Below are 224136 nucleotides of genomic sequence, written 5' to 3' on the forward strand. Positions count from 1 at the left end.
GCTCATCGGGATACTTCTTCGGTGCTGCCACGGATGACTCCCTTCAGCTCCATCAGAGCATGATCGAAAGCCTCCGAGCTACCGGGGGAACCTCAGGCGTCGTGGGCCGCCTAACCAAGTGCGGGATGTAGGTCGCGTGGCCACACGAGCAACCAAAGCGGTGCATGCCAGGCGAGACTCGCCGCAAGTAGACGGATCCCCCGACTACCGGCAGCCGGGGACGGATCGTCATCCGAGGTTGCAAACGTGGCCGGACGATGCCCGACGACCTCCACAAGAGTTCGTAAGCGAGGGTGTCGAGCCTCGGTGGCGACCGCCGTTACCGGGGAAGCGGGTTGGCGACGTAGACGCCCTTGCCTTGCCGGCCGTCGATCAGTCCTTCGGCCTTGAGCAGCAGCATGGCGGCCCGGATCACGGTGTTGCTGACCTCGTAGTGCTCGCAGAGGGCAGCGAACGACGGCAGCTTGTCGCCCGGCTTCAACTGGCCGGAGCTGACCTGCTCGCGGATATCCCGGGCGACCTGTAGGTAGGCAGCTTCAGACATAGGTGGTGCTCCCAGCTTGGCGGCTGGTGCAAGCAGACCACACCGAACGCTCGACTTACAACGCTATGTGTCGTAGCTGTTGACCCTGCGCACATTGCGTCCTAAGTTGCTCGTGGGGCTACCCAGCTTGGCGGCCGGGTCGTCCTGCCGTGGGTGCCCTGTCTCCGGAGACGGCTGACCGGGTGCCCACGGGATCGCCAGCGCCGGCGGGAAGCGTGATGACCAGACCGAACGATGCAACTGATCCGACCGCAGGTGCCGCGCGCAACGCCGGCTACGACCAAAGGCGGGACAACCGCCGGCGGCGCGTGTTCTACGACGAATACGTCTTGGCAGCAGCGCTCACCCTCGCGCGCCGGCACCGACCTATCTGGTCATGGCGGCACTGGCGGCGCATCTGCCGCTGCGGAAGCGATCTACCCTGTCGAAGCCGCCATCCCATCCCGATCAACCGCGGCCACTGGCCGAGCCCGGACGCGCCACGATGACGACGCACCTTCCGGTCACACCGGCTTGGGCGTGTGGCGACTGCGGTGCCGACTGGCCCTGCCAGCCTCGGCGGCGCGAGCTGCGAGCCGAGTACGAAGGCGCCCCGGTGTCGCTGGCCCTCTACCTGGCCGCCCAGCTCGTCGACGCCGCCCAGGACCTGGCCCACGTTCCCGCCGGCCGCCTGCACCGTCGATTCCTCGGCTGGACCCGATGAGCATCCTGCGACCCGGCGACGAGAAGTTCCACTACAGCGACGGCTCCCACAAGTGGATCCCACCCGACCCCGACTACGACCAGGAGATCTGGAACGAGCAGGTCCGCCAACACAAGGAAGGCCACCTCAGAAACGAGCAGCCCAAGGTCCGCATCCAGCGCCTCGTCTGACGCCAGCAGTACAGCAGCGAAGTACAGCAGCCGTGCCAGCCGAACCCGGTCGAGAAGCGCGCCAGCAGCCCGGATGACCTCGAACCACGCCGCAGAAGGCCGGCTCGCCGGCAATCCATAGGTTCAGGGTTCGAGTCCCTGGCGGCCCACTCCTCCGCTGGTCGGCGGCCCTTCGTGGGGTCGCTTGGGCTGTGATCTTGGTTCGTGTATCAGCAAGTGCAGCTGCGCCCGTCGGTCCAGCGCCAGGTCGGCCAGGGACGAGACGCAGGCCCACCCGTCTGTACCTACCCCGGAGGTGGTCATGCGGACCGTCAACTTCACCCAGCTACGGCAGAACCTGGCCGCCGAACTCGACAGCGTCATCAACGACGCGGAGGAAGTAGTGGTGACCCGGTCGGGACACGAGCCGGTGGTCATCGTGCCGCTCGCCGAGTACGAGTCGATGAAGGAGACCGACCTCCTTCGCAACCCGGCCAACGCCGCAGCCCTGCGCCGCTCGATCGCGGAGCTTGAGGAGGGCGACGCGGCCGAGCGGGACCTGGTCGACCCGGCCTCCGTTACCGTGTAGATCTCCATCGTGATGGCGAACTGGGGCGCCAGGCTGGGCCGGCGGCGTCCCGGGCGGTGGCCTGGGCGGCTACTCACGGTGTAGATCAACCCGATTCTCAAGCTGACGGTCAGCGCTACCTAGGATTACGTCCGTGCCTCACTGGTCTGAGACTGCGCGCGTCGCCGAGGAACGGGGCGACTGGGACCGAGCAATCGCAGTGGTCGGTGCTGTTGCGGAGTGCTACAGCACCGACCACGAGCGCCATAACGCACACCTGTGGCACATGGATCTACTTGCTCGCGCCGGCCGTTATGTCGAGCTGGCGACTCTCGGCCAAGGTGATGTGCATGCGCGCAGGCGGCTGAACCGGCTGCTCTGCGCGGGTGGCCGCTTGGAGGATCTGCGACAGCGAGCGCGTTCCGGAGATGGCGGACGCCGGCAGCCGTAAGTAGGTTCAGCGGCGGTGGTCGTACAGCGAGGCAGCCCGGCGGGCTCTGGGCAGCCAGCGACACCAGATCTGGCGGGATCGGGAACGTCGCACGGTTGATCTACGGTGCTCTCGTGCTCCCCCGAAACGCGAAGATCATCGATCAGGTCCGCGACGAGGCGCTGCGCCGCGACATCCCCGCTGCCGACGTGGAGCACTGGCTAGGGCTCGCCCGCCCGTCCGCCCTCCTGACGCAGGGGGGTGACGGGCCGGTCGTAGGCGCTATCCGTGGACCCGTGATGCTTCCGGCCGACGCCGAGGACCCCGAGTTCCCCTTGATCGCCACCATCGACTGCGCTGCTCTTCCGGCAGACGTGACCGACCTTCCACTACCATCCGACGGCCAACTGCTGCTGTTCGGCTGGCCCGAAGAAAGCGGCTGGGGCGAGGTCATGTACGTGCCGGCAGGCGTGGCAGTCGAGGAGCGAGAGCAGTATTCGCCCGACTTCCCTCCGGACGACGAGGAATTCGCCGAGGTCTACGCGGAGATTCCACAGGGCGACCTGCACCTCACGGTCGACATATCTCTGCCCTACGTCAAGACGATCCCGGGGCCCCCGTGGTCTCCGCCGCTGCCGGGAGATCCCCCATTCGAAGAAATGACCGAGGTGTGGAAGGAAGTCCTGCACGACGTGCCGGACGGCATGTTCTCTTATGGAGGCTGGACGACGCCGCTGCTGTTGGGCGGCTACGGCACTGAATGCAACGGTTTCAACCCCGCGTGGTTGGGCGCCAACCCCTCCGGCTGGTCCTGCTACGACGGGCCAGTGCGCGGTGGCGGGCCCCCCGACCATGGTGACTGGGTTCTGCTTGCCGAGTTCCACGGCGGCAGACAAGGCGGCGCGAGCATCCACTGGGTGATCCAACGTGCCGACCTGAAGGAGCGACGTTTCGACCAGGCCAGCGTCCTCGTCTACTGGAATCCGTGAGGCCGGACGAGCACGGTCGGAACGGCCTGGGGCGTCGCCGGGAGGTCTTGCCTGACGAGCGATACCTGTCAGGGATTTTTTTGACTCTGTAGTACGTCGAGAGGCGATGAGGGCCGCCGCCCTGGCCAGGGGCCGGATCGACCCGATTCAGGATGATCTGTCGCGACGTCCGGCCAGGGTTCGAGTCCCTGGCGGCCCATTTACAAGCACCCGCGACGCCGACGAATCCGTTCAGCAGGCCAAGAACCCAGAATGGCAGCTCACAGACCGTGATGGCGCTTGAGGTCAAGGAGTCGCCTGGGCCAGGCAAGCAGGCAAGATGGTGGCGTGATGACCGAGCCCGTCGCCGCAGACCGGATGGAGTTGGTGAACGACCTGGAGGGGCTGCCCGGCAGTTCCGGCGGCTGTCTTCTCGCTCTGAGATTGGAGGTTCCGGTCTGCCTTCGCGCCGGCGACGTCTGGTGGGCCGAGGACGAGGTGCTGTACGTCCAGCGAGGTGACCTCCCGGCTGTGGCGCATCGAGGTCGCCTCGAATGGCGCCGGAAGTGGTAGTGCGAGGGTCCGAGACGCCGACTTCCTGATCAGGCTTGGCACGTGTCGGCTAGCCATCGCTCGATGGCGGCAAAGTCGGGATCGGACAGTCCAACCCGCGGGTCCACACGGTGGAGGAGTGCGTGCCCGGGATGGTTGGCGGCTACCCAGGCTCGATCCACGTCGCTGATCTCGTCGTCGACCCACACGAAGGGCCGTCCGGCCGCCCAGGCGACCAGGGCCTTGGTCTTCCAGTGCAGCCGCCGGATCGGTTGCTCCTCGTCCTCTTCCGGCCAGTCGAGGACCGGCAGTTCCGGTAGGCCGATTCGCGGTGCCACGTCCTCGTTCGCATCGGCCATCCACGTGGTGGCCCAGACCAGATCGCACCCGAGCGCGCTGAGCCGCTTGCCGTGCACCGGATCGAGCCTCGACAGGAGGGGGTTGGAGATCCCGTCCCATTGGCCGGTCGCTCCGGCCCTGGCTGCGTATCCTTCGGGGGCCTCGGGCAGCCCTCCACCAATCGGGATGAGTGGACCGTCCACGTCGAGGAAGAGCAAGGGACGCTCGGCACCAGCGGTCACCGTCGCACGATAGCGATCCCGGCCGACGAGGTTGGATCAACCGGCATGGCGGTCTGCTCACCGGGGCGGACCGGCGTCAACCGACTCGGCGTCCAGCAGGTCGGCTGCATCCCCGACGGTGGCCACGAACTCGTCCCGGTGGGATCCTGGCGGCGAAGACCTTGCCCAGGTCCTCGGGGAAGGGATGGTCAGCCCGCCTGAACGCGAAGACGATCACCAGGTCGCCGTCCAGGTAGGCGTACGTGGAGACGTTGTCGACGGTCTCCCCCACCGCAAGAACCAGAACCGCTTTCGCCCGCCTCCGTCGTTTCCGGGGCTGACGGACGGACCGGTGCCGGGTCGGACCAAGCTCGACCCGGCACGCAGGGCGCGAGCATCTTCCGGGGCGGTTCCGGGGGAAACCCTGTGGTCAGGGCTGCCGGGAGGGCGAAGGATCGACCAGCATGACGAAGCAAACGGTCTCCGCCCTGCGCCGCTGCATCCGGCAGACGTACGGCACCGTCATGTGGCGCAGGCTCGGTGTGGCGGTGATCGCGGTGCCGTCCGCCATGCGGACCATCGCGTCCCGTCGGTTCGTGTCGGGCGTGCTTGCGCTGCCGTTCGCGGCGGCGGCGACCGCCGTCACTGCCGTACTCGCCGGACTGATGCTGGTCAACGTCGGCTATCCGCTGCGGCCCCTCCTCGGCCTGGACGGTCACGACGGGAGCGTCTGGGCCAGCACGTACTACGACGCCTGGGGCGGCCCCACGCTGGCAGGCGCCTGGGCGGTGCACGGCGTCGGCGCGATGTTGTTCGTCTTCCCACTGCTGGGCTGGGTGGTCCGCGGCCTGCTGCGGGTGCAGGCCGTCCTCACCGGCACGGCGCCCGCGGCGGTCGGGGCAGCGAGCGCGGTTCTGGCGCCCACGCGGGTCCGGCAACCTGCTCCGCGACGTGCCGGGACGACGCGACGCCCCGGGACGACGCCAGGTGCCGGGACGACGCCACCTGCCGAAACGATGCGACGTGCCAGGACCATGCGACGCGCCGGGACGATGGGACAGGCCAGGGCGCTACGGCGCCGGGCCGGTGTGACCGCAGCGGCGCTCCTGTCGGCGTACGGCTTCGCTCTGCTCGCCCACGCGGCGGGAATCGGCGACAACGTGCTCTGGTTGCCGCGTGACTTCCGCAGCGGACTGGCACTGGCCGTCGTACTCGCGCCCGTCGCCGTCGCCGCGCTGACGGCCCGAGTCTGGTGGCGCCCGGTGCCCGGCACGGTCCGGGCGTAGCAGGTCCCGCGTACCCGGGGAGCACAAGCGGGCGTTGCGGCCCGGCTGCCGCCGATCGTGGGCGAGGATTTCGGTGATCGGTCGCCCGACAGCCGGGCCGTACGAGGTTGCGGAAGTCCCCTGTCCCACCCTCGCCGTCGTGGATCTGCACCTGGTGGTGTGCCGTGCCCTGTGCGCCGTCACCTGTGTGCTGTGCTGGGCGTGCGGTGTGTGCGGGGAGTCGAACCCCTGCGCCTGCCCTCGGCGCGCCAGGAGTGAGCCGGATTACCCGCCGGCTCTCGGGTTCGTGCACGCCTCCACGTCGGCTACCTGCTCCGCAACTCGTCAGTCCAGCAGCTCGACCTCCCAGTTCGTACGCTGGATCAGCGTGTCGACCTCGCGCAGCTGCCGGGCGAGGTCGTCGGCCTGCCTGCGCAGCTCCGCCACCGGCAGCGCCGGGACCATCTTCAGCTCCGATCGCAGCTGCCGGTACGCGCGCTGGCCCTCGCCGGCCGCGGCGTCCGCCGCCGACGTGACCACGTTGTGGCGCAGACGGAGCACGTCGCGGCGCGCGAGTGCGTCGGTGAGCGTGCCGCCCTCCAGTGCGGTGGCGGCGTTGGTGCGGTTGATCCGCCGGATCAACGATTCCAGTTCGCCGAGCACCTCGCCCGCCTCCGCGAGGAGAGCCGAGGCGTCCTCAGCGGGTGCCTCGCCCTCCTGGTAGCGGGCGCTGGCGGTGATGCGGGCGCGGAGTTGTTCGGCGCGGCGCGCCGCATCCGCGCGCAGCGCAAGTGCCTCAGCAAGCTTCATGGGCACCAGTATGGCCAGCGAAGATCAGCACCGCTCGCCCATTTTTCCGCCGCTGTCGACACGACCGTCGGCACATTTCGGCGGCACGTGGGCCGTGCATGCTCGTCGAGCATCGATGCGAGGGCGGCCACCGGGGGCGGAGAGCGGCACCCTCACGAGGAGCCGTGGGTCAGAGGGAGATGACGACCTTCGCCCGCGCGTGTTCGCCTTCGAGGTACCGGATGGCCTGGGGCACTTCGTGCAGCGGGTAGGTCCGGTCGATGACCGGGGTGAGGCGGCCGGCCTCGGCGTGGGCGCGGAGCGTGTCGAGGTGCTGTCGGCTGGGTGCCGTGGCGAGGGTGACGATGCGCTGCCGTACGAAGGGTGCCAGCAGCCGCCCGCGCGCGAGGAGCCAGACGGGTCCGATGAGGCTGCCGCCCCGGTACACGCCGCCGCCGGAGAGCACCAGCGTCCCGGTCGGGGTCAGCGCCCGCCGGAGCGCGGTGAGTGAGCGGTTGCCGACCAGGTCGAACACGACGTCGTGGCGGCGGGCGGTGCGGGTGAAGTCCTCGCGGGTGTAGTCGACCACGTGGTCGGCGCCGAGGGAGCGGACCAGGTCGACGTTGCGGGTGCTGCACACCCCCGTCACGGTGGCGCCGAGCGCCTTGGCCAGTTGGACGGCCAGGGTGCCCACGCCGCCGGAGGCGCCGTTGACGAGGACGCGGTGGCCGGGCTCGACCTGCCCGACGTCGCGCAGCCCCATGAGCGCGGTGACGCCGGCCAGGGGCAGGGCGGCCGCCTGCTGCGGCGTCAGGTTCGTCGGCTTCGGCGCGACCATGGTCGCCGGCACGCACACGTACTCGGCGAAGGCGCCGTTGGCGTCGCCGAGGTCGCCGAAGACGGCGTCGCCTGGGCGTACCTGTCGGACATGGGCGCCGACGGCCTCGACCGTGCCGGCGAAGTCGCGGCCACGGATGCGCGCCCGGGGCCGCGACCGGCCCATGGCCAACCGCGCCATCCGGGGATCGCCCCGCATGGCATGCCAGTCGTACGCGTTGAGCGCGGCGGCCCCGATCCGCACGAGCACCTCGTCGGCTGCCGGCACCGGCGTGTCGACGTCCGCGAGTGTGAGTGTCTCCGGCGGGCCGTACCGGTCCTGGACGATCGCCTTCATCTTCACTCCCCTCAAGGTGTACGGCGTACACCTGATGGAACCGATGCTAGGTGTACGCCGTACACTCGTCAAGGCGGTTATGGTTTCAACCGCCGCCGAGACGAGGACGCGAGTTGGCTGACCAGGCTGGAACGCTGCGCCGGACGCCGCTGAGCAGGGACCGGATCCTGCGCGCCGCCGTCGCCCTCGCCGACGAGGCCGGGATCGGGTCCCTCAGCATGCGCAACCTCGCTCAGGACCTGGGCGTCGTGCCGATGGCCCTCTACAAGCACGTGGCCAACAAGGACGAGCTACTCGACGGCATGATCGACGTCGTCGTCGGCGAGATCGACCCGCCGGCACCCGGGTCCGACTGGAAGCACGAGGTCCGTCGACGCATCCTCTCGGCGCGACAGGTGCTGCGGCGGCACCCCTGGGTGCCGCTCGCGATCGAGTCGCGGAACATGGCGACGCCGGTCGTCCTCGCCTACCTCGACTCGATGGTCGGCACCCTCCGGGCCGGCGGGTTCTCCACCGACCTCGCCCACCACGTGATGCACGCGATGGGCAGCCGGATCCTTGGCTTCAGCCAGGAACTCTTCGACGCCTCGCGCGACGCCGGCCGGTCCGGCGCGACCAGTCCCGATCCGCCGGCGGCCCTACCGCCGGAGGTCGCAGCCCGGTTCCCGCACCTCGCGGAGATCTCCACGGCGGCGTCCCACGACGACGAGTCGGTGGTGGGACAGGGCTGCGACGACCAGTTCGAGTTCGAGTTCGCGCTGGACCTGCTGCTCGACGGCATCGAACGGCTGCACCAGCAAGGCTGGACGTCGCGCCGATCCTGATGACGGACGCCGCCGTTCAGCTCGCCAGGTCGACGCCCACGCCGGGCTGGACGCCTCAGGGGGTGTACGGCGTGTCCGTGTGGCCGACCTCGACGAGCCGGCTGCCGCTGAGCTCGTAGACGGCCGTACGCCGGACGGCGACCTCCGCCGAAGACGCGTCCTCGGGGCGGGTCAGGTAGACCACCGTCGCCCGTCGCGACTTGATCGAGACCGACTCGACCGGCGTACGGTCGCCGATGTCGACCATGGTGACGTAGACGGGCTTGCCGTCGATGTTGCCGTACATCACGATCTGCCAGAACTTGCCGGTCCCGCCGCCGTCCATCAGCACCGGGACCACCGCGTCGGCCGCGTCGTCGCCGGTCAGGTCGCCGATGGCGCACGGCTGCTGCATGTGGACGACGGTGCCGTCCTCGCCGGACCACATGCCGTCGACCAGCGGGATCGGATCCGGGTAGCCGTTGTACCGCTCGGATCCGTTACCGAGGACGGCGGTCTTGAGCTGCGCGCAGGTGAGCGCCCGGAGCGTGGCGGGCGCTCCGGACGTGTCGGGTACGGCCGAGGGCGCCGGGTCCGCTGTTCCGTCGTCCACGCTGACGGTGCTGGCCGTCGGCTGCCCCGAGGCAGCCGGGTCGGGGTCGTCCGCCGGGGTGTTGATCGTGACGCATCCGGTCAGCGCCGCCACCAGGGCGAGCGCCGCGACGGGCAGCAGGGTCCTACGCATTGATCTTCCCTCTCCTTCAGGTGGCCCGGAGCGTAGTGCGCCTCCGCCACGGTCGGCCCCACCTGCGGCGGGCGCTGTCGGCTCCCGCCGGGAGCCGAGGAGAGTCGCACCGGCAGCCGTACGACGTCGGGGCCGTCAGTGGCCGACGCCGAGCCGGCCGGCGAGGGTGCCGTGGATGCGGGCGCTGGGGCGGTTCAACTCGATGATCTCGACGGTCTTGCCGCGGGCGGCGTACTTGGTGGTGATCGCGTCGAGGGCCGCGACGGAGGAGGCGTCCCAGACGTGGGCGTGCGTCATGTCGATGACCACCGAGTCGGGGTCGTTCGCGTAGTCGAACTGGCCGACGATGTCGTTGCTGGAGGCGAAGAACAACTCGCCGTGCACCGAGTAGATCCGGGTCGTCCCGTCGGGGTCGAGGACGCTTGTCACCTCCACCAGGCGGGCGACCCGGCGGGCGAAGACGACCATCGCGGTGAGCACGCCGACGATGACGCCGATGGCGAGATTGTGGCTGGCCAGGGTGGTGCCGACGGTGGTCAGCATGACGACGGTCTCGCCGTACGGCATCCGTCGGAGCGTGGCCGGGGCGACCGAGTGCCAGTCGAACGACGACACCGCGACCATGATCATGACGGCGACCAATGCCGCCATCGGGATCAGCGCCACCACGTCACCGAGCGCGACCACCAGGAACAGCAGGAAGGCGCCGGCCAGGAAGGTCGACAGCCGGGTACGGGCGCCGGACACCTTCACGTTGATCATCGTCTGGCCGATCATCGCGCAGCCGCCCATCCCGCCGAAGAACCCGGTGACGATGTTCGCCACGCCCTGGCCCCACGCCTCCCGGGTCTTGCTGGACGGGGTGTCGGTGATGTCGTCGACCAGTTTCGCCGTCAGCAGCGACTCCATCAACCCGACCAGGGCGATCCCCAGGGCGTACGGGGCGATCAGGGCCAGCGTCTCCGTCGTCCACGGGATCCGCGGTACGCCGAGCGTGGGCAGGCTGTCCGGCAGCGCACCCTCGTCACCCACAGTCGGGACCGCGACGTGGGCGGCCACCGTGACCACGGTCAGCACCACGATGGTGACCAGCGGCGCTGGCACGAGCCGGGTGACCCTGGGCAGCCCCACCATGATCACCAGTCCGACAGCCACCAACGGATACACCAGCCACGGCACGCCGAGCAGATGCGGGACCTGGGCGGCGAAGACCAGGATGGCCAGGGCGTTGACGAAGCCGACCAGCACGCTGCGCGGGATGAACCGCATCAGCTTCGCGACCCCGAGCACCGCCAGCAGGATCTGGATCACCCCGCCGAGGATCACCGCCGCCACGAGGTGGTCGAGGCCGTGTTCCCTGGCGAGGGGAGCGACCACCAGGGCGACCGCGCCGGTGGCGGCGGAGATCATCGCCGGCCGCCCGCCGCAGATCGCGATCGTCACCGCCATGGTGAACGAGGCGAAGATCCCCACCCGGGGGTCGACCCCGGCGAGGATCGAGAAGGAGATCGCCTCCGGGATCAACGCCAAGGCCACGACCAGCCCCGCGAGGGTCTCGGTGCGGAACACCTTCGGCGACAGCCAGGACGGCCGGGGCAGGCGCGGACGGGGGGCCGCGGACAGCACAGACGACATACAGCCATTTCCACTCGGGGAGCACGTCGACAGGCGTGCGTCACGCCGCCTCGACCGGGGCGGGTCAGTCAGGGTCACATCGCGTACGGACCCGACCATCGGGGTCGTCCAGGCGTCGTTGCCCAGGTCCACGCGGGCTGCGGTCGCGCAGGACAACGGCCCACCGGACCCTACTCTTCAGGTGCGGTGGAGACCCCGCCCGCATGGCGATCGTCACGACCGGACGGGCCGTCCCCGGACGGCCGAGGATGGAACGAGCCGGCCCACACCCCGCCGACACGGCCAGCGGTCAGGTCGGCTCGGTGCCCGGCGCCGGGATCGCCTTCTCGGCGGCGCGGCTCACCTCCTCCCAGCCCGCCCAGACGTCCATGCGTCGCTTCGAGATGTCGAAGGCGAGGTCGTAGACCATGCTGCCGAGCAGCAGTCGCAGCGGCGGGTCCTCGCTGGCGACGAGCTTCATCAGCGCCTCGGCGGCCAGCCGGGGATCGCTGTCGATCGACCCCTCCGCCCACTGCCGCGCCAGTTCCTCCCGCAGCGGCTCGTAGGCGGGGTCCGGGGTGGCCGCCGTGCTGCTGGTGTAGAGATCGGTCCAGTAGCCGCCCGGCTGGACGATGGTGACCTTGATGCCGAAGCGGGCGGCCTCGGCGGCCAGCGCCTCGCTCATGCCCTCGAGCGCGAACTTGCTCGCGCTGTAGAGCCCCGTGCTGGGGAAGCCGCCGAGCGCGCCGATGCTGGAGATCTGCACGACGTGCCCGCCGCCCTGGGCGCGCAGGTGCGGCAGGACGGCCTGGCTGACCCAGAGCGCGCCGAAGAAGTTGAGGTCCAGCTGGGCGCGGGCCTCGGCCTCGGTGAACTCCTCGACCATGCCCATGAAGAGCGCGCCGGCGTTGTTCACGACGATGTCGAGCCGGCCGAAGTGCCGTACCGCGCGGGCGACGACGTCGAAGACCGCCGCGCGGTCCGTGACGTCGAGGGGCACGGCCAGCAGGCGGCCGGGGTGCCGGGCCGCGAGGTCGTCGAGCGGCGAGACGTCCCGGGCCACGCCGACGACCCGGTCGCCAGCGGCGAGCGCGGCCTCGGCGAAGGCGCGACCGAGGCCGCGGCTGGCCCCGGTAATGAACCAGACCCGCGGTACGGCGGCTGCGGCTTCCAATGGGTACCCCTTCCCTGACAAGACGGACCGTCTCGTCTTGTCGATGCGAGTGACCCTACCCGACCGGCACCCACTGTCAAGACGGACCGTCTCGTCTCATCCGCTGCTACATTGGCCGCGTGCCCACCCGGAAGGTCGCCCCCGACTCCAGCCGTCGCAGCGAGACGGCACGCCGCGCCATCCTCGCCGCCGCGTTCGACCTCGTCGGAAAGCTGGGCTACGCCAAGCTGAGCATCGAGGGCATCGCCGCCGCGGCCGGCGTCGGCAAGCAGACGATCTACCGCTGGTGGCCCTCCAAGGGCGCGCTCCTCTTCGACGCCTTCCTCGCGCTCACGACCGACGGCCCGCAGGACGGCGCGCTACCGGACACCGGCGACCTGGCGACCGACCTCAAACTGGTGCTGCGGGCCACCGTCGACGAGCTGAACGACCCGCGCTACGACCAGCCCATGCGCGCCCTGCACACCGAGATCGTCCACGATCCCGCCCTGGCCGCCGACTACGCGGAACGGCTGGACGGGCCCATGCGCGAGCTGAAGAAGCAGCGCCTGCGCACCGCCCGGCGTGCCGGGCAACTCGCCGAGGACGTCGACCTCGACGTGGCCGTCGACCTGATCTTCGGCCCGATCCTGAACCGCTGGCTCCAGCGCACCGGCCCCCTGACCCACGCGTACGCCGACCAGGTGGTGGACACGGCACTGCGCGGCCTGCGGCCCCGCGACGCGTAGCTCGCCGCGGCCGAGGAAGCTCGCCACGGTCCGTTCGGCGTCGAGATAGCCGTCCCGCGCCACCGGACGGACAACACCGGACCCCCGGTCGTCGTTGATCCGGTCGTACGCGCCCCACCTGCGACGACGGTGCGGGCGACCGATCGTGGAGGAGGCACCGATGACCAGTCAGCGCGAGACCGTGGAGGTCGACCCGGTCCTGTTCCGTGCCGTCTACGACTCGCCCGCCTCGCTGCCCGGCGCGCACCGGTGGACGACGCCGGAGTCGGACGTACGGCGGATCGAGAAGCTGCTCGGCATGCCGCTGCGCAGCATCGGCGCCCCGCTGTGGGTCAGCGGCGACCAGCCGGACTGCCCGAAGTGCGGCCGCCGCGTCAACTGGTACGACATCGTCTCCTCCGCCCTCTCCGGCGTACACGACCGGATGATGATCGCGACGGTCATCCTCGGCGAGCGCAGGTACGTCAACACCGAGGTCCCGGACGCGATCGCCGGGGTGCGCTGCACGGACTGCCGTACCGCCATCGAGGGGTTGCGCAGCTTCAAGTGCCACAACTGGGCGTACGCCTTCGAGGCGCTGGAGGTCGTCCGGCAGCGGATGTCCGGCGCGTCAGTCGTCGGCCGTCAGCCCGCGGGCGAACCGCAACCCGGCACGCCCGTCGAGTGACACCTCAGCGGCGGGCGGGGCGGCGGCCGGGCGGGGACGGCGGCTCCGGACCCGGGTCGGGCACCTCGGGCATCGGCCGGGTCACCGGCCCGGCCCCGGTGACCCGCAGCGGCTCGCCGTGGTGCCACAGCTCGACGCCGGTCTCCGGGTCGGCGTCGGGCAGCTCGTAGCGGGCCCCGGCACGGGTCAGGGTGACCCGCAGCCGGTGACCGTGCCAGCGCAGGTGGAACGCCAACCGGTCGATCGCCGCCGGCAGCCGGGGATCGAAGGAGAGCACCCCCCGGTCGTCGCGCATCCCGCCGAAGCCCTGTACGAGGGCCAGCCACGCCCCGGCCAGCGACGCCAGGTGCAGCCCGTCGCCGGTCTTGTCGCCCAGGTCCGCCAGGTCCTGGAGCACCGACTCGGCGAACAGGTCGTACGCCAGGTCGAGGTGCCCGACCTCGGCGGCGAGCACGGCCTGCGGAGAGGCCGACAGCGACGAGTCCCGGACGGTCCGCGCCTCGTAGTAGGCGAAGTTGCGGGCCTTCTCGTCGGCCGTGAACTCCCCCGGGCAGCGCTGCATGGTGAGCACCAGGTCGGCCTGCTTGACCACCTGCTTGCGGTACAGCTCCAGGTAGGGGAAGTGCAGCAGCAGCGGGTAGTCGTCGTCGGAGGTGTGCGCGAAGTCCCACTCCGGCTGCTCGGTGAAGCCGGCCGACTGCTGGTGCACCCCACGCTTGCGGTCGTAGGGGATGAAGACCGCGTCGGCGGCGGCGCGCCAGGCCGACACCTCGGCCGCCTCGACCCCGAGCCGGGCCGCCGCCTCCGGGTGCCGCTCGGCGGCGTCGGCGGCGCCGCGCAGGTTGCGCCGGGCCATCAGGTTGGTGAAGAGGTTGTCGTTCACCAGGGCGCTGTACTCGTCGGGGCCGGTCACGCCGTGCAGGTGGAAGGTGCCGGTGTCGGACCAGTGGCCGAAGCCGTGCCAGAGCCGGGCCGTCTCGACCAGCAGTTCCAGCCCGGCCCCGGTGAGGAACTCGCCGTCGCCCGTGGCGGCGACGTAGCGCAGCACCGCGTCGGCGATGTCGGCGTTGAGGTGCAGCCCGGCGGTGCCGGCCGGCCAGTAGCCGGAGCACTCCCGCCCGCCGAGGGTGCGCCACGGGAAGCTCGCCCCGGTCAGCCGCAGCTCCGCCGCGCGCTCGCGGGCCTCCGGCAGGTGGGCGTGCCGCCAGCGCAGCGCCGAGCGGGCCAGCGGTGGGTCGAGGTAGGTCAGCACGGGCAGCACGTAGCCCTCGGTGTCCCAGAGCACGTGCCCGTCGTAGCCGTTGCCGGTCAGGCCCTTGGCGGGGATGGTCCGGTCGCCGTCCGCCCGGCCCGCCTGGAGCAGGTGGAACACCGAGAACCGGATGGCCTGCTGGAGTTCGGCGTCGCCGTCGAGCTGCACGTCGGCGGTCCGCCACGCCACGTCCAGCGCCGCGCGCTGGCCGGCCAGCAGGGCCTCGAAGCCGTCCGCGCGGGCCGCGTCGGCCTCCGCCACGACCAGGCCCGCCAGCTCCGGCGGTGGCATGGCGTCGACCGGGGTGCACTCGTACGCGGCGAACTTGGTCAGTCGCAGCCGCTCGCCGGCGCGCAACGTCCCGGTCAGCGTGAGGCGCAGTCGGTCGGGGGTGCAGTCGACGCCGGAGGCGACGCCCTCCGGGGCCGCCACCTCGTGCGCGACGGCGACGGCGACCCGCTGCTCGCTGTGCACGGTGCGGTGGACGAGGACGCCGTCGTGCCCGTTCGAGTGGCGGTACTCGGCGGTCAGCGGGTCGGTGAGCACGGAGGCGGCGCGGGGGTCGTCGGCGCGCTCGGGCACCCGCTCGTTGGCGAGCAGGTCGGCGCAGACCCGCACCTCGACCGTGCCGTCCAGCGGCTCGACGGACCACCGGACGGCGGCCACCGGGCGCCGGGGCAGGGAGACCAGCCGGACGCTGCGGACGCGTACGCCGTGCCCGGCCGGTGAGATCCACTCGGTGTGCCGCTCGACCACCCCGGCGCGCAGGTCGAGCACCCGTTCGTGGGTGCGCAGGGTGCCGGTGCGTACGTCCAGCGGCTCGCCGCCGACCCAGAGGCGGATCAGGGCCGCGTTCGGCGCGCTGATCACCGTGTCGCTGAACTGCGGGAAGGCGTAGCCGTCCTCGGGGTGGTCGAGTTCGCGCCGCTCGTGGAAGCCGTTGAGGTAGGTGCCGGGCATCCCGTAGGGCGTGCCCTCGTCGAGGTTGCCCCGCCAGCCGACCCAACCGTTGCTCAGGGCGAAGATCGATTCGGTCTCGGCGAGGCGGTCCATGTCCGCCTCCGTACGCCGGATCCGCCAGGCCTCGTCCCCCGTGACCTGCCCGGTCGGCGGCCGATCGGCGGTGGGGGTGTCCTGCACTGCGCCTCCAGAAGTCCGACGTACCGGGTCGATCGAAGCAGAACGGGCTGAGAGGTCGCTGAGACGAAAGTCGGGGGAACTACCCAACCAGTGCACCATGCGCCTGGCTTCCAGATGTTCCATGGTTGTTCGCGAGGTAAACGGGGTATGAACCCTAAGTGAGGTGAGTCATGATTGTTGCGGATAGCCCGGATGTGCCGGAGATCAGCGTCGAGTTGTACCAGGACATCGTCGACTTCGCCGCCGACACCCCGCAACCGGTGCAGTGGTTCGCCGAGCACTTCACCGAGGGCGCGATCCTGCTGCTGGGCGCGTTGTGGCTGATCGCTGCCCTGTCCCGGCTCCGGGGCGGACCGCGCGACCGCGCGTACGCCCTGGTGTCGCCGGTGCCGGTCGTGCTCGCGTACGGGTGCAGCGAGCTGCTGAAGACGCTGGTCGACCAGGAGCGGCCCTGCCGGGCGCTCGCCACCGAACTCGCCATCATCGCCAACGAGTGCCCGCCGACGGGCGACTGGTCGTTCCCCAGCAACCACTCCACGATCGCGGGCGGCCTGGCGGTGGCGACCCTGCTGCTGTCCCGCCGCGTCGGGCTGGTGGCGCTGCCGCTGGCGGCGCTGGCCGCGTTCTCCCGCACCTTCGTCGGCGTGCACTACCCGCACGACGTGGTCGCCGGCTTACTGCTCGGGGCCCTGTTCGCCGCCCTACTCACGCCGCTGTTCGCCCGGCCCGCCGCCGGGCTGCTGCACCGCCGCACCCGGCACGCCGAGCACCCCGCCCCCGACCCGGCCACCCCGACGTCCCGCCGCTGACCGCCTCCGGTACCCGCCCCGGAGCCCGGCTTGGGCAGCCTGCCGGGGTACAGCCTGCCGGGCCGGACACCGCCCTGCCCGGGGATCAGTAGCGGCCTGCGGTTGCCCGGGCGCGCCCCGCACCGTCAGGACAGGAAGAGGGCGCCGACGGTGCCGAGGACGAGGAACGGGCCGAAGGGCAGGTGGCTGCGCCAGCCGACGCGCCGGGCGAGCAGCAGCACGACGCCGAGCAGCCCGGAGAGCAGCAGGGCGAGCAGCAGCCCGGCCACCGGCGCGGCCCACCCGTACCAGCCCAGCAGCACGCCGACGCCGAGCGCCAGCTTGGCGTCGCCCAGGCCGAATCCGCGCCGGCCGAGCAGCAGCGTGGTGGCGGCGAAGAAGAGCGCGAGCGCCAACCCGGCGGCGGTGGCGCGCAGCCACGGCGCCGGACCGGGCCCCGCGAGAGCGGCCAGCCCCAGCAGCAGCCAGGTCCCGGCCGCGGCGGGCCAGGTGAGCCGGTCGGGCAGCCGGTGCACGGCCACGTCGACGAAGACCAGCGGGATCGCCCAAACCCACCACCAGGCCATCGCGACCAGCACGGTAACGGGCGGCCCGAGCAGCGCCAGCGCTCCGACGGCCGCCGCGACGGCGAGTTCCACCGTGCCGGGTGGCGGGCCGACGCGCGCCCCGCACCGGCCGCACCGCGCCGCCGGGCCGAGCGCCGGCCACGGCCGGGCCAGCCCGATCGGGACGCCGCACGCGTCGCACCCGGTCCGGGTCGCCACCCCCGGCGGTACGGCGTGCCGGATCACGGCGAGCCGGAGCGCCGGGGCGAGCGCGAGTAGGGCCAGCAGCCGCGCCACACGGACGGCGAGTGTCGACGCGGTCGGCTCCGCCACCGTCGGCGGCCGGGTCAGCGCCACGATCGCCCCCGTGGTTCGGCACGGCGAGCGAACACGAAGGGTAGCAATGTGATCATCGGCGGGTAACGGCCGGAGCGGCGCGGACCCCTGCCGGACAATGCCCTGAATTGCACGTGGGAATAGCGCGGCTGCACGCGCGGGAATCCCACACCAGCACAATATCGGTGCGTTTTTCCACAGGACGGATCGGACCAGACGCCACGTCCGGGACACGCGTCGGCCACCACGACGGCTCCCCGCCCACCGAGGACACCGCCCGCGCGACCGGCCCACCGGCCACCCCGCCAGCCCTCGCCGCCCGACCCGCCGCCACCAGCCGCAATCACCGACCGTCACCACCCGTCATGACTCAAAGTGTTCGAACCAATTGCCTCTGTTGCATCGGCGAACGTCAGCCTATGCTCGCCCCTTGGGTGTGGTGCAACCCACAACAAACAACAGGACAACGCGGGACATTGAATCCATAGAGATCCGTAACGGTAAATGCGGCGGCGTTTTCCGGAAGGTCCGGACGGCCTCATCCGGGCGCGTCGCCGCATGCCCGGAGGCCGCCAGGCCGGCCCCCGGGTCGCCACCGAGGAGGCACGACGTGCGCGGACGGCGGTTCAGCCGATGGGCAACCTGCCTGCTCGCCATCGCGGCGCTCGGCGCGGGCCCGGCCTGCGGCGCCGAGCCCGCGACGACCCCCCGCGCGCCGACCGCCGGGGACGCCCCCACCCCCACCCCCCGGGCCGCCGACGAACAGGCGGCGAGGAAGGCGGCGCTGACCGCGTACGCGGGCTATCTGGCCGCCTCCCGCGAGGCGAGCGGGCGCGGCGATCCCCACCACCCGGAGCTGTCCCGGTTCCTCGCGGACCCGCTGCTGACCCGGGTCCGGCTGACCATCCGCAAGGCGAAGGAGCACGGCGCGATGCGTACCGGCACGTTGGTCTCCGACCCCACCGTGACCTCGGTGAGCCTGGATTCGAGCCCGCCCACCGTGGAGATCCAGGACTGCCTCGACGCCACCGGCTACCGGCTGGTCTACGCCAGCGACAAGCGGGTCGTACCCGGCACCCGCGGCACGCGGCACCTGGCCACCGCCACCGCCACCCGCTACCCGGACGGCCGCTGGCTGATCAGCGCCGGCACCTCCCACGAGGACCTGCCGTGCTGACCCGCCCGGGCGGATCACGCGGGCCGACCCGCAGGTGGCTCGCGGGCGCCGGTCTGGCCCTGCTGCTGGCGCTCGGGGCGGCCGTGCCCGCGATCGCCGCCGGGCGCGCGGACCCCGGCGCGGAGTGCCCGCCGGGGCACAGCGACTGCAGCGTCTGGGACGACGATCCCGGCACCCCGGGCGGCCCCGGCGGGGGCGGCAACGACGGCGGAGGCGGCGACTCGGGCGGCGGGGGTGGCGGCAAGTGCCAGTGGAACGGCCGCACCGTCAAGTGCTACGACGACGTGCTGGGCTGGTTCAACAACGGCGACGGCTGCTACTACAAGCTCGCCCAACCGCAGCCCGAGGCCCCCGAGGGCCAGCAGTGGTACACGCGCACCTGCAACGGCGGCCAACTCGGCACCCAGACCAACGTGCTGCGCGACGCCCCGCCGCCCGGCTTCGGCGCGCCCCCCGATCCGGAGGAACTCGCCCGGCGGGCGCTGGCCAAGATCACCATCGCGGCACCCCCGATCACGGTCGCGCCCCGCCGCAGCAAGGGTCCCGGGCTGGTCGGGCTGCCGGTCTGGATGTGGGGCACCAGCGACGCCCGGAAGTACTTCGGGCCGACGCAGCGGGCGTCGGAGAGGGAGCGGGGCCTGACCGTGACGATCACGGCGACGTTCGACCGGATCGTCTGGGACATGGGCAACGGCCAGAAGGTCGAGTGCGCTGACGCGGGCACGCCGTACCAGGCCGGTGGCAGGTTCGCCGGCCGGCCCTCCCCCGACTGCGGCTACGACAGCGGCTACCCGAAGGCCGGCAACTACCGGGTGCGGGCCACGACGTACTGGACGGTGACCTGGAGAGGCGGCAACCAGAGCGGCGTCATCCCCGTCAGCCGGACCACGGAGACGGTCCCGATCCGGATCAACGAACTACAGGTGGTGACCCAGTGAGTGTGGCGACCCGCAACGGGACCGGGCCGGTGGACGCCCCGGTCGCCCCACCCAGGGTGGTCCGGCAGCGCCGGATGCGGCCCGGGCTGCTCGGCCTGGCCGTACTGCTGATCGCCCTCGGCGGCCTGGGGGCGGCGTTCGCGGTCACCTCCGTACGCGCCACCGGCAGCTACCTGGCGGTGGCCCGGCCGGTCGAGGTCGGCCGGCAGGTCAGCGCCGACGACCTGGTCCCGGTGCAGGTGGCCGGCGGCCAGGGGCTGTCCCCGGTGCCGGCGAGCCGGCTCGACGAGGTGGTCGGCAAGCGGGCCGCCGTGTCGCTGACCCCCGGCACGCTGCTGACGATGGCCCAGCTCACCGACGACCCGCTGCTCGGGCCCGGCCAGCAGCAGTTCGCGCTCGGCCTGGGCCCCGCCGAGGTGCCCGCCCGCAGGCTCCACCCCGGCGACAAGGTCCTGCTGGTGAGCACGCCGGACGGCAACGACGACCGGCCCGCCGGCGCCGCCACCCGTTTCGAGGCGACCGTCATCGACGCCGTCACCTCCGACAACGACGACGAGGTGGTGGTCTACCTGGCGCTCACCGTCCGGGACGTGCCTGCCGTCGTCGCGTTGTCCAGCCAGAAGCGGCTCGCCGTCGTCCTGACCGAGGCGGCCTGAGGATGGCGATCATCGCGCTGGTGTCGGCGAAGGGCTCCCCGGGCGTCACCACCACCGCCCTGGCCTGCGCCCTGACCTGGCACCGGCGGCTGGTGCTCGCCGAGTGCGACCCGGCCGGCGGGTCGATCCTCGCCGGCTACCTGGGCGGCGCGCTCGACGGCCCCCGGGGCATCGGCGAGCTGGCGGTCGGCGAGTTGCGCGACGGCAGCCTGGAGTCGGCGTTCTGGTCGCAGCTGGTCGACCTGGACGCGCCGAAGCGGGAGCGGCTGCTGCTGCCCGGCGTCGTCGATCCCGCCCAGGCTGGCAGCGTCACCCCGCTCTGGCAGCGGTTCGCCGACTTCTTCGGCAGCCTGGAGGGCGGCGACCCGCCGTACGACGTGGTGGTGGACTGCGGGCGGCTGCACGTCGTCGGTCCACCGTGGCCCGTCCTGCGCGCCGCCTCGGTGGTGCTGCTGGTCAGCGGCGCCCGGCTGCCCGACCTCTCCGGCACCCGGGCGCTGGTCCGGACGATCGAGCGGGACTTCGCCGAGCACCGGGTGCCGCCGGGCACCTTGCGGCTGCTGCTGGTCGGCGACGGCCACGGCAGCGGCGAGGTCAGCAAGGCGCTGCGGCTGCCGGTGATCGCCCGGCTGCCGCACGACCCGCGTACGGCCGAGGTGCTCAACCTGGGCGGCACGGTGCGGGCCGGTCGACCCCTGATGCGCGCGGCCGGAGCCCTGGAGGTACCGGTCGGGGCGCTGCTGGAACGCCGGCGCGCCCGGCTGGCCTGGCCCGTGTCGCAGGGGGTGCCGGATGCGGTTTGAACCGGTCTCCGGCGACCCGCGCCGGTACCCGCCCGGCGCCACGTCGACCGTGCCGCCGCTGGCCCCGCCCAACGGCCGGCACCATTCGGCCCCGCTGCCGGTGCCGGTCGCCGCGCCCCGGCCCGAGCCGCCTCCCCGGCCCCGGGTCGACTTCCAGGTGGTCCGCGAGCTGCGCCGGGAACTCAGCGAACGGCTCACCCTGTGGCAGCGCGGCCGGGAGTTCACCGTCGACGAGGAGGACACCGAGCGCGCCCGGCTCGCCGTGGCGGTGGTGGCCGAGTACGCCGACGCGGTGCGCCGGGCCGGCACCCCGATGGCGGCCGGCGAGGAGCGCATCCTGCTCGACCAGGTGACCGCCGAGCTGGCCGGGCTCGGCCGCCTCCAGACGCTGCTCGTCGACGACACCATCGAGGAGGTCCACATCCTCGGCTGCGACCAGGTACGCGTCACCCGCCACGGCGGCGGGGTCGACTGGGTGGAGCCGATCGCCGACAGCGACGACGAACTGGTGGAGATCCTCCAGGCGGCGGCCCGCCGGGCGGGGGCCACCGAGCGCTCGCTGTCGACCTCCAAGCCCACGCTCGACCTGCAACTGCCGGACGGCAGTCGGCTCGCCGCGGTGTTCCTGGTCAGTCACCGCCCGTACGCGGTCATCCGCAAGCACAACACGCTGGACGTGAGCCTCGACGACCTCGCCGGGGGCCGCGACGACCTCGACGAGATGATCGATCCGCTGGTGCGCGACTTCCTCCGCGCGTCCCTGCGCGCCGGGCTGAACATCATGGTGGCGGGGCTCGCCGGCGCCGGGAAGACCACCGTCATCCGGGCGCTGATGGACGAGATCCCGGCCGACGAGCCGTACGTGCTGCTGGAGGAGAGCCGCGAGCTGCTGCCGGCCCGCCGCCGGCTCAAGCACCGGGCGGTGATGAGCTTCGAGGCCCGAGAGGGGCACGGCGAACGCGGGGCGGACGGCCGCCCGGCCGGCGAGGTGAGCATCGCCGACCTGATCCCGGTCTCCCTGCGCATGGGCGTGCTGCGGATCATCGTCGGCGAGGTCCGGTCCCGGGAGATCGTCCCGATGCTCCAGGCCATGACGACCAGCCGTGGCTCGATGTGCACCATCCACGCGCGTACGCCCGCCGGGGTGAGCGAGCGGATCATCGAGCTGGCGCTCGCGCACGGCCGGGAGATGACCGTCGACCAGGCCCGCCGGATGGCCGGCAACGCGCTCGACCTGATCGTCTACGTCACCGTCGAGGACGAGACGGCGATCGGCGGGCGCAAGCACCGCTTCGTCTCGCACATCGAGGAGGTCATCGGCGTCGGCGACGGCAACCGGATCACCACCACCCAGGTTTTCGGGCCCGGGCCGGACGGGCGGGCCGTACCCCGGCACCTGCCCGAACGGATCCGCGCCCAGCTCCTCCGCGTCGGCTACGACGCCCGGCTGCTCAGCCGGTGGATCGAGGCCGGCACGGGCGCGTGGCGGCGGCCCCGGCACACCCGCCTCGGGCGGCGGTGACCCCCGTGCTGGACAACGTCCAACTCATCGCGGTGGTCTCCGGGGCCGCCTGCGTCGCGGGGCTGCTGCTGGCGGTCGTCGCGCTGGTCGGCACCCGCCGGCCACCCGGCGGGCCCGGCGCGGGCCGGGGGCTCGACCGGCTGTGGAAGGGTTCCGGCACCACCGCGCGCGAGCAGCGGGCGCACCAGGCGCTGCTCGTCGGCGCCCTGGTCGCGGGCGCGCTGGCCTTCCTGCTCACCGGTCTGCCGGTGGTCGGCCTGCTGGTCGCGGTGGCCGTTCCGGGCACCCCGTGGCTGTTCTCCGTCGGCAAGGCCGAGCAGCGGGCCATCGCCCGCGTCGAGGCGGTCGGCGAGTGGACGCGCCGGCTCAAGGACGTCTCCGCCACCGGCCAGGGACTCCAGCAGACGATCATCGGCACCGTCGCCACCGCGCCGGAGGAGATCCAGGAGGAGGTACGGCTGCTCGCCGCCCGGCTCCAGGCCGGCTGGCTGGCCCGCTCCGCCCTGCTCGCCTTCGCCGACGAGATCGGCGACCCCGTCTGCGACCAGGTGGTGGCGGCACTGATCCTGCACGTGACCGACCGGGGCGACCGCCTCGGCGACGTGCTCGGCTCGATCGCGCAGGCGGCGGCGGCCGAGGTGGCCACCCGCCGCGAGATCGAGGCGAAGCGCACCCAGCCCCGCTTCGCGGTGCGCTTCCTCACCGGGATGACCCTGGCCACCGTCGCGTACGGGCTGCTCAACACCGAGTACATCAGCCCGTACGGCACGCCCTTCGGGCAGCTCGTGATGGCGGCGCTCGGCGCGGCCTTCGTCGGCCTGCTGGCCTGGGTGCGGTCGATGAGCCAGCCCCGCCGGCCGGCGCGCTTCCTGCCCGCGCCGAACCCGGAAGAGGTGTTGGTGTGAGCGCGAGGAGTGAGCCTGCGAGCCCTGCAGTCGCGAACGAAAGGCCGGCCCCGTGAGCGCGAGGAGTGAGCCTGCGAGCCCCGCAGTCGCGAACGAAAGGCCAGCCCCGTGAGCGCGAGGAGTGAGCCTGCGAGCCCCGCAGTCGCGAACGAAAGGCCAGCCCCGTGAGTGTCGTCGTCAACTGGCAGCTCGCGATCGCCGTCTGCGGCGGGGCGGCGGTCGGGTTGGGCGTCTTCCTGGTGGTCCGCGAGCTGGTGCCGGCCACCCCCGCGCTCGGGCCCGCGCTGCGCCGGCTGCACCAACCGGCCGGCGGCGGGCAGCTCGCCGCGCCCGTCGACCGGCGCCTGGAGTGGCTCACCGGGCTGTCCGGCTGGCTGCGGCCACCGCACCGGCAGCTCGCCCTGATCGACCGGACGCCCGAGCAGTACGCCCTGTCGATGCTGCTCTCCACGCTGATCGGGCTCGCCGCGCCGACGCTGCTCGGCGCCACCCTGTTCGCCGTCGGCATCCGGCTGCCGTTCGTCGTACCCGTGCTCGGCAGCCTCGGGCTGGCGCTGCTCTGCGCCCTGATCGCGCACCGGTCGGTGCTGGACCAGGCAGAGAAGGCGCGCGACGAGTTCCGGCAGGCGGTCTGCACCTACCTGGACCTGGTCGCCCTGCAACTCTCCGCCGCGCACGGGCCGGTGCAGTCGCTGGAGCGGGCGGCGGCGGTCTGCGACGGCTGGGTCTTCGACCGCATCTCCGAGTCCCTGCGGATCGCCCAGATGCAGATGCACTCGCCGTGGGACGAGCTTCGCGACCTCGCCGAGCGCATCGGCATCCCGGAACTGGGCGACGTCGGGGCGATCATGCGCGCCTCCGGCAGCGAGGGCGCGCAGGTGCACGAGACCCTGCGCAGCCGCGCCGACTCGCTGCGCGACCAGATCCGCACCGACAGCCTGGCGCGGGCCGAGGGGGTGACGAGCCGGCTCGACATTCCCGGGGCGCTGCTCGTCTTCGTCCTGCTCGGCTTCGCCGTCTATCCGTTCGTCGCCCGCCTGTGATCCGTCCCCGAGAGAAGGAGCACGTCATGTCCGTCATCAACCGCCTGCACATCGCCCTGACGACACGCCTGGCCGAGCTGCGCGAGGACGGCGAGCGGGGCGACAGCCCCGTACCCACCGCCGTGATCATCTTCGGTCTGGTCGCCGTGGCGATGGCGGTCACCGCCGCCGCCCTCGCCTCCGCGAACGACTGGATGGACAACATTCCCACCCACCAGGACCCGAAGTAACGCCGGGTCGTGCGCCGAGCAGACTCCGCCCCGGGGTGCCGGGCGGCCACCGCCGCCCGGCACCCCGTCACGTCCGTCGTCAGCCGTCGCGCCGTCGCCTGGCGGGTCACGGCCGGCGGGGACGAGCGCGGGGCCAGCCCGGTCGAGCTGGCGGTGGTGCTGCCGGCGATCCTGCTGCTCCTCTTCGCGTCGATCCAGACCGCCGCCTGGTTCGTGGCCCGCTCCACCGCGCTCCACGCCGCACAGAGCGGGGTCAACGCCCAGCGGCTGCACCAGGCGCCGGCCGGGGCCGGCAAGGCCCGGGCCGTCCAGTTCCTGCGGGCCTCGGGCGGTTGGCTCGTCGGCTGGGAGGATCCCGAGCCGAGTTGCCAACGCACCAGGACCGAGGTGACCTGCACGGTGGGCGGGCGGTCCCTGTCGGTCGTACCCGGGGTCAGCTTCCGGGTACGCCAGACCGCCCACGGGACCGTGGAACGGTGGACCAGGCCATGAGTCGTACCGCCGAGCGGGGCTCGGTCTCGATCGAGGTGGCGGTGCTCGCCCCGGCCTTCATCGCGCTGATCGTGCTGGCCGGCGTGGCCGGGCGTACCGCCGTGGCGGGCGAGGCGATCGACGCCGCCGCCCACGACGCCGCCCGGGCCGCCTCGATCTCCCGGGACGCGCGCACGGCCCGCGCCGAGGCCCGGGACGCGGCCCGCCGGCAGCTCGACTGGCGCGGGCTGAACTGCACCGGAACTCCCGAGGTGACGTTCAGCGGCGCGGTGGGCGGCGCCCCCACCAGCTTCGACGCGGCGTTCCGCAGCCCGGTCGGGCGGGACGCCTCGGTCACCGTCCGGATCGCGTGCACGGTCTCCTACGCGGACCTGCGCCTGTCCGCCCTGCCGGGGATGCCCGGCGGCACGCGCGTGTCGGCGAGCTTCACGTCGCCGCTGGACCGCTACCGGAGCAGGGGATGACCACCGCCGGCCGGTGCGACCGGGGTCGGGTGAGCATCTTCCTCGCCGTGGCGATGTTCGGTGTCCTCGCCGTCATCGCCATGGCCTTCGACGGCGCGGGCCAGCTCCGCACGTTGCAGCGGGCCGACAACCTCGCGGCCGAGGCAGCCCGCGCCGGCGGCCAGGCCATCGACCGCGCCACCGCCATCGAGGGCGGACCCACCCGGATCAACATCCCACAGGCCCGCCGGGCCGTCGCCGGCTACCTCGCCGCGGCCGGCGCCGCCGGCCACACCGTCAGCTTCCCGGTCGTCGAGGGGGAGACCCGGGTCCGGGTACGCGTCACCGTCACGCACCGCAGATCCCTGCTCGGCCTGTTCGGCTTCGACGAGACCGTCACCGTCTCCGGGGAGGCGACCGCGCGGCCGCTCACCGGGGCACCGTAAGGAAGGGAAGGCAGCCATGGCCGCATCGGGGCGTTCCGTCGTACGGCGGACCGGACGGATCCTGACCGGGTTCGGCGCGCTCGTCGTGCTCTGCGCGGTGCTGGTCGGCGCGCCGGTGGCGCTGCTCGCCCTCGCCGGCAACCCGCTGCCCGACCACGTTCCCACCGTCGCGGAGATCGGCTCGACGCTGACCAGCCGCGACGACGGGCGGCTCTTCCTGCGGGCGCTGGCCCTGGCCGGCTGGTTCGGCTGGGCCACGTTCGCCTTCTCCGTGCTGGTCGAGCTCTGCGCGCAGGTGCTGCGCCGGCCCGCGCCCCGACTGCCCGGCATGAGCCGCCAGCAGCGGGCCGCCGCCGCGCTGGTCGGTTCCGTCGCGCTGATCCTCGCGGCGAGCCCGGCGGCGAGCGCGGCGACGGCGGTCGCCGGCCCGTACGCGACGACGGCGGCCTCGGCCGCGTCGGTGGCCCGTGCGGAGGCCGCCCCGCTGTCGCACACCTGGCCCGCCTCGACGGCTCAGGTCGCCCGGCCGCTGTCGGCCGCCCTGCCCGCTCAGCCCGCCACGGATGTTCCGCACGTGCGGCCCGCGTCGGCCACCTCGGACGCGTCGGCAGTCTCGGACGCGTCGGTCACCTCCGACGACGGGGTGGCGGTCTACCGGGTGGCCCGGGGCGATCACCTGGGCGCCGTCGCCCAGCGCTACCTGGACGAGTTCGACGACTACCGGGAACTGGCGAAGCTGAACCGGCTCGGCGACCCCGACCGGATCCACCCGGGGCAGCTCCTGAAGCTTCCCGGAGACGCCGAGGACCGGGGTGCCCGCCGGCACGCCACCGGCCGCCTCGTCGCCCGCCCGACCACGCCCGCGCCCGCGCGGCCGGCTCCGCAACCGGCGCCCGGGCAGGCCACCCCCGAACGCGCGACGCCGGCCCCGCCGGCGGCCGAGGCCCCGGTGTTGCCGGCGACGGACGCTGGTCAGGCCCCCACGGTGACGGTGGGGGCGGCCCGGGCCAGCGACCCCGACCGGGTGAACCGGCCCCTCGCGGTCTCCGCCGTCCTGGCGGTGGCGAGCATCGTCGGCGCGCAGATCGGCGCGGTCCTGGGCCTGCGCCGCCGCCCGGCGCACGTGCCGGCGGGCGCGGGCCGGTCCACGGTCGCCGCCCGCCGTGGCACCGTCCTGGCGGGACGCGGCGCGGGTCGCGGAGGGGTCCGCACCACGTCGCGCGGCAGGTCGACCACGGCCGGCCGGGGCGGTACGGACAGCCACGAGGCGGCATCCCCTGCCGGCCCCTCTGCGCACCCCAGCGACCACGCGGGCACGACCGCCCCGGGCGCCGGCACCCACGACAACGGGCTGACCGGCCGGGCCCACAGCGGCTCCACGCCCGACACGTCGATCGGCCGCCACCGCCGCCCCTGACCGACCCGCCGTGGGCGGTGGGCAGAGTGGTGCCGTGTTCCACACCGTGGGCGTGACCCACGCCGGCCGGGTGGGACCCGGTCAGGGGAGGCGGGTCTCCAGGACGCCGTTGACGACGCGGGTCGGCAGGATCTGCTGGTCGTTGCCGGACGGGCCGTGCACGACCTCGCCGCCGTTGAGGCGGAACGCGCTGCCGTGCCACGGGCAGACGACGCACGCGTGCCCGTCGATCTCCTGCACCTCGCCCTCGCCCAGCGGGCCGCTCTGGTGCGGGCAACGCTCCAGCATGACGGTGACCTCTTCGCCGTGCCGGTAGAGGATCACCGAGACGTCGTCGACCTCCCGGGTGATCAGCTCGCGCTGCGGGAGGGTGGCCATGTCGGCGATGGAGTGCCAGCCGTCGCTCATCCGGTGCAGCTCGGAGATGCTCTGATTGACCTGCGCGCCCTGCTTGTACGCCAGATGCCCGCCGAGGTACGCCCCCATGCTGGCCGCGCCGAGGCCGAGGAAGCCGAGCGTACGGCCGAGGTTGTGCCGGCCGGTCGTCCGGGCGGCCACCGAGCCGGCGTAGAACGCGAGGCCGACACTGTTGGCCGCGGCGTGCACCAGGCCGACCCGGCGTTGGTCGCGAGCCAGCGCGGCCCAGTCGTTGAGGCCGGCGACCGCGGCCGGCAGCGCGCTGACCGTACCCACCGCGCACAGGGTGGTGGCGGCCCGGCGCTGCCCCGGCATCAGGTCCAGCATCGCCGTGCTGATCCACGCGCCGACCGGCACCTGCACCATCGCCGGGTGCAGCGGATGGCCCAGCCAGACGCCGTGCAGCAGGTCACGGACCCGCTGCGGTCGGAGGGTGGCCTGGACGGCACGCTGCAACCGGTCGCCGACCCGGTCCAGCCCGGATGCCTGCTCGATCTTCGTCAGGATTGCTCGCACCCGTACCGACTTCCCGGCAGGAGCCGCCGCAAACCGGTCGGCGGTGACGGATCCGCAGCGGTACGTGAGGAGGCCCCCGCCGGCCCGTAAACGGGACGCGCCGCTGGCCGGGCGTGGGAATCGGGTCGCGGACCGTACCGTCCACGGCCACTGTGGTCCGCGTGTACGCACTCTCCTCCCGCCTGTTGCCGGCCGGTCGACCGGCGAGCCGCCTGACGCTCGCGCTGGGGCAGCCCCGGGCCGTGCCGCCCCCGTTGCTGATGCTGCTCGGCATGCTCTCCACCCAGGTCGGGGCGGCCGTCGCCAAGCAACTCTTCGGCAGCACCAGCGCGGGCGGCACCACCACGCTGCGGCTCGGCTTCGCCGCGCTCGTCCTGCTGGTCCTGGCCCGGCCGGGGCTGCGCCTCGGCTGGCGTACCGCCGGGCTGGTCGGGGCGTTCGGGCTGTCCCTGGCGGTCATGAACCTCGCCTTCTACGCGGCTCTGGAACGGGTGCCGCTCGGCGTCGCGGTCACCATCGGCTTCGCCGGGCCGCTGCTGGTGTCGCTCACCGCCAGCCGCCGGCTCGCCGACGTGGCGTGGGCGGTGCTGGCCGGCGGCGGGGTGCTGCTGATCAGTGGGCTCGGCGGGACCGGGGTGGACCGGTTGGGGCTGCTGTGCTGCCTGGCGGTGGCGGTCGGCTGGGCCGGCTACGTGCTGCTCGGCAAGGCGGTCAGCGCCCGGGTGCCGGGCAGCCGGGGCCTCGCGCTGGGGATGACCGTCGCCGCGCTGGCCGTACTGCCGTTCGGGGTCGCCAGCAGCGGCACGGCCCTGCTCGACCCGTGGACCCTCGCGCTGGGCGCGGCGGTGGCCCTGCTGTCGTCGGTGCTGCCGTACTCGGCGGAGATGGCGGCGCTGCGCCGGATGCCGGCCCGGGTCTTCGCGATCCTGCTCAGCCTGGAACCTGCGATCGGCGCGCTGGTCGGGCTGGTGCTGCTGGGCGAGCTGCTGGCCTGGCCGCAGGTGGCCGGGGTGGCCTGCGTGGTGGGCGCCGCGCTGGGCGCCACCCTGGTCCGCCCGCGCCGGCCCTGACGCCCCTGGCGCCTCGGCGCCGCCCCGCACCGGCGCCCCTGGCGCCACCGGCACCGCCGGGGGCATGCTGTCCCGATGGGCGTACGCGTCGAACGCGCCGCGGCGGTGACCACGGTGATCCTGGACCGGCCGGCGGCCCGCAACGCGGTCGACGGGGCGACGGCGCGGGCGCTGGCCGACGCGTTCCGCGCCTTCGAGGCCGACCCCGACGCCTCGGTGGCGGTCCTCTGGGGAGCCGGCGGCACGTTCTGCGCCGGGGCCGACCTGAAGGCCATCGGCACGCCGAGCGGCAACCGGGTCGAGGCGCAGGGGGACGGCCCGATGGGTCCGACCCGGATGGCGCTCAGCAAGCCGGTGATCGCCGCGATCTCCGGTCACGCGGTGGCCGGCGGGTTGGAGCTGGCGCTCTGGTGCGACCTACGGGTCGCCGAGTCCGACGCGGTGCTCGGGGTGTTCTGCCGCCGCTGGGGGGTGCCGTTGATCGACGGGGGCACGGTCCGGCTGCCCCGGCTGATCGGCGAGAGCCGGGCGATGGACCTGATCCTCACCGGCCGGCCGGTGCCGGCCCACGAGGCGTACGACATGGGGTTGGTGAACCGGCTGGTCGCGCCGGGCGAGTCCCGGGCGGCGGCCGAGCGGCTGGCGGCCGAGATCGCCCGGCACCCGCAGACCTGCCTGCGCAACGACCGGGCCGCGGTGCTCGCCGGCGCCGGCCTGCCGGAACCGGCGGCGCTGGAGGTCGAGCTGGCGTACGGGACGGAGTCGCTGGCCGCCGACGCGGCGGCCGGGGCCGCCCGGTTCGCCGCCGGCGCGGGCCGGCACGGCGAGCCCGCGCGCTGAGGGCGGCGTGCGACCCACCGAAGCCCGTCGGCACCCCGGAACGCCCCGGTGGATCGGCACACCGCGCCCCCGGGCGCCTCGGCTAGCCTGCACGGGTGCGCAGACCGGTTACGGCCCCTGGTCCGACCCGTCGGGAACTGTTGGCGGCGGCGACCGTCGCGCTACTCGGCACGGGTGCCTGCGCCGACGAGAAGCTTGAGCCGGGCAAGCGGGAGGATCCCGACCCGGAGCTGCTCATCGCCGGGCTGACCGCCGGGCTGTCCCGGGAGAACCCCTACCGCGATCCGGACTCCACGGAGCGGGCGACGGCCCGGCAGGCGGTACGCGCCCTGCTCGACGACTGGAGCACCACCGCCGACACGGATCCGCTCTTCGCGGAACTGGGCCTGGACGCCCACCACGGGGCCGACCCCGCGACCGGCAGGCCGTTCAGCCTCTACCTCGCCAGCGGCTCCGACGACCGGACGTGGGGTGCCGTGCTGGTGGACCGGAGCGCGACGCCACGCACGGTCATCGAGGTGCCGCATCCGGGGTTCGACATCAACACGGAGAAGTTGGGGCTGTCGCTGCACCGCCAGGTGCCCGCCAGCGTGCTCCTGGTCGCCGGCGCCCACCGGGAGGCCGGGAACGGCGACGCCGACGTGGCGCACAACAAGAGGTCGCTGTTCCACGTCCTCGCGATCGAGTTCGCCGAGAACGGCCTCGACCAGGTCCAGCTGCACGGCTTCGCCGACCGGAACCTGCCGTCCTCCGACGCCGTGGTGTCGACCGGCTCGGCCCCGGTGCGTCCGGTCGCCCGCCGGATCGCCGACGGCCTCTCCGACGCCGGCCTGAAGGTCTGCCGGGCGTGGGTCAACCGGTGCGGCCAACTGGAGGGGAAGCGCAACGAGCAGGGCCGCGCCGCCGCCGAGGCGAAGAGCGTCTTCGTGCACCTGGAGCTGAGCTGGTCCTTCCGGCGCGACGCGGAGGCCAGGGACCTGGTGGTGGCCGCGCTGGCGGGCCAACTCACCCCGGCGTGACCCCCGGCCGCGTCAGATCCGGCGGGCGGTCCGCCAGCGCAGCGCCCAGTAGCCCGTGCCGTCGAGGATCGACTCGCCGCCGAGGTCGCCCATGGTCGGCCCGTTGGCCGTGGTACGGCTGGAGATGAACCGGTGGTGGCCACGGTCGTCCACACCGAGGTACATCCCGGAGTGCTCGATGTTGGCGCCCTGCACCGGGCCTGCGTTGAAGAAGAGCAGGTCTCCGGGGAGCAGCCGGTCGAGTTCGCGCGCCCGCTTGCCGGTGTTCGGCATCAGCAGGGTGCCCGGTCCCACGGCGGCCATCGCGTACGCGCGGCGGGGCAGACCCGGGCCGGCGGTGTTGGTGCCGCGCAGGGGGTAGCCGAGCCGGTAGCCGTAGACCATCCGCAGGAAGCCCGAGCAGTCCAGGCTCCGGATGTGCGCCGCCGCGGGCTTCTCCTCCTTGTCGGGGAACGACCACGACACCCCGAGGTAGTCGTAGAAGTCCGAGTTCTCCGCGCGGCCGTCCGGGTCCTTGTCCGACAGTGGCCCGAAGGCCGCGTCGCCGGAGTACTGGCGTCCCTCCGCGTCCTTCTTCGGCTTCGCCACATAGGTGTACTCGCGGGCCACCGCCAGCACATCCGGTGAACGGTCCTTGCGGGCCTTCGCCAGCCAGTCGACGAACCACTTCTCCTTCTCCGCGCCCGCCCGCCACTCCTTCGGGGCGAGCCGCACCCAGAACTCGGCCTCCACCTTGGCCTTGGTGAACCGTGGCTCGGCGAAGGTGCGTCGCGGGCCGGCGATGTGCACCGTACGGGCACCGTCGGTCATGATCGCGACCGTCCTGCCCTCCGCATCGAGCATCTCGGTCCGGTCCGGCCCGGTCAACCGCCGGTAGTTTTCGCCGGCGGTCGTGCTGGCGACCTCGGCCTCCTCGCCCAGAGTCAGCTCGACCGGCTCGGGGGTGGTGTGGCGCACGGCCACGTAGGTGAAGGAGCTCCCACCCGCCAGGAGGGCGAAGGCGGCGACGGTCATCAGCATCGCCTGGGTACGGGAGTAGGTCCGGTAGTTCATGCCGATCCCTCGTAGGTGGGTCTCAGTCAGGTGACCGGGACGAAGCCGGCCACGACGCCGCTGAAGGCAACGCCGTAGGTGATGGCGGTGACCATCAGAGTGGCCAGCACGGTCGCCTTCGGCGGCTGCCGCACGAGCTGGTACGCGATCAGCCCCGGGGCCACGAAGCCCAGGGTCTGGTGCGCGAAGAGCAGCGGCAGGTCACGCTGGACGATCACGAAGAGCGTCATCTGGAGGAAGACGCTGAGCAGCACGATCGCGGCGAAGAGGCGCTTGCCGTAGAGGATCACCATCCGCTGCATCAGCCGGGTGAGGCCGTAGGTGACGACGGTCATCACGACGATCACCCCCGCCTGTAGCGGGTCCTCGATCAGGGCCAACGCGATCCAGCCCGGGGTGATCATGCCGCCGGGCGACAGGTTGGTGGTCAGATAGCAGAGCAGCGCGAAGACCAGGCCGATGCCGAGGCAGGCGGTGGCGAGCTGCGCACTGAGTTCTCCTCCGAACGTCACCGACGGGTCCTTTCCAGGAAGACGGTCTCGCCGTCCAGGTCGAAACCGGGCGTCGTCTGCGTCCGGAGCATCGAGTCGCCGCGGGCGCCGTCCTGCGGCTCCCAGCTCGGCAGCGCGGCCAGTTCGTGCAACAGCACCTCGCCCTGTCCGTGGATGTTGCCGACCGCCACCACGGACCCGTTCTCGCCCGCGGCCGCCATGACCTCGGCCAGCAACCGGTCCGGCGGGAGCTTGCCGCCCAGGTCGACGACCCGGCTCTGCAGCTCGGCCGGAACGTTGACCCGGGCGCTGCGGGTCATCTCACCGATCAGCACGACGCTCTGCGGCTGCACCCGGCCGGCGAGCGTACCCATCTGCCCGTTCCGCTCCACACGGTCGGGCCGGCAGTTGATCACCATCGTCAACGGCCGGCCGATCAGCCGCTGCTTCTCGAGCTGTTCGATGTTCATGTACGTCGACTCCGGGTCGTTGGCCGCGAAGATGTTGGCGAACCGGACCCGCTGGTTGCGGTGCAGGACCCGGGCGACGGACAGCACTCCGGGATCGGGCGGCGCCGACCACATGCCCGTCAGCGCGCTGCGCCGGTCGACCCCGAGTTCAGCGGCGACGGCGAGCGCGATGGCCACGTTCTCCTTGAACGTGATCCACCCGAAGCCGGCCATCTCCTGATCCGTCACCGACTCCGGGTCCACCGCGATCAACCGGCAGTTCCGCCTGGCCGCCTCCTGCTCCAGGATCGACAGCCTGTCCTTCTCGGCGGTGATGCAGATGCCGCCCTCGGGCATCGAGCGGCTCAGCGACCGCGCGACGTCGTCGAGGGTGGGGCCCATCTCGGCGAGGTGGTCCTCCCGGACGTTGCACAGCACCCCGATGTTCGACCGGATCAGCTTGCTCTGGTTGATCTCCTGAAGCGCCGGCATCACCGCCATGCACTCGATCACCAGCGAGTCCGGGTGGTAGACGGCGGCCCGCCGGACGATGCCGATCTGCTCCACGACGTTGGCGATCCCGAACTTGCGGTGCACCGGTTCCTCGCTGGCGTCCGGGAAGATGAACCGGGCGGCGGTGCCGGTGGTCTTCGCCACCACCACCTTCCCGCCACCGCGCAGCGCGCCCGCACAGAGCCGGGTGATCGAACTCTTGCCCCGGATCCCGTTCACCAGCACCCGGTGCGGGATGGTGTTGAGGTTGCGGTAGTGGTTGCGCTGCTCGATCACTCCCGCCACCACGAGCGCGAGGCAGCAGAGGCTGTAGACGGTGTAGAGGTAGAACATGTCAGCCCTTCGTCGCCCGGCTGCCGTGCGCCCCCGCCGTCCGCCGGACCCGCGGCAGGACCGTGGTGCGGTCGGTGCCCGCACCGCGCATGCGCAGCGCCCCACCGAACCGGACGGACCCGGTGTGGCGGACCTGGCGGCAGATCTCCATGCACATGGCGAGCGCGCCGATGTCGTCGTGACGCTGCGGCGGCACCGGCAGGTCGAGCGTCCCCTGACTCATGCGGTCGGCGAAGGACGCGAGCCGCCGCAACGGCCGGACGAAGATGTAGAGCTGCCAGACGTGCGTGAGCAGGATGATGCCCACCACCCCGCCGGCCAGCAGCAGCGTCCAGCGCCGCTCGACCGACGCCGGCAGGCGCAGGACCGCGACGTCCTGTTCGACCACGACGGCCCACTCGAGGTGCGCGACCGTCGACGGCGCGGTCAGCCCGGTGGCGGCGATCAGCGCGGGCTGCCCGTCCCCGGTGGTCGACCGGCCGACGGTCGTGCCCGGCAACACCTCGACGGCGACTTCCCGAGCCAGTTCGCCCTGTAGCGGCTGGAAGACCTGGAAACCCTCCGAGTCCAGGATCGTACGCAGATCCGCGTCGACGACCCGGACCCGACCGTCGACCCGGCGGACCAGAGCGAGGAGGCGGTCCGGGTCGAACTCCCCGATCACCGCGTGGCCGTCGTCGAGCTGGTTGAAGGCGTACACCACCGGCAGCCGGTCCACGGCGTTGTCGAGGCGCACGCCGATCTCGCCCGGCACCGGCTCGGCGGTACGCAGCGGATCCCGGCCGGCCCCGGCCACCACCTTTCCGCTCTGATCCACCAGGTAGAGCGCCCGGAACCGTCGCTCGTCGCCGAGTTCCCGCTCAAGCATCCGCTCGGTCCGCGCCACGTCCCGCACGTCCACCGCCCGGGAGACGCGCGAGGCCGTCGACAGCCCGTCGTTCAGCAGGTTGCCGAGGGCGCTGCTGGCTTCCTCCGCCCGGTTCTCCTCGTCGCGTACCAGTTGGACGGGGATCGTCGGATCGTCGGCCTGGAACGCGATCACGATGGCCGCCGCCGGCCAGAGCAGGGCGACCACGACGGCGACGGTCAGTCCCTGGAGCACGGTCGGCCGCCACCGGTTGCCCGGTGCGAACTGGTCACCGGAGGTCAGCGCCAGTGCGCGCGCGATCCGATGGGCCTCGCGGATCCGCATCGGAGCGCGCTGCGGCGTCTGGGCGCCGCAGGCGTCGGCCTTGGCCTGGCTGAGGAGCGCCCGCACCGGCCGGACCAACGACTTGCGCATGAGCAGGAAGCTGGCCAGGGCCGTGACCAGCAGGCTGGCCCCGAGCAGGATCCCGCCGACGCTCGAGGTGCCCTCGCTGACCTCCGTGCTGAGCAGGGAGACGACCACGAGCCCGGTGTCGCCGACCGGCGCGGACGAGACCAGCAACCGGCGGTCCGCCCACTCCTTGACCACGATCTCGCGGCTCTGTCGCGAGCCGGACGCGGACAGCCCCTCGAAGACCTTCGGCAGGTGTCCGGGGGCGACGGTGTTCGCGCCCTGCATCAGGCTGCTGCGGCCGTCGGCCGTGAGCATGTGGACGCCGTGTCCCGCGTCCGGGTTGAGCCGCAGGTTGCGCATGGTCACCGGGCGCGTCGCCAGGACGACACGCGTGCCGTCCAGCACGGCGGGATACACCAGCAGCGGGCCGTCCGCCGTGGTGACCGCGAACGCGTGACCGGTCGGCAGCACCGGTGGCAGCAGGTCCATGGGCGGGGCGGCGCCCTTGGCGGCCAGGACCTGCCGGGACGTCGTCTCCACGACCGCCGCGCCGTTGTATCCGGTGCCGTCGCCGACCACCCGGGCCAGCAACTCGGCGTCGGGCGTCGTCCCCCGCGCGGACACCGTGCGTTCCAGCTCGACGAAGGTGCGGCTCGCCTCGAGTCGCAGACTGGAGGCCAGCTTCGTCACGACGTCCCGCTGCGAGTCGACCACTGCCGGCAGCACGCCGCGCTGGCCGTGGAGCGCGAAGCCCAGGACGGCGACGGCGACGACGAACATCGTGGCCCAGAGGTAGACCAGGGACGGCGCGCTCGTCCCGGCCGGGAAGGCCGCCGCCGGCAACTGCTGGTCCAGGGCCCGCCGCCGCCAGGCCACCAGCTGCTTCTGATCCTCGACGGAGCCCGCGTCGAAGTCCTTTAAGGCGAGCGGCGCCGACCTGCCTGGCATGAACGACAACCTCTCCCGGTACAGCCCCCCGTCGGATCACCCGGATCCGTCTGACCTGCCGACCGGCAGGCGGTCGCGGCGAGATGCTAGCAAGGGGCTGTCGAAGGTGGTCCGTGACCGATCGGTCGTCGCCGTTGGGACGCCGGCGGCTAGCGGGGCGGGGCGACCCCGCGCACCACGAGGCCCGCCGATTCGGTTGCCCTGGTCAGGAGGTTTCCTTCGATCCGCTCGACCGCCGCCTCGTAGATCCTGCGCCGTCCGGGTGAGAGCGCCGGATCGGCCAACCGCTGTTCGAGATCGACCAAACGGATGGCCGGATTAAGATCAACGAAGGTGGGGAGCGCCTCAACAGCCACCACCTTCCACCTCTTCGTCTGCCGCGTCGGGGCGAAGGTGACCCGGACCATCGCACCGTCCCGGTTGACGTTCAGCGGCTCGGCGTGCCGGGCGATCTGGTTGCCCATGCCGTAGATGATCCAGGTGCCGTCGATCCGCTCGATCGGCTGCACGACGTGCGCGTGGTGCCCGAAGACGACGTCCACGTCCTCGATGGCGGCGACCTGGCGGGCCCAGGTCTGCTGGTCGACGTCCGGCTCGTGCTCGTACTCCGTGCCCCAGTGCAGGCTGACCACGACGATCTCGGCGCCGGCCTCGCGGGACGCCGCGGCGTCGCGCCGGATCGCCTCCACGTCGATCAGGTTCGCCACCCACTCCTTGCCGGCCGGGGGGCGCAGGCCGTTGAAGCTCTTGGTGTAGCTGAGGTGGCCGATCTTCACGTCCTTGGCCCGGTAGATCTTGGGCTCGCCGGACTCCCGCTTCGTCCGGTAGGTGCCGGTGTGCCCGAGGCCCGCCTGGTCCAGCGCGTCGAGGGTCCGCTTGATGCCGTCCTGCCCCTGGTCGAGGCTGTGGTTCGACGCGGTCGAGCAGCCGTCGTACCCCGTGCTCTTGATGGCCTGCACCACCTCGCGCGGCACGCTGAACTTGGGGAAGCCGATGTACGGGCCTCCCGGCGGGGCCAGCGGGGTCTCCAGGTGACACAGGGCCAGGTCGGCCGCGCTGACCGCCTGGCGCACCGGGGCCAGCATCGGGCCGAAGTCCAGCTGGCCACCGCCGTCGCGGCGGGCCTGGTCCCACAACTCGGGGTGGACGAGGATGTCGCCCGCACCGAGCACGGAAACGGTACGGCCGTCGACCTGCACGGGAGCGCCCACCGGACGGGGAGCACCGCCCGACAGGGGCGCTTCCGACGACCAGGGCCCGAGGGCGTAGATGGCGCCCAGCGCCAACGCCACAGCGGTCACGCTGCTGAGAACCGCCCGCACCGGACCCGGGAGCCCACGGCCGCCCGAGTGAGAATCGCTCGCCACCGCGCCAGGCTAGTACGCCCGCCGACTTCCCGATCTCCGGAGCCCGCCACGGCACCGTGCCGCCGACCGTCGCCGGACGGTCGGCGGCAGCGGGGCCGTCACGGGGTCGGCACGGCCACCGGACCGGGCACCACGGCGGGCCCGGGAACCACCACCGGCGTGCCGACGGGGGTGAGCAGGGCGCGGGCGGCCACCGCCATCCGGCGGCGCTGCGGCACCAGGGCCCTGCCGGCGAAGACGTCGTAGTCCCGCGCGGCCACCTCGTCCAGGATCCCGCCGTACAGCGCGTACGCGGTGCGCATGCAGGCCTGCGAGGCGGGTGCGAGCAACGTGATCCCGGGGGCCGCGGCGGCGTAGTGCGTCTGGGCGCGGGTCACCTCGTACGCGATCAGCTCCCGGATCCGCGGCGTGGCGTGACGCCGGGCGCGCGCCTCGACCAACTCCTCGCGGGTGACGCCGAACTGGGCCATGTCGTCGTCGGGCAGGTAGGTCCGCCCCCGGTCGAGGTCCTCGGCCACGTCCCGGATGAAGTTGGTGAGCTGGAAGGCGAAGCCGAGCTGGCGGGCCGGCTCCCGGGCCGCCGCCGGGTCGGAGCTGCCCAGGATCGGCAGCATCATGGTGCCGATCACCGCCGCCGAGCCCTCCATGTAGTCGAGCAGCTGGTCGTAGGTGCGGTACGAGGTGACCGTCAGGTCCATCGCCATGCTCTTGAGGAAGGACGCGAAGTCGTCCCGGTCGAGATCGAAGACGGCGATCGTGTGCAGCACGGCGGGGAGCAGCGGGTCGTCCACCGGTTCGCCGTGCAGCCCGGCGACGAAGCGGCCGGCCCAGTCGTCGAGTCGGGCCGCGCGCTCGGCCGGGGGCAGCTCCTCCGTGCGGTCGACGATCTCGTCGGCGTAGCGCGTGAATCCATACAAGGCGTGGACATGTCGCCGTTTCCATGTGGGTAGGAGCCGGGTGGCGAGATAGTAGGTGCGGCCGTGCCGTTTGTGCAGCTCACGGCAGCGGCCATAGGCCGCGGCGAGATCGGTGTCCACCGGCCCTCCTCAATTACCGACGCAACAATCGACGCAACTCGTAGCCTAGGGTACGCTCGGCCGCATGGCCAACGACGCAGTTACGGGTGACTCGCTCCGCGTCGTTCCTGTCGGCCCGGCCGAGGGGGACGATCCCGTTCGCGCGGTCCTGGCCGCGTACACGAAGGACCTGGTCACGGCGGTGGAGAGCACTCTCGCCGGTTTCCTGGCCACCGAGGTCGACGCGCTGACCGAGATCGACGCGGCGATGGGCGGATTCGCCGCGACGGCGCGCGACTGCGTGCTGGCCGCCGGTAAGCGGGTCCGCCCCACGTTCGCCTACTGGGGGTGGCGTGGCGTGCCGGACGGCACCGGTCCGCTGGCGTCGGTGCTGCCCGCGTTCGCCGCCCTGGAACTGCTGCACACCTTCGCGCTCGTGCAGGACGACGTGATGGACGCCTCCGCCACCCGCCGGGGCCAGCCGAGCGTGCACGAGGCGCTGGCCGCCCGGCACGCCGCCGCCGGCCACCGGGGCGACCCGCGTCGGTTCGGCGAGACGGTCGCGGTGCTGATCGGCGACCTCTGCATGGTGTGGGCCGATCGGCTGCTCGGGCAGGCGGCGCTGCCGCCGGCCCGCCTGCTCGACGTGCGGCGCTGCTACGACCAGATGCGCGTGGAGACGATCGCCGGGCAGTACCTCGACGTGCTCGGCGAGAGCGACGCGGCGAACTGGTCGGCCGGCCGGGCACTGCGGGTCGCCCGCTACAAGACCGCGAGCTACACGGTGCAACGGCCACTGCTCCTCGGCGCCCGCCTTGCCGGCGTCACCGACGACTCGCTGACCGCCGCCTACACCCGCTACGGGCTCGCCGTCGGCGAGGCCTTCCAGCTTCGCGACGACCTCCTCGGCGTCTACGGCGACCCGGCGGCCACCGGCAAGCCGGCCGGCGACGACCTGCGCACCGGCAAGCCGACCGTGCTGCTCATGCTGGCCCGGCAGCTCGCCACCCCGACCCAGCGGCGCGCGCTGGACGGTCTCGGCGCCGGCATGGGAGACGCGGAGGTCGACCGCCTCGCCGAACTGGTCGCCGGCACCGGGGCCGTCGAGCGGGTCGAGCGCATGATCTCCGACCGGGTCACCGAGGCGCTGGCCGCGCTCGGCACCGCGTCGATCGACGAGACCGCCCGCACAGCGCTGGCCGGTCTCGCCACCGCCGCCACCAGTCGGCGGGCATGATGGGCAACTTCGCACAAGGAGGTGGTCGCGTGCGCACCGTCGACGGGCGTACGGACCGGGTGGTCGTCGTCGGAGCCGGGCTCGGCGGTCTGGCCTGCGCGCTGCACCTGGCGGGCAGCGGTCGGCAGGTGACCGTGCTGGAGCGCGAGCCGGTGCCGGGTGGCCGGGCCGGCCGCCTCAGCGTGGACGGCTACGAGTTCGACACCGGGCCGACCGTGCTCACCATGCCCGACCTGATCGCCGAGGCGCTCGGTGCGGTCGGTGAGGAGTTGGACGACTGGCTCGACCTCACCCCGCTCGACCCGGCCTACCGGGCGTACTACCCGGACGGCTCGACCCTCGACGTCATCACCGACACCACCCGGATGGCCGCCGAGATCGCCCGGGTGTGCGGGCCCCGCGAGGCGGACGGCTACCTGCGCTTCGTCGACTACGCGCGCAAGCTCTGGCAGTGGGAACGCGCCGACTTCATCGAGCGCAACCTGGACGCCCCCACCGACCTGCTCACCGGCAACCTGGTCAGGTTGCTGGCCGGCGGCGCGTTCCGGCGGCTCCAGACGAAGATCAACCAGTTCTTCCGGGATCCCCGCACCCAGCGGATCTTCTCCTTCCAGGCGATGTACGCGGGCCTCGCGCCGCACGACGCGCTGGCCATCTACGCGGTCATCGCGTACCTCGACTCGGTGGCCGGCGTCTACTTCCCGCGCGGCGGCATCCACGCGGTCTCCCGGGGCATGGCCGGCGCCGCCGAGAAGCACGGCGTCGAGATCCGCTACGACACCACGGTGACCCGGGTGGAGACCGCGCACGGCCGGGCCAGCGGCGTCGTGACCGCCGACGGCGAGCTGATCCCGGCCGACGTGGTCGTGCTCAATCCCGACCTGCCGGTCGCCTACCGGGACCTGCTGCCCCCGAGCCGTCCGCGCCGGCTCACCTACTCCCCCTCCTGCGTGGTCCTGCACGTCGGGTCGACCCGGGGATATGGGAAGATCGCCCACCACAACATCCACTTCGGACGGTCGTGGAAGGGCACCTTCGATGAGGTCATCCGGCGGGGCGAGCTGATGAGCGACCCGTCCCTGCTGGTCACCAACCCGAGCCGGACCGACCCGTCCGTGGCGCCCGCCGGGCGGCACACCTACTACGTGCTCGCCCCGGTGCCCAACCTCGACCGGGCGCCCTTCGACTGGCGGGGCGACCTCACCGAGCGCTACGCCGACCAGCTCGTCGGCACCCTGGAGGAGCGCGGCTATGTCGGCTTCGGCGCCGGCGTCGAGGTGCTGCGGGCGGTGACCCCGGCCGAGTGGGCGGAGCAGGGCATGGCCGCCGGCACCCCGTTCGCCGCCGCGCACAGCCTCTTCCAGACCGGCCCGTTCCGCCCGTCGAACCTGCACCGGACGCTGTCGAACGTCGTCTTCGTCGGCTCGGGCACCCAGCCCGGCGTCGGCGTGCCCATGGTGCTCATCTCCGGCAAGCTCGCCGCCGGCCGCATCACCGGAGGTGCCTGATGGCCCTCCCCCTCCGACCCGGGAGACACCTGCCGTGACCACCCGCGAGAAGCACCTCGTCGAGCTCGTCGACGACGCCGGGCGTCCCCGGGGCGAGACCACCGTGTCGGCCGCCCACCAGGCCCCGGGCCAGCTCCACCGCGCCTTCTCCGTACTGCTCGTCGACCCCGACGGCCGGGTGCTGCTGCAACGGCGGGCGCCGGTGAAGACCCGCTTCCCGCTGCGCTGGGCCAACGCGTGCTGCGGCCACCCGGCGCCCGGCGAGTCCCTCGTCGAGGCCGCCAACCGCCGGCTGCGCGAGGAACTCGGCGCCGGCCCGGTCGAGCTGACCGAGGTCGGGGTGTACGTCTACTACGCCGAGGACCCGGCGACCGGTCGGATCGAGTTCGAGTACGACCACGTCCTGCGGGGCGGGTTCCAGCCGGGCGACCCGCTGCTGCCCGACCCCGACGAGGTGGCCGAGCTGCGCTGGGTCGACCCCGTCGCCCTGCTGGCCGACATCGACACCGACCCCCGCCCGTACGCGCCGTGGCTCGGCGGGGTGGTGGACCGGCTGCTGCACCCCGCGGGGCCGACCGTCGGCCCGCCGGACCCGGTCGGGCCGCCGCCGAACGACGCGCCGGAGCGGTCGGGTGGCCGATGAGGCACTGAGCGCGGGGGCCGTCGCCCGGCGGCTCGGTGTCGCCGTCACCACCCTGCGCACCTGGCACCAGCGCTACGGCCTCGGGCCCAGCGAGCACGTCCCCGGGCACCACCGGCGCTACACGCCGGCCGACCTCGCGCGCCTGGAGATCATGCGTCGGCTCACCGCCCAGGGGGTCACCCCCGCGGAGGCGGCCCGCTGGGCACGCCGCGCGCCGGACGCCGTACCCGCCGACGCCGGCGCGCAGCCACGGGTTCCCACCGTCGGCGCTCGGGACGGCGGCGGATCGACGATTCCGGTCGGCCGGGCCGGGCCGGCGGCCCGCGGGCTGGCCCGCGCCGCCATGCGGCTGGACTCGGTGGCGATCGGCGAGACGATCGCCCGGGCCCTGCACGCGGACGGGGTGATCGCCACCTGGGACGGCCTGCTGCGCCCCGTGCTCTTCGGCATCGGCGAGCGGCACGCCGCCACCGGTGCCCTGATCGAGGTCGAGCACCTGATGTCGCGCTGCGTCTCGGAGGCGCTCGCGGTGGTCGCCCGGGCCGCCGCGCCCGCCGGCCCGGCGCGCATCGTGCTCTCCTGCGCCGACGAGGAGCAGCACACCCTGCCGCTGGAGGCGCTCGCCGCCGCGCTCGCCGAGGCCGGCGTCGGTTACCGGATGCTCGGCGCCCGGATGCCGCTGCCCGCGCTGGTCGAGGCCGTCAGCCGGACCGGGCCGGCCGCCGCGGTGATCTGGTCGCACACCCGGGCCACCGCCGACCCCGCCCAGCTCAACGCCCTGCTCGCCGCGCCCCGCCGCCCGCTGCTGGTGCTCGCCGCGGGGCCGGGCTGGCTGGCGGACTCGCTCCCCGCCGGGGTGGTGCGGCCGGTCGACCTCAGCGAGGCGGTCTCGTTGGCGCTCGCGCTGTGCGACTCGCTGGGCCAGGCCTCGGCGTACTGACCGGGGGTCCCGACGCGAAACGGCGTCCACTAGCGTCGGGAGGTCCGTCGACCCCGACCCCTCCGGGAGCGAACGATGCGTCCACGCGCCCTGCTGGCCGCCGGTCTGGCCCTGCTCCTCCTCGGCGGCTGCGGCGACGGCGCCACGAGCGGCCGGCGGGCCGCCGGCCCCGACCCCGTCGCCTCCGCCCCGCTGCCGGCCGAGCCGACGCCGTCGGTCAGCCCACGGCCGACCCCCACCGCCCCGCCCAGGCGGCTGGTCCGCCCGCTGCCGCCCAAGCTTCCGGCGGGCCTGCGTCGTACGACCGGCGCACGGACGGTGTCGCTGACCTTCGACGACGGGCCGGATCCGCACTGGACGCCGAAGGTCCTCGACCGCCTCCGGGCGGCCCGGGTCACCGCCACGTTCTGCGTGGTGGGCACGCAGGCCCGCCGGCACCCCGAGCTGCTCCGGCGGATCGTGCGCGAGGGCCACCAGCTCTGCAACCACAGTTGGAACCACGACCTGCAACTCGCCCGGCGGCCGGTCGCCGAGATCCGGCGGGACCTCCTGCGCACCAACGCGGCCATCCGGGCGGCGGTGCCGGGCGCCAAGGTGCCGTTCTACCGCCAGCCGGGCGGCCGGTGGACGAGCGAGGTGGTGACGGTCGCCAGGCAGCTCGGCATGCGGTCGCTGCACTGGAACGTCGACCCGCAGGACTGGGGCAAGCCGACCGCCGCGACGATCTCCAAGCGGGTACGCGCCGCCGCCCGGCCCGGCTCCGTCGTACTGCTGCACGACGGGGGCGGCGATCGGGCTGCCACGCTTGCCGCCTGCCCACACCTGATCACCGACCTGAAGCGCCGCTTCGGCATCGCCCAGCTCCGCTAGAACCCTCTTGACCTGCGGTTTTGTCGGGCGTTGTGGCTGGGGCCATACCGGTTTGGTCGAGAGACCGACCATCACGTAAGCTATCCAAGCCTCCGGCGGGGCCGGATGGGAGCAAGTCCGCTTGAAGTTGCGAGTGTGCAATGATGGCGGGGCCGCCCTCATCGTCTAGCGGCCCAGGACGCCGCCCTTTCAAGGCGGTAGCACGGGTTCGAATCCCGTTGGGGGCACGGTCCGGCTTCGGTCGGAGGCAACAAAGCTAGGTCCTGTGGAGCAGTTGGAGTGCTCGCCGCCCTGTCAAGGCGGAGGTCGCGGGTTCAAGTCCCGTCAGGACCGCCAGCGCTGAACGCCGCGCCATGCGCGGCTTTCTGCGTATCGGGGCGTGTGACCCTCCCGGCGGAGAATTCGCCGTGCGGGTAGCATGAACCGAGCAACACGGCCAGGTAGCTCAGTTGGTACGAGCGTCCGACTGAAAATCGGAAGGTCGGCGGTTCGACCCCGCCCCTGGCCACATAGCCTTTCGCCGGGCTAAAGGGATCCCCACCAGCGGAAACGCAGGTGGGGATCTTCTTGTACGCCCTCCCGGCGAATCGACGCTGCCCGGCTCCTGCCCCCTGACGGCCCCAGCCCTCGCCAGGCGTGGCTAGCGCCGGAGCGGCGCGGACAGTCCCACTGCGGTCAGCAGCAACGCCAGGGAGACCGCGAACAGGGCGACTCCCACCGGATAGGGCACGGCGATGACAAACGGCGCCTGTTGGATCAGCAGGCCCGCACCGATCATGGCCTGGGCGCCGCCCAGACGGACGGGCTGGGCCTGCTGGCTCGGCGTCAGGCGAGCGAGCCGAACCCAGGCTGCGGGAAACCGTCGTGACGTGGCCACACGCAGTCCGAGGACGACCCAGGCCAGGCTGAGGACCACTATCGCCACGCGCAGGGCGATCATCACCGGGTCCGGGTCGTCCACGCTCATGAGGCCATCATCGGAGTGACGTCAAGGCCGGAAGAACGCCTCCGCCCCGGCCGGACACGGCCCCACCCCCGGATCGACGGTCATCAGGAGCGGAACCTCCTTTGGCCGGGCCGCGCTGTCGGACGTGCGCGCTACCGTCCCGCCGTGGCGATCAGGATCAGTTTGACCCTCGACTGCAGGGACGCGAAGCTCCTCGGCGAGTTCTGGAAGACGGCGCTGGACTATGTCGACGAGCCGCCGCCCGCCCCCTTCCGCACCCGCGAGGAGTGGTACGCGAGCTTCGACCTGCCCGAGGACGACTCGGTCGACGACGGGGCGTGGCTGTGCGATCCCCGGGGCGTCGGGCCCGCGCTTTCCATCCTCAAGGTCCCCGAGCCGAAGACGGCGAAGAACCGCCTGCACATCGACGTCCGGGTGCCCGGGCACGGCACCCCCGACGAGCGCTGGGCGCGGATCAGGGCCAAGTCCGAGCAGTTGGTGCAGGCGGGCGCGACCGTCCTGGAGGACGTCACCGGGCACCACATCGTCATGGCCGACCCGGAGGGCAACGAGTTCTGCGTCGCGGCGACCTCCGTTTGACGGCATGCCCCTGGCGGCACCGCCCACAGCGCAGGTGATGAACCCGGGGCGCCTGGCGGTGGGTCAGATGGTCGTGGTCGGCGTGGCGGCTGCCCTGTTCCTGCGCGTACCCACCAGCAGCCCCTGGTGGGTACGGATCACCTCGGGCGCGTCGATCGCTCTCTTCGTGGTGGTCACGACCGTACTGCGGGTCCTCGACTGATCACCATGGCCGGCCACGCCGCCGCGTCAGCGTTTCTGCTGGCGGTGCTGGGCCATCCCGCCCTGGATCGCCTCCCAGACGCTCCGACCGGCCTGCCTCAGCGTCTCTCCCGCCTGCTCGGCGAACTGGACCGCGCTCTGCGCGCCGCCACCTGCACCGCCGGAGGTTTCGGTCTTTCCGCCCGGTCCGCCCTCGGAGGGACCGCCCGAGGGCTCACGCTGCCCGGCACCCTGCCCACCGCCGGGACCGCCGGCCGTTCCTCCCCCGGGGCCACCGACCCTCTCGCCGCCCGGCTTCTGCGCGGTCTGTTCCTCTCGACCGGGCCGCTGCCCACCCTGCCCCGAACCACCGGGCCGCTGCCCACCCTGCCCCGAACTACCCGGTTGCTGCCCGCCCTGGCCCGGACCACCCGATGGCGCCCCGCCCCGCTCCGGACCGCCCGGCTGCTGCCCACCGTGCCCCGGACCGCCCGGTTGCTGCCCGCCCTGGCCCGGACCGCCCGATGGCTGCCCACCCGGTTGCTGCCCGCCCTGGCCGCGTTCCGGTTCTTCGGGCTTGCCCGGCTCCCGGTGGGTCGCCTCGCGCTGCGCCTGCTCGCGGGCGCGCTGCGCCTGGCCCTCTTCGCCTCCGCCCCCCGATCCGCTCGCGAGGCCGCCACCCGGATGGGCCTGCCCAGCCCCGGGTTTCCCACCCTCCCCGGTCCCGGACGTCCCAGCCTGTCCGGCTCCGGGCTCCCCGCCCCGCCCGGGGCCACCCGGCTCCCGCAGGGTCCGGTCGGCGACCGCGCCGATCGCGCCCACCTGCTGACCGAGGTCGTCGGTCGCGCCGCCGGGCCGCTCCAACGGACCCTGCCCGGCAGGTGTGGGAAGCTTTCCGACCCCACCGGGAAGCTGATCGCCCAGCCTGGTCACCCGCTGCGTCGCCCGGTCGACGTCGTCCAGGGAGGCCGTCGCCGTACGCGACAGCGCCTCGATGATCTGCGGATTGCGGTCGATGGTGGTCAGGGCCCGGTCGAGGATCTCCACCAGCTTCTCCAGCCGCACCTTGAGCAGCGCCTCGGCGTGCACCCCGGTGATGTCCAGCTCGACGCCCCGCAGATGCACCCGGACCCCGGCGTCGAGTTCGAGGAGATTGGCCAGCCGGGTGCGCAGGGACACGTCGGCGTCCAACCCGTCCACCGCGAGCCGGATCGAGTCGACCGACACCTCCGGGATGTCCAGCAGGACGTCCGGCTCGGCCTCCCCGCCCCGACGGGTGGGCTCACCGCCCCCGCCGCGCCGAACAGGCTCGGCCTCCCCGCCGCGCCGTTCCGGTTCCCGCTGCTGCGCGTTCTCGCTCATGATCCCCGCTCCGCATCCTCCGGCCGGGCCGGCCGGGACCGTTCGGCGCGGGTACCCGCTATCCGGGCGAACATCCCGCCGGAGCGGCGACGCGACCGCCACCGGGCACGGCCGTGACCGGCGCGGAACTGCTCCGCCACCGCGCCGTCGACGTCCGACAGCAGCGGATGGTCGAACCCGTGGGGTCGCCCGCCCCGATCACGTCGGCCCGGCCCGCGTACGGCGGCCTCGCGGGCCTTCTCTCGCGACGCGGCGGCGCTCCCGCCACGTCGAGCCCGGCGGCCCACTCGGCCGATGCGTCCCCTGGGCCGCAGGGTCGCCAGCAGTAGGACAGGGCCGGAAAGAGAGCCCGAAGCCGGCAAGCAGGAAGCTGCGCACCCGGGCATCAGCCGGTATGGTCCCGGCCTATGGGACAGGAGATGGCTGACCTGGCCGACGTCCGACAAGAGTCCGAACGATTCGTGTTGCGCAGCGCCCTCCTGGTCCCCGCCCCCGCGGAGTTGGCGTTCGAGGTGTTCACCGGTGCCTTGGCGCAGTGGTGGGTGGTGGAATACACCTGGTCCGGGCCGGAGCAGCTCGCCGACCTGGGCATGGAGCAGCGCGCCGGCGGCATGCTCTACGAGATCGGGCCGCACGGCTTCCGCTGCGACTGGGGCCGGGTGCTGACCTGGGATCCGCCGGAGCGGCTGGTCTTCACCTGGCAGATCGGCGCCGATCGGGCACCGGTGCCGGATCCCGCGAAGGCGAGCGAGGTGGAGGTGCTCTTCCACCCGGACGGGCCGGAGCGGACCCGGGTGCAGGTCGAGCACCGACACTTCGACCGGCACGGCGAGGCCGCCGAGGGCTACCGGCAGGCGCTGACCGCCGGCTGGCACGAGCTGCTCACCCGCTACGCCGCCAGGGTCGCCGCCCACGCCGGCTGACCGGCGGCGGGGTCAGCGGCCGAGGCCGGGAGGTGCGCCCGGTGCGGTGGCGACACCACGCCCGCCGAGGTCGGCGCGACGGCCCGCCTCGGCACCCGGGCCGAACCCGCCGCCGGCCAGCCGGCGGGGCGCGGCGGTACGCAGCCGCGGGTACACCTCGGCAACCCGGTGCCGGACCCGGTCCGACCGGTCGGCCAGGACCAGCGCCACCGAGGGCTCGCCGGCCTCGGCGACAGCCCCGGCCTCCGCCGCCCGCAGGCGCGCCCCGATCACGTGGGCGAACCCGGCCAGCCACGACCGCCGGAAGGCGGCGACGTGGGCGCCGACCGGCGTCTCGGCGCCGGCCAGCCCGTGCGCGGCCTGCACCAGTAGCGACGTGAAGAGCAGCTCGACCCGTTCCAGGTCGCTGGCGAAGCCGAACAGGTGCATGGCGAAGCCGGCGCCCTCCCGGCGACGCACGCAGCGGCAACGCAGCGGATCGGCGACCGCGGCGAGGAGGCCGGCCTTGTCCCGGGCGTACGGGGCGACGACCTCGACCACCCGGTCGCCCACCGGGTCCGTGGCGGGGTCCCGGGCGGCCAGCAGCGCCCGGTCCACGCCGTAGCGGGCGATCAGCTCGGTGGCCTTGGCGGTGAAGGCGGCCGACTCGGCGGGAGTGCAGGCCGGATCCTCGGCCTGGGCCAGCAGCTTGCGCACCTTGCTGAGCATGGCGTCGGACATGCCCCTCAGCCTGTCACGCCGCCCCGGCCCCGCCGCACCGCGACCGACCGGCCGCCGGCGTTTCCCGCGGCCGAAGAGGCCCGAAAGCGGTCAGGTTGCCCGGCTACGCAGCGTCGCCACGGTCGACCCGGCGAGCGTGAGCAGGCACTCCGGCAGCAGCCCGTCGGCCGCCGCCGCCCCGAACAGCGCCTCGCCGGTGTCGTCGTCGGCGTTGGCGTACGCGCTGACGAAGCGGGCCACCCAGCGGGTGTCGTAGCCCGCCTCGTCGATGCCCGGGAAGTCCAGCGCGCACGCGCCCGCCGGCACCGGATCGCCGACCATCGTCGCGGCAAGACACCAGGCCACGCCGTACGCGCCGGCCAGTCCCGACCGGTCGACGACCGCGTCGAACGCCCCCGCCACCGCGTCGCCGTCCCCGGCCAGCGCCGAGCGGAGCACGGCGGTCGCGTCGTCGAGCGTCTGCTGTGGTGAGTCCGTCACCCACAGCACGGTACGGGGGAGGGTCAAGCCATCCGCCGATGGTTACCGTGCGTAGTCAGGGCGGGCGACCTGCGGATTGACGCACCTCCGTGGTCCCGCAGCACGCGCCAGCACGCTAATGTGCGCAGCGGACCTTCGCCGGAGGAAGGACGACCATGTTCAAGTCACGCGCCTCGCGGGCGGCCACCCTGGCTGCCTGCGCGACGTTCCTGCTCGCCACGAGCGCCTGCGGGACCGATGAGCCCGAGGAGGCGGTCACCCACCAGGTGCGCCTCTACGGCACCGACGGCAACATGCTGAACTCGTACCCTGCCGAGCTGAAGGATCGCGCCGGCCTGGTCGACGGCATGAAGGGCACCACGCCCATGACGCCCCTGCCCGAGGACTTCAAGAACCGGCTACGGTCCATCGACCCGAAACTGGGCGACTTCCTCTACTCGGCCGAGGCGTACGACGCGGTGGTGATCAGCGCGATCGCCGCCCAGCTCGCGGGCACGACGGACCCGGCCGCCATCGCGAAGCAGATCGTCGGGGTCACCAACGGCGGGCAGCGCTGCGAGCGGGTGGCGGAGTGCCTGACCCTGGCCCGGGCGGGCCAGGACGTCGAGTACCGCAGCGTCTCGCTGACCCGGGCCGGTTTCACCGACGCCGGAGAGCCGTCCACCGCGAGCTACGGCACCCTGCACTTCGACGGCCAGCGGCTCAACGACGGCAAGACCGAGTTCGTCGGTGCCGGTGACGAGTCGGCCGCGAGCACCAAGGCCCCGCCGAAGGCGAAGAAACAGCGTGGCGGCCGCACCGACCGCAGCGACGGCTCGCCGCTGGTCCTGGGCGGCCTGCTGCCGCAGACCGGTGACCTGGCCCTGGCGTACCCGCCGCTCAGCGCCGGCACCAAGCTGGCGATCAAGGAGATCAACGCGGCGGGCGGGGTGCTCGGCGAGCCGGTGGTCTGGATCGACGGCGACGACGGCACCAACCCGACGGTCGCCAAGGCCACCGTGGCCAGCCACGTCGGGCGCAACGTCCACGTCATCATCGGCGCCGGCGCCTCCGGCATCTCCCGGGCCGTGCTGCCCGACGTCGTGCAGGCCGGGAAGGTGCTGTTCGCCCCGTCGAACACCGACGCCAGCCTGACCGAGCTGGACGACAACGGCCTCTACTTCCGCACCGCCCCGCCGGACAGCCTCCAGGGCCGGGCGCTGGCCGACGTGATCCTCCGCGACGGGCCGCAGAAGATCGCCATCGTGGCCCGTAAGGACTCCTACGGCGAGGGCCTCCAGGGCACCGTCCGGGCCGAGCTGGAGCGGGCCGGCATCGACGGCGACCGGCTGAAGCTGCTGACCTACGACCCGCCGGAGGACGCCAAGGCGAACCCGGTGAACTTCGACGCGGGCGCGAAGGAGATCAAGAACTTCGGCGCGGAGGCCGTGCTGATCATCGGCTTCGCCGAGTCCGCACAGGTGATCCGGGCGCTGGCTGACGCCGGGGTGCAGATCCGGCACTGAGCCACGCCCCATCGGCACGAACGGCCGCACCGGTCACCGGTGCGGCCGTCGTCGTCAGTGCTCTCAGCGGGGACGTCGCCGCTCGAGGAACTCCGTCATCCGCCGGTGCTTCTCCTCGTCCTCGAAGAGCACCGCCTGGCTGACCAGGTCCAGGTGCGGGTGCGCGGCGGCCGGCGCGTCGACCGCCAGCTTGGTGAGCCGCAGCGCCAGCGCGGACCCCTTCGCCATCTCGTCGAGCAGCCCGTGTGCCGTGGGCAGCAGCTCGCCGGGCTCGGGCACCACCCGGTTGACCAGCCCGATCCGCAGCGCCTCCTCGGCGTCCACGCGGCGGCCCGTGAAGAGCAGTTCCTTGGCCCGGGCCTCCCCGACCAACGCCGGCAGCCGGTGGGTCGCGCCCGCGCCGGCCAGGATCCCCAACCGGACCTCCGGCTGGCCGAACACGGCCCGCGCCGTGCAGACCCGCAGATCGCAGGCGTACGCCAGCTCGGCGCCCCCGCCCAGCGCCGGCCCGTCCACGGCCGCCACGGTCGGCATCGGCAGCGCCCGGATCCGGGCGAAGGCCGCCGAGTTGATCGCCGCGAGGGCGTCCAGCCGGCCCCGCTCACGCAGCTGCCCGATGTCCGCCCCGCCCGCGAAGATCCCCTCCGTGCCGCCCGTGAGCAGCAGCAGGCGGGGCCGCGCCTCCAGCTCCGCGCAGACCTGGTGCAGCTCGGCGATCAGGTCGGCGTCGATGGCGTTGCGCTTCTCCGGCCGGTCGAGCGTCACCACCAGCCGGTCCGGCTGCTCCTCGATCCGCAGCCCGCTCACGAGCGGGTCCCGCCTTCCCAGCGGTAGAAGCCCTGGCCGGACTTCTTGCCCAGGCGGCCGGCGGCCACCATCTCCTCGAGCAGCGGCGGCGGGGCGAACCGGTCGCCGTACGCGGCCTGGAGGGTGCGCGCGATGTCGAGCCGCACGTCCAGCCCGACGATGTCGGTCAGCTCCAGCGGGCCGACCGGGTGCCGGTAGCCGAGCACCATCGCCTTGTCGATGTCGGCGGGGCTGGCCACCCCGTCGGCGACCATCCGGATCGCCTCCAGCCCGAGGGTGACCCCGAGCCGGGAGGTGGCGAAGCCGGGCATGTCGCGTACGACGACGGGGTCCTTGCCCAGCCGGCCGGCGAGCGCGACCGCCTCGGCGGTGGTCTCCGCCGCGGTGGCCGGGCCGACGACGACCTCCAGCAGGGCCATCGCCCAGACCGGGTTGAAGAAGTGCAGCCCCAGGAAGCGTTCCGGCCGCGCCAGCCCCTCGGCCAGCGCGGCGATCGGGATGCTGGAGGTGTTGCTGCCCAGCAGCGCCGGCCGCAGCGCCTCGGCCTCGCGCAGCACCGTCCGCTTCAGGTCCGGCCGCTCCGGTACGGCCTCCACCACCACGGCCGGCTCCTCGGCGACCTCGGCGAGCCCCGCCCGCAGCGTCACCCGCTCCCGGTTCGTCGCGGCCCGGTCGGCGTCGAGCTTGCCGCGCGCCACCGCCCTGTCCCACAGCTCCCCGAGCCGCTCGACGGCCGCCGCGCCCCGGGCCCGGTCCACTTCGACCAGCTCGACGGCGTGTCCCGCCCCGGCCGCCACGTACGCGATGCCGAGCCCCATCGTGCCGGCCCCGACCACGACAAAGCGGTCGCTCATGACGCCTCCCCGTCTCCCGTGGCGGGACGGGGTTGACCCGCGCCCCGCCAACCGCTCCACTCGCTCATGCGCCGACCCTATGCAGCGGCGACCTCCACGACATGCGTGGGGGCGCGGCGGATCGGGTACCACGGCAGCCAACCGAGGGAAGGACGGCCAGATGAGCCAGGCACCGGAGACCGTGCACGCCGCCGAGACGGCGGAGACCGTGGAGACCCGCGGGGACGAGCGGGTCGACCTGCTGCGCGCCGACACCAACAACGACGGCCGCACCGACGTCTGGGTCGCCGACACCGACGGGGACGGCAAGCCCGACCTGTACCAGTTCGACACCGACCACGACGGCAAGGTGGACATCACGATGGTCGACCTCGACGAGGACGGCACCCCGGACGAGGTGGTCGACGGCGACGGCGGCCTCCCGCCCGAGCAGCTCTCCCCGACCGTCTAGGGCTGACAGCCCTTCCGGTACGAAGGGCGTCAGGAGGGGCACCTTCCTCCAGCGACAGCGCCAGGAGGTGCCCCTCCGTGCGCCCTGTGCGGGCGTCAGCCGGCGAGGCGCAGGGTGGCCAGGTAGTACGGCGCGTCCCGATCGTCCACGTCGGTCAGTCGCCAGCCGCTGCCCCGGACGAGTTCGGCGAGTTCGTCCGGGGAGCAGACCAGGTAGTCGAACCACTCGGTGCCCAGTTCCCGGTAGCGCAGCCGCAGCCGGAGCTGCCCACCGAGGCGTCCCCGGCGCCGGTTGTGCTCGTGGTAGCCCGTGTGCACCGGGTCCCGGGTGCCGTACGGGTCGGTGCCCTGGGCGATGACCTGCGCTCCCGGCCGGGCCAGCGCGGCGAGCGCGGCCAGCAGGGCCGGCGCCCGTTCGCGCCCCTCCAGCAGGCCGACGTTGTTGCCGAGCAGCAGGAACGTGTCGTAGCGGCGGCCGTCCGCGACGTGCGCGTCGACCGTGCCGTGCACCAGTTCCCGTACGCCCCGGCGGCGGCAGACGGCCAACGCTCCGGCCGAGGTGTCCAGCCCGGTGACGGGCACGCCCCGCTCCTGGAGCAGCAGCGCGATCCGGCCCGCACCGACGCCGACGTCCAGGGTCGCGCCCCGGACCCGGTCCACGGCCCGGTGGTCGTACGGCTGCCAGTCCGCCGGCGGGTCCAGGTAGTGCCCGGCGGACGCGCCGTTGACGAGCCCGTCGTCCCGTTCGATGATCTCGATGACCGGCCGCGGCAGCCGCCCGCCGGCCAGCGGCCGGGGGCCGACCCCGGTGGCCACGGCGTACGCGTCGCGCACCAGCTCTCCGAACACGTCACCGATCTGTGGTTGGGCCGTCACGGGCTTCACGCTATCCGGCCGGTCAGTCAGCCGCACCGGTCGTATCCTGGCGGGGTGACCACCTTGGACCGCCTCGGCGCGGAGAAGTACATCCTGCTCACGACGTTTCGCAAGGACGGTCGGGCGGTGCCGACCCCGGTCTGGGCGGTGCGTGACGGCGACGCCCTGGCGGTGTGGTCGGCCGCGGACGCCGGCAAGGTGAAGCGGATCCGGCGCAGCGGGGACGTCACGGTGGCGCCGTGCGACGTCCGGGGCCGGCCGCATGGCGAGGCGGTCCCCGCCCACGCGACCCTCTGCGACGTGGCCGGAACCCGGCGGGTACGCGAGCTGATCAAGCAGAAGTACCGGATGCTCGGCCGGCTGAGCATGCTCGGCAGCCGCCTGCGGCGCGGCGAGAGCGGCACGATCGGCATCCGGGTCGTCCTCGCGGACGGGCCGTCGACCGGCGCCTGACCGCCCCGCCGCGCGTACGCGGGCGGGCCCGGACACGACGAAGGGCGGCGGATCTGGTCCGCCGCCCTTCGTGCAGGTCTGTTTACTCCCGTTCGGTCAGTCCCCCTGGCGCTGCTGGGGAATCTGTCCCTGCAACAGTGCCCTGACCTCCGACTCCCGGTACCGGCGGTGTCCGCCCAGCGTGCGGATGGCGCTGAGCTTGCCCGCCTTGGCCCACCGGGTCACCGTCTTCGGGTCGACACGGAACATCGACGCCACCTCGGCCGGTGTGAGTAGCGGCTCTGGTTCGTGCGTTCGCGATGCCATCGGTCACTCCTCCACATGTATAGACATCGGCCGGGGTCCCGCCGGCCGACGCGTCTCCCATGGTCCGGCTAGTCCCCGATGTCCGACATGGGCCGAACGGCCGAACGTCCCTAGACGGACGGATGAACCATGCCCGATTTATGCGACTTTTACACGGCAGAAAGTACCTTATTCGGACTCATGATCACGGTTCGTGATGCGTCAACTACGAACTAGCCTCGACTTTGCGCCGTCTTTTGGGCGATTTTGCGTCAGTTGCACCGTTCCAGCAACTGGACCGCCCGCCAGCGCGCGACCAGCCTGTCGTACGCCGCCGAAGCCTCCTCGGCCTCGCCCCTGGACAGCCCGGCCAGCCCGGTCGCCACCAGCTCGGGCGAGTCGTCGGCGGCCAGCGTCTCGTCCGACAGCAGCTCGACCAGGCCGCCGTAGTCCAGCTCCACCATCGACCGGGGGTGGAACTCCTCCAGCCAGCGGGCGGCCTCCTCGACCGCCTCCGTGATCGGCGCGTCGCCGATCGACTTGCGCAGCACCGACAGGGCCCGGGACGACCGGCGCCGCGCCTTGGAGATGTCCGTGCGGTAGGACAGCGCCCGGCGCCCGGGACGCGTCACGTGGTGCCGCTCCTGGGGGTCGAAGAGCACGAACCACCGCAGCGGCACGCCCCACGTGGCGATCTGCTCGTGCACCCGCGGCACGCCGTGCTCCAGCACCCGGGCCCCGCTGCGCCAGTCCTCCACCACGGCCTTCGCCTGACCGGCGAGCACCGGCGGGACGAAGGCGTCGGCGAGCACCGGGGGCACCCCGTCGCGCGCGTTCAGCGCCGCCTCGGCGACCCGGATGCGCAGGTTCCACGGACAGACGAGCAGGCTCTCGTCGGTCTCCAGGACGTACGCCTCGTCCGGCAGGTCGGGCAGCCGGGTCCAGCCGGCCCCCAGCGCCTCCAGCACCGCCGTCCGTTGCCGGCCCGGCCCCTCCACCGGTGCCACCGCGCGCCCCTGCTCGACGTAGCGCCGCCAGTACGACTGGCGGTCCCGGTCGAAGGCGGTCAGCGGCTCGTACACGCGCAGGTATGAAGCGAAGAGGGACGGCACGGCGCGATCCTCCCACGAATCGGAACCCGACCGTCGTCGGCAGCGCGATCACGCGAGCCGGGGGCGGCCGGACGGCGTCGGCCGATACTAGGCTCAGCGGCACCGGCAGCATCCCGCCGGCGGTCCACCGGTCCGCGTCCCACAAGGACGCACCCCCCCACACCAGGAGCGAGCCATGGGCGTATTCACCAGCACCGAAGACCCGGGATCCAGCGGTCACGAACAGGTCGTGTTCTGCCAGGACAAGCAGAGCGGCCTCAAGGCGATCATCGGCATCTACTCCACGGCGCTCGGCCCCGCGCTCGGTGGGACCCGGTTCTACCCGTACGCCAGTGAGTCCGACGCCCTCGCCGACGTGCTCGACCTCTCCCGGGGCATGGCCTACAAGAACGCTCTCGCGGGGCTCGACCTAGGCGGCGGCAAGGCGGTCATCTGGGGTGACCCCGAGCGGATCAAGAGCGAGGCGCTGCTGCGCGCGTACGGTCGCTTCGTGCAGTCCCTCGCCGGGCGCTACTACACCGCCTGCGACGTCGGCACCTACGTCGCCGACATGGACGTGATCGCGCGCGAGACCTCCTACGTCACCGGCCGCAGCGTCGAGCACGGCGGCGCCGGCGACTCCTCGATCCTCACCGCCTGGGGCGTGTTCCAGGGCATGCGGGCCACGGCCGAGCACCTCTGGGGCGCACCGACCCTCGCCGGCCGGCGGGTCGGCGTGGCCGGCCTGGGCAAGGTCGGCAAGTACCTGGTGGGCCACCTGATCGACGACGGCGCCGAGGTGGTGGCGACGGACGTCAGCCCGAAGGCCCTGGAGTGGGCGCGCACCACCTACCCGCAGGTCACGCTGGTCGACGACGCCGCCGCGCTGGTCGCCGCCGACATCGACGTGTACGCCCCGTGCGCGCTCGGCGGCGCGCTCAACGACGACACGGTGCCGGTGCTGCGCGCCAAGGTCGTCGCGGGCGCGGCCAACAACCAGCTCGCCCACCCCGGCATCGAGAAGCTCCTCGCCGACCGTGGCATCCTCTACGCCCCGGACTACGTCGTGAACGCCGGCGGCGTGATCCAGGTGGCGGACGAGATCGACGGCTTCAACTTCGAGCGGGCCAAGCTGCGGGCGACCCGGATCTACGACACCACGCGGGAGATCCTGCGTCTGGCGGACGCCGAGGGGGTGCCGCCGGCGGTGGCGGCGGACCGGTTGGCGGAGCGGCGGATGGCCGACGTCGGCCGCCTGCGCACGATCCACCTGCGCTGAGCGCCCCGGGGGCGGAGCGTCCGGTTCCGCCCCCGGCCCCACCGGGCGGCTCGTCCGGTTAGGCTGATTTCGCGCGGCTTTGCCCGGTGTCACGGGCGCTCCCGGCACCGGTCCTTACCGGGTACAATCGGTGACGTCCGGATGACCGCGACGCGCGGTGTCGGTCGACGGTAACCCGAGGTGCCGAACGGTGGCATCCCCATGTACCGTAAGAGCCACGAGAGATGCCTGACGTCATCGGGGCCCGCCTTCGGGCTGCCCCGCATTCTGTGCGAGGGGGTCGAGCCATGGGGCGCGGCCGTGCTAAGGCCAAGCAGACGAAGGTGGCGCGGGAGTTGAAGTACCACTCCCCGAACACCGACCTCACCGCCTTGCAGCGCGAACTGGCGGGTGCTGGTAAGTCTGAGCACAACTTCGACGACGACTACAAAGAGTATGTCGACGACGATGATGAGGATCACGCGGACGAAGACCCGGATCCCTGGGTACGTCCGCCCCGCTGACCTCCGGTAACAGCTGAGCACGCGGTGATCGCCCGCGTGCTCACGCATGTGCCCATCGAAGCGGCGCCACTACCGACGATCAGGGACCTGCCCTCTCCGGAGAACGCTCCGGTCGACAGGGCAGGTCCCTGATCACGGTCCGCCCTCAGCGGGGACGGTTGTTCCAGTTGTAGAACGTCGGGATGTTCTCGAAGTGGTTCCAGGCGCAGACGGCGCTCGCGCCGTCGCCAGCCGCCACCTCGGCCCGTAGTCGTCGCGCGGCCTCGGCCTCGCGTAGGAGTGCGGTGAGTCCCGGCGCGGCTTCCCGCACCCGGTCGGCGATCTCGTCCGGGGCGTCCGCCCTCCGGTCAGGCTGCCGGTGACTGGTGGTCTCGGGCATGCTCCAACACTCCCTCCAGTAAGTGGATCTTGCTGTTCCGGCAGTGCGCGGTCTGCGTACCGTCGAAACGCCCCAGCTCGAAGTAGCGGTTGGCCGCGTGGCCGCCACCGCAGAAGCCGAAGTAGGGACAGGAAGAGCGGCACGCCTCGACGCCGGCGAGGAACTCGCCGACCCAGGGCGTCCGGTCCGCGTGGGCGAGGATCTCGGCCAGCGGGGTGGCCAGCACGTTGCCGCTGGTGAAGTCGCCGTAGCGGACGTCGGTGAAGCCGGCCAGCTCGGGCGAGAGCACCGTCACCGAGCCGTCGTGGCCGATGGTCGGGATCGGGTCCAGCCGCCGGGGCAGCACGTCGTCGGCGGTGCCGTCCAGCACCGCGGCGGCGTACCGCAGCGACCACTCGACCTCGCGCAGGTGGATCCGGGGCTCCCGGCGCCAGGCCGCCACCAGCTCCGCCCAGAAGGCGCTCACCAGCCGCGCGTCGTGGGAGTTGTCGCGGCGGTTGACCCCCTCGGTCTCCTCGATGTTGACGCCGAGCACGTCGCAGCCGAGGTCGAGGAAGTAGTCGTACAGCTCGGTGGCCAGGCCCGGCCCGGGTCGGCCCACCACCGCCAGCGCCGAGAACGGCAGACCGTGCCGGCGCAGCGCCGCCACCCCGCGCACGATCCGGTCGTACGCGGGCCCGCCGCCCCGGGTGACCCGGTCGCCGTTGCGCTCCCGCGGGCCGTCCACGCTCACGCTCACCCGCACCCCGTGCTCGACGAAGAACGCGCACCAGGCGTCGTCGATCAACGTGGCGTTGGTCTGGACATGGTGCTCGACCTCGGGCCCGAAGGGCGCGATCAGCGCGGCGAGGTGCTCCCGGCCGGCCGCCAACGGCTCGCCGCCGTGCCACACCACCGAGAAGCGGCCCGCCGCCGCCCAGGGGTTCACCGACGCGGCGACCGCCTCGGCCACCGGCACCGGCATGCGCCGGTCGGCCGCGCGGAACGGCAGGTAGCAGTAGGCGCAGTCGAGGTTACACAGAGTGGTCGGCTGCATGACCACGTAGGAAGGGACGGCGGACAGGCCGCGCATCCCGCTGAGTGACCGTCCCCGAGCAGCCATTGCCCTCCTCAGCGCCTGAAGAGCGGTCGGGGAGCCCGGACGGGAGGCCCCGACCGCCTTGAGGGTGCCCTTCAGGCTAGGCGGCCACAGCCACTCGGGTGAAGCCCTGATCAGGTGTCCGTACGATCACCGCGAGTCGATCAGCCCCGGGTGTGCTGGCCGATCATCTGCACGTTGCCGGAGCCCTCGATGATCTCGCCGGCCTGCCACGCGTCGACGCCCCGGCCCGTCAGGGTGGCCAGCGCGCGGTCCGCGTCCTCGGCGGAGACGATCGCGAACATGCCGACGCCCATGTTGAAGGTCGCCTCCATCTCCGGGTCCTCGATCCGCCCCTTGGACTGGATCAGGTCGAAGATCGGCTGCGGCTTCCAGGTCGACCGGTTGACCACCGCGTCGACGTGCTCGGGGAGCACCCGGACCAGGTTGCCGGGAATGCCGCCGCCGGTGACGTGGGCGATGGCCCGCACCTCGGCCTCGGCGATCAGCTTGAGGCAGTCCTGCGCGTAGATCTTCGTCGGGGTGAGCAGCTCCTCGCCGAGGGTGCGCTGCCGGCCGAAGTCGTCGATCACCACGTCGAGCCGCATCCGGCCGGCGCCCAGCAGCACGTGCCGCACCAGCGAGTAGCCGTTGGAGTGCAGGCCGGAGGAGCGCATCGCGATGACCACGTCGCCCACCTCGACCCGCTCGGGGCTGAGGATGTCGCTCTCCTCCACCACGCCGACGCCGGTGGCGGAGATGTCGTACTCGTCCGGGCGCAGGACGCCCGGGTGCTCGGCGGTCTCGCCGCCCAGCAGGGCGCAGCCGGCGTACCGGCAGCCGTCGGCGATGCCGGCGCCGATCTCGGCGACCTTGTCCGGCACGACCTCGCCGGTGGCGATGTAGTCGAGCAGGAACAGCGGCTCGGCGCCGCAGGCCACCAGGTCGTCGACGACCATCGCGACCAGGTCGATGCCGACCGTGTCGTGGATGTCCATCTGCTGCGCGATCACCAGCTTGGTGCCCACGCCGTCCGTGGAGGAGGCCAGGATCGGGTTCTTGTACTTCTTCGTGTCCAGCCGGAACAGGCCGGCGAAGCCGCCCAGGTCACCCATCACCTCGGGGCGCCGGGTCTGCTTCACCTTCGACTTCAGCAGCTCGACGGCGCGGTCGCCCGCGTCGATCGAGACCCCGGCGTCCGCGTACGAGACCGAGCGTTTGCGCGCCGGGCGGCTGGTGCCGGCCGTCCAGGGCTGGCGGTCGCCGTTGGCGCCGGTCGGGCTGCTTCCTGCGCCGCTGCGCTCGGACACGTGCGTCACGGTTCTCCCCTTTGGTTCTGGCGCCGGGCCGGCGGTGACCGGGTCGCGCCGGGTGGTGCTACGGGCGGTGTGTGGTCACGCCGCCCGGAGTGGCGACGAGCGGGGCGTTGTGTTCAGGGGTGTCGGACACCTGCGCGGCGACCCGCCGGCCCACCCCTTCGAGGACGTGCTTGCCGATCAGGTTGCCGGCGGGGAGCTCGATCGGGTATTCCCCGTCGAAGCACGCGCGGCACAGCCGGGTCTTCGGCTGCTCGGTGGCGGCGATCAGGCCCGACAGCGACACGTAGCCGAGCGTGTCCGCCCCGATGGAGCGCCGGATGCCGTCGTTGTCCAGGCCGTTGGCCAGCAGCTCGGCACGGGTGGCGAAGTCGATGCCGTAGAAGCACGGCCAGTTGACCGGCGGCGAGGAGATGCGTACGTGCACCTCCAGCGCGCCGGCCTCGCGCAGCATCCGCACGATCGCCCGCTGGGTGTTGCCGCGCACGATCGAGTCGTCGACCACGACCAGCCGCTTGCCCCGGACGTTCTCCCGCAGCGGGTTGAGCTTGAGCCGGATGCCGAGCTGACGCAGGGTCTGCGACGGCTGGATGAAGGTGCGCCCGACGTACGGGTTCTTCATCAGGCCGGCGCCGTAGGTGATGCCGGACTCCTCGGCGTAGCCGATCGCGGCCGGGGTGCCGGACTCCGGCACCGGGATGACCAGGTCGGCCTCGACCGGGTGCTCCTTGGCGAGCTGCCGGCCGATCTGCACCCGGGCGGAGTGCACGTTGCGCCCGGCGATGGTGGCGTCCGGTCGGGCGATGTAGACGTACTCGAAGAGGCAGCCCTTGGGTTCGGGCGTGGCGAACCGGTTGGAACGCAGCCCGTCCTCGTCGATCGCGATCAGCTCGCCGGGCTCGACCTCGCGGACCACGCTCGCGCCCACGATGTCCAGCGCGGCGGTCTCGCTGGCGACCACCCAGCCGCGTTCCAGCCGGCCCAGCACCAGCGGGCGTACGCCGTGCGGGTCGCGGGCCGCGTAGAGGGTCGACTCGTCCATGAACACGAAGCTGAACGCGCCGCGCAGCTGCGGCAGCACCTCCAGCGCCGCCGCCTCGACCGACAGGTCCGGGCGGCTGGCCAGCAGCATCGTCACCAGGGAGGTGTCGTTGGTCGAACCGTCGGCGACCAGGCCCCGCTCGGTGACCTCGCGCTGGAGCTCGGAGGTGTTGACCAGGTTGCCGTTGTGGGCCAGCGCGATCGTGGTGCCGGACGTCGTGGACCGGATGGTCGGCTGGGCGTTCTCCCACGTCGAGCCGCCGGTGGTGGAGTAGCGGGCGTGCCCGATCGCCACGTGCCCGCGCAGGCTGGCCAGGGTCGGCTCGTCGAAGACCTGGGCGACCAGGCCGAGGTCCTTGTAGACCACGACACCCGAACCGTCGCTGACCGCGATCCCGGCGGCCTCCTGACCCCGGTGCTGGAGGGCGTAGAGCCCGAAGTAGGTGAGGTTGGCGACCTCCTCCCCGGGCGCCCAGACGCCGAAGACGCCACACGCGTCCTGGGGACCGGGTCGTTGGGGATCAAGGTCGTGGCTCAGCCGGCCGTCGCCTCGGGGCACCTGCGCTCCCTCATGCTGGTCTGGACCGGCCTTGCGGAATCACGCGGGGAGCGGATCCGCCTTCCTCGACCGGGACCACTGTTCGTCGCCTGACAGTGTACGCGAATCCCTGTCGACACAGAAAGTCACGATGCCGCTCCCACGCGTCACCCCTCGCAGGTGTCGCCGCAGCTAGAGCGGCAGGTACGCGGAGAGATCCGCCCGGATTCCGCTCACTCGTACGCGACCCTCGGTGATCGCCTGGGCCCAGCCGAGCCGCCCGGTGGCCACCGCCAGCCACGTTCCGGGCTCCATCTCGACGACGTTCGCCGGCGTGCCACGGGTGTGTCGGGGACCGGAAACGCACTGAACTGCACCGTAAGGTGGGACACGCACCTCCACCGATCGGCCGGGGGCGCGCTCCGCGAGGGCGGTCAACAGGGTACGGACCGCCTCCCGGAGAACCGGCCGTTCGGGCGTACGCCCCTCGTCGAGCGCCGACAACGCCGCCGCGACTGCGGCGGACTTAATGTGCGGAGAGGACACGACGGGACGATACGGCTTCAGCACCTCGCGCCTGACGCTGGCCCTGGGTCGCGCCGATCCGGTCAGACAAGGCATAGTTGCCGACGGCGTATTCGTACTGTGATGATCCCCGGCCCGGCGACCCGCCGCCGAGGGAAGTCAGTCCGGAAGGCGGTGGACGTGTCAACACACCGACGTGCCTGGAAGCAGCGGGCCGGTGTGGTCGTGGCGCTGGTTGTCGGCGCTCTGCTCGCTGCCCCCGCCACACCAGCCCTCGCCGCCGACGTCAACGTCTCGCCCGGCTCGGTCACCCTCAACGCCGGCAGTGACGCGGTCGTGACCGCCCAGGTGACTCCCGGCGACGAGGACGAGAAGGTCCAGGTCAGCCTCGCCGGCCTCCCCAGCGGCGTGACCTGCGGCGGCTGCGGGGAGATCCCCGGCAACCGACCGCAGCTGCGGCTGCTGCGCCTGCGGGCCAGCGACAACGCCGGCGACGCGAACGTCACCGTGACGGTAGCGGCCGAGGGTGACAAGTCCGGCGCCGGACGGACCGCCACCTTCCAGCTCAAGGTCAACGGCCGGGCCCAGCCGTCCGAGCCCCCGCAGGTGCAGACCGTCAAGTCGGTTTCCGGCAAGGTGGTCGTCCAGGCCAACGGCAAGGCCGTGCCGAACGCGGTGGTCATGCTCCAGGACGGCGCCGGCAAGAAGATCGACACGATCAGCGACGACAACGGCAACTTCCGCTTCACCGGCACCAGCGAGAAGCCGATCGCGCCCGGCCGGCTCGCCGTCGGCGCCAGCGTCGGTGAGGTGTACGGCACCAAGAGCTTCGACGCCTCCGCCGGGCAGAGCATCACCGGCCAGCGCATCGCCCTGGCGATCAAGGTCGAGACGACGCCGAGCGCCACCCCCTCGGCCAGCGAGGAGCCCCTCCCCACCGACGAACCGGTCGAGGAGACCCCCGAGGAGAGCAGCGAGGCAAGCCCGGGCGCGGCTGCCAACGCCAGCAACGAGGACTCCGGGGGCATGGGCTCCTGGCTGATCATCCTGCTCGGCGGCCTGCTCGTCGCCGCCGGTGTCGGCACCATCGTGCTGCTGTGGCTGCGCCGCAAGGACAACGCCGACGAGACCGACGACGACGTGCCGGCGGGTGCCGCGGCAGGTGCGGTTCCGGCGGCTCGCGGGGCGTTCCGGGGCTCGGACGACCAGACCCGGGTGGTCAACCGGGTCGGTGCCACGCCGGATCCGACGATGGTCGGCGGCGCCGCACTCAGCGACGCCCCGACGATGATGCACCGCCCCGTGGTCGACGACGTGCCGCCGGACCCGTACGGCGCTCCCCCGCAGCCCTACGGCGCGGCGGGCGGCCAGCAGGGCTGGGGTGGCAGCGGCTACGGCGACGAGCCGGCCGGCTCGGGTGGCTACGGCGGTGCCGGCTACGGCAACGCACCCTCCTCGGGCAGCGGCTACGGCAGCGGTGGAGCCGGCGGCGGCTACGGCAACGCGCCCTCCTCCGGCGGCGGTTACGGCAACGCCCCTTCCTCCGGCAGCGGTTACGGCAACGCCCCCGCCTCGGGCGGCGGCTACGGCGGCAACGACTTCGGCGCTCCGGCGGGCGGCGGCAACGACTACGGTGCCCCGGCGGGCGGCAGGGGCTACGGCGAGCGGTACGACGAGCCGACCGGCCGCTACACCGGCGACGCCACCCAGTACCCGGCCCCGGCCGACCCGTACGCGACCGGCGTCTACCAGCCGGAGCAGGGTCAGGGCTACGGCCAGTCCGAGCCCGGGGCGTACGGCCGGGGCGGCGAGTCGACCGGCGGCTACGACCGGGGTGGTTACGGCCAGCCGGGCGGCTACGGCGGCCAGGAGTCCGGGGCCCCGAGGGGCGGCTACGGTCAGCCGGGCGGCTACGACCAGCCCACCTCGTACGACAACCAGGGCGGCTACGGCCAGGGCGGCGGCTACGGTCAGGAGCCCCCGCAGCAGCGGGGCGGCTACGACGATCGCGGCTACGGCGGCCAGGGTGGCTACGGCCAGCCGGGCGGCTACGACGACCCACAGAGCGGTCGCGGTCGCCCGGACGGCCCGCCGCAGCAGGACCGGGGTGGCCGCCGGCTGGACTGGCTGGACGACTGATCCGCCCGGGGCACGCCCCGACGACAACACCACGGCGAGGGCCGTCCGGAACTCCGGGCGGCCCTCGCCGCTGCGTCCGGCGGTCCACCAACAGGCGCGAGGGCCGACGCAGGGCAGGTCCACCGGGCAACGAGGCCAGCGGCGGCAGGCCAGCAGGCGAGAAAGGCCAGCGGCGGCGGGCCAGCAGGGGCAGCGGCGGTGGGGCCACGCAGGGCAGGGCCAGCAGGCGGCCGGCGCGGCGAGCCGGTGACGGGGCGCCGTCCGCGGCGGGAAGGCCGTCAGGCGGCGGAGAAGACGCCCTGGCGCAGCACCGGGACCACGTCCGAGGCGCCGACGCGTACGGCGACCTCGACGTCCCCGGCGAAACCGCCCTCGATCAGCTCGCGGCCCGACACGCAGCCACGGACGGCGGCGGCCACGTCGGGGGTGCTGGCGAGCGCGGCGAGCGCCATGGCCGCCTCCACGGAGAGACCACCGGGCGCACCCGACAGGGCGTCCAGCACGCAGGCCGCCCCGAGCTGGTCCTCCACGGAGGGCCGCAGCGAGCCGTCCGGCCAGCGCTCACCCGAGGCGATCACGCCGACCGGCGCGTCCGTCGAGCCGTACCCCTGACGGGTGAGCCAACGGCCGACGGCGCGTGCGTTACGCAGGCAGGCCGCGACCACCGGCAGCCCGGTGGCGCTCGCCGCCGCGCTGATCGCCGAGCCGTTCGGCGACGGCAGTACGAGGTCGGCGACGACCGGCGCGTCGGTCAGCGCGGCCGGCGAGAGCGACCACGGATGCTCCGGGGTCATCTGCCGACGGCCCACCGCCGCGACCGCGCCCACGCGCCGTGCGTAGTCGGCCGCCTGCTCGCCCCACGGGAACGGGTGCACCCGCATACCGCGCCCGACCGCGACGTCCACGGCGGTGGTGAACGACAACACGTCCACCACCACCAGCACGGCGCACACCCGGCCGAGTTCGGCCGCCCCTGTCAGCCCCCAGTCGAACCGGGCGCCGGAATTGGGTTGGACGTGGACGGTAGCGGCCACGCCTCAGCGCTGACCGGGCTCGGCGGCACCGGAGTCGGGTGCCGCCGGACCGTCGGCCTCAACCGCCGGCTGCTCCGGGTCGGGCGCGTCGGTCTCCGCCTCGACCGGTTCCACCGGCTCGACGGCACCGGTCGGCGGGACCGGCGCGGCCGACGCGATCGGCTCGGTCGCGACGGCCGACGGGTCCACCGGCGCGGCCTCGGCCTGCTCGGCGACGGGCAGCGGCACGGCCTCGACCGCACCCGCCACACCGGCGGCCGGCGCGGGCACATCGACGACCCCCGCGCCCCCGAACAGGCGCGGCAGCGTCCCGCCGTGCGCGGCGCGCAGCTCGTCCAGGCCGATCCGGAACTGGCCGTGCACCTCCAGCGCGCCGCCGGCCGGATCGGTGACCCCGATCAGCTCGAACGGCACCCCGCGCTCGGCGCAGAGGGCGGTGAACGCCTTCTCGTGCCCGCGCGTCACCGACACCAGGACCCGGCCCGCGGACTCGCTGAACAGGTAGACGAACGGCATCGAGCCGCCGTCGAACCGCTCGGGCACGGCGACCCGGGCGCCGACGCCGCGCCGCAGGCAGGACTCCACCAGGCTCTGCGCGAGGCCGCCGTCGGAGAGGTCGTGCGCGGAGCTCAGGTGCCCGACCCGCGCGGCCTCGGCCAGCACGTCGGCCAGGAGCCGCTCGCGGGCCAGGTCGACCTGCGGGGGTACGCCGCCGAGGTGCTCGTGGGTGACCCAGGCCCATTCCGAGCCGGAGAGCTCCACGTGCGTCTCGCCGAGCAGGAAGATCTGGTCGTGCTCACCGCCCGGGCGGGCCTGGAAGCCCATCGGCACGCGGTCGGCGACGTCGTCGAGCACGCCGAGCACACCGACCACCGGGGTCGGGTGGATCGGCGCCGCGCCCGTCTGGTTGTAGAAGCTCACGTTGCCGCCGGTGACCGGGATGCCCAGCTCGGCGCAGCCGTCGGCCAGGCCACGGACGGCCTCGGCGAACTGCCACATCACGCCCGGGTCCTCCGGCGAGCCGAAGTTGAGGCAGTTGGTGACGGCGATCGGCTTGGCGCCGGTGACGGCGACGTTCCGGTACGCCTCCGCCAGCGCGAGCTTCGTGCCGTGGTACGGGTCGAGGCGCGCGTAGCGGCCGTTGCCGTCCACCGACAGCGCCACGCCGAGCCCGCTCCGCTCGTCGATCCGGATCACGCCCGAGTCCTCCGGCTGGGCGAGCACGGTGTTGCCCAGCACGTAGCGGTCGTACTGCTCGGTGACCCAGGTCTTGTCGGCCAGGTTGGGCGACGCGATCATGCGCAGCACGGTCTCGCGCAGCGCCTCCGGGTCGGCCGGCCGGGGCAGCGTCTCCGCGCGGTCGGCCTGGAGCAGGATCAGGTCGGCCGGCTCGCGCATCGGGCGGGCGTAGACCGGGCCGTCGTCGACCAGCGAGCCCGGCGGTACGTCGACCACCAGTTGGTCGCGCCAGGTGATCAGCAGCCGGCCCGGTTGGCCGTCCGGCGCCGGCGGGGTGACCTCGCCGATGGCGGTGGCCCAGACGCCCCACTTCTCGGCGGTCTTGAGCACGGCCTCGAGCTTCTCCGGCTCGACGACCAGCAGCATCCGCTCCTGGGACTCGCTGGCCAGGATCTCGTGCGGCTCCATCGAGGCCTCGCGCAGCGGCACGCGCTCCAGCCAGACCCGCATGCCGGTGCCGGCCGCCGCGGCGGTCTCGGTCAGCGCGCAGGTCAGGCCGGCGCCGCCGAGGTCCTGGATGCCGACGACCAGCCGGGCGTCGTAGAGCTCCAGGCAGGCCTCGATGAGCAGCTTCTCCATGAACGGGTCGCCGACCTGCACCGACGGCCGACGCTGCTCGCTGCCCTCGTCGAAGGTGGCGCTGGCCAGCACCGACACGCCGCCGATGCCGTCGCGGCCCGTACGGGCGCCCATCAGCACGACGACGTTGCCGGGGCCGGCGGCGGCCTTGTTCTGGAGCCGGTCGACCGGCAGCACGCCGAGGCAGAGCGCGTTGACCAGGGGGTTGCCCTGGTAGCAGGGGTCGAAGACGACCTCGCCGCCGATGTTCGGCAGGCCCAGGCAGTTGCCGTAGCCGCCGATGCCGGCGACCACGCCGGGCAGCACCCGGGCGGTGTCGGGGTGGCCGGCCGCGCCGAAGCGCAGCGGGTCCATCACCGCGACCGGGCGGGCGCCCATGGCCAGGATGTCCCGGACGATGCCGCCGACGCCGGTCGCCGCGCCCTGGTAGGGCTCGACGAAGCTCGGGTGGTTGTGCGACTCGACCTTGAAGGTCACCGCCAGCTCGTCGGAGATCTGCACCACGCCGGCGTTCTCGCCGATGCCGGCGAGCAGCCGGTCGCTCGGTGGGGCCTTCTCGCCGAACTGCCGCAGGTGCACCTTGCTCGACTTGTAGGAGCAGTGCTCGCTCCACATGATCGAGTACATGGCCAGCTCGGCCTGGGTGGGCCGCCGGTCGAGGATCTGCCGGATCCGCTCGTACTCGTCGTCGCGGAGCCCCAGCTCGGCGTACGGCTGGAGTTCACCGGGGGTGCCCCCGGCGCGCGACACGGTGTCCAGGCCGTCGGCCCAGTCGACGGGCGCCGGCCCGGGGCCCCCGGCCGGCGGCACGACGGCGGCCGGACGCGGCTCCACCGGGTGCGCCGGGGCGGCCGGGAACTCCTCCGCGTTCTCCCGTACCTCGTCCGGATGGCTGGTCATGACGTCTCCTCGCTGCGCTCGCGTCCGTTCGACGGGCGGGTGAGCCGACCGATGATGCCGCGTACGGTCACGCGGGTGCCCCCACCAGGTGCTTGAGCACCGAGGTGAAGAAGCCGAGGCCATCCAGGGAGGGGCCCGTGAGCGCCTCGACCGCGTGCTCGGGGTGCGGCATGATGCCGACCACGTTGCCGGCGGGGTTGGTGATCGCGGCGATGTCGCGCTGCGAACCGTTGGGGTTGCCGCCGACGTAGCGGGCGACCACCCGGCCCTCGGCTTCGAGCTGGTCCAGCGTCGCGGTGTCGGCGACGTAGCAGCCCTCGCCGTTCTTGACCGGGATCAGCACCTCCTGGCCGGGCTGGAACGCGTTGGTCCACGCGGTGCCGACCGACTCGATGCGCAGGACCTGGTCGCGGTTGCGGAAGTGCAGGTGCTGGTTGCGGGTGAGCGCCCCGGGCAGCAGGTGGGCCTCGCAGAGGATCTGGAAGCCGTTGCAGATGCCGAGCACGGGCAGGCCGCCCCGGGCCGCGTCCACGATCGTCTCCATCACCGGGGCGAACCGGGCGATGGCGCCGCAGCGCAGGTAGTCGCCGTAGGAGAAGCCGCCGGGCAGGACGACGGCGTCCACGCCGTGCAGCTGCGGGTCACCGTGCCAGAGGCGGACCGGCTCGGCGCCCGCGATCCGGACGGCCCGGGCCGCGTCCCCGTCGTCGAGCGAGCCGGGGAAGGTGACCACACCCACCCGGGCGGTCACGAGCGGGCGTCCACGATCTCGTCGGCCTCGGCCAGGCGGACGGTGAAGTCCTCGATGACCGGGTTGGCGAGCAGCTTGTCGGCGATCTCCCGGGCCCGGTCCAGGTCGGGTTCACCGGCGAATTCGATCTCGATCCGCCTGCCGATCCGTACTGAGGCGACGTCGCTGACGCCGAGCCGGGGCAGCGCGTTTGCGACGGCCTGGCCCTGGGGATCGAGGATCTCGGGCTTGAGCATGACGTCGACGACGACGCGAGGCACTGGGCACTCCTGACTGTGTACGCAGTTGGGTGCCGACCCACAACGGGCGAGCGCAGCCAGCCTACCTGGCAGATACCGTCCGGGACGCACCGGCCGGACGCGGGTCAGGCAGCGTTCGACATTCCTCGCACGGGCGCCCGGGGACCGATACGGGTTCGTTGCGATCCCGATGCGCATCCGTTGCCGACCAGCCCGTTTCGCCCCGCTCCGCCACCCGCCCGGGGCCGCCGCCGGTCGAGGTCCGCCGCACCGCCGGACACCCGCCCCGCCATACCGCCGCATCCATCACTTCGGATGGATCTCTTGTGAACGACATCTCAGGGGCCCTACCGTACATCGTCATACGTCGATCGGACGTCCCGGCGGCGGGCCACCCCCGTCCGCCGGCCGAAAGCTCGACCCGGTGAACCCGGGCCCCGTCCCCGAAGGAGCCCCATGCGCATCCGATCCATGATCGCAGTCCTGGCCACCGCAGCGGCCGGCCTGCTCGGTGCCAGCTCCGGCGCCCTCGCCGCCCCGGCCGGTCCGCAGCCCATCATCGGCGGCGGCACCGTCTCGTCGGCCCCGTGGGCCGCCGCCGTGCTCAGCAACGGATCGTTCACCTGCTCCGGCACCATCATCGCGCCGCAGTGGGTGCTCACCGCCCGGCACTGCATCAGCGGCACGATGTCCGTCCGGGTCGGCAGCGTCAACCGCACCTCCGGCGGCCAGACCCGCACCGTCAGCGCCACCTACAGCCGCTACGACCTGGCGCTGATGCGGCTGTCCAGCTCCGTCAGCACCTCGTACGTCACGCTGGCCAACAGCAACCCGCCGATCAACTCCACCAACTCGATCTACGGCTGGGGCATGACCTGCTACAGCGGCTGCTCGGCCTCCACCCAGCTCAAGACCGCGACGGTCCGGGTGACCAGCAACAGCGCCACCGACGCGTACGGCGGGCAGGCGATCCGGAGCACCCGGATCGACGGCAACGCCTGGCGGGGCGACTCGGGCGGCCCGCAGTTCTACAACGGCGCGCAGGTCGGCGTCGCCTCCACCGCCGACGGCCAGAGCATCCAGAACTACGGCAGCGTCGCGTACAACCGGGCCTGGATCACCCAGACGGCCGGTGTCTGACGGTTAGCGCCACGCTAGGCGCGGATGGTCGGCAGCGCGCCGGCCGTCCGCGCCGCGCCGTTTTGCAGCATCCGATCAGGTGAACAAGGCCGCCGATCCGGCGCCCCGGCACCCTGACAGCATCGGAGGCGTGCTGGTCGTGACGACGGAGCAACTACCCGGGTACGAGATCCGCCAGATCCTCGGCGAAGTGGTGTCGTCGATGGCCAGGACGCGCAACCCGTACCGCGAGGGCGTCAAGAACCTGCGCGGTGGCGCGTACGACCCGATGGCCCCGGACAACCTCACCAGGTGGCGTACGGACTCGGTGGCCCGGCTCGGCGAGGAGGCCCGCCGTATCGGCGCGAACGCCGTCGTGGGGATGCGCTTCGACAGCCGCGACTGCGGCGAGATGTGGATGGAGATCTGCGCGTACGGCACGGCCGTGATCGTGGCGCCCAAGATGCCCGACGTCATGCCGCCCGACCAGCCGCTGGTCGCCGCCGAGACCGCGCACGACCCGGCCTTCGCCGAGTCCCCGGGTGGCATCGCCGAACCGGCGAGCGCCCCCAACCTCCGCACGGCCGCCGAAACCCCCACCCGCGACTCCTGACCCACCTCTGACGCCCTCCTCCGGGGAAGCGTCGATCATGAAGTTGTTGCCAGCCTCGTCGGCGTGTCGCGACTACAACTTCATGATCGACGCCCCGAGAGGGAGAGGGCGGGAGGGGGCGGGGTTAGAGGATGGGGGGTGGGGTGTAGGTGGCTGCCTCGGGGTGGGCTTCCACCACTGGGGCGATGCGGCGGGTCACCGCTTCGACCTGGGCCGGGGCGGCGCCGACGAAGGCCGTACGGTCGGCGACGAGGGCGTCGATCTCGCCACGGGTGAGGCCCAGGCGGCCGTCCGCCGCGAGACGGTCGAACAGGTCGTTCTCGGCGGCGCCCTTCTCTCGCATGGCCAGGGCCACCGCGACCGCGTGCTCCTTGATCACCTCGTGGGCGACCTCACGCCCGACGCCGCGCCGGATCGCCGCCACCAGGAGCTTGGTGGTGGCCAGGAACGGCAGGAAGCGCTCCAGCTCCCGGTTGACCACCGCCGGGTACGCGCCGAACTCGTCCAGCACGGTGAGGAAGGTCTGGAACAGCCCGTCGGCGGCGAAGAACGCGTCCGGCAGGGCGACCCGGCGCACCACCGAGCAGGAGACGTCCCCCTCGTTCCACTGGTCGCCGGCCAGCTCGCCGACCATCGACAGGTAGCCCCGGATGATCACCGCGAAGCCGTTGACCCGCTCGCTGGAGCGGGTGTTCATCTTGTGCGGCATCGCGCTGGAGCCCACCTGGCCCGGCTTGAAGCCCTCGGTGGCCAGCTCCTGGCCGACCATCAGCCGGATCGTGGTCGCCAGCGACGACGGGGCTGCGGCGATCTGGGCCAGCGCGGAGAGCACCGCCAGGTCGATCGAGCGCGGGTAGACCTGCCCGACGCTGTCGAGCACCCGGCTGAAGCCGAGGTGCCCGGCCACCCGGCGTTCCAGCTCCGCCACCCGGTCGGCGTCGCCGTCGAAGAGGTCGAGCTGGTCGGCGGCGGTGCCCACCGGGCCCTTGATGCCGCGCAGCGGGTACCAGTTGATCAGGTCGTCGAGCCGCTCGTACGCGATGAGCAGTTCCTCGGCCGCCGACGCGAAGCGCTTGCCCAGCGTGGTGGCCTGCGCCGCGACGTTGTGCGACCGGCCGGTCATGACCAGGTCGGAGTGCTCGACGGCGAGCCGGGACAGTCGGGCCAGCGTGGCGACCACGCGGTCGCGGATCAGCTCCAGCGAGCGGCGCACCTGGAGCTGCTCGACGTTCTCGGTGAGGTCCCGGGAGGTCATCCCCTTGTGCACGTGCTCGTGCCCGGCGAGCGCGCTGAACTCCTCGATCCGGGCCTTCACGTCGTGCCGGGTGACCCGCTCCCGCTCCGCGATCGAGGCCAGGTCGACCTGGTCGAGCACCCGCTCGTACGCCTCGACCACGCCGTCCGGCACGGGCACGCCGAGGTCCCGCTGGGCCCGGAGCACGGCGAGCCAGAGCCGCCGCTCCATCCGGATCTTCTCCTCGGGCGACCAGAGGGCGACCAGTTCGGGTGAGGCGTACCGGTTGGCGAGCACGTTCGGGATCGTCGTCACGGCGCCCATTCTCCCGGACCCGCCCGCACCGCATCGTCAGGGTTACCGGCTGGCTATGGTGATCACCCTGCTGAGCCGACTGACGGGAATGAAGAAGAGTGTCCAGACTTACCGGCAGGGTCGCCCTGGTCACCGGTGGTAGCCGCGGTATCGGCGCCGCCGTCGCACGCCGGCTGGCCGAAGACGGAGCCCACGTCGCGTTCACCTACCGCAACGCGGCGGAGAGCGCGAAGGCCGTCGTCGCCGACATCACGTCGTACGGCCGCACCGGCCTGGCGATCCAGGCCGACAGCGCCGAGGGTACGACGGTCGTCGACGCGGTCGAGCGGACCGTCGCCGAGCTGGGGCGGCTGGACATCCTGGTCAACAACGCCGGGGTGTTCTCGTCCGGGCCGATCGGGCAGGTCGGCCTCGACGACCTCGACCGGGCCATCGCCGTCAACGTACGCGGGGTGTTCCTGGCCACCCAGGCGGCGGTACGCCACATGCGCGACGGCGGGCGGATCGTCAACATCGGCAGCAGCTTCGCCAGCCGCGTACCGGCCCCCGGGGTGAGCGTCTATGCCATGACCAAGACCGCCGTCAACGGCCTGACCAGGGCACTCGCCCGCGAACTCGGCCCGCGCGGGATCACCGTCAACCTGGTCCTGCCCGGTTCCACCGACACCGACATGAACCGGGCGGACAGCGCCAGCGCGGACGCCCAGCGGTCACACATCGCCCTCGGGCGCTACGGCACGCCGGAGGACGTCGCGGCGACGGTCAGCCACCTGGTGGGCGAGGGCGGCCGGCACATCACCGGCGCGTCGATCGCCGTCGACGGCGGTGCCACCGCCTGACCCGGCGGGCGGATGCGAGACCCGGGCGAGCGGGCGTGCATCTGCCCATCCGCCGGTGGGGCCGGGTCGAGGCTGCGGCGCGCGGCCTCAACCCGCACCGGGCCACCCCGGCGCTGGATATACTCGACAAGCTGTCGGTATATAGGGGGCGCGCAGTGACCAAGATCCTGGTGGACATCGACGACGAGGCGCTCGCCGACGCGGCTGCGGCTTTCGGCACCAAGACCAAGAAGGACACGGTGAATGTCGCGCTGCGGGAAGGGGCTGCCCGCCTCCGGCGCGCCCGCGCCCTCGCCGAACTCAGCGGGCGGGCCCAGGCCGGGGACTTCGACGAACTGCTCGACAAGAGCACGTACCGGTCGTGAGACTCGCCGACTACCTGGTCGACACCAGTGCGCTGGTCCGGCTGCTGCGTGATCCCGATACCCAGGCCCGATGGGAGCAGCCACTCACGGCCGGCCTGCTTGCGGTCTGCCCGCTGGTCGAACTGGAGTTCCTCTATTCGGCCCGCTCGCTGGCCGACCGCAGATGGCTGGGGGACCGGCTTCGGACGGTGTTCAACTGGGTGAGCATGCCGGACCGGATCTACGAGCGGGCGGCCGAGATCCAGGAGCAGCTCACCGCTCGGGGTACCCACCGGTCTGCCGGCGCTGTCGACCTGCTGATCGCGGCGACGGCCGAGTACCAGGGCCTCTCCCTGTTGCACTACGACCGGGACTTCGACCAGATCTCCGAGGTCACCGGGCAGCCCGTGCGATGGCTCGCCCCGGCAGGCACGATCAAGTAGGTCCCGGGGCCGACTCAATGCCCCGGGACGCAGAGACCGTCGGAAAGACTGTCCGCCTGGAGGGTCGCGACCGGCTGCCCGGCAACGCCGCCCGTCCTCGACGGACCCGGGTCACCAGGTGGGGCGGGCGGCCGGATCGAGGGCGAGCTCCCGGAGCTGCTCCGGGGTGAGCACGAACCGCCCGTCACGGCTGTGCAGCGAGATCCTGATCCAGGTGCCGTCGCGGTGCAGGACGTCGACCCGCCGGTAGTGCAACACGTCTCCGCTCCCATGGGCGCGCACGGCTGCGGTCTCCCGGACGCGCGCGCCGTCCGGCCCCGCCGACAGGCCGCACGAGTCGACCACCTGCTTCCCGCAGTCCATGACGTCGCGGTTCATGCCCGGCTGCGGCTCGGCCAGGGCCAGGGCGGACACCTCGTTGCTGAACGCGCCGGCGGGGTCGACCGGGTAGGCGTGCACCGAGAAACCGACGTTGCGGAAGTCCTCGTACGCGCCCCCGACCGGTGCCTCGCCGGCCGGTGCCGTCGGGAGTGCGCCGCGACCCACCGCAGTCAGTGGTACCCATCGGACGCCGGACGCCCGCGCGCCGAGGGCCGCGGCCAATCCGTTCTGGTAGCGCTCTGCTGCCTCCGTGGGCAGGTTCTGGTTGCTCTTGCGGTGTGGGGGGCGCGAGGCGGATGCCGAGGCTGCCGGCTGCATGTCCGGACGGTCGACCACCAGGCCCGCGCCCAGCACCAGCGCGAGCACCCCGCCGGCCGCCGAGGCGTACGCCCCGAGCCGGCGGGTGCGGACCAGCCGGCGCTGCCGCAGGATCACCCCGTCCACGTCGATCGAGGAGGGCGGCGCGTCGCCGATCGCCGCGTCGAAGATCTCCCGGTACGTCACGCGAACCTCCCTGCCCTCAGGACCGGCTGGTCCACGGCCAGCAGGCGTAGCGATTCCAGTGCTCTGGCGGCCTGGCTCTTCACCGTGCCGGTGGTGACGCCGAGGATCTGCGCGGTCTCCTCCACGGAGAGGTCGCAGTAGAAGCGCAGCACCACCACCGCGCGCCGCCGCTCGGGCAACTTGCCGAGCAGGTCGAGCAGCAGCTCCCGGTCGGCCAGGTCGGGCGCGGTGTCCGGCGCGGCGTCGTCGGGGACCTCGTCGGTGCTGCGTTCGCGCCGCCACGGCCGCCGTCGCTCGTCCAGCCAGGCGCGCGTGAGCACCTGCCGGACGTACGCGTCGACGTTCTCCGCCGCGCGGACCCGGATCCAGGCCCGGTAGAGCTTGCCCAGGGTGATGGAGACGAGGTCGTCGGCGGTGTGCCAGTCCCGGCAGAGCAGGTACGCCGTGCGGCGCAGATGTTCCAGCCGGGCCTCGACGAACTGCCGGTACTCGTCCTCGTCGGCCGACTTCACGCGTTCCGCCTTCGTCGCCTCATGCCCAGGGGACGGAGCGCGGGGCCGGGCAGGTTGCCCGGCTCGGCGTGTGCGGGTCAGGTTGCCGTGTCAGCGCTCCAGGATCGCGGTCACGCCCTGGCCGCCGGCGGCACAGATGGAGATCAGGCCCCGGCCGCCGCCCTTCTCGGCGAGCAGCTTCGCCAGGGTCGCCACGATCCGCCCGCCCGTGGCCGCGAACGGGTGCCCGGCGGCCAGCGAGGAGCCGTTGACGTTGAGCTTCTCCCGGTCGATCGCGCCGAGCGGGGCGTCCAGCCCCAGCCGGTCCTTGCAGAACTCCGGCGACTCCCAGGCGGCCAGGGTGGCCAGCACCTGCGAGGCGAACGCCTCGTGGATCTCGTAGAAGTCGAAGTCCTGGAGGGTCAGCCCGGCCCGGGCCAGCATCCGGGGCACCGCGTAGGCGGGGGCCATCAGCAGCCCCTCGTCGCCGTGCACGAAGTCGACGGCGGCGGTCTCCGACCAGGAGAACCAGGCCAGCACGGGCAGGTTGTGCTCGCGGGCCCACTCCTCGCTGGCGAGCAGCACCGTCGAGGCGCCGTCGGTCAGCGGCGACGAGTTGCCGGCGGTCATGGTCGCCGCCTCGGCGTCGGGGCCCTTCGCGCCGAAGACGGGCTTCAGCGAGCCGAGCTTCTCCAGGCTGGTGTCCGGGCGCAGGTTCGCATCGCGGGTGAGCCCGAGGTAGGGCGTCAGCAGGTCGTCGAAGAACCCCCGGTCGTACGCGGCGGCGAGCCGCTGGTGCGAGCGCAGGGCCAGTTCGTCCTGGGCCTGCCGGTCGACCTGCCAGCGCAGCGCCGTGCGGGCGGCGTGCTCGCCCATCGACAGCCCGGTACGCGGCTCCGCGTTGCGCGGGATCTCCGGCTTGAACGGCTGGGCGGGGCGCAGCTTCGCGGCGATCTTCAGCCGCTCGCCGAGGGTGCGGGCGCTGTTGAGCCTGATCAGCGTGCGGCGCATCTCCTCGTTGACCGCGAGCGGCGCGTCGGAGGTGGTGTCCACGCCGCCGGCGATGCCCACCTCGATCTGGCCGAGGGCGATCTTGTTGGCGACCAGGATGGCCGATTCCAGCCCGGTGCCGCAGGCCTGCTGGATGTCGTACGCGGGGGTGTGGGGGTCGAGCTTCGAGCCGAGCACCACCTCGCGGGTCAGGTTGAAGTCCTTCGCGTGCTTGAGCACCGCACCGGCCACCACCTCGCCGACGCGCTGGCCGGCCAGGCCGAACCGGGCGACGAGCCCGTCCAGGGCGGCGCCCAGCATGTCCGAGTTCGACGCGCTGGCGTACCGCGAGTTGGACCGCGCGAAGGGGATGCGGTTGCCGCCGATGACTGCGACCCGCCGGATGCTCTGCACGATCCCGCCTCCTCGAAAGACTTGCTCTGAACCTACTCGCCAGTAGGCTACGCCTATGACCGACAGGTACGCGAGCTTCGTCCGATCGGGGGCCGGCCGAACGCTGGTCAAGCGCCTCGGGCTGCCCGACCCGCCGCGACTGCGCCGGCACGCCCCCGGCGACCCCCTCGTTCCCGGCCCCGTCCTGCTGGGCGCCGCGACCGGCGGCCGGCTCGCCGAGCCGGCCGGCAGGTTCCTGGCCGCCGCCGGGGTCGAGCTGGGCGATCCCGGCGCCGTGGAGTCCACCGCGCGCTTCGCCGCCCTGGTGTACGACGCCACCGGCATCACCGACTCCACCGAGCTGCGCCAGTTGTACGACTTCTTCCACCCGCACGCCCGGTCGGTGCTGCCCAGCGGCCGGGTCGTCGTGCTCGGCACCCCGCCCGAGGAGTGCGGATCGCCCCGGGAGGCGACCGCCCAGCGGGCCCTGGAGGGGCTGACCCGCAGCATCGGCAAGGAGTTCGGCCGGGGCGTCACCGCCCAGCTCGTGTACGCCACGAAGGACGCCGACGCCGGCACCTGGACCAGCCTGGAGGCGACCCTGCGGTTCCTGCTCTCCGGCCGGTCCGCGTACGTCTCCGGGCAGGTGGTCCGGATCGGCGCCGGCACGGCCGAGCCGCCGGCGGACTGGGACCGCCCGCTGGACGGGCAGGTCGTGCTGGTCACCGGGGCGGCCCGGGGCATCGGCGCGGCGCTGGCCCGGGTGCTGGCCCGCGACGGCGCCCGGGTGGTGGCGCTGGACATCCCGGCGGCCGGGGACGAACTGGCGGCGGTCGCCAACGAGATCGGCGGCACCGCCGTCCAGCTCGACCTGACCGCCCCCGACGCCCCGCAGCGGCTCGCCGAGCACCTGGCGGAGCGGCACGGACGGGTCGACGTGGTCGTGCACAACGCCGGCATCACCCGCGACAAGACCCTCGGCCGGATGGACGCCGACCGGTGGGACTCGGTCATCGACGTCAACCTCTCCAGCCAGGAGCGGATCAACGACGTGCTGCTGGAACGGGAGCTGATCCCGGCCGGCGGCCGGATCGTCTCGGTCTCCTCGATCGCCGGCATCGCCGGCAACCGGGGCCAGACCAACTACGCCACCAGCAAGGCGGGCGTGATCGGGCTCGTCGACTCGCTCGCCCCCGCCCTGCGCGAGCGGCGGATCAGCGTCAACGCGGTCGCCCCCGGTTTCATCGAGACCCGGCTGACCGCGCGCATCCCGCTGGTGGTCCGCGAGGCGGGCCGGCGGATGAACAGCATGTCCCAGGGTGGGCTGCCCGTGGACGTCGCCGAGACCATCGGCTGGCTGGCGTGGCCGGCCTCCGGCGCGGTCAGCGGCAACGTCGTACGGGTCTGCGGCCAGAGCCTGCTGGGGGCGTGATGGCCGGGCGGAAGGAGCCAACGGAGGGCCCGGCGGAGGACCTGTCCCTGCACGAGTTGATCGACGGCCCCACGGAGGCCCTGTCGGAGGAGACGCTGGCCGCGGTCCGCCGGCCCGGTGCCGACCCGAGCGTCGAGGAGACGCACGACCTCTCGGGGCACGCCCGGCCCGACGAGGCGGCGCGGGACCTGGCTGGGAGCGCCGGGCCCGTCACCCGGGAGCGCGTCGAGCTGACCCGGATGCCGGCGGCCGGGGCGCTCTACCGGCGGGCGCTGCTCGGCGCGTTGCCCGGTCTCGGCGGTGGGCGGCCGTCGGCGGGCGTCCCGGCGGTCGAGCTGGCCGTCGGTGGCGTCACCGTCGACCGGACGCACCTGGCCGACTACGACCGGGTCTGCGGGTTCCGGCTCACCGACCGGCTGCCCGCGACGTTCCCGCACGTCATGGGCTTCCCGTTGGCACTGCGGCTGATGACCGTGCCGGAGTTCCCCATCCCGCTGACCGGGGTGGTGCACGTCGGCAACCGGATCACCGTGCACCGCCCGGTCACCGCCGACGAGACCCTCGACTTCCGCGCGTACGCCGAGAACCTGCGCCCGCACGACCGGGGGCGGCAGGTCGACGTGGTGGTGGTCGGCTCCGTCGACGGGACGGAGGTGTGGCGGGGTGTCTCGACGTACCTCGGCAGGGACGGCAAGCGGGGCGGCGGCGGGCGGCGCGACCAGGCCGGGCGACCCACGCCGCCGGCCGGTTCGGCCAACTGGCGGGTCGAGCCCCGCGTCGGTACGGACTACGCGCGGGTCTCCGGCGACCACAACCCGATCCACACCTCCCGCCTCGGCGCGCGGCTGTTCGGCTTCCCCCGGCCGATCGCGCACGGGATGTGGAGCAAGGCCCGCTGCCTGGCCGCGCTGGAGAACCGGCTGCCGGACGCCTACACGGTCGAGGTGGCCTTCAAGCTGCCGGTGCCGCTGCCGAGCACGGTGAGCTTCAGCCTGCTGCCGGATGGCGGGTTCGCCCTGCACGACTCGCGCGGTCGCCCACACCTGGCGGGCCTCGTGCGCTGAGGCGCCCCTGCCGACTCCGTGAACCGGGGCTTGGCAGGGGCGTTCTTGTGCGCTAAGTTCTTCTCACAACGAGATGTTCTCAGATTGAGAGAGACATGGTTGACGAGCAGGACTTCCTGGCCGCGTACGACCCCGGGGCCTATCCGACGGTCGCCGTGACCGTCGACGTGGTGGCGCTGACCATCCGGGACGGCGCGCTGCACCTGCTGCTGATCCGGCGCGGGCAGCCGCCCTTCGAGGGGCACTGGGCGCTGCCCGGCGGCTTCGTCCAGCCCGACGAGGACCTGGCCGCCGGCGCCCGACGGGAGCTGGCCGAGGAGACCGGGCTCGGCGGCGAGGGGCTGCGCCGCGTACACCTGGAGCAGTTGGGCAGCTACGGCGCCCCCGACCGCGACCCGCGGATGCGCGTCGTCTCCGTCGCCCACCTCGCGTTCGCCCCCGACCTGCCCGACCCGGCCGCCGGCAGCGACGCCGACGACGCGATCTGGCTGCCGGTGACCGCCCTGACCAGCCGGCAGCTCGCCTTCGACCACGGCCGGATCATCGACGACGCGCTGGAGCGGGCCCGCTCCAAGCTGGAATACACCCCGCTCGCCACCCGCTTCCTCGCCGGCGAGTTCACGATCAGCGAGCTGCGCGCCGTCTACGAGACGGTCTGGGGCCATCCGCTGCACGCCGGCAACTTCCACCGCAAGGTGCTCTCCGTGCCGGGCTTCGTCGAGAGCACGGGCACCAGCACCGAGCGTGGCGGCGCCCGGGGCGGCCCCCGCGCCCGGCTCTACCGGGCCGGCGACGCCCGGCTGCTGCACCCGGCGCTGCTGCGCCCCGCCCGGGAGGAGACGGTCCGATGAGGACCGCCGAGGCCGTCCGCCTGGTCGCGGCGGCCCGCACCGATGCCGACCTGTTCGGCACCGACCAGCCGGCCCGGCGCTACCGCGAGCTGGTCGCGGCCCTGCACCCCGACCGCCTGCCCGCCGACCCCGCGGTACGCGCCGAGGCCACCGACGCGTTCGTCCGGGTCACCACCCGCTGGCGGGCCCGGCAGGTCACCGTCCTCGGCGACTACCGACTCGGCACGGCGGCCCACTCCGGCGACCTGGCCGACCTCTACGACGTCGGCGCCGACCGGCTGCTCAAGCTGCCCCGGCGCCCCACCGACAACGACCTGATGGCCCGCGAGGCGCACGCCCTGCGCACCATCGCCGAGCGCGGCGACCCGCGCTACCTGCCGTACGTGCCCCGGCTGGTCGAGGACTTCCGGCACCGGGACGCGGCGACCGGCGCCGAACGGCGGATCAACGTCCTCGCCACCGCGCCCGGCCTGCACGACCTGACCGAGGTGCGGCGCGCGTACCCGGACGGGGTGGACGCCCGCGACGTGGCCTGGATGTGGCGCCGGCTGCTGGTGGCGCTCGGCCTGGCCCACCAGGCGGGCGTCGTGCACGGCGCGGTCCTGCCGCCGCACGTGCTGATCGAGCCGGACGCGCACGGCGTGGTGCTGGTCGACTGGTGCTTCTCCGCCCCCGTGGGCGGCACGATCCCCGCGCTGGTGCCCGGCTACGACGCGCGGTGGTACCCCGACGAGGTCCCCCGGAAGCGGCCCTGCGGGCCGGGCACCGACATCGCCATGGCCAGCGGATGCATGAGCTGGCTCATGGGGCCGCGCGCGCCGCGCGAGCTGGACGCCTTCGCGCGGGGCTGCCGCCAGCGGGCCCTGACCGCCCGGCCCGCCGACGCCTGGCGCCTGCTGCGCGAACTGGACGAGGTGCTGGAACGGCTCTACGGCCCCCGCACCTTCCGACCCTTCACCCTCACCCCCTAAGGAGCTGTCATGGGCAGTGGAATGTGGTCCACCGACGTGTACGACGCCGCCGACCGCTACCGCCGGAGCACCGGCAAGAGCGCGTTCTCGTACAGCGACAGCGGGGCGCGCACCGTGCACCCCGCCCTCGACCCCCGCGACGCGATGCGGGAGAGCCGCGACTCCGACGAGCACCCCCGGTCGACGCCCATCGCGGTGCTCTTCGACGTCACCGGCTCGATGCGCAACGTGCCGCGCGTCCTGCAGACCAAGCTGCCGCAGCTGCTCGGGCTGCTGCAACGGCAGGGCTATGCCAGCGACCCGCAGATCATGTTCGGCGCGATCGGCGACGCCACCTGCGACCGGGTGCCGTTGCAGGTCGGCCAGTTCGAGTCGGACAACCGGATGGACGACGACCTCGGCCGGATCGTGCTGGAGGGCGGCGGCGGCGGACAGATGACCGAGTCGTACGAGTTGGCCATGTACTTCATGGCCCGGCACACCGTCACCGACTCCTGGGAGAAGCGCGGCCGGCGCGGCTACCTGTTCATCATCGGCGACGAGCTGGCGTACCCGCAGGTGAAGGCCCGCGAGGTGACCCGAGTCATCGGCGACGACCTGCGCGAGGACGTGCCGCTGCGGCAGATCGTCGACGAGGTGACCCGTCGCTGGGACACCTACTACCTGCTCCCCGCCGGCAGCCACTACTCCGGCAACGCCAAGGTGCTCGACTTCTGGCGCGACCTGCTCGGGCAGAACGCCGTCGTGCTGGACGACCTCGACGCGGTCTGCGAGACCATCGCGCTGACCGTCGGGCTCGGCGAGCAGGCCATCGACCTGGACGAGGGCCTGCGTGACCTCGACCGGGCCGGCTCCGGGGCCACCGGCACGGTCTCGAAGGCGCTGGCCCGCCTGCGCGGTGGGCGGCGCGCCGAGGCGTCGACGCTGCCCGCGTTCCGCGACACCGGCGGCGAGGTGACCCGACTGTGAGGCACGTGACGGTGATCGACTGCCGCTCCGGCTGCGGCTGCGGTCACGGCGGCGGCGGGGAGGCCCTGTGAACCGGCACGTCGCGGTGGTCGACCTCGGCTACGGGGACGCCGGCAAGGGCACGGTCGTGGACTGGCTCTGCGCCACCCGGCCCGTGCACACGGTGATCCGCTTCAACGGGGGCGCGCAGGCGGCGCACAACGTCGTGCTGCGCGACGGGCGGCACCACACGTTCGCGCAGTTCGGTGCCGGCACGTTCCACCCCGGTGTCCGTACGCACCTGTCGCGACACGTGGTGGTGGACCCGCTGGCGCTGGCCGCCGAGGCCGACCACCTCGCCTCGGTCGGGGTGCCCGACGCGCTCGACCGGCTGACGGTGGACGGGGAGGCGCTGCTCGCCACCCCGTACCACCGGGCCGCCAACCGGGCGCGGGAGATCGCCCGGGGAGCCGACCGGCACGGCTCCTGCGGGCTGGGGGTGGGTGAGGCCGTGGCCTACGGCCTCGCCCACCCCGACGAGGCGCCCCGGGTGGCCGACTGCGGCGACCCGGCGCTCCTCCGCCGGCGGCTGACCGCCCTGCGGGACCGGCTGACCGCCGAGCTCGGCCCGCTGGACGCGCCGCCCGTCGACGACTGCCTGCCCGCGTTCGCCGGGTTCGCCGGGCGGGTGGCGATCGTCGGCCGGGGCTGGCTGGCCGGGGCACTGAGGGCCGGGACGTGCGTGTTCGAGGGGGCGCAGGGGGTGCTGCTCGACGAGTGGCACGGTTTCCACCCGTACACGACGTGGAGCACCACCACCTTCGCCAACGTCGACGGGCTGCTCGCGGAGGCGGGCCAGGCCGGCACGGCCACCCGGATCGGGGTGCTGCGCGTGGTCACCACCCGGCACGGGCCCGGCCCGCTGGTGACCGAGGACCCGACCCTGCCGCTGGCCGACCCGCACAACCCGACCAACCCCTGGCAGGGCCGCTTCCGGTTCGGCCACTTCGACGCGGTCGCCCACCGGTACGCCCTCGCCGCCGCCGGTGGCGTCGACGGCCTGGCGCTGACCCACCTCGACCTCGCCGGCCCGGGGCTGCGGATCTGCCGCCGCTACGACACCACCGACCGGCTTGTCCCAGGTCCGCCCGGTGACCTGGACCGGCAGGGCGCGCTCACCGCCCGTCTGCTGCGGGCCCGCCCGGTGTACGACGCCGCGCCACCCGACTGGGCGGAGGCGGTGCACGCGGAGATGGGGGCGCCCGTGGTGCTGACGTCGCACGGCCCCACGGCCGACGACAAGACGTCGCACGGCCCGCTGCTCGCCCCGCTGCTGGGTGCCCGATGCGGGTGATCTGGCGACTCGGCCACCGGACGGGTCGTGCCCCGCGAGCATGGGAGGCATGGAGTCCGCGCTCGACCTGCTCCGGCAGCTGGTCACCTCACCGTGGGTGTACCTGCTGATCTTCGGGCTCACCGCGGTCGACGCGTTCTTTCCCGCCGTACCCGGTGAGGCGGCCGTGATCACCGCCGCCGTGCTCGCCACCGGGGGCAACCCCAACCTCGTGGCGGTGATCGTCACCGCCGCGCTGGGGGCCTTCGTCGGCGACCACGTCTCGTACGCCATCGGGCGCGGCGGGGGCGCGAACCGCCTCGCCCGCTTCCCGGACGGCAGCCGGCGCCGGGCCAGCTCGGAGTGGGCCCGGCGGGCGGTGCACCGGCGCGGCGGGCTGATCCTCACCACCGCCCGGTACGTGCCCGGTGGCCGGACGGCGGTGACCCTCACCATGGGCGCGGTCCGCTACCCGCTCCGGTCGTTCCTGCTCTTCGACGCCGTCGCGGCGGTGAGCTGGGCGCTCTACAGCGCCCTGCTCGGCTACTTCGGCGGGCTGGCCTTCCAGCGCGACCCGGTCAAGGGCATCCTCGCCGGCCTGGGCCTCTCGCTGGCGGTGACGATGCTGCTGGAGGCGCTGCGCTGGCTGCGTCACCGCAGGCGGCGCCGCGCACGGCACCGCTGAACCGGGCGACGGGTGGAACCGGCGCCACTCAGCCGGGGGCGGCCGGGGGGTGCCAGGTGACGCCGCCGAGGAGCTGGCCGGCGCCCAGCCAGGCGACGTTCATCATCCGGGTGGCGGTCTTCCCCGGGTCCGCCTCCGGGTGGTCGGCGAGCCAGTCGGCCAGCGACTCGGTCGCGCCCACCAGGGCGTACGCGACGACCTCCAGGTCGGTCTCGCCGACCTCGCGCCCCTCGGCGCGCAGCGCGTGGTCGAGCATCCCGGCGACGACGTCGACGAGGCGGGCGCGCATGCCCGCCAGTTCACCGGCGAAGGGCTGCTCGCCCCGGGCCTGCCGGTAGAGCACCGCCCACCCGTCGCGGTGCGCCCCGACGAAGCCGAAGAAGGCGCGCAGCCCTCGCCAGAGCCGCTCGTCGGCCGGCAACTCGGGGGCTGCCGCCCCGGCGATGGCCTGCATCATCCGGGTGCCCTCCCGGTGCAGGCAGGCGACGAAGAGTTCTTCCTTCGTGCCGAGATACGCGTAGACCATGGGCTTGGAGATGCCGGCGTCCTCGGCGATCTCGTCCATGCTGGCCGCGTGGAATCCCCTGCGTGAGAACACTTTCACCGCCGCGTCGAGCATCTGCTGCTCGCGTACGGCGCGGGGGAGACGCTTGAAGGTGGGCGGGGTGGACACCTTGCGAGCATACCTACTCGCCCGTAAGGTTACGCACGAGTAGCCAATTCCCGGAAGGTGCAGCCCCATGACTGACTTCGACCCGGCCAACTTCGCGAACGTCGGCCCCAAGGAGTTCGCCCAGCTGGTCAAGTCCACCCCGGACGACAAGATCGCCGAGGTGATGTCCGGCGACCTGCGCGGCAAGATCCTCAGCGAGGTCTTCGGCCGGATGCCGCAGCTCTTCCGCGCCGACCGGGCCGGCTCGACCAACGCGGTCATCCACTGGAACATCACCGGCCGCCCCGACGGTGGCACCGACACCTACGAGGTGGCCATCGCCGACGGCGCCTGCACCGTCAACGAGACCCCGCAGCACGACCCGAAGCTCAGCCTCACGATGGGCCCGGTCGAGTTCCTGAAGATCGTCTCCGGTGGCGCCAACCCCGTCATGATGTTCATGACCGGCAAGCTCAAGGCCAAGGGCGACCTGGGCCTGGCCGCCAACATCGCCAACCTGTTCGACATCCCCAAGGCCTGACATGGCCGAGTTCTCGCTAGACCTGAACGAGGAACAGCGGGATCTGCGCGACTGGGTGCACGGCTTCGCCGCCGAGGTCGTGCGCCCGGCCGCAGCCGAGTGGGACGCCCGGGAGGAGACTCCCTGGCCCATCATCCAGGAGGCGGCGAAGGTCGGCCTGTACGGCTTCGAGTTCCTCGCCACCTGCTGGGCCGACCCCACCGGCCTCTCCCTCCCGATCGCCAGCGAGGAACTCTTCTGGGGTGACGCCGGCATCGGGCTGGGCATCTTCGGCACCTCCCTCGCGGTGGCCGCCATCTACGGCGCCGGCACCCCCGACCAGATGGTCGAATGGGTGCCGCAGTGCTTCGGCACCGTCGACGAACCGGCCGTCGCCGCGTTCTGCACCACCGAGCCCGAGGCCGGCTCCGACGTCGGCGCGATGCGCACCCGCGCCGTCTACGACGAGGCGACTGACGAGTGGGTGCTGCGCGGGCAGAAGGCGTACGCCACCAACGGCGGGATCGCCGGGGTGCACGTGGTCACCGCCTCGGTCGACCCGTCGCTCGGCTCCCGCGGGCAGGCGGCGTTCGTCGTACCGCCGGGCACCGCCGGCCTGAGCGCGACCCGCAAGCTGCGCAAGCTGGGCCTGCGCGCGTCGCACACCGCGGACGTCTTCCTCGACGACGTACGCGTGCCGGGGCGCTGCCTGCTCGGCGGCCGGGACGCCCTGCTCGAACGCCTCGACCGGGCCCGCTCCGGCAAGCGCGCCTCGGGACAGGCGGCGATGCGCACCTTCGAGCTTTCCCGGCCGACCGTCGGCGCGCAGGCGCTGGGCGTGGCCCGGGCCGCCTACGAGTACGCCCTGGACTACGCGAAGGAGCGGGTCCAGTTCGGGCGCCCGATCATCGAGAACCAGGCGGTCGCGTTCGCGCTGGCCGACATGAAGATGGAGATCGACGCCGCCCGGCTGCTCGTCTGGCGGGCGTCCTGGATGGGCCGCAACAACCGGCCCTTCACCGCCGGCGAGGGCTCCATGTCCAAGCTGAAGGCCGGTGAGGTGGCCGTCTCCGTCACCGACAAGGCCGTGCAGCTGCTCGGCGGGGCCGGATTCCTCCGGGACCACCCGGTCGAACGCTGGTACCGCGACGCCAAGATCTACACCATCTTCGAAGGCACCTCCGAGATCCAGCGGCTGGTCATCTCCCGCGCCATCTCCGGCGTCCAGATCCGCTGACCGACGGTCCGTTCCTCGGGTGTGCCCCCTGCCGGCCCCCGAGGAACGGACGCCCCGGTCCGCCCAGCGACGGGCCGCCGCTCGCACCGGCCCGTACGCAGCCACACCCCCGCACAGCTCCGCTGATTGATCTCCAGTTCGCCCGCGTGAGGTTCCGTCCCGTACCCACGCGAACCGCACGAGGAGGCCATGTCATGGATCTGCCGTTCCTGGTCGCCACCCTGGCCCGACGCGGGCTCATCGCCCTCGGCAGCCCGGTCCGCGTCGCCGCCCAGCTCAAGGCGCTGCGCACCTGGGGCTGGAGCATCGCCGGCGAGCTGCGCCAGGCCGCCGCCCGCGATCCCGACCGGGTGGCCGTCATCGACGAACAGGGCACGCGGCTGACGTACGCCGAGTTCTTCGACCGGTCCGAACGCCTGGCCCGGGGCATGCGCAGGGCCCTCGGGGTGCAGGCCGGGGACCGGATCGGCGTGCTCTGCCGCAACCACCACGGCATGGTCGAGACGATCGTGGCCGCCATCCTGCTCGGCGCGGACGTGGTGCTGGTCAACACCGGGCTCTCCGCCGCCCAGCTCGCCACCATGGCCGAGGAGCAGCGGCTGCGGACGCTGGTGCACGACGACGAGTTCGCCGACCGGGTCACCAGCCTCCCCGCCGAGGTGCAGCGCGTCGACGAGCGGACCCGGGAGGAACTCGTCGTCGGCGGGCTCGCCGACGACCTGCGCCCCCCGGAGCGCGACGGCCGGATCATCGTGCTCACCTCCGGCACCACCGGCACCCCCAAGGGAGCCCGGCGCCCCACGCCGAGCGGCCTCGGCCCGCTGGTCTCCATCATCGACCGCATCCCGCTGCACGCCCGGCACACCGTCATGATCGCCGCGCCGATCTTCCACACCTGGGGGTACGCCGCCCTCCAGGTGTGCTTCGCCCTGCGGGCAACGGTCGTGCTGCACCGCCGCTTCGACCCGGCCGCCACGCTGGCCGCGCTGGCGGCACATCGCTGCGACGCGCTCTTCGCCGTACCGGTGATGCTGCAACGGCTGCTGGAGGTGCCGCCGCCGGATCCGCGTCCCCCGCTGAAGGTGGTCGCGGTCAGCGGTTCCGCGCTGCCGGGCGGCCTCGCCACCAGGTTCATGGACGTCTACGGCGATGTGCTCTACAACCTCTACGGCTCCACGGAGGTCTCCTGGGCCTCCATCGCCGGCCCCGCCGAGCTGCGCACGGCGCCCACCACCGCCGGCCGTCCGCCGCACGGCACCCGGCTGGCGATCCTCGACGAGGCCGGCGGGCCGGTGCCGACCGGTGAGGTCGGCCGGATCTTCGTCGGCAACGAGATGCTCTTCGAGGGCTACACCTCGGGGGCCACCCGGGAGAGCCGCAACGGCCTGCTCGACACGGGCGACCTGGGACGCGTCGACACCGGCGGGCTGCTCTTCGTCGACGGCCGGGCCGACGACATGATCGTCTCGGGCGGGGAGAACGTCTTCCCGTCCGAGGTGGAGGAGCTGCTCGCCCGGCTGCCGCAGGTACGCGAGGCCGCCGTGATCGGCGTACCGGACCCGCAGTACGGCCAGCGGCTCGCCGCGTTCCTCGCCCTGCACCCCGGCGAGACGCTCGACCCGGAGGCGGTCCGCGAGTACGTCCGGCACTACCTGGCCCGCTTCTCCGTACCCCGGGACGTGATCTTCGTGAAGTACCTGCCCCGCAACGCCACCGGCAAGGTGCTGACCCGCGAGCTGCGCGACTACTACCACGGCTGACCGTTCCCCGGCCGTTACTGGTCGGATGCCCCACCGCCCCTAGGCTGGCGAAACCATGATCGGCTCCGGACCGCGTCGCCGTGCCCGGCACCGCCACCGTGCCCGGCACCGCCAGCCAGGACCGCGGCGGACCCCGCTGCTGCTGGTCGAGGCGGCGACGCTGCTCTCCAACACCGGCAACGGGGTGGCCAACGTGGCCCTGCCCTGGCTGGTGCTGGAACGCACCGGCAGCCCCACCGCCGCCGGCGTGGTCGCGGCGGCCACCGCCCTGCCGCTGCTGCTGTCCGGCCTCCTCTCCGGCACCGTCGTGGACCTGCTCGGCCGGCGGCGTACGGCGCTGGTCTCGGACACGCTCTCCGCCGTCTCGGTCGCCGCGATCCCGGTGGTCGACGCGCTGCTCGGGCTGAACCTCGGCTGGATCGTGGCGCTGGCCGTGCTCGGCGCGGTGTTCGACCCGGCCGGCCTGACCGCCCGGGAGACGCTGCTGCCAGAAGCCGCGCAGGCCGCCGGCTGGCGGATCGAACGGGCCAACGGGGTCCACGAGGCGGTGTGGGGACTCGCGTTCCTCATCGGACCCGGCGTCGGCGGCGTGCTCATCGCCACGATCGGCGCCGGCTCGACGCTCTGGGTGACCGCCGCCGGATTCGTGCTGGCCGTCGCCATGATCGCGGCCGTACGGCTGCCCGGCGCCGGCCGCCCTGAACGCCCCCCGGCCGGGTTGTGGCACGGCACCGTCGAAGGGCTGCGGTTCGTCTGGCGGGACCGGCTGCTGCGGACCATCGCGCTGCTCACGCTGGTGCTGGCCGCGCTCTACCTGCCGGTCGAGGGCGTGCTCCTGCCGGCGTGGTTCGTCGACCGGGGTGAGCCGGCCCGGCTCGGCGCGGTCCTGATGGCGACGAGCGCCGGCGGAGTCGTCGGGGCGCTCGCCTCCGGCGTGGCGGGCCGACGGATCCGCCGCCGTAACCTGCTGGCGATCTCCCTCGTCGTCATCGGCGTGGCCCTCGTCGGGCTGGCCACCCTGCCGCCGTTCCCGGCCATGATCGGCTTCGCCGTCGCGATGGGTCTCGCGTACGGGCCGGTCAACCCGCTGTCCAACTACGCGATGCAGACCCGCACGCCGGAACGGTTGCGCGGGCGCGTGGTCGGGGTGATGACCTCGTTCGCGTACGCCGCCGGACCGGCCGGCTACCTACTCGCCGGGCCGCTGGTGGAGTGGCTCGGGCTGCGTACCGCCTTCCTGGTGCTGGCCGGGGCGCTGCTGGCGGCGACGCTGACCGCCGCACCGCTGCCGGCGCTGCGGGCGCTGGACGAGCCACCCCGCTACCCGCCCGCCCCGCCCCGCCCCCAGCAGCCGGGCCGGGTGGCGGAGCCCGTCCCGCTCAACGGCCAGTACGCCTCGGCGGCGCACCCGGACGCGCCCCGCGCCAGGGGCACCGCTCCCCTCCCACACCGAGCCGCGCATCCCCACGACGGGCTGGCCGGCAGCCGGGCCGGCGACCCGCCCGGCCAGCACCGGATGTCCACCCGGAGCTGAGATCCCGATCGTGGGTGCTGAGGCCGGGGCGTGCTGAGGCCAGGCGGGGCGCTGAGGCCCTCGGTCAGCGGTGCTGCCCCGCCGGGTTCCGGGTTGCTGGGGCACCCGGTGTCAGGGGTAGAGCGTAAACCCGCCCGTGGTGGCGATGGCGGTCAACTGCGCCACGGTGAGCACCGGCGGTGGGCCGAACCTGAACGTCGGCGGCGCGCCGTCCGTACCGCCGTCGACGTGATGGTTGTCCGTCGTCACCAACACGGTCGTGCCGTCCGCCCGTTGCACCTGCGCCCAACGCTGCTCGAAGCCATCCTTACCGGGCCTGGACGAGCCATAGGCGAGGGTCCCGCCGTCCGGCAGTCGGCTGCTGCCCGTACAGGAGCCGGGATCGGGAGCGGCGGCGCACCCGACGGGCTCGTCGGCGGCCGTCGGGATCAGACTCACCGTCAGGTTGTCGGCCTGTCCACTCCGCGTCAGCTGGGCGCGGGCGTAGTAGTGCCAGTGGCTCTTCTCGTAGGTGAACTGGACCGAGTCGCAGCCGGGGATCGTGCCGTCGATCGCCAGCCCCGCCGGCACGACGGCCCCCAGCGCCGGACGCAACACGAGGGTCAGCCGGGCCACGCCGTCGTCGGGGCGCTCGGTCGGCCGGTCGCGCACCGTGTCGTACGACTGCTGGGGCGCCGGCGGCCCACTCGGCACCGGTTCCGCCACCGGGCAGAGCGACGCGTCGGCGGTCGGGGATCCGGCGCCGGCCGGCGGCGCGGCGAACCCACCGGGACCGGCGGCCGGTCCGCCGAGCAGCGCCGGTGTCACCGCGACCGCGGCCACCAGCGCGACCCCGGTGCCCGCCGCCGCCCAGGCCCGCTGACGGCGGCGCTGCCGGTCGGCGGCGATCAGCCGGTCCACGTCGATCCGGGTGGGCGGCGGCGACGCCACCGCGCTGCGCATCTGCTCGGCGATCTCATCCATCGGTACGGCTCTCCTCGGCTCGGGCCGGCGCGCCCACGAGGCGGCCCCGCAACGCCTCGATCGCGCGCGCCGACTGGCTCTTGACGGTGCCGGTGGTGCAGCCGAGTTCCCGGGCGGTCTCCTCCACCGAGAGGTCGCAGAAGTAGCGCAGCACCAGGACCGCGCGGCGGCGCGGCGGCAGCTCGGCCAGCAGGGCGAGGACGGTCAGCCGTTCCGCGGCACCGTCGGTCGCGGAACCGACGGCGGCGTCGGGAACCTCGGCCCAGGACGCCTCGCGCCGCCACGGCCGGCGCCGCTCGTCCAGCCAGACCCGCAGCAGGGTGCGCCGGACGTACGCGTCGGGACTGTCCATCCGCGACACGCGCCGCCAGTGCCGCAGCAGCTTGACCAGTGCCGTCGACACCAGGTCGTCGGCCGTGTGCCAGTCGCCGCAGAGCAGGTACGCCGTGCGGCGCAGCGGCTCCAGCCGCGCCACGACGTACTCGCGGTAGCCCTCGATGTCGGCAGGCAAATCCCGCCACCTCCTCGCCTCACCGCTCAAACGGAGGCGGGGAGGGGGGAGGTTGCCCGGTCAGCCCGGAATGCTGATCCGCCCCTCGACGGCCGCCGAGGCGATGTCGGTGCGGTGGTGCGCGCCGGCCAGCTCCACGCCGCCCACCAGCGCGTACGCGGCGTCGCGGGCGGCGGCCAGGTCGGCGCCGGTGGCGGTGGCGCACAGGACCCGACCACCGGCGGAGCGAAGTGCCCCGTCGGCGTCCCGGCGGGTGCCGGCGTGGATGATCCCCGACTCCTCGGCACCGGTGATCACGTCGCCGGTACGCGGGGCGGCCGGGTAGCCGTCGGCGGCGAGCACCACCGTGACGGCGGCACCGTCGCGCCAGCGCAGGGGCGGGTGCCCGGCCAGCGTGCCGGTCGCGGCGGCGTGCAGCAGCCCGGCCAGGGGCGTCTCGAGCAGCGCGAGCACCACCTGCGTCTCGGGGTCGCCGAAGCGGGCGTTGAACTCGATCACCCGGGGGCCCTCGGCGGTGATCGCCAGCCCGACGTAGAGCAGGCCCGCGAACGGCGTACCCCGCCGGGCCATCTCCGCCAGGGTGGGGTGGACGACGTCGCGCATGACCTCGTCGACCAGGCCGGACGGCACCCAGGGCAGCGGCGCGTACGCCCCCATGCCGCCGGTGTTGGGGCCGGTGTCGCCGTCGCCGACCCGCTTGAAGTCCTGCGCGGGCAGCAGCGGCACCGCCGCCTCGCCGTCGGTGACCACGAAGAGGGAGACCTCCGGGCCGGCGAGGTATTCCTCGACGACGACCCGGCCGCACTCCTCGGCGTGCCGCAGCGCGGCGGCGCGGTCGTCGGTCACCACGACACCCTTGCCGGCGGCGAGCCCGTCGTTCTTCACCACGTACGGCGCGCCGAACTCGTCCAGCGCCCTGCCGGTGCTCTCCGCGTCCGTGCCGGTGTACGCGCGGGCGGTCGGCACGCCGGCGGCGGTCATCACGTCCTTGGCGAACGCCTTCGAGCCCTCCAGCCGGGCCGCCGCCGCGGACGGCCCGAAGGCGGGGATCCCCTTGGCGCGTACGGCGTCGGCGACGCCCGCCACCAGCGGCGCCTCCGGCCCGATCACCACCAGGTCGGCCCCGCTCTCCACCGCCAACGCGGCGACGGCCGCCGGGTCGCACGGATCGACGGCCCGCAGCGAGGCGACCGAGGCGATGCCGGGATTACCGGGCGCCGCGACCAGCTGCTCGACGGCCGGATCCGCAGCCAGCCCGAGCGCGAGCGCATGCTCCCGCCCCCCACCACCAAGAAGAAGTACGCGCACACCCGCATCCTACTGACCCCCTCCCCGGCCCCGTTGATCATGAAGTTTGCGTCCCAATTCCGCCCCAGGACGGACCAGAACCTCTTGATCACCGTGAGCGGGTGGGTCAGTCGGGGCGGAGGGCCGCTCTGACCGTGTAGGGGATGTAGTCGGGGCGCAGCGTGTCGGCCCAGGTGAAGCGGAGGATCCGCCAACCGGCGTTGACCAGCCGGTTCTGCCGCGTCCGGTCCTCGAAGACCGCCCCGGGCGTGCGGTGGGGTGCCTGTCCGTCCGCCTCGGCGATCACCCGCGCCGCCCGCCAACCGAGGTCGCCGATGCCGAGCAGGCAACCGTCCCCGTCGCGGACCTCCAACTGAAGTGCGTCGGGCGGTACGCCGCCGTCGACACACCGCAGCCTCGTCCGGGTCTCCAGCGGGGACTGTGCGCGCCCGTCGGCCTCAGTCAGGTGACGGCGGGCCGCGACGGCTCCCCTACGGCCCACGAGAAGAGCCGGCATCCGAGCCAGGTCGGGCTCGGTGACGACCTGCCGGTTCAGCGCGGAGTCGAGTACGCACACCGCCGAGTAACGGTCCTTCCGGAGAATGACATCGGCCAGCGTCCGCAGCGGGGTGGTCACGGGCATTCCGGCGACCTCGCCCACGGCGTGCGGTTGGATGGTGAGCTGGTGCACCACGACGTCAGGGTCGGTGATCCGCTGTGGTCGTGGCCGGTTCGGCGGCAGCGACACGTGGATGGCGGACGCCGGCCGGAGCCCGGCGATCCGATGCAGCTCGGCTGCGGTGTCGAGAACGACGACCGAGCCCGGCCCCAGGCTGGCGACAACGGCCCGAATGCGGGCTCTGCGGAGCGCGGCCGGGCTCAACTCGGGGGTCGGCACGAAGCAACCCCTCGCCACCCGTAGCCAACGACCCGAGCGACACAGGTGCCGGATCTGGCTCCGACTGAAGCCGGCGGACAACGCCTGGGCGGCCGTCACCACCCCGTCCTGGCGACCGGCGATGCGGCGGAGAACATCGACACTCACCCCACCACGATGACGGCCCGCCCGCGCTCCGCACCGTCCCTGTGGACAACTCCCACCCTGTTCCCAACCGGTCCGCGTTGATCAAGAGGTTTGCGTCCGAATCCAGGCCGGACAGGGACACAAACCTCTTGATCAACGCGCGAGTCGCCAGTGGGCGGGGGCCCGGAGGGGGTGGGTTAGGGGAGGAGGGGGTGGCGGACCACGTTTTCCTCGCGGCCCGGGCCTACGCCGACCACGCTCACCCTGGTGCCGCAGAGTTCCTCGATGCGGGCGATGTAGCGGCGGGCGTTCTCGGGGAGCTCGTCCTCGGTGCGCGCCTTGGTGATGTCCTCCCACCAGCCGTCGAGCTCCTCGTAGATCGGAGTCGCGTGGTGGAAGTCGGTCTGGGTCATCGGCATGTCGTCGAAGCGCTCGCCGTTGATCTCGTACCCGACGCAGATCGGCACCTTCGGCAGGCCGGTGAGCACGTCGAGCTTGGTGACCACCAGGTCGGTGACGCCGTTGAGGCGGCAGGCGTACCGGGCGACGACCGCGTCGAACCAGCCGCAGCGACGCTCCCGGCCGGTGGTGGTGCCGTACTCGTGGCCGATCTTGCGCAGGTGCTGGCCGTTGTCGTCGAAGAGTTCCGTCGGGAACGGCCCGCTGCCGACGCGCGTCGTGTAAGCCTTGCTGACCGCGATCACCTTGCTGATCGCCGTCGGCGGGATGCCGGCGCCCACGCAGGCCCCGCCGGCCGTCGGGTTCGACGAGGTCACGAAGGGGTACGTGCCGTGGTCCATGTCGAGCATGGTGGCCTGGGCGCCCTCCAGCAGGACGGTCTCGCCACGGTCCAGCGCGTCCCAGAGCATGACCCGGGTCTCGGCGATGTACGGCTTGAGCCGCTCCGCGTACCGCAGGTATTCCTCGACGGTCTCCTCGACGTCGATCGCCTTGCGGTTGTAGACCTTGAACAGCAGCTGGTTCTTCTCGCGCAGCGCCAGTTCCAGCTTCTTGCGCAGGATGCCGGGGTCGAGCAAGTCCTGCAACCGGATGCCCATCCGGGCGACCTTGTCCCCGTACGCCGGGCCGATGCCCCGGCCGGTGGTGCCGATCCGGGAGCTGCCGAGGTAGCGCTCGACGACGCGGTCCAGGGCCCGGTGGTGCGGCATGATCAGGTGCGCGTCGCCGGAGATCCGCAGCCGGCTGACGTCGACCCCGCGCTCGGCGAGCCCGTCGATCTCGGCCAGCAGCACCTTCGGGTCCACCACGACGCCGTTGCCGATGACGATCATCGCGCTCGGGGAGAGCGCGCCGGACGGCATCAGGTGCAGCGCGTACTTCTGGCCGTCCGGGGTGATCACGGTGTGGCCGGCGTTGTTGCCGCCGGAGTAGCGCACGACGTAGTCGACCCGCTCACCCAGCAGGTCGGTAACCTTGCCCTTGCCCTCGTCGCCCCACTGGGCACCGAGGAGCACGATCGCTGGCATCTTCTCGCCTCCAGAAGGCTCGGGTGCCAGGTGGCGACCGGTCAGCGAGCCCGGGGTGTCAGGCTAACAAGTAGTGGTGGCGCGGCCGGCAGGGGTCGCGTAGGAGGTAGGAGGCCCTTCCGTGTACGACGTGGTGCTGCTCACCCTCGGCTCGGAGCGCGACGCGCCCGGCGGGGCCTGCGGCAGTGGCGGCTGCTGCGGCGCGGCGCCTCAGAAGGGGGACGGCCCGGCCGACGCCCGCGCGACGGCAGACGCCGACGGCACCGCCACCGACGCCCGCGCGACGGCAGACGCCGACGGCACGACCACCGACGCCTGCGCCCCCGCCGACGGGCGCTGCGACACTCCACGGGTGCCGGTGCTGGCCTGCGCGGACGCGCTGACCGCCCGGGGTGCCCGGGTCGAGATGGTCACCGCCCGCTCGGACGCCGAGATCGACGAGGTGCTGGCCCGGTTCGACGGCCCGCCCCGCGCGGACGGCCTCACCTGGCCCGACCCGGACTCCAAGGTCCGGCTCGTGGTCGCCTCGGCAAGTGACGCCCAGTTGCGCGCCGTCGTGCGCCGGCTCGTCCGGCGGTACGCTCCGCCGCCCAGTCGCCGCCCCGACGACCTGCCCGACAACCGTACGGTGCCGGACCTGCCGCCCCTCGGCGTACTCCCGCTCGATCCGGCCCGGAGCACGACGCACCGTGACCTCGCGGCGCAGCTCGGGCTGCCCCGGGACCCGGCGGCGGTGGTCGCCGCGGTGCTGGACGGCGAGCCCCGCCGGCTCGACCTGCTGCGCAACGACGGTGGCTCGGTGACCCTGGACGGCGCGCTGTTCGGCGCCGCCGACGACAGCGGCCGGCCGCTGCACTGGCGGGCCCGGGTGGAGGTGGACGACGCCGTGCTCTCGAACGGCGACGACCCGCTGCTGGCCTGCGCGATCGGCAACGCCGGCGGGTACGCGAAGCTCGACGACGTGGCCCTGCTGGCCGGCCCCGACCCGACGGACGGGCTGGTCGAGGTGGCGGTGGCCGTCCCCGTGGTGACCCGCTCGAAGTGGGGCCGCAAGCGGGTGCGCCTGGAGGTACGACGTGCGCGGGGGCGGGCCGTGGCCGTGCTGCCCCGGGAGGGGAAGGTCCCGTTCCTCGACGACGGGGCCGAGGGCGAGCTGGGCCGGAAGCGGTCCTGGTGGACCGAACCGGGCGCCTGGGCAGTCTGGGCGAGCTGACCTCGGCGTCTCCGGTCCGACCGGCGCGGCCGGCCCGCGACGGCCGGCCGGACACGGCCACTGGGCCTATCCTCGGCAGGAGGAATGGGGAGGAACCGTGGTGGACGAGAACGTCGACCGGGTTTATGCGCCCGGCCAGCAGCCGATGCCGGAGCGGGACATCGAGCCGCTCTGGCCGCCGGACCAGATCGACGGCAGTGGCACACCGCCCTGGGCGTCGGCCGCCTCGCCCCCGCACCCCGTCCCGCCCCAGGGCCGGCCGGGGCACCCGCCCTCGCCGGCCGACTATCCCTCCCTGACAGCCGGAGTGCCGCACCCCGGCGCCGGAACCACCGCGCCGCAAAGCGCTGACACCGGCTGGTCGCCACCGCCGGGCACCGCCTCGGGGCCTCCGGGCTTCCCACCGGGCACCGCCTCGGGGCCTCCGGGCTTCCCACCGGGCACCGCCTCGGGGCCTCCGGGCTTCCCACCGGGCACCGCCTCGGGACCCCCACCGGGCACGGTCCCGGGCCCTCCGCCGGGCACCGCCCCGGGGGCCCCACCGGGCACGGGCTCGGGGTGGGCGCCGGACGCCTCGGCCTGGGCACCGCCGCCGCCCGCCGCGCAGGCCGCACCGGGCGCACCGGTTGGTCCGCCGGTCCCGACCGGGACGGGCGGAAGTCTGCCGGGAGCCGGTGCCGGCGGGGTACCGGTTCCCCGGACTCCGCAGACCGGGCCCGGCCGCGTGGACCTCGATATGCCCTTCAGCCTCGATCAGCCGGCCGCGCCCATCCCGGTCGCGTCCCCACGCCCCCTGGCCAGCGCCCGGACCGGCGTGGGCCTGGGCGGACCGGGCGCGGATCCCACCGGGCGGCGGGACGGCGCGCCGGCGGCCGCGGCTGGCTCCTCCTCCGCTGACCGGACGTCGGCCCACGACCCGGCGCCCGGCCCCGGCGGATCCGTCGGGCGGACTGACGCCCCTCACCCGATCGCCGACCCCGACGCCGACGCCGCGAAGGTCGACGACCCGGCGGAACCGGCGGAACCGTCCACGGGCGGCGTCGCTGCCGCCGGCCCGACGAACAGTGACTCGACGAACAGCGGCACGACAGGCATCAGCACGGCGAACAGCGGCCCGACGAACGGCGGCCCGACAGACATCAGCACGGCGAGCGGCGGCTCGACGAACGGCGGCACGACAGGCATCAGCACGGCGAACGGCGACGCGACCAACGGCGGCACGGCAGACATCAGTGCGGCCAACGGTGGCGCGGCGAACGGGAGTGCTGACAGTTCCGCGAGTGGTGGGGTCGGTGGATCCGCAGGCGGCGGTGCCGGCGGCGCGGCGACGGAGCATGCCGGTGGCCCGACGAACGGCAGTGCCGCCCGCCGCGTGAACGGGGGTGCCGGTAGCGCGGTGACCAGCGGCGGCCCGGCCCAGGGCGGGGCGCGGGTGCCCGCGACGTCGCCGTGGGCGCAGCCGCCGCAGCGACCCGCCGCAGCAGCCGTCGGCCCCGGGCCCGGCGCCGCCGACGAGGTGCCCACGCCCCAGCCCGCCGACCCTCGGCAGGACCGCCTCCAGCACGCCGTTCGGCCTGGCACCGCCCAGCCTGATCCCGCCGACCGGGGCCCGTTCCCGCAGGACCCGGCCGGGCAGGACGCGCCCGTCGCGCCAGCGACGGACCTCCGGGCCGACCCGGCGCCGGCCCAGCAGGACATCGGGCCTGGCCCGGCGGTACCCGGGCAGGACATCGGGCCCGACCCGGCGGCATCCGGGCAGGAGCTCGGGCCCGACCCGACGACGGCCCAGCAGGCCGCGCCCCCTGGGCCGTACCCGCCGCAGCAGGCGGGACCGTACCCGCCGCAGGCCGGGCAGTATCCGGCGCCGCAGGCCGGGCAGTATCCGCCGCAGCAGGCCGGACAGTATCCGCCGCAGCAGGCTGGGCCGTATCCCCCGCAGCCGGGCGTTCCGGCGCCGCCGGCCGGCCCGTACCCGCCCGGTTGGTATCCACCGCCCTGGCAGCAGGCCGCACCGGGAGGCCCCGCCCCGACCCCGCCGCAGGCGTACCAACCGGCGGAGGGGGTCACCGCGGTGCCGCCGGCACAGCCCGACCCGCACTGGCACCCGGCGATCACCGATCCGCCGACGGCGGAGGACTTCGCCCGCCGCCGGCAGGTCCGGCCCGCCGACCCGGTGGCCACGATGGGCGTACGGGCGGTGGCGAACCGGATGGGGCTGCGACTGCCGCCGGGGCGGCACGAGCAGGAGCTGCGGCGCGACATCGAGACGGTACGCCGCAACTTCGGCGGGCTGCGCCAGGTGACCGTGGTGAACCCGAAGGGTGGCGCGGGCAAGACGGTGGCCATCCTGCTGCTGGCGATGACGTTCGGCCAGAAGCGCGGCGGCTACGTGCTGGCCTGGGACAACAACGAGACCCAGGGCACCCTCGGGATGCGCGCCCAGCAGGACTTCCACTCCCGTACGGTGCGCGACATGCTGCGGGACCTCGGGCAGTTCCAGGGCGCGCACGGCCGGGTGGGCGACCTGTCGCAGTACGTGCGCTCGCAGGGCGAGGGGATGTTCGACGTCCTCGCCTCGGACGAGTCGGCCACCGGCGGCGAGATGCTCACCGCCGCCGCGTTCGCCGAGATCCGCGAGGTGGTCAGCCGGTTCTACAAGCTGATCTTCGTGGACACCGGCAACAACGTCCGGGCCCAGAACTGGCAGGCCGCAATGGACGCCACCGACCAACTGGTGGTCACCATGTCGGCCAGGAACGACTCGGCGGAGACGGCCGCCCGGATGCTGGACCACCTGGAGCAGAGCGGCCGGCAGCGGCTGGTCCGGCAGGCGGTCACCGTGGTCTCCATGCCGCCGTCGCGCAAGGAGATCGACCTGCCGGCGATCCAGGAGCACTTCGCGGCCCGTACGCGGGCGGTGCTGCTCGCGCCGTACGAGCGGCTCATCGACACCGGCGAGCCGATCCGGTACGGCGGGCTCTCCGCAGCCACCCGCGACGCCTGGCTGAAGATCGCCGCCTCCGTCGCGGAGGGGTTGTAGGCGCGCGGCTCGTGGCTCCGACGGGCCGACCGCCGGGCGGAACTGACGCCGCGCCGGCCGTCGGCCCGGACGTCAGTTGCTCGCGAGCGCGTCCGCGGCGGCCGGGTCGCAGTCGCGGAGGAACTGCGCGCAGCGGGCCGCCTCGTCGGCCTCGCCGATCTCGTCGGCGGCCCGGGAGAGCACGTAGAGGCAGCGCAGGAAGCCCTGGTTCGGCTCGTGCGACCACGGCACCGGACCGAAGCCCTTCCAGCCGCTGCGGCGCAGCTGGTCCAGGCCCCGGTGGTAGCCGGTGCGGGCGTAGGCGTACGCCGGAATGACCTGACCGGCGGCGAGAGCCCGCGCGGCCAGCGCACCCCAGCCGGCGCTGTAGGTCGGGAAGCGCGCCGCGACCTCGGCGTACGCCTCGTCGCTGCTCGCCTTCTCGGCGGCGGCCAGCGCGGCGTCGGCCTCGTCGTGCGCGGGGAGGAGGGTGGCCGGTGGTTCTGGCAACAGGTTCTGCATCGCCCCATTCAACCCGCTTCGCTCCTGGGCGCGCGAGGGGGTTGGGTGAGCCGGCTGGCTGAACGGCTGAGGAGTTGGTCACGCCTGCGGCCCATGCCCCCGGCCGATACTTTCGACTACAACTATTGGTCCGGAGCCTCCCCAGGACCGGGTACTGCGGAAGCCCGGTGGCCACGGCCGCCGGGCTTCCGTCGGTCCGGCGCCCATGCGCGGGTTTGGCCGGTTGACCCGGCGGGGCAGGATGGCCAGGGTGCCGACCCCACCTCCCGCGGACGTCATCGAGCCGCACACCTGCACAGACGAGATCGAGACGCGCGCCGAGTTCGACCGGCGGTTGACCACCCGCAGCCTGGTCGGGCTGACCGTGCAGGGGCTGCGGCTCGACCTCGACCCCGTCCCCGACCTCACCGACGTCGTGGTGACCGGCACCCTCTTCGTGGGCTGCCGTTTCGCCTCCCGCGAGGTCGGTGCCGACCTGGTCCGGCGCGGCGCGAACGTGGTGCCGCCGTTCTCCGGGCTGCCCTACCCGACCCAGCCGTCCCACCTCTACACGCCGGAGGACCTCGCCGCGGGCTTCGCCGAGGGCGGGTTCGCCGGGATGTACGACACCCGCGTCTACGAGCACTTCCGGTCGCACGGCGGGGCGCTGCCGGACGTCCGGGAGGCGCTCGGGCAGCGGCTGCACGACCACGGCGTGGACAACGCGCTGGCCGATGCCACCCGCGCCTGGCTGGCCACCCACGGGCCGCAGTCGGTGGTCGGCATCATGGGCGGGCACGCGGTGCCGCGCGGCAGCGCGCCGTACCGGACGGCGGCGGTGCTGGGCTGGGAGCTGGCCCGGGCCGACCGGCTGGTGGTGACCGGCGGGGGCCCGGGGGTGATGGAGGCCGCCAACCTGGGCGCCCACCTCGCGCTGCGGCCGGCCGAGGACCTGGACGCCGCGATCGACCTGCTCGCCACGGCGCCGGACTTCACCGACCACGACCGCTACACGGCGGTGGCGCTGCGGGTCCGCGAGCTCTACGGCCGGCCGGTCGCGTTGCCGCAGCCCCGGGGCGCGGACCCCGGCAGCGTCTCCCGGGCCGACTCGGCGCAGTTGGCCGGCGGCGACGTGGACTGGGCCCGCGCCGGCGGGCTGGCCATCCCGACCTGGCTGTACGGGCACGAGCCGGCGAACCTGTTCGCCGGTCGGATCGCCAAGTACTTCTCGAACGCCATCCGCGAGGACACCATCCTGCGGCTGGCCCGGGGCGGGATCGTGTTCGCCCCGGGGCGGGCGGGCACCGTGCAGGAGGTGTTCCAGGCCGCCACCAAGACCTACTACGGCACCGACGGGGCCAGCGGCGCGTACGTCTTCCTGGACCGCGCGTACTGGACCGAGGAACTTCCGGTGGAGTCACTGCTGCGGCCGTTGCTGGGCACCTCGCCGTTCGGCGACCTGTCGAACTCCGTGCACCTCACCGACGACGTCCACGAGGCCGTCCGGGTGCTCACCGCCGGGTAGGCGAGGGGCCCACCAACCGGACGACGGCCGGCCCCCGGGTGGGGAGCCGGCCGTCGGCGGTACGCGTCAGGGCGTCACTTCGCGAGCGTGGTGCCCGTCGAGCGCAGGTGCTCGCAGGCCTCCGCGACCCGGGCGGCCATGCCGGCCTCGGCGGCCTTGCCCCAGACCCGCGGGTCGTACATCTTCTTGTTGCCGACCTCGCCGTCCACCTTGAGCACGCCGTCGTAGTTGCGGAACATGTGGTCCGCGACGGGCCGGGAGAAGGTGTACTGGGTGTCGGTGTCGATGTTCATCTTCACCACGCCGTAGTCCAGCGCCTCGCGGATCTCGGAGAGCAGCGAGCCGGAACCGCCGTGGAAGACCAGGCTGAGCGGCTTCTCCTTGCCGTACTTGGCGCCGACGGCCTCCTGGATCTGGTTGAGGATCTCGGGGCGGAGCTTCACGTTGCCCGGCTTGTAGACGCCGTGCACGTTGCCGAAGGTCAGCGCCGCCATGTAGCGGCCCTTCTCGCCCAGGCCGAGCGCCTCGACCATGGCCAGGCCGTCCTCGACGGTGGTGTAGAGCTTGTCGTTGATGGCGTTCTCGACGCCGTCCTCCTCGCCGCCGACCACGCCGACCTCGATCTCGAGGACGATCTTGGCCTCGGCGGCCCGGTCCAGCAGCTCGGCCGCGATCTGCAGGTTCTCCGCCACCGGTACGGCCGAGCCGTCCCACATGTGCGACTGGAACAGCGGCTCCTGGCCGGCGGCCACCCGCTCCTTGGAGATCTGCATGAGCGGCCGGACGAACTTGTCCAGCTTCTCCTGCGGGCAGTGGTCGGTGTGCAGGGCGATGTTGACCGGGTACTTCTTCGCGACCTCGTGCGCGTACGCGGCGAACGCCACCGCGCCGGTGACCATGTCCTTCACCGAGGGGCCGGAGAGGTATTCGGCGCCACCGGTCGAGACCTGGATGATGCCGTCGCTCTCCGCGTCGGCGAAGCCCTTCAGCGCCGCGTTCAGGGTCTGCGAGGACGTCACGTTGATCGCGGGGTACGCGTACCGGCCGGCCTTGGCACGGTCCAGCATCTCCGCGTAGGTCTCCGGGGAAGCGATGGGCATGTCGAACGCTCCTTACTTACCGCTCTCGGCCGTCACCGGCCGCTGTTGTCCCTGGGTGCGCCGGACCGCGCTGTCCACCGTCGGCAGTATCCCGTAGAAGAGCGCTGCCGGCACAACCGACCCGGTACGCGCCCGGTCCGTGGCCGCCGCTTCACCGCCCCTCCCACCTGTCGGGCACGGCGACGCTGATCAGCCAGGTCACCACGGCCATCACGATGGCCCCCCAGAACGCGGCCCAGAAACCGTCCACGTGGAACGGCAGGCTCAGCGCCCGGGCGATCCAGTCGGTCAGCAGGAACAGCAGGGCGTTGACGACCAGGGCGAACAGGCCGAGGGTGAGCAGGTAGAAGACGCAGCCGAAGACCTTGATCAGCGGCTTGAGCACCGCGTTCACCACGCCGAAGATCAACGCCACGACGACGAGCGTGAGGGCGTTGTCGGCACCGGACCGGCCGCTCACCTCCACCCCGGGCACGATCAGCGTGGTTATCCACAGCGCGACGGCGGTGATCGCCAACCGGATCAGGAAGCCCACGGCCCCATCCTGGCACCGGGGGCACCGGCCGGTGGGGCGATTCGGTCGACTCGGCTTCCGAGCGGCCGGCGGTCGCAGCCCGTACGGTGTGTGGGGAACTGTCCGCCGAGATCCCGGGAGGGACTGATATGGGTCAGCCCGAAGAGGACTTCGCACCCAGCGACCACCTCAGCCCCGAGGAGCGCGACATGGAGGCGGAGCCGGCCGACGCGGTCGAGCAGGCAGCCGTGGTCGCCCCCGGCGACGCCGACGCCGAGCCGCACCGTGGCCTGGAGGTCGGCGACTGGGACGCGATGGAGCAGGCCCGGGTGGCCGCCGTCGACGAGGACGAGTACCGCTGATCCGTACGCGGGCCGGACGGCTCGCCCGATCCGTCCGGCCGTGCGTCAGCGGGTGCGGTTGACCTGGTCCGGATGCCGCGCCGCCCACTGCGCCAACCGGTCCTCCCGCAACGCCGCGAGGAACGCCGGGGCTTGCTCCGGATCCGGTAACAGCCGCCAGCCGACGCCCTCCGGCGGCCCGACCGGAAGGCTGAGCCCGACCGGGTCGACGGACTTCAGCGCCGGAAGCACCCTCAGCAGGTCCACGAGAGATGTGCCATCGCCGCCCGTCATCAGGTCCGCGCCGACGATGTCGGCCAGGGCGAGGAGTCTGCCGGGACTGGTCAGCACGCCCTGTTCACCGGCCCGACGGATCAGCCCGGCGGCGAAGAGCTGCGCGTGCCGGTCCCGGTCGAGCCCGCCCTCGGGCAGTCCCCGCCGCTGCCGCAACAGGTCGACCGAGGCGGCGCCGTCGAGCCGCTGGCAGCCGGTCGGGAAGACCCGCTCGGTGTGGATGGAGCGCACCTCACCCGGCAGGCAGACCTCCACGCCGTGGACCTCGTCGGTGAGCCGACGCAGCACCGGGTAGGTGAGCACCGCGCCGGCGTCCACGCGTACGCCGGTCAGGTCGGTGACCACCCGGCGGGTCAGCTCGTAGCCACGCTTCAGGTCGGGCCGGCCGGCGCCGGCGCCGTACCCGAAGGCGGCGGTGAGCTTGTCGGTCCCGTGACCGGGAATCGGCACCGTCAGGTCGCGGGGCAGTGAGATGAGGTACGGCCGGCTGCGGTCCGCCGGGATGTGCAGCAGCAGTACGGAGTCCGCCATCCGGGCAGGCTCCTTCGCCGAGCCGTCCGCGCCGAGCAGCAGGATGTTCAACGCGTCCGTCGGTGCCGGCTCTGCGGGCTCGGCGAGCAGGGTGGCATCGTCGGCGACCCGGTCGGGCGTGAGCTGCGCTACCCCGATTCCCAGCACGCCGAGCAGGGCCAGGGCGGCACCGCCGGCCTGGATCCGCAGCCGGCGACGGCGACGGGCAGCCGCGAGCCGGTCGATGGCGGACCGCAGCGGGCCGGCGGGCGGGGCCAGGGCTTCGTGCCGGGCGAAGGCGGCGCGAAGGTCGTCCTCGATCACGATCGGGCCTCCACGTATTCGGCGCGCAGCGTGGTCAGGGCGCGGGAGATGGACGAGCGGACGGTCCCGACAGCGCAGCCGAGGATGTCGGCGATCTCCGCGTCGGGCAGGTCCTCGTAGTAGCGCAGCACCAGCGTGGCCCGCTGCCGGCGTGGCAGCCGCGACAGCCAGGACCAGATCTGGTCCCGCTCCACGGCGTGCTGGGCATGGTCGACCGGCGCCGGCACCGCCTCGTCGGGGTCGGCGCGTAGCAGCACCCGACGCATCCAGGAGCCCCGCCGCCAGTCGACGTACTGGTTGGTCAGCATCCGGCGGACGTAACGCTCAGGCGAGTCGGCGCGAACCACCCGACGCCAGTTGAGCTGGACCCGAACCATGGTGTCCTGCACCAGGTCCTGTGCCTGGTGCGGGTCGCCGGTCAGCATGACCGCGTACCGCAGCAGCGCGGCCAGCCGTGAGTCGGCGAACTCCTCGTACGTCACTGCACCTCCCGGACTCCTGCTCCTGATGACGGATGTGGGCGGCCGGAACATTGCGGCGATCCTGGTCAGCCATTCGGTCGATGTTCGGCCGCCGGAGGCGGACCGGGCAGCACGAGTCTTTAGGAATCCTTAAGATCCGCTGGCCACTCCTGGCAATCCCACGGGAGGAACCCCCAATGCTCAAGCACTCCACTCGGCGCTGGCTGGCCGGGCTGGGCGTCGCAGGCGCGCTCGTCGCCGCCTCCGCCAGTCCCGCGTCCGCCGAGGACACCGACGTCGAGCTCGGCGTCTACTTCAGCGACCTGACCATCGCGGCCGGATCCGAGGGCAAGTTCGAATCGCCCCTCATGTTCGCCTCCGAGCCAGTCACCGTGTTCGGCCTGACGGCCCGGTTCGACTACCGCGACTTCGCGGACAAGGTGCAGGTCAAGTCTGAGTTCGACTCCGAGTGCACCTCGCCGGAGGCGGGCGTCCTCGTCTGCACGGACCCCTTCGAGCACGACCTGTACGACTGGGCCTCCGGCTACTTCAACGTGGCGGTCGTGCCCACGGCGGAGGCGAAGGACGGTGACGCCGGCAAGCTCAAGGTGACGGTGAGCGCCGACGGTCTGGCGCCGACGAGCCACACGTCGCAGATCCGCATCGGTGAGGGCGTCGACCTCGCCGGCGGGCCGGAGGTGAAGGTCTCCGCGGCGCCGGGCAGTCGGTTCACCGCCCCGATCGTGCTCGGCAACGCCGGTCAGACCACCGCCGAGGGTGCCGTCGCCGTCTTCGACAACGACCACGCGATCCGCGCCGACAAGCGTCACAGCAACTGCACCTACGAGGACGGATACCTCCGCACCTGCCGGTTCTCGGACAACGTGGCCCCGGGGGCCATCCACTCCGGCTCGATGGCGTACCAACTGGGCGCGGACACCTACGCCCCGGGCAGGGACTACGGCTACTACAACTGGATGACCGTCGCCGAGTTCGAGGACTTCAGCAAGTACCTCACCGACAACGGTTACTCGGTCGGTGAGCCCGGCGACGGTGCGGCCCTGAGCCTCTCGGCCCCGAACGTCCGGGCCCGCTCGTCCCAGGTCGACATCAACCCGGAGAACAACTGGTCGAGCATGGTGGTCACCGCCACCGGCAAGAACGGCACCGACCTCGGCGCCGTCGGCGACTCGGTGAAGGGGAAGGCGGGCGAGCGGGTCACCGCAACCGTCGGATTCCGCAACAACGGTCCCGCCACCCTCGACTACCAGCGCGGCGGGTCCTCCGTGACCTACATGGAGGTCGCGGTTCCCGAGGGCACCACCGTGGTCGACGCCCCCGACGAGTGCATGCCCGTGAAGGGCGAGGATCGGGGCGAGCCGGGCGAGCCGGGCGCCCGTACCTACTTCTGCTACGCCCAGCCGCTCCTCAAGGCCGGCGACGCGGAGACCTTCGAGTTCGGACTTCGGATCGACAAGGTCGTCGCCAACGCGACGGGCACCGTCGACATCAACATCCCGTGCCAGTGCGACGGGGGCTTCTACGAGGATCTGAAGCCGGCCAACGACACCGCCAAGATCCTGGTGAACGCGTCCGGCGACGGAGGCGGCAACGGAGGCGGTGACGGTGACGGTGACGGCGGCAGCCTGCCGATCACCGGTGAGTCCACCGGCCTGATCGCCGGCATCGGCGGGCTGCTGCTCGTCGCCGGCGTCGGCGGCTACCTGGTGGCCAAGCGCCGCAGGACCCGCTTCGTCGCCTGATCCACCCGCACCACCGGTGCCCCGCCGACCCCAGGCCGGCGGGGCACCGCCACATCCAGCCCCCACACCACCCCAAAACCCACCTGCACAAGCACCCCACCAGACACCCACCCAGACGGCACGCGCCCCACCAGACGGCACGCGCCCCACCCACCTACGGCCGAGATCCCGGACGAACCGAAACCACGACGGGTTTCCGGGGAGCCCCGCCCGCGCAGGGATCAAGCCTGACCGCCCGGAGCGGGCGGGGCTCCCCGGAAACCACCACCGCAACCGAGAAAACGGGACGACGCAAGATCGACGCAGCTGACACCATTGGGCGCGTGCTGCTCACCCTGACCACCACGCACCGGCCGGCGACCGACCTCGGGCATCTGCTGGTCAAGCATCCCGACCGGGCGCACTCCTTCGACGTGCCGGTCGGCACCGCGCACGTGTTCTACCCGGAGGCGGACGAGCAGCGCTGCACCGCCGCCCTGCTGCTCGACGTCGATCCGCTGCGGCTGGCCGGCGCGCGGGGCAAGGGCGGAGGCCGGCAGCAGGCCCCGACCCCCGACAGCTTCACCCTCGGGCGGTACGTCAACGACCGGCCCTACGCGGCGTCGAGCCTGCTCTCCTCCGCGCTGTCGCGGGTGTACCGCTCGGCCCTGCGCGGCGAGTCCCGCGAGCGCCCCGAGCTGGCCCGTACGCCGATCCCGCTGGAGGTGCGGGTGCCGGTGCTGCGCTGCCGGGGCGGCGCGGACGTGGCGGGCCGGCTGTTCGGCCCCCTCGGCTGGACGGTGACCGCCACCGGAATCCCGCTCGACGAGCGACACCCGGAGTGGGGCGACAGTCGGTACGTCGACCTGACGCTGACCGGCACGCTGCGGGTCGCCGACGCGCTCAACCACCTCTACGTCCTGCTGCCGGTGCTGGACGACGCGAAGCACTACTGGGTGGCCCCGGACGAGGTCGACAAGCTGATCCGGGCCGGCGAGGGCTGGCTGGCCGACCACCCGGAGCGAGGCGTGATCGTCCGCCGCTACCTGGCGCACCGGCGGGCGCTGGCCGGGCTGGCCCTGGCCCGTCTCGCCGAGCGGCAGCCCACCGACGAACCCGTCGCGGACGGGCCGGCCGGCGACGGAGAGGAGCCCGGCGACGGAACGCAGGTCGACGGGGGTGTCGACGACACCGGCGGGGAGCTGGTTGCGCGCCGGGCGTCGCTGGCCGCGCGACGGCGGGAGGCGGTGCTCGGCGCGCTGGTCGAGGCGGGTGCGAGCCGGGTGCTGGACCTCGGCTGCGGCGGCGGGGCCCTGCTCGCCGCGTTGGTCGGCGACCGCCGGTTCACCGAGATCGTGGGCACCGACGTGTCGGCGCACGCGCTGACCCTGGCCGCCCGGCGGCTGGGGCTGGACCGGCTGCCCGAGCGGCAGCGGGACCGCATCCGGCTCTGGCAGTCGGCGCTCACCTACCGGGACGACCGGCTGCGCGGGTACGACGCGGCGGTGCTGATGGAGGTGATCGAGCACGTGGACCCGTCCCGGCTGCCGGCGCTGGAGGACGCCGTACTCGGTCACGCCCGGCCGGCGACCGTCGTGGTGACCACGCCGAACGTCGAGTACAACGTGCGCTACGAGGGGCTGCCCGCCGGGCGGTTCCGGCACGCCGACCACCGCTTCGAGTGGACCCGCGCGGAGTTCGCCGCCTGGGTCGACCGGGTGTCCACCACGTACGGCTACACGGCCGCGCTCGGCGGCGTCGGCGACGACGATCCCGAGGTCGGCACCCCCACCCAGCTCGTCGTGCTGACCCGGAAGGAGACCCCGTGACCGTCCTCGACATCCCCGAGCTGGCCCTGGTCGCACTCGTCGGCGTCTCCGGTTCCGGCAAGTCCACCTTCGCGAGCCGGCACTTCGCGCCCAGCCAGGTGCTCTCCTCGGACGCGTTCCGGGCGATGGTGGCCGACGACGAGAACGACCAGTCCGCCTCCGCCGACGCGTTCGAGGCGCTGCACCACGTCGCCGCGACACGGCTGCGCCGGGGCCGGCTGACGGTGGTCGACGCGACCAACCTCCAGCCGCACGCCCGGGCCGCTCTGGTGCGGGTGGCCCGCGAGCATGACGTGCTGCCGGTGGCCGTCGTGCTGGACGTGCCCGAGGCGCTGGCCTGGGAACGCACCGAGGGCCGCGCCGACCGCACCTTCGGCCGGCAGGTGCTCGCCCGGATGCAGCGCGACCTGCGCCGGTCGTACAAGCTGTTGGCCCGGGAGGGCTTCCGCAAGGTGCACGTGCTGCGCGGCGTCGAGGAGATCGACGCGGCCGAGATCCGCTACGAGAAGCTGTTCAACGACCGGCGGGAGCTGACCGGGCCGTTCGACATCGTCGGCGACGTGCACGGCTGCCGCGCCGAGTTGGAGACGCTGCTCCTCCGGCTCGGTTGGGAGCTGCGCCGCGACGAGCGGGGCCGGCCGGTGGACGCGACGCACCCGTCGGGGCGTACCGCCGTCTTCGTCGGTGACCTGGTGGACCGCGGCCCGGACTCCCCCGGCGTGCTCCGCCTGGTGATGGGCATGGTGGCCGCCGGGCACGCGATCTGCGTGCCGGGCAACCACGAGCAGAAGCTGCTGCGCCGGCTACGCGGGCAGAACGTGCGGCTCACCTACGGGCTGGCCGAGACGATGGAGCAGCTGGCGGCGGAGCCGGATGCCTTCGTGGCCGGGGTGGCGACCTTCATCGACGGCCTGACCAGCCACTACGTGCTGGACGGCGGGCGGCTGGTGGTCGCGCACGCCGGGTTGAAGGAGGCCTACCAGGGCCGCGCGTCGGGCCGGGTCCGCGCGTTCGCGCTCTACGGCGAGACGACGGGCGAGACCGACGAGTACGGGCTGCCGGTGCGCTACCCGTGGGCGCAGGACTACCGGGGTTCGGCGACGGTGGTCTACGGGCACACGCCCACCCCGACGCCGACGTGGGTGAACAACACCATCTGCATCGACACCGGCTGCGTCTTCGGCGGCCGACTCACCGCGCTGCGCTACCCGGAGCGGGAGCTGGTCTCGGTGCCGGCGGAGCGGGAGTGGTACGCGCCGTCCCGCCCGTTGACCGCCGCGCCGTCCCGACCCGACGAGGTGCTGGAGCTGACCGACGTGGTCGGCCGGCGGCACGTCGAGCACGCGTACGGGTCGCTGACCGTGCCGGCGGAGAACGCCGCCGCCGCGCTGGAGGTGATGAGCCGCTTCGCGGTCGACCCGCGCTGGCTGGCCTGGCTGCCGCCGACGATGGCGCCCTGCTCGACGGCCAGGGCGGACGGCTTCCTGGAGCACCCGGCGCAGGCGTTCGCCGACTACCGCGCGGCGGGCGTGGACCGGGTGGTCTGCGAGGAGAAGCACATGGGGTCGCGGGCGGTGGTGCTGGTCTGCCGGGACCCCGACGGCGGGCCGTTCGGTCCGGGCGGCGGCGTGGTGCACACGCGTACCGGGCGGCCGTTCTTCGGCGCGCCGCTCGACACCGAGCTGCTCGACCGGGTGCGCGCGGCGGTCGGCGGGGCGGGGCTCTGGGCCGAGCTGGAGACCGACTGGCTGCTGCTCGACTGCGAGCTGCTGCCCTGGTCGGCGAAGGCGGGCGGGCTGATCCGCGAGCAGTACGCCGGCGTCGGCGCCGCCGGCCGGGCCGCGCTCCCGGCGGCGTTGGCGGCGCTGGAGGCGGCGGCCGGTCGGGGCCTGCCGGTGGACGGGCTGCGGGACCGGATGGCCCGCCGCCGCGACGAGATCCTGGCCTACTCGGACGCCTACCGGGCGTACGTGGGGCCGACCGACGGGCTGCGCGGGGTGACCCTGGCCCCGTTCGCGGTGCTGGCCGGCGCGAAGGCCAGCTACGCCGACCGGGACCACGGCTGGCACCTGGGGTTGGCCGACCGGCTCTGCGCCGCCGACCCGGAGTTCTTCACGCCGACCCGCAGGCAGGTCGTCGACCTGGCCGATCCGGCCGCCGAGGCGGAGGCCACGCAGTGGTGGCTGGCGCTGACGGCGGCCGGCGGCGAGGGCATGGTCGTGAAGCCGTACGCCGGCCCTGCCGCCCGCAGCGAGCGGGGTTCGCTGCTCCAGCCGGGCATCAAGTGCCGGGGACGGGAGTACCTGCGGATCATCTACGGTCCGGGGTACGACGAGCCGGAGCAGCTCGACGTCCTGCGCCGCCGGTCGCTGGGGCGCAAGCGGGGGCTGGCGCTGCGCGAGCACGGGCTGGGGCTGGCGGCGTTGGACGCGCTGGTCGCCGGTGCTCCGGTGTGGCGCCGGCACGAGCTGGTCTTCGCGATCCTGGCCTGTGAGTCGGAGCCGGTCGATCCCCGGCTGTGACACCGCCCGGCGGGTGCCGGCCGTCGGTGGTCGCGGGTAGGGTCGCCGGCCATGACGTACGAGGCGTTCTACGAGCCGGCGGGCGACGGCCGGTTCGTTGCCACCCCGGCGACCGCCGGCCCGTGGGATGCGGCCGCCCAGCACGCCGGCCCGCCGTCGGCACTGCTCGCCCGCGCGCTCGCCGGGCACGACCCGGTCGACGGCCAGCTCCTCACCCGGGTGTCGGTGGACATCCTGCGCCCGGTGCCGGTGGCGGAGCTGACGCTGCGGGTGCGTACGGTCCGGGCGGGCCGGCGGATCACCCTCGTGGAGGGGGTCGCGGAGGCCGGTGGGCAGGAGGTGCTGCACGCCCGGGGCTGGCGCATCCTGGCTTCGGCCGAGCCGACGCCCGCGACGGCCGACGACGGGCCGCCGGTGCCGGGGCCGGACGCGGGCACCGAGCCGGAGTACTGGGCCGCCGCGCACTCCGCCGGTTACCTGTCGGCCATGCAGTGGCGTTTCGTCTCCGGCGGGTTCGCCGAACCGGGGCCGGCCCGGGTGTGGGCACGGCCCCGGATCCCGTTGCTGCCCGGCGAGCCCGTCCGCCCGGCGGAGCTGGCGCTGCTGGTGGCGGATTCGGGCAGCGGGGTCAGCGCGCGCCTGGACCTGGCCCGTTGGCTGTTCGTGAACGTCGACCTGACGGTGACCCTGCACCGGCCGCCGCGCGGCGAGTGGCTCCTGCTCGATTCGGCCACCACGATCGGGCCGCACGGTTCCGGTGTCGCGGCGAGCCGGCTGGCGGACGCCGACGGCACCGTGGGCGGCGCGGTACAGACGCTCCTCGTCGCACCCCGCTGAGGCGGCGGGCGGGCCGGGCTGGTTCCGCCCACGCCGCCCGGACAGGCCGGCTCCGCCTCGCGCGCTGTGACGTCGAGCACCGGGCGGGCAGGCCAGCCACCTAGACTACGGACGTTCCGTCACCGACCGGCATACATCGGAGGTCGCCTCGTGCCGACGCCCACCACCACCCTGGCCCTGGGGCCGAGCTGGCTCGATCCAGAGGTGTTGATCTCGACGTTCGGGCTGATCGGCATCCTGGTGATCGTCTTCGCCGAGTCCGGCCTGCTGATCGGGTTCTTCCTGCCGGGCGACTCGCTGCTGTTCACGGCGGGGCTGCTCACCGCGGACGGGAAGTACATCACCTACCCGCTGTGGCTGGTCTGCCTGCTCATCACCATCGCGGCGATCGCCGGCGACCAGGTCGGGTACGCGTTCGGCCGCAAGGTCGGCCCGGCGCTGTTCCGCCGCCCGAACTCGAGACTGTTCAAGCAGGAGAACGTGCTCAAGGCGCACGACTTCTTCGAGAAGTACGGCGCGCGCTCCATCGTGCTGGCCCGGTTCGTGCCGATCGTGCGGACGTTCACGCCGATCGTGGCGGGGGTCAGCCGGATGAACTACCGCACGTTCGTCATCTACAACGTGATCGGCGGAGTGCTCTGGGGCACGGGCGTCACCGTGCTCGGCTACTTCCTCGGCCAGATCCCGTTCGTCAAGGCGAACATCGAGATGATCCTGATCGGCATCGTGCTGGTCTCGGTCGTGCCGATCGCCGTCGAGCTGCTCCGGGCGCGGATGGCCGCCAGGCGCGGCACCACGCCGCAGGAGCAGGCCGCCGCCGAGGAGGCGATCCGGGAGACCCGCGAGCACTACGGCAAGCACTGACCGACCGACCGTCCGGTGCCGTCCCTGGTCGGGGAGGGCACCGGACGACCGGTGAAGGTCAGCGCGCCTTCTTGGTGGCGCGCTTGCGAGGCGGGGTCAGCAGATCGGCGATCGTGGCGATCGCCGTCGGCACCAGCCGGTAGTAGGCCCAGACACCGCGCTTCTCCCGCTCCAGCAAGCCGGCCTCGGTGAGGATACGCAGGTGGTGACTGACCGTCGGCTGCGAGAGGCCGAGAGGCGCGGTCAGGTCGCACACGCACGCCTCGCCCTCGGGGGCCGACTGGATCAGGCTGAGCAGCCGAAGACGAGCAGGGTCGGCGAGGGCCTTGAGGACCCCCGCGAGCCGCTCGGCATCGGCACGTTCGATCGGCTCGCCGGCAAGCGGCGAGATCTGAGGCATAGTCATTTCAGCCAACGCAGTTCCCACGTATTCCATCCTTCCACCAGCAGCATCGATCCGCCTGCATATCGGCGGATCCGAATCGGCAGACTTTCACGCCACAAGGCCGAGGTCAGCCAACGTAAAGGCCGCCCGATACGGCAATCCGGCGGCTCGCACCGCGTCGCCGGCGCCTCGATCAACAATAACCGCCACACCCACGATCTCGGCCCCGACCTCGCGAAGGGCCTCGATCGCCGTCAACACACTTCCTCCGGTCGTGGAGGTGTCCTCGACCGCCAACACCCGCCGACCGGCCACGTCCGGCCCTTCGATCCGGCGCTGGAGCCCGTGCGCCTTGCCCGCCTTGCGGACCACGAACGCGTCCAGCGGGCGACCGACCCGGGACGCGGCGTGCAGCATCGACATCGCCACCGGATCGGCGCCGAGAGTCAGCCCGCCCACCGCGTCGTACTCCCAGTCGGCCGTCAGGTCACGCATCACGCGCCCCACCAACGGAGCGGCCTGGTGATGGAGCGTGACGCGACGGAGATCGACATACCAGTCGGCCTCGCGGCCGGAGGAGAGCACCACCCGGCCGTGGACCACTGCCAGGTCAGTGATGAATTTACGCAGGTCGTCGTGGTCCCCCATGCCGATAGAGGGTACTGCTCAAGTCTGGGAGCCGGGTGTCGGGTCCACCCGGATCAGCCCTGGGAGCGACCGGCGGGCGGCGAGAACCGGCTACGCTGAGCGACCGTTCAGCCGGACATAGCGGACTATTGACGAGGGCCGACGGATCGCGTCGGCTCCGCTCCGGCGCTCAGCCGTTGTCGCGGCCGATCCGGCCCCGGGTGTCCCGGGACACCGCCTCCAGCAGCCGCCGGGGCGCGTGCCGCAGCCCCGCCACGGCGAGCTTGTACTTCCACGCCGGAACGCTGACCAGCTTGCCTTTCCGCAGGTCACGAAGGGATTCGTCGACCACGTCGTCGGCCCGCAGCCACATCCACTCCGGTGTCTTCGACATGTTGATGCCGGCGCGCTCGTGGAACTCCGTACGCGTGTAGCCGGGGCAGAGCGCCATCACGCGTACGCCGAAGGGCCGGGCGGACTGGCCGACGGACTCGCTGAAGTTGGTGACCCACGCCTTGCTGGCGGAGTATGTCGAACCCGGCATGACCGCGCCGAAGCCCGCCACCGAAGAGACATTTATCACTGCCCCGGAGCGCCGCTCGGTCATCGGACGCAGGGCCGCGAGGGTCAACCGCAGCACGGCGTGCACGTTGAGCCGCAGCAACCGCACCTCGTCCTCGGCGGACGACCGCAGGAACGGGGTGTTCAGGCTGATCCCGGCGTTGTTCACCAGCAACTCGACGGGCGACCCCTCGGCCAGCCGCCGCTCCACCGTCGCGCAACCGTCGTCCGTGGACAGGTCGGCCGGGATCGTCTCGACCTCCCGGCCGTACCGCCCGGTCAGCTCGTCGGCCGTCGCGGCCAGCCGGGCCGCGTCCCGCGCCACCAGCACCAGGTGCCAGCCGTCGGCGGCCAGCCGGCGGGCGAAGGCGGCACCGATGCCCGCGGTCGCCCCGGTGATCAGGGCCCGCCGCTCGCCGGTCGACTCATCGAGCGTCACGGGCTGTCCTCACCTCGGCGGGTACGGGGGCGCGGGAGGCGCCCCGGGCGGCTGGTACGGGGGCGGAGCGGGCGGCGACGCGGGCGACGCCGGGGGATGGTGCGGGGCGGACGGCGGGTGGTGGTGCGGGGGCGGAACGGGGTGCCGGCGGAACCATGCCTTCGCCGCCGGCAGTGCCAGCAGCACGGCTACCACAAGGTAACCGAGCACCTGGCCGACGGAAAGCCCCGCCCCCAGCGGGATCCACCAGGACGGGTACGCCTCGGCGAGGAGGCCGAAGAGCTCCGCCGTCGCGCGGTCGTTCCCGCCCGATCCCAGCGGGGTGACTCGCTGGCCGACCAGCAGCGCGAGCCCGCAGCACCCGGCGATCAGTCCCAGCCCCGAGACCACCCAGGTCCCGGTGCGGGCGCCGTCCCGGCCGGCCCACAGGCCGAGGGCGAGACCGGCGAGGAGCAGTCCCGCGAGCAGGCTCACCACCGCCGTCAGCACGGTCGACGCGCCCAGCAGGGTGACCGTCCGGTCGATCTGGTCCGGGAGTGCCGAGGTGCCCGCCGCGGCGGCGCGGAACCGGTCGACGGTGCCGGGGCGTGTCGCCACACCGGCGGCGGCGTACGCGAGGGCGGCGACCGCCATCAGCGCCAGCACCGCCACGGCCACCGTGACCACGGCCGGACGGCGGGCCGGTGCCCGATCGGGGTACGACACGACGAGTCCCTCCGGTAGGTGTCGGGTTGCAACCTACTCGGAGGGACCGTCGGCGTCGCTGTTATCGATCGGTCAACTCACCGGCGGCGGGGTCGGACCGGGACGGTCCGAGCCGGGCTGATCGCCGCCCGGGTTCGTTCCCGGCTGGTCCCCGCCGGACGGCGCGGACGGCGGCTGGCTGCCCGGGGCCGGCGGGTGGCCCGGCTGGTCCGGGGCCTGCGGCTGCCCCGGCGCGGACGGATACCCCGGCGTGGACGGGTAGCCGGGCTGGCCGGTCTGCGGGTAACCCTGCTGACCGGGCTGCGGGTAACCGGGCTGACCCGGCTGGCCCGGCTGCGGGTAACCGGGCGTGGGCGGGTAGCCGGGCTGCCCGGTCTGCGGGTAGGCCGCACCGGGGACGGGCGGCTCCCAGGCCTGCTTCGGCTTGCGGAAGAACTCGTTGGCCTTCGGCAGCGCCAGCAGGATGAGCGCGGCGAGCAGCGCGAGCAGCCCGAGCACGCCGAGGAGGGTGGTGACCGGGTTGACCCAGCCGGGCAGCGCCTCGTCGAGGCGACGCTGGATCTCCTCCGGGCTCGGCCCGTTGCCGGTCGTCTGACCGGTGCCGACACCGCCGCCCAGCCCGCTGACCAGGCCACCGCCCGTGCAGCAGACCATGATGCCGCCGAGCACCCAGGTGGTGATCCGCGATCCGTTGCTGCCCTTGTTGTTGAACACGCCGAGCACGGCCAGCACGACCGCGAGCAGGAGCACGAAGACGGCCCCACCGACGGCGATCATCGTGGTGATGTCCGCCAGGTTCTGCGCGCCGTTGGCGTCGGTGCCCCGGTACGCGTCGTCGAGCGTCTTCGAGATGGTGCCGATGGTGGAGAGCGTGATGATGAGGCCGATCAGCTGGGTGAGCGCGAACAGCCACAGCAGGTACGTGGATATGGTCACCACACCCGGCCGGGTGCGGGCCGGCGTGTTGTGGGAATCGACCATGATTCTCCTTCCCTAGATCGCGGTCACACCGTATCCAGGTCGGGCCAGTCCGGCACGTCAGAACGACGTTGACCCGCCGGGACGGCGGCGATCGCGGGTCGCGGCCGGCGCCTCAGTAGCCGCGCCACTCCGCGCGGGCGTACTCCAGCACGTGCGGCTGGAGCAGGGTGGAGGCCGGCACGTCCACCCGGCGGCGGTCGGCCGGGAAGTTGCCGGCGGCGGAGAGCGTCGCCGCGTCGAGGAAGCGCAGCGCGGGCGCGTCCGGGGGCAGAGCCAGGGCGGGCGCGGTCGGGCCGGCGGCGGCCAGCAGGAATCCCCAGTCGCCGAAGGACGGCACGTCGACGTGGTACGGCGTGGTCGCGAAGCCCGCCTCGCGCAGCGACGCCTCGATCGACCAGTACGACCGGGGCGCGAAGTACGGCGAGCCGGACTGCACGACCAGCCGGGCGCCGTCGGCGAGCACCGCCCGCACCAGCGCGTAGAACTCGACCGTGTAGAGCTTGGCGGTGGCCGTCTCGTCGGGGTCGGGCAGGTCGGCCACCACCGCGTCGAACCGGTCGGCGGCGGTACGCAGCCAGGCGAACGCGTCGGCGTGCACCACCCGCACCCGGGGGTCGTCGAGCGCCCCGCCGTTGAGCCTGCGCAGCTGCGGCTCGCTGCGGGCCAACGCCACCACCGCCGGGTCCAGGTCCACGACGGTGATCCGCCGGACGTCGGGGTAGCGCAGCAGCTCGCGTACGGCGAGACCGTCCCCCGCGCCCAGCACCAGCACCTCGCCGCGCGGGCCGTTCAGCACCGGATGCACCAGCGCCTCGTGGTAGCGGTACTCGTCGACGGAGCTGAACTGGAGGTCGCCGTTGAGGAAGAGCCGCAGGTCGGTGCCGGTGTGCCCGGTCTCGGCGACCGAGCGGGTGAGCACGATCTCCTGGTACCGGCTGCGCTCGGCGTGCACCACCGGGTCCCGGTAGAGCTGCTGGCGGGCGGTCAGCTCGAAGTCGTGCGCGGTCACCCACGCGTACCCGAGGCTGAGGAGGACCACGACGCTGCCGGCGCCGAGCGCGACGCGCGCCCGGCGGCTCAGCTCCTGTCGGAAGACCGTGCAGACCAGGGCGAGCCCGGCGACGGCGTTGACGGCGCCGACCACCAGCGCGCCCTTGAGCAGGCCGAAGACCGGCAGCAGCAGGAACGGGAAGGCCAGCCCGCCGAGCAGCGCGCCGACGTAGTCGGCGGCGAACAGGTCCGCCACCGCGCTGCCGGCGGCCTGCTCCCGGATCCGTTGCAGCAGCACCATCAGCAGCGGGATCTCCGCGCCGATCAGCAGGCCGAGCACGAAGGCGGTGGCGACCAGCGCCGGGCCGTAGAGGTCCAGCCAGGCGAATGCCGCGTAGAGGCCGAGCACGGAGAGGCCGCCGAGCAGGGCCAGGGCCAGCTCGATCGCGGCGAACGCGGGGGCGGACCGGGGCTGCAACGGCTTGGCGGCGAGTGCCCCCACGCCCATCGCGAACACCATCACGCCGAGGACGATCGAGGCCTGCCCGACCGTGTCCCCGATCAGGTAGCTGCCGAGGGCGACCAGGGCCAGCTCGTAGACCAGGCCGCAGGCGGCGCAGACGAAGACGGCGACGAGCACCGCCGCGCGGGCCAGCCGCCACCGCGCGGGCGGTGCCGGCGCGTCGACGGTCACCGGCCCTCCGGCGTACGCCCGCGAGCCGGGACGGCCGTCGCCGATGCCTTCCCCTGCCCCCCGGCGCCCTTGCGGCGCTGGCGGCTGCGCTGCCAGAACCCGGCGGCGAACAGCAGCGCGGCGAACAGCAGCAGGCCGACCGCGGCGAGCAGGTAGCCCCAGCGGTCGCGCCAGAGGTCGCTACCGGCCTCGGGCAGCGGCGCCGGCTCGGCGGTCGCCGCCGTCGGGGTCGGTGCCGGATCGACCAGCCCCGCCTCGGCGGCGAGCAGCGGCAGGGAGACGGCCGCCCGGGTGACGGCCCAGCCGGGCTCGTCGACGAAGGCGTCCTCGGTCAGCCCGAGCCGTTCCAGCCCGTTCTCCATCTTCAGGCGGGTGCTGGCGGGGACGTCGTCGGACGTCTCCACCCGGACGCGGGCGAAGTCGTTGCTCTCGCTGCTCTCCGGGGTGTACGCGACCCGCGCGACCACCTGCACCCAGCGCGGACAGGCCGCGTTCTCCTCGACCGCCACCCCGTCGCCGAGGTTCGACCCGACGCTGAGGTCGGCGTATTCGTAGTAGTCCTGGAGCACCCAGCCGTAGCAGATGCCCTGGCTGGCGCTGGAGCGTTGCAGAATCGGCACGGTGTCGCCGCGTTCCTGCGAGGTCGGCGGCAGCACGTCGTCGCCTCCGTCGCGGCTGTTGAACACGCCGACGCCCACGCAGCACAGGACGACCACGCCGACGACCACCCAGACGGCCCAGCTACCGCTCTTGGTCGGGCCTCCGCCCGCCGGCCCGCCGGGCTGCTTCGCCGTCGTCATCAACTGATGGCGGCGGCGATGATCGCGCCGGTGGCGAGGTGCACGGTGGCGGAGACCCAGACCGCCGGGTGCGGCTGCTGGTCGACCAGGATCTCGCCGAGCTTGCCCGGCGTGGCCACGTCCAGCAGCACGAACGCCGCCGACATGATCACCAGGCCCAGGATCCCGTACGCGGACGCGCCGATGATGCCGAGCACGAAGTCGTCGTCGCTGGCGGCGATCGCGGCGACCACGATGATGCCCACGCCGGCCAGGTTGGAGGCGAGCAGCAGCGCGGCGTTGCGGTTGCGCTCGGTCCAGATCAGCTGGTTGAGCTTGCCAGGGGTGGCGAGGTCCACCAGGACGTAGCCGATGCCCATCAGCAGGACGCCGACCGCCCCGTAGGCGAGGGTGACCAGCAGATCGGTGACGAGGGTCTGCACAGGAGGCTCCAGGGTGAGGGGGGTCGGTGCGTCACTTGCCGCTGCCGGGGCCGCCGCCCCGGACGGTGTTGCCACGGCCCCAGCCCCAGTGGGAGCCGACCGTGGAGTGGTAGCGGGGATAGGCGGTGCGCATGTGCTCCAGCAGGATCACCGAGCCTGCGGCGATCGGCAGGATCACCACCGAGTCGTCGTCGTAGCGCAGGTAGACGCCGCTGCCGTCGACGTACTGGTCGGCCGGCTGCCACGCGTCGGTGACCTCCTTCGCCACCTGGCTCGGCGAACGGGGCGAGGTGTAGGCCACGGCGTTGCCGCCGATGTCCCGGCTCGCCGCCCGCGTGTACCGGTCCTCCACGAAGCCGCGCGCGGAGAAGCTGCCGTAGAAGATCGCGAAGGCGGCGACCAGCGCGCCGATGACGGCGAACGCGACCCCCACCACGAACCAGCGTCGGTACGTCATCGCAGTGCCACCACCGTCTCGGTCAGGACCAGCTCGTTGGTCTGGGGATACGCGTGCCAGGTGCGCCAGGCGAGGGTGCCGGCCGGCGGATCGGGGGTGACCGCCAGCGCGGTCACCGCGTCGACGTCGCCGGGGAACACCCCCACCAGCGCGTACGGGTCGTCGGCCAGGTCGGCGCGGAGGGCGGCGACCTGCTCGCTCAGCCCCGCGCCGGCGGGCCGCAGCACCGTCGCGGTGAAGTCGTAGCCGTTCGCCTCGTCGCGTACCGCCGGCGGCAGCTCGGGCGGGCGGCCGGGCAGGCAGGCGACCGTCTCGGTCAGCGCGGCGCCGGGCGCGTGCAGGACCACCTGGTGCGAGGCGCCGAGCAGGCGCAGCCGCAGCCGGACGCCGCCGGGCAGGTCGAGGTCGAGCACGTGCAGCGCGGGTCGCTCGACGTCGTCCAGCGCCAGGCTGAGGTCGGCGGCGCTGGTGTCGACGTACGGGGCGTCGAGGGTGACGAGCATCAGCTCACCCCGGACTGCGGGTAGATCATCACGTCCCCGCGGTGCAGCAGCTCGCCGAGCGCCACCTCCCAGCCCGCCTCGCCGTACGCCTCGAAGGAGAGCCGGGCGCCGCCGGGCGCCTGGTAGTCGTGGTACCGCATGGTGCCGGTCGGGTCGAGGCCGGTGTTGCCGACGGCGGTGAAGCGGGCCTGGCCGGACTCGTTCCAGTTGTAGCGGCGGCCGGCGAAGTCGAGGGTCGGGGCGCCCGGGGTGAGGGTGGCGCCCTGCTCGGCCCCCCAGAGCACCAGCTCCAGCTCCGGGTCCTCCTCGACGGAGAGCCAGCGCCGTACGCCGGCGGCGTCGTCGAGCAGGTGCTCGACCCAGCTCCAGCCACCCTCGACGAGGCGGATCGAGCCGCGCACCGCGTACGAGACGCCACGGATCTCGACGATGTCGCCGGGCTTCAGGCGTCGCGGGTCACCGCGCAACGCGTCGGCGTCCCGGTCCCGCAACGGGTCACCCGGTCCCTCGGCCCGCTGTGACGGGCGTGACTGCGACCGGTTCCAGGCCACCGCCGCCACGACCAGACCTGCCACCCCGACCAGGCAGCCCACCGCCGCCAGCAGGTACGCGAGCGTCCCGCTCAACCCGACCACCTCCCCAGGTACGTCGGCGGAGACGGTAACAACCCCGCGCACCTGGGGAAACCTGCTGTCGACTGAGTGAAGGGACAGTCACCCGGCGTACCCGTTCTCGGCGTGCCCGTGGGCCCGCTCCCGACCGGTGCCGGTCAGCCGCGGGAGAGGCGCTCGGCGGCGTACTCGCGCACGGTGGTGCGGCCCATGACGCAGCCGGCGAAGGTGCCGACCTCACCCCGGTCGTCGCCCAGCGCCGTCCAGGCGGCCCGCCCGGCCGCCCGGTCGACGTGCTCCAGCAGCGTGGCGGCGTAGACGCGGCCCGCCGGTGTCGCCTCCGCGAGCAGCCGGTCGAGTTGGCCGCGTACGCCCTCGGGGTCCTCGGCGAGTGCCGCCTCCACCCGCCGGTACGCCTCGGTCACCGGCAGCGTCGTCCCGGCGATGCCCACCCCACCGAAGGCCACCGTGTCCGCCTGCCGCAACTCGTCCAGCGCCGCCGCCACTTCCCGGTCGCGTCTCTTCCCGATCCCGAACATGCCCTGTCTCCTTCCCTCGCCGCGCGCCGCCCACCCTGTCGATCAAAAGGTTTACGCCCTCAACTGTGCGCCGCCCAGACGCGAACCTCTTGATCGACAGGGAACCGTCCCGGCCTGCGGCCCGACCGGGACGGCTGGATAGGTGGGTGGGGGTCAGGCCGGGGTCACCGTCAGGGATTCCTTGGTTTCTGCCAGGTCGACCTTGACCGTGTCGCCGTCGCGGATCTGGCCGGCGAGGAGGGCCTTGGCGAGCTGGTCGCCGATCGCCGTCTGGACGAGGCGACGCAGCGGGCGAGCGCCGTAGATCGGGTCGTAGCCGTGCTCGGCGAGCCACACCCGGGCCGGCTCGGTGATCTCCAGGCCGAGGCGGCGGTCGGCGAGGCGCTTGCGCATCCGGTCGAGCTGGATGTCGACGATGGCCCGCAGGTCGTCCCCGTGCAGCGCGGCGAAGACCACGATGTCGTCGAGGCGGTTGAGGAACTCCGGCTTGAAGTGCGAGCGGACCACCGCGAGGACGCCCTCCCGGCGCTGCTCCTCGGCCAGCGTCAGGTCGCCGATCACCGACGAGCCCAGGTTGGAGGTGAGGATCAGGATCGCGTTGCGGAAGTCCACCGTACGGCCCTGGCCGTCGGTGAGCCGCCCGTCGTCGAGCACCTGGAGCAGGATGTCGAAGACGTCCGGGTGCGCCTTCTCGACCTCGTCGAGCAGGATCACCGAGTACGGCCGGCGGCGTACCGCCTCGGTGAGCTGGCCGCCCTCCTCGTAGCCGACGTAGCCGGGCGGGGCGCCGACGAGCCGGGCGACGGAGTGCTTCTCGCCGTACTCGCTCATGTCGATGCGGACCATGGCCCGCTCGTCGTCGAAGAGGAACTCGGCGAGCGCCTTGGCCAGCTCGGTCTTGCCCACGCCGGTCGGCCCGAGGAAGAGGAAGCTGCCGGTCGGGCGGTCCGGGTCGGCGACACCGGCCCGGGCACGGCGTACCGCGTCGGAGACGGAGCCGACCGCCTCGGCCTGGCCCACCACGCGGGCGCGGAGCGACTCCTCCATCCGCAGCAGCTTGGCGGTCTCGCCCTCCAGCAGCCGGCCGGCCGGGATGCCGGTCCAGGAGGCAACCACGGCGGCGATGTCGTCGGCGCCGACCTCCTCCTTGAGCATCGCGCCCTCGGCCTGGAGCCGGGCCAGCTCCTCCTCGGCCTGCTTCAGCTCGGTCTTGAGGGCGGGGATGCGGCCGTACCGCAGCTCGGCCGCCCGCTCAAGCTCGCCGTCGCGTTCGGCCCGCTCGGCCTCGCCGCCGAGCCGCTCCAGCTCCTCCTTGGCCGTGGAGAGCTTGGTGATGTGGCTCTTCTCCAACTGCCAGCGCTCCGACAGCGCGGTGAGCTGCTCGCGCTTGTCGGCCAGCTCCTTGCGCAGCCGCTCCAGCCGCTCGGCGGACGCGGCGTCCGGCTCCTTGGCCAGCGCCATCTCCTCGATCTCCAGCCGGCGCACCGCCCGCTCGATCTCGTCGACCTCGACGGGCCGGGAGTCGATCTCCATCCGGAGCCGGGACGCGGACTCGTCGACCAGGTCGATGGCCTTGTCCGGCAGGAACCGGTCGGTGATGTAGCGGTCCGACAGGGCGGCGGCGGCGACCAGCGCGGCGTCGGTGATGCGTACGCCGTGGTGCACCTCGTAGCGCTCCTTCAGGCCGCGCAGGATGCCGATGGTGTCCTCGATGGTCGGCTCGCCGACCAGCACCGGCTGGAAGCGCCGCTCCAGGGCCGGGTCCTTCTCGATGTGCTCGCGGTACTCGTCGAGCGTGGTCGCGCCGACCATCCGCAGCTCGCCGCGGGCCAGCATCGGCTTGAGCATGTTGCCGGCGTCCATCGAGCCCTCGCCCTTGCCGGCGCCGACGACGGTGTGCAGCTCGTCGAGGAAGGTGATGACCTGCCCGTCGGAGTTCTTGATCTCCTCCAGGACGGACTTCAGCCGCTCCTCGAACTGCCCCCGGTAGGACGCGCCGGCCACCATCGCGCCGAGGTCGAGCGAGACGAGCTTCTTTTCGCGCAACGACTCGGGCACGTCGCCGGCGACGATCCGCTGGGCCAGGCCCTCGACGATGGCGGTCTTGCCGACGCCCGGCTCGCCGATGAGCACCGGGTTGTTCTTCGTACGCCGGGACAGCACCTGGATCACCCGGCGGATCTCCGAGTCCCGGCCGATGACCGGGTCGATCTTGCCGTCGCGGGCGCTGGCGGTGAGGTCCACGCCGTACTTGGCCAGGGCCTGGTAGGTCTGCTCGGGGTCGGCGGTGGTGACCCGCCGGTCCCCACCACGCACGGTCGGGAACGCGGCGACCAGGTTCTCCTCGGTGGCGCCGGCGTTCTTGAGTGCGACGGAGACCGCGCCGCCGACACGGGCCAGGCCGGCGAGGAGGTGCTCGGTGGAGGTGTACTCGTCGCCGAGCGGCCGGGCGATCTGCTCGGCGGCCCCGATGGCGTTGACGAACTCCCGGGCCAGGGTCGGCTCGGCGATGCTGGAGCCCCGTGCGGCGGGCAGGTTGTCGACCGAGCGCTGGGCCACCCGGCGCAGCTCGGCGGGGTCGGCCCCGACGGCGCGCAGCAGGCCGGCGGCGGTCGAGCCGTCGGTGTCCAGCAGTGACAGCAGCAGGTGCCAGGGCTCCACGGTGGCGTGGCCGCGCTGGTTCGCCAGCGCGACGGCACCGGTGATGGCCTCGCGGCTCTTGGTGGTGAGACGTTCCGTGTTCATGGGCTCCCCCGGGATCGGCGTGTCCACTGGGAAGTGACGTTCCCAGAGTTGAGCCTATTCCGCTCAACCCTAGCCCTGTGAGCTGGATCACTCACGGCCACGATGTCAGCCGCGCGCCCGCCCCGCCGGGCGCGCGGCGCAGGGTGCGTCGTGGTCGGCCCGCAGGGCGCACCGACGGCCGCCGTCGAGCCTGCGGTCGCAGAAGACCCAGTGTCGTACGCCCTGGTCGTCCTCAGTCGACACGGTGATCCCGCCGAGGTCCGCGCGAGCCAGGAAGGCCAGCGACCGGCCGGCGGCGCGGGCGAGCAGCTTGGCCCGCGCCAGGTCGGCGGCGGCGACCGGCAGATGGATGACGTAGCGCCCGGTCATCGCGGCCGGGCCGGGTCGGGAATCGGTCGGGACACGCCGCATCACCCCTTCGCGCTGGAAGGAGCGGCCCGGCCAGGTCCCGGCGGCCGGGCCGCTCCGCCCCACCACCGCAGCCTCCTTCGGCGGTACGGCAGCAGGGCCGATGGAGCCGGGACGGGCCACGGGGGAAGTTCCCGTCCCAGCCGATTGAGCGCTCCAGTGCCATCCGGAAGCGTTCGAGAGGAACCTACAATCGGTACCGGTTGTAGGTCAACGACAAACCACCGATTGCTTGAGATTGGAGGTACCTGCGTGATCGAATGGGCGTGCCATCCGGGGAGTGTGCATGCCCAAGCAGCAGTACCAGATGCTCGCAGACGAGCTACGAAACAAGATCGAATCCGGCGAGTGGCCGCCCGGCGCGAAGTTGCCGAGCAGGGCGCAACTCTGCAAGGAGTACGGCGTCTCGGACACCGTCGTGGGCAAGGCCATGATGATTCTGCGAGCCACCGGGCTGACCGAGACGCTTGAGGGCGTCGGCGTGTTCGTGGCGGAGAAGCACTGACGGGTAACGCTGCGGAAGGCGTACTCCTGATCGGATTCCCAGGTGACGGCAGGGAGTAGCCTGACGGCCGTGCGCGTACGTGTCGAACAGACCGCCCTGCCCGGCATCGGGGTCCGTCACGATCTGCTGACGGAATCCGGCCGCCGCCTCGGCGTCGTCTCCCACCGCAATGGCCGCCGTGACCTCGTCCTGTACGACCCGGACGATCCCGACTCATGTCAGCACGACATTCCGCTGACCGACGACGAGGCGGAGGCGCTCGCCGACATCCTCGGCGCGTCCCTGATGCTGGGCCAGCTCTCCGGGCTGCGCGACCAGGCCGCCGGGCTGCTCACCGAGCAGATCGCCATTCCGGCCGGGTCGAAGTACGTCAACCGGAAGCTCGGCGACACCCAGGCACGCTCCCGTACGAGCGCCTCGATCGTCGCGGTGCTGCGCCACGGCGAGGTGATCGCCTCGCCGGACCCGTCCTTCCGCTTCGCGGCCGGTGACGTGGTGGTCGTCGTCGGGACCCGCAAGGGCCTCGACGGCGTGACAGCCATCCTCGCCGACAGCGACCCGGACGGCTGAGGCGCGGATGCACCACACGACAACACTGCTCATCGAAGTCGGCGCGCTGCTGTTCCTGCTCGGTCTCCTCGGCCGGCTGAGCCGCCGGATCGGCCTCTCGCCCATTCCGCTCTACCTGCTCGCCGGGCTCGCGTTCGGGCACGGCGGGCTGCTCCCGCTCAACGCCAGCGAGGAGTTCTTCGCGGTCGGGGCCGAGATCGGCGTGATCCTGCTGCTGGTGATGCTCGGCCTGGAATATTCGGCCAACGAGCTGGTCGGCAACCTGCGCGCCGCGGCCCCCGCCGGGCTGATCGACGGGCTGCTCAACGCACTGCCGGGGGCCGCGTTCGCGCTGCTGCTCGGCTGGGACTGGGTCGCCGCCCTGGTGCTGGCCGGCATCACCTGGGTCTCCTCCTCGGGCGTGATTGCCAAGGTGCTCGCCGACCTCGGCCGCCTCGGTAACCGGGAGACGCCGGTCATCCTCTCGGTGCTGGTGATCGAGGACCTGGCCATGGCGTTGTACCTGCCCCTGCTGACGGCCGTGCTCGCCGGCACCGGCCTGCTCGGCGGCGGGATCGCGCTCGGCGTGGCGGTCGGCACCGTACTCCTGGTGCTGGTGGTCGCCATCCGGTACGGCAACCTGATCTCCACCGCGATGTCGGCGAAGGACCCGGAGGCGCTGCTGCTCGGCGTACTCGGGATGACCCTGCTGGTGGCCGGCATCGCGGCGAAGCTCCAGGTGTCGGCGGCGGTCGGGGCGTTCCTGGTGGGCATCGCGCTCTCCGGGCCGGTGGCGCACAACGCCACAGAGCTGCTCACGCCGCTGCGTGACCTGTTCGCGGCGGTCTTCTTCGTCTTCTTCGGCCTGGTCACCGACCCCCGGGACATCCCGCCGGTGCTGCTGCCCGCGCTCGCGCTGGCGATCGTCACCATGGCGACGAAGACCCTCACCGGCTATCTGGCGGCCCGCCGGGTCGGCATCGCCGAGCCAGGTCGATGGCGTGCCGGCCTGGGCCTCGTGCCACGGGGCGAGTTCTCCATCGTCATCGCGGGCCTCGCGGTGGCAGCCGGCAGCGTCGAGCCGAAACTGGCGGCGCTCGCTACGGCGTACGTGCTGATCACCGTGGTGACCGGGCCGATGCTGGCGCGGCTGCCCGACTTCGCGTGGTTCAAGCGCTGGCTGCGGCAGCGGGTCGCGGCCCAACAGGCCCGTCCGGCAGTCGTACCGGACTGACCGGAGTTGGCTGGGGGCGGATCGACCGTACGGTCGGCCCGCCCCTGGCCAACGGATGTCGAATTGCTCCCCTCAGGGTCTACCGTCGATCAGCGCTCCGGGTTACCGTTTCGCCCCAACAGCCAGAGCCCGTGGGCGGCGACGCCCCTGCGGACGAGTGCGGAAGGTTGACCGTTGAGCGTGCAGGAGTCGACGTTCCACGGCTTCGCCAACCCCGTCGACCCCACCCCCGTCGAGTTGCGGGCGTGGGCCTACCAGCCTGACTCCGTACCGCTGACGTCGATGCCGCCGGACTGGGACCTGCTGGTCTCCGGCGACCGGCTGGTGGCGGTGCTCTTCGACCTGGCGATGGACCCGTCCTGCCCGGCGCGCCGGTTCGCGCTGCACTGCCTCTACATCTACGCCGCCGACGGCATCCGGACGAACTTCCGCGCCCACCCGAAGCGACGCTTCCGCAAGCTGGTCGAGAAAGCCGAGCGCACCGGCGACGACCTGATGCGCACCTGGGCGTACAACAGTCGGGTGCTGCTGGCCCGCCCGGAACTCTTCGTCTACCGCGACTGGTGCGAGGGCGGCCTGGTCCGGGAAAACCGCCGCATCGCCTGACGCCTCAACGCGAAGACCTGGGCCCTCGCCGGCACCTCAACGTCCCGGCCCGCCTCCGGACGGCGAACGGGCCGGGGCCCCCCGTGGGTCCCGGCCCGCACGTCGGCGGATCGTCAGTGTTCCGATCCGCCCTGTTCCCGGCGTCTCGCCTTGTCCTTGCCATCGTCGGTCCGGTCGGCGAACGCGCCGCCCTTGGCCATGTCGGTGAAGCCGCTCTCGGTGACCCGGTCGAATTTCTCCCGGACGTTCTTCGCCACCTCTTGGAGCCGTTCCTCCGTCTGCTGGGCAACCTTCTTCGCGGCTTCCGTCATGGCTCCCCCTGCCATTGAAGTCCGGATTGAGCGGGTTGGACCTGATTCGCAGGTTAGCGGATCCCGTCCCGCCCCCGCTGGCAAAACGGCAACGTCGCGCGCAAGACGACCGCGCCCGGCCGGGGGAGCGGCCGGGCGCGGTCTGGTGAGGTGGCTTCGTCAGCGTTCGGGGCGGCGGGGACGCCAGACCACCAGCGCGGTCGAGGTGCGGTTGGTGGGCACCAGGTCGCTGCCGGGGAAGCGGGCCAACGCTTCCAGCTCGGCGATCCGGCGGTACGCGGCGTCCAGCTCCGCTTCCAGCCGGGCCACCCGCTGCTGCGCCTCCTCCAGCAACCGCTCCAGCCCGATGATGCGCTTGACCCCGGCCAGGTTGATGCCGTCGTCCTGGCTGAGCCGCTGCACCTCGCGCAGCAGCACCACGTCGCGGACGCTGTACCGGCGCCCGCCGCCGGCGGCACGGCCGGGCTGGACCAGGCCCAGCCGGTCGTACTGGCGCAGGGTCTGCGGGTGCATTCCCGCCATCCGTGCCGCCACCGAGATCATCAGCACCTTGGCCTCGTAGGCAGGGTCACCCGAGCCGACGTACTGGTCCGACATCCCGCTCACCTCCGCGTGCGCTCCACCGAGCCGACTGAACACCGGGTCAACTGAATCGACGTACCCGCGCCTCGAGATGTTCCCGGGCGGCCGGCGGGGTCTGCGCGGCGAAGTTCTCCAGCGCCGCACGCGCCTCGTCGGACACCTTCGCGGGCACGATCACGTCGAGCGTCACCAGCAGGTCGCCCGCCTGGCCGTCCCGGCGGAGGACCCCCTTGCCCCGGGCCCGCAGGATCCGGCCGCTCGGCGTGCCCGGTGGCACCCGCAGGGTCACCGCGCCGTCGAGGGTGGGCACCCGCAGGTCCGTGCCGAGCACGGCCTCCGCGAAGGTGACCGGCACCGTCAGCGTGAGGTCGTCGCCGGTACGCCCGAACAGCTCGTCCGGCCGCACCTTGACGTGTACGAAGAGGTCGCCCGCCGGGCCACCCCGCGCGCCCGGCTCGCCCCGCCCGGCCAGCCGGATCTTCTGGCCGTCCGCCACCCCGGCCGGGAAGCGCACGTTCAGCGTGCGGGTCTTGGTGACCCCGCCGGTGCCCTGGCACTCGGGGCACTTCTCCTCCACGACCGTGCCCACGCCCTGGCAGTTGCGGCACGGCTCGGAGAAGCTGAACGACCCCTGGTTGCGGTTGGTCACCCCGGCCCCGTGGCACACCTGGCAGGTGCGCGGCGAGGTGCCGGGCTTGGCCCCGTTGCCGTGGCAGGTGTCGCAGACGCCCGGGGCGCGCAGCGTCAGCGGCAACGTCACCCCGCGTACGGCGTCGCCGAAGTCGAGGGCCACCTCGGCCTCGACGTCCCGTCCCCGGGCCGGGCCACGGGCCGCCGCACCACCGGCGGGACCGCCCGCGCCGCCGGTGAAGATCGAACTGAACAGGTCCTGGAAGCCGGCCCCGCCGAAGCGACGGTCACCGCCCCCGCCCGCGGCGCCCCCGAACAGGTCGGAGACGTCGAACGGCACGCCGCCGGGCTGGCCCGCGCCCCGGGCCCCGCGCCGGAACGCCCCTGAGCCGAACAGCGACCGCAGCTCGTCGTACTCCCGCCGCTTGGCGTCGTCGCCGAGCACGGCGTACGCCTCGGAGGCCGCCTTGAAACGCTCCTCGGCCTTCGGGTCGCCGGGGTTGTGGTCCGGGTGCGAATCCCGGGCCACCTTCCGGTACGCCTTCTTGACGTCGTCGGCGGAGGCGGCCTTGTCCACGCCCAGCACGGCGTAGAAGTCCTTCTCGATCCAGTCCTTGGAACTCACCGGTCCACCCCCTTCCCTAGCTGGGGACCGACCGTCCCGCCCGCCCTCGGTGGGCGGGCGGGACGGTCCGGTCGTCGTTCCGCACTACTCCGGGTCGGCGACCGCGACCATCGCGGGCCGCAACAGCCGCTCACCGACCTGGTAGCCCCGGCGCATCACCTGCACGCAGGTGGGCTCGGTGACGTCGGCCGAGGTCTGGTGCGCGACCGCCTCGTGCCGGGTCGGGTCGAACGGGTCGCCCTGCTCGCCGAACGGGGCCAGCCCGAACTTGCCGAGCGCCGCGACGAGCTGGTCGGCCACGCTGCCGAACGGCCCGACCAGGTCGCCGTGCTCGCGGGCCCGGTCCAGGTCGTCGAGGATCGGCAGCAGCGCCGCGAGCACCGCGCCGGTCGCCTGCTCGGTGACCAGGCCCTTGTCCCGGTCCACCCGCTTGCGGTAGTTGGCGTACTCCGCCGTCACCCGTTGCAGGTCCCGGGTCCGCTCGTCGAGGTCCTTGCGCAGCGCCTCGAGTTCGGCGCCGAGCCCGGTCGGACCGCCGTCGACCGCCTGGGCCGGGGCGTCCACCACCGGTGGGCCGGTCACCTCGGTCGCCTCGACCTCGATCTCGTCGACGACGACCTCGGACTCCTCGACCAGGCCCTCGGCCGGGGCGTCCGAGCCGGCGTCGGCGGCGGCCGGCTCGGACGTCTCGCTGATCTTGCGGTTGTTGCGGATGACGACCCGCGGCCCGTCGCCGGCCTGCTCGGCGGGCGCGGAGCCACCCGGCGCCGACCCGGTCGCACCCGGGTCGGCAGCTCGTGGCTTCTCCGTCATGGGGCTACCTCATCCCTCTGCCGTGGTTCCGTGTCCGGGGACTGTCACTTCTTGTCCTTGTCCTCGTCCACGATCTCCGCGTCGACCACGTCGTCCGCGCCGCCGGCCTGCGGACCGCCGGTCGCACCCGCGCCGGCAGCACCTGCGGCACCCGGGCCGGCCTCGCCCGGCTGCTCGCCCTGCTGGTTGTAGAGCAGCGAGCCGGCCTGCTGGGAGACCTGCGCCAGCTTCTCGTGCGCCGACTTGATCTTCTCGATGTCCTGGCCGCCGAGCGCGCCGCGCAGCTCGCCGAGCGCCTCGTTGATCTGGTCACGGGACTCCGACGGCAGCTTGTCGCCGCTCTCGGCCAGGAACTTCTCGGTCTGCCACTGGAGCGCCTCGGCCAGGTTGCGGGTCTCGGCCTCCTCGCGGCGACGCTTGTCGTCCTCGGCGTGCTCCTCGGCGTCGCGGCGCATCCGCTCGATGTCGTCCTTCGGCAGCGAGGAGCCGCCGGTGATCGTCATCTTCTGTTCCTTGCCGGTGCCGAGGTCCTTGGCGTGGACGTTGACGATGCCGTTGGCGTCGATGTCGAAGGTGACCTCGATCTGCGGCACGCCGCGCGGCGCCGGCGGGAGGCCGGTCAGCTCGAAGGTGCCGAGCTTCTTGTTGTAGGCCGCGATCTCCCGCTCGCCCTGGAAGACCTGGATCAGCACCGACGGCTGGTTGTCGTCCGCCGTGGTGAAGACCTCGGAGCGCTTGGTCGGGATGGTGGTGTTGCGCTCGATCAGCTTGGTGAAGATGCCGCCCTTGGTCTCGATGCCCAGGCTCAGCGGGGTCACGTCGAGCAGCAGGACGTCCTTGACCTCACCCTTGAGCACACCGGCCTGGAGGGCGGCGCCGACGGCCACGACCTCGTCCGGGTTGACGCCCTTGTTGGGCTCCTTGCCGGTGAGCTGCTTGACCAGGTCGGTCACGGCCGGCATCCGGGTCGAGCCGCCGACCATGATGACGTGCTCGACGTCGGAGACCTTGATGCCGGCGTCCTTCACGGCCTGCTCGAACGGGCCCTTGCAGCGGTCCAGCAGGTCCTGCGTCATCCGCTGGAACTCGGCCCGGCTGAGGGTCACGTCCAGGTGCAGCGGGCCCGCCGCGCCGGCCGTGATGTACGGCAGGTTGATGTTGGTGGTGGTGGCGGCGGACAGCTCGATCTTGGCCTTCTCGGCCGCCTCGCGGAGCCGCTGGAGGGCCATCTTGTCCTGGCCCAGGTCGATGCCGTGCTCGCCGCGGAAGGTCTTCACCAGGTGGTCGATGATCCGCTGGTCCCAGTCGTCGCCACCGAGGTTGTTGTCACCGCTGGTCGACTTGACCTCGACAACGCCCTCGGCCAACTCCAGCAGCGACACGTCGAAGGTGCCGCCACCGAGGTCGAAGACCAGGACGGTCTGCTCCTTGGAGCCCTTGTCCAGCCCGTACGCCAGGGCCGCCGCGGTCGGCTCGTTCACGATCCGCAGCACGTTGAAGCCGGCGATCTCGCCCGCTTCCTTGGTGGCCTGGCGCTGGCCGTCGTTGAAGTAGGCCGGGACGGTGATCACCGCGTCGGTGATCTGCTCGCCCAGGTACGCCTCGGCGTCCCGCTTGAGCTTCATCAGCGTGCGGGCCGAGATCTCCTGCGGGGTGTACTTCTTGCCGTCGATGTCGACGGACCAGTTGGTGCCGATCTCCCGCTTGACCGAGCGGATCGTCCGGTCCGGGTTGGTCACCGCCTGGCGCTTGGCGACCTCACCGACGAGCACCTCGCCGTTGCGGGCGAACGCGACGATCGACGGGGTCGTCCGCGAGCCCTCAGCGTTGGCGATGACGGTGGGCTCACCGCCCTCCAGAACGCTGACGCAGGAGTTCGTCGTGCCGAGGTCGATACCGACCGCACGTGCCATCTTCGCTTCCTCGCTTCATCACGTTGTGGGCAGGTGACGGGCGGGGCCCGTCCGAGCTGCCCGGCGGGCGTCGCCCGCAGCGACCCCACCACAAGTTGAGTGAACTTGACTCAATAGTGCCACGCCCCGCGAAATCGTCAAGTCGAGGTTGAGCGGACCCGACGCAACCCCAGGTTCGTACCGCCCGGTTGTCTTCCCTTGCGTCGGTCGGGCACGCTTTAGCGGTGACGACGCACGGCGATTCCGCCATCCCGTCCGGCACGCCCACCGTCGCAGCCCGCACCGGCCCCATCGACGCCGGGGAGGACCGGCCCGCAACCACGGGGGACGACAACCTGCCCGCCGCACTGGCCGGCCTGCGTGCCGCGATCGGGGCGGCCCGGTTCCCGCTCGCGCTTCCCTCCGCCGAGCCTGCCCGGCGGGCCGGCGGCAACCTCACCGACCAGCTCGACGACTACCTGCTGCCCCGGCTGCGCCGGCTCGACGCGCCGCTGCTCGTGGTGGTCGGCGGGTCCACCGGCGCGGGCAAGTCCACCCTCGTGAACAGCCTGGTGCAGGCGCGGGTGAGTGCCGCCGGCGTGCTCCGCCCGACCACCCGCTCCCCGGTGCTGGTCTGCAACCCCGCCGACTCGGGCTGGTTCCGCCAGGGCGAGCTGCTGCCCGGCCTCACCCGCACCACCGAGCCCAGCGAGGATTCGCGCACCCTGCAACTGGTCACCGCCCCGGCGCTGCCGGCCGGGCTGGCCTTCCTCGACGCCCCCGACATCGACTCGGTGGTCGACGCCAACCGGGCCCTGGCCGGTCAGCTCCTGGCTGCCGCCGACCTCTGGCTCTTCGTCACCACCGCCGCCCGCTACGCCGACGCCGTCCCCTGGGAGCTGCTGCGCAGCGCCCGCGCCCGGGGCGCGGTCATCGCCATGGTGCTGGACCGGGTGCCCGCGGAGGCGGCCGACGAGATCGCCGCCCACCTGTCGGAGATGCTCGCCGCGCAGGATCTGGGGGCCGCCCCGCTCTTCGTGCTGCCGGAGACCTGGGTCGACGGGCAGGGCCTGCTGCCCGAGCGGGTCACCGCGCCACTCGCCGCCTGGTTCGCCCGGCTGGCCGCCGACGCCGACGCCCGCGCCGCCGTGGTGCGGCAGACCCTCGACGGCGCGCTCGCCGCGCTGCACCCGGCGGTCGACGGGCTCGCCGCCGCCGCCGAGGAGCAGATCACCGCCGCCGACGCGCTCGACGAGCGGGTGCTGGCCGCGTACCGGGGGGCGTACCGGACCGTCGGGCAGGGGTTGAAGGACGGCCGGCTGCTCCGCGGCGAGGTGCTGGCCCGCTGGCAGGAGTTCGTCGGCACCGGCGAGTTCTTCCGCACCATGGAGGCCCGCATCGGGCGGCTCCGCGACCGGGTGGTGGCGGCGGTCACCGGCCGGCCCGCGCCCGCGTCCGAGCTGCGCGACGCGATCGAGTCCCAGCTGGTGACCCTGCTGCGGGGCGTCGCCGCCGAGGCGGCCGAGAACGCGTACACCGGGTGGAAGGCCCATCCCGCCGGGGCGGCGCTGCTCGAACCGGAGCTGGCCCACCCCTCCGCCGACCTGCCCGAGCGGGCCGAGCGGCTGGTCCGGGAGTGGCAGCGTGGCGTGCTGGAGCTGGTCCGCGCCGAGGGCGGCGACCGCCGCTTCGTGGCCCGGACGGCCGCGTACGCGGTCAACGCCACCGGGCTCGCCGTGATGATCGCGGTGTTCGCCTCGACGGCGTTCATCCCCACCGGGCTGGAGGTGGCCACCGGGGCCGGCACGACCGTCGCCGCGCAGACCGTGCTCCAGGCGATCTTCGGCGACCAGGCTGTGCGTACGCTGGCCACCAAGGCCCGGGCCGATCTGCTGGACCGGGTGCGGGCCCTGCTCGACGACGAGGCCGCCCGCTACCTGGACCGCACGGCGCAGGCGCGCCCCGCAGCGGACACCGCGGAGGCCCTGCGCGGCGCCGCCAACCGGGTGGAGATCGCCCGCAACCGCAGCGGCCTCGGCGACGCGGCCGTCGCCGGCCCGCCCGGCACCGAGGGTGGAGGGACATGACCAACATCGTCGGGCGGATGCGCGACGCGTTCCGCGGCGACCAACGGGTGGACGCCGACGCGCTCGTCGCCCGCCTCGACGCCGTACGCCGGTTCCTCACGGTCGTCGACGGTCACCTGCCTGACGCGCAGCTCGTGCCCGCCCACACCCTGGTCGAGCGGGCCGGCACCCGGCTCGCGCTCTCCCGCGACCACACGGTGGTGGCCCTCGCGGGCGCGACCGGCAGCGGCAAGTCCAGCCTGTTCAACGCGCTGGCGCGGATGGAACTCTCCGCCGTCGGGGTGCGCCGCCCCACCACCGGTGTCGCGCACGCCTGTGTCTGGGGGCCGCTCGACGGCGGCAACCGGCTGCTCGACTGGGTCGGCGTGCTGCCCCGGCACCGGTTCGTCCGGGAGAGCGTGCTGGACGCCGACGACGAGTCCGCCCTGCACGGGCTGATCCTGCTCGACCTGCCCGACTTCGACTCGGTGCAGCGGTCCCACCAGATGGAGGTGGACCGCCTGCTCGGCCTGGTCGACCTCGTGATCTGGGTGGTCGACCCGCAGAAGTACGCCGACCGCGTCATCCACACCAGCTACCTGCGCGAGTTCCACCGGCACCGGGACGTCACCATGGTCGTGCTGAACCAGGCCGACCGGCTGCCGCCGGCCGAGCTGCCCCGGGTGCTGGCCGACCTGCGCCGGCTGCTCGACACCGACGGCCTGGACGGCGTACCGCTGCTGGCGACCACCGCCGTCGACCCGGCCGGCATGGTCGGGCTGCGGGAGGCGCTGGAACGCACCGTGGCCGAACGGCAGGCCGCGCTGCGGCGGCTCCAGGGCGACGTGGACGCGGTGGTGGCCGGGCTCGACGAGCTGGTCGGCGGCGCCTCGCCGGCCGGCGGGCCGGACGACGGCGCCGTCACCGCGCTGCATCGGGCGCTGGCCGGCGCGGCCGGGGTGCCGGCGGTCGCCGAGGCGGTCGAGCAGGCGTACCGGCACCGGGGCGCCGCCACCACCGGTTGGCCGCTGGTCCGGGGCTGGCGGCGACTGCGGCCCGACCCGCTGCGCCGGCTGCACCTGCCCGGTCCCGCCGCCGGCCGCGACGAGCCGGCGGAGAGCCTCGTCGCCGCGACCTCGGTGCCCGACCCCACCGCCGCCCAACGCTCGGCGCTCGGGCTGGCGATCCGGTCGGTGGCCGAGCGGGCCGGGGCTGACCTGCCCGCCTCCTGGCCCGCGGCGGTGACCGCCGCCGCCCGCTCCCGCCTCAATGTCCTGCCGGACGCGCTCGACCGCGCGGTGGCCGGCACGGACCTCGGCATGGACCGGCGCCCGTTCTGGTGGCGGCTCGTGGGGGGCCTCCAGTGGCTGGTGACCCTGGCCGCGCTGGCCGGGCTGGGCTGGCTGGCGCTCGGCTACGCGCTGCGCGCCCTGGGCCTGCCCGCGCTGGAGCACCCGATGGTGGGCGAGGTGCCGCTGCCCACTCTGCTGCTCCTGGGCGGTCTGCTCGCCGGGCTGCTGGTGGCCGCCCTGACCAGACCGATCCTGCGCTGGGCGGCCCGCCGGGCCCGTCGCCGCGCCGAGCGGCGCCTGACGGCGGCGGTGTCGACGGTGGGCGAGGAGCACGTGCTGACGCCGGTGCGGGAGGTGCTCGCCTCCTACGCCGAGGCCCGCACGGCCCTGCGAGAGGCCGCCGGCCGCTGAGCTGGGACTCCGTGTCCGGCGACCGCGGCTCGGCGGGCACGTGCCGCCGCAGGCGCGACGCAGGGCCGTGACGCGGGCGCGCCGCTCGGGTCGGCTCGTACCGCTCTGGGGCGGGTGGCGGCGTAGGGTCGGTGGATGGGAACGCCTCAGACCCCGTACGACGCGGTGCTGCACGCCGCCCGCGACGTGGCCAAGCTGGACAACGCCCTCGACGCGGAGATGCTCGGCGCGGCCCTGTTGGGCAGCGTCTACTCGGTCGCCGAGACCGAGCGTGACGCCGCCGTCCGGGACTTCGTGGCCGGATTCCTGGCCGCCACCTCCCGCCGCCGCTCGGCCGCGGCGACCACGATCCGCTCCGTCTTCGCCGCGCTGGTCCCCGACGCCGAGGGCACGGGCCGGGTCCGCCCGGGTGCCGCCACCCCCGCCTGGGCCGCCCACCTCGGCCGCGTGCACCTGACCGGCTGCTGGTCCTACGGCGACGTGTACGGGGACCAGACCTCCTACCTGGCGACCTTCGCCTACGACGACCCGGCCGGCGGTTCGCCGCACGCCGTGGTGACGCTGCTCGACCACAACATCGGCATCACCAAGGACGTCTTCGTCGGTGGGCCGCCCGACCGGATCCTCGACCAGGTGCGGCAGATGTGCGCCGGGGACGAACTGACCTGGTTCCGCGACGAGGAGCCGGCCCGGATGCGCGCCGAGGTGACCCGCCACCTGGCGATCACCGACGGCCTGACCGAGCTGCCCGGGGAGGGCTCGCTCGCCACCGACCGCGCCCTGCTCGGCGCCCGCCTGGCCCGGCTGCCCCGGGCGCTCGGCGCGACCCCCGCGCCGGCCGCCGAGCCGCTCTCCGCCGCCGAGCGTACGGAACTGGTGCGCCGGTTCCTCGCCTCGCCCGAGGCGGCCCGCTTCGGCCTGGACGCCATCGACGGGGCGGAGCTGGCCTCGCTGCACTTCTGCCTCAGCCTGCTGCTGGACCACGCGGCCGGCTTCCCGGACGCCGACCCGCTGCGGTGGAGCCCCACGGTGGCCGGGCTGTTCCTGCTCGACTGGGTGCACCGGCGGGCGGTGCTGGACATGGACGACGCCGCGCTGCTGCCCCGGGTGCTGCGCGCCTGGGCCGGGTACGCGGCCCGCAAACGCGGCCTGCCCGAGCGCGCGGTGGCCCAGACCGACACGGCCATCGAGGAGATGGTGCCGGAGTTCGCCCGCCTCTACAGCACCGGCGAGCGCCGCAGCCCCGCCACGGCCGCCGTGGCGCAGCTGATGGCCGACGGCGTCGACCCCGACGACCCGGCCGCCCTCGACGCCTGGATCGAGGCCAACCGCCACCGCCTGACGGACGACCCCGCCTGACCCACGCCCCCTCCCCCTGCTGGTGTCGATCATGCAGTTGTGGTGGGCGGAAAGCGGCTTTCCACGCCCTGTGCGGGGCACCACAACTGCATGATCGACCGCGTCCGGGGCGAGGGTGGGCCGGGTGGGGGGTCAGCGGAGGGGGGCGATGGTCAGGGCCGCGACCAGCGCGCCCAGGGCCAGCCCCGCGAGCACCTGGGGCACCGTGTGGTCGCGCAGGCGCACCCGGGACCACCCGACCAGCACGAGCAGCGGCGCCGTCGCCAGCAACCCGGCACCGAACGTGAGCACCAGCACGACCACCGTCCCCGCGGCCACGGCCGAGTGGATGGAGACCTTCCACCAGTGACTCACCGTCACGGCGACCACCAGGCCGACGAGCCCGGCGGCGGCCAGGGCCAGCACCGGGCGCGGCGCGCCGAGCACCGCGAGCAGGGCCAGCCCGGCGGCGACCGAGCAGAGCCCGAACAGCAGCGGCACGCGGCGCTGCTCACGGACCCCCACGTGATGGTCGGTGAGCCGACCCCGCCACACCCCACCGAGGATGTACGCGAACGGGATGCCGCTGACGAAGAGCGCGGCCAGCAGTCCCCAGGCCAGCCCGTGCGCGCCGCCCCGGGTGCTGTGCCAGCCGACCGTCAGCGTCAGGCCCGAGACCAGGATGGCGGGCGCGGTCAGCTCGGTCACGACCCGGGCGAGCCACAGCGTCCAGCCGGGTCGCGGTACGGCGGTCGGAGGGGTCCGGGGTCCCGCGCCCCGGGCTGACCCTGCCCGCCGCGCCGGCCGGCCACCAGCGCCCGAACCGCCCGATCCGCTCAGCGCCCCGCCTCTGCTCCGCCCCGGGACGCCGCCCGGAACCGCCCGTACCCCGGCGCTCCGACCGGGGCCGGTACCCCGCCGTGGATCACCTGGTGGACCTCGACGAACTCGATCACCCGGCCGTCACGCTGCCGTCGACCGTCACCGTACCCGTGGCCGGCCGTCCGGGTGCCCGCTCCGGCCGGGCCCGCCTGCCGGGCCACGGTCGCTGGCGGTCGGATCGGGGTGGGCGGTCGTCGGATCGGGGTCTGCGGCGGTCGGGGCGGGGTCGCTGGTGGCGGTGGCGGGCGGGTCGTCCGGTGACGGGGAGTCGCTGGGCTCCGAGGTCGCCGTGGGCTCGGGCGAGCGGGTGCTCGTCGGCTCCGCCGAGGTCGGTTCGCCGGTCGGCGTGGGCGCCGGGCTCGGGCTGGGGCTGTGGCTGGGCGAGGGAGACGAGGACGGGGACGGGGACGGCCTCGGGGTCGCCGGAGGCGGCGACGGGACCGGTCGGCCGCCGGGCCGGGGCGGCGGTGGCGGCTTCGGACGCGCCACCGGCCCGTGCGGCGGCGGTGGCGGGGCCGGCGCCGCGACGACCGGCGTACGCGGGAAGGGCGCGAGGGTCCACCACACGTCCGGGGCCGCCACGGAGGGGGACGGGGTCGACGGGACAGCCGGCGGCCGGCTCGTCGCCGGTGCCGGGATCACCACGGGGCCCACCGAGGGGGTCGGGAGGAACGGGGTGCCGCTGTCGGGCAGCGCGGTGCTGCCGACGGTGGCGGAGCCGGTGCTGATCGCGGCGAGGACCGGCATCGTCGCGGTGCCGGCGAGCAGTGCCACGGTGAGCAGGTAGCCCCGGGACGGGCCGCCCGACGCGGGGGCCCGGTGCGCGCCGACCAGCCGGCGGTAGCCACCGGCGGCGCGGTGCCGGCCGAGCAGGGCGGTGGCGGGATCTGGACCTGGCTCGGACACCACGCACTTCCCTTCGTCGGCTCGGACGGCGGACGGGCCCGGTACGGCGACCGACCCGAGCACCCGGGGCACCGCCCGGACACGAGGAAGCGGCAAACCGCCCGACGCGGGGCGATCCCGCGTCAATCAGCCTGGACCAGTGACGCTGGGTCAGCCAACCCTGCACAGCGTGTCGACACGCGTATGTGTCCGAACGGTGACGAACCAGCACCGGATCGGCCGCGCGTCGATGTACCGGACACCGGGCGCCGCAGGTGACGAAGCGGGTCAGCGCCACGGCCCGGGGAAGGCGCACTGTGGGGGCGCTCACGTGTGATGCGAATATGGACCACGACGGCAACGCAGCCACGACCTCCGCGCACCCTCGCGGCAGGCGTGGCTGGGGGCCGGCGCTCCCGAACCGGGTTCGGCCAGAATCCGGCTCGCGCCGCGCGGCAACCCCCACCGGGGCTAGGCGCGGCCGCCAGGAACCCGCCCGGCACCAGCCGGGCAGGCGCACGAGTTGCGCGGCCGGGTGACCCCCCGTCGCCGACGCAGACAGACAGGGAGAGACGGATGGCAAAGGGCGACCCCGGGGTCTCCAGTCGCGGCCGACGAGCCGCACCCCGCTCCAAGAAGGGTGCGACCGGCGACCCGCAGCTGGTGCAGCTGCTCACTCCGGAGGGTGAGCGGATCGAGAGCGCGACCGGCCCGGACGGGACCGAGTACCGCGTCGACTTCACCGACGAGGAGTACCGCGGGCTCTACCGCGACCTCGTGCTGGTCCGCAAGCTCGACGCCGAGGCCACCGCGCTGCAGCGCCAGGGCGAGCTGGGCCTGTGGGCCAGCCTGCTGGGCCAGGAGGCCGCGCAGGTGGGCTCGGGACGCGCGCTGCGTACGCAGGACATGGCCTTCCCGACCTACCGCGAGCACGGCGTCCTCTACTGCCGGGGCATCGACCCGATCATGCCGCTCGGCCTGTTCCGGGGAGTCGACCAGGGCGGCTGGGACCCGAACGAGTTCAAGTTCAACATGTACACGATCGTCATCGGGGCGCAGACCCTGCACGCGACCGGGTACGCCATGGGCGTCCACATGGACGGCAAGACCGGGACCGAGGACGGCGAGGCGGTGATCGCCTACTTCGGCGACGGCGCCAGCAGCCAGGGCGACGTCAACGAGTCGTTCGTCTGGGCCAGCGTCTTCAACGCCCCACTGGTGTTCTTCTGCCAGAACAACCAGTACGCCATCTCGCAGCCGCTGGAGCGCCAGACCCGGGTGCCGCTCTACCAGCGGGCGGGCGGCTTCGGCTTCCCCGGCATCCGGGTGGACGGCAACGACGTGCTCGCGTCGTACGCGGTGACCCGGCACGCGCTGGACAACGCCCGGCTCGGCCAGGGCCCCAGCCTGATCGAGGCCTACACCTACCGGATGGGCGCGCACACCACCTCCGACGACCCGACCCGCTACCGGATCGCCAGCGAGGTCGAGGCCTGGCAGGCGAAGGACCCGATCGCCCGGATGAAGGCGTTCCTGACCCGGCAGCAGCTCGCCGACGCGGACTTCTTCGCGGCCGTCGACGAGCAGGCCCGCACGGAGTCGGTGCACCTGCGCGAGCGGGTGCTCGCCATGCCCGACCCGGAGCCGGTGACGATGTTCGACCACGTCTACCCGCACGGTTCCCCCGAGCTCGACGAGCAGCGGGCGCAGTTCACCAGCTACCTGGAGTCGTTCGAGGGGAGCGCGCACTGATGGCCACGGAGACGCTCACCCTCGGCAAGGCCCTCAACACCGGTCTGCGCAAGGCCCTGGAGAACGACCCGAAGGTCGTCATCATGGGCGAGGACGTCGGCAAGCTCGGCGGCGTCTTCCGGATCACCGACGGCCTCCAGAAGGACTTCGGCGACCAGCGGGTGATCGACACCCCGCTCGCCGAGTCCGGCATCATCGGCACCGCGGTCGGCCTGGCCATCCGCGGCTTCCGGCCGGTCTGCGAGATCCAGTTCGACGGCTTCGTCTACCCCGCGTACGACCAGATCGTGTCGCAGGTGGCGAAGATGCACTACCGCTCGCAGGGCAAGGTGCGGATCCCGATGGTCATCCGGATCCCGTTCGGCGGCGGCATCGGCGCGGTCGAGCACCACTCGGAGTCGCCGGAGGCGTACTTCGCCCACACCGCCGGCCTGAAGGTCGTGTCCTGCGCCAACCCGCAGGACGCGTACACGATGATCCAGCAGGCCATCGCCTCGGACGACCCGATCGTCTTCCTGGAGCCGAAGCGGCGCTACTGGGAGAAGGGCCCGGTCGAGTTGGACGCCCCGCTGTCCGACGCGTACCCGCTGCACTCCTCCCGGGTCGTCCGGCCCGGCACGGACGCCACGGTCCTGGCGTACGGGCCGATGGTGCGGACCTGCCTGGACGCGGCGACCGCCGCCGCCGAGGACGGCCGGGAACTGGAGGTCATCGACCTGCGCTCGCTGTCCCCGTTGGACCTGACCGCCGTGTACGGGTCGGTGAAGCGCACCGGCCGCTGCGTGGTCGTGCACGAGGCCCCGGGCAACCTGGGCCTGGGCTCGGAGATCGCGGCCCGGATCACCGAGGAGTGCTTCTACTCCCTGGAGTCCCCGGTGCTGCGGGTGACCGGCTTCGACACCCCCTACCCGGCCGCCCGGGTCGAGGAGGAGTACCTGCCCGATCTCGACCGGGTGCTCGACGCCGTCGACCGCACCTTCGGCTGGTGAGCGGCATGTCGCGGATCAAGGAGTTCAACCTGCCCGACCTGGGCGAGGGCCTGACCGAGGGGGAGATCCTCGCGTGGCTGGTCAAGGTCGGTGACGTCATCGAGCTGAACCAGCCGATCGTCGAGGTGGAGACGGCCAAGGCGGCCGTCGAGATCCCGGCCAAGTGGGCCGGCCAGGTGCAGGCGATCTTCCACCCGGAGGGGAGCACGGTCGAGGTCGGCACGCCGATCATCGCGATCGACACCGACCCGGGCGCGGGCCCGATCGAGGCGTCGACGACCGGCGCCCCGGACGCCGCCCTGCCCACCCCGTCGGCGGCGTCGCTGGCCGCGGTCCAGGTGGCACCGGCGGAGGGTGCGGTCGAGCCGGGCCTGATCGGCGGTCCCGCCCCGGGTGGGCGTACCGCCGTGCTGGTCGGCTACGGCCCGCGGAGCACGACGGCCAAGCGCCGCCCCCGCCGGGGCGACACGCCGGCGCCGGCCCAGGTGCCGGCCCAGGCCGCTGCGCCGGTCGCACCGGCGCCGCCGGCCCCGGTGGTCACCGCGCCGTCGAACGGTCACGCACCGGCCGGCGGACCGGTGCTGGCCAAGCCGCCCGTACGCAAGCTCGCCAAGGATCTCGGCGTCGACCTGTCCACGCTGACCGGGTCGGGCCCGCTGGGCTCGGTCACCCGGGAGGACGTACAGCGGGCGGCGAGCGCGGCCACGGCGGCGGCCGAGCCGCTCGCGGTGTCGGCTCCGGCCACGGTGGCCGCGAGCTTCGGCGCGGACCGCGAGCAGCGCATCCCCGTCAAGGGGGTACGCAAGCTCACCGCCGAGAACATGTCCCGCTCGGCGTTCACCGCGCCGCACGTCACGGAGTTCCTGACCGTCGACGTGACCCGGGCGATGAAGGCCCTGGACCGGCTCCGCAACCGGCGGGAGTGGCGCGACGTGCGGGTCTCGCCGCTGCTGCTGGTGGCCAAGGCGGTGCTGCTGGCGGTCAAGCGCCACCCGATGCTCAACTCGACCTGGGCCGGCGACGAGATCGTCGTCAAGGACTACGTCAACCTGGGCATCGCGGCGGCCACCGAACGCGGGCTGATCGTGCCGAACATCAAGGACGCCGGCCGGCTCTCGCTGCGCGAGCTGGCGGACGCGATGACCGCCCTGGTGCAGACGGCCAAGGCCGGGAAGACCTCGCCGGCCGACATGTCCGGCGGCACGCTGACGATCACCAACGTCGGCGTGTTCGGAGTGGACACCGGTACGCCGATCCTGCCCCCGGGCGAGTCGGCGATCCTGGCCTTCGGCGCGGTACGCGAGATGCCCTGGGTGCACAAGGGCAAGGTCAAGCCGCGTCAGGTCACCACGCTGGGTCTCTCCTTCGACCACCGGATCATCGACGGTGAGCTCGGCTCGAAGTTCCTGCGCGACATCGGGGAGTTCCTGGCCGATCCGGAGGCGGCTCTGCTCGCCTGGACCTGACGGTCCTGACGCCAGCCGAACGGCCGGTGTGCCACGGGTTGACGCCCGGCACACCGGCCGTTTCCGTTGGGGAAGGAAACGTCGGTCACCAACACCCTCCACCTTCGATCGTTAGGCTGGTGTCCCAGCTCACCTAACAATCGATGGAAGTTCGGGTCGTCTTGGTGTTCAATAGAGACATCAAGGGGCTGACAACCGAATAGCCAGGAGGAGAGACCCATGAGCATGATCGAGCGAATCCGCAACCGCCGCGACGCCAACCGCCGCGCCCGTGCCATCGAGCACGCGCTGCGCTCCGCCAACTCGCCCGCGGTCCGCGACGAGATCCTCGCCATCGCCCAGCGTCACATGAGCTGACGACCCAAAGCCTTCCTCAACTCCTCCAGATCGATGACCCGTCCGGTTGCCCCGGGCGGGTCATCGGCGTTTCGCGGCGGCTGACACCGGGATTCCACCTCGCTCCAGCGCCCGGTACGGTGGGCTTCGGTCGTCGCCCGCCGGCCGGACCAATCGAGTCGACAAGAGCCGCTCGACACCGTCCGGCCACGGGGAGTGACGACTGTGCTCCCCGGACGCCCTCCGGCGGTCACCGGATACGGTGCGGGGAGCCGGCACGGCGGGTACACCGGCGACGCCGGCCACCCTGCCGAGCAGACCGATCGGCAGCGGCGGCCGACAGGTGATGGAGGAGGCGCACGCATGACGTCCGAGGGCACGCACCACCCCGGCCAGCAGCCGGACGAGGTGTCGCCGGGCGCCGGCGGACCGGCGCCGTACGGCGACCGCCCGGCGCAGCAGGACAGTGGATACGGCGCCGGCGCCCCCGACCTGGGCTGGGCGCCCCCGCCCCCGCCGGCGCGACCGAACCCGCCCGCCTGGGGCGCGCAGGGTGAGCAGCCGGCCCCCGCGTGGGCCGCCCAGGCACCGCAGCAGACCGACCCGGCCCAGCCCGGCCAGTGGGGGCCGGCCGGCGGATCGCCGCAGCCGGCGTGGCCGGGTGCGCAGGAGCAGTCCGGGCCGGCCTGGGCCGCCGCCGCCCCGCAGCCGCCGCAACAGCCGCACCCCGCCCCGGAGCAGCCCAACTGGGGGCCGGCCGAGCAGGCGTCGCCCGCCTGGGCACAGCCCGAGCCCGCCGCACGCGGCGCCGCCCGCGTCCCACAGGCCGCACCCGCACCCGCACCCGCCGCCCAGCCCTGGCCCACCCAGGACGACCCCAACCGCTCCGGCGGCTGGAACGCCGAGTCCGCACAGGACCAGGCCCCCGGCTGGGACCCGGCACCGCAGCAGGACGACCCGAACCGCTCCGGCGGCTGGGCCGGCGGCAACCCCCAGCAGGACGACCCCAACCGCTCCGGCGGCTGGGCCGACGGGGGCCAGCAGCAGGAGGAGCAGCCCAACTGGGCACCGGCCGAGCAGGCGTCGCCCGCCTGGGCACAGCCCGAGCCCGCCGCACGCGGCGCCGCCCGCGTCCCGCAGGCCGCACCCGCACCCGCACCCGCCGCCCAGCCCTGGCCCACCCAGGACGACCCGAACCGCTCCGGCGGCTGGGCCGGCGGCGGCCAGCAGCAGGACGAGCAGCCCGGCTGGGACGCCGGTGCGGAGCAGCGTCCGGGCGACGGCCGGGCCACCTCTCACGACGACGCGCCCCGAGGCGACCAGCACCAGGGTGACGAGTGGCCGGCCCGGGACGAGCGCTCCGCACGAGGTGCCGCGTCCGTGCCCGCAGCGCCCGACGACCGGGACGCCAACGGCTGGGGCGCCCCGCCGGCCACCGCCACCCCGCCCGGCCGGGCCTCCGTGCCGGTGCCCGGCGACGGCGGACAGCAGCCGTGGGGTGCCGCGTCGGAGCACCCGCCGCAGTGGGCCGGCAACGCCCCCGAGCGCCCGGCCGTACCGGACGTCGAGCCATGGTCGGCGGACGAGGCGTGGGGCCGCGCGGAGGCGAACGAGCCCGCCCCTTCCCGCGCCGGCAACGGCTGGGAGCCGGAGCGGGCCGAGGAGCCGCCGATCTACCAGCCCCCACCGGGGCCCGGCATCTCGCCGGCCAACGCGGTGCCGCTCCCGCCGCAGGAGCAGCGGGTACCCGGCGCAAGCCTGGCCGCCGCCGCTGGCCCGGGCGACTTCGCCCCGCCGGCCCAGTTCGCCCCCGAGCAGCCTGGCCCGCCGGCGTACGGGCAGGAGCAGCCGGCCTGGGCCCAGGCCGGCTCCCGGCACGACGAGCCGCAGTCGCCCGCCGGCCCGGTGGTCCCCGCCCCGCGCACCTCGCCGGAGGCAGGCGGACGGGCGGGCGTCGCGTCGCCGGAGGCCGCCGAGCCGGGCGCCGGCAGCGTCTCGGCGAGCGCCTCGGTGCCGATGGCCAGCCGGGTCATGCCGCCGGCCGACCAGGACCTGCGGCCGGGTGGTACGCCCGCGCCACAGCCCCGGGTGTACGGCCGGCCGACCCGCCCCGAGCCGACGGACGAGCCGGAGCAGGACGACCCGAACGCACACCGGCCGGACCACGCCCCCGACCCGCGCTTCGACCAGGGACCGGACCCGCGCTTCGGTCAGGGGCCCGACCCGCGCTTCGCGCAGGGGCCCGAGCTTCGGTTCGACCAGGAGCCGCGCTTCGGCCAGGCCCAGGAGAACCGGTTCGACCAGGGCCCCGAGGCCCGCTTCGACCAGGGCCAGGACAACCGCTTCGACCAGCCGGACGCCCGCTTCGACCAGCCGGACGCCCGCTTCGACGACCGGGCGCCGGGCGGAACCGCCGTCTTCGGCGCGGTCTCCCCGGTGGCGCCCGCCTCGCCGGCCGCACCCCCCGCCTTCCCGCCGGGCGTGCCCTCCTTCGTCGACGCACCGGCCAACGCCCGGCCGGTCAACGGGGTCCGGCCGCACGACAGCGCGGAGCCACCCGCCGACCCCTTCGGTACGCCGGCCGCCGGTGGCGCGGCACCCGGCTACGGCCCCGGCCCGGCCGCTGAGCCCGCGCCGGGCGGCGGGTTCCCGCCTGCCTTCCCGCCCCCGCAGCAGCCCGGCTCCTCGTGGGACCAGGGCGGCACGGACCAGGATCAGGGACGGTTCGACTCGTTCAAGCCCATCGCGGAGCCGAAGGCCGAGCCCCCCACGCCCAAGGTCCGCAACGGTCGGGTGCTCGCGGCGGTGCTCGTCGCGGCGATTCTCATCCTGGCGGTGCCGCTGGGCCTGCTCATGCTGCTCGGCAAGGTCGGCGGCGACGATCCGGCCCCGGCGTTCGACCCGGCCGTCGGCAGCTGCGTCAAGAAGTCGGGCGAGAACGCGGCGGCGGCGGAGTGTGGCGAGGCGGGCGCCTTCACCGTGGTCTCCAAGGTGGACGCCAAGGACAAGTGCGCCGACCCGAGCCAGCCGTACGTGGTGCTCCAGGGCGGCGGGGCCAACCGGGTGCTCTGCCTCAAGCCGGCAGGCCAGTAACTCACAGTGTGACGGCGGGGCCACGGTCATCCGTGGCCCCGCTGTCGTTTGCACCGCCGAGGATCAGTCGTACGGGAGCGGACTGGTCAAGGGGCCACCCCAACCCGTCCCGGTGGAGAGGTAGAAGGTGGTCTGCTCCTCAAGGGCCGCGTGGTCGGCTCGCCCGTCTCCGTTGAGGTCCGCCCACCCGTTCGCGCCGACATAGCTGTAGTTCGTGGACGGGTGCGAATAGGTGGCACCGAAACTGCTGCCGTTCGACACCGTGCAGACGCCGCGATCGTTGTTGATGCGGCAGAAGTCGAGGCGACCGTCACCGTTGAAGTCGGCCCATCCTCGGGTGACCCAGTACCCGACATCCATCGCAGGCGAAGTGATGGTCGACCCGAAGTTGGTGCCCGTCGAGAGCGTGCACTGGACCGACTTCGAGAGATTTCCGACGACCCGGCAGTAGTCGGCGCGCCCGTCGCCGTTGAAGTCAACCCAGTCGCGGCTGTCGTCCCATCCACCGTCCAGCGTGGTGGAAGTGAAGGTGGCACCGAACCCGGCGCCTGTGGAGACCGTGCACTGAAGTTTGCTGGAACCCACGACGCGGCAGTAGTCGGCCCGCCCGTCCCCGTTGACGTCCACCCAGTCCCGACCGGCGTCCCAGCCCGCGTCGAGGTTGCCCGAGGTGTAGGTGGCACCGAACCCGTTGCCCGTGGAGATCGTGCACTGCACCTTCTGGCTCCAGGTCCCGATCACCCGACAGAAGTCGGCACGCCCGTCCGCGTTGAAGTCGACCCAGGCCTGACCTGCGGTCCAGCCCGGGTCGAGCCCGCCCGACGTATGCGTCGGCCCGAAAGACGTGCCGTTCGACAGGGTGCAGGACAGGGACTTGCTTCCGGACCCGACCACACGGCAGTAGTCGGTACGACCGTCGCCGTTGAAGTCGACCCAGGCCCGCCCCTCCTTGTAACCGGGGTCGTGGTTGAACCCCGTGATCCGCTGGCCGAGGCCGGTGCCCGTGGAGAGCACACACCTCAGACCCGAACCCCCTAGATCGCAGTAATCAGTCTTCCCGTCGGCGTTGAAGTCGACCCAGGCCAGGCCGTATTGGACGTTGGTCGTTGGCGATTTGGCGTGCACGACGGCTGGCGGCGTAACGGTAATTGAACCGATGAGGAGAGCGGCGGCAAGCAGCACACGAGCCCCCCATCTTCTGAGGTTTCGGTCGTACAGCATTTTGTGGACAACCCACTTTCTGGTGCTGCGGAGATTGCGGCTACAAATGGCTCTTTCCGCCAATCAGCGGAATTCACACGCTCCGACTGGCGTCAGCACTGATGATGTCCCGACCTCTCGCCCGCACGCCTGAGTAGCGAATACTCAGATGAATGTGCCCCAGGTCACACAAGGCCCGCGGGCGGGGCTGTGGACGGACAGCGGTGTCCGGCGGCCGAGGGCATCGGCGAATGGGCGGGACGGCTACCCGTCTGGGCAGGGCGAGTCGACCGGACGTGCCGGCACCCGGGCCCGGCGCTCGATCAAGGAGGCCTGCCAGCCGGATATCCTGGCAGACCGGCCTCGTGACCCCGGTGCTGCGAACACCCGCCCAACAGGAGTTCCCGTGCCCGACGCGATGATCAGGTCGACCGCTCAGATCGGACGGCGGTGGCCACTGGTGGGTCGCGCCCACGACATCGACCGGACGATCGATCGGCTGTTGGCGCCCGAGGGGCGCGCAGTGCTGGTCACGGGGCCTACGGGAGTGGGCAAGAGCCGGGTCCTGGAGGCCGTCCTGCACCGTTGCGTGGCCAAGGGTCACCATGTGCTGCCAGCCAACGGAACCATGACGGACCATGGCGCTCCGCTCGGTGTGGCCCATCACGTGACTCCGCGGGTGGAGCCGCTGGACACCGCGTCGGCAGGAGCCCTGCACCGGCTCATCGAGAGCGTTCCTCGACCGACCGGACAGCACCTGGTGGTTCTCGCCGTCGACAACGTGAGCGGCCTGGACGAGGCCGCCGCGCGACTCGTGGGGAAGCTGGCCTCAGAACACAGGGTGCGGGTGCTGCTCGCGGCGGCGGAGACCGCGATCGGCGCGGGCCCGGTCGATGTGCTGCGCCGGACCGTACGGCTCGACCGGGTGGATCTCGCACCACTGGATTGGCAACACACCAGGCAGCTGATCTCCGCCGCGTTCGGTACCGACGTCGACGGGCTCACCGCGGACGGATTGTGGCGGCTCACCGGCGGTAACCCGCTCCTCCTGCGCGAACTGCTGCGGAACGCGGTAGAGAACGACGCGCTGACCCTCCACGATCACGTGGTGGGCTGGCGACAGGGCACGGTCGTCCGGGCCTGGGCCGGTGACGCGTTGACGGGACCGTTGGAGTCGCTGTCGACGGAGGAGACCGCAGCACTGCGATACATCGCCTACGGCGCCGGGGCTCCGGTCGACGTGATCGAACGCCTGGCCCCGATGTCGGTGATCGAACGTCTGGAGGAGCTCGGCCTCATCCGGCTCGACCCGTCCGACCCGTCCACGCCGGTCACCGTGGCCCACCCACTCACCGCCCGCACCGTCCGGACTCGGACCGGGCCGTTGCGGGCCCGGCGCGTGCACGCCGAGTTGGTCGCGGCGCTGCAGGCGACCGGGTCCCCCGACCGGGTCCGCGACGTCCTGTGGCGGCTGGCCGCCCGGTTCGAGGTTGCCGATGACGAGGTGCTGCGAGCCTCCGCGGAGGCGCTACTCGGCCACGACGCGGCCACCGCGGAGCAACTCGCACGACAGGTGCACGGGCCCGCAGCCGCCTGGCACCTCGGCCGCGCACTGCTTGCCCGGGGCAGTCATCGCTCGGCAGAGCGCTGGTTGGCCGAGGCGTACCGGAATCTGACCGATCCGGCGGCACGCGCGAACGCCGCCGCCCTGCGCGCCGTCAACCGGTGTTGGGGAATCGACGAGCCGGACAGCGCGCTCCGGATGGTCGCCGAGGCGCGGGCCGCGCTGCCCGCCGACGTCCACGCCGACCTGCTGGCGGCCGAGGCGTTCGTCATGGCCTTCGGCGGCCCGGCCGCCGAGGCGGCCGACGCGGTGGACCAGCTCTCGCAGCACCCGCCGCGCGACCCGCTCCTGGCGGGCGTGGTCCCGCCGCTCCGCCCGCGACTCCTGCTGCTGGGCGGAAGACCCGAGCGGGCCGTCGCGGAGTTCCCCACGGACCTGGACGGAAAGCCATCGATCTGGCCGGCGATGCGCGCGCTCCTCCAGGCCACTCACGTGCAGGCCCTCATCATGGCCGGTGCCGTCCGCCAAGCGGCGGACCTGGTGGGACGCTACTACCGGGACGCCGTGGAGCACGGCACGCCGGACGGGGTCGCCACCATCGCCCTCGCGGGCGGGATCTGCGCCTACTACCAGGGAAACGCCGGGCAGGCGGCACGGTGGTTGCGTGAGGCCCGTGCGCTCACCGCCGAGCGGGTCGGCTTCAGGTTCCGGGAAACCCTGCTGGCGATCGGCGTCGGTGTCGAGGCGCAACTCGGGCAGGTCGGGAAGGCACAGGAACTGCTTTCCCGACTCCGTCGGGGCGCGACGGTTCGCGCCGCTGTCGACTATGGCGCCTTCGGCGAGGTGTGGTCACTGGTCATCTCGGGCAACCGGACCGGAGCTGCCACCCTCCTACGCCGCCTGGCGGCCGAGGCGGTCAGGGCCGGGGATCTGCTGATGGCCACGGAGTTCCTGCATGTGGAGGTGCGGCTCGCCCCGTCCGCCGCCGTGGCCAGCCGGGTCCGCGAACTCGCCGCGAAGACGGACGGCAGACTCTTCGCCCTCCTCGCCGAGCACGCGGAGGCGTTGGCCCGCCGGGACGCGCGGGTACTCAACCGGGTCAGCGCCACGTTCGAGGAGCTCGGATACCGCGGTTTCGCATTGGAAGCTGCGGCCAACGGGGCGATGTTCGGTGGCGGCCGGGTCACGAACGCACTGGCCAGAAGGACCCAGCGGTTACTCGGCGAACACCAGGGCACCTGGCCGGAGTGGCTGCCCGAGCCCAGGACCGCTCCGGCTCTGACCGACCGGGAACGGCAGGTCAGCGAACTCGCCGCGACGGGTATGGACACCCCCGCGATCGCCAGGGCGCTGACCATCTCGGCGCGCACCGCCGAGAACCACCTCCATCGCGCCTACAGCAAGCTCGGCATCCATCGCCGCCACGAACTCGCCAGTGCGCTCGCCGAGGACGGTTTCGTCCTCCCCACGATCGCCCGCCAGGTCGTGTAACGGCTCCGGTCGACCTGTCGCGGCCCGTCGGCTGCCAACCAACCATCCCGTGGGACGACCGGCACCGAAATGGCGTCCGCAGCGTCGGCCCCGGCTGGCGCCGGTTCGCCCGCGTGACCAGGAACCAGACCAGGCCGCCAATGAGCGCGGCGGACGAAACGACACAGCACAGCGTGGCGATGTGTCACGGCTTGAGAGCGCCCATGCCGCGCACCGTACCGATTCGCCCCCGTCCCGAGGAGCCCCGATGCCCTACCGCGAACAGCCCATGTCCGCCGCCTGGCTGCCGCCCGGCCCGATCCCGCCAGGATGTCCGATGGCGCGATCCTGGTCCGGCGGATGAGCCTCACGCCCGACGACCCGTTGAGCCTCGGGCCGGCGAACTCGCCCGTCGTGAAACGGACGTCTGCCAGCGTCGTCCGTTGCCGGAGCGCGGTTGGCGACCGGGGGCGCGGAGTGAGCCCGCCCTGCGGGCGCTGCCGGACGAAAGCCCGGGCGCCGACCGCCTCATCCCGCTGAGCAGGCGCGACGAGGCTCCCCCGGCGGGCCGAGGATCCTTGTCTTCCGGGTCACGGAGCCCGGCTCGGCTCCAGCGAGACATGGCAGGCTGGCTGACATGGGAACGACAGCGCGCGTACGTGCCCCCGAACTGCGGGGCCGGCAGTGGCTCAACACGGGTGGGCGGAACCTGACCTTGCAGGACCTTCGAGGTCGCTGTGTCTTGTTAGATTTCTGGACCTTCTGCTGTATCAACTGCCTGCACGTGCTCGACGAGCTGCGCCCGCTGGAGGAGAAGTACGGCGACGTGCTCGTCGTGATCGGCGTGCACTCGCCGAAGTTCGAGCACGAGAAGGACCCGGACGCGCTGGCCGCCGCCGTGGAGCGGTACGGCGTGCACCACCCCGTGCTCGACGATCCCGAGCTGGACATGTGGCAGCAGTACGCGGCCCGCGCCTGGCCCACCCTCTCCGTCATCGACCCGGAGGGCTACGTGGTGGCGACCATGGCCGGTGAGGGTCACGCCGAAGGGCTCGCCCGCCTGATCGACGAGCTGATCGGCACCCACGAGGCGAAGGGCACCCTGCACCGGGGCGACGGCCCGTACGTCCCGCCGGCCGAGCCGGAGACCACGCTGCGCTTCCCGGGCAAGGCGGTGCTGTTGGCGAACGGCAACCTGCTGGTGTCCGACTCGGCCCGGCACTCGCTGGCGGAGCTGGCCGGCGACGGCGAGACGCTGGTACGTCGGATCGGGACGGGCACCCGGGGCCGGGCCGACGGTCCGGCGGGGGCGGCCACCTTCTCCGAGCCGCAGGGGCTGTGCCTGCTGCCGGCGCACACCGCCGAGGTGGCCGGCTACGACCTCGTGGTCGCCGACACCGTCAACCACCTGCTGCGCGGCGTACGGCTGGCGGACGGCGAAGTGGTGACGGTCGCCGGCACCGGCCGGCAGTGGCGCGCGACGGTCGACGACCACTCCCACGACGCGCTCTCGGTCGACCTCTCCTCCCCCTGGGACCTGGCCTGGTACGACGACAAGGTCGTCATCGCGATGGCCGGCATCCACCAGTTGTGGTGGTTCGACCCGGTGAAGCGCACCGCCGGCATGTACGCGGGCACCACCGTGGAGGCGCTGCGCGACGGCCCGCTGCCCGAGGCGTGGATGGCGCAGCCGTCGGGCCTCTCCGTCTCCGCGGACGGTGCCCGGCTCTGGGTGGCCGACAGCGAGACCAGCGCGGTCCGCTACGTCGAGAACGGCGTCATGGGCACCGCCGTCGGGCAGGGGCTCTTCGACTTCGGGCACGTCGACGGCCCGACGTCGGCGGCGCTGCTCCAGCACCCGCTGGGGGTGTGCGCGCTGCCGGACGGCTCGGTGCTGGTCGCCGACACGTACAACGGGGCGGTGCGTCGCTTCGACCCGGCGAGCGAGCAGGTCTCGACGGTCGCGGACGGGCTGGCCGAGCCGAGCGATCTCGTGCTCACCCCGGAGGGCGGGGTGCTGGTGGTGGAGTCCGCCGCGCACCGGCTGACCCGGCTGGCTCCCGGCGCGCTGTCGGCGGCCGGCGCGAGCACCGTCGACGGTCCCCGGCACCGCACCGAGCGCAAGCCCACCGACGTGGCGGCCGGCGAGGTCACCCTGGACGTGATCTTCACGCCCGCGCCAGGGCAGAAGCTCGACGAGACGTACGGTCCGTCGACGCGGCTGGTGGTGTCGGCCTCGCCGCCGGAGCTGCTGCTGGAGGGCGCCGGCACCGGCACGGAGCTGTCCCGCAGGCTGGTGGTGAACGGCGACGTGGCCGGCGGCGTGCTCCAGGTGACGGCCCAGGCGGCGACCTGCGACGCGGACGTCGAGCACGCCGCCTGCCACCTGACCCGGCAGGACTGGGGCGTACCGGTGCGGGTGGTCGACGGTGCCACGGCCCGGCTCCCGCTGGTGCTCAGGGGCCTGGACGACGCCTGACGCCCGGCCACGGCCGACGCCGGGCGGGGTCCTTGGCGGGTGGGACCCCGCTCAGGCGAACGGGGTGAGCGTGACGCCGGCGTCGATCAGGGCGGCGCGCACCAGTTCGGCGCAGCGGACCGCGCCCGGGGTGTCGCCGTGCAGGCAGATCGACTCGATCGGGCACGGAACGACGCTGCCGTCGACCGCGACGACGGCCCGCTCGGTGGCCATCCGGACGGCGCGGGCGGCCACCTCCTCCGGGTCGGTCACCAGCGCCTTCGGGGCGGTGCGCGGCACCAGCGAGCCGTTGGGCAGGTAGCCCCGGTCGGCGAAGCCCTCGGCGACGGCCCGCAGCCCCGCCCCGGCGGCGAGCTGGGCGAGGACCGAGCCGGGCGGGCAGAGCAGCGGCAGCTGGTCGTCGTAGTCGCCGACGGCGGCGACCAGCGCCGCAGCCTGGACCTCGTCGCGGGCGGCGGCGTGGTAGAGCGCCCCGTGCGGCTTCAGGTAGCGGACCCGGGTGCGGAACAGCCGGCAGAACGCGTCGAGGGCCCCGAGCTGGTAGGTGACCTCGTCGCGCAGCTCCGCGAAGTCGTACGCGATGTGGCGCCGGCCGAAGCCGGCGAGGTCCCGGTAGCCGACCTGCGCGCCGACGGCCACCCCGCGCTCGGCGGCGACCTCGCAGACCCGGCGCATGGTGGACGCGTCGCCGGCGTGGAAGCCGCAGGCGACGTTGGCGGAGGTGATGAGGTCCAGCAGCGCCGCGTCGTCGCCGAGCCGCCAGAGGCCGAATCCCTCGCCGAGGTCAGCGTTGAGGTCCATGGAACCTGACCGTAGTGCCTGGGCGGGCCTGCGCGAGCGGGGTCACGTCGTCCACCACCCCGACGACGGGGTACCCGCCGGTGGTCGGGTGGTCGGCGAGGAAGACCAGCGGTTGGCCGTCCGCCGGCACCTGCACCGCGCCGAGCACGATGCCCTCGCTGGGCAGTTCCCCGGCCACCGCGCGGGGCAGCGTCGCGCCGGTGAGTCGCGCGCCGACCCGGTTGCTGACCGGGCTCACCGTGTACGCGCTGCCGAAGAGCCGGTCCAGTGCGGTCGCGGTGAACCAGTCGTCGCGGGGGCCGAGGCGCAGGGTCAGCCGCAGCTCGGTCGGGGTGGGCGCCACGACGGTGACGTCCACGCCGGCGGGCGGCCCGGTCGGTGCGCCCAGGGGCAGCCGGTCGCCGTCGCGCAGTGGCGGCGGGCCGAGCCCGGAGAGGGTGTCGGTGGCGCGGCTGCCGAGCACCGGCTCGACGGCGATCCCGCCACCGATCGCGAGCCAGTTGCGCAGGCCGTCGCGGGGTGGGCCGATGCGCAGCACCGCGCCGGCCGGCACCGGGAGCGGCCGGCCGACGTCGCCGGGACGGTCGCCGACCCGTACGGCGGTCTCGGCACCGGTGACGGCGACCGCCGCCGCGCGGTGGAACCGCAGCTCGCAGCCCGTCAATGTGATCTCCAGCCCGGCTGCGGACTCGGGGTTGCCGACGAGCCGGTTGGCCAGCCGCAGCGCGGTCGGGTCGAGCGCCCCCGACCGGGGTACGCCCAGGTGCGCCCAGCCGGCCCGGCCCAGGTCCTGGACGGTGGTCAGCGCCCCGGCCCGGAGCACCTCGATCGTCCCGCTCACGCGGCCACCAGGCGTACGCGGGTGCCCGGGGTGAGCCGGGCCGGCGGGTCGGCGTGCACGTCGAAGAGGGGCGCTCCGGTGCGCCCGACGAGCAGCCAGCCGCCGGGCGAGGCCGTCGGATAGATCCCGGCGTACGGGCCGGCCAGGGCGACCGAGCCGGCCGGCACCCGGGGGCGCGGGGTGGGCAGTCGGGGCACCGCCAGTTCGGCGGGGAGCCCGGTCAGGTAGGCGAACCCGGGGGCGAAGCCGCAGAAGGCCACCCGGAACGTGGTACGCCGCAGCCGGTCGACCACCGCCGGCACGTCCACGCCCCAGTGGTCGGCGACGAGGGGCAGGTCCTCCCCGTCGTACGTCACCGGAACCTCGACCTGGTCGGCGCTGGCGGCGGCCGACGCGTCGGAGGGCCCGGGGGTGCCCGGCCGGGGCTGCCAGGCGGCGATCCGCGCGGCTGTCGTCGTGGGGTCCGGCACGCCGTCGAGCAGGACGGTGGTGGCCGCCGGCACGATCTCGACGGCGGTCAGTTCGCCGTGTTCGCGCCGCCGCCACAGCTCGGCCCGCCACGCCTCCACCTGGTCGGCGCCGGCACAGTCGATCAGCAGGGCGTGCGCCCCGACGGGTCGGATCCGCATCCCGCCATACTCCCCGACCGGCGTACGGCGCCAGGGCCGGTCGGCGGCCGTCCCACGTGAGCGGACGCACTACTTGAAAGTAACCTACGGTGTCGTAACCTAAGTGCGTGACGACCTCCGCACGGCTTCGACTCAAGCCGGTCGACATCGGTAAGCCCCGGATGCGCGGCTGGCTGCACACGTACGCGTTCTTCGTCGCGCTGCTCTGCGGCATCGTGCTCAGCGCGATCGCCGCGACCCGACCGGGCTGGGCCCCGCTGGTCAGCTGCCTCGTCTACAGCCTGACGGTGTGCGGGCTCTTCGGCACCAGCGCGCTCTACCACCGACGGGTGTGGTCGGAGCGCGGCTACCAGATCATGCGCCGGATGGACCATTCGATGATCTTCGTGTTCATCGCCGGCACCTACACGCCGTTCTGCGTACTGCTGCTGCGACCCCGGCCCGCCACGATCATGCTGGCGCTGGTCTGGGGCGGCGCGCTCGCGGGCGTGGCGCTGAAGCTGGTCTGGCCGCACGCCCCGCGCTGGGTCTCCGCGCCGCTCTACCTGGCGCTCGGTTGGGTCTCGGTCGCCATGCTCCCCGACATCCTGCACCAGGGTGGCGTCACGGCCCTGGTGCTGCTCATCGTCGGCGGCGCGATCTACACCGTGGGCGCGGTCTTCTACGCGCTTCGCCGGCCCAACCCCTGGCCCACCGTCTTCGGCCACCACGAGTTCTTCCACGCCTGCACGCTCCTGGCCGCGCTCTGCCACCACATCGCCATCTACTTCGCCCTCTTCGCCTGACGCGGGCTGAAGGTGGCCGGGCGCACGTTCCACACCTGACGGACGCGTACCGGGGCCCCGCCCACGTGGCGGAGCCCCGGCAGAAGAATGCGTGCGGACGTCAGACGGTGCGGCGCGGCCGGCGCACCTCGCGGTACTCCTCCACGACCCGGTCGTCCTGCACCGGCACGACCTGCTCGGCGACCACCCGGTCGCCACGCGCGCTGGCGACCACGGTCCGACGACGCGAGTTCCAGAAGTGGAGGGTGATCAGCAGGACGGCCACGCCGGTGAGCATCAGCACCCAGCCGACCACCGACAGGTTGAGCCAGCCGAGATCCGCCTCCACGGCGAACGCGAAGATCGCACCCATCGCGATCAGGAAGATACTGCTACCAAAGCCCATTTTCGTCGCCTCCTCGGCTGTCCCCTGGCGTTTCCTTCCGCCGCGGCCATCGGTGAGGTTGCGGCATCCATCGACTTACCCAGGCGCTCTGATCGCCAATCGGGCAAGCTGGGGACATGACGGACGCTGCCGCCCAGAGGCGCACACTGGTGCTGCTCCGGCACGCCAAGGCCGAGCCGCCCGGGGAGACACCGGACGTACAGCGCCCCCTGTCGGCGCGGGGCCAGGCCGACGCCGCGGCTGCCGGCGCGTGGCTGGCCAAGCACGGCCTGCTGCCGGACGTGGTCGTCTGCTCGGCCGCCCGGCGCACCCGCGAGACCTGGCACGGGGTGGCGATGGGCATGACCGGATCGCCGCCGGAGGGCGGTTCGGCGGGCCCCGCCCCCGTCGTGCGCTACGAGACCGGCGCGTACGAGGCCGCCCCGGAGGAGCTGCTGGGGCTGCTCCGCAACGTGGACCCGAGCGCCCGTACGGTGCTGCTGATCGCGCACAACCCGGGCATCTCACTGCTCTCGGCGCTGCTCGACCCGGCGCGGGCGGACCGGGACGGAATGCGCACCAGCGACGTGGTGGTGCACCGGCCCGAGGTCGCCTGGCCGGAACTCGGCAACAACAGGGCGCCGATCAGCGACCGGCACACCGCACGCGCCTGAGCCGCCCGCCGGTACGCGGCGGGCGGCTCAGCTCGCGACTCGCGAACTCTCGGGGCCGGCCAAAACGACGACGCGCGGTCCCAGCCCGCTCAGGACGGCGGCGCGCGGTCCCAGCCCGGTCAGGACGGCGGCGCGGTCGGCGGCGGCGGGTCGGGCGGCGGTGGCATCATCGCGGTCGGGTGCGAGAGCCGGTTCTCCTCGACGATGAGGGTCCGTGCCCGCTTGCGACGGTCCTGCCAGAACCAGAGCGTGGTGAGCAGGACGCCCAGCCCGGCCAGGATGAACACCCAGCCGACCGCGCGCAGGTCGACCCACCAGACGTTGGCTCTGATGGCGAAGGTCAGAATCGCGCCGATGGCGATCAGGAAGATTCCGCTACCAATGCCCATGTGCGCTGCACTCCCCCGTGCGGTGGCTCTGGGCGTTCTCTGACGTGGCCTCGCGACGGTTACCCGCCACACCGCCGGGCTACCCGGATGAGGTCTGCGAATAGCGCCCTGGACCCGCCCGCTGCCGCGCCTCGGCTGCCATCCCGGCGTGGGCACCTCCGACGCACGGCCCCAACTGCGGAGAGTAACCACGATCGGGCAGCCAACGCGACTACCGAAAGTGACCTATTCTCAGCACGACGAATCGGACTCTCGACCTTAATACCGCCTCCGGGGCCATAGATAGCCCGTTTGGCCCTCCACACGACATACCCGCACGCCTCCTTTGCTCTGCAGCCACGGACGCAACGGACACCCTGAGTTACTGGTGCGTCCGCGGCTGCAGAGCAAAGGAGCGGCAAAGGGTGAGGTCGACCGGTCGCCCGTCGTGACGATCCGTGAGCAACCTTTGCTGGTTGCACCTGATGAGTTCGTGGGAGTACCCGACGTCCGGCACCGCCTCTGGCGGGTGCACCGCCTCTGGCGGGTGCATCGCCGCAGGGCTCGTGCACCGCCGCAGGGCGGGGCACCGCCACAGGGGCCCTTGCACGGCTGCAGAACGGGGGGCACCGCCACAGGGCGGGGGCACCGCCACAGAGCGCGGGCGCGCACCCCTGGCGGAGCTGCACCCAGCTCAGGGGCAGGCGACGACGGACGACGACGGCCGGCGGGCTGTCGCCCACCGGCCGTCGTGCCGAGTCACCGTCGAGTCGTCCCCGGCTTCACCGCCGCGCCGCAGGGCGCCACGGCGTATGTCAGAAGGCCTCCTCCGGGAGGTCCATGATGTCCAGGTCGGTGCCCTCGATGATCCGCCGGTCGGCGCCGATGCGGGGCAGCACCTCGCGGGCGAAGAACCGGGCGGCGGCCACCTTGCCGGTGTAGAACGCCTTGTCGCTGGCCGAGACCTCGCCGGCCAGGGCCTTCAGGGCCACGTCGGCCTGCTTCTGGAGCAGCCAGCCGACGACCAGGTCGCCGATCGCCAGCAGGAACCGGCGGCTGCTCAGGCCGACCTTGTAGAGCGCCCGGGGGTCGCCGCCCTGCGCCTCGCCCAGCCAGCCGGTCATCACGCCGATCATGTTCTGGATCTCGGCGAGTGCCTTGCCCAGCGCCTGCCGCTCCTCCTTGAGCTGGCCGTTGCCGGCCTCGGTGGCGATGAACTCCTGGACTTCGCCGGCGACCGCCATCAGGGCCTTGCCGTTGTCCCGGACGATCTTCCGGAAGATGAGGTCGAGGCTCTGGATCGCGGTGGTGCCCTCGTACAGGGTGTCGATCTTCGCGTCCCGGACGTACTGCTCCAGCGGGTAGTCCTGGAGGAAGCCGGAGCCGCCGAAGGTCTGCAGCGACTCGTGGCCGAGCAGCTCGTACGCCCGCTCCGAACCGACGCCCTTGACCAGCGGGAGGAGCAGGTCGTTGACCCGCTTGGCGAGCTTGGTCGCCTTCTCGTCGCCCGCCGCCTCGGCGATGGCCACCTTGTCCTGCCAGGTGGCGGTGTAGCAGACCAGGGCGCGCAGACCCTCGGCGTACGACTTCTGCAGCATCAGCGAGCGGCGCACGTCAGGGTGGTGGGTGATCGTGACGCGCGGCGCGGTCTTGTCCGCCATCTGGGTCAGGTCGGCGCCCTGCACCCGGCTCTTGGCGTACTCCAGGGCGTTCAGGTAGCCGGTCGAGAGGGTGGCGATGGCCTTGGTGCCGACCATCATCCGGGCGCTCTCGATGATCATGAACATCTGCCGGATGCCCTCGTGCTTCTCGCCCAGCAGCCAGCCCTTGGCCGGTACGCCGTGCTCGCCGAAGGTCAGCTCGCAGGTGTTGGAGACCTTCAGGCCCATCTTGTGCTCGACGTTGGTGGCGAAGACGCCGTTGCGCTCGCCCAGCTCGCCGGTGTTCTCGTCGAAGTGGTACTTCGGCACCACGAACAGGGAGAGGCCCTTGGTGCCCGGGCCGCCGACACCCTCGACGCCGACCGGGCGGGCCAGCACGTAGTGGATGATGTTGTCGCTGAGGTCGTGCTCGGCGGACGTGATGAAGCGCTTCACGCCCTCGATGTGCCAGGAGCCGTCGGGCTGCGGGATGGCGCGGGCCCGGCCGGCGCCGACGTCCGAACCGGCGTCCGGCTCGGTGAGCACCATCGTGGAGCCCCACTGCTTGTCGACGAAGAGCTTGGCCCACTTCTGCTGCTGCTCAGTGCCCTCGACCTGGAGCACGTGCGCGAAGGACGGGCCGGAGGCGTACATCCAGATGGCGGCATTGGAGCCGACGATCAGCTCGGCGAGGGACCACACCAGCGCCCGGGGCGCGTTGCTGCCGTCCAGTTCGGTCGGCAGCTCCAGCCGCCAGAACTCGGAGTTCATGTACGCCCGGTACGACTTCTTGAACGACTCCGGCAGCGGCGCGGTGTGCGTGGCCGGGTCGAAGACCGGCGGGTTGCGGTCGCTGTCCGTGTAGCTGGCGGCCAGGTCCTCGCGGGCGAGGCGGTCGACCTCGGCGAGGATGTCGCGCGCCGTGTCGACGTCCAGGTCCGTGTACGGCGCCTGGTTGAACGCCTGGTCCGCCCCGAAGACCTCGAAGAGGTTGAACTCGAGGTCCCGAAGGTTGCTCTTGTAGTGGGTCATGCTCGCTGGCCCCGCTTCCGGACAGGTGTTACCGATCAGTAACCCCGACTGTATTACCGATGGGTAGGCAGCGACAAGCCGATCTCAGAAGTGACGGCGATTACACACTTCCCGTTCGGGTTGCGAACGGACCTCCGAACCCTGCTCAGCACGGGTCGGCTCAGCTCTCGGCCGCGCCGACCTCCCAGCTCGGTACGGCCACCGTCGCGGCGCCGCGCGAGCCCGTGTACTCCATCAGGACGAGGGCGATGTCGTCGTCGAGCCGGCCGTGCACCCACTCGACCAGGGCGGTCTCCAGCGAGGCGAGCCCGTCGCCGACGGTGCCGTGGCCGAGCAGCCGCCAGGCCCGGTCGGCGGTCGGGAAGAACTCGCCGTCCCGGCGCGCCTCGCCGAGCCCGTCGGTGAACAGCAGCAGCCGGTCGCCGGGCTCCAGGCGCTCGACCCGGGGGCGTACCACCGGCATGAAGCCGAGCGGCGGGGCGGGGGCCGGCGGTTCGAGCGGAATGACGGCGCCCCGGCGCAGCAGCAGCGGCGGCGGGTGGCCGCAGTTGACGATGGTGAGCGTTCCGCCCCGCTCCTCGACCAGCGCGGCGGTCACGAAGTCCTCGTCGCCCACGCTCCGGGCGACGGCCCGGTCCAGGTCGGTCACGATGGCCCGCAGGTCCGCCCGCTCGTACGCGACATGCCGGTACGAGCCCAGCACGATGCTGGCGAGCCGGACCGCGTCGAGGCCCTTGCCCCGCACGTCTCCGATGATCATCCGCACCCCGTACGGCGTGTCGACCGCCTCGTACAGGTCGCCGCCGATCTCCGCCGTGGCGGTGGACGAGATGTACCGGGCGGCCACCGAGAGCGTGCCGACCTGCGGACCGAGCGGGCGCAGCACGGCCTGCTGGGCGACCGAGGCGAGCCGGGACAGCTCGGCGATCCGCTCGGCCTGGCGTTGCCGTACGGCTGCCGTGGCGACCGCGATCCCCGTGCCCAGCGCGATGCCCGCGACGGCGACCGCCGTGGGCAGCGCCACGGTCTCCTCGCCGAACGCGAAGGCGGCCCCCAGGGCCGTGGCGGCCAGGCCCACGCCGAGCACGATCCGCCACGACGCCAGCGCCGCGGTCAGGAACGGCGCGGCCACCATGAGCGCGATGTAGTTCGCCGGACGGCCGTCGGCCAGTTCCACGGCCGAGACGATCGCGAGCAGGACGAAGGCCGCGCCGAGTCCGGCGCGGGATCCGGGGCTCAGTGGGCCGGGGCCCGACTGGAAGGGTCGCGTGCGTACGAGGGACAGCATGCCTGATGGACGTGAGCGGGTGAATGAACCTGGCCCGTCGTCCGAGGATGTTCTGCCCACCTGGATCGCGCCACCCGGCCGTTCGCCACCCGGCGGGCGGTCAGCCCAGCACCTCGTAGCGGACCTCGACGTGGCCGGCGTCGAGCGGGGCGATGTCGGCGAACGCGGCCCGGGACAGGTCCAGGCAGCGCCCCGCGATGAACGGGCCACGGTCGTTGATGCGTACGGTCACGGACTTGCCGTTCGCCGGGTTGGTGACCCGGACCATCGTGTCGAACGGCAGGGTCTTGTGGGCGGCGGTCAGCGCGGACGGGTTGAAGTTCTCGCCGTTGGCGGTGAGCTGCCCCTCGGAGTAGAACGACGCGCCGCACGAGCCGCTGTCGACCACCGGACGGGCGGTGCTGCTCTTCTTCGTCGCGGTGGGCTTCGGCGCGGCGGTGCGCGGCTTGCTCCGGGAGGGGGCCTGGGCGGACCGGCTGGCCTTCGGGCTCGCGGTCGCGCTCGGCGAGGCGCTGGCGCTCGGCGACGTGCCGGCGCTCGGCGGGGTGACCGGCGCGCTGGGGGCGACGCTGGCCGGCAGGTCGGTGGGCGCGAGGTCGAGCGCGGCCGGCCGGGAGGTCTCCCCGCCCGAGGTGAGCTGGACGGCACCGACGGTGCCGCCGACGGCGAGGGCCACCCCGACCGCCGCGGTGGCCGCGATGCCGGCCGGCGAGGAGAACATGCGGGTACGGGAGTGCCTGCCAGCCACCGGTCCGGTCCTTTCGTCACCTGAACAAACCGGGTCGGACCGTAACGAGAGAAGCACATCCGAAGTCAACGTGATCACGGTATTATGACCGTAATTGCAGTGATACGTGTACCCGATCATCCGACCCGAGGTGGACCGAGCGGCCCGGGTCGGCTCGTGTGGCGCAGGATGGGTGCATGCCCTCCGAGCTGAGCGGACGCCTCGCCGCGCTGGTCAGGTGGATCGACCCCGGCCCCGGCGCCAGCCACCTGGTCAGCGACGTCTCCGGCTGGTGGCGTGACCCGGAGGTCCTCGCCCGGCTGGGGCCGGCCCTCGTGGAGCCCTTCCGGGCCGCGCGGCCGACGGTGGTCGTCTCGCCGGCGGTCACCGGATACCTGCTCGGTCCGCTCGCCGCGACGGCGCTCGGGGTCGGCTTCGTGCCGGCGCACAAGCCGGGCGACGGCCGGCTGCCCGCCGGGGCGCTGACCTGGGCGCAGAGCCCACCGGACTTCCGCGGCCGGCGGGTCGACCTGGCCGTACGGGATCACGGCCTCGGCCAGGGCGACCGGGTGCTGGTGGTGGACGACTGGGTCGCCACCGGGGCCCAGGTCCGCGCGCTCTACGAGATCTGCGCCGCTCGGGGCGCGGAACCGGTCGGCACCGCCACGGTCGTGCTGGACTGCCCCCCGGCGCTCGCCACCGAGCTGCGCGTACGCGGGCTCGTGAACGGCGCCGACCTGACTACTTGACGCCGCCTGTGCCGGTCACCTGATCTGGACGAAGTCCTCGACGGCCGTGGAGACCCGGCCGAGCGCCTCCGCCGAGCGGGCCAGCGGACCCGGCACCATCAGCGCGTGGTCGGCCTGCTCGATCTCCACCACGTACGGGGTGAGGCGGCGGGCCAGCGAGCCGTCCCAGGACGGGTCCGCCGTGCCGCCCACCAGCAGGAACGGCGCGGTGGCGCGACGCAGGCCGTCGACCACGTCGGGGACGTGCAGCAGCGGGGTCAGCCAGACGGCCGGCAGTCGGCGGTCGGCCGCGAGCGGCGTGGCCATCGAGCCGAGCGACTTGCCGACCAGCAGGTCCGTCGGCTCGGCGAGGGTCGGTGCGACCTGGCCGATCACCCACTCGACGGCCGGCCCCGGCCCCTCCCGGTCGGGGGCCAACCGCTCCGGCACCTCCCACGTGACGGCGTGCAGGGCGTAGCCGGCGCGGCGCAGCGCCTCGCCGACGTAGACGAAGAGCGGGAACCGGGTGTCGTAGCCCCGACCGGGGATGAGCACCACGCGCCTGTCCGCCATGCCGCCTCCCGATCGTCGCCCCACCCACCGTAGCGCCCGCCGCACCGACGGTGGGGGCGGAAATGTCACGACTGCGGCCGTCGGCGACGGTACCGTCGGCGGGATGTGGCCTCGGATCGGTGGACTGCGCACCCTCGCCCTCGGCGCCCCCGGTGAGCTGCGGACGCGGCTCAACACCCTGGTCCTCGCCGGAGTGAAGACGGCGACCGCCGGGCTGACCACCGAGTACGCCGAGGAGGGCGAGGAGCTGGAACACGCCGGCGAGCGGTTGGCCCTCGTCGACGACGAGGACGCGCTGGTCGGCGTCGTGGAGGTCACCGGCGTCGAGGTGGTCCGCTTCGCGGACGTGCCGTGGGACTTTGCCCGCTCCGAAGGGGAGGGTGACCGCTCCATCGAGGAGTGGCGCGCGGGCCACGCCGCCTACTGGGCGCGCGTGGGCACCCCTGTCACCGACGACAGCGAGGTTGTCTGCATCCGCTTCCGGCTGGTCTCCGGCGGCGACGGCGGGATCGCCACCGGGGACCTCGGCACCTGAGGGCGCGGCGGATCGACGCGTACGTCGGCCCGCCGCTACGACACCCAGGCCTCGCCCGTCAGGCGCGACGCAGCTCGGGTAGCAGACGGGTGGCGACGTCCACCAGGACGGCCTCGTCACCGGCGTACCAGCTGCTGGCCCGGGGCCAGTGGGTGACCACGTCGGTGAAGCCGAGGGTGGCGGCCCGGCCGACCTGCTCGGCGAAGAACTCGGCGCTGCGCAGCGAGAAGACCGGCGCGGAGTCGAGCGAGAGGTAGCGGTCCAGGGTGCCCGGGTCGCGCCCGGCCGCGGCGAGCGTCCCGTCCATCCGGGCGGCGGCCTCAGCCACCCCACCCCACCAGCTCTCCAGGTCGTCCGCGTCCGGGCCGGTGGTGATCCAGCCCTGGCCGAACCGTGCCGCCAGCCGCATCGACCGGGGCCCGTTGGCAGCCATCACGAACGGCACCCGGGGCGTCTGCACGCAGCCCGGGTTGTTGCGGGCGTCCACGGCGGAGAACCACTCCCCGCGCCAGGTGGTGCCGTCCTCGCGCAGGATGAGGTCGAGCAGCTCGGTGAACTCCGCGAACCGGTCCACCCGCTGCCGTGGCGGCAACGTCTCCCCGCCCAGTACGGCCGAGTCGAAGCCGATCCCGCCGGCACCGAGGCCGAGCAGCAGCCGCCCGTCGGAGACGTCGTCGAGCGCGGTGACCTGCCGGGCGAACGCCGCCGGATGACGGAAGTTCGGCGAGGCGACCAGCGTGCCGAGCCGGATCCGGGAGGTCACCGTCGCGGCGGCGGTCAGCGTGGCCACGGAGTCGAACCAGGGCCCGTCGACCAGGTCCCGCCAGCCCAGATGGTCGTACGTCCAGGCGTGGTCGAAGCCCCACTCGTCCGCCTGCCGCCAGCGGCGCCGCGAGTCGGACCAACGCTGGTCGGGAAGGATCACGATGCCAATCCGCATGATCGCCAGCCTAGAGCCGCCGCTGTCCGGAAGCGCGTCCGGAAGGGGTTGACCATATATCGATGATCTGAATATGGTGCCGACCGTGACCGCGATGCGTGAGCCGACCTTCCTGATCCTCACCGCGCTCGCCGGTGCCCCCCGGCACGGCTACGGCATCATCCGGGAGGTCACCGCTCTCTCCGCGCAGCGCGTCACCCTGCTGCCCGGCACCCTCTACGCCGCGTTGGACCGGTTGCACGCGCAGGGGCTCGTCGCGCCCGACCGCGAGGAGACCGTCGACGGTCGGCTCCGCCGCTACTACCGCCTCACCCCGGACGGGATCCGCGCCCTGGACGCCGAGACCGCCCGGCTGCGCCAGCTCGCCACCGCCGCCGAGACCCGTCTGCGCGCGCTGCGCCCCGGCACCGCCTGACCGCCCCCGTACCGATCGAGAGGACAGCCATGCCCACGACCGGCGACCGGCTCGCCCGCCGCTACCGACGGCTGCTGTTCTGCCATCCCCGCGCCTACCGGCGGGCCCGGGCCGACGAGATGGTCGGGGTCCTGCTGGACGCGGCGCCTCCGGGCCGCACCCGGCCCACGCCGCGCGAGGCCGTCAACCTGATCCGGCATGGCCTGCGCTGCCGGCTGGGACGACCAGCCAGCCGTACGGTCGGCGTCTGGGCCGCCCTCACCGCCGTCATCTGCGGCCTGTTCACCGCCGCCCTCGCCACCCGCGCCGCCTGGGAGACCTCTGCGCCGCTGCCCGACCGGGCCGAGACCGCCGCCGTCTTCACCGCCGTGCTGCCCGGTCACGACCTCGGTGACGTCGAGCTGGCACCGGCGCTCTTCACCTTCTACAGCCAGCCACTCACCGTGCGGGCGCTCGACAACCTGCTGCTCGGCGACGGCGGCGAATACCAGCAGAGCGAGGTCGTGGCCGGCACCGCCGGCGCACCCCGGATGTCCGCCGACGAGACGCTCGCGCTCGCGCAGCGGCGCCTGCGGGAGACCGGCTGGCAGGTGTACGCCCCGACGGTGCGCAGCGCCCTGGGCTGCGTCGACAAGACCTGCGCCCCGCTCGTCACGACCACCGACACCACCGTGCTCGCCCGACGCGGCGACACGGTCCTCCAGCTGCATGTGGCCGCCCCGCCGTCGCCCGACGGCGGCAACCTGTCGCTGACGCTGAGCCGGGCGGCTCCCCCGGCCGTGCTGCCGGCCGGGGTCGCGGGCGGACTGCTCGGCGCGGCCCTCGGCTGGCTGGTCTTCGGGTGGGCCAGCCGGCGCACCGAGGCGGCGCGCCGCACCCCGGGAACGGTCGGCGTCCTGCTCGGGGTCACCCTGTTCCTCTGGTGGGCGCCCGTCCTGCTGACCGCCCCCGACCTGCTCGGTCACCACCGCGCCCAGCCGCACCCCACCTGGCATCCGTTGTGGGAGTGGCTGGGTCAGCCGGCGGGTTCGCTGCTCTTCGTGGTGGGCGCGGCGAGCGCGCTGCTGACGCTGGCCCTGGCCGCCGCACCGCGGCGCGATCCACTGCCGACGGCCGCCGTCGGCTGACCGCCGTCCCCGGCACCCGGGCCGGCCGGACGGGTGCGGGGGTGGCGTTCAGGCCGGTGTCAGGATCAGCCAGCCGAAGCCGACGACGTCGCGGTAGCCGTCGAGGTACTCGTCGCGCCGCTGGTCGGCGAACGCGCGCGCCTGCGGTGTGCCGAGGCGTTCGATGCCCGCGCGCCAGTCGGACTCGAAGTCGTCCCACTCGGCGAGGGTGGACACGGCGACGTGCAGCGGCCGGAACCCCGCGTCCACGGCGAGCCGGGCCAGGGCCCCCAGGCCAGGCCGGTCGCCGAAGATCTCGCGCACCTGATCACCGGGGCTGGCCTGGTAGAAGCCGTCGGCGAAGAGCAGCTTGCCGCCGGGCGCGGTGAGGCGGTGCAACGCGGCGAGGGCGCGCGCCGCGTCCCCCCAGATGTGCCCCGCCCCGACGTTGACGACGAGGTCGGCGGGCCGGTCCCAGGTGGCGGCGTCCGCGCTGTGGAAGGTGACCCGGTCCGAGAGTCCCCGCTCCGTCGCGCGCAGCCGGGCCCCTGCGGCGTCACGCTCGATCCCGTCGCCGTCGATGCCGTGGACCTCACACAGCCGCAGCAGCAGCTCGCCGTTGCCGCAGCCCAGGTCCAGGGCTCGCCAGCCCGCCCCGGTGGGGGCCAGTCGCCGGACCAGGTCCGCCGCCCGCTGCTCGCCGAGCGGCGCGTTGAAGGTCAGGTTGGCCGCGGCGGCGGCCAGGTACGCATCGCGATCTTGGCCATCCATCGACACACCGTACGACAACAGCCGCCCGCCCATGAGACGCCAAGAGGCCCTGGCTGGGACCACAGTCCTGACCAGGGCCTTCGTACGTGGCGCGGGTGACGGGAATCGAACCCGCACTGTCAGCTTGGGAATCGCACAAGATCAGGATGCCGTACGGCGTTTCCCCAGGTCGGCGCGGTCTCTGGTGGCCTCGGTTGGCCTGGTTTTACCCCGGCTTATGGCCCGTGGATGGCCCGGCGCTACCCGTTCTCGAACGGCCCGTCGTGCCACCGGAAACCGGCCTCGTCGTCCTCGATGCTGAGCAGGAACTCGGCCACCTGACGGCCGTCCGGATGGGTCATGGTGAGGGCGGCCCGGATCTCGTCGTCGATCCGGATCATGGCCTCGTCGTCGCCTGCGTCGAGGGCGGCGTTCCGGGCGTCGAAGATCGGGCGCAGCGGCTCGAACCCTGGTAGCGGGCGGAACCGGCCGTACGTCCACGGGAAGTCGTGACTCTGCTCGTCGATCTCGCCGACCAGCTCGCCCCGGTGGTACAGCCGCCACACCCTGCCCGCGTCCACCGCGACAGCGTAGGCGGCGCTGGTGGGGTCAGATCCGGTCCGGGTGTGGGTGACTCAGGAGGACCGAGGGCAAGCCGGCGCAGCCGGCGCGGCAGCCGATCGCCAGAAGCTCGACGGCGGCCAGCCACCCTGGCGATCGTCACGGCCTGGTCCCGATCGTCGCTCTCTAGCCGATGCGGGCGCGGCAGCCCGTCGGCTGTCGGCGGCTTCCCGCCCCGGCGTCGCAGACGGCCGGGGCGGCTTGCCGCCGGACGGGTCACCGCGCCCGCACCGCGCGCAGCGCGGTGCCTTGGTGGGGTGGAGCTGGGCCGGCTGGACACGCCGATGGTCCGCGACTGGAGGGCGGAACTGCTCGGCAACGGCGTCTCGGTGAGCATGGCGGCCAAGGCGTACCGGCTGCTGCGCGCGGTGCTGATGACGGCGGTGAAGGAAGACCAGATCCTGACCCGGAACCCGTGCCGGATACCCGGTGCCGACCAGGAGAAGGCCGCGGAACGGCCGGTGCTCACACTCGCCCAACTCTTCAAGCTGGCCGATATCGTGCCGCCCCGGTACCGCGCCCTGGTCCTGGTGACGGCCTTCGGGTGCCTGCGCTGGGGCGAAGTGTCCGCGTTGCAGCGGCAGGACATCGACACTGCGGCCGGCACGATCCGGATCAGGCAGGCGTACACCGAACAGCGCGGGCTCGGCCTGGTGCTCGGGCCGCCGAAGTCGCGGGCCGGCCGGCGCACAGTGACCCTGCCCCCGGCGGTCGTCGAGGTCGTCCGTGACCACCTGGCGGCCGAGGTCGACGACGACCCGGACGCGTTCGTCTTCACCACCGAGAGTGGGCGCCCGATCTGGCGGGGCAACCTGAACAAGCTCATCGCATGGAAGGCAAGCGTGTCCCGGATCGGACAGCCGAACCTGCACTTCCACGATCTGCGGCACACGGGCAACACCCTCGCCGCCAGGACCGGGGCGAGCACCCGCGACCTGATGGCCCGGATGGGCCACGACTCGCCACAGGCCGCGTTGATCTACCAGCACGCGACCGCAGAAGCTGACCGCGCGATCGCCCAGGCCCTACACGAGGCGGTACGGACTGACCGCAAGAAGGCCAAGAAGGAGCAGGCCAAGGACAAGCGCAAGGACAAGGGCGGTATGAAGACCAAGGAGCGGGGCGGGAAGTGAAGCTAGTTGGCCGGTGGCTCCACCCACGGGGTGGCGCGGGCTTCGATCGGCCGGTAGGCCAGAGCGCGATCGACAACCTCGGTGGCGGTCAACTCCGGTGTGATCGTGAAGATCAGCTCGGAGAAGCCCGGATAGACGAGATCACGTTCGAGTCGGTCCAGCCAGTCGTTCAGCTCGACGTCGTCGGCATAGTCGAGCCGCATGATCCGCTCGACGAGGGCCACGGCCTCGTCCCGGGTTAGCTTCGCAGGCATGGCGACCTCCTCCGACCAGGGCTAATGGCACGCCAATGGCACGCCGCATGATCCTTGACCGTGGAACATCGAAGGCCCTGACCGGGACTGCCGTCCTGGCCAGGGCCTTCACGCTGGAGCGGGTGACGGGAATCGAACCCGCACTGTCAGCTTGGGAAGCTGATGTTCTGCCATTGAACTACACCCGCAGGCGGCACCACTGTACCTGAGTCGTCACGCCGGTGCACCCAGGCACCCCTCCGACGCAACCCGGCGCGGCGACCTTGGCAGCGAACGGCCCTTGGGGCGGGCTCAACTGGTGGTTGCAACGCCACCGCCGGGCCACTGCCTCGCCACCGGCCCACCGCACCGCCGCCCGCCACGCTCGCCGCGCCACCACCCCGGCGCAGCCCCGCCGGGCCGCAGCCCCGCCGCACCGCAGCCCCGCCGGACCGCCGCCCCGCCGGGCCGCAGCCCGTCCGCCGCGACCGCCCAGCCGCGTAGCCCGGCTGGCGCGGTCGGCACGCTCGGGTCCGAACCGGTACCGCGGGTCGCTTCCCATCGACGAAAGTTGCTCACGAAACACGTTCGCCAGGGAAAAGTTCCACGACGGAAACACATAGCCATTCTCAAATCCCTCGATCGGTTGTAACGTCTGCCCAACGTTTACAGCCAGGGCGTGACATACCTCCTGTCGCGCCGCCAGAAAGAGGTGGGCCCATGGGACTCCGTCCCAACCTGCTGACCCGGCGTACGGCCGGTGTCGCGTCGACGACCCTCGCGCTGCTGCTCAGCACCGCCGCGGTGGGCGTCGTCCCGGCCGCTTCGGCCTTCTCCGCCGCCCCCGGTGAGGTCTGCGTCGAGCCGGCCGACGTCCACTCGGATGCCCGCGTCAAGCACGGCGGCAAGGCCAAGCACGAGCCGAACGAGCTGACCCTCGCGGAGACCCGCGAGCGCGAGGCCGACATGGCCGCCGCGCTGAGCGAGCGGGCGCGGTTCCGCGCCGGCGCCGGCGCCTCCACGATGGCGGCCACCGTCACGATCCCCGTGGTGGTGCACGTGATCCAGGAGAACAGCACCCGGGCCGGCGGCAACATCCCCGACTCGATGATCAACTCGCAGATCAGCGTGCTGAACCAGTCGTTCAGCGGGGCGACCGGTGGCGCGGCCACCGCGTTCAGCTTCCAGCTCCAGAAGATCAACCGGGTGACGAACACATCCTGGTACCCGATCGTGCAGGGCTCCTCGGCGGAGCGGTCGATGAAGACCTCGCTGCGCGAGGGCGGCAAGAACACCCTCAACCTCTACCTGGGTGAGCTGAGCGACGACCTGCTCGGCTGGGCGACCTTCCCGGCCCGGAAGCTCAACACCATGGACGGCGTCGTCGTGCTGAGCGAGTCGCTGCCGGGCGGCACCGCCACCAACTACAACCAGGGCGACACGGGCACCCACGAGGTCGGCCACTGGCTGAACCTCTACCACACCTTCCAGGGCGGCTGCTCCGGCTCGGGTGACAGCGTCAGCGACACGCCGGCCGAGGCTTCGCCGGCCTACCAGTGCCCGACCGGGCGGGACACCTGCAGCACCGCGGGCACCGACCCGATCACCAACTTCATGGACTACACGTACGACTCCTGCATGTACCAGTTCACCGCCGGGCAGGCCAGCCGCATGCTGACCGCCTGGAACGCGTACCGCGCGGCATAGTCAAGCCGTACGACTCCACCGGTGCCGGCTCCGCTCGACGGGGCCGGCACCGGTGTGTGTGCGGCCGGTGGGCCGCGCCCGGGGGCGGGATGGTGGTCACGGTGCGGCGCCCCGGGTGGGAACGGTGCCGGGGCGCCGCACCGCGTCTCAGGCGGCCGGGCGGGCGGCGTGGCCGCCGACGCTTCCCGACCGGGTCTCGGGCAGCACGGCGGTGCCGACGGCAGCCGCGTGGGGGTCGAGCCACACCTGGACGGCGGGGCGGCCGTGCCACTCGCCGGCCCCGCCAGCGACACCGGACTCGCGGCGGGCCAGCATCGCCACGTCGACGGTGAACTCGAAGACCCGCCAGTCGACCTGGGGCGCGGCCCGGTGACTGCGGGCCAGCCGGGCGACCCGGGCCGGGTCGGTCACCGGCCGGGCGTGGCCGGCGACGTAGGCTTCGTCGTCGCTCTCCTCCGGCGGGAAGGAGTGCAGCGCGTAGCGACCGTCGCGCTCCAGGTCGCGCCGCTTGGGCGAGTCGACGACGAAGCAGAAGAGCCCCTCGTCGGTGATCACGGGGGAGACCGGGTGCACCCGGGGCCCGCCGTCGGCGCGGACGGTGGCCAGGTAGCCGAAGCCCGGCCCGTACTGCTGCATGAGGAGGCGGATCCCGTCGGCGAGGCGGGGCTCGTCGGCGGCGAATTCGGACCAGGAAGCCATGCCGGCATTCTATCGAACAATTGTACGAAGACGCACTCCGACACGCAGGTCACGCACGTCGCTCGCTAAGGTGTGCGGATGCTGCTCTCCGATCGCGACCTGGCCCGCGAGATCGAGGCGGGAACGCTCGCGCTGGAGCCGTTCGAGCCCGCGTTGGTGCAACCGTCCAGCATCGACGTACGCCTGGACAAGCTCTTCCGGGTCTTCAACAACCACCTCTACACCCACATCGACCCCGCCCAGCAGCAGGACGACCTCACGTCGATGGTCGAGGTGCCCGACGGCGAGCCCTACGTGCTGCATCCCGGCGAGTTCGTGCTCGCCTCGACGCTGGAGGTCATCTCGCTCGGCGACCAGCTCGCCGGCCGCCTGGAGGGGAAGAGCTCACTGGGCCGGCTCGGCCTGCTCACCCACTCCACGGCGGGCTTCATCGACCCGGGCTTCTCCGGCCACGTCACCCTGGAGCTGTCCAACGTGGCCAACCTGCCGATCACGCTCTGGCCGGGCATGAAGATCGGGCAACTCTGCATCTTCCGGCTCTCGTCGCCGGCGGAGCACCCGTACGGCTCGGTCGTCTACGGCTCGCGCTACCAGGGGCAGCGCGGGCCGACCCCGAGCCGCTCCTGGCAGCACTGGCGCACCTGGCCGACCCGCTGACCCGACCTGCGAGCGGGCGGAGGGCCCCCGCCGGGCGGGGACCCTCCGGGCACGTCAGCCGGGTCGGCCGTAGCTGTGGATCGGGCCGTCGTCGACCTTCTTCATCTTGATCGGCACCCCGGCGCGGGAGGCGTGCACCACCCAGCCCCCGCCGACGTACATGCCGACGTGGTGCAGGTCGCTGTAGTAGAAGACCAGGTCCCCCGGGCGCAGCTCGCTCCGGCTGACGGACGCGGTGACCCGGCGCTGCTGCGCGGCGTTGTGCGGCAGCGAGACCCCGGCCTTCGCCCAGGCGGCGAGCATCAGGCCGGAGCAGTCGTACGAGTTCGGCCCCTCGGCACCCCAGACGTAGGGCTTGCCGATCTGGGCACAGGCGAACTTCACGGCGGTACCGGCCGGGCCGCCGGGGTAGCCGGCCGGGCAGGGGGCGGGACGCAGCGGCCCGCCGCCGCCGTTGCCGTAGACCCGCAGCCGCAGCTTCTGCAACCGGTCGATCTCGGCGTTGATCTGCTTCTTCTTCGCCGCGAGCTGGGCCTCGGTGCGGCTGAGCTGGACGACCATCTCGTCCAGCGGCGCCTTCTTCGCGGCCAGTTGGTCGCGCAGCTCGGCGACCTGCCGCACGTCCTGCTGCTGGTGCTGGGCGAACCGGTCGAGCAGTTCGAGCTGCCCGACCATCTCGCTGGGCGAGCGGCTGCCCAGCAGGGCGTTGACGACGGAGACGTTCTCGCCCTTGTAGGCGCGGGCGGCCAGGGCGCCCACCTTCTCCATCGCCTCGTCGACCCGCTTCTCCAGCGGCCCGATCTGCGCGGCGAGCGCGTTCGCCTGCTTGCGTCTGGCGGCCAGGTCCTGTCGGGTGGCGTTGTGCCGCTCGATGATCGGTTCGAGCTTGTTCCAGTCCTCGTCGATCTGCCGCTCGATCTCGGCGACCGTCGGTTCGGCGTGGGCCGCCGTGGCGCCACCGGTCAGGACGACGGCGAACGCGGCGAGGGCGGCGAGGGCGGTGGTGCAGCGGTACCAGCGTGGGCGCGGCGCAGCCGTCGTCGGGTCGGTGCGGACCGACCGGGCCGACGGTGGCCGCGGGGCATGGTGTGCCACCGGGCTGCGTACTCCTTCTTCCGGACCGCCTACCGGGTTAGCTGACGGGTTCGGGCGGGAAGGGGACGCCCTACCGCAGGGGCTGCGGATTCACCCCGGGAACCTGGGTCCCCGGCTCGCTCGTGAGCGACTCGGCGGTGTCGGACCGCCACCGCCCGGGTTGGACGGATTGTCACCGGCCGACGAATGACCAGAGTAGAGACGGCCGTTATCGATCCGCAACCCTGCGGGCAGTGACACTCCGTACCCACCCGCGCCTGGCGAATCCGCAACCCGGAAGACGAAGATTTTCTTCCTTCTGAAGTGTCAGACAGAAAGGTATTGACCAAAGGCGGCGGGCGGGGCGAAGGTGGCCCCACCTTTGCCCGCCCGAACTGGGGGTCTGATGCACCTGTCAGCGACATCGAGGAGCAGACGCGTCCTGCTGGCCGCCGCCGTGGCCGCCGCCCTGACGGCGACGCCGCTCACCGCCGCCGGATCCGCCGCCGCAGCGACGCCGGTGACCGACCGGCAGCAGCAGTACGCCGCCGCGTCGGCCGAGTACGGCGTGCCGGAGAGCGTCCTGCTCGGGGTCTCCTACCTACAGTCCCGCTGGGACACCAACGCCGGCACGCCGAGCACCAGCGGCGGCTACGGACCGATGCACCTCACCGACGCCGAGCACGTCGCCGCCCTGTCCGGCGGCACCCACCACGACGAGGGCAGCGAGGACCCGCGCGGCGACGACTCCCGCCCGTCCCTGGCCGAGGCCAACGAGCCGCCGGCCGCCGCCCCGCCCGCCGAGGCGCTCCGGACGCTCGACGCCGCCGCGGAACTGACCGGCGCCAGCGAGGAGGCGCTGCGCACGGACGTCACGGCGAACATCCGGGGCGGCGCGGCGCTGCTGGCCGCGTACCAGAAGGAGATCGGCGCCCCGGTCGGTGCCGGCACCGACCCCGCGGCCTGGTACGGCGCGGTGGCCCGGTACTCGGGCGCGGACAGCGCCGACGCCGCGGCGGCCTTCGCCAACGAGGTGTACGCCACCATCGCCACCGGCGACAGCCGGCTGACCGACGACGGGCAGCGCGTCACGCTGGCCGGCAGCGCGGTCCAGCCGGACCGTTCCTGGCTGGACCGGCTGCGGCTGCGCAAGCTCGCCCGGCCCGACGGGCTGGAGTGCCCGGTCGACATCTCCTGCGAGTGGATCCCGGCGCCGTACCAGCAGTACGGGCCCGCCCTGGGCGACTACGGCAACCACGACCTGGCGAACCGGCCCACGCAGCAGAAGATCGAGTACATCGTCATCCACGACACCGAGGGCTACTTCGGCCCCAGCGTCAACCTGGTCAAGGACCCGAAGCGGGTGGGCTGGCACTACACCCTGCGCTCGGTCGACGGCCACATCGCCCAGCACATCAAGACCAAGGACGTCGGCTGGCACGCCGGCAACTGGTACGTGAACGCCAAGTCCATCGGCCTGGAGCACGAGGGCTTCGCCGGGCACGGCACCTGGTACACCGAGGCGATGTACCGCACCTCCGCCAAGCTGGTCCGTCACCTGGCGCGGCAGTACAACATCCCGCTGGACCGCAACCACATCATCGGCCACGACAACGTCCCCGGCACCGTCGCCGCGAACGTGCGCGGCATGCACTGGGACCCGGGACCGTACTGGGACTGGTCGCACTACTTCGACCTGCTGAAGGCGCCGTTCAAGTCGACCGGCACGCACCGGACCGGGCTGGTCACCATCGACCCCGACTTCGCCACCAACCAGCCGCCGTTCACCGGCTGCAACCGGCAGCCGCCGGGCGTGCCGAACCCGCCGCCGGCGGAGGCCCCCTGCCCGCTGCGCGGCTCCTCCGCGCTGTTCCTGCACAACGCGCCGAGCCACGACGCGCCGCTGGTCAACGACATCGCGTTGCGGCCCGACGGCACCCCCAACACCAAGTACGTCTCCGACCACGGCGCCCGCGTCTCGGCCGGCCAGACGTACGCGCTGGCGGAGGTCCAGGGCGACTGGACCGCGATCTGGTACCTCGGGCAGAAGGGGTGGTTCCACAACCCCGCCTCGAAGCCGACGGCGAAGTGGTCCGTCGGGTTCGTCGTGACCCCGAAGGCCGGTAAGGCCACCATCCCGGTGTACGGCCGGGCCTACCCGGAGCAGGCCGCGTACCCGGGGGGCGTGCCGTACCAGGCGATCTCGCCGTTGCAGTACACCCTGTCGGCCGGTGAGCGCTACGCCGTCGGCAACCTGCTCCCCGGCGAGTACTACCGGGCCGTCACGTTCGACGGCTCCGCCCCGGGTGACCGGACGGTCGTCCGCGGCGACAACAGGTACGTGCAGGTCCAGTTCGGTCACCGGATCATGTACGTCAACCTGGACGACGTGGACCTGGTGCCCTCCCCGCTGGGCGCGCCCCGCTGATCCACCCGTACGACGAAGGCCCCCGGTCGACTCCGACCGGGGGCCCTTCGTTGCGTGGATCAGCGGGCGCGCATCAGGGCCTGCGGAACCCGGCCACCGGCATCGTGTTGATGCTGGAGACGTTCACCGGCTTGCCGGCCCGGGGCGCGTGCACCATCTTGTCGTTGCCGAGATAGAGGCCGACGTGGTGCAGGTCACTGAAGAAGAAGACCAGGTCACCCGGGCGCGCCTCGGAGCGCGGGATGGCCTTGCCCTCGTTCCACTGCGCGCCCGTGAAGTGCGTCAGGTGGACCCCGGCGGCCTTGTAGGCGTACTGGGTCAGGCCGGAGCAGTCGAACGAGTTCGGACCGGTGGCACCCCAGACGTACGGGTCGCCGACCTGGGCGCAGGCGGTCCGGATCGCGATTCGGGCCTTCTCGCTGACCACCCCGTTGATGGTCGGGCAGTTCACGGTCTTGACCGTCGTCACCGGCATCGACGCCTCAAGCTTCTTGATGTCGGCGTCGATCTGCTTCTTCTTCGCCGCCAGGTCGTTCTGCTGCTTCGTCTGGGAGACGATCAGCGTGTCGAGCTTCTGCTTCTCCGCGTCGAACTTCTCGCGGACCTTCGTCACGCCCTCGAGCTGCTTGCGCTCCTGCGCGGCCAGCCGGTCCAGCAGCGTCAGCTGCTCGGTCAGCGTGTCAGGCTTGGCGCTGACCAGCAGCGCGCCGATCTCCTGCGAGGGGCCGGAGATGTAGTAACGGGAGGCGAGGGCACCGACCCGGTCCATCGCCAGCTCGGTCTCCAGCGCCAACGGCTGGATCTTCTTCTGCAGGTCCTCCGACTTCTTGCGGTTGACCTTCAGCTGCGCCCGCACCTTGTTGTACTGCTCGATGGTGGGTTCGAGCTGCCGCCACTTCTGGTCGATCGCGGCCTCGATCTCGTCGACCGAGGGCTCGGCGTGGGCGGGCGCGGCCAGCATGCCGGCGCCGACCGCCGCCGCGGCGATCAGGGTGAGCAGAAGGTGGGCGACCCTGCGCAGGCCACCCGGGCGAGCAGACCGTCCCGGTGCGTGACGATGAGGGGGCATGGTTGCCACCGGCACCGACTCCTTTTGCAACCCGGCCGCTTGGCGCCTCGCGCGAGGGAAGAGGGGCGAGACAGACGACCCACAGCGGCCGGTGCCCAACATTAGGGAAGGCCGGCAGCGGAATCAAGGTGACCGGGGGCCACTTCACGCCTGCGCAACCGCTTGCGTACCAAGGGTATCGGCCCAGGAGATCAACGATCCCAGTCGATGCGGCACCGGGCCGGACCACGCCGAGGGGCGGCGGCACCGGAAGGGTGCCGCCGCCCCTCGGGCGTCACAGGGGGTACGCGTCAGCCGGCGACCGGCAGCCGCTCGGTGTCGGTGCCGCCCGGCGCCTGCTCGGGCTTGACCGACCGGAGCAGCACGCTGGCCACGTCGACGACCTCGACCTGCTCGCCGGCCTCCTTGCCGTTCACCCCGTCGTTGAGCATCGTCGAGCAGAACGGGCAGCCGACGGCGACCGTCTTCGCCCCGGTGGACATGGCCTCCTCGACCCGGTCCACGTTGATCCGCTTGCCGATCTTCTCCTCCATCCACATCCGGGCGCCGCCGGCGCCGCAGCAGAAGGAGCGCTCGCTGTTGCGGGGCATCTCGGTGAGTTCACCGGAGATCGCGGACCCCAGCACCTCGCGCGGCGGGGCGAAGACCCGGTTGTGCCGGCCCAGGTAGCAGGGGTCGTGGTAGGTCACGCCGCCGTCGACCGGCTGCACCGGGGTGAGCTTGCCGGTGGCGACCAGGTGCGCCAGGAGCTGGGTGTGGTGGACCACCTCGAACTCGCCGCCGAGCTGGCCGTACTCGTTGCCCAGGGTGTTGAAGCAGTGCGGACAGGTGGCGACGATCTTCCGCTTGCCCTTCTCCCGGCCCTCGAACGCCTCGTTGAGGGTCTCGACGTTCTGCTGGGCGAGCATCTGGAAGATGAACTCGTTGCCGATGCGCCGGGCCGGGTCGCCGGAGCAGGTCTCGCCCTCACCGAGGATCGCGAACTTCACGCCCGCCTCGTTGAGCAGCGTGGCGACCGCCCGGGTGGTCTTCTTGGCCCGGTCCTCGAACGCGCCGGCGCAGCCGACCCAGAAGAGGTACTCGAAGTCGTCGACCTCGCCGACCCTCGGCACCTCGAAGTCCAGGCCCTTGGTCCAGTCCTCGCGGGTGTTCTGCGGGGCGCCCCACGGGTTGCCCCGGTTCTCCAGGTTGCGCAGCATGACGCCGGCCTCCGACGGGAAGCTCGACTCGATGAGCACCTGGTAGCGGCGCATGTCGACGATGTGGTCGACGTGCTCGATGTCGACCGGGCACTGCTCGACGCAGGCACCGCAGGTGGTGCATGACCAGAGCACGTCCGGGTCGATGACGCCGCCGTCCTCGGCGGTGCCGATCAGCGGCTTCTCGGCCTCGGCGAGCGCCAGCACGTCCACGTGGGCGAGCTGGGCGGCGGTGGCCTTCTCCTCGCCGGTCAGGTCCTTGCCGCCGCCGGCCAGCAGGTACGGCGCCTTGGCGTACGCGTGGTCGCGCAGGCTCAGCACCAGCAGCTTCGGCGACAGCGGCTTGCCCGTGTTCCACGCCGGGCACTGCGACTGGCAGCGGCCGCACTCGGTGCACGTGCTGAAGTCCAGCAGGCCCTTCCAGGTGAACTGCTCGACCTGGGCGACACCGAACTGGTCCTTCTCGGGGTCGGCCTCCTCGAAGTCCAGCGGCTTGCCCTGGCTCGTCATGGGCCGCAGGGGGCCGAGGCCGGAGACGTTCGCGCCCGGGTCGCGCTTGAAGAAGATGTTGAAGAAGGCCAGGAAGCGGTGCCAGGCGACGCCCATGGTGACGTTCAGCGAGATCACGATGAGCCAGGTCATCGAGATTATGATCTTGATGAGCGCGGCGACGCTGACGCCGGCCGCCCAGTTCGGCAGCAGGCCGCCGATGGCGTGGCTGAGCGGGGCGGCCCAGACCGGGTACTCGAAGTGGTCGGTGGCGACCTTGAAGCCCCGGATCACGAAGCCCATGATCAGTACGGCGAGGATGATGCCCTCGACGAAGTAGCCCTGCCACATGGTCGAGCCGGTGAACCGGGACCTCCCGCCGGGCCGGGTGGGCCGGTTGCGGAGCCGGATCGCGATCAGCACCAGGATGCTGACGATGCCGAGGATCGCGAGCCACTCGGTGACCAGGCCGTAGAGCGCCCAGCCGCCGACCAGCGGCAGCCCGCCCGTCGGCGTGACGACCTCGAAGTACGCCTCCAGCACCAGCAGCGACAGGACGATGAAGCCGACCATCACGAACCAGTGCGCCGCGCCCACCACGCTCCAGCGCAGCATGCGGGTGTGGCCGGCGGTCTCGGCCAGCATGGTCTTCGTACGGGTGCCCTTGTCCCCGAAGCGGGTCGCATCCGGCTGACCCAGCCGGATGACAGCCACCATCTTCATGACCGCGCGTGCCGCAAGCCACACCGCCACGGCGGTGATGGCGAACGCGAGGATCGTGGTGACGATCTGGACGCTGCCCATCGAGTTGGCCTCCCCGGTCTGCTGCCTGTCGAGCGGCTCGGCGACCGGGGGCCGGGTCAGGGCGCGATCGGCGAGCCGCAGCTGCCACACCCTCGACCGGGCCGGTCGATGACCTCGCTCCGCTCGGTCATTCAGTGCAGCCTACGCGCAAGGTTACCCAGGAGTAACGTGAGTCATCTCGCACTCGGCCACGCCGCCCTGCGCACACCATAGGGCGCGCGCACCGCAACCGCCGGGCAGGGCTCCACCGAGTGAGATGGATAGCTCCGGCACCGACCCACCGCGCCGTGCGACCTGACCCCGTCACCCGGAGCCCCGGCGCCGTCGACGGCGGGGCCGAGCGCGTGGCCGTTCCACGTCGGGCGCGGGGCCGACGACTGCCCGCGCCCGGGACCCCCGCCGCCGACCTGACGGCGGGGTGCGGCGCTCAGCGCCAGCGCGAGAGCAGGATCAGGGAGGCGACCATCGCGCCGAAGCCCACCGCGAGGTTCCAGTAGCCCCACGACATGACCGGGTATTCCTGCTCGGAGAGGTAGTAGACCACCAGCCAGCCGATGCCGACGACGATCAGGGCGACCGCAAGGGCCGGCAACCAGATCGGGCTAGGCTTGCGCGTCGCCGCCGTCGCCGTCGGGCGGACGTCCGTCGGCGGGGTGTACACCTTCTTCTTGCGGACCTGAGACTTGGGCACGACGCTCTCCAGAGGGGTTACGACCTCGTCCGGCCTGACAACCGGGCGCGGGGGCGACGGTCCATGGCCAATAATGTTCGACAGCTAGCGTAGTCCGGAAGGCCCGCCCAATCCACGAATGGGGCGAGGCCGGTGCACGGAGTGACCGAAAAAGGCGGGACTGTACGGGTCGCCGCGGGGGCCCGCGCCTCCGCGGACCGACTCAGACGACGGGGAAGGAAGGCTCGGTGGAGTACACATCCGGCGCGGCCTCCTGGCAGAAGGTGCTCCGGCGGGCGGTCGCCGGGCTGCTGCCTCGGCGCCCACGGCAGCGACGACCTGGCTGGTCGATCGGCGTGCCGCTGATCGCCGCCGCGGCCGGACTGCTCTTCACCACCACGGCCACCACCGCCGGCGGCACCGCCCTGCGCGAGGACCGCCGCCCCCAGCTCAACCAGTTGATCGAGGACCGGCGCGCGGAGGTGGCGGCCAGCGAACAGCGGGCGGCCGACCTGCGCGCCGAGGTGGAAGGCCGCACGAACGCGCTGGCCAGCTCCGACGGCCCGATCAGGGAACAGCAGAACAGGGCCGCTGCCAGCCGGGCGGGCGCCGGCTTCACCGCGCTCGCCGGGCCCGGGGTGACGGTGGAGCTCGACGACGCACCCCGGCGCAACGACGGCACGCTGCCGCCCGGTGCCACCAACGACGACCTGGTCGTCCACCAGGGCGACGTGCAGGCGGTGGTGAACGCTCTCTGGGCGGGCGGCGCCGAGGCCATGTCCATCATGAACGTCCGCGTGCTGTCGACCAGCGCGGTACGCTGCGTGGGTAACACCCTGCTGCTACACGGGCGGGTGTACTCCCCACCATTCAAGATCGTAGCAATCGGCGATCCCGCTGCCCTGCGGCAGGCCCTCGCCGACTCTCAGGGAGTCCGGTTGTTCAGGGACCTGGTCGACGACTACAAGCTCGGCTACAAGGAGACTGTCTCCACGGTCACCGTGCCGGCGTTCGAGGACTCGACCACACTGCGCTCGGCGACGGTACCCCGGTGAGTCGCGTACCGGACGACCGGCCCGGGGAGCGCGACGGCCGCCACCTCGACCAGGGTGACGGGCCGACCGCCTTCCTACCCAGGGTCGACCGGCCCGGACCCGCCCCGACCGGCGCCTGGCCGGAACCCACGCTTCCGCCCCGTTCCCCGGCCCCCCGCCCGCCGCACGGGCCGGACCCGACCGGCGGCGACCCTCGCGCGCCCGCCGCCCCCTCCGCCGGATGGTCGCGCGACCCCGGCCGCCCGGCACCGGAGCCGTCCCGTCCCGCGAACCCGAGCTGGTTCCCGCCGAGCGCCGACCAGACCCGCTCCGCAACCAGTTCCGCCCGGCCCGCCCAGCCCGGCCGCCCGGGCCCCGTCGACTTCGACTGGCATGGCGGCGGCTCCCGCCAACGCGGCCCTGCGGGGTTCGACGGCGCGGACTCGGCCGACTTCCGCCGCCCGGGTCCGGCCGATCCGGGCCCGCCCGCCGGGCCCGGTGCCGGCGGACTGCCGTGGTCCGGCGCCGGACCGGTACGGCCGGCCGCTCCGCCACACTCCACCCCGCCGCACTTCACCCCGCCGCACTTCACCCCGCCGTCCGACGACTTCGGGCGGCCGAACGCAGCCGGGGCCGGTGGCGGGCAGCACCCACTCCGCCCGCCGGTCGATCGAGCAGCCGCCCGGGAAGGCCAGCAGGCCGGCGACGCGCCGACCGCCTTCATCCCCAAGGTGGGCGCGTCGACCACCGGCCCGTCGACCCCGACGTCCCCGGCCGGTCCGGCCCCCGAGGCCGACCCCGGGGCCACCGCCCTGATCCCGGCCGTTCCCGGGCGTACGCCGACCGCCTCCGCCGCCCTCGTCGAGTCGACCGCCCTGATGGGCGCGGTGCCCCGGCCGCCGAAGACGGACGAGCCCGAGGGCTCCGCCGCTCCCGCCGAGCAGCCCCGCCCACGGCGGGGCGAGCGGGTGGTCCAGCTCCGCCCCGAGCAGACCGGCGAGGGTTACAAGAGCGTCTACTCGGAGCTCACCCGGCCGTCGCTGGGCTCCCGGCTGCGCACCGGCGTCCGGATCAGCGGCGAACTGCTGATCACCTTCGGCCTGGTGGTGCTGCTCTTCGCCGGCTACGAGGTCTGGGGCAAGTCGGCGATCGTCGACGCCCACCAGAGCGACCTCAGCCAGCAGCTGGCGCAGGCGTGGGGCCCCGAAGGCGACCCGACCGTCGCGCCGTCGGCGAGCGCGTCCGCCAAGCCGAAGCCACCCGTGCAGGGCAAGCCCATGGCCGGGCTCTACATCCCCAAGCTCGACAAGAACTGGGTCGTCGTCGAGGGCGTCACCCAGAAGGACATCCGGTACGCCCCGGGCCACTACCCGTCCAGCGCCCTGCCGGGCCAGCTCGGCAACTTCTCCGTCGCCGGGCACCGCAACCGCGCCACCTTCTGGCGGCTAGACGAGCTGGACGACGGCGACATCATCGTGGTGGAGGGCAAGACCGACTGGCACGTCTACAAGGTGACCCAGAGCCGGATCGTCAAGCCCACCCAGGTCGAGGTGGTGGCGCCCGTACCGGGTAAGCCCGGGCAGAAGCCGACCAAGGCGATGCTCACCCTGACCACCTGCAACCCGAAGTTCGACAACTACCAACGCCTGATCATCCATGCCGAGCTGGCGCGCAGCCAGCCCAAGTCGGCGGGGCGCCCGGCGGAGCTGGGGGCCTGACGATGTACGGCTGGATCTGGCGCAAGCTGCCCTTCGGGCTGCCCGGCAAGCTCGTCGGCAGCCTGCTGATCGCCAGCGCGATGGTGGCCCTGCTCTGGTACGTGGTCTTCCCGTGGGCCGAGCCGCTGCTGCCCTTCGACGACGTGCAGGTCACCCAGGATTCCGGCAACCCCGGCGGCGACGCGGTGCCCGGCGGCGAGGAGGGCGAGGACGCCCCGGCCGGAGACGATCACGACCTGCCGTACGACACCGACCAGAACAACACCCCGCCTGCCTCCCCGGACGAGTGAGCCCCTGATGCGTGTCCTGGTGATCGACAACTACGACTCGTTCGTCTTCAACCTCGTGCAGTACCTCGGCCAGCTCGGGGTGGACTGCGAGGTCCGGCGCAACGACGAGATCGAGGTCGCGGAGGTGGGCAGGGTCGGCGCGGCCGGGGTCCTGCTCTCGCCCGGCCCCGGCAGCCCCGACCGCGCCGGCATCTGCCTCGACGTCATCCGCGCGTACGCGGGCGAGCTGCCGATCTTCGGCGTCTGCCTGGGGCACCAGGCGATCGGCGAGGCCTTCGGCGCCACCGTGACCCGCGCCCCCGAGCTGCTGCACGGCAAGACCTCCGAGGTACGCCACCACGACGTCGGAGTGCTCGCCGGCCTGCCGGACCCGTTCACCGCGACCCGCTACCACTCGCTCGCCGTACTGCCCGAGACGCTGCCCGAGGAGCTGGAGGTCACCGGCTGGACGGGTTCCGGGGTCGTGATGGCGATGCGACACCGTACGCTGCCGATCGAGGGCGTCCAGTTCCACCCGGAGTCGGTGCTGACCGAGGGTGGCCACCTGATGCTGGCGAACTGGCTCGCCGCCTGTGGTCACCCGGAGGCGCTGGAGCGGGCCCCGGCGCTGGCCGCCGAGGTGGACGCGCGCCGTCGCGCCGCCTTCGTCACCGCCTGAGCGGAAGGTCTGGCTGCCCGACGCGAGTTCTGCTCGCCGACGCGAAATCGTGCCGACGCGAGGCCCGCCGGATGGTTTCCGCACGCGGCGCGATCCCTCTGCCGGGGGCGTAGCCGCCGGGTCAGTTCTTCAGCGCGTCCTGGAGCGCCGGGTCGGCGGGCGAGCGGACCGCCGGCGGCCTGCCTCGGAGCGCGTCCCATGCCGCCTTGCCGCTGGCGAAGTAGTCCCGGACCGCCTTGCCGACGAGCAGGGCGGGCCCGCAGCCGGGGCAGCGTGCGGCCACGCCGTCGACGTCGAGGCCGAGGTGCCGGCAGAGCGTCACCGCGCGGGAGAGGTGGTAGGACTGGGTCACGATCAGGGCACGCTCGACGCCGTACACGTCGCGTGCCCGGGCGCAGGTGTCGTGGGTGTCGAGGCCGAACGGGTCGGCCACCACGCGGCGCGGATCGACACCGAGCCGCTCGGTCAGGTGGGCGGTCATCGCCGTCGGCTCGTCGCCGGACGTACCACCCCCGTCGCCCGACACGAGGACCACCCGGGCCCGCCCGCTGTCCACCAGCGCGGCGGCGGTCTCCAGCCGGCCGGTGAGCCGGTCACCCGGTTGACGGCCGTCCGCCGCCACGGCGGTGCCCAGGACGATCACGACGTCGGCAGCCGGGGCGTCGGCCTCGCCGTACAGGTGGCCGCGGGCGGCGGTCGTCGTCCAGAGCCAGGGAAGGCTGGCCAGGAGCAGCGCCACCAGGCTTAGCACCGTCGCACGGATCAGGCGTCGCCGCCACCGGCTCCCCCGGCCCGCCGTGCCTGTCGCCGGCCGTCCTTCGTCGTCGACACCCGGAAAGTGCCGCCCGGCGGCAACAGAAGGGCCCTGCCCGGCGGCGTCCGCAGGGCAGGGCCCAGCAGGCTCCCCCGCGCTCACCAACGCGTCAGCGCTCGGGCAGCCGGATCGGCGGAGTCGTCGGCAGCGGGAAGCCTCCACCGCCACCACCGTCGCCGGGGGTGGTCGGCGTGGTACCGGGCGTCGGGCTCGTCGAGTCGGTGGGCGTCGGCTCGGCCTTCGGCACGGTGACCACGATCGTCACGGTCTTGCCCCTCGCGAGGTCGTTGCCCGCCCGCGGGGTCTGCGAGGTGACCTGGCCAGCTTCCTCCGGCGGCACCTCCCGGCCCTGCTTGACGTCGACCCTGTAGCCCGCCTCGTCCAGCTCCTCCCTGGCGTCGTCCTCGCTGGAGCCGACCACGTTGGGCACCTTGCCGACATTGCCCTTGGAGACGGTGACGACAACCTGGCTGTTCTCGGGCACCCGCGTACCGGAGGCCGGGGACACCTCCAGGACGATGCCCTCCTGCTGCGGGCTGTCCTTCGACTCCTTCTTGACCTTGAGGCCCTCGCTCTTGAGCCGCTCCTCCACGTTCTCGAAGGTCGAGCCCACGAGGCCCGTCGGGATGACCTTGGTAGATGGTCCAGCACAGACCTGGACGACGACCTCGCCGTTGGGCTCCAGGGAGGAGTTGCCAGCCGGGGTCTGGTTGACCACCTCCCCCTTCTTGCAGGTGCTGTTCGTGACCGGCTCGCCCTCCTTGGGCACCAGGTTGGCCTGCTGGATCCGGGCGAACGCCTCCTGCTGGGTCAGGCCGGTCACCGTGGGGACCGTGGTCTGCTCGTCGCCGCGCTGGCTAAGCAGGGCGGCGACGAGGGCGATGACCGCGAGGACGCCCACGGCGGCGAAGGTCGCGATCAGCCAGGAGGACGCCTTACGCCGGCGCGGGTCACCGACCCGGGCCGGCATCTGCCGGGTCTGCGGGGCACCGGGGGCGCCTCCGTAGCCGGCGGCGGCCGGGGCGAGCTGCGCCGTCTCCTCCTGCGGCAGCACCGGGGTCGCCATCACCGGGCGGCCGGCAGCCGCGCGGAGCAGGTCGGCCCGCATCTCGCCGGCGCTCTGGTAGCGGTTGAGGGGGTTCTTCGACAGCGCCTTGAGCACGATCGCGTCAACGGCGGGGTTGACGTCCGGGTTGATGTCGCTCGGGGTCGGGGGCGTTTCCCGTACGTGCTGGTAGGCCACGCTGACCGGGCTGTCGCCGACGAACGGCGGATGCCCGCAGACCAGCTCGAAGAGCACGCAGCCCGCGGCGTAGACGTCGGAGCGGGCGTCGACCGCCTCGCCGCGCGCCTGCTCGGGCGAGAGGTACTGCGCCGTACCGATGACCGCGCTGGTCTGGGTCATGGTGGTGGCGCCGCTGGCCAGCGCCCGCGCGATGCCGAAGTCCATCACCTTGACCTGACCGGTCTGGGTGAGCATCACGTTGCCGGGCTTGATGTCGCGGTGGATGATGCCGTGCCGGTGGCTGAACTCCAGGGCCGCGCACATGTCGGCGCAGATCTCCAGCGCCCGGCGCGGCTGGAGCCGCCCCTCGACGCCCAGCACCTCCTTGAGGGTCCGCCCGTTGACGAACTCCATGACGATGAACGGCAGGGTCTCGCCGGTCGGCGCGGTCTCCTCGCCGGTGTCGTAGACGGCGACGATCGCCGGGTGGTTGAGGGACGCGGCGTTCTGCGCCTCCCGGCGGAACCGCATCTGGAAGGTGGCGTCCCGGGCGAGGTCGGTCCGGAGCATCTTGATCGCGACGTCCCGACCGAGCCGGAGATCACGCCCGCGGTGCACCTCGGCCATGCCGCCGTAGCCGAGCAGCTCGCCGACCTGGTACCTGCCACCGAGCAGGCGGGCCTGCGCTGTCATCGCGTCTGTCGTCCTTCGCTCGTCGTCTCGTCGCCGCCCGACCGGGGCAGTTCCTGTCGACGGTACGACGTTCCGGTCGGATCGTCGCGTCCGTCGGGCCACAGCGCGCCGGACGTCACCGCCCGCGGCATGGCCGCACCCGACTTCGTGCTCTCCCGCAGGTAGTAGGAAATCACGCCGGAGCAGACAAGGACCAGTACGGCCACGAGGATGGCGAGGAACACCATCCCTGGCCGGGACCGCTGTCCGCCCGGTTGATGCACCTGTGGGACGGCGTGTCCCGCGTACGGCATCGGTCGGGCCGGTTGCACGGGCGCCGCGCCGCGCGGGTAGCCGGGCGGCGCCATCTGCGGGTGCTGGACCGGCGCGGCGGGCGCGACCGAGGTGGGCCGGTGCGGCGCCACCGGCGGGCGGTGGACCGTCATGGGCGGACGCGGCGGCTGCGCGGTGACGGGCGGTCGGTGGGGCGACACCGGCGGACGCGGCGGCGGCACCTGGGCGCGACCGGGCGGGGCAGCCGGCGACGCCGGTGCGGCGGAGATGGGCTGGCCGGCGGCCCGGGCCTGCTGGGAGAGCTGGGCCTTCAACTGACGGGCCACCCCGGCCAGGGCGGCGGCGCTCGGCCAGCGGGCCCCCGGATCCTTCGCCAACGCCCGCTCCACCACCGAACGGACCTGCGGTGGAATGTCGGCGGGCAGCGGCCGGGGCGCCTCGCGGACGTGCCGCATGGCGATCTCGAGAGGATTGTCGCCCTCGAACGGGCGGCGGCCGGCGAGGCACTGGTAGGCCACCACGCCGAGCGCGTAGACGTCGGACGCGGGCGTGGCGACACCGCCGGTGGCCTGCTCGGGGGAGATGTACGAGGCGGTGCCGAGCACCGAACCGGCTGCGGTGAGCTGGGCGACCAGCTCCGAGCGCGCGATGCCGAAGTCGGTGAGCACCAGCGTGCCGTTGGGGCGTACGAGGAGGTTTCCGGGCTTCACGTCCCGGTGCACGATGCCCTTCACGTGCGCGGCGTGCAGCGCGTCGGCGGCTTGGGCGACGAGCGCCATCGTGCGGGCCGGGGTGAGCCGGCCGACCCGGGCCAGGGTGGCCGACAGCGCGTCGCCCTCGACGTACTCCATGACCAGGAAGGCGATCTGCTGGTCGTTACCGAAGTCGTAGACGTCGACGACGCCGGGGTGGTTGATCGTGGCCATGGTGCGGGCCTCGCCGCGGAAGCGCTCGGCGAAGTCCGGGTCGTCGAGCAGTGCCGGGAGCAGGCTCTTGACGGCGACCGTACGGCCGAGCACCTGGTCGGTGCCGCGCCAGACGTCGCCCATGCCGCCGCTGGCGATCCGCTCGTCCAGGCGGTAGCGGTTGCCGAGCTGCACCCCGGGGCTCAGCATGTCAGCGGCCTCCGGGGTCGGCGATGGCGGCGCGCATGATCTGCCCGGCGATCCGGGCCGCCTCGGCGCTGCCCCCGGGGCCGGCCTGCTCCAGCACCACGCAGACCGCGGAGACCGGAGTGCCGTTCTTGTCCAGGGCGAAGCCGATGAACCAGCCGTGGTCGGGCCGGTCCGGCGCGGACTGGGCGGTACCGGTCTTGCCGCCGACCGTGTAGCCGTTGATCCGCGCGTTGCCGCCCGTGCCGTTCTTGACCACGCTGACCATCATGTCCCGCAGGTCGCTGGCGACCTGACCGCTGACCGGCTGCCGCAGCTCCTTGGGCTTGGCCGTGTAGTAGCTGGTGGTGCGGTCCGGGGCGAGCAGCTGGCGGACCAGGTACGGCCGCATCTGGCTGCCGTCGTTGGCGACCGCCGCGGCGATCATGGCCCCCTGCAGCGGGGTCATCCGCACGTTGTTCTGGCCGATCGAGGACTGGGCCAACGCGGCCGGGTCGGTGCTGCCGTCCGGGTTCTGCATGTCGCCGGTCCGGCTGGCCGCCACCGGGTGGCCGGCCTCGTTGAGGTGGCCGACGGTGAGATCCTCCTGCTCGAAGCCGAACTGCCGGGCCTTCTCCTTGATCTTGTCCGCGCCGAGTCGTACGCCCATCTGCGCGAAGCCCGTGTTGCACGACTCGGTCACCGCGTTCATCAGGGTGACCTCGTCCTCGGGGCAGATCGAGGGCGCCGCGTTGCGGATCGGGGTGCCCGAGGTCGGCGGGGTGTAGCTGGACCCGGCCGGGATGTTCGTGTCCTGGCCGACGCCGTTCTCCAGCGCCGCGGCGGCAACCACGATCTTGAAGGTGGAGCCCGGGGGGAGCACCTCGCCGAGGGCCCGGTTCTTCAGCGGGCCCGCCGGGTCCTGCTCCAGCTTGTTGTACGCGGCCGTCGCCTCGTTGGTGCTGTGGCTGACCAGCGGGTTGGGGTCGAAGCTGGGCATCGAGACCAGCGCCTGCACCGCCCCGGTACGCGGATCGATGGCGATCGCCGCCCCCTTGGACGCGTCGACGCGGTTGTTCCGCAACTGCTCGTAGGCCACGTCCTGGGCCCGCTTGGAGACGGTGAGCAGCACGTTGCCGCCGCCGGTCTGGTCGCCGGTGAACATGTCCTTGACCCGGTTGGCGATCAACTGGTCGCTGGTGCCGGCCAGGAAGTCGTTCTCGAACTTCTCGATGCCGGTCTCGCCGAGGTTGACCGGCTTGTAGCCGAGCACGTGCGCGTACCTCGCCCCGCCGGGGTAGGCACGCTGGAACTTCAGCTCGCCGTCGGTCTCCTTGCTGAGCGCGAACGCGGTGCCGCCGGCCTCGATGTTGCCGCGCTTGCGGTCGTACTCGGCGACCTGGACCCGACCGTTGTAGTCGCTGGTGCGGTACTCGTCGGCCTTGTAGGCCTGGATCCAGTTCAGGTTCGCGAAGAGCAGGCCGAAGAGAACCATGACGACAATGCCGACGCGGCGCAGGGGTGCGTTCACGGCCTGATCACCTCCGTGGGTGCACCGTGCAGTTGCTCCGGCGGGCCGCCGGACGGTCGGGCCGCCTTGCCGCCAACGCCGGTGACGGGCCGGCGGGCGCCGTCCGAGATCCGGAGCAGGACCGCGATGAGCAGCCAGTTCGCCATCAGCGAGGAACCGCCGGCGGAGAGGAACGGGGTGGTCTGGCCGGTCAGCGGGATGAGCTTGCTGATCCCACCGACGATCACGAAGACCTGGAGCCCGAGGGTGAAGGCCAGGCCGCCGGCCAGCAGCTTGCCGAACGAGTCGCGCACCGCCAGCGCCGCCCGCAGCCCCCGCTCGACGATCAGCAGGTAGACCACGAGCAGCGCGGACAGGCCGAAGAGCCCGATCTCCTCGCCGATGCCGGCGAAGATGAAGTCGTTCTGCACCTCGGGCAGCAGGCCGGGCTGGCCGCCGCCCGGGCCCGCGCCGAACAGGCCGCCCGTGCCGAGCGCGAGCAGCCCCTGCACGAGCTGGTAGCCGTCCTCGTAGGGGTCCGCGAACGGATCCAGCCAGATCTGGGCGCGCAGGTAGAAGTTGGCGAACGGTCCGCCGACCAGATCGCCGAGGACGTACGCCAGGTAGACGCCGCCGAAGAAGAGCACCAGACCGATGAGCAGCCAACTGACCCGTTCGGTGGCGATGTAGAGCGTCACCACGAACATGCCGAAGTAGAGCAGCGAGGTGCCCAGGTCCTTCTCGAAGACGAGGACCAGGACGCTGATCAGCCAGACCACGACCACCGGGCCGAGGTCGCGCCCACGGGGGAAGTCGATGCCGAGGAACCGGCGGCTCGCCAGCGACAGCACCTCGCGCTTGCGCACCAGGTAGTAGGAGAAGAAGACCAGCAGGGCCAGCTTGGCGAACTCGCCGGGCTGGATCGAGAAGCCCCCGACCCGGATCCACAGCTTCGCGCCGTTGATCTCGGAGAAGCGCCCGGGCAGCACGGCGGGGATCATCACCAGCACGATCCCGGCCAGCCCCAGGGTGAACGCGTAGCGGGACACCGAGCGGTGGTCGCGCAGGAGGGCGAGCAGGCCGGCGGCGAGGATGACCGAGGCGAGCGTCCAGGCCAACTGCCGGCCGCCCGTACCGGCGAAGATGGCCAGGTCCTCCCGCTCGGCCGGGGCCGCGTTGCCCAGGTCGAGCCGGCGCAGGAAGCCCACCCCGATCCCGTTGAGCAGGGCGACCGCCGGCAGCAGGGCCGGGTCGGCGAAGGGCGCCAGGAACCGGATCACCAGGTGCAGGCCGAGGAAGACCGCCGTGAGCGCGGCGGCCGGCATCCAGAAGTCGGCCGTGACCGTGTCGAGCACCTTCGCCTCGACCATCGCCCCGTACGCGGCCACCAGCACCATGGCCACCAGCAGCAGCGACAGCTCGGCGTTGCGCCGGGACCGGGCCAGGCGTACGCCGGGTTGCTCGCCCACGGTTGCGGGCGAGGATGCCGGAATGGCCGCTGCGGTCACGGAACGTCCTCGGATCGAGCCGCGCCTACTCCGGCGACCGGCACGCGGCGGGATCGAGCGCCGGCGAGTCGGTGTCGGAGGGCGGGGCGTCGGGCGTGGTGGTCGGCGCGGCCGGCGTGCTCGGCCGGCCGCTGACCGGCGCGCTCGCACTCGCGCTGACGGTCGGAGCGGGCGACACCGGGCCGGTGGTCGGTGTCGGGTCGGTGGTGGTGGCCACGGCGCTCGGGCTCGGCGGGCAGACGGGCTTGAGGTTCGGGTTCGACGGGTCGTCGCTGGTCAGTTCGGCCAGTCGGCGCTCGGCGTCGGGCTCGCTCTTGGCCGGGATGCCCTGCTTGACCTGTTCCTGGGCGGCCAGCGTCAGGTCCTCCAGCTCCGCCGGGCTGGTCGAGTGCACGGTCGACAGGTCGATGCCGGCGATCTCGCCCCGGATGCCCCGGAACACCGCGACCTCGCCGTTCTCGGTCGCGCCGACGTAGTACTGCCGCTGGGTGTAGCTCCAGCCGCCGAAGACCACACCACCGGCGAGGACCAGCAACGCCAGCGACATGGCGGCGGCCCGTACCGGCCGGCGCCTCGGGCGCTCCGGTTCGTCGTCGGCACTGGCCGACGGCTCCTCGGGGGCCGGCGGGCGGGGCGCGGAGAGGGCGGACGCGCGGGCGGCCGGCGTGGAGACGTCGGCGGAGGTCGCCATGCCCCGGTCGCGGGCGGCGGCGCCGCCGACGATCGGGCTCGCCTCGACGATGTCCTGGTCGGTGGCGTCCGCGATGATCACGGTGATGTTGTCCGGGCCGCCGCCGCGCAGGGCGAGCTGCACCAGCCGCTCGACACACTGCTGCGGGTCGGCGTACTCGCGCATCGTCTCGCCGATGGTCTCTGCACTGACCACGCCCGAGAGGCCGTCGCTGCAGATCAGGTAGCGGTCGCCGGGGAGCACCTGGCGGACGCTGTATTCCGGGTCGATGTCGCGGCCGTCGAGCGCCCGGGTGAGCAGCGACCGCTGCGGGTGGCTGCTCGCCTCCTCGGCGCTGATCCGGCCCTCGTCGACGAGCATCTGGACGTACGTGTCGTCCTTGGTGATCTGCGCGAACTCGCCCTTGCGCAGGAGGTAGGCCCGCGAGTCACCGATGTGGACCATGCCCAGCTTGCTGCCGGAGAAGAGGGTCGCGGTGAGCGTGGTGCCCATCCCCTCCAGCTGGGGGTTGGCGTCCACGGTGTCGCGGAGCTGCTGGTTGGCGGTGCCCACGGCCGAACGCAACGCGTCGACGAGGGCGTCACCCGGGACGTCCTCGTCGAGCGGCGCCATGGCACCGATGACGATGTTGCTGGCGACGTCACCGGCGGCCATGCCGCCCATGCCGTCGGCGACGGCGAGGAGCCGCGGCCCGGCGTAGACGGAATCCTGGTTACCGTCTCGGATCAGACCGCGGTCGCTGTGGGCCGCATAGCGCAGGGTCAGAGTCATGGCCGTAATTCGAGAGAAGTGCGGCCGATCCGGATCGGCACGCCGAGGGGGACGGGGGTTGGTCCGGTGACCTTAGCGCGATCCAGGTATGTGCCGTTAGTCGAGCCGAGGTCCTCGACGAACCACTGGCCGTCGCGCGGCACCAGACGGGCGTGCCGTGCCGAAGCGTAGTCGTCGGTGATCACGAGGGTCGAGTCCTCGGCGCGGCCGATGGTGATCTGCGCTTCGCCGAGGGTGATCCGGGTGCCCGCCAGTTGACCGGCGGTCACCACCAGCTGGTGGGCGGCCCTGCCGCGCTTCGTCTTCGCCGGCTTCGCCGACTGCCCGAGCGACGCGCCGACCGCCCGGGGGGCGGCCACCAGCCGGCCGGACCGGGCACCCGCGAAGAGGTCCCGGCGGATCACGCCGACCACCGTGAACACGAAGATCCACAGCAGGATGAGGAACCCGAACCGGGCGACGGTGATGACGAGCTCCGGCAAGGGGTCAGCCGTCCACGCGGAAGGTCAGCGTCGTGGTGCCGAGCTGGATCATGTCGCCGGGGTTGAGCGCGACGGCGGAGACCCGCTGGCCGTTGACCATGGTGCCGTTGGTCGACCCGAGGTCGGTCAGCACGACCTGGCCGCCGTCGAAGTCCAGCCGGGCGTGTCGCCGCGAGATCCCGACGTCGGGCAGGCGCAGGTTGGCCTGGTCGCCACGGCCGATCACGGTCGAGCCCATCTGCAGAGGGTAGGTGCGCCCGTCGCCGGAGACCAGCCGCACGTTACGGCCGCCGCCGTGCCCGGGCGGCGGACCGTAGCCGCCACCCTGGTCGTACGCCGGGTAGGCGGGCGGGCCCGCGTCGTAGCCGGGCGCCGAGACCGGGGCGACCTCGCCGCCGGTGTAGACCTCGGCGGTGACCCGGAACATCCCCGTGTCCAGCCCCTCGCCGCGTTCGATCTCGACGATCACGTCGCCGTAGACCGTCCAGGCCTGCTCGCCGATGAACTCCGCCTGCGACTGGGCCAGTTCCTGGGCCAGCGCGGCAGCGTACGGCGCCAGACGACTGTGGTCGTAGGGCGAGAGATCGATCACGTAGCGGTTGGGCACCAACGTGCGCCCACCGGCCAGGATCGCCTTGTGCGCCTCGGCCTCCCGCTGCATGGCGTTGAGGATCTCCACGGGGTGGACCACCCCTTTGAAGACCTTGGCGAAGGCCCCCTCGACCAGGCCTTCCAGACGCTTCTCGAAGCGTTGCAGCACGCTCACCGGCTCCTCCTCGGGTCCCGAGGACATGATGGTATCCGGCCGGCGCGCGCGCAGCTCACACGCCGCTCGGCCGTCTGACGGCGGCCCGTTCGGGCGGGCCGATAATGCCGTGCTACTCTTTCGTCCGCCACGAACGGTAACCGCTCCTCGGACGGTAACCGATCGGCACAACGACCACGGACCGGGTAGGATGTCCGGGGCCCGCTGGAGACAGCAGGACCGGCACAGACTACAGTGTTCGAGGTCAAGCCACGGGGAAGTGGCGGAATGGCAGACGCGCACGGTTCAGGTCCGTGTGCCCGAAAGGGCGTGGGGGTTCAACTCCCCCCTTCCCCACCAATACGCGAGGGCTCCGCAGCGATGCGGGGCCCTCGCGCTGTATCGGGGCGTGCCGTACGTCACGCTATGCTCCGATGGTTTCTGCCTCCGATGGACCAGGAGTGGCGTGTGAGTGTCGCGTTCGTGACCGGGTCGGGCGGTCTGATCGGCTCCGAGGCGGTCCGGCACTTCGCCGGCCTCGGTCTCGAGGTCGTCGGCATCGACAACGACATGCGGCAGGAGTTCTTCGGCGAGGAGGCGTCCACCGCGTGGAACGTCCGGCGGCTGACGGACGAGCTGGGGTCCGCGTACTCGCACCACAGCATCGACATCCGGGACCGGGCCGCGCTGGCCAAGCTCTTCGAGCGGTACGCCACCGACGTCGCCGTGGTCATCCACACCGCCGCCCAGCCGTCGCACGACTGGGCGGTACGCGACCCGTTCACCGACTTCGACGTCAACGCCGCCGGCACGCTCAACATCCTGCAGAACGTGCGCGAGCACTGCATCGAGGCGCCGGTCATCCACTGCTCCACCAACAAGGTCTACGGCGACCGGCCGAACAGCCTGCCCCTGGTCGAGCTGGAGTCCCGCTGGGAGATCGAGCCGGGGCACCCGTACGAGCAGGGCATCCGTGAGGACATGTCCATCGACGCCTGCCTGCACTCGATCTTCGGCGCCTCCAAGGTGGCGGCCGACGTCATGGTGCAGGAGTACGGCCGCTACTTCGGCATGCGGACGGCCTGCTTCCGGGGCGGGACGCTGACCGGCCCGGCGCACTCCGCGACGGAGCTGCACGGCTTCCTCGGCTACGTCATGCGCGCCAACATGGAGCGCCGGACCTACAAGATCTTCGGTTACCAGGGCAAGCAGGTCCGCGACGCCATCCACAGCTCGGACGTGGTCTCCGCGTTCGAGGCGTTCTTCCGCAACCCGCGCTCGGCGGCGGTCTACAACCTCGGCGGCGGACGGCACTCGAACACCTCGAACCGCGAGGCGTTCACGCTCGCCGAGCAGATCACCGGCCAGGAGATGGTCACCGAGTACGTCGAGGCCAACCGGATCGGCGACCACAAGTGGTGGATCGGCTCGAACGAGGCCTTCCAGGCCGACTACCCCGAGTGGAAGCAGGTCTACGACGTGCCCATGATCATGCGGGAGATCTACGAGGCCAACGTCGACAAGTGGGTGCCGGCGTCATGACCGGGAAGGGCAAGCGGAACGTCCTCGGTGTGCTGGTCGACGCCACCGACTACGCCGCGGCGACGGAGCAGGTGGTGGCGGCCGCGCAGGAACGCCGCCCGCTGGCGCTGACGGCGCTGGCCGTGCACGGCGTGATGACCGGGGTGCTCGACCCGGCGCACAACGCCCGGCTGAACTCCTTCGACGTGGTGACTCCCGACGGGCAGCCGGTGCGCTGGGCGCTCAACCTGCTGCACGGCGCGGGGCTCACCGACCGGGTCTATGGCCCGACCCTGACCCTGCACGTGCTCTCCCGGTTCGCCGACGAGGGGCTGCCGGTCTACCTCTACGGCTCGACCGAGGAGACCCTGGCGAAGCTCATCCCGGCGCTGGAGCGGATGTTCCCGGCGCTGAAGATCGCCGGCATCGAGCCGTCCAAGTTCCGGGCGGTGCAGCCGGGCGAGGACGTCGAGATCGCCGACCGGATCAGGGCCAGCGGGGCCCGGCTCGTGCTGGTCGGGCTGGGCTGCCCGCGCCAGGAGGTCTTCGCGTACGCCATGCGGCCGCTGCTGGACATGCCGCTGATGGCGGTCGGGGCGGCCTTCGACTACCACGCCGGCCTGCTGCGCCAGCCCCCGCCGTGGATGCAGCGGGCGGGCCTGGAGTGGTTCTGGCGCCTCGGCCTGGAGCCGAAGCGGCTCTGGAAACGCTACGTGATCCTCAACCCGGCCTACCTGACCCGGCTCGCCGGCCAGAAGACGGGGCTGTGGAAGGCGAGGCCGCCGGCCCCGGCCACCGAACGCCCCACCAGCTTCGCGGTCTGACGCCGCGCCACCGGCAAGGAAGGGCCCCTTCCCGTCGCTCCCGCGACGGGAAGGGGCCCTTCGCACCGGACTAGAGGGTGAGCGTCCAGGTGTTCAGGTAGCCGGTGTCGCCCGAGTAGGCGTCGCGCACCCGCAGCTGCCAGGTGCCGTTCGCCGCCTCGCTCGACAGGTTCGCCGTGTAGGTGGTGTTGATGTTGTCCGCGCCGTCGAAGTAGCTGCTGTTCTTCAGCCGGTAGGTCGAGCCGTCCGGCGCGACCAGGTCGATGACGATGTCACCGCGGTAGGTGTGCACGATGTTCACCGCGACGGTGGAGGCCGACGAGGCGTTGCGGGCACAGCCGGTGATCACGATCGCGCTGTTCACCGCGACGTTCGTGTCCGGGATCGCGACGTCGGTGCCGTTGGTGCCGGAGCAGCCGCCACCGGTGCCGGTGACCGTCAGCGAGTAGGTCGCGGTCTTGCTGCCGGAGGTCGCGGTGCCCGTCACGGTCACCGGGTAGGTGCCGGGCGGCGTGCTCGCCGAGGTGCTGATGGTCAGCGTCGAGGAAGCACCCGAGGTGACGGTGGCCGGGCTGAACGAGGCGGTGGCCCCGGACGGCAGCCCGCTGGCCGACAGGCTCACCGACTGGGCGGAGCCGTTGGTCGTGGCGGTGCCGACGGTGGCGGTCACCGAGCCGCCCGGCGCGGTCGAGCCGGAGGTCGGCGAGACCGAGACGGAGAAGTCGTTGGTCGGCGGCGGGGTGTCGCCGTTGACGACGTAGAGCAGCTTGTTCGGCGAGCCGGTGCCCGGGCTGGTCACCGCGTTGTCGGTGGCGTTGTTCACCAGGTAGTCGCGGACCTGCTGCGGCGTCCAGGACGGGTTGGCGCTGGCCACCAGGGCCGCCGCGCCGACCACGTGCGGGGTCGCCATCGAGGTGCCGCTGATCGTGTTGGTGGCGGTGTCGTTGGTGTACCACGCCGAGGTGATCGACGAGCCCGGCGCGAAGATGTCCAGGCAGGTGCCGATGTTGGAGAACGACGAGCGGGCGTCGGTGTTGGTCGTCGAGCCGACCGTGATGCCCTCCGCGGTGCGGGCCGGCGAGGTGTTGCAGGCGTTGCCGCCGGAGTCGTTGCCCGCCGCCAGGCCGTAGCTCACGCCGGAGTTGATCGAGTTGCGTACGGCGGTGTCGAGCGAGGTGTTCGCGCCGCCACCGAGGCTCATGTTGGCCACGGCCGGCTTCACCGCGTTGGCGGTCACCCAGTCGACACCGGCGATGACGCCGGCGTTCGTGCCGCTGCCGGAGCAGTTCAGCACCCGTACGCCGACCAGCTGGACGCCCTTGGCCACGCCGTACGCCGAGCCGCCGACGGTGCCGGCGACGTGCGTGCCGTGCCCGTTGCAGTCGTCGGCCGAGCCGCCGTCGACGGCGTCGTAGCCGGAGACGGCCCGCCCGCCGAAGTCGCTGTGGCTGAACCGGATGCCGGTGTCGATGATGTAGGCGTGCACGTTGCTCGCCGTGTTCGGGTACGTGTAGGAGCTGTTCAGCGGCAGGGCCCGCTGGTCGATCCGGTCCAGGCCCCAGGAGGGCGGGTTGGTCTGCGTACCGGCGATGGAGACGGTGTGGTTCTGCTCGACGTACGCCACGGCGGGATCCGCGGCGATGCGGGCGGCGGCCTTGGCGTTCACCTTGACCTCGAAGCCGCGCAGTGCGGCGCCGTAGGTGCGGGCGACGGCGCCACCGTGCCGGCCGACCAGGCGCTGCGCGGTGTCACCGACGCTGCTGGTGGCGACCGAGTTGTCCTTGAAGACGACGATGTAGCTGTCGGCCACGGCGGTGGCACCGCCCGCGGCGCGGATCGTGCCCACCGGTTCGGCGGCCATGGCGGGGGCGGCGGTGGCCACCATGGCCAGCGTGGCCACCCCGACGAGTACGGACCTGCGTGGAAGACCCATCTTCTACTCCCTCCGACCGGCACCGACCGTCCACTGCTCGTGACGAGTGAATCGATGAATGCCGATCAGGCTGAGGGTAGGGGGACGTAAAGAGGAATTCAAACATGTCGACTTGCCCATAACACCGGGAAGATGGCCCCTAGGGGAGACGGTTGCGGGACGAACCGGGGACCAGCCCGGATTCACGATCGTCGAAAACGGGCAAGGCTGTCCGTCATGGAGAACCACCTCGCCGTCCTGCTGCCGCTGACCGCCGTCTGGCTCGTCGCCGGTTGGCTCGCGGACGGGCTGCCCCGGCTGGACCACGCCCGGGCCCTGCGTCGGCGTACCGGATGGGTGCTCGCCCTGACGCTGACCGGCCTGGGGCTGACGGCCGCCGTGCTGGTCGCGGGGCTCTCCAGCGCCGACGCGACCCCGGCGGACCGGGCGGCCGCCGGTCTCACCCTCGCCGCCGCCCCCGCGCTCGTGGTCGCGGCCTGCACGCTGCGCCGGGTACGCCGGCTGCGAGCCGGCGCGGGCGCGCTCTCCTCGGCGTCGCGGACCCCGGCGCCGCACGGCCTGCGAGCCTCCGCCGCGCACCCGTTGATCGGGCTGCCGGTGCAGCTCACCGGCCTGGCGATCCTGCCGGCGGTGGCCGCGGCGAGCGTCCCGGACCTGCTGTCCCGGCCCGGCGTGACCGGCCCGGCCGTCACCGTGGGCGTGCTGGGCGTCGCCGCCATCGGCGTACGGCACGCGCTGCGACACAACCGGCTCGTCGAACGGGCCGTGCCGGCGCGGCCGGCGTCACCGCGACCGGCCGGGGCCCTGCACGTATAGCAGTTCCAGGATCGCCCGGGTCGCCTCGAACCACCGGTCGAGCCAGCCCGGCGGGGGGACGCTGCCCTTCGGCGGCAACTCCATCAGCAGCCCGCGCAGCAGCGGATGGTCGACCAGCGACTCGGCCGGCTCCACCGACCAGCTGCCGGTCGGGAACGACGGCTCGGTCAGCGGGTTGGGATCCAGCGAGGGCAGGGAGAGCGGCGGGCCGGACTGCTCCGGCGGGGCGGCCGGGGTCTCCCTGCCGCCGATCTCGGTGTCGGTCGACACCACCTCGGTGAGGACGGTGTCCCGGCGTGCCCCCCGGTACTTGCCCCCGAACCGTTCCGGCTTGCCCGGCCCGTTGGTGAGGTTTTCTGACCCGATCGTCGTCATCCGTCTCGCCTGCCTCGCTCGGTTGCCGATCCGTGCGGCGGGTTGTCGACCAGCGCCGTATCGAGGGGTACAACGACACGGGACCCGATGTGGCGACGCCGACGGCGACACGTCTTCGTGGCCGGCCCGGAAGCGGGCACGACGATGCCCCCGCCCGGCTCCATCGCCGGACGGGGGCATCGGTCGCATCCCGGTCCGTCAGCCCTTGTCGAACACACCGCCCCTGGTGCCGGCGACGAAGGCGTGCCAGTCACCCGGGGCGAAGACCAGGGCCGGGCCCGTCTTGTCCTTCGAGTCCCGCACGCCGACCGCCCCCGTCACGTACGCCACCTCCACGCAGTTGTCACAGTTCGGCCCGCTCTTCGAGCTCTTGAACCACGTCGCCTGCGTCAGGTCCACGGGGAACCCCTTGGTCGCCACTTCCACAACGGCTCCTCTGCCAGTTTCGCGATGTGTGCGATGGACTCCTCCGGACGAATGGCCGCCGCTCGGATGTGATCAAAGATGAAGCTGTACTTCTGCAGTTCGTCACTCTTCTCCAGGAAGAGCCCACCCGTGGCATTCTCCGCGTACACGACATCCGGATCACCGGGCTCAGGGAAGCTGAGGATCGTGAAGGTGCCGTCCATGCCGGCGTGCGCCCCCACCTCGAAAGGCAGGATCTGGAGCGTCACGTTCGGCAGTTCCGCCACCTCGACCAGGTGCTTGAGCTGGTCACGCATTACCTCGTCCCCGCCCACCGGACGGCTCACCACCGCCTCATCGAGCACCACCCACAGATCGACCGGATCATCCTGCGTCAACAACGACTGACGGCCCAGACGGACACGCACCCGTTGCCGTACCTGGTCGGGCGTGAAGTCGGGCCGGGCGGCCCGGATCATCGCGCCCGCGTAGTCCTCGGTCTCCAGCAGCCCGGGCACCACCTGCTGCTCGTACGCCCGAATCGAGCTGGCCGCCGCCTCCAGCCCGACGTACGCGCCGACGAGCACCGTGCTGTAGGGGTGCCACCAGCCCTTCTGCCGCGCTTCCCGGGCGATCTGCACCAACTCGTCGCTCTCGGCGCCCACCACGCCGTAGATCCGCAGCATGTCCCGCACGTCGCGCGGCGTCGCCGTGGTGTGGCCGGTCTCGATCCGCGAGACCTTCGACGCCGAGCACTCCAGCTGCTCGGCGACCACCTCGATGGTTATCCCGGCCGACTCCCGCTGCCGACGCAGTTCGGCGCCGAGGCGACGGCGTCGGATGGTGGGGCTGCGCCGCTCGCTCACGGGATCACCTCGACAGGTCTCACCCCGGTCCACCTCCGCATCGCCGTGCGCCACTCTCGTCACCCGCCAGGGGCGCGGCCGTCGTGCGGCGGGCGTCGTTCGCGGCGTGGGGTGGTGCCGGTCATCGGCCGGCCGCGACGGGCGAAACCGGACCCCAGTGTGCAGGGCAGACGTGAAGGGCTTCAAGCGCCGGTTTGCGCGAGCCGCTCACGTATCGGCAAAAGTCGACGTGCAACTTGCATGAAGCACGTCGCTGATGCACTCTGTCCGTATGGCACGGGCTACTCACCGTCTCCGTCCGCTTCCAGACCGTGGTGACCCCACGGTCTGCGGGCCGCGCGGCGGTAGGGCCGCCCGACAGTCGACAACCAGACCTGCCCCGGGTTGATGACCTCGCCGCTGCACGTCAGTTGGCTGCGGCGGCGGGAGCGGTACCCGGAGCAGCCGGGTGCTGGTCGGGTGGCGGTCCGCCACCAGCGGGTACGGCCCGACCATCACCACCCACGACACCGGTCCACGAGGCACCACCCGCCACGGGCCATCGACGTCCCCCGACCCTCACCGCCGGCCCGTCCGCCGGCCGACCCTTCCCAGGAGCCCATGTGCTTCCCCGCTCCGGTGACGTACTGCACGTGACTCGCGCGGCGAGTGTCCAGTTCCTCAGACCCATCATGTTCCGGGTCATCCGGGTGCTCGACTGGCCGACCTACGACGGCTGGATCTGGCTCGAAGGCTACGAGTTGAACGCATCGGGGGACGCGGTCAGCCGGCGATCGATCTTCGTCCAGCGGGAGGGGCTGCGCCACCTGCGGTCGGCCCCCGAGCCGCGTCCGCACACCGTGCGCACGGCCCGCCGGCCCGTCGCCCGTACCCCGGTCCGGGTGGGCTGACCTGCGCGATCGGCAGCTGTGGGGCGTGCCGTCGCCATAGGATGAGGTACGCCCACCCCGGCACGCTCCACCCCGCGCCTCCAGGACCCCGAACCTGGGATGGCCATGGTCAATCTGCCCGCCGCGCGGCGGCACCACCGCTCCCGTATCGCCTACGCCTTCGGACTCCTGGCGCTGTTCGGCGCCGCCACCACGATGGTGGTCGTGGTCCGCGACCCCGCCCTCTCGTCCACCACGCGACTGACCACTCCGGTGCCCGCGCCGGAGATCACGGTGGTCGACGAGGGCCCGCCCGACGACGACTGGTCGTACGACGACACGTCGGACGACCTCGACGACCCGTACGCCCTGGGCAGACCGGACGAACGGGACGCGCTCGGCGCGGCCGACGGGTCCGGACCTGCCGCCGCCGGGACCGGGGTTCCCTCCGACGCGCCGGGTGACACCGCGCACGCCGCCCGCCCCGCACCGGACGACGTCCGCCGCTCCCTCTTCTGGTCCGGCATCTTCGGCCTGGCCATCTCACTGGCCGGGCTGGGCATGGTCGGGACGAGACGGCGCATGTGGTGACCCGACGGCGAGGTCAGCGGCTCACCGGGTGGCGGTCGGTTCGACCGACGGCGTGACGCCGCCGGTCGGCGAGGTGGCGGCACGGGCCACCACCAGCGTCACCTCCCCGTCCTCCGGCACCAGCTCGCCCGCCTCCGGCTCGGTACGCAGCACCGTGCCGGCCGGGCGGTCGGACGTCTCGTACTCCACCCGGTGGCTCAACCCGACGTCGTCCAGGATGGCCTGCGCCGTCGCCAGCGGCAGGTTCACCACCGGCGGCATCGGCAGTTGGGCCGGCGCCGAGGGCGAGGGGGACGCCGAGGGCGACGAACTGGTGGGGGCGGCCGAGGTCGGCGCGGCGGTGGTCGGCGACGCGCGGGTCACCGACGGCGACGGCGACGGCTCGGGCCCGCTCGGCTCGTCGTCCCCCGGCTGGAGGGCCAGCCACAGGCCGACGCCGAGCAGGCCGACCAGCAGCAGCACGATCACGCCCCACAGGATCGGCAGCCACCAACGCCGCGAGCCCTGCTCCTCGGCGTACCACTCGGCCTCCGACTGGTCGGCCGGCCCGGCGGGACGTACCTCCGCCCGGCCCGACCAGACCGCCGGCCCGGAGCGCTCCGGCGGGGGCAGCGGCCGGGTCCGGTCGTCGTGTTCCCCGGCGGGCGGTTCCTGGCGGTCGTCGCTCATGCCGGCACTCCGCTCCGCTGCGTGCCGACCTGAGACACCACCACACTGTGCCGACGATTCGTTCGCTGACGCTCACTCATGGCGCGTCCTCTCCCGGCCCAGGCGGGCGTCGTGGGCCCCTGACCGCCAACCTAGCGGTCCCCGGGGCCATCGGCCGGGATCAGCGTGCCGGACGCTCCGTCAGGGTGTCGGGGAGGGTGATCCGCCGTCCTCGGGCGCGTCGCCGCACCAGATCGACACCTGGTCGTTCCAGCGGCCCGCGCTGTCGCCGGCCGGGTCCTGACGGCTGACGGTGCCGGTGCGACCCGAGGGGTACTGCGGGTAGAAGCCCTCCTCCACGAGGTCGTCCGCCGCGTCGTCGCAGTCGTCGCCCACCACGTCCGGCACGGTGGCGGCTGGTGCCGGACCGCTCACGTAGAGCGTCACGGTGCGCCCGGGCTGGATCTCGGTGCCCACCTGCGGGGAGGTCCGCTCCACGGTCGTCCCCGTGCCACGGCCGAAGACGAGCCGCCAGCCCAGCCGCTTCTCACGCAGCTCGTCGCGGGCGTCCTCGAAGTCCTCGCCGACGACCGCCGGGACCGTCAGCCCGGCAGGGCGGCTCGGTGCGGTCGTCCGGGGAGCCGCCGCCGGCGCGGATTTGCCCGGGGTCGGGCGGTCCGCGGCGGGAGCGCTCGTGGCGGGCAGATTCTCCGCCGCCGTCGGCGGTGGGTCCGACGAATCGTCCCCGCCGGCGAGCAGCCAGCCGCCCGTCGCGCCGACGGCGGCGAGCACCACGACGGCCAACCCGCCCCTGAGCAGCACCGTCGACCGGTCCGACCCGGCGTCGTCCCTCGCGCCCGTCGCCTCGTCCGTCATACGCCCACCCCGCCTCGATCATCGGCGACCGTACCCGCTCCCGTCGGCGCGCTGGGCCCGGGGCCGACCGTCACGACTCGCCGCGCCGACCACGGGACGTTACGCTCCCCCGCATGGCCAGACAGGGCTGGGGAGCATCGATCGCGACCGCTGTCGGCGTCGCCGCCGGCGCGGGCGCGGCCCAACTGGGCTTCGGCTACGGGCTGGGCATCATCAACTGGGCACCGGCGGACGCGACCGCCGGCGCGACCGCCTGGGTGGCGGGCCTGATCTGGGCCACCTGGATCACGGCCACCTCGACCGTCTTCGGCGCGGTCTTCGCGCAGCGGCTGCGCGACCGCGCCCCGGCCCCGGCCCCGGACCCGGATTCCGTCGACGCGACTGCGGCCGGACCGGCCGGCGGCGTACTCGGCTCCGTCGTGCTCGCCGGGGCCGCCGGGCTGGGCGCGCTGATCACCGTGCTGCTGGTGGCCGTACCGGCCCGGGAGGCGGTGACGCTGGCGGACACCGACTCGCCCCGCAACGTCGCGGCGGTCTACGCGGCGGTCGGCGTGCTGATCGGGGTGTTGACGGCCGTCTGGGCGCTGCGCTCGCGCGCCGCCGCGAACAACGTGATCGCCACCGTCGGCTGGCTCTGGTTGCTCGCCGTGATCGCCGTCGTGGACGGCGTACTGGCCGGGCGCGGCCTGACCAGCGCACAGCTCGGCATCTGGCAGCTCGGCCCCGACGACGGGCGCTACTGGATCCGCGACTACTTCTACTGGCCGGGCGCGCTGTTGTCCCTCGGCTCCGCGCTGGTGATCGGTGCCCTCGCCGCCAGCCGGGACGCCCGGGATCCCGACCGCCGCGTCGGGGCCGCCGTCTCGGGTGCGGCCGGGCCGCTGCTCGTCGCGATCGCCTACTTCCTGGCGGTGCCGAGGCTGACCGCGATCAGCCCGGAGCAGGTGTCGGCGCACCTGATCGCACCGTACGCGGTGATCATCGGGGTCGGCGGCGCCGTCCTGGTCACCGTCCTCGCCCAGCGGGCCGCCCGACGGGCCGCGGCCCGGGGGCCGGTACGGGTGCCCCGCCAACGCACCGGCGAGCCCGTCGAACCCGATTCGGGACAGCACTCCGACGACGCCGACGCGCCGACCGATGCCACCGGCAGCGGCACGGTGGCGGACGGCAGCGGCGCTCCCGCGACGTCCGACGACAGCGACACCGGGTCCGGGCGCAGCGGCACCGCCAAGGCGCCCGCCCGCAGCCGCGCCGGCACGCGTCGAGCATCGACCGCCGCGGACCGGGTCACCGCCGCGACGGGCAAGGCGACGTCCGCCGAACGCGAACCGGCGCCGCTTCCCGCCACCGGAAGTCCTGCGGCCCCGTCCGGCGGAGGGCTGCCCACCCCGGCCGCCGAGGACGGTACGCCGGCGTCGACGGGCGCACCCGCCGACGACCCGGCCGAGGACGACTCTCAGCCCACCGGCCGCCGTACCCGGTCCGGCCGCCGCACCCGCTGAACGCCGGCCTGGTCGGGAAGCCCGGCGGGGAAGCGCCCGGTCCGGCGACCCCGGGCGCTGCGTGCTCCGCCGCCCGGGCGGGACGGCCTCGGCGTCGTACGTCCGCAGGTGCCCTCGGTGACGAAGTCGAGGCCGGCCGTCAGTCGACGGGCCAGGTGTGCACGGGCTCGTTGCTGCGCTGCAACTCGGCGTAGCGCTGCACCATGTGGTGCAGGGCGGCCTTGCGGTCCATGCCCCGATGCCGCTCGGCCGACCAGACCGCCTCGGTCTGCCAGACGGCACCGTTGCGGCCCGTACGACAGCGCTGCTCGATGATGTCCAGCAGCCGGTCGCGTTCGGCCGGGGCCACCCCGAACCGGTCGAGCCCGGCGGCGGCGCTCGGCAGCAGCACGTCCAGGACCAGCTTGGTCACGGGCACCTCGCCGAGGCGGGGCCAGTGCAGGACCGCCTCCATGCCGCGTCGCGCGGCGGCGTGGAAGTTCTCTTCCGCCGAACTGAAGGTGAGTTGGCTCCAGATGGGCCGTTCCGCCTCCGCCAGTCCGCGCGCCAACCCGAAGTAGAAGGCGGCGTTGGCCAGCATGTCGACCACGGTCGGACCGGCCGGCAGCACCCGGTTCTCCACGCGCAGGTGCGGGCGGCCGTTCATGATGTCGTAGACCGGCCGGTTCCACCGGTAGACGGTGCCGTTGTGCAGGCGCAGCTCGCCCAGCTCCGGTACGCCGCCGCCGTGCAGGACCTCGACCGGGTCCTCGTCCTCGCAGATGGGCAGCAACGGCGGGAAGTAGCGGACGTTCTCCTCGAAGAGGTCGAAGATCGAGGTGATCCAGCGCTCACCGAACCAGACCCGGGGGCGTACGCCCTGCGCCTTCAGCTCGTCCGGCCGGGTGTCCGTGGCCTGCTCGAACAGGGCGATGCGGGTCTCCGCCCAGAGCTGCCGCCCGTAGAGGAAGGGCGAGTTGGCGCCGACGGCCACCTGCACGCCGGCGATCGCCTGGGAGGCGTTCCAGTAGTCGGCGAAGCTGTCGGGGGCGACCTGGAGGTGGAACTGGAGGCTGGTGCAGGCGGCCTCGGGCGCGATCGAGTCGGTGTGGGTCTGGAGGCGTTCGACGCCCCGGATGTCGAGCTCGATGTCCTCACCCCGGGCGCCGACGATCTGGTCGTTGAGCACCCGGTAGCGCTCGTTGGTGGAGAGGTTGTCCTCCACCAGGTGGCGCTCGGTGAGGGTGGGCAGGATGCCGACCAGGACGATCTTCGCGTCCGACTTGGCGGCCCGCTCGTCGGCGCGGGAGAGGCTGGCCCGCAGGTCCTGCTCGTAGTCGGCGAACCCGGTGCCCTCGATCAGCCGGGGCGGCGCGTTCAGCTCCAGGTTGAACTGGCCCAGCTCGGGTTGGAAGAGCGGATCGGCGATGTCGGCGAGGATCTGGTCGTTGCGCATCGCCGGCTCGGCCGCCGAGTCGACCAGGTTCAGCTCGATCTCCAGCCCGGTCATGGGCCGGTCGGCGTCGAAGCCGAAGTCGTCCAGCATCAGGGCGAAGACGTCCAGGCACCGCCGGACCTTCTGTCGGTAGCGGACCCGGTCCTCCCGGGAGAAGGCGCCCTGCTCGACGTCCCTGCCCATGTTTCCTCCCGGCGCGAGGCGCAGTCGGACCGTGTCGGTCCGGGTTAGCGCGTGGTGAACCCTCCACGTTAGGAGTGTCGGCGTCGTCGGGACCAGAGGAGGTCCCGGCGGTCCCACGGCCGGGACGACCGGGTTCCGGTCGGCGGACGCGCTCCTGGCGGCATCTCTACCCAGCCCACACCGTCGGGCACCGGAGTGGACCGCGAATGGGCCGTGACGAATTACACCCCGGGCGGCGGCGCTCGTCCCGCGTACACGCGTCGGGCCCGCGCCGTGGTGCGGCGCGGGCCCGGCAGAGGTACGACGGATCAGGCCTGGCGGACGGCCTCGCCCTCGATCTCGATCTTGATCTTCTTGCCGACCAGCACGCCCCCGGTCTCCAGGGCGACGTTCCAGGTCAGGCCGAAGTCCTCGCGGTCGATCTCCGTGGAGGCGGAGAAACCGAAGATGTCCTGCCCGAACGGGCTGCGGCCGACGCCCTCGAACTCGACCTCCAGCTCGACCGGCCGGGTGACGCCCTTGACGGTCAGCTCGCCGGCGAGGACGAACTCGTTGCCGTCGCGGGACTTCACGGCCGTGCTGCGGAACTCCAGGGTCGGGAAGTTCTCGACGTCGAGGAACTCGGGGCTGCGCAGGTGCGCGTCCCGGTCCGCCTGGTTGGTGTTGATGCTGGCCGCCTGGATGGTGGCGCTGACCGAGGACTGCATCGGGTCCTCGGCGACGGTGATGGTGGCGCTCGCGTCGGCGAAGTCACCGCGTACCTTGCTCACCATCATGTGCCGGGCGACGAAGCCCACGCGCTTGTGTGCCGCGTCCAGCAGGTAGGTGCCGGCGGTCGGGATCGTGAGGCCTTCCCAGTCGCGGGTAACCGGTGCGGTGCTGCTGGTCATGGAAACTGCCCTCCGTGGGAAAATTGTTTAGTAGCCCAACGACTGCCACAGCAACTATAGGCACAACAATATTCCTCCTGTCAAGTACTGCTACGATGGGCGCGTGGACCAGAACGTGTTCGACGACCCCCGGATCACCGCCGTCGGCCTGCTCGTCGAGGCGCACGCCGGGCTTTCGGCCCGGTTCGCCGCCCAGTTCGAGGAGCACGGCCTCTCACCGGTCGAGTTCGAGGTGCTGACCAGACTCGCCCGATCTCCCGGCAACCAGTTGCGGATGACCGACCTGGCCGCGCAGACCTCGCTCTCGACCAGCGGCGTCACCCGCGTGGTGGACCGGATGGAACGCGACGGGCTGCTCGTCCGCCGCGCCTGCCCCTCCGACCGGCGCAGCTCGTTCGCGGTCGTCACGGCCTCCGGACTGCAACGCCTCGACGAGACCCTGCCCGGGCACCTGCAGATCATCGAGCAGTGGTTCACCGGCCAACTCGACCCGGAGGCCCTGGCAGCCCTGCTCGACGGGCTGCGCCGGGTCCGCGACGCCGTGCACCCCGGCGCCACCGCCGGAAGCACCGGCGCCGACCACGACGGGGCCGGCTCGCCGTCCTGAGCGTTTCTGGGAGCCGTCGGCACCGGCAGAAAGAGCGGCAGAACTGCCGTACCCACGGGACGATAGGCGAGCAAACCGGGCGGAGTCGCGTGCGTGCGGTGGCTACTCTTCGGGCAGTGGGGACGCACCGGGGGGTGACGGCGCGGGCGACGAGCGAGGGGTAGCAAGAGGGGCTTCGTCGTCCGCGCCACCCCCGGTTCGCCCCACGAGGCGACCCGCACCGCGCTGACCCGGCATCCCCGCGCCATCCGGCGTCCGGCTCGCGGTCCACGCCCCCAACAGCTCCTCCTCGTGTGGCAGCAGCCGCACACCGCACCGCCGGCAGGCCGCGTCGAGGCGGTCCAGCACGGCGGGATCGCCCGTGCTGGCGGCCAGCCCCACCAACGCCTCCACCACGTCACGCCGGTCCTGGCCGCCGGCACCCGCCTCGGCCGCGGCGGCGAACCACTCCGCCGCCAGCTCACGATCGCCCCGGCGCAGAGCCAGGTTCCCCTCGATCAGCGCGCAGATCCCGTCCTCCGGGCGCGCCTCGGGTGCCGTCGGGCCCGGCAGGCGCCCCGGCGACCACACCTCCCCCTGCCACGGGACGGGCGACCCCGGAAGCGGGCGCAGCTCGGCCAGCACCTCCACCGCCTCGACAACACGATCGTCGCGGGCCAACGCCAGCCCCACCGTGCCGAGCACCCGGCGGCGGTGGCCCGGGTCGCCCAGATCCGACAGCGCCGCCATCACCCGCCGACCCGCCTCGACGGCGTCGGCGTACCGGCCCTCCAGGCGGGACACCTCGGCGAGGTTGGCCCGGGCCAGCACCCGCAGCCGCTGTTCCCCGTCCTGCGCGGCGAGCCGGTCGACCGTGGCCAGCCGGCGCCGGGCAGCCGCCAGGTCGGCGACCCGGATGTCGTGCCAGGCCAGGTTGTTCTGCGCCACCGCCATGTCCCGGACCCGCCCGTGCCGGACGGCCAGCGCGAGCACCGCCTCGGCCTGCGTCCGCGCCTCGTCGTGCTCGCCGAGGCCGACGAGGAGCGCACAGAGCACCGTGCGCGCCGCCAGTTCGCCGGTGACGTCGCCGGCCTCCCGGAACGCCGCCAGCGCCTGCCGCGCCGCCGGCAGTTCCTCCGCCCCGGCGCCGTGCTCGGCGGCGAGCCGGGCCACCCCGAGGGACGCCCACGCCCGCAACACCGGAGCCACGTCGGCGGTACGCGGATCCGCCAGCAGCCGCCGCAGCCACTGCCGGCCCGGCACGTCCCGCCCCCGGAACCGCCACCACCGCGGCAGCGCCGCCGCCAGCCGCAACGCGGTCAACGGGTCGTCGACGGCGGCGTGCGCCAGGGCGGAGCTGATGTCGCCGGTCACCTCGTCCAGGCGGTGCACCGCCGCCGGCAGGTTGGCGCCGACAAGCTCCGGCGCGGTCCGATTGACCAGCCGGGCGACGACCTGCGCGTGCCGGCGTCGGATCGCCGTCAGCTCGCCGACGCCGGTCGCCTGCTCGGCGGCGAAGTCGCGTACGGCGTCGAGCAGGCGGAACCGGAACGGCCCGGTGCCCCGGACGCTCAGCAGGCCGAGTTCGACGAGCCGGTCGAGCAGCGGGACCGGGTCCACGACCACCGTCCCGTCGGTGTCGGCGGGATCGGCGAGCATCTCCTCGGCCAGCTCGACCGACCAGCGGTTGCCGAAGGCGGCCAGCCGGCGTAACGCGGCCCGCTCGTCGGGGGCGAGGAGGCGGTAACTGACGGCCACCGCGTCCCGCAGGGTCTCCGCCACCGCTGTCCGCGGGCGCTCCGGGCGGCGCTCCGTCGTGTCCCAGCCCGGCCGGTCGGCCGCCGCCGACGAGGTGGCCAGGTCGAGCACGCGGTCGCCGTACCGGTCGAGCAGTTCGTTGAGGTCGAGGATCCGGCCCCGCGCCGCCATCAGCTCGATGGCGAGCGGAAGCCCGCCGAGGCGGCGTACCAGGGCCGCGAGGGCGGGCAGCTCGGCGGGGCCGGGCGGCTCCCGGCGGACCTGGGCGAGCCGGGCGGTGAAGAGTGCCACGGCGGGATAGCCGGCCAGCGCCGGCAGGCCCTCCCGTTCGCTGCCCGGAGGCGGTACGTCGAGCGGGCAGACCGGCCACACCCGCTCCCCGGGCAGGCCGACCGGGTGCCGGCCGGTGACCAGCACCCGCAGCGACGGCACGGCAAGGGCGAGCCGGTGCACCGTCTCGGCGACCGAGTCGGGGGCCCGCTCGGCCGCGTCCACGAGTAGCAGCGCCGGCCGGCCGTGGAGGCGCGCGGTCAGCTCCGGCAGCCGGGCGACGCCGAAGACGGCGACCGAGGCGGCGAGCACGTCGGCGGCGTCCGAGCCCTCGCCGACGAGCACGCCGGCCGCGCCGCCGGGATGGTCGGCGGCGACGGCGTGGGCCACCGCCAGGGCCAGCGCGGTCTTGCCGACGCCGGCCAGCCCGACCAGGCTGACCAGCCGGGGCCCGTGCCCGTCGGTGAGCAGCCCGACCAACTCGGCCAGGTCGCCGTCCCGACCGACCAGCGCGACCGGGGGCGGGATCGCGGCCGGCGTACCGGTGAGGTGGTCGGGGTCCACGCTGGCCGGCGGGGCGCCGCCGTGGGTGACCGGCGGGGCGGCCGGGACCGGGCCCCGGGCGGCGGTCAGGAACACCGACCGGGCGGTCCCGGCCAACTCCAGCGCGCCGGCGAGCAACTCGACGGTGGTGCGCTGCGGCCGGGACGAGTGGCCCCGTTCCAGGTCGCGCACCGTCCGGACGCCCACCCCGGCACGGTTCGCCAGCTCGGCCTGGGTCAGGCCGGCGGCGAGCCGGTGCCCGCGCAACAACTCCGGCAGTCCGGTACGCCCGCCCGGTTGGGACGAACGATCACGATCCGGGGTCATGGGCAGGAAGGGTACGGACGGGGTACGACCGACGGCAGACGATCGTCACACTGCCGACGCAGCGGTACGGATATCCGACAGCGGCCCGGACGGACGGCCACGAGCGGCGGGCCCGGTGGCGCGGTGGGGGCCTGCCCCACGCCAGCGGGCCCGGCGCCGTCACATGCCCAGATCGCGCGCAATGATCATGCGTTGCACCTCGGACGTGCCCTCGCCGATCTCCAGGATCTTGGAGTCGCGCCAGAACCGGGCCACCGGGTACTCGTTCATGAAGCCGTAGCCGCCGTGGATCTGGGTGGCCTCGCGGGCGTTGTCCACCGCGATGGTGCTGGCGTGCAGCTTGGCGATCGCGGCCTGCCGCTTGAACGGCTCGCCGGCGAGCATCCGCGCCGCCGCGTCGTAGTAGGCCAGCCGGGCGGTGTGCGCCTTCATCTCCATGTCGGCGATCTTGAACTGGATCGCCTGGTAGTTGCCGATGGGCTGGCCGAACGCCTGGCGCTCCTTCGCGTACCGGACCGACTCGTCGACGCAGCCCTGGGCGAGGCCGACGGCCAGGGCGGCGATGGCGATCCGCCCCTCGTCGAGGATGCGCAGGAACTGGGCGAAGCCCCGGCCGCGCTCGCCGAGCAGGTTCGCCGCCGGCACCCGGCAGTCGTCGAAGGTCAGCTCGTGGGTGTCGGAGGCGTTCCAGCCGACCTTGGAGTAGCCCGGCGCGACGGTGAAGCCCGGCGTCCCGGAGGGCACGATGATGGTGGACAGCTCCTTGGAGCCGTCCGGGCGGGTGCCGGTGACCGCGGTGACGGTCACCAGCGCCGTGATGTCGGTGCCCGAGTTGGTGATGAACGCCTTGGAGCCGTTGATCACCCACTCGTCGGTGGACTCGTCGAGCACCGCGCGGGTCTGGGTGCCACCGGCGTCCGAGCCGGTGCCCGGCTCGGTCAGCCCGAAGCCGGCCAGCGCCTCGCCGCTGAGCAGCTTCGGCAGCCACTGCGCCTTCTGCTCATCGGTGCCGAAGCGGTAGATCGGCATCGCGCCCAGCGAGACCGCCGCCTCCAGGGTGATCGCGACGCTCGAATCGACCCGGGCCAGCTCCTCCAGCGCGAGGCAGAGCGCGAAGTAGTCGCCGCCCATGCCGCCGTGCTCCTCGCCGAAGGGCAGGCCGAACAGGCCCATCTTGCCCATCTGCCGGATCACCTCGTACGGGAAGGTGTGCTTCTCGTAGTGCTCCGCGATGACCGGGGCGACCACCTCGCGCGCGAATTCCCGCACGCTCTCCCGCAGCGCCTCTTGCTCCTCGGTGAGCCGGAAGTCCATGGAATCCTCCTGTGTGGATGGGCCGCCGGGCGCTCGTGACGCCGGGAACGGGCGGGTCGCTGGTGCGGGCCCGCGCCGGCCGCGTGGGCCGGCGACGGGATCAGACCGGGGTGACGCCGTGCCGGCGCCGGGAGAAGTGCCGCTCCTTGGTGCGGGCGGCGGCGAACCGGCGGACCAGCTCGGCGCGCAGCTCGTGCGGCTCGACGATCGCGTCGACCACCAGTTCGCTGGCGAGCCGGACCACGTCGATGTCGCGCTCGTACTCCTCGCGCTTCGCGGCCACGAACGCGGCCCGCTCGGTCTCGTCCCCGATCGCCGCGATCTTGTTGGCGTAGACCGCGTTGACCGCCGCCTCGGCGCCCATCACCGCGATCTTGGCGGTGGGCAGCGCGATCGTGGCGTCCGGCTCGAAGCCCGGCCCGGCCATCGCGTAGAGGCCGGCGCCGTACGCCTTGCGGACCACCACACAGATCTTGGGTACGGTCGCCTCCGAGATCGCGGTGATCATCTTGGCGCCGTGTCGGATGATGCCCTGCTTCTCCACCGCGCTGCCGACCATGAACCCGGGCACGTCGGAGAGGAAGAGCAGCGGCACGTTGAACGCGTCGCAGAGCTGCACGAAGCGGGTCGCCTTGTCGGCCGAGTCGACGAAGAGCACGCCGCCCTTGAACATCGAGTTGTTGCCGACCACGCCGACGACCTCGCCGTTCAGCCGGCCGAAGCCGATGGTCAGCTCCTTGGCCCAGAGCGCCTGGATCTCGAAGAAGGAGCCGTCGTCGAGCAGGCCCTTGACGTACCGCCGCATGTCGAACGCCTGCCGCTCGCTCGCCGGCACCAGCGCGGCCAGGTCGGCCTTCTCGGGCGTCGCGACGGCGGGCGCGGCCGGCGGCGCCTGCGTCCAGTTGGTCGGCAGGTAGGACAGGTAGCGCTTCACCACGTCGAGGGCGTCGGCCTCGGTCTTGCAGAGGAAGTGCCCGACGCCCGACTCGGCGCAGTGCACCTTGGCGCCGCCCATGGCCTCCAGGGTGGTCTTCTCGCCGGTGACCATCTCGACCATCCGGTCGGAGCCGAGGTACATGCTGGCGTTGCCGTCGACCATGGCGACCACGTCGCAGAACGCCGGGATGTACGCCCCGCCGGCCGCGCTCGGCCCGAACAGCGCGCAGACCTGCGGGATGGCGCCGGAGGCGCGGACCTGGTTCCAGAAGATCTTGCCGGCGCCACGGCGGCCGGGGAAGAGGTCGACCTGGTCGGTGATCCGGGCGCCGGCCGAGTCGACCAGGTAGACCATCGGCACGCTGGTCGAGTAGGCCCGCTCGATGATCCGGATGATCTTCTCGACGGTGCGGGCGCCCCAGCTGCCGGCCTTGACGGTGGAGTCGTTCGCCATCAGGCAGACCGGGCGGCCGTCGATGGTGGCGGTGCCGGTCACCACGCCGTCGGCCGGAAGCCCCTCGGCCATCGCGTTGGCGTAGAGGCCGTCCTCGACGAAGGAGCCCTCGTCCACCAGGAGCGCGACCCGCTCCCGGGCGAAGAGCTTGCCCTTGGCGGCGTTCGCCGCGTGGTACTTGTCCGCACCGCCGGCCCGGGCCCGCTTGCGCAGCTGCTCCAGTGCCTCACCGTCGAGCGTCACGCCGACTCCCTCGCCACCTGAGCCGGTCACCGCGCGGGCGGACCGACTGACCTGAACGATCGTTAGGCTAGCGCATCCGCGCGACGCCCGGCGACCCACGGCGGCGACCGACCGGGTCCGCGCCACCGCCCCGGGGCGGCCCAGGGGGCGTCACCCGGTCCCGCCGCTCAAGGGCATTGAAAATCATGAATCTTTATGGCTAGGCTCCTGACACCCCCTCCTCCCGGATCGGAGTCAGCGATGACCTCACGACTCAACCGGCTCGCGGCCGCGTTCGCCGCGACGGCGCTAGCCACCCTCGGCGTCACGGTCGCCAACCCGGCGCCCGCGTCCGCCGCCATGACCATCTGCTACAACACCAGCCAGGCGGGCAGCTTCGCCAGCACCGCCAACCAGGCCGCCTCGATCTGGAACAACGCCACGTCGAACCTGACGCTCACGGCGAACTGCGGCTCGAACCTGCGGATCTACCAGATCACCGGCGGCGGCTCGTACGCCGTGCGGACCAGCCTCGGCAACGGGCGGGTCTACATCGACACCCAGCAGGCCCAGCAGTACAGCCCGCTGCGGATCATGACCCACGAGATCGGGCACATCCTCGGCCTGCCCGACAACTACAACGGCAACTGCGCGCTCCTGATGTCGGGCGGCAGCGCCGGCACCAGCTGCACCAACCCGTACCCGAGCACCACCGAGGCGAACCGGGTGACCAGCCTCTTCGCCGGCACCTTCAGCGCCAACCGCACCGAGTCGCAGATCTTCAGCGACAGCTGGCCGAGCATGCTCACCACCGTGGGCTGACCGACCGGTACGACGGAGGGGCCGGCACGACGCCGGCCCCTCCCGCCTGTGGTCAGCCCGGCAGCGGCGTCAGCCGGGTACGCGGGCCCGCGCGCAGCACCCCGGACGGGAGCTGCCTGCCGACCAGCCGCTCGGCCAGCTCGGCCGCCTCGACGAGGGCGGACAGGTCGATGCCGGTGTCGACGCCCATGTCGTGCAGCATGTGCACCGCCTCCTCCGTGGCCAGGTTCCCGCTGGCCCCCGGCGCGTACGGGCAGCCGCCCAGGCCCCCCACGCTGGCGTCGAACTCGGTCACCCCCAGCTCCAACGCGGTCAGCATGTTGGCCAGCGCCGTGCCCCGGGTGTTGTGGAAGTGCAGCAGCACGGGAATGTGCGCGTTGCGGTCGCGTACCGCCGTCAGCAGCTCGCGGACCCGCCGGGGCGTACCCATGCCGGTGGTGTCGCCGAAGGCCACCCGGTCGGCGCCGTCGCGGACCACCCGGTCCACGATGGCGGCCACCCGGGCCGGGTCGACGTCCCCCTCGTACGGGCAGCCGAAGCTGGTCGCCACGATCACCTCGGCCTGCGCGCCGGCGCCGTGCAGCAGGTCGATCAGCTCGGCGATGTCCTCCAGCGACTCCTCCGTGGAGCGGTTGACGTTGCGCCGGTTGTGCGTGTCGCTGGCCGAGACCACCACCTCGATCTCGGTGAATCCGGCGGCCAGGGCCCGCTGCGCGCCCCGGGTGTTCGGCACCAGCGCCGAGTAGCGCACGCCGTCGGCCTTCGCGGCCCGCTGCCACACCTCGTCGGCGTCGGCCATCTGCGGGATCGCCTTCGGGTGCACGAAGGAGACGGCCTCGATCCGCTTCACCCCGGTGGCCGAGAGCGCGTCGAGCAGCCGCACCTTGGCCTCGGTCGGGATCGGCTCCTCGTTCTGGAGCCCGTCGCGCGGCCCGACCTCCCGGATCGACACCGCTGCTGGCATCTGACTCATGGTCACCTCGCTGTGACGTCGGGCCGCCCTGATACCGCCGCGCCGCGCCGCCTCTCGTGGAGGTGGCCGGCGGCGACGCCGACCGGCCGCTGGTCCCCCCAGGGAACCAGAACGCCGGCGCCGACCGCCAGGGTGGCCCCGTCACCGGCCGAAAGCCCGCCAACCCCGCTGCGGCCACGGGATCGTCGGACTCCCGCCGGGCTGCTAGTCTCCGCGCCGTGGACGCCGTGGTGGATGACGACTCGATGCGTGAACTGCGCCGGGTGCGCGAGCGGGTCGACCGGCTCGAGAATGCTCTGCTGCGCCTCGTGTCACTGATCGCCGCCGCCCTGGTCGTCGTCGGGCTGCTGCTTCCGTACGCGGCCTTCGATGAGCAGGACGAACTGTACGACGAGAGCATGCTGACGATCGGGTTCACCGCCGGCGCGGCCGACGCGTTCTTCGCCGTGACGTTCCTCCCTCTCCTCGTGGTCGCGGGCGCGACGCTGCTCTTCCTCTCGCTGATCGGCAAGCGGTCGGCGGGTCGCACCGGGGAGCGGCTCGGGGTCGTCGTCGGCTGGCTCGTGCTGCTCTCGGCTGCCGGTGCCGGGCTGCTCGCGATCGTCCCCTCCGGGGACGGGTGGGACGCGGGGCCGGGTGCCTGGGTGTACGCCGCCGGGGCAGCGCTCGCGTTCGTGGTGCTCGGCACCGAGCAGGGGCGCGACTTCTGGGTCGCCGAGCGCCGCGGGAAGATCCGCCCCTGAGCTGCGCGCGCCGCACCGTCGCGTCCGCGCGTTCCAGCCGATCGCCCGCCTGCGGGATCCGGGCCAGGTGGCCCAGACCCCGCTGACGTGGTGGTGGCGCCCGGGCCACGGACCGGGTGGTCAGCGCATGCGGCCGACGATGCCGGTGTCGTAGTCGCCGGAGAGGAACTCCTCGTTCTCCAGCAGCTCGGCGAAGAAGGGCAGGTTGTTCTTCGGGCCGGCCAGCTCGAAGGCGGCCACCGCCGTCTTCGCGCGCTCGATCGCCTCGGCCCGGGTCGCGCCGCTGACGATCAGCTTGGCCATCAGGCTGTCGTAGAACGGCGTGACGGTGTTGCCCTCCACGTAGCCCGAGTCCATCCGGACGCCCTCGCCGGTCGGCTCCACCCAGGTGCTGATCACGCCCGGGCCGGGCAGGAAGCGCTTCGGGTCCTCGGCGTTGATCCGCAGCTCGATGGCGTGCCCGCGCGGGGCGAGCGCGTCCGGGTCGAAGGTCGGCGCCAGGCCGGCGGCCACCCGCAGCTGCTCCTCGACGAGGTCCAAGCCGTAGACCAGCTCGGTGACCGGGTGCTCCACCTGGAGCCGCGTGTTCATCTCCAGGAAGAAGAAGTCTTCGGAGTCGGGGCCGTCGCCCTTGGCGTCCCGCTGACGCGGGACCAGCAGGCACTCGACCGTACCCGCGTTGCGGTAGTTCACCGCCTCGCCGGCGCGCACGGCCGCCGCCAGGAAGCGCTCGCGCAGCTCCGGGGTGACCGCCGGCGACGGCGACTCCTCGACCAGCTTCTGGTTGCGTCGCTGCACCGAGCACTCACGCTCGCCGAGGGCCACCACCCGGCCGTCGGCGAGGCCGAGGATCTGCACCTCGACGTGACGTACCCGGGGGAAGTACCGCTCGATCAGCACCGAGCCGTCGCCGAACATCCGCTCGGCGAAGGAGCGCACCTTGTCGTACTCGGTGCGCAGCGCGGCCTCGTCGGTCGCCACGCCCATGCCCATGCCGCCGCCACCGGCCGCGGCCTTGACCATCACCGGGTAGCCGATCTCCGCCGCCGCCGCGACCGCCGCGTCGAGGTCGGCCGCCGGGTCGGTGGTGCCGGGCGCGACCGGCACGCCGGCCGCTGCCATCAGGTTCCGGGCGTTGATCTTGTCGCCCATCGCGGTGATCGCGTCCGCGCCGGGCCCGATCCAGATCAGCCCGCTCGCCTCGACGGTACGGGCGAAGTCGGCGTTCTCCGACAGGAAGCCGTAGCCGGGGTGGACGGCCTGCGCGCCGGTCGACTTGGCGGCGGCGAGAACGGCCTCGACGTTGCGGTAGCTCTGGGCCGGGTTCGCCGGTCCCACGCACACCGCCTCGTCGGCCTCCGTCACGAAAGGCAGGCCGGCGTCGGCCTCCGAGTGCACCGCGATCGCGCGGATGCCGAGCCGCCTGGCGGTCCGGATGATCCGGCGGGCGATCTCGCCCCGATTGGCGACCAACAGCGACTCGATCATGTTTCCTCCAGCGTCCGGGGTCAGGACGGGTACCAGGGGATCCGGGGCCGTGCTGACGAGTCGGGCGGAACACCCGCGCTCGCCGTCACGGCCCGCAGGACGCGGTAGCGTCCGTCCGAAACGGCACCCGGGCGGACGCTACCCCGCGCCCGGGTGGGCCACGAGAGCGGCCAGGGTGGCGGTGCGGAGCAGCTCGGCCCGGCGGCGCCGGTCCACCTCCCCGCCGAGGAACGGCGTCGAGTTCATCAGGCCGAACGCGGCGTGGGCCAGCACCCGCGCCTCGCCGTCGGGCATGCCGGGATGCAGCGTGGTCAGCACCGTCACCCACTGCTCGACGTAGAGCCGCTGGAGCCGGCGGATCCGGCGGCGGGGCTCGTCGGGAAGACGGTCCAGCTCGTGCAGGTGCAGGGCGATCACCGCCGGGTTGGCCAGCGCGAAGTCGACGTGGAAGTCGATCAGCGACTCCAGCGCGCCGCGCGGATCGTCGGGGTGACCGGCGGAGCGCTCCTGGCCGCCGGTCAGCAGCTCCTCGCTGACCGGGATCAGCGCGGCGACCAGCATGGCCTCCTTGCCGGCGAAGTGGTGGTAGAGCGCCGGGCCGGTGACCCCGGCAGCCGCGCCGATGTCGTCCATCGAGACGCCGTGGTAGCCCCGGGAGGCGAAGAGGCCGACCGCGATCTCCAGGATCTCGTCCTTGCGGGACCGGCGCCGGGCCGACCCCGCGGCACCGTTCGCCCTGCCCCGTGCCTGCTGCTCGACCGTCACCGGGCAAGCGTAGACCTCGACCGGCCCCACGTGGAGCCTCCGTTTCCCGTCGGATGGCTCACGTCCGCCGCCGGCGGGCACCACGTCAGGGCCCTCGACCCTCGACCAGGTGGGGGCGGGCTAGCGGCGCGCTCCGGCGGCGCGGTGCAGGCCGGAGAGCCGCATCGCGAGGCCGCGCCGGGCTGGCGGAACGGCGTCGGCCAGGCGGAGCAGCAGGTTACGGGCCGGCCGGGCGGCCGGCGGCAGGGTGGCGAGCCGGGTCAGCCGGGCGGCGAAGGTGACCACCTCCTCGGCCATCGGCCGGCGGCGGGCCGCGTACTCGTCGAGCAACCCGTCGGGGCCGCCGGCCAGCACGTCCGCGAGGGTGTCGCCGACATCGACCGCGTCCACGATGCCCAGGTTCATCCCTTGGCCGCCGGCGGGGCTGTGCACGTGCCCGGCGTCGCCGGCGAGCAGGACCCGCCCGTTGCGGAACGTGTCGGCGACCCGGTGGTGGATGCGGAACCGGGAGCCCCAGAGCACCTCGACCACCCGGTCCGGGCGACGGGCCGGCCCACGTTCGTCGAGGAGCGCCTGGAAGTAGGCACGGTCGGGGGTGACGGGCGCCTCGGCCACGGCGGCGACCAGCCGGACGATCCCGTCGGGCAGTGGTGCCCAGACCAGTGGCCCGGAGCCGGCCAGGAAGAAGGAGACCCGGTCGCGGGGCAGCGCGCTCTCCACGCGCACGTCGGCGAGGGCGAACGACTCCGCACCGCCGGCCGGCCCGGAGAAGCCGATCCCGGCCCGTTCCCGCACCGCGCTGTGCATCCCGTCGGCGCCGACCAGGTAGCGGGCCCGTACCGTCGCGCCGTCGGCGAAGGTGGCGACCACACCGGCCGCGTCGTGGTCCAGCCCCGTCATCTCGTACGGACGCAGCACCGGGACGCCGACGGTGGCGAGCTGCCCGGCGAGCACCTCCTCGGTGACCGACTGGGACACCATCAGCGCGTACGCGTGCCGGGACGGCAGCCCGTCGAACGGCACGGCGAGCAACGTCCGGTCGCGGTCACGGACGGTGAACCCCCGCGACCGCAACCCGCGCGCCACCAGCGGGGCGCCGGCGCCGATCCGGTCCAGCTCCTCCAGGGTGTACGCGTGCACCACCGCCGCCCGCGAGGTCCGCGGCGGCTGGTCCAGCCGGTCGACCACGGTCACCCCGACACCGCGCCGGGCCATGGTCAACGCGGCGGTCAGCCCGGTCGGGCCGGCACCCACCACCAGGACGTCCGTGTTCGCGGGCAGCATGATCGGCCTCCATCCGTCCATGCCAACGGATGTTGGCGACCGGTTGTCGGCAACGCTAGCCAGCCGCCCGGCCCCGCGCTGTCCCCTGTCGTCGAGCGGTCCCGGCCCGACGGACTGATGGGATCGCCCAACCTTTTCCGGGCCCGGTGCGTCTGACTGGTGACGCGAAACGCGCGAAGGCCGGAGGGAGCGCGGATGGGAGCGCCGACGACCGACGACGGGCGGGACGGCTACGTCACCTTCGTCGAGTGCCACCAGCACCGGCTGCTGCGTGCGGCCTACCTGGTCTGCGGCAACCGCCACCAGGCCGAGGACCTGCTCCAGGACGCGCTGCTCAAGCTCGCCCTGCGCTGGCCCGCGGTGCGGCACGGCGACCCGGCCGCGTACGTGCGGACGATCCTCTACCGGGACGCCGTCTCCTGGTGGCGTCGACGACGCCGGGAGTGGCTCAGCGCGTACCCGCCGGAGCGGGCCACAACCGAGGGCGACGGGGCACTGCGGCTCGCGCTGCGCGACGCCCTCGGCCACCTGCCACCCCGGCAACGGGCCGTGCTGGTGCTGCGCTACTTCGAGGATCTCACCGAGGCGGCCACCGCCGAGGCGCTCGGCGTCACCGTCGGCACCGTCAAGAGCCAGTGCCACGCGGCGCTACGCCGGCTCCGTGAGGTCGCGCCGGAACTCGGCCGCGACGAGGGGCGCTCCGGCGACGACCTGGTACCCGGGATGGAGGTAAACCCGTGAGGGAAGAGGAACTGCACCGGCTGCTCACCGTCGCCGCCGAGGACGTCCGACCGGCACACCCGGCGGCGACCGGCTGGGAACGGGCCCGCCGGGTGCGTCGCGCCCGCCGCGCCGTCGGCGCCACCGCGCTCGCGGTCGCCCTGCTCACCGGCGGTACGGCACTGGCCCTGCGCCCCACCCAGCCGCCGCCGGCCGCCGTCGCGACACCGCACCGGAGCCCGACGCCGCACCCCGTGCCCGTACAGACGCCCCCGGTCGAGCTGGCCTACCCCGGGCACCCCCTGGGCCGCCTCGGCGACCCGGTCGGCGCGACGCTCTCCGACCGGCCGGTACGCCGGGCTCTGGCGCTGCACCAGCCGGTCGACCCGCAGACCGGCGTAGCGGGCCGGATCCGGGTGCTCGGCGACGACGGCGTCGTACGCGACCTCGACGTGGTCACCCCCGCCCCGACCCGCGATGCCGAGGGCAACGAGGCCGTGCCGCTGAAGAGCGGAAGCCTGTCCCCGGACGGGCGGACTGCCGCCTTCGCCCAGACCGACGGGGTGATCGTGGTCGACCTGACCACCGCCGCCGTACGCCGCCACCCGCTCAAGGGCTACCTGGAACACGTCCTCTGGTCCGGCGACCGGCTGCTCGTCGGCGACAACGACACCACGTACGAGCTGGACCGGGCCACGGGCGCCGCCCGGAAGCTGCCCCTGTCTCCCTGGGACGCGGTCACGCCCGACCCGGCGGCCCCGCCGAACGTCCCGCTCGAACTGGGCGGCACGCCGCCGAACCTGACGGAGATCCGGTGGACCGACGACGAGACGCAACGCACCATCGGCGCGGTCGACTTCCGCGCGCTACCACCCGGTCACCGGGTCGACGAGTTCTACGGACGGGGCTGGCAACGCGGAGACCGGGTGGCTCGCGCCGGCTGGATCACCACGGACACGATGGGCGGGCTGGAGGGCGTCGCGCTGCTGAACGCCCGGACGCGCGTGGTGACCCACCTGCTCGACCTGGGCCGGGACCGTTGGAAGGGCTGCTGCGAGGTGCTCGGCTGGGACCGCGACGGCGCGGTGCTGCTGCGCCACGACCCCGGTGGGCTGCTGCGCTGGCGGCCGGAGACGGGCGAGGTCACGGGCGTGACCCGGAACCTGCCCGGGACGGTCTCGCTTCCCGCCGGTTGAGCGGGTCGCTTCTGCCGTCGTACCACCGAAGGGGCCGGTCCCCGCGCGGGCCGCAGCCGGCGCGCGCGGGGACCGGTCGGCGGGTCAGCCCGCCAAGCCGCCGGGCTGGTCGCCCTTCACGACGGGAGCCCGGACCAGGTTGCCCCACTCGGTCCACGAGCCGTCGTAGTTGCGCACCTGCGGGTAGCCCAGCAGGTGCCGCAGCACGAACCAGGTGTGGCTCGACCGCTCACCGATCCGGCAGTACGCCACGATGTCGTCGCCCGGGCTGAGCCCGAGCTGGTCGGCGTAGATCGCGCGCAGCTCGTCGGCCGACCTGAACGTGCCGTCGTCGTTGGCGGCGGACTTCCACGGCTTGCTGACCGCACCCGGGATGTGCCCGCCGCGCAGCGCGCCCTCCTGCGGGTAGTCCGGCATGTGCAGCATCTCGCCGGTGTACTCGCCCGGCGACCGGACGTCGACCAGCGGGCGGCCCGCCGCCACGTGCGCCATCACCTGCTCGCGGTACGCCCGCACCGGCGCGTCGTTGCGTTGCGGCACCGGATACTCGGCGCGGGGCCGGGCCGGCTTGTCCCGGGTCAGCTCGCGGCCCTCGGCGACCCACTTCTGCCGGCCGCCGTCGAGCAGCCGCACGTCCGGGTGCCCGAAGAGGCTGAACACCCACAGGGCGTACGCGGCCCACCAGTTGAAGTTGTCGCCGTAGAAGACGACCGTGTCGCCCCGGCCGATGCCCTTCGCGGCACACAGTTCGGCGAAGCGCTCGGCGTCCAGGTAGTCCCGGGTCACCTGGTCGTTCAGCTCGGTGTGCCAGTCCACCTTCACGGCACCCGGGATGTGGCCGGTGTCGTAGAGCAGCACGTCCTCGTCGCACTCGACGACGACGAGCCCCTCGTCGCCCAGGTGCTCGGCCAGCCAGCCGGTGGTGACCAACCGCTGCGGGTCCGCGTACGACTGGAGTCGGGGATCGGGATCGCTCGGCACAGACATGATCCCCAAGGTACGCCGCATCCCGGGCCGGCGACCCGCCATCGGAAATCGGTGCAGCGAATCCGACGCGTCGCGCGTGACAGTGGCGAGACCCGCCGACCAACGAGGATCGCCATGACCGTACGGCACCGAACCGGACCGCCCCGGGCGACCGCGTCACCGGTGGACTTCACCGACTTCTACCAGGCGCACTTCCACCGCCTGGCGGTGCAGCTCTACGCGTATCTGGGAGACCACGCCGAGGCGCAGGACCTCACCCAGGAGGCGTTCTGCCGGGTGCTGGAGCGTTGGAGCCGGATCAGCACGTACGACGACCCCTCCGCGTGGGTCCGCCGGGTCGCCTGGAACCTGGCCACCAGCCGGTTACGCCGGGTCCGCACCGTCGTCCGGCACCTGGCCAGGCAGCGGGAGGAACACGTTCCCGGCCCGGAACCGGACCGGGTGGCGCTGAGCCGCGCCCTGGCCTGTCTGCCCACAAGTCAGCGCCGGGCCGTCGTGCTGCACCACCTGGCGCACCTGAGCATCGCGGAGATCGCCGACCAGCTGGACGCCCCCGAGGGCACCGTCCGCTCCTGGCTGTCCCGGGGGCGGGCGGCGCTGGCCACCTACTTCACCGAGCGGCAGGAGGCCCACGGTGCGTGAGAACGACCTGGACGACATGTTCGCCGAGTTCGAGGCCGACGCGATGACCAGCTTCCGGCCGCCGGGCGTTCCGGCGGTCGAGCGCCGGGTGCGCGACCGGCGACGGCGTCGCGGGCGGCTGCTGGCGGGCGTGGGCGTGCTCCTCCTGGCCGGACCGGCCGGGGCGTTCGCCGCCGGGCGGGGTGTCGACCCCGGCCCGCCGGTCCCGACACCGGCCCCCACGATGTCGCCGCCACCCACCGACGAGCTTCTCGATCGGAAGGTCATCCTGCCCGACGTGTCCGGCCGGCTGACCGAACTGCGATTCGTCGACGCCCGGAACGGCTGGGCGCTCTTCGACACCTGCGACACGCCCGATCCGGGCGCGGAAGACTGCCGCCGG

The 224136-nt window shown here is 73.0% G+C and carries 214 protein-coding genes, 5 tRNA genes, 5 pseudogenes and 1 riboswitch (1 of these 225 only partly in view); of the genes and pseudogenes, 110 read left to right on the forward strand and 114 right to left on the reverse strand.

Going from position 1 to position 224136, the window contains the following annotated elements:
• Positions 1-319 precede the first annotated feature (319 nt).
• A complete protein-coding gene (locus ACGFIG_RS19495) occupies positions 320-544 on the reverse strand; it encodes a winged helix-turn-helix domain-containing protein (protein ID WP_026268779.1) in 225 nt (74 codons plus the stop codon).
• 484 nt (positions 545-1028) lie between these two features.
• Here ACGFIG_RS19495 and ACGFIG_RS19500 point away from each other — a divergent pair, with 484 nt between their 5' ends.
• From ACGFIG_RS19500 to ACGFIG_RS19520, 5 genes are all read left to right on the forward strand, one after another.
• Positions 1029-1247, forward strand: a complete 219-nt coding sequence (locus ACGFIG_RS19500) for a flavin reductase (protein WP_393004736.1) — start codon at positions 1029-1031, stop codon at positions 1245-1247.
• Positions 1244-1417, forward strand: a complete 174-nt coding sequence (locus tag ACGFIG_RS19505) for a hypothetical protein (RefSeq protein ID WP_393004738.1) — start codon at positions 1244-1246, stop codon at positions 1415-1417. Before ACGFIG_RS19500 ends, ACGFIG_RS19505 begins: the two co-directional genes overlap by 4 nt.
• A gap of 301 nt (positions 1418-1718) precedes the next feature.
• Positions 1719-1985 (forward strand): type II toxin-antitoxin system Phd/YefM family antitoxin, encoded by a 267-nt coding sequence (locus ACGFIG_RS19510; RefSeq protein WP_393004740.1) that lies wholly within the window; start codon positions 1719-1721, stop codon positions 1983-1985.
• Between the two features lie 543 nt (positions 1986-2528).
• Complete coding sequence (locus tag ACGFIG_RS19515; protein WP_393004742.1) at positions 2529-3383, forward strand: hypothetical protein; 855 nt, start codon at positions 2529-2531, stop codon at positions 3381-3383.
• Between the two features lie 330 nt (positions 3384-3713).
• Positions 3714-3935, forward strand: coding sequence for a hypothetical protein (locus tag ACGFIG_RS19520; protein ID WP_393004744.1), 222 nt, complete (start codon positions 3714-3716; stop codon positions 3933-3935).
• Between the two features lie 29 nt (positions 3936-3964).
• On the opposite strand, the gene ACGFIG_RS19525 is transcribed toward ACGFIG_RS19520, so the two are convergent.
• Positions 3965-4471 (reverse strand): HAD domain-containing protein, encoded by a 507-nt coding sequence (locus ACGFIG_RS19525; RefSeq protein ID WP_393005566.1) that lies wholly within the window; start codon positions 4469-4471, stop codon positions 3965-3967.
• Between the two features lie 467 nt (positions 4472-4938).
• On the opposite strand from ACGFIG_RS19525, the gene ACGFIG_RS19530 reads away from it, so the two are divergent.
• Complete coding sequence (locus ACGFIG_RS19530; protein WP_393004746.1) at positions 4939-5760, forward strand: hypothetical protein; 822 nt, start codon at positions 4939-4941, stop codon at positions 5758-5760.
• Positions 5761-6084: 324 nt separating this feature from the next.
• Here the strand turns inward: ACGFIG_RS19530 and ACGFIG_RS19535 are convergent, their stop codons facing one another.
• On the reverse strand, positions 6085-6549 hold the full coding sequence (locus tag ACGFIG_RS19535) for a DIP1984 family protein (RefSeq protein ID WP_393004748.1): 465 nt from the start codon (positions 6547-6549) through the stop codon (positions 6085-6087).
• Positions 6550-6718: 169 nt separating this feature from the next.
• Positions 6719-7702 (reverse strand): NAD(P)-dependent alcohol dehydrogenase, encoded by a 984-nt coding sequence (locus ACGFIG_RS19540; RefSeq protein WP_393004750.1) that lies wholly within the window; start codon positions 7700-7702, stop codon positions 6719-6721.
• A 113-nt stretch (positions 7703-7815) separates the two neighbouring features.
• Between ACGFIG_RS19540 and ACGFIG_RS19545 the strand changes: the two genes are divergently transcribed.
• Positions 7816-8526: a TetR/AcrR family transcriptional regulator gene (locus tag ACGFIG_RS19545; RefSeq protein ID WP_393004752.1), complete on the forward strand. Its 711-nt coding sequence runs from the start codon at positions 7816-7818 to the stop codon at positions 8524-8526.
• Between the two features lie 55 nt (positions 8527-8581).
• Here ACGFIG_RS19545 and ACGFIG_RS19550 read toward each other — a convergent pair whose 3' ends face one another.
• From ACGFIG_RS19550 to ACGFIG_RS19560, 3 genes are all read right to left on the reverse strand, one after another.
• Positions 8582-9250 (reverse strand): hypothetical protein, encoded by a 669-nt coding sequence (locus tag ACGFIG_RS19550; RefSeq protein ID WP_393004754.1) that lies wholly within the window; start codon positions 9248-9250, stop codon positions 8582-8584.
• A 135-nt stretch (positions 9251-9385) separates the two neighbouring features.
• Positions 9386-10885, reverse strand: a complete 1500-nt coding sequence (locus ACGFIG_RS19555; RefSeq protein WP_393004756.1) for a SulP family inorganic anion transporter — start codon at positions 10883-10885, stop codon at positions 9386-9388.
• Between the two features lie 289 nt (positions 10886-11174).
• Positions 11175-12038, reverse strand: coding sequence for an SDR family oxidoreductase (locus ACGFIG_RS19560; protein WP_393004758.1), 864 nt, complete (start codon positions 12036-12038; stop codon positions 11175-11177).
• Positions 12039-12157: 119 nt separating this feature from the next.
• On the opposite strand from ACGFIG_RS19560, the gene ACGFIG_RS19565 reads away from it, so the two are divergent.
• Positions 12158-12766: a TetR/AcrR family transcriptional regulator gene (locus ACGFIG_RS19565; protein WP_393004760.1), complete on the forward strand. Its 609-nt coding sequence runs from the start codon at positions 12158-12160 to the stop codon at positions 12764-12766.
• Between the two features lie 160 nt (positions 12767-12926).
• Entirely contained in the window at positions 12927-13433 is a 507-nt protein-coding gene (locus ACGFIG_RS19570; protein ID WP_393004762.1) for a hypothetical protein, read from the forward strand.
• Between the two features lie 4 nt (positions 13434-13437).
• Here the strand turns inward: ACGFIG_RS19570 and ACGFIG_RS19575 are convergent, their stop codons facing one another.
• Positions 13438-15738, reverse strand: coding sequence for a glycoside hydrolase family 65 protein (locus tag ACGFIG_RS19575; protein ID WP_393005568.1), 2301 nt, complete (start codon positions 15736-15738; stop codon positions 13438-13440).
• A 257-nt stretch (positions 15739-15995) separates the two neighbouring features.
• Between ACGFIG_RS19575 and ACGFIG_RS19580 the strand changes: the two genes are divergently transcribed.
• Positions 15996-16634 (forward strand): phosphatase PAP2 family protein, encoded by a 639-nt coding sequence (locus ACGFIG_RS19580; protein WP_393004764.1) that lies wholly within the window; start codon positions 15996-15998, stop codon positions 16632-16634.
• Positions 16635-16759: 125 nt separating this feature from the next.
• Here the strand turns inward: ACGFIG_RS19580 and ACGFIG_RS19585 are convergent, their stop codons facing one another.
• Complete coding sequence (locus ACGFIG_RS19585; protein ID WP_393005570.1) at positions 16760-17512, reverse strand: prepilin peptidase; 753 nt, start codon at positions 17510-17512, stop codon at positions 16760-16762.
• A 613-nt stretch (positions 17513-18125) separates the two neighbouring features.
• Here ACGFIG_RS19585 and ACGFIG_RS19590 point away from each other — a divergent pair.
• From ACGFIG_RS19590 to ACGFIG_RS19645, 12 genes and pseudogenes are all read left to right on the forward strand, one after another.
• On the forward strand, positions 18126-18692 hold the full coding sequence (locus tag ACGFIG_RS19590; RefSeq protein WP_393004766.1) for a hypothetical protein: 567 nt from the start codon (positions 18126-18128) through the stop codon (positions 18690-18692).
• Positions 18686-19630, forward strand: coding sequence for a hypothetical protein (locus tag ACGFIG_RS19595; RefSeq protein WP_393004767.1), 945 nt, complete (start codon positions 18686-18688; stop codon positions 19628-19630). The genes ACGFIG_RS19590 and ACGFIG_RS19595 overlap by 7 nt, the downstream gene beginning before the upstream one ends.
• A complete protein-coding gene (locus ACGFIG_RS19600; RefSeq protein WP_393004769.1) occupies positions 19627-20286 on the forward strand; it encodes an SAF domain-containing protein in 660 nt (219 codons plus the stop codon). The genes ACGFIG_RS19595 and ACGFIG_RS19600 overlap by 4 nt, the downstream gene beginning before the upstream one ends.
• Before the next feature lie 2 nt (positions 20287-20288).
• The gene (locus ACGFIG_RS19605) at positions 20289-21089 is read left to right on the forward strand and encodes a ParA family protein (protein ID WP_393004771.1); all 801 of its coding nucleotides are present in this window, start codon (positions 20289-20291) and stop codon (positions 21087-21089) included.
• A complete protein-coding gene (locus ACGFIG_RS19610) occupies positions 21079-22611 on the forward strand; it encodes a CpaF family protein (RefSeq protein WP_393004773.1) in 1533 nt (510 codons plus the stop codon). Before ACGFIG_RS19605 ends, ACGFIG_RS19610 begins: the two co-directional genes overlap by 11 nt.
• Complete coding sequence (locus tag ACGFIG_RS19615) at positions 22572-23516, forward strand: type II secretion system F family protein (protein ID WP_393004775.1); 945 nt, start codon at positions 22572-22574, stop codon at positions 23514-23516. The genes ACGFIG_RS19610 and ACGFIG_RS19615 overlap by 40 nt, the downstream gene beginning before the upstream one ends.
• Positions 23517-23680: 164 nt before the next feature.
• Positions 23681-24559: a type II secretion system F family protein gene (locus tag ACGFIG_RS19620; RefSeq protein WP_393004776.1), complete on the forward strand. Its 879-nt coding sequence runs from the start codon at positions 23681-23683 to the stop codon at positions 24557-24559.
• Positions 24560-24585: 26 nt separating this feature from the next.
• The gene (locus ACGFIG_RS19625) at positions 24586-24789 is read left to right on the forward strand and encodes a hypothetical protein (protein ID WP_393004778.1); all 204 of its coding nucleotides are present in this window, start codon (positions 24586-24588) and stop codon (positions 24787-24789) included.
• A 9-nt stretch (positions 24790-24798) separates the two neighbouring features.
• A complete protein-coding gene (locus tag ACGFIG_RS19630) occupies positions 24799-25281 on the forward strand; it encodes a TadE/TadG family type IV pilus assembly protein (protein ID WP_393004780.1) in 483 nt (160 codons plus the stop codon).
• Positions 25278-25745: a TadE/TadG family type IV pilus assembly protein gene (locus ACGFIG_RS19635; protein WP_393004782.1), complete on the forward strand. Its 468-nt coding sequence runs from the start codon at positions 25278-25280 to the stop codon at positions 25743-25745. Before ACGFIG_RS19630 ends, ACGFIG_RS19635 begins: the two co-directional genes overlap by 4 nt.
• A complete protein-coding gene (locus ACGFIG_RS19640; RefSeq protein ID WP_393004783.1) occupies positions 25742-26170 on the forward strand; it encodes a hypothetical protein in 429 nt (142 codons plus the stop codon). Before ACGFIG_RS19635 ends, ACGFIG_RS19640 begins: the two co-directional genes overlap by 4 nt.
• Positions 26171-26186: 16 nt before the next feature.
• Positions 26187-27335, forward strand: a pseudogene (locus ACGFIG_RS19645) (LysM peptidoglycan-binding domain-containing protein); the annotation flags it as partial.
• 333 nt (positions 27336-27668) lie between these two features.
• Here ACGFIG_RS19645 and ACGFIG_RS19650 read toward each other — a convergent pair.
• Complete coding sequence (locus ACGFIG_RS19650) at positions 27669-28520, reverse strand: Rieske 2Fe-2S domain-containing protein (RefSeq protein ID WP_393004784.1); 852 nt, start codon at positions 28518-28520, stop codon at positions 27669-27671.
• A 161-nt stretch (positions 28521-28681) separates the two neighbouring features.
• Here ACGFIG_RS19650 and ACGFIG_RS19655 point away from each other — a divergent pair, with 161 nt between their 5' ends.
• From ACGFIG_RS19655 to ACGFIG_RS19665, 3 genes are all read left to right on the forward strand, one after another.
• On the forward strand, positions 28682-29590 hold the full coding sequence (locus ACGFIG_RS19655; protein ID WP_393004786.1) for a DMT family transporter: 909 nt from the start codon (positions 28682-28684) through the stop codon (positions 29588-29590).
• 75 nt (positions 29591-29665) lie between these two features.
• Positions 29666-30430 (forward strand): crotonase/enoyl-CoA hydratase family protein, encoded by a 765-nt coding sequence (locus ACGFIG_RS19660; protein WP_393004787.1) that lies wholly within the window; start codon positions 29666-29668, stop codon positions 30428-30430.
• 95 nt (positions 30431-30525) lie between these two features.
• Complete coding sequence (locus tag ACGFIG_RS19665) at positions 30526-31449, forward strand: hypothetical protein (protein ID WP_393004788.1); 924 nt, start codon at positions 30526-30528, stop codon at positions 31447-31449.
• Between the two features lie 12 nt (positions 31450-31461).
• Here the strand turns inward: ACGFIG_RS19665 and ACGFIG_RS19670 are convergent, their stop codons facing one another.
• The 6 genes from ACGFIG_RS19670 to ACGFIG_RS19695 all read right to left on the reverse strand — a co-directional run bounded on the left by ACGFIG_RS19670 (position 31462) and on the right by ACGFIG_RS19695 (position 38901).
• On the reverse strand, positions 31462-32502 hold the full coding sequence (locus ACGFIG_RS19670; protein WP_393004789.1) for a C40 family peptidase: 1041 nt from the start codon (positions 32500-32502) through the stop codon (positions 31462-31464).
• A gap of 26 nt (positions 32503-32528) precedes the next feature.
• On the reverse strand, positions 32529-33014 hold the full coding sequence (locus ACGFIG_RS19675) for a poly-gamma-glutamate biosynthesis protein PgsC/CapC (RefSeq protein ID WP_393004791.1): 486 nt from the start codon (positions 33012-33014) through the stop codon (positions 32529-32531).
• Positions 33011-34288 (reverse strand): poly-gamma-glutamate synthase PgsB, encoded by a 1278-nt coding sequence (gene pgsB / locus ACGFIG_RS19680; RefSeq protein ID WP_393004793.1) that lies wholly within the window; start codon positions 34286-34288, stop codon positions 33011-33013. Before pgsB ends, ACGFIG_RS19675 begins: the two co-directional genes overlap by 4 nt.
• A gap of 1 nt (position 34289) precedes the next feature.
• Complete coding sequence (locus ACGFIG_RS19685; RefSeq protein ID WP_393004795.1) at positions 34290-36497, reverse strand: HAMP domain-containing protein; 2208 nt, start codon at positions 36495-36497, stop codon at positions 34290-34292.
• 149 nt (positions 36498-36646) lie between these two features.
• Positions 36647-37798 carry a CapA family protein gene (locus ACGFIG_RS19690; protein ID WP_393004797.1) on the reverse strand — a complete coding sequence of 384 codons (1152 nt, stop codon included), beginning with the start codon at positions 37796-37798 and terminating at the stop codon, positions 36647-36649.
• Positions 37799-37962: 164 nt separating this feature from the next.
• The gene (locus ACGFIG_RS19695; RefSeq protein WP_393004799.1) at positions 37963-38901 is read right to left on the reverse strand and encodes a phytoene/squalene synthase family protein; all 939 of its coding nucleotides are present in this window, start codon (positions 38899-38901) and stop codon (positions 37963-37965) included.
• Positions 38902-38965: 64 nt separating this feature from the next.
• On the opposite strand from ACGFIG_RS19695, the gene ACGFIG_RS19700 reads away from it, so the two are divergent.
• The 8 genes from ACGFIG_RS19700 to ACGFIG_RS19735 all read left to right on the forward strand — a co-directional run bounded on the left by ACGFIG_RS19700 (position 38966) and on the right by ACGFIG_RS19735 (position 44586).
• Entirely contained in the window at positions 38966-40117 is a 1152-nt protein-coding gene (locus tag ACGFIG_RS19700) for a polyprenyl synthetase family protein (RefSeq protein ID WP_393004801.1), read from the forward strand.
• Positions 40117-41625, forward strand: a complete 1509-nt coding sequence (gene crtI, locus ACGFIG_RS19705; RefSeq protein WP_393005572.1) for a phytoene desaturase family protein — start codon at positions 40117-40119, stop codon at positions 41623-41625. The genes ACGFIG_RS19700 and crtI overlap by 1 nt, the downstream gene beginning before the upstream one ends.
• Positions 41626-41659: 34 nt before the next feature.
• Positions 41660-42268 carry an isopentenyl-diphosphate Delta-isomerase gene (idi, locus tag ACGFIG_RS19710; protein ID WP_393004803.1) on the forward strand — a complete coding sequence of 203 codons (609 nt, stop codon included), beginning with the start codon at positions 41660-41662 and terminating at the stop codon, positions 42266-42268.
• Complete coding sequence (locus ACGFIG_RS19715; RefSeq protein WP_393004805.1) at positions 42258-43208, forward strand: MerR family transcriptional regulator; 951 nt, start codon at positions 42258-42260, stop codon at positions 43206-43208. The genes idi and ACGFIG_RS19715 overlap by 11 nt, the downstream gene beginning before the upstream one ends.
• Before the next feature lie 75 nt (positions 43209-43283).
• Complete coding sequence (locus tag ACGFIG_RS19720; protein ID WP_393004807.1) at positions 43284-44078, forward strand: polysaccharide deacetylase family protein; 795 nt, start codon at positions 43284-43286, stop codon at positions 44076-44078.
• 154 nt (positions 44079-44232) lie between these two features.
• Positions 44233-44305, forward strand: a tRNA-Glu gene (locus ACGFIG_RS19725).
• A 32-nt stretch (positions 44306-44337) separates the two neighbouring features.
• Positions 44338-44414, forward strand: a tRNA-Asp gene (locus tag ACGFIG_RS19730).
• A 98-nt stretch (positions 44415-44512) separates the two neighbouring features.
• Positions 44513-44586, forward strand: a tRNA-Phe gene (locus ACGFIG_RS19735).
• Between the two features lie 132 nt (positions 44587-44718).
• Here the strand turns inward: ACGFIG_RS19735 and ACGFIG_RS19740 are convergent.
• Positions 44719-45045 carry a hypothetical protein gene (locus ACGFIG_RS19740; protein WP_393004809.1) on the reverse strand — a complete coding sequence of 109 codons (327 nt, stop codon included), beginning with the start codon at positions 45043-45045 and terminating at the stop codon, positions 44719-44721.
• Positions 45046-45189: 144 nt separating this feature from the next.
• On the opposite strand from ACGFIG_RS19740, the gene ACGFIG_RS19745 reads away from it, so the two are divergent.
• Both ACGFIG_RS19745 and ACGFIG_RS19750 read left to right on the forward strand, forming a co-directional pair.
• Positions 45190-45624, forward strand: coding sequence for a VOC family protein (locus ACGFIG_RS19745; RefSeq protein WP_393004811.1), 435 nt, complete (start codon positions 45190-45192; stop codon positions 45622-45624).
• A gap of 4 nt (positions 45625-45628) precedes the next feature.
• Positions 45629-45826 (forward strand): hypothetical protein, encoded by a 198-nt coding sequence (locus tag ACGFIG_RS19750; protein ID WP_393004813.1) that lies wholly within the window; start codon positions 45629-45631, stop codon positions 45824-45826.
• 26 nt (positions 45827-45852) lie between these two features.
• Here ACGFIG_RS19750 and ACGFIG_RS19755 read toward each other — a convergent pair whose 3' ends face one another.
• Positions 45853-47166 carry a hypothetical protein gene (locus tag ACGFIG_RS19755; RefSeq protein WP_393004815.1) on the reverse strand — a complete coding sequence of 438 codons (1314 nt, stop codon included), beginning with the start codon at positions 47164-47166 and terminating at the stop codon, positions 45853-45855.
• Between the two features lie 407 nt (positions 47167-47573).
• Here ACGFIG_RS19755 and ACGFIG_RS19760 point away from each other — a divergent pair, with 407 nt between their 5' ends.
• The gene (locus ACGFIG_RS19760) at positions 47574-48089 is read left to right on the forward strand and encodes an SRPBCC family protein (RefSeq protein ID WP_393004817.1); all 516 of its coding nucleotides are present in this window, start codon (positions 47574-47576) and stop codon (positions 48087-48089) included.
• 12 nt (positions 48090-48101) lie between these two features.
• Here ACGFIG_RS19760 and ACGFIG_RS19765 read toward each other — a convergent pair whose 3' ends face one another.
• Together ACGFIG_RS19765 and ACGFIG_RS19770 are read right to left on the reverse strand one after the other, a co-directional pair.
• Positions 48102-48809 carry a DUF2786 domain-containing protein gene (locus tag ACGFIG_RS19765; protein ID WP_393004818.1) on the reverse strand — a complete coding sequence of 236 codons (708 nt, stop codon included), beginning with the start codon at positions 48807-48809 and terminating at the stop codon, positions 48102-48104.
• 90 nt (positions 48810-48899) lie between these two features.
• Complete coding sequence (locus tag ACGFIG_RS19770) at positions 48900-49289, reverse strand: hypothetical protein (protein ID WP_393004820.1); 390 nt, start codon at positions 49287-49289, stop codon at positions 48900-48902.
• 155 nt (positions 49290-49444) lie between these two features.
• Here ACGFIG_RS19770 and ACGFIG_RS19775 point away from each other — a divergent pair, with 155 nt between their 5' ends.
• A complete protein-coding gene (locus ACGFIG_RS19775; RefSeq protein ID WP_393004822.1) occupies positions 49445-50794 on the forward strand; it encodes an ABC transporter substrate-binding protein in 1350 nt (449 codons plus the stop codon).
• 63 nt (positions 50795-50857) lie between these two features.
• On the opposite strand, the gene ACGFIG_RS19780 is transcribed toward ACGFIG_RS19775, so the two are convergent.
• Both ACGFIG_RS19780 and ACGFIG_RS19785 read right to left on the reverse strand, forming a co-directional pair.
• The gene (locus ACGFIG_RS19780; protein WP_393004824.1) at positions 50858-51601 is read right to left on the reverse strand and encodes an enoyl-CoA hydratase/isomerase family protein; all 744 of its coding nucleotides are present in this window, start codon (positions 51599-51601) and stop codon (positions 50858-50860) included.
• The gene (locus tag ACGFIG_RS19785; RefSeq protein WP_393004826.1) at positions 51598-52455 is read right to left on the reverse strand and encodes a 3-hydroxyacyl-CoA dehydrogenase family protein; all 858 of its coding nucleotides are present in this window, start codon (positions 52453-52455) and stop codon (positions 51598-51600) included. The genes ACGFIG_RS19780 and ACGFIG_RS19785 overlap by 4 nt, the downstream gene beginning before the upstream one ends.
• Positions 52456-52615: 160 nt before the next feature.
• Between ACGFIG_RS19785 and ACGFIG_RS19790 the strand changes: the two genes are divergently transcribed.
• On the forward strand, positions 52616-52906 hold the full coding sequence (locus ACGFIG_RS19790) for a hypothetical protein (RefSeq protein WP_393004828.1): 291 nt from the start codon (positions 52616-52618) through the stop codon (positions 52904-52906).
• Between the two features lie 95 nt (positions 52907-53001).
• Here the strand turns inward: ACGFIG_RS19790 and ACGFIG_RS19795 are convergent, their stop codons facing one another.
• A complete protein-coding gene (locus ACGFIG_RS19795; protein WP_393004830.1) occupies positions 53002-53781 on the reverse strand; it encodes a class I SAM-dependent methyltransferase in 780 nt (259 codons plus the stop codon).
• Between the two features lie 54 nt (positions 53782-53835).
• Here ACGFIG_RS19795 and ACGFIG_RS19800 point away from each other — a divergent pair, with 54 nt between their 5' ends.
• A complete protein-coding gene (locus ACGFIG_RS19800; RefSeq protein ID WP_393004832.1) occupies positions 53836-54234 on the forward strand; it encodes a PPOX class F420-dependent oxidoreductase in 399 nt (132 codons plus the stop codon).
• A gap of 96 nt (positions 54235-54330) precedes the next feature.
• On the opposite strand, the gene ACGFIG_RS19805 is transcribed toward ACGFIG_RS19800, so the two are convergent.
• The gene (locus tag ACGFIG_RS19805) at positions 54331-54540 is read right to left on the reverse strand and encodes a BldC family transcriptional regulator (RefSeq protein ID WP_007073996.1); all 210 of its coding nucleotides are present in this window, start codon (positions 54538-54540) and stop codon (positions 54331-54333) included.
• 251 nt (positions 54541-54791) lie between these two features.
• Complete coding sequence (locus ACGFIG_RS19810) at positions 54792-55631, reverse strand: hypothetical protein (protein WP_393004834.1); 840 nt, start codon at positions 55629-55631, stop codon at positions 54792-54794.
• 175 nt (positions 55632-55806) lie between these two features.
• On the opposite strand from ACGFIG_RS19810, the gene ACGFIG_RS19815 reads away from it, so the two are divergent.
• Together ACGFIG_RS19815 and ACGFIG_RS19820 are read left to right on the forward strand one after the other, a co-directional pair.
• Positions 55807-56889 carry a Glu/Leu/Phe/Val dehydrogenase gene (locus tag ACGFIG_RS19815; RefSeq protein ID WP_393004836.1) on the forward strand — a complete coding sequence of 361 codons (1083 nt, stop codon included), beginning with the start codon at positions 55807-55809 and terminating at the stop codon, positions 56887-56889.
• Positions 56890-57176: 287 nt separating this feature from the next.
• Positions 57177-57392 (forward strand): DUF3073 domain-containing protein, encoded by a 216-nt coding sequence (locus ACGFIG_RS19820; RefSeq protein ID WP_089002617.1) that lies wholly within the window; start codon positions 57177-57179, stop codon positions 57390-57392.
• A gap of 145 nt (positions 57393-57537) precedes the next feature.
• On the opposite strand, the gene amcA is transcribed toward ACGFIG_RS19820, so the two are convergent.
• From amcA to ACGFIG_RS19845, 5 genes are all read right to left on the reverse strand, one after another.
• On the reverse strand, positions 57538-57771 hold the full coding sequence (gene amcA / locus ACGFIG_RS19825) for a multiple cyclophane-containing RiPP AmcA (RefSeq protein ID WP_393004838.1): 234 nt from the start codon (positions 57769-57771) through the stop codon (positions 57538-57540).
• Positions 57740-58843 (reverse strand): cyclophane-forming radical SAM peptide maturase AmcB, encoded by a 1104-nt coding sequence (gene amcB / locus ACGFIG_RS19830; protein WP_393005574.1) that lies wholly within the window; start codon positions 58841-58843, stop codon positions 57740-57742. The genes amcA and amcB overlap by 32 nt, the downstream gene beginning before the upstream one ends.
• A gap of 170 nt (positions 58844-59013) precedes the next feature.
• Complete coding sequence (purM, locus tag ACGFIG_RS19835) at positions 59014-60168, reverse strand: phosphoribosylformylglycinamidine cyclo-ligase (RefSeq protein ID WP_393004840.1); 1155 nt, start codon at positions 60166-60168, stop codon at positions 59014-59016.
• A gap of 58 nt (positions 60169-60226) precedes the next feature.
• Positions 60227-61765: an amidophosphoribosyltransferase gene (gene purF / locus ACGFIG_RS19840; RefSeq protein WP_393004842.1), complete on the reverse strand. Its 1539-nt coding sequence runs from the start codon at positions 61763-61765 to the stop codon at positions 60227-60229.
• A 171-nt stretch (positions 61766-61936) separates the two neighbouring features.
• The gene (locus tag ACGFIG_RS19845; protein WP_393004844.1) at positions 61937-62290 is read right to left on the reverse strand and encodes a sterol carrier family protein; all 354 of its coding nucleotides are present in this window, start codon (positions 62288-62290) and stop codon (positions 61937-61939) included.
• Positions 62291-62405: 115 nt separating this feature from the next.
• Between ACGFIG_RS19845 and ACGFIG_RS19850 the strand changes: the two are divergent.
• Positions 62406-64408, forward strand: a pseudogene (locus tag ACGFIG_RS19850) (hypothetical protein); the annotation flags it as partial.
• A 278-nt stretch (positions 64409-64686) separates the two neighbouring features.
• Here the strand turns inward: ACGFIG_RS19850 and ACGFIG_RS19855 are convergent.
• From ACGFIG_RS19855 to purS, 4 genes are all read right to left on the reverse strand, one after another.
• Complete coding sequence (locus tag ACGFIG_RS19855; RefSeq protein WP_393004846.1) at positions 64687-65442, reverse strand: 2-phosphosulfolactate phosphatase; 756 nt, start codon at positions 65440-65442, stop codon at positions 64687-64689.
• A 3-nt stretch (positions 65443-65445) separates the two neighbouring features.
• On the reverse strand, positions 65446-68160 hold the full coding sequence (gene purL / locus ACGFIG_RS19860) for a phosphoribosylformylglycinamidine synthase subunit PurL (RefSeq protein WP_393004848.1): 2715 nt from the start codon (positions 68158-68160) through the stop codon (positions 65446-65448).
• Positions 68161-68227: 67 nt separating this feature from the next.
• Positions 68228-68911, reverse strand: a complete 684-nt coding sequence (gene purQ, locus ACGFIG_RS19865; protein ID WP_393004850.1) for a phosphoribosylformylglycinamidine synthase subunit PurQ — start codon at positions 68909-68911, stop codon at positions 68228-68230.
• A complete protein-coding gene (purS, locus tag ACGFIG_RS19870; protein WP_393004852.1) occupies positions 68908-69171 on the reverse strand; it encodes a phosphoribosylformylglycinamidine synthase subunit PurS in 264 nt (87 codons plus the stop codon). The genes purQ and purS overlap by 4 nt, the downstream gene beginning before the upstream one ends.
• Positions 69172-69606: 435 nt before the next feature.
• Between purS and ACGFIG_RS19875 the strand changes: the two genes are divergently transcribed.
• Positions 69607-70290 carry a S1 family peptidase gene (locus ACGFIG_RS19875; RefSeq protein WP_393004854.1) on the forward strand — a complete coding sequence of 228 codons (684 nt, stop codon included), beginning with the start codon at positions 69607-69609 and terminating at the stop codon, positions 70288-70290.
• A 24-nt stretch (positions 70291-70314) separates the two neighbouring features.
• Positions 70315-70882, forward strand: a pseudogene (locus ACGFIG_RS19880) (YbjQ family protein).
• A 124-nt stretch (positions 70883-71006) separates the two neighbouring features.
• Here ACGFIG_RS19880 and purB read toward each other — a convergent pair.
• Complete coding sequence (gene purB, locus ACGFIG_RS19885) at positions 71007-72431, reverse strand: adenylosuccinate lyase (protein WP_393004856.1); 1425 nt, start codon at positions 72429-72431, stop codon at positions 71007-71009.
• 98 nt (positions 72432-72529) lie between these two features.
• On the opposite strand from purB, the gene ACGFIG_RS19890 reads away from it, so the two are divergent.
• From ACGFIG_RS19890 to ACGFIG_RS19900, 3 genes are read left to right on the forward strand one after another with little or no spacing between them, the layout of a single operon-like run.
• A complete protein-coding gene (locus ACGFIG_RS19890; protein ID WP_393004857.1) occupies positions 72530-73270 on the forward strand; it encodes an SDR family NAD(P)-dependent oxidoreductase in 741 nt (246 codons plus the stop codon).
• Positions 73271-73305: 35 nt separating this feature from the next.
• Positions 73306-73635 carry a type II toxin-antitoxin system VapB family antitoxin gene (locus tag ACGFIG_RS19895; RefSeq protein WP_393004859.1) on the forward strand — a complete coding sequence of 110 codons (330 nt, stop codon included), beginning with the start codon at positions 73306-73308 and terminating at the stop codon, positions 73633-73635.
• Complete coding sequence (locus ACGFIG_RS19900) at positions 73632-74057, forward strand: PIN domain nuclease (protein ID WP_393004861.1); 426 nt, start codon at positions 73632-73634, stop codon at positions 74055-74057. The genes ACGFIG_RS19895 and ACGFIG_RS19900 overlap by 4 nt, the downstream gene beginning before the upstream one ends.
• A gap of 111 nt (positions 74058-74168) precedes the next feature.
• Here ACGFIG_RS19900 and ACGFIG_RS19905 read toward each other — a convergent pair whose 3' ends face one another.
• The 3 genes from ACGFIG_RS19905 to ACGFIG_RS19915 all read right to left on the reverse strand — a co-directional run bounded on the left by ACGFIG_RS19905 (position 74169) and on the right by ACGFIG_RS19915 (position 76837).
• Positions 74169-74942, reverse strand: a complete 774-nt coding sequence (locus ACGFIG_RS19905; RefSeq protein WP_393004863.1) for a hypothetical protein — start codon at positions 74940-74942, stop codon at positions 74169-74171.
• Positions 74939-75454 carry a SigE family RNA polymerase sigma factor gene (locus ACGFIG_RS19910; protein WP_393004865.1) on the reverse strand — a complete coding sequence of 172 codons (516 nt, stop codon included), beginning with the start codon at positions 75452-75454 and terminating at the stop codon, positions 74939-74941. The genes ACGFIG_RS19905 and ACGFIG_RS19910 overlap by 4 nt, the downstream gene beginning before the upstream one ends.
• A gap of 90 nt (positions 75455-75544) precedes the next feature.
• Positions 75545-76837 (reverse strand): acetyl-CoA C-acetyltransferase, encoded by a 1293-nt coding sequence (locus ACGFIG_RS19915; protein WP_393004867.1) that lies wholly within the window; start codon positions 76835-76837, stop codon positions 75545-75547.
• Positions 76838-76892: 55 nt separating this feature from the next.
• Here ACGFIG_RS19915 and ACGFIG_RS19920 point away from each other — a divergent pair, with 55 nt between their 5' ends.
• The 7 genes from ACGFIG_RS19920 (at position 76893) to ACGFIG_RS19950 (ending at position 84100) form a co-directional block, all read left to right on the forward strand.
• Positions 76893-78248, forward strand: a complete 1356-nt coding sequence (locus ACGFIG_RS19920; RefSeq protein ID WP_393004869.1) for a 3-oxoacyl-ACP reductase — start codon at positions 76893-76895, stop codon at positions 78246-78248.
• A 239-nt stretch (positions 78249-78487) separates the two neighbouring features.
• A complete protein-coding gene (locus ACGFIG_RS19925; RefSeq protein WP_393005576.1) occupies positions 78488-79312 on the forward strand; it encodes a MaoC/PaaZ C-terminal domain-containing protein in 825 nt (274 codons plus the stop codon).
• A gap of 95 nt (positions 79313-79407) precedes the next feature.
• Positions 79408-80163 (forward strand): NUDIX domain-containing protein, encoded by a 756-nt coding sequence (locus tag ACGFIG_RS19930; protein WP_393004871.1) that lies wholly within the window; start codon positions 79408-79410, stop codon positions 80161-80163.
• Positions 80160-81134, forward strand: coding sequence for a serine/threonine protein kinase (locus ACGFIG_RS19935; RefSeq protein ID WP_393004873.1), 975 nt, complete (start codon positions 80160-80162; stop codon positions 81132-81134). The genes ACGFIG_RS19930 and ACGFIG_RS19935 overlap by 4 nt, the downstream gene beginning before the upstream one ends.
• Before the next feature lie 9 nt (positions 81135-81143).
• The gene (locus tag ACGFIG_RS19940; RefSeq protein WP_393004875.1) at positions 81144-82103 is read left to right on the forward strand and encodes a hypothetical protein; all 960 of its coding nucleotides are present in this window, start codon (positions 81144-81146) and stop codon (positions 82101-82103) included.
• 67 nt (positions 82104-82170) lie between these two features.
• Positions 82171-83436 carry an adenylosuccinate synthetase gene (locus ACGFIG_RS19945; RefSeq protein WP_393004877.1) on the forward strand — a complete coding sequence of 422 codons (1266 nt, stop codon included), beginning with the start codon at positions 82171-82173 and terminating at the stop codon, positions 83434-83436.
• 49 nt (positions 83437-83485) lie between these two features.
• Positions 83486-84100: a DedA family protein gene (locus ACGFIG_RS19950; protein ID WP_393004879.1), complete on the forward strand. Its 615-nt coding sequence runs from the start codon at positions 83486-83488 to the stop codon at positions 84098-84100.
• A gap of 28 nt (positions 84101-84128) precedes the next feature.
• On the opposite strand, the gene ACGFIG_RS19955 is transcribed toward ACGFIG_RS19950, so the two are convergent.
• A complete protein-coding gene (locus ACGFIG_RS19955) occupies positions 84129-84773 on the reverse strand; it encodes a TetR/AcrR family transcriptional regulator (protein WP_393004881.1) in 645 nt (214 codons plus the stop codon).
• A 67-nt stretch (positions 84774-84840) separates the two neighbouring features.
• On the opposite strand from ACGFIG_RS19955, the gene ACGFIG_RS19960 reads away from it, so the two are divergent.
• The 4 genes and pseudogenes from ACGFIG_RS19960 to ACGFIG_RS19975 form a co-directional block, all read left to right on the forward strand.
• Positions 84841-85293, forward strand: a complete 453-nt coding sequence (locus tag ACGFIG_RS19960; RefSeq protein ID WP_091293767.1) for an SCP2 sterol-binding domain-containing protein — start codon at positions 84841-84843, stop codon at positions 85291-85293.
• 1 nt (position 85294) lies between these two features.
• Positions 85295-86509 carry an acyl-CoA dehydrogenase family protein gene (locus ACGFIG_RS19965; RefSeq protein ID WP_393004883.1) on the forward strand — a complete coding sequence of 405 codons (1215 nt, stop codon included), beginning with the start codon at positions 85295-85297 and terminating at the stop codon, positions 86507-86509.
• 194 nt (positions 86510-86703) lie between these two features.
• Entirely contained in the window at positions 86704-88269 is a 1566-nt protein-coding gene (locus tag ACGFIG_RS19970) for an AMP-binding protein (protein WP_393004885.1), read from the forward strand.
• A gap of 55 nt (positions 88270-88324) precedes the next feature.
• Positions 88325-89698: pseudogene (locus ACGFIG_RS19975) on the forward strand (MFS transporter); the annotation flags it as partial.
• Positions 89699-89914: 216 nt separating this feature from the next.
• On the opposite strand, the gene ACGFIG_RS19980 reads toward ACGFIG_RS19975, so the two are convergent.
• From ACGFIG_RS19980 to ACGFIG_RS20000, 5 genes are all read right to left on the reverse strand, one after another.
• A complete protein-coding gene (locus ACGFIG_RS19980; RefSeq protein WP_393004887.1) occupies positions 89915-90766 on the reverse strand; it encodes a hypothetical protein in 852 nt (283 codons plus the stop codon).
• Positions 90759-91277 carry a SigE family RNA polymerase sigma factor gene (locus ACGFIG_RS19985; RefSeq protein ID WP_393004889.1) on the reverse strand — a complete coding sequence of 173 codons (519 nt, stop codon included), beginning with the start codon at positions 91275-91277 and terminating at the stop codon, positions 90759-90761. The genes ACGFIG_RS19980 and ACGFIG_RS19985 overlap by 8 nt, the downstream gene beginning before the upstream one ends.
• Positions 91278-91337: 60 nt before the next feature.
• A complete protein-coding gene (gene purD / locus ACGFIG_RS19990) occupies positions 91338-92585 on the reverse strand; it encodes a phosphoribosylamine--glycine ligase (RefSeq protein WP_393004891.1) in 1248 nt (415 codons plus the stop codon).
• A 106-nt stretch (positions 92586-92691) separates the two neighbouring features.
• A complete protein-coding gene (locus tag ACGFIG_RS19995) occupies positions 92692-93609 on the reverse strand; it encodes a type IV toxin-antitoxin system AbiEi family antitoxin domain-containing protein (protein ID WP_393004893.1) in 918 nt (305 codons plus the stop codon).
• Positions 93610-93785: 176 nt separating this feature from the next.
• Positions 93786-95075, reverse strand: a complete 1290-nt coding sequence (locus ACGFIG_RS20000) for an adenylosuccinate synthase (protein ID WP_393004895.1) — start codon at positions 95073-95075, stop codon at positions 93786-93788.
• Positions 95076-95196: 121 nt separating this feature from the next.
• Here ACGFIG_RS20000 and ACGFIG_RS20005 point away from each other — a divergent pair, with 121 nt between their 5' ends.
• Positions 95197-96288 (forward strand): hypothetical protein, encoded by a 1092-nt coding sequence (locus ACGFIG_RS20005; protein WP_393004897.1) that lies wholly within the window; start codon positions 95197-95199, stop codon positions 96286-96288.
• 960 nt (positions 96289-97248) lie between these two features.
• Here ACGFIG_RS20005 and ACGFIG_RS20010 read toward each other — a convergent pair.
• Positions 97249-97518, reverse strand: a complete 270-nt coding sequence (locus tag ACGFIG_RS20010; protein ID WP_393005617.1) for a hypothetical protein — start codon at positions 97516-97518, stop codon at positions 97249-97251.
• On the opposite strand from ACGFIG_RS20010, the gene ACGFIG_RS20015 reads away from it, so the two are divergent.
• Positions 97517-99328 carry a chromosome partitioning protein gene (locus tag ACGFIG_RS20015; RefSeq protein ID WP_393005578.1) on the forward strand — a complete coding sequence of 604 codons (1812 nt, stop codon included), beginning with the start codon at positions 97517-97519 and terminating at the stop codon, positions 99326-99328. The genes ACGFIG_RS20010 and ACGFIG_RS20015 overlap by 2 nt on opposite strands.
• A gap of 72 nt (positions 99329-99400) precedes the next feature.
• Here ACGFIG_RS20015 and ACGFIG_RS20020 read toward each other — a convergent pair whose 3' ends face one another.
• Positions 99401-99829, reverse strand: coding sequence for a DUF3151 domain-containing protein (locus ACGFIG_RS20020; RefSeq protein ID WP_393004899.1), 429 nt, complete (start codon positions 99827-99829; stop codon positions 99401-99403).
• A gap of 250 nt (positions 99830-100079) precedes the next feature.
• On the opposite strand from ACGFIG_RS20020, the gene ACGFIG_RS20025 reads away from it, so the two are divergent.
• On the forward strand, positions 100080-101333 hold the full coding sequence (locus ACGFIG_RS20025; protein ID WP_393004901.1) for an LOG family protein: 1254 nt from the start codon (positions 100080-100082) through the stop codon (positions 101331-101333).
• 74 nt (positions 101334-101407) lie between these two features.
• Here ACGFIG_RS20025 and fbaA read toward each other — a convergent pair whose 3' ends face one another.
• Together fbaA and ACGFIG_RS20035 are read right to left on the reverse strand one after the other, a co-directional pair.
• Positions 101408-102433, reverse strand: coding sequence for a class II fructose-bisphosphate aldolase (fbaA, locus tag ACGFIG_RS20030; RefSeq protein ID WP_393004903.1), 1026 nt, complete (start codon positions 102431-102433; stop codon positions 101408-101410).
• A gap of 151 nt (positions 102434-102584) precedes the next feature.
• Positions 102585-102968, reverse strand: coding sequence for a phage holin family protein (locus ACGFIG_RS20035; protein WP_393004905.1), 384 nt, complete (start codon positions 102966-102968; stop codon positions 102585-102587).
• A 128-nt stretch (positions 102969-103096) separates the two neighbouring features.
• Here ACGFIG_RS20035 and ACGFIG_RS20040 point away from each other — a divergent pair, with 128 nt between their 5' ends.
• Positions 103097-103309: a hypothetical protein gene (locus ACGFIG_RS20040; RefSeq protein ID WP_393004907.1), complete on the forward strand. Its 213-nt coding sequence runs from the start codon at positions 103097-103099 to the stop codon at positions 103307-103309.
• 45 nt (positions 103310-103354) lie between these two features.
• Here ACGFIG_RS20040 and ACGFIG_RS20045 read toward each other — a convergent pair whose 3' ends face one another.
• Both ACGFIG_RS20045 and ACGFIG_RS20050 read right to left on the reverse strand, forming a co-directional pair.
• The gene (locus tag ACGFIG_RS20045; protein ID WP_393004909.1) at positions 103355-104416 is read right to left on the reverse strand and encodes an LCP family protein; all 1062 of its coding nucleotides are present in this window, start codon (positions 104414-104416) and stop codon (positions 103355-103357) included.
• Positions 104413-104898, reverse strand: a complete 486-nt coding sequence (locus ACGFIG_RS20050; protein WP_393004911.1) for a SigE family RNA polymerase sigma factor — start codon at positions 104896-104898, stop codon at positions 104413-104415. The genes ACGFIG_RS20045 and ACGFIG_RS20050 overlap by 4 nt, the downstream gene beginning before the upstream one ends.
• Positions 104899-105074: 176 nt before the next feature.
• Between ACGFIG_RS20050 and ACGFIG_RS20055 the strand changes: the two genes are divergently transcribed.
• The 5 genes from ACGFIG_RS20055 (at position 105075) to ACGFIG_RS20075 (ending at position 112671) form a co-directional block, all read left to right on the forward strand.
• The gene (locus tag ACGFIG_RS20055) at positions 105075-106640 is read left to right on the forward strand and encodes an LPXTG cell wall anchor domain-containing protein (protein ID WP_393004913.1); all 1566 of its coding nucleotides are present in this window, start codon (positions 105075-105077) and stop codon (positions 106638-106640) included.
• Positions 106641-106963: 323 nt separating this feature from the next.
• Positions 106964-108448 carry a 3' terminal RNA ribose 2'-O-methyltransferase Hen1 gene (locus ACGFIG_RS20060; RefSeq protein ID WP_393004915.1) on the forward strand — a complete coding sequence of 495 codons (1485 nt, stop codon included), beginning with the start codon at positions 106964-106966 and terminating at the stop codon, positions 108446-108448.
• Complete coding sequence (locus tag ACGFIG_RS20065; protein WP_393004917.1) at positions 108445-110970, forward strand: polynucleotide kinase-phosphatase; 2526 nt, start codon at positions 108445-108447, stop codon at positions 110968-110970. The genes ACGFIG_RS20060 and ACGFIG_RS20065 overlap by 4 nt, the downstream gene beginning before the upstream one ends.
• Positions 110971-111021: 51 nt before the next feature.
• Entirely contained in the window at positions 111022-111807 is a 786-nt protein-coding gene (locus ACGFIG_RS20070) for a thioesterase family protein (protein WP_393004919.1), read from the forward strand.
• A gap of 150 nt (positions 111808-111957) precedes the next feature.
• On the forward strand, positions 111958-112671 hold the full coding sequence (locus ACGFIG_RS20075) for a DedA family protein (RefSeq protein ID WP_393004921.1): 714 nt from the start codon (positions 111958-111960) through the stop codon (positions 112669-112671).
• A gap of 58 nt (positions 112672-112729) precedes the next feature.
• On the opposite strand, the gene ACGFIG_RS20080 is transcribed toward ACGFIG_RS20075, so the two are convergent.
• The 14 genes from ACGFIG_RS20080 to ACGFIG_RS20145 all read right to left on the reverse strand — a co-directional run bounded on the left by ACGFIG_RS20080 (position 112730) and on the right by ACGFIG_RS20145 (position 124499).
• Positions 112730-113107, reverse strand: coding sequence for a helix-turn-helix transcriptional regulator (locus ACGFIG_RS20080; protein ID WP_007073957.1), 378 nt, complete (start codon positions 113105-113107; stop codon positions 112730-112732).
• 57 nt (positions 113108-113164) lie between these two features.
• Positions 113165-113704: an orotate phosphoribosyltransferase gene (pyrE, locus tag ACGFIG_RS20085; protein WP_393004923.1), complete on the reverse strand. Its 540-nt coding sequence runs from the start codon at positions 113702-113704 to the stop codon at positions 113165-113167.
• A gap of 169 nt (positions 113705-113873) precedes the next feature.
• The gene (locus tag ACGFIG_RS20090) at positions 113874-114683 is read right to left on the reverse strand and encodes an SDR family NAD(P)-dependent oxidoreductase (protein ID WP_393004924.1); all 810 of its coding nucleotides are present in this window, start codon (positions 114681-114683) and stop codon (positions 113874-113876) included.
• A gap of 9 nt (positions 114684-114692) precedes the next feature.
• Entirely contained in the window at positions 114693-115388 is a 696-nt protein-coding gene (locus tag ACGFIG_RS20095) for a hypothetical protein (RefSeq protein WP_393004926.1), read from the reverse strand.
• A gap of 72 nt (positions 115389-115460) precedes the next feature.
• Positions 115461-116369, reverse strand: coding sequence for a hypothetical protein (locus ACGFIG_RS20100; protein WP_393004928.1), 909 nt, complete (start codon positions 116367-116369; stop codon positions 115461-115463).
• 112 nt (positions 116370-116481) lie between these two features.
• Entirely contained in the window at positions 116482-118053 is a 1572-nt protein-coding gene (locus ACGFIG_RS20105) for a polyamine aminopropyltransferase (protein WP_393004930.1), read from the reverse strand.
• Positions 118050-118853 (reverse strand): hypothetical protein, encoded by an 804-nt coding sequence (locus ACGFIG_RS20110; RefSeq protein ID WP_393004932.1) that lies wholly within the window; start codon positions 118851-118853, stop codon positions 118050-118052. Before ACGFIG_RS20110 ends, ACGFIG_RS20105 begins: the two co-directional genes overlap by 4 nt.
• The gene (locus ACGFIG_RS20115) at positions 118853-119275 is read right to left on the reverse strand and encodes a DUF350 domain-containing protein (RefSeq protein WP_393004934.1); all 423 of its coding nucleotides are present in this window, start codon (positions 119273-119275) and stop codon (positions 118853-118855) included. The genes ACGFIG_RS20110 and ACGFIG_RS20115 overlap by 1 nt, the downstream gene beginning before the upstream one ends.
• A 31-nt stretch (positions 119276-119306) precedes the next feature.
• Positions 119307-119732, reverse strand: coding sequence for a DUF4247 domain-containing protein (locus tag ACGFIG_RS20120; protein WP_393004936.1), 426 nt, complete (start codon positions 119730-119732; stop codon positions 119307-119309).
• Positions 119729-120235, reverse strand: coding sequence for a DUF2617 family protein (locus ACGFIG_RS20125; protein ID WP_393004938.1), 507 nt, complete (start codon positions 120233-120235; stop codon positions 119729-119731). Before ACGFIG_RS20125 ends, ACGFIG_RS20120 begins: the two co-directional genes overlap by 4 nt.
• Positions 120235-120861: a DUF4178 domain-containing protein gene (locus tag ACGFIG_RS20130; protein WP_393004940.1), complete on the reverse strand. Its 627-nt coding sequence runs from the start codon at positions 120859-120861 to the stop codon at positions 120235-120237. Before ACGFIG_RS20130 ends, ACGFIG_RS20125 begins: the two co-directional genes overlap by 1 nt.
• 143 nt (positions 120862-121004) lie before the next feature.
• Positions 121005-121385: a hypothetical protein gene (locus tag ACGFIG_RS20135; protein ID WP_393004942.1), complete on the reverse strand. Its 381-nt coding sequence runs from the start codon at positions 121383-121385 to the stop codon at positions 121005-121007.
• A 153-nt stretch (positions 121386-121538) separates the two neighbouring features.
• Positions 121539-124130 carry an ATP-dependent chaperone ClpB gene (clpB, locus tag ACGFIG_RS20140; RefSeq protein WP_393004944.1) on the reverse strand — a complete coding sequence of 864 codons (2592 nt, stop codon included), beginning with the start codon at positions 124128-124130 and terminating at the stop codon, positions 121539-121541.
• Between the two features lie 105 nt (positions 124131-124235).
• Positions 124236-124499: a hypothetical protein gene (locus ACGFIG_RS20145; RefSeq protein ID WP_393005579.1), complete on the reverse strand. Its 264-nt coding sequence runs from the start codon at positions 124497-124499 to the stop codon at positions 124236-124238.
• Between the two features lie 325 nt (positions 124500-124824).
• Here ACGFIG_RS20145 and ACGFIG_RS20150 point away from each other — a divergent pair, with 325 nt between their 5' ends.
• From ACGFIG_RS20150 to ACGFIG_RS20165, 4 genes are all read left to right on the forward strand, one after another.
• Positions 124825-125043, forward strand: a complete 219-nt coding sequence (locus ACGFIG_RS20150) for a winged helix-turn-helix domain-containing protein (protein ID WP_393004946.1) — start codon at positions 124825-124827, stop codon at positions 125041-125043.
• A gap of 69 nt (positions 125044-125112) precedes the next feature.
• A complete protein-coding gene (locus ACGFIG_RS20155) occupies positions 125113-125613 on the forward strand; it encodes a cation:proton antiporter regulatory subunit (RefSeq protein WP_121397280.1) in 501 nt (166 codons plus the stop codon).
• A 7-nt stretch (positions 125614-125620) separates the two neighbouring features.
• Positions 125621-126826 carry a cation:proton antiporter gene (locus tag ACGFIG_RS20160; protein ID WP_393004948.1) on the forward strand — a complete coding sequence of 402 codons (1206 nt, stop codon included), beginning with the start codon at positions 125621-125623 and terminating at the stop codon, positions 126824-126826.
• Positions 126827-127000: 174 nt separating this feature from the next.
• Entirely contained in the window at positions 127001-127432 is a 432-nt protein-coding gene (locus tag ACGFIG_RS20165; RefSeq protein WP_393004950.1) for a hypothetical protein, read from the forward strand.
• Positions 127433-127545: 113 nt separating this feature from the next.
• Here ACGFIG_RS20165 and ACGFIG_RS20170 read toward each other — a convergent pair whose 3' ends face one another.
• From ACGFIG_RS20170 to dnaK, 5 genes are all read right to left on the reverse strand, one after another.
• Positions 127546-127743, reverse strand: coding sequence for a hypothetical protein (locus ACGFIG_RS20170; RefSeq protein WP_393004952.1), 198 nt, complete (start codon positions 127741-127743; stop codon positions 127546-127548).
• A gap of 159 nt (positions 127744-127902) precedes the next feature.
• Complete coding sequence (locus ACGFIG_RS20175) at positions 127903-128340, reverse strand: heat shock protein transcriptional repressor HspR (RefSeq protein ID WP_393004954.1); 438 nt, start codon at positions 128338-128340, stop codon at positions 127903-127905.
• 46 nt (positions 128341-128386) lie between these two features.
• Positions 128387-129580 (reverse strand): molecular chaperone DnaJ, encoded by a 1194-nt coding sequence (gene dnaJ / locus ACGFIG_RS20180; RefSeq protein WP_393004956.1) that lies wholly within the window; start codon positions 129578-129580, stop codon positions 128387-128389.
• 84 nt (positions 129581-129664) lie between these two features.
• Positions 129665-130393, reverse strand: coding sequence for a nucleotide exchange factor GrpE (grpE, locus tag ACGFIG_RS20185; RefSeq protein ID WP_393004958.1), 729 nt, complete (start codon positions 130391-130393; stop codon positions 129665-129667).
• A 44-nt stretch (positions 130394-130437) separates the two neighbouring features.
• The gene (dnaK, locus tag ACGFIG_RS20190; RefSeq protein ID WP_393004960.1) at positions 130438-132306 is read right to left on the reverse strand and encodes a molecular chaperone DnaK; all 1869 of its coding nucleotides are present in this window, start codon (positions 132304-132306) and stop codon (positions 130438-130440) included.
• Between the two features lie 224 nt (positions 132307-132530).
• Here dnaK and ACGFIG_RS20195 point away from each other — a divergent pair, with 224 nt between their 5' ends.
• The 3 genes from ACGFIG_RS20195 (at position 132531) to ACGFIG_RS20205 (ending at position 137413) form a co-directional block, all read left to right on the forward strand.
• Positions 132531-134372, forward strand: coding sequence for an ABC transporter (locus ACGFIG_RS20195; protein WP_393004962.1), 1842 nt, complete (start codon positions 132531-132533; stop codon positions 134370-134372).
• Positions 134369-136054, forward strand: a complete 1686-nt coding sequence (locus tag ACGFIG_RS20200) for a GTPase (RefSeq protein ID WP_393004964.1) — start codon at positions 134369-134371, stop codon at positions 136052-136054. The genes ACGFIG_RS20195 and ACGFIG_RS20200 overlap by 4 nt, the downstream gene beginning before the upstream one ends.
• 135 nt (positions 136055-136189) lie before the next feature.
• Positions 136190-137413: a hypothetical protein gene (locus ACGFIG_RS20205; RefSeq protein ID WP_393004966.1), complete on the forward strand. Its 1224-nt coding sequence runs from the start codon at positions 136190-136192 to the stop codon at positions 137411-137413.
• 132 nt (positions 137414-137545) lie between these two features.
• Here ACGFIG_RS20205 and ACGFIG_RS20210 read toward each other — a convergent pair whose 3' ends face one another.
• Positions 137546-138100, reverse strand: coding sequence for a phosphatase PAP2 family protein (locus tag ACGFIG_RS20210; RefSeq protein ID WP_393004968.1), 555 nt, complete (start codon positions 138098-138100; stop codon positions 137546-137548).
• Positions 138101-138506: 406 nt separating this feature from the next.
• Between ACGFIG_RS20210 and ACGFIG_RS20215 the strand changes: the two genes are divergently transcribed.
• From ACGFIG_RS20215 to ACGFIG_RS20240, 6 genes are all read left to right on the forward strand, one after another.
• Positions 138507-139061 carry a hypothetical protein gene (locus ACGFIG_RS20215; RefSeq protein WP_393004969.1) on the forward strand — a complete coding sequence of 185 codons (555 nt, stop codon included), beginning with the start codon at positions 138507-138509 and terminating at the stop codon, positions 139059-139061.
• A gap of 674 nt (positions 139062-139735) precedes the next feature.
• Entirely contained in the window at positions 139736-140911 is a 1176-nt protein-coding gene (gene pdhA, locus ACGFIG_RS20220; RefSeq protein WP_393004971.1) for a pyruvate dehydrogenase (acetyl-transferring) E1 component subunit alpha, read from the forward strand.
• Positions 140911-141900, forward strand: a complete 990-nt coding sequence (locus ACGFIG_RS20225) for an alpha-ketoacid dehydrogenase subunit beta (RefSeq protein ID WP_393004973.1) — start codon at positions 140911-140913, stop codon at positions 141898-141900. The genes pdhA and ACGFIG_RS20225 overlap by 1 nt, the downstream gene beginning before the upstream one ends.
• 5 nt (positions 141901-141905) lie before the next feature.
• On the forward strand, positions 141906-143366 hold the full coding sequence (locus tag ACGFIG_RS20230; protein WP_393005581.1) for a dihydrolipoamide acetyltransferase family protein: 1461 nt from the start codon (positions 141906-141908) through the stop codon (positions 143364-143366).
• A gap of 219 nt (positions 143367-143585) precedes the next feature.
• Complete coding sequence (locus tag ACGFIG_RS20235) at positions 143586-143723, forward strand: hypothetical protein (protein WP_167180486.1); 138 nt, start codon at positions 143586-143588, stop codon at positions 143721-143723.
• Positions 143724-144065: 342 nt separating this feature from the next.
• On the forward strand, positions 144066-146795 hold the full coding sequence (locus tag ACGFIG_RS20240) for a hypothetical protein (protein ID WP_393004975.1): 2730 nt from the start codon (positions 144066-144068) through the stop codon (positions 146793-146795).
• A gap of 63 nt (positions 146796-146858) precedes the next feature.
• Here ACGFIG_RS20240 and ACGFIG_RS20245 read toward each other — a convergent pair whose 3' ends face one another.
• Entirely contained in the window at positions 146859-147977 is a 1119-nt protein-coding gene (locus tag ACGFIG_RS20245; RefSeq protein ID WP_393004977.1) for an FG-GAP repeat domain-containing protein, read from the reverse strand.
• A 436-nt stretch (positions 147978-148413) separates the two neighbouring features.
• Here ACGFIG_RS20245 and ACGFIG_RS20250 point away from each other — a divergent pair, with 436 nt between their 5' ends.
• Positions 148414-151050 (forward strand): LuxR C-terminal-related transcriptional regulator, encoded by a 2637-nt coding sequence (locus ACGFIG_RS20250; RefSeq protein ID WP_393005583.1) that lies wholly within the window; start codon positions 148414-148416, stop codon positions 151048-151050.
• Between the two features lie 616 nt (positions 151051-151666).
• Positions 151667-153508: an NHL domain-containing thioredoxin family protein gene (locus ACGFIG_RS20255; protein WP_393004979.1), complete on the forward strand. Its 1842-nt coding sequence runs from the start codon at positions 151667-151669 to the stop codon at positions 153506-153508.
• A 51-nt stretch (positions 153509-153559) separates the two neighbouring features.
• Here ACGFIG_RS20255 and ACGFIG_RS20260 read toward each other — a convergent pair whose 3' ends face one another.
• The 3 genes from ACGFIG_RS20260 to ACGFIG_RS20270 are packed head-to-tail and all read right to left on the reverse strand — an operon-like array spanning position 153560 to position 155779.
• Positions 153560-154309, reverse strand: a complete 750-nt coding sequence (locus ACGFIG_RS20260) for a LamB/YcsF family protein (RefSeq protein ID WP_393004981.1) — start codon at positions 154307-154309, stop codon at positions 153560-153562.
• Positions 154293-155150, reverse strand: a complete 858-nt coding sequence (locus ACGFIG_RS20265) for a biotin-dependent carboxyltransferase family protein (protein WP_393004983.1) — start codon at positions 155148-155150, stop codon at positions 154293-154295. The genes ACGFIG_RS20260 and ACGFIG_RS20265 overlap by 17 nt, the downstream gene beginning before the upstream one ends.
• A complete protein-coding gene (locus tag ACGFIG_RS20270) occupies positions 155147-155779 on the reverse strand; it encodes an allophanate hydrolase subunit 1 (protein WP_393004985.1) in 633 nt (210 codons plus the stop codon). The genes ACGFIG_RS20265 and ACGFIG_RS20270 overlap by 4 nt, the downstream gene beginning before the upstream one ends.
• A gap of 107 nt (positions 155780-155886) precedes the next feature.
• Between ACGFIG_RS20270 and ACGFIG_RS20275 the strand changes: the two genes are divergently transcribed.
• Positions 155887-156564, forward strand: a complete 678-nt coding sequence (locus ACGFIG_RS20275) for a hemolysin III family protein (RefSeq protein ID WP_393004987.1) — start codon at positions 155887-155889, stop codon at positions 156562-156564.
• 100 nt (positions 156565-156664) lie between these two features.
• Here ACGFIG_RS20275 and ACGFIG_RS20280 read toward each other — a convergent pair whose 3' ends face one another.
• The gene (locus tag ACGFIG_RS20280; protein WP_393004989.1) at positions 156665-156949 is read right to left on the reverse strand and encodes a DUF6458 family protein; all 285 of its coding nucleotides are present in this window, start codon (positions 156947-156949) and stop codon (positions 156665-156667) included.
• Between the two features lie 116 nt (positions 156950-157065).
• Here ACGFIG_RS20280 and ACGFIG_RS20285 point away from each other — a divergent pair, with 116 nt between their 5' ends.
• The gene (locus ACGFIG_RS20285; RefSeq protein WP_393004991.1) at positions 157066-157602 is read left to right on the forward strand and encodes a SixA phosphatase family protein; all 537 of its coding nucleotides are present in this window, start codon (positions 157066-157068) and stop codon (positions 157600-157602) included.
• A gap of 119 nt (positions 157603-157721) precedes the next feature.
• On the opposite strand, the gene ACGFIG_RS20290 is transcribed toward ACGFIG_RS20285, so the two are convergent.
• From ACGFIG_RS20290 to ACGFIG_RS20305, 4 genes are all read right to left on the reverse strand, one after another.
• Positions 157722-157991: a DUF6458 family protein gene (locus ACGFIG_RS20290; RefSeq protein WP_013730795.1), complete on the reverse strand. Its 270-nt coding sequence runs from the start codon at positions 157989-157991 to the stop codon at positions 157722-157724.
• 794 nt (positions 157992-158785) lie between these two features.
• On the reverse strand, positions 158786-160642 hold the full coding sequence (locus ACGFIG_RS20295) for an acyl-CoA dehydrogenase (RefSeq protein WP_393004993.1): 1857 nt from the start codon (positions 160640-160642) through the stop codon (positions 158786-158788).
• Positions 160643-160802: 160 nt separating this feature from the next.
• Positions 160803-161930: a PP2C family protein-serine/threonine phosphatase gene (locus ACGFIG_RS20300; RefSeq protein ID WP_393004995.1), complete on the reverse strand. Its 1128-nt coding sequence runs from the start codon at positions 161928-161930 to the stop codon at positions 160803-160805.
• 100 nt (positions 161931-162030) lie between these two features.
• A complete protein-coding gene (locus ACGFIG_RS20305; protein ID WP_393004997.1) occupies positions 162031-162678 on the reverse strand; it encodes a septal ring lytic transglycosylase RlpA family protein in 648 nt (215 codons plus the stop codon).
• 176 nt (positions 162679-162854) lie between these two features.
• Here ACGFIG_RS20305 and ACGFIG_RS20310 point away from each other — a divergent pair, with 176 nt between their 5' ends.
• The gene (locus tag ACGFIG_RS20310) at positions 162855-163406 is read left to right on the forward strand and encodes a phosphoribosyltransferase family protein (protein ID WP_393004999.1); all 552 of its coding nucleotides are present in this window, start codon (positions 162855-162857) and stop codon (positions 163404-163406) included.
• A 15-nt stretch (positions 163407-163421) separates the two neighbouring features.
• Here ACGFIG_RS20310 and ACGFIG_RS20315 read toward each other — a convergent pair whose 3' ends face one another.
• A complete protein-coding gene (locus ACGFIG_RS20315) occupies positions 163422-163958 on the reverse strand; it encodes an alpha/beta hydrolase (protein WP_393005001.1) in 537 nt (178 codons plus the stop codon).
• A gap of 103 nt (positions 163959-164061) precedes the next feature.
• On the opposite strand from ACGFIG_RS20315, the gene ACGFIG_RS20320 reads away from it, so the two are divergent.
• Positions 164062-164493 carry an ASCH domain-containing protein gene (locus tag ACGFIG_RS20320; RefSeq protein WP_393005003.1) on the forward strand — a complete coding sequence of 144 codons (432 nt, stop codon included), beginning with the start codon at positions 164062-164064 and terminating at the stop codon, positions 164491-164493.
• Positions 164494-164551: 58 nt separating this feature from the next.
• Here ACGFIG_RS20320 and ACGFIG_RS20325 read toward each other — a convergent pair whose 3' ends face one another.
• Positions 164552-165433, reverse strand: coding sequence for an LLM class flavin-dependent oxidoreductase (locus ACGFIG_RS20325; RefSeq protein ID WP_393005005.1), 882 nt, complete (start codon positions 165431-165433; stop codon positions 164552-164554).
• Between the two features lie 94 nt (positions 165434-165527).
• Here ACGFIG_RS20325 and ACGFIG_RS20330 point away from each other — a divergent pair, with 94 nt between their 5' ends.
• Together ACGFIG_RS20330 and ACGFIG_RS20335 are read left to right on the forward strand one after the other, a co-directional pair.
• Positions 165528-165848 carry a PadR family transcriptional regulator gene (locus ACGFIG_RS20330; protein WP_393005585.1) on the forward strand — a complete coding sequence of 107 codons (321 nt, stop codon included), beginning with the start codon at positions 165528-165530 and terminating at the stop codon, positions 165846-165848.
• Positions 165849-165877: 29 nt separating this feature from the next.
• Positions 165878-166975, forward strand: a complete 1098-nt coding sequence (locus ACGFIG_RS20335; RefSeq protein WP_393005007.1) for a hypothetical protein — start codon at positions 165878-165880, stop codon at positions 166973-166975.
• A gap of 48 nt (positions 166976-167023) precedes the next feature.
• Here the strand turns inward: ACGFIG_RS20335 and ACGFIG_RS20340 are convergent, their stop codons facing one another.
• Positions 167024-167725, reverse strand: coding sequence for an SAM-dependent methyltransferase (locus ACGFIG_RS20340; RefSeq protein ID WP_393005009.1), 702 nt, complete (start codon positions 167723-167725; stop codon positions 167024-167026).
• Between the two features lie 239 nt (positions 167726-167964).
• On the reverse strand, positions 167965-168285 hold the full coding sequence (locus tag ACGFIG_RS20345; RefSeq protein WP_393005011.1) for a hypothetical protein: 321 nt from the start codon (positions 168283-168285) through the stop codon (positions 167965-167967).
• Between the two features lie 297 nt (positions 168286-168582).
• Between ACGFIG_RS20345 and ACGFIG_RS20350 the strand changes: the two genes are divergently transcribed.
• On the forward strand, positions 168583-169458 hold the full coding sequence (locus ACGFIG_RS20350) for a tyrosine-type recombinase/integrase (RefSeq protein ID WP_393005013.1): 876 nt from the start codon (positions 168583-168585) through the stop codon (positions 169456-169458).
• A 2-nt stretch (positions 169459-169460) separates the two neighbouring features.
• Here ACGFIG_RS20350 and ACGFIG_RS20355 read toward each other — a convergent pair whose 3' ends face one another.
• Together ACGFIG_RS20355 and ACGFIG_RS20360 are read right to left on the reverse strand one after the other, a co-directional pair.
• On the reverse strand, positions 169461-169712 hold the full coding sequence (locus ACGFIG_RS20355; RefSeq protein WP_393005015.1) for an e9imm peptide: 252 nt from the start codon (positions 169710-169712) through the stop codon (positions 169461-169463).
• Positions 169713-169826: 114 nt separating this feature from the next.
• Positions 169827-169900 (reverse strand) — tRNA-Gly (locus tag ACGFIG_RS20360).
• A gap of 511 nt (positions 169901-170411) precedes the next feature.
• Between ACGFIG_RS20360 and ACGFIG_RS20365 the strand changes: the two genes are divergently transcribed.
• Positions 170412-171398 (forward strand): zinc metalloprotease, encoded by a 987-nt coding sequence (locus ACGFIG_RS20365; protein ID WP_393005017.1) that lies wholly within the window; start codon positions 170412-170414, stop codon positions 171396-171398.
• Between the two features lie 147 nt (positions 171399-171545).
• Here ACGFIG_RS20365 and ACGFIG_RS20370 read toward each other — a convergent pair whose 3' ends face one another.
• The gene (locus ACGFIG_RS20370; RefSeq protein WP_393005019.1) at positions 171546-172097 is read right to left on the reverse strand and encodes a pyridoxamine 5'-phosphate oxidase family protein; all 552 of its coding nucleotides are present in this window, start codon (positions 172095-172097) and stop codon (positions 171546-171548) included.
• 78 nt (positions 172098-172175) lie between these two features.
• Between ACGFIG_RS20370 and dcd the strand changes: the two genes are divergently transcribed.
• The gene (gene dcd, locus ACGFIG_RS20375) at positions 172176-172754 is read left to right on the forward strand and encodes a dCTP deaminase (protein WP_393005020.1); all 579 of its coding nucleotides are present in this window, start codon (positions 172176-172178) and stop codon (positions 172752-172754) included.
• A 54-nt stretch (positions 172755-172808) separates the two neighbouring features.
• On the opposite strand, the gene ACGFIG_RS20380 is transcribed toward dcd, so the two are convergent.
• Positions 172809-173849: an NlpC/P60 family protein gene (locus ACGFIG_RS20380; RefSeq protein ID WP_393005022.1), complete on the reverse strand. Its 1041-nt coding sequence runs from the start codon at positions 173847-173849 to the stop codon at positions 172809-172811.
• A 12-nt stretch (positions 173850-173861) separates the two neighbouring features.
• Positions 173862-173996: riboswitch (cyclic di-AMP (ydaO/yuaA leader) on the reverse strand.
• Positions 173997-174234: 238 nt separating this feature from the next.
• Here ACGFIG_RS20380 and ACGFIG_RS20385 point away from each other — a divergent pair.
• Positions 174235-176256: an N-acetylmuramoyl-L-alanine amidase gene (locus ACGFIG_RS20385; protein WP_393005024.1), complete on the forward strand. Its 2022-nt coding sequence runs from the start codon at positions 174235-174237 to the stop codon at positions 176254-176256.
• 73 nt (positions 176257-176329) lie between these two features.
• On the opposite strand, the gene ACGFIG_RS20390 is transcribed toward ACGFIG_RS20385, so the two are convergent.
• The 3 genes from ACGFIG_RS20390 to ACGFIG_RS20400 all read right to left on the reverse strand — a co-directional run bounded on the left by ACGFIG_RS20390 (position 176330) and on the right by ACGFIG_RS20400 (position 180508).
• Positions 176330-177325, reverse strand: coding sequence for an NlpC/P60 family protein (locus tag ACGFIG_RS20390; protein WP_393005026.1), 996 nt, complete (start codon positions 177323-177325; stop codon positions 176330-176332).
• Positions 177326-177615: 290 nt separating this feature from the next.
• Complete coding sequence (locus ACGFIG_RS20395) at positions 177616-179817, reverse strand: (Fe-S)-binding protein (protein ID WP_393005587.1); 2202 nt, start codon at positions 179815-179817, stop codon at positions 177616-177618.
• A gap of 427 nt (positions 179818-180244) precedes the next feature.
• Complete coding sequence (locus tag ACGFIG_RS20400) at positions 180245-180508, reverse strand: cell division protein CrgA (protein WP_393005028.1); 264 nt, start codon at positions 180506-180508, stop codon at positions 180245-180247.
• 227 nt (positions 180509-180735) lie between these two features.
• Here ACGFIG_RS20400 and ACGFIG_RS20405 point away from each other — a divergent pair, with 227 nt between their 5' ends.
• Genes ACGFIG_RS20405 through ACGFIG_RS20420 form a run of 4 tightly spaced genes read left to right on the forward strand, consistent with a single transcriptional unit; the run spans position 180736 to position 184187 of the window.
• Positions 180736-181542 (forward strand): DUF881 domain-containing protein, encoded by an 807-nt coding sequence (locus ACGFIG_RS20405; RefSeq protein ID WP_393005030.1) that lies wholly within the window; start codon positions 180736-180738, stop codon positions 181540-181542.
• On the forward strand, positions 181539-183239 hold the full coding sequence (locus tag ACGFIG_RS20410) for a class E sortase (protein ID WP_393005032.1): 1701 nt from the start codon (positions 181539-181541) through the stop codon (positions 183237-183239). The genes ACGFIG_RS20405 and ACGFIG_RS20410 overlap by 4 nt, the downstream gene beginning before the upstream one ends.
• 2 nt (positions 183240-183241) lie before the next feature.
• The gene (locus ACGFIG_RS20415; protein ID WP_393005034.1) at positions 183242-183529 is read left to right on the forward strand and encodes a hypothetical protein; all 288 of its coding nucleotides are present in this window, start codon (positions 183242-183244) and stop codon (positions 183527-183529) included.
• Positions 183530-183536: 7 nt separating this feature from the next.
• Positions 183537-184187 carry an aminodeoxychorismate/anthranilate synthase component II gene (locus ACGFIG_RS20420; protein ID WP_393005036.1) on the forward strand — a complete coding sequence of 217 codons (651 nt, stop codon included), beginning with the start codon at positions 183537-183539 and terminating at the stop codon, positions 184185-184187.
• A 121-nt stretch (positions 184188-184308) separates the two neighbouring features.
• Here ACGFIG_RS20420 and ACGFIG_RS20425 read toward each other — a convergent pair whose 3' ends face one another.
• From ACGFIG_RS20425 to ACGFIG_RS20460, 8 genes are all read right to left on the reverse strand, one after another.
• Positions 184309-184926, reverse strand: a complete 618-nt coding sequence (locus tag ACGFIG_RS20425; protein ID WP_393005037.1) for a vancomycin high temperature exclusion protein — start codon at positions 184924-184926, stop codon at positions 184309-184311.
• Between the two features lie 184 nt (positions 184927-185110).
• Complete coding sequence (pknB, locus tag ACGFIG_RS20430; protein ID WP_393005039.1) at positions 185111-186919, reverse strand: Stk1 family PASTA domain-containing Ser/Thr kinase; 1809 nt, start codon at positions 186917-186919, stop codon at positions 185111-185113.
• Entirely contained in the window at positions 186916-188307 is a 1392-nt protein-coding gene (locus ACGFIG_RS20435; RefSeq protein ID WP_393005041.1) for a serine/threonine-protein kinase, read from the reverse strand. The genes pknB and ACGFIG_RS20435 overlap by 4 nt, the downstream gene beginning before the upstream one ends.
• Position 188308: 1 nt before the next feature.
• The gene (locus tag ACGFIG_RS20440) at positions 188309-189814 is read right to left on the reverse strand and encodes a peptidoglycan D,D-transpeptidase FtsI family protein (protein WP_393005043.1); all 1506 of its coding nucleotides are present in this window, start codon (positions 189812-189814) and stop codon (positions 188309-188311) included.
• A complete protein-coding gene (locus ACGFIG_RS20445; RefSeq protein WP_393005045.1) occupies positions 189811-191301 on the reverse strand; it encodes an FtsW/RodA/SpoVE family cell cycle protein in 1491 nt (496 codons plus the stop codon). Before ACGFIG_RS20445 ends, ACGFIG_RS20440 begins: the two co-directional genes overlap by 4 nt.
• A 25-nt stretch (positions 191302-191326) precedes the next feature.
• Complete coding sequence (locus ACGFIG_RS20450; RefSeq protein WP_393005047.1) at positions 191327-192763, reverse strand: protein phosphatase 2C domain-containing protein; 1437 nt, start codon at positions 192761-192763, stop codon at positions 191327-191329.
• A complete protein-coding gene (locus ACGFIG_RS20455; RefSeq protein ID WP_393005049.1) occupies positions 192760-193245 on the reverse strand; it encodes an FHA domain-containing protein in 486 nt (161 codons plus the stop codon). The genes ACGFIG_RS20450 and ACGFIG_RS20455 overlap by 4 nt, the downstream gene beginning before the upstream one ends.
• A gap of 4 nt (positions 193246-193249) precedes the next feature.
• Positions 193250-194038, reverse strand: a complete 789-nt coding sequence (locus ACGFIG_RS20460; RefSeq protein WP_088996759.1) for a DUF3662 and FHA domain-containing protein — start codon at positions 194036-194038, stop codon at positions 193250-193252.
• Between the two features lie 226 nt (positions 194039-194264).
• On the opposite strand from ACGFIG_RS20460, the gene ACGFIG_RS20465 reads away from it, so the two are divergent.
• The 3 genes from ACGFIG_RS20465 to ACGFIG_RS20475 all read left to right on the forward strand — a co-directional run bounded on the left by ACGFIG_RS20465 (position 194265) and on the right by ACGFIG_RS20475 (position 196335).
• Positions 194265-194350 (forward strand) — tRNA-Leu (locus tag ACGFIG_RS20465).
• Between the two features lie 66 nt (positions 194351-194416).
• Complete coding sequence (locus ACGFIG_RS20470) at positions 194417-195532, forward strand: NAD-dependent epimerase/dehydratase family protein (protein WP_393005051.1); 1116 nt, start codon at positions 194417-194419, stop codon at positions 195530-195532.
• Positions 195529-196335 carry a WecB/TagA/CpsF family glycosyltransferase gene (locus ACGFIG_RS20475; RefSeq protein WP_393005053.1) on the forward strand — a complete coding sequence of 269 codons (807 nt, stop codon included), beginning with the start codon at positions 195529-195531 and terminating at the stop codon, positions 196333-196335. The genes ACGFIG_RS20470 and ACGFIG_RS20475 overlap by 4 nt, the downstream gene beginning before the upstream one ends.
• Positions 196336-196405: 70 nt before the next feature.
• Here the strand turns inward: ACGFIG_RS20475 and ACGFIG_RS20480 are convergent, their stop codons facing one another.
• Entirely contained in the window at positions 196406-198268 is a 1863-nt protein-coding gene (locus tag ACGFIG_RS20480) for a S8 family serine peptidase (RefSeq protein WP_393005055.1), read from the reverse strand.
• A gap of 216 nt (positions 198269-198484) precedes the next feature.
• Here ACGFIG_RS20480 and ACGFIG_RS20485 point away from each other — a divergent pair, with 216 nt between their 5' ends.
• Positions 198485-199084 carry a hypothetical protein gene (locus ACGFIG_RS20485; protein WP_393005057.1) on the forward strand — a complete coding sequence of 200 codons (600 nt, stop codon included), beginning with the start codon at positions 198485-198487 and terminating at the stop codon, positions 199082-199084.
• Here the strand turns inward: ACGFIG_RS20485 and ACGFIG_RS20490 are convergent.
• The 3 genes from ACGFIG_RS20490 to ACGFIG_RS20500 form a co-directional block, all read right to left on the reverse strand.
• Positions 199052-199459, reverse strand: a complete 408-nt coding sequence (locus tag ACGFIG_RS20490; RefSeq protein ID WP_393005059.1) for a hypothetical protein — start codon at positions 199457-199459, stop codon at positions 199052-199054. The two genes, ACGFIG_RS20485 and ACGFIG_RS20490, sit on opposite strands and share 33 nt — an antisense overlap.
• 198 nt (positions 199460-199657) lie before the next feature.
• On the reverse strand, positions 199658-199879 hold the full coding sequence (locus ACGFIG_RS20495) for a DUF397 domain-containing protein (protein ID WP_357866662.1): 222 nt from the start codon (positions 199877-199879) through the stop codon (positions 199658-199660).
• The gene (locus ACGFIG_RS20500; RefSeq protein ID WP_393005060.1) at positions 199849-200730 is read right to left on the reverse strand and encodes a helix-turn-helix domain-containing protein; all 882 of its coding nucleotides are present in this window, start codon (positions 200728-200730) and stop codon (positions 199849-199851) included. The genes ACGFIG_RS20495 and ACGFIG_RS20500 overlap by 31 nt, the downstream gene beginning before the upstream one ends.
• 602 nt (positions 200731-201332) lie before the next feature.
• Between ACGFIG_RS20500 and ACGFIG_RS20505 the strand changes: the two genes are divergently transcribed.
• A complete protein-coding gene (locus ACGFIG_RS20505; protein ID WP_393005062.1) occupies positions 201333-201620 on the forward strand; it encodes a hypothetical protein in 288 nt (95 codons plus the stop codon).
• Between the two features lie 99 nt (positions 201621-201719).
• Positions 201720-202190, forward strand: a complete 471-nt coding sequence (locus ACGFIG_RS20510) for a hypothetical protein (protein ID WP_393005064.1) — start codon at positions 201720-201722, stop codon at positions 202188-202190.
• A 21-nt stretch (positions 202191-202211) separates the two neighbouring features.
• Here ACGFIG_RS20510 and ACGFIG_RS20515 read toward each other — a convergent pair whose 3' ends face one another.
• Entirely contained in the window at positions 202212-202859 is a 648-nt protein-coding gene (locus ACGFIG_RS20515; RefSeq protein ID WP_393005066.1) for a PASTA domain-containing protein, read from the reverse strand.
• 180 nt (positions 202860-203039) lie between these two features.
• Positions 203040-203714: a PASTA domain-containing protein gene (locus tag ACGFIG_RS20520; protein ID WP_393005068.1), complete on the reverse strand. Its 675-nt coding sequence runs from the start codon at positions 203712-203714 to the stop codon at positions 203040-203042.
• A 113-nt stretch (positions 203715-203827) separates the two neighbouring features.
• Here ACGFIG_RS20520 and ACGFIG_RS20525 point away from each other — a divergent pair, with 113 nt between their 5' ends.
• Positions 203828-205216: a hypothetical protein gene (locus ACGFIG_RS20525; protein WP_393005070.1), complete on the forward strand. Its 1389-nt coding sequence runs from the start codon at positions 203828-203830 to the stop codon at positions 205214-205216.
• A 139-nt stretch (positions 205217-205355) separates the two neighbouring features.
• On the opposite strand, the gene ACGFIG_RS20530 is transcribed toward ACGFIG_RS20525, so the two are convergent.
• Together ACGFIG_RS20530 and ACGFIG_RS20535 are read right to left on the reverse strand one after the other, a co-directional pair.
• Entirely contained in the window at positions 205356-206834 is a 1479-nt protein-coding gene (locus tag ACGFIG_RS20530; RefSeq protein WP_393005072.1) for a glutamate--cysteine ligase, read from the reverse strand.
• A gap of 308 nt (positions 206835-207142) precedes the next feature.
• Complete coding sequence (locus ACGFIG_RS20535) at positions 207143-207724, reverse strand: YceI family protein (protein WP_393005074.1); 582 nt, start codon at positions 207722-207724, stop codon at positions 207143-207145.
• A 103-nt stretch (positions 207725-207827) separates the two neighbouring features.
• On the opposite strand from ACGFIG_RS20535, the gene ACGFIG_RS20540 reads away from it, so the two are divergent.
• Positions 207828-208331, forward strand: coding sequence for a MarR family winged helix-turn-helix transcriptional regulator (locus ACGFIG_RS20540; RefSeq protein ID WP_393005076.1), 504 nt, complete (start codon positions 207828-207830; stop codon positions 208329-208331).
• Between the two features lie 596 nt (positions 208332-208927).
• Here ACGFIG_RS20540 and ACGFIG_RS20545 read toward each other — a convergent pair.
• The 3 genes and pseudogenes from ACGFIG_RS20545 to ACGFIG_RS20555 all read right to left on the reverse strand — a co-directional run.
• A pseudogene (locus tag ACGFIG_RS20545) lies at positions 208928-211208 on the reverse strand (ATP-binding protein); the annotation flags it as partial.
• A 159-nt stretch (positions 211209-211367) separates the two neighbouring features.
• Positions 211368-212522, reverse strand: coding sequence for an acyl-CoA dehydrogenase family protein (locus ACGFIG_RS20550; protein WP_393005078.1), 1155 nt, complete (start codon positions 212520-212522; stop codon positions 211368-211370).
• A gap of 100 nt (positions 212523-212622) precedes the next feature.
• Positions 212623-214155 carry an acyl-CoA carboxylase subunit beta gene (locus tag ACGFIG_RS20555; RefSeq protein ID WP_393005080.1) on the reverse strand — a complete coding sequence of 511 codons (1533 nt, stop codon included), beginning with the start codon at positions 214153-214155 and terminating at the stop codon, positions 212623-212625.
• A gap of 240 nt (positions 214156-214395) precedes the next feature.
• Here ACGFIG_RS20555 and ACGFIG_RS20560 point away from each other — a divergent pair, with 240 nt between their 5' ends.
• On the forward strand, positions 214396-214956 hold the full coding sequence (locus ACGFIG_RS20560) for a snapalysin family zinc-dependent metalloprotease (RefSeq protein ID WP_393005082.1): 561 nt from the start codon (positions 214396-214398) through the stop codon (positions 214954-214956).
• 52 nt (positions 214957-215008) lie between these two features.
• Here ACGFIG_RS20560 and ACGFIG_RS20565 read toward each other — a convergent pair whose 3' ends face one another.
• On the reverse strand, positions 215009-215920 hold the full coding sequence (locus tag ACGFIG_RS20565; RefSeq protein ID WP_393005084.1) for a hydroxymethylglutaryl-CoA lyase: 912 nt from the start codon (positions 215918-215920) through the stop codon (positions 215009-215011).
• Between the two features lie 227 nt (positions 215921-216147).
• On the opposite strand from ACGFIG_RS20565, the gene ACGFIG_RS20570 reads away from it, so the two are divergent.
• On the forward strand, positions 216148-216672 hold the full coding sequence (locus ACGFIG_RS20570; protein WP_393005086.1) for a hypothetical protein: 525 nt from the start codon (positions 216148-216150) through the stop codon (positions 216670-216672).
• 120 nt (positions 216673-216792) lie between these two features.
• Here the strand turns inward: ACGFIG_RS20570 and ACGFIG_RS20575 are convergent, their stop codons facing one another.
• The 3 genes from ACGFIG_RS20575 to ACGFIG_RS20585 form a co-directional block, all read right to left on the reverse strand.
• Positions 216793-218160 carry an acetyl/propionyl/methylcrotonyl-CoA carboxylase subunit alpha gene (locus ACGFIG_RS20575; protein ID WP_393005088.1) on the reverse strand — a complete coding sequence of 456 codons (1368 nt, stop codon included), beginning with the start codon at positions 218158-218160 and terminating at the stop codon, positions 216793-216795.
• A gap of 138 nt (positions 218161-218298) precedes the next feature.
• On the reverse strand, positions 218299-218925 hold the full coding sequence (locus ACGFIG_RS20580; RefSeq protein WP_393005090.1) for a TetR/AcrR family transcriptional regulator: 627 nt from the start codon (positions 218923-218925) through the stop codon (positions 218299-218301).
• 120 nt (positions 218926-219045) lie between these two features.
• Complete coding sequence (locus ACGFIG_RS20585; protein WP_393005092.1) at positions 219046-220230, reverse strand: FAD-dependent oxidoreductase; 1185 nt, start codon at positions 220228-220230, stop codon at positions 219046-219048.
• Between the two features lie 174 nt (positions 220231-220404).
• Here ACGFIG_RS20585 and ACGFIG_RS20590 point away from each other — a divergent pair, with 174 nt between their 5' ends.
• A complete protein-coding gene (locus ACGFIG_RS20590) occupies positions 220405-220950 on the forward strand; it encodes a SigE family RNA polymerase sigma factor (RefSeq protein WP_393005094.1) in 546 nt (181 codons plus the stop codon).
• Positions 220947-222125: a hypothetical protein gene (locus ACGFIG_RS20595; RefSeq protein ID WP_393005096.1), complete on the forward strand. Its 1179-nt coding sequence runs from the start codon at positions 220947-220949 to the stop codon at positions 222123-222125. Before ACGFIG_RS20590 ends, ACGFIG_RS20595 begins: the two co-directional genes overlap by 4 nt.
• An 84-nt stretch (positions 222126-222209) precedes the next feature.
• Here ACGFIG_RS20595 and ACGFIG_RS20600 read toward each other — a convergent pair whose 3' ends face one another.
• Positions 222210-223112 (reverse strand): sulfurtransferase, encoded by a 903-nt coding sequence (locus tag ACGFIG_RS20600; protein WP_393005098.1) that lies wholly within the window; start codon positions 223110-223112, stop codon positions 222210-222212.
• A 114-nt stretch (positions 223113-223226) separates the two neighbouring features.
• On the opposite strand from ACGFIG_RS20600, the gene ACGFIG_RS20605 reads away from it, so the two are divergent.
• Together ACGFIG_RS20605 and ACGFIG_RS20610 are read left to right on the forward strand one after the other, a co-directional pair.
• Positions 223227-223754: a SigE family RNA polymerase sigma factor gene (locus tag ACGFIG_RS20605; RefSeq protein WP_393005100.1), complete on the forward strand. Its 528-nt coding sequence runs from the start codon at positions 223227-223229 to the stop codon at positions 223752-223754.
• Positions 223747-224136, forward strand: partial view of a hypothetical protein gene (locus ACGFIG_RS20610; RefSeq protein WP_393005102.1) — the 5' end (the start) only. Its footprint extends 873 nt past the window's final position; only the first 390 of its 1263 coding nucleotides appear in the window; the start codon lies at positions 223747-223749; its stop codon lies beyond the right edge, outside the window. Before ACGFIG_RS20605 ends, ACGFIG_RS20610 begins: the two co-directional genes overlap by 8 nt.

This window comes from Micromonospora sp. NPDC049048, assembly GCF_043197615.1.
Lineage (GTDB): Bacteria > Actinomycetota > Actinomycetes > Mycobacteriales > Micromonosporaceae > Micromonospora.

Bases quoted from the DNA above. Each gene is read 5' to 3' on its own strand.
- ACGFIG_RS20285 (WP_393004991.1), top strand. From the start codon at position 157,066: ATGACGGACGCTGCCGCCCAGAGGCGCACACTGGTGCTGCTCCGGCAC.
- ACGFIG_RS20260 (WP_393004981.1), bottom strand. From the start codon at position 154,309: ATGGACCTCAACGCTGACCTCGGCGAGGGATTCGGCCTCTGGCGGCTC.
- ACGFIG_RS20280 (WP_393004989.1), bottom strand. From the start codon at position 156,949: ATGGGCTTTGGTAGCAGTATCTTCCTGATCGCGATGGGTGCGATCTTC.
- ACGFIG_RS19610 (WP_393004773.1), top strand. From the start codon at position 21,079: ATGCGGTTTGAACCGGTCTCCGGCGACCCGCGCCGGTACCCGCCCGGC.
- ACGFIG_RS19505 (WP_393004738.1), top strand. From the start codon at position 1,244: ATGAGCATCCTGCGACCCGGCGACGAGAAGTTCCACTACAGCGACGGC.
- ACGFIG_RS19950 (WP_393004879.1), top strand. From the start codon at position 83,486: ATGGAGTCCGCGCTCGACCTGCTCCGGCAGCTGGTCACCTCACCGTGG.
- ACGFIG_RS20080 (WP_007073957.1), bottom strand. From the start codon at position 113,107: ATGGAATACGTGGGAACTGCGTTGGCTGAAATGACTATGCCTCAGATC.
- ACGFIG_RS20135 (WP_393004942.1), bottom strand. From the start codon at position 121,385: ATGTTCGGGATCGGGAAGAGACGCGACCGGGAAGTGGCGGCGGCGCTG.
- ACGFIG_RS20270 (WP_393004985.1), bottom strand. From the start codon at position 155,779: ATGCGGATCCGACCCGTCGGGGCGCACGCCCTGCTGATCGACTGTGCC.
- ACGFIG_RS19685 (WP_393004795.1), bottom strand. From the start codon at position 36,497: ATGCCAGGCAGGTCGGCGCCGCTCGCCTTAAAGGACTTCGACGCGGGC.
- ACGFIG_RS19555 (WP_393004756.1), bottom strand. From the start codon at position 10,885: ATGTCGTCTGTGCTGTCCGCGGCCCCCCGTCCGCGCCTGCCCCGGCCG.
- ACGFIG_RS20175 (WP_393004954.1), bottom strand. From the start codon at position 128,340: ATGTCGGACCAGTACGTCGGCTCGGGTGACCCTGCCTACGAGGCCAAG.
- ACGFIG_RS19765 (WP_393004818.1), bottom strand. From the start codon at position 48,809: ATGTCCGACGCCATGCTCAGCAAGGTGCGCAAGCTGCTGGCCCAGGCC.
- ACGFIG_RS19635 (WP_393004782.1), top strand. From the start codon at position 25,278: ATGAGTCGTACCGCCGAGCGGGGCTCGGTCTCGATCGAGGTGGCGGTG.
- ACGFIG_RS20480 (WP_393005055.1), bottom strand. From the start codon at position 198,268: ATGGGTCTTCCACGCAGGTCCGTACTCGTCGGGGTGGCCACGCTGGCC.
- ACGFIG_RS20170 (WP_393004952.1), bottom strand. From the start codon at position 127,743: ATGACGGAAGCCGCGAAGAAGGTTGCCCAGCAGACGGAGGAACGGCTC.
- ACGFIG_RS20340 (WP_393005009.1), bottom strand. From the start codon at position 167,725: ATGGATGGCCAAGATCGCGATGCGTACCTGGCCGCCGCCGCGGCCAAC.
- ACGFIG_RS20200 (WP_393004964.1), top strand. From the start codon at position 134,369: ATGACCAACATCGTCGGGCGGATGCGCGACGCGTTCCGCGGCGACCAA.
- ACGFIG_RS20330 (WP_393005585.1), top strand. From the start codon at position 165,528: ATGCGTGAGCCGACCTTCCTGATCCTCACCGCGCTCGCCGGTGCCCCC.
- fbaA (WP_393004903.1), bottom strand. From the start codon at position 102,433: ATGCCCATCGCTTCCCCGGAGACCTACGCGGAGATGCTGGACCGTGCC.
- ACGFIG_RS20315 (WP_393005001.1), bottom strand. From the start codon at position 163,958: ATGGCGGACAGGCGCGTGGTGCTCATCCCCGGTCGGGGCTACGACACC.
- ACGFIG_RS20550 (WP_393005078.1), bottom strand. From the start codon at position 212,522: ATGGACTTCCGGCTCACCGAGGAGCAAGAGGCGCTGCGGGAGAGCGTG.
- ACGFIG_RS19550 (WP_393004754.1), bottom strand. From the start codon at position 9,250: ATGCGTAGGACCCTGCTGCCCGTCGCGGCGCTCGCCCTGGTGGCGGCG.
- ACGFIG_RS19930 (WP_393004871.1), top strand. From the start codon at position 79,408: ATGGTTGACGAGCAGGACTTCCTGGCCGCGTACGACCCCGGGGCCTAT.
- ACGFIG_RS20435 (WP_393005041.1), bottom strand. From the start codon at position 188,307: ATGCTGAGCCCCGGGGTGCAGCTCGGCAACCGCTACCGCCTGGACGAG.
- crtI (WP_393005572.1), top strand. From the start codon at position 40,117: ATGGGCAACTTCGCACAAGGAGGTGGTCGCGTGCGCACCGTCGACGGG.
- ACGFIG_RS20225 (WP_393004973.1), top strand. From the start codon at position 140,911: ATGGCCACGGAGACGCTCACCCTCGGCAAGGCCCTCAACACCGGTCTG.
- ACGFIG_RS20575 (WP_393005088.1), bottom strand. From the start codon at position 218,160: ATGATCGAGTCGCTGTTGGTCGCCAATCGGGGCGAGATCGCCCGCCGG.
- ACGFIG_RS19500 (WP_393004736.1), top strand. From the start codon at position 1,029: ATGACGACGCACCTTCCGGTCACACCGGCTTGGGCGTGTGGCGACTGC.
- ACGFIG_RS19760 (WP_393004817.1), top strand. From the start codon at position 47,574: ATGGGACAGGAGATGGCTGACCTGGCCGACGTCCGACAAGAGTCCGAA.
- ACGFIG_RS19580 (WP_393004764.1), top strand. From the start codon at position 15,996: ATGATTGTTGCGGATAGCCCGGATGTGCCGGAGATCAGCGTCGAGTTG.
- ACGFIG_RS19925 (WP_393005576.1), top strand. From the start codon at position 78,488: ATGCCGGCGGCCGGGGCGCTCTACCGGCGGGCGCTGCTCGGCGCGTTG.
- ACGFIG_RS20250 (WP_393005583.1), top strand. From the start codon at position 148,414: ATGATCAGGTCGACCGCTCAGATCGGACGGCGGTGGCCACTGGTGGGT.
- ACGFIG_RS19920 (WP_393004869.1), top strand. From the start codon at position 76,893: ATGACCGACAGGTACGCGAGCTTCGTCCGATCGGGGGCCGGCCGAACG.
- ACGFIG_RS19965 (WP_393004883.1), top strand. From the start codon at position 85,295: ATGGCCGAGTTCTCGCTAGACCTGAACGAGGAACAGCGGGATCTGCGC.
- ACGFIG_RS19750 (WP_393004813.1), top strand. From the start codon at position 45,629: ATGCCCCTGGCGGCACCGCCCACAGCGCAGGTGATGAACCCGGGGCGC.
- ACGFIG_RS20485 (WP_393005057.1), top strand. From the start codon at position 198,485: ATGGAGAACCACCTCGCCGTCCTGCTGCCGCTGACCGCCGTCTGGCTC.
- ACGFIG_RS19720 (WP_393004807.1), top strand. From the start codon at position 43,284: ATGCGTCCACGCGCCCTGCTGGCCGCCGGTCTGGCCCTGCTCCTCCTC.
- ACGFIG_RS19755 (WP_393004815.1), bottom strand. From the start codon at position 47,166: ATGAGCGAGAACGCGCAGCAGCGGGAACCGGAACGGCGCGGCGGGGAG.
- ACGFIG_RS20470 (WP_393005051.1), top strand. From the start codon at position 194,417: ATGCTCCGATGGTTTCTGCCTCCGATGGACCAGGAGTGGCGTGTGAGT.
- ACGFIG_RS20310 (WP_393004999.1), top strand. From the start codon at position 162,855: ATGCCCTCCGAGCTGAGCGGACGCCTCGCCGCGCTGGTCAGGTGGATC.
- ACGFIG_RS20145 (WP_393005579.1), bottom strand. From the start codon at position 124,499: ATGACCGGGCGCTACGTCATCCATCTGCCGGTCGCCGCCGCCGACCTG.
- pknB (WP_393005039.1), bottom strand. From the start codon at position 186,919: ATGACAGCGCAGGCCCGCCTGCTCGGTGGCAGGTACCAGGTCGGCGAG.
- ACGFIG_RS19670 (WP_393004789.1), bottom strand. From the start codon at position 32,502: ATGAACTACCGGACCTACTCCCGTACCCAGGCGATGCTGATGACCGTC.
- ACGFIG_RS19575 (WP_393005568.1), bottom strand. From the start codon at position 15,738: ATGGACCGCCTCGCCGAGACCGAATCGATCTTCGCCCTGAGCAACGGT.
- ACGFIG_RS20355 (WP_393005015.1), bottom strand. From the start codon at position 169,712: ATGCCTGCGAAGCTAACCCGGGACGAGGCCGTGGCCCTCGTCGAGCGG.
- grpE (WP_393004958.1), bottom strand. From the start codon at position 130,393: ATGACGGAGAAGCCACGAGCTGCCGACCCGGGTGCGACCGGGTCGGCG.
- ACGFIG_RS19980 (WP_393004887.1), bottom strand. From the start codon at position 90,766: ATGGATGAGATCGCCGAGCAGATGCGCAGCGCGGTGGCGTCGCCGCCG.
- pdhA (WP_393004971.1), top strand. From the start codon at position 139,736: ATGGCAAAGGGCGACCCCGGGGTCTCCAGTCGCGGCCGACGAGCCGCA.
- pyrE (WP_393004923.1), bottom strand. From the start codon at position 113,704: ATGGGGGACCACGACGACCTGCGTAAATTCATCACTGACCTGGCAGTG.
- ACGFIG_RS19495 (WP_026268779.1), bottom strand. From the start codon at position 544: ATGTCTGAAGCTGCCTACCTACAGGTCGCCCGGGATATCCGCGAGCAG.
- ACGFIG_RS20490 (WP_393005059.1), bottom strand. From the start codon at position 199,459: ATGACGACGATCGGGTCAGAAAACCTCACCAACGGGCCGGGCAAGCCG.
- ACGFIG_RS20055 (WP_393004913.1), top strand. From the start codon at position 105,075: ATGCTCAAGCACTCCACTCGGCGCTGGCTGGCCGGGCTGGGCGTCGCA.
- ACGFIG_RS20160 (WP_393004948.1), top strand. From the start codon at position 125,621: ATGCACCACACGACAACACTGCTCATCGAAGTCGGCGCGCTGCTGTTC.
- ACGFIG_RS20530 (WP_393005072.1), bottom strand. From the start codon at position 206,834: ATGGGCAGGGACGTCGAGCAGGGCGCCTTCTCCCGGGAGGACCGGGTC.
- ACGFIG_RS20535 (WP_393005074.1), bottom strand. From the start codon at position 207,724: ATGACCAGCAGCACCGCACCGGTTACCCGCGACTGGGAAGGCCTCACG.
- ACGFIG_RS19700 (WP_393004801.1), top strand. From the start codon at position 38,966: ATGGCCAACGACGCAGTTACGGGTGACTCGCTCCGCGTCGTTCCTGTC.
- ACGFIG_RS20100 (WP_393004928.1), bottom strand. From the start codon at position 116,369: ATGGTCGATTCCCACAACACGCCGGCCCGCACCCGGCCGGGTGTGGTG.
- ACGFIG_RS19625 (WP_393004778.1), top strand. From the start codon at position 24,586: ATGTCCGTCATCAACCGCCTGCACATCGCCCTGACGACACGCCTGGCC.
- ACGFIG_RS20240 (WP_393004975.1), top strand. From the start codon at position 144,066: ATGACGTCCGAGGGCACGCACCACCCCGGCCAGCAGCCGGACGAGGTG.
- ACGFIG_RS20325 (WP_393005005.1), bottom strand. From the start codon at position 165,433: ATGCGGATTGGCATCGTGATCCTTCCCGACCAGCGTTGGTCCGACTCG.
- ACGFIG_RS19510 (WP_393004740.1), top strand. From the start codon at position 1,719: ATGCGGACCGTCAACTTCACCCAGCTACGGCAGAACCTGGCCGCCGAA.
- ACGFIG_RS19815 (WP_393004836.1), top strand. From the start codon at position 55,807: ATGGGCGTATTCACCAGCACCGAAGACCCGGGATCCAGCGGTCACGAA.
- ACGFIG_RS20295 (WP_393004993.1), bottom strand. From the start codon at position 160,642: ATGACCCACTACAAGAGCAACCTTCGGGACCTCGAGTTCAACCTCTTC.
- ACGFIG_RS19790 (WP_393004828.1), top strand. From the start codon at position 52,616: ATGAGCCAGGCACCGGAGACCGTGCACGCCGCCGAGACGGCGGAGACC.
- ACGFIG_RS20150 (WP_393004946.1), top strand. From the start codon at position 124,825: ATGCCCAAGCAGCAGTACCAGATGCTCGCAGACGAGCTACGAAACAAG.
- ACGFIG_RS20110 (WP_393004932.1), bottom strand. From the start codon at position 118,853: ATGACGACGGCGAAGCAGCCCGGCGGGCCGGCGGGCGGAGGCCCGACC.
- ACGFIG_RS20475 (WP_393005053.1), top strand. From the start codon at position 195,529: ATGACCGGGAAGGGCAAGCGGAACGTCCTCGGTGTGCTGGTCGACGCC.
- ACGFIG_RS20365 (WP_393005017.1), top strand. From the start codon at position 170,412: ATGGGACTCCGTCCCAACCTGCTGACCCGGCGTACGGCCGGTGTCGCG.
- ACGFIG_RS19570 (WP_393004762.1), top strand. From the start codon at position 12,927: ATGACCAGTCAGCGCGAGACCGTGGAGGTCGACCCGGTCCTGTTCCGT.
- ACGFIG_RS20560 (WP_393005082.1), top strand. From the start codon at position 214,396: ATGACCTCACGACTCAACCGGCTCGCGGCCGCGTTCGCCGCGACGGCG.
- ACGFIG_RS20230 (WP_393005581.1), top strand. From the start codon at position 141,906: ATGTCGCGGATCAAGGAGTTCAACCTGCCCGACCTGGGCGAGGGCCTG.
- ACGFIG_RS20605 (WP_393005100.1), top strand. From the start codon at position 223,227: ATGACCGTACGGCACCGAACCGGACCGCCCCGGGCGACCGCGTCACCG.
- ACGFIG_RS19785 (WP_393004826.1), bottom strand. From the start codon at position 52,455: ATGAGCGACCGCTTTGTCGTGGTCGGGGCCGGCACGATGGGGCTCGGC.
- ACGFIG_RS20590 (WP_393005094.1), top strand. From the start codon at position 220,405: ATGGGAGCGCCGACGACCGACGACGGGCGGGACGGCTACGTCACCTTC.
- ACGFIG_RS20040 (WP_393004907.1), top strand. From the start codon at position 103,097: ATGGGTCAGCCCGAAGAGGACTTCGCACCCAGCGACCACCTCAGCCCC.
- ACGFIG_RS19960 (WP_091293767.1), top strand. From the start codon at position 84,841: ATGACTGACTTCGACCCGGCCAACTTCGCGAACGTCGGCCCCAAGGAG.
- ACGFIG_RS20510 (WP_393005064.1), top strand. From the start codon at position 201,720: ATGGCCATGGTCAATCTGCCCGCCGCGCGGCGGCACCACCGCTCCCGT.
- dcd (WP_393005020.1), top strand. From the start codon at position 172,176: ATGCTGCTCTCCGATCGCGACCTGGCCCGCGAGATCGAGGCGGGAACG.
- ACGFIG_RS19530 (WP_393004746.1), top strand. From the start codon at position 4,939: ATGACGAAGCAAACGGTCTCCGCCCTGCGCCGCTGCATCCGGCAGACG.
- ACGFIG_RS19660 (WP_393004787.1), top strand. From the start codon at position 29,666: ATGGGCGTACGCGTCGAACGCGCCGCGGCGGTGACCACGGTGATCCTG.
- ACGFIG_RS20585 (WP_393005092.1), bottom strand. From the start codon at position 220,230: ATGGACGGATGGAGGCCGATCATGCTGCCCGCGAACACGGACGTCCTG.
- pgsB (WP_393004793.1), bottom strand. From the start codon at position 34,288: ATGTTCTACCTCTACACCGTCTACAGCCTCTGCTGCCTCGCGCTCGTG.
- ACGFIG_RS19540 (WP_393004750.1), bottom strand. From the start codon at position 7,702: ATGAAGGCGATCGTCCAGGACCGGTACGGCCCGCCGGAGACACTCACA.
- ACGFIG_RS20385 (WP_393005024.1), top strand. From the start codon at position 174,235: ATGCACCTGTCAGCGACATCGAGGAGCAGACGCGTCCTGCTGGCCGCC.
- ACGFIG_RS20520 (WP_393005068.1), bottom strand. From the start codon at position 203,714: ATGACGGACGAGGCGACGGGCGCGAGGGACGACGCCGGGTCGGACCGG.
- dnaK (WP_393004960.1), bottom strand. From the start codon at position 132,306: ATGGCACGTGCGGTCGGTATCGACCTCGGCACGACGAACTCCTGCGTC.
- ACGFIG_RS19605 (WP_393004771.1), top strand. From the start codon at position 20,289: ATGGCGATCATCGCGCTGGTGTCGGCGAAGGGCTCCCCGGGCGTCACC.
- amcA (WP_393004838.1), bottom strand. From the start codon at position 57,771: ATGCCCGAGACCACCAGTCACCGGCAGCCTGACCGGAGGGCGGACGCC.
- ACGFIG_RS20565 (WP_393005084.1), bottom strand. From the start codon at position 215,920: ATGCCAGCAGCGGTGTCGATCCGGGAGGTCGGGCCGCGCGACGGGCTC.
- ACGFIG_RS20390 (WP_393005026.1), bottom strand. From the start codon at position 177,325: ATGCCCCCTCATCGTCACGCACCGGGACGGTCTGCTCGCCCGGGTGGC.
- ACGFIG_RS20070 (WP_393004919.1), top strand. From the start codon at position 111,022: ATGACGTACGAGGCGTTCTACGAGCCGGCGGGCGACGGCCGGTTCGTT.
- ACGFIG_RS20235 (WP_167180486.1), top strand. From the start codon at position 143,586: ATGAGCATGATCGAGCGAATCCGCAACCGCCGCGACGCCAACCGCCGC.
- ACGFIG_RS19520 (WP_393004744.1), top strand. From the start codon at position 3,714: ATGACCGAGCCCGTCGCCGCAGACCGGATGGAGTTGGTGAACGACCTG.
- ACGFIG_RS20515 (WP_393005066.1), bottom strand. From the start codon at position 202,859: ATGAGCGACGACCGCCAGGAACCGCCCGCCGGGGAACACGACGACCGG.
- ACGFIG_RS20450 (WP_393005047.1), bottom strand. From the start codon at position 192,763: ATGACTCTGACCCTGCGCTATGCGGCCCACAGCGACCGCGGTCTGATC.
- ACGFIG_RS20525 (WP_393005070.1), top strand. From the start codon at position 203,828: ATGGCCAGACAGGGCTGGGGAGCATCGATCGCGACCGCTGTCGGCGTC.
- ACGFIG_RS19935 (WP_393004873.1), top strand. From the start codon at position 80,160: ATGAGGACCGCCGAGGCCGTCCGCCTGGTCGCGGCGGCCCGCACCGAT.
- ACGFIG_RS20010 (WP_393005617.1), bottom strand. From the start codon at position 97,518: ATGTCTGCCGTGCCGCCGTTGGTCGCGTCGCCGTTCGCCGTGCTGATG.
- ACGFIG_RS20300 (WP_393004995.1), bottom strand. From the start codon at position 161,930: ATGCTGTCCCTCGTACGCACGCGACCCTTCCAGTCGGGCCCCGGCCCA.
- ACGFIG_RS19970 (WP_393004885.1), top strand. From the start codon at position 86,704: ATGGATCTGCCGTTCCTGGTCGCCACCCTGGCCCGACGCGGGCTCATC.
- ACGFIG_RS20290 (WP_013730795.1), bottom strand. From the start codon at position 157,991: ATGGGCATTGGTAGCGGAATCTTCCTGATCGCCATCGGCGCGATTCTG.
- ACGFIG_RS20395 (WP_393005587.1), bottom strand. From the start codon at position 179,817: ATGGGCAGCGTCCAGATCGTCACCACGATCCTCGCGTTCGCCATCACC.
- ACGFIG_RS19740 (WP_393004809.1), bottom strand. From the start codon at position 45,045: ATGAGCGTGGACGACCCGGACCCGGTGATGATCGCCCTGCGCGTGGCG.
- ACGFIG_RS20370 (WP_393005019.1), bottom strand. From the start codon at position 172,097: ATGGCTTCCTGGTCCGAATTCGCCGCCGACGAGCCCCGCCTCGCCGAC.
- ACGFIG_RS20020 (WP_393004899.1), bottom strand. From the start codon at position 99,829: ATGCAGAACCTGTTGCCAGAACCACCGGCCACCCTCCTCCCCGCGCAC.
- ACGFIG_RS19805 (WP_007073996.1), bottom strand. From the start codon at position 54,540: ATGGCATCGCGAACGCACGAACCAGAGCCGCTACTCACACCGGCCGAG.
- ACGFIG_RS20000 (WP_393004895.1), bottom strand. From the start codon at position 95,075: ATGCCAGCGATCGTGCTCCTCGGTGCCCAGTGGGGCGACGAGGGCAAG.
- clpB (WP_393004944.1), bottom strand. From the start codon at position 124,130: ATGAACACGGAACGTCTCACCACCAAGAGCCGCGAGGCCATCACCGGT.
- ACGFIG_RS19820 (WP_089002617.1), top strand. From the start codon at position 57,177: ATGGGGCGCGGCCGTGCTAAGGCCAAGCAGACGAAGGTGGCGCGGGAG.
- ACGFIG_RS20335 (WP_393005007.1), top strand. From the start codon at position 165,878: ATGCCCACGACCGGCGACCGGCTCGCCCGCCGCTACCGACGGCTGCTG.
- ACGFIG_RS19535 (WP_393004748.1), bottom strand. From the start codon at position 6,549: ATGAAGCTTGCTGAGGCACTTGCGCTGCGCGCGGATGCGGCGCGCCGC.
- ACGFIG_RS20460 (WP_088996759.1), bottom strand. From the start codon at position 194,038: ATGTCCTCGGGACCCGAGGAGGAGCCGGTGAGCGTGCTGCAACGCTTC.
- ACGFIG_RS19640 (WP_393004783.1), top strand. From the start codon at position 25,742: ATGACCACCGCCGGCCGGTGCGACCGGGGTCGGGTGAGCATCTTCCTC.
- ACGFIG_RS20420 (WP_393005036.1), top strand. From the start codon at position 183,537: ATGCGTGTCCTGGTGATCGACAACTACGACTCGTTCGTCTTCAACCTC.
- ACGFIG_RS19875 (WP_393004854.1), top strand. From the start codon at position 69,607: ATGCGCATCCGATCCATGATCGCAGTCCTGGCCACCGCAGCGGCCGGC.
- ACGFIG_RS20120 (WP_393004936.1), bottom strand. From the start codon at position 119,732: ATGACGTACCGACGCTGGTTCGTGGTGGGGGTCGCGTTCGCCGTCATC.
- ACGFIG_RS20600 (WP_393005098.1), bottom strand. From the start codon at position 223,112: ATGTCTGTGCCGAGCGATCCCGATCCCCGACTCCAGTCGTACGCGGAC.
- ACGFIG_RS20205 (WP_393004966.1), top strand. From the start codon at position 136,190: ATGGGAACGCCTCAGACCCCGTACGACGCGGTGCTGCACGCCGCCCGC.
- ACGFIG_RS19775 (WP_393004822.1), top strand. From the start codon at position 49,445: ATGTTCAAGTCACGCGCCTCGCGGGCGGCCACCCTGGCTGCCTGCGCG.
- purL (WP_393004848.1), bottom strand. From the start codon at position 68,160: ATGACCAGCCATCCGGACGAGGTACGGGAGAACGCGGAGGAGTTCCCG.
- ACGFIG_RS20125 (WP_393004938.1), bottom strand. From the start codon at position 120,235: ATGCTCGTCACCCTCGACGCCCCGTACGTCGACACCAGCGCCGCCGAC.
- ACGFIG_RS20415 (WP_393005034.1), top strand. From the start codon at position 183,242: ATGTACGGCTGGATCTGGCGCAAGCTGCCCTTCGGGCTGCCCGGCAAG.
- ACGFIG_RS20255 (WP_393004979.1), top strand. From the start codon at position 151,667: ATGGGAACGACAGCGCGCGTACGTGCCCCCGAACTGCGGGGCCGGCAG.
- amcB (WP_393005574.1), bottom strand. From the start codon at position 58,843: ATGCGCGGCCTGTCCGCCGTCCCTTCCTACGTGGTCATGCAGCCGACC.
- ACGFIG_RS19940 (WP_393004875.1), top strand. From the start codon at position 81,144: ATGGGCAGTGGAATGTGGTCCACCGACGTGTACGACGCCGCCGACCGC.
- ACGFIG_RS20320 (WP_393005003.1), top strand. From the start codon at position 164,062: ATGTGGCCTCGGATCGGTGGACTGCGCACCCTCGCCCTCGGCGCCCCC.